The organism is Serratia sp. C2(1) (genome assembly GCF_036352655.1).
Lineage (GTDB): Bacteria > Pseudomonadota > Gammaproteobacteria > Enterobacterales > Enterobacteriaceae > Serratia > Serratia inhibens.
Map to the genome: position 1 here is coordinate 1,666,778 of NZ_JAZFBA010000001.1, position 226,679 is coordinate 1,893,456.

Annotated in this window: 212 protein-coding genes, 3 tRNA genes and 1 pseudogene; 115 read left to right on the forward strand and 101 right to left on the reverse strand. The window is 57.3% G+C overall.

Annotated elements, in window-relative coordinates:
* The first annotated feature begins 57 nt into the window (after positions 1-57).
* Genes V2S86_RS07725 through V2S86_RS07740 form a run of 4 tightly spaced genes read left to right on the forward strand, consistent with a single transcriptional unit; the run spans position 58 to position 6,896 of the window.
* Complete coding sequence (locus V2S86_RS07725; protein WP_330761922.1) at positions 58-1,884, forward strand: hypothetical protein; 1,827 nt, start codon at positions 58-60, stop codon at positions 1,882-1,884.
* Between the two features lie 9 nt (positions 1,885-1,893).
* Positions 1,894-3,552, forward strand: coding sequence for a hypothetical protein (locus V2S86_RS07730; protein WP_330761923.1), 1,659 nt, complete (start codon positions 1,894-1,896; stop codon positions 3,550-3,552).
* Between the two features lie 10 nt (positions 3,553-3,562).
* A complete protein-coding gene (locus V2S86_RS07735; protein ID WP_330761924.1) occupies positions 3,563-5,488 on the forward strand; it encodes a hypothetical protein in 1,926 nt (641 codons plus the stop codon).
* On the forward strand, positions 5,469-6,896 hold the full coding sequence (locus V2S86_RS07740; protein ID WP_330761925.1) for a hypothetical protein: 1,428 nt from the start codon (positions 5,469-5,471) through the stop codon (positions 6,894-6,896). The genes V2S86_RS07735 and V2S86_RS07740 overlap by 20 nt, the downstream gene beginning before the upstream one ends.
* A gap of 23 nt (positions 6,897-6,919) precedes the next feature.
* On the opposite strand, the gene V2S86_RS07745 is transcribed toward V2S86_RS07740, so the two are convergent.
* Entirely contained in the window at positions 6,920-7,537 is a 618-nt protein-coding gene (locus V2S86_RS07745; protein ID WP_330761926.1) for a TetR/AcrR family transcriptional regulator, read from the reverse strand.
* A 121-nt stretch (positions 7,538-7,658) separates the two neighbouring features.
* Here V2S86_RS07745 and V2S86_RS07750 point away from each other — a divergent pair, with 121 nt between their 5' ends.
* Positions 7,659-8,684: an SDR family oxidoreductase gene (locus tag V2S86_RS07750; protein WP_330761927.1), complete on the forward strand. Its 1,026-nt coding sequence runs from the start codon at positions 7,659-7,661 to the stop codon at positions 8,682-8,684.
* Positions 8,685-8,863: 179 nt separating this feature from the next.
* Here V2S86_RS07750 and V2S86_RS07755 read toward each other — a convergent pair whose 3' ends face one another.
* Complete coding sequence (locus V2S86_RS07755; protein WP_330761928.1) at positions 8,864-9,952, reverse strand: oxidoreductase; 1,089 nt, start codon at positions 9,950-9,952, stop codon at positions 8,864-8,866.
* Positions 9,953-10,174: 222 nt separating this feature from the next.
* On the opposite strand from V2S86_RS07755, the gene V2S86_RS07760 reads away from it, so the two are divergent.
* The 4 genes from V2S86_RS07760 (at position 10,175) to V2S86_RS07775 (ending at position 13,545) form a co-directional block, all read left to right on the forward strand.
* Positions 10,175-11,248 (forward strand): sugar ABC transporter substrate-binding protein, encoded by a 1,074-nt coding sequence (locus V2S86_RS07760; protein WP_208905082.1) that lies wholly within the window; start codon positions 10,175-10,177, stop codon positions 11,246-11,248.
* A 9-nt stretch (positions 11,249-11,257) separates the two neighbouring features.
* On the forward strand, positions 11,258-12,505 hold the full coding sequence (locus V2S86_RS07765) for an LVIVD repeat-containing protein (RefSeq protein WP_330761929.1): 1,248 nt from the start codon (positions 11,258-11,260) through the stop codon (positions 12,503-12,505).
* 84 nt (positions 12,506-12,589) lie between these two features.
* Positions 12,590-12,991, forward strand: a complete 402-nt coding sequence (locus V2S86_RS07770; protein WP_330761930.1) for a VOC family protein — start codon at positions 12,590-12,592, stop codon at positions 12,989-12,991.
* Positions 12,988-13,545 (forward strand): dihydrofolate reductase family protein, encoded by a 558-nt coding sequence (locus V2S86_RS07775; RefSeq protein ID WP_330761931.1) that lies wholly within the window; start codon positions 12,988-12,990, stop codon positions 13,543-13,545. The genes V2S86_RS07770 and V2S86_RS07775 overlap by 4 nt, the downstream gene beginning before the upstream one ends.
* On the opposite strand, the gene V2S86_RS07780 is transcribed toward V2S86_RS07775, so the two are convergent.
* The 3 genes from V2S86_RS07780 to V2S86_RS07790 all read right to left on the reverse strand — a co-directional run bounded on the left by V2S86_RS07780 (position 13,520) and on the right by V2S86_RS07790 (position 17,491).
* Entirely contained in the window at positions 13,520-14,935 is a 1,416-nt protein-coding gene (locus V2S86_RS07780; protein ID WP_330761932.1) for an MFS transporter, read from the reverse strand. The two genes, V2S86_RS07775 and V2S86_RS07780, sit on opposite strands and share 26 nt — an antisense overlap.
* Positions 14,936-15,158: 223 nt before the next feature.
* Positions 15,159-16,334: an MFS transporter gene (locus V2S86_RS07785; protein ID WP_330761933.1), complete on the reverse strand. Its 1,176-nt coding sequence runs from the start codon at positions 16,332-16,334 to the stop codon at positions 15,159-15,161.
* Positions 16,331-17,491 carry a serine hydrolase domain-containing protein gene (locus V2S86_RS07790; RefSeq protein WP_330761934.1) on the reverse strand — a complete coding sequence of 387 codons (1,161 nt, stop codon included), beginning with the start codon at positions 17,489-17,491 and terminating at the stop codon, positions 16,331-16,333. The genes V2S86_RS07785 and V2S86_RS07790 overlap by 4 nt, the downstream gene beginning before the upstream one ends.
* Positions 17,492-17,616: 125 nt before the next feature.
* Here V2S86_RS07790 and V2S86_RS07795 point away from each other — a divergent pair, with 125 nt between their 5' ends.
* The 6 genes from V2S86_RS07795 (at position 17,617) to V2S86_RS07820 (ending at position 24,011) form a co-directional block, all read left to right on the forward strand.
* Positions 17,617-18,504 (forward strand): LysR family transcriptional regulator, encoded by an 888-nt coding sequence (locus tag V2S86_RS07795; RefSeq protein WP_330761935.1) that lies wholly within the window; start codon positions 17,617-17,619, stop codon positions 18,502-18,504.
* Positions 18,505-18,733: 229 nt separating this feature from the next.
* Positions 18,734-20,053 carry an MmgE/PrpD family protein gene (locus tag V2S86_RS07800; RefSeq protein WP_330761936.1) on the forward strand — a complete coding sequence of 440 codons (1,320 nt, stop codon included), beginning with the start codon at positions 18,734-18,736 and terminating at the stop codon, positions 20,051-20,053.
* Between the two features lie 17 nt (positions 20,054-20,070).
* Complete coding sequence (locus V2S86_RS07805; RefSeq protein ID WP_330761937.1) at positions 20,071-21,408, forward strand: LLM class flavin-dependent oxidoreductase; 1,338 nt, start codon at positions 20,071-20,073, stop codon at positions 21,406-21,408.
* A 16-nt stretch (positions 21,409-21,424) separates the two neighbouring features.
* Positions 21,425-22,339 carry an ABC transporter substrate-binding protein gene (locus V2S86_RS07810; RefSeq protein ID WP_004944223.1) on the forward strand — a complete coding sequence of 305 codons (915 nt, stop codon included), beginning with the start codon at positions 21,425-21,427 and terminating at the stop codon, positions 22,337-22,339.
* Positions 22,336-23,253, forward strand: a complete 918-nt coding sequence (locus V2S86_RS07815) for an amino acid ABC transporter permease (protein ID WP_330761938.1) — start codon at positions 22,336-22,338, stop codon at positions 23,251-23,253. The genes V2S86_RS07810 and V2S86_RS07815 overlap by 4 nt, the downstream gene beginning before the upstream one ends.
* The gene (locus V2S86_RS07820) at positions 23,250-24,011 is read left to right on the forward strand and encodes an amino acid ABC transporter ATP-binding protein (protein WP_330761939.1); all 762 of its coding nucleotides are present in this window, start codon (positions 23,250-23,252) and stop codon (positions 24,009-24,011) included. The genes V2S86_RS07815 and V2S86_RS07820 overlap by 4 nt, the downstream gene beginning before the upstream one ends.
* A gap of 38 nt (positions 24,012-24,049) precedes the next feature.
* On the opposite strand, the gene V2S86_RS07825 is transcribed toward V2S86_RS07820, so the two are convergent.
* The gene (locus V2S86_RS07825; protein WP_006318794.1) at positions 24,050-24,184 is read right to left on the reverse strand and encodes an AcrZ family multidrug efflux pump-associated protein; all 135 of its coding nucleotides are present in this window, start codon (positions 24,182-24,184) and stop codon (positions 24,050-24,052) included.
* A 244-nt stretch (positions 24,185-24,428) separates the two neighbouring features.
* On the opposite strand from V2S86_RS07825, the gene V2S86_RS07830 reads away from it, so the two are divergent.
* A complete protein-coding gene (locus V2S86_RS07830) occupies positions 24,429-24,956 on the forward strand; it encodes a GNAT family N-acetyltransferase (protein ID WP_330763171.1) in 528 nt (175 codons plus the stop codon).
* A 174-nt stretch (positions 24,957-25,130) separates the two neighbouring features.
* On the forward strand, positions 25,131-25,304 hold the full coding sequence (locus V2S86_RS07835) for a glycine zipper 2TM domain-containing protein (protein WP_418346467.1): 174 nt from the start codon (positions 25,131-25,133) through the stop codon (positions 25,302-25,304).
* Between the two features lie 76 nt (positions 25,305-25,380).
* Here V2S86_RS07835 and V2S86_RS07840 read toward each other — a convergent pair whose 3' ends face one another.
* The gene (locus V2S86_RS07840; protein ID WP_330761940.1) at positions 25,381-25,650 is read right to left on the reverse strand and encodes a hypothetical protein; all 270 of its coding nucleotides are present in this window, start codon (positions 25,648-25,650) and stop codon (positions 25,381-25,383) included.
* A gap of 181 nt (positions 25,651-25,831) precedes the next feature.
* Here V2S86_RS07840 and V2S86_RS07845 point away from each other — a divergent pair, with 181 nt between their 5' ends.
* Positions 25,832-26,032, forward strand: a complete 201-nt coding sequence (locus V2S86_RS07845) for a hypothetical protein (protein WP_330761941.1) — start codon at positions 25,832-25,834, stop codon at positions 26,030-26,032.
* A 129-nt stretch (positions 26,033-26,161) separates the two neighbouring features.
* On the opposite strand, the gene V2S86_RS07850 is transcribed toward V2S86_RS07845, so the two are convergent.
* Both V2S86_RS07850 and mrdA read right to left on the reverse strand, forming a co-directional pair.
* Positions 26,162-27,880 (reverse strand): penicillin-binding transpeptidase domain-containing protein, encoded by a 1,719-nt coding sequence (locus tag V2S86_RS07850; RefSeq protein WP_311992731.1) that lies wholly within the window; start codon positions 27,878-27,880, stop codon positions 26,162-26,164.
* Positions 27,881-27,982: 102 nt separating this feature from the next.
* On the reverse strand, positions 27,983-29,908 hold the full coding sequence (gene mrdA, locus V2S86_RS07855; protein WP_330761942.1) for a penicillin-binding protein 2: 1,926 nt from the start codon (positions 29,906-29,908) through the stop codon (positions 27,983-27,985).
* Between the two features lie 293 nt (positions 29,909-30,201).
* On the opposite strand from mrdA, the gene V2S86_RS07860 reads away from it, so the two are divergent.
* On the forward strand, positions 30,202-30,483 hold the full coding sequence (locus tag V2S86_RS07860) for a YjcB family protein (RefSeq protein ID WP_004944199.1): 282 nt from the start codon (positions 30,202-30,204) through the stop codon (positions 30,481-30,483).
* 7 nt (positions 30,484-30,490) lie between these two features.
* Here V2S86_RS07860 and V2S86_RS07865 read toward each other — a convergent pair whose 3' ends face one another.
* On the reverse strand, positions 30,491-31,357 hold the full coding sequence (locus tag V2S86_RS07865; RefSeq protein ID WP_330761943.1) for a LysR family transcriptional regulator: 867 nt from the start codon (positions 31,355-31,357) through the stop codon (positions 30,491-30,493).
* 117 nt (positions 31,358-31,474) lie between these two features.
* Here V2S86_RS07865 and V2S86_RS07870 point away from each other — a divergent pair, with 117 nt between their 5' ends.
* Both V2S86_RS07870 and lpxA read left to right on the forward strand, forming a co-directional pair.
* Positions 31,475-32,995, forward strand: a complete 1,521-nt coding sequence (locus V2S86_RS07870) for an MFS transporter (RefSeq protein WP_330761944.1) — start codon at positions 31,475-31,477, stop codon at positions 32,993-32,995.
* A 234-nt stretch (positions 32,996-33,229) separates the two neighbouring features.
* Entirely contained in the window at positions 33,230-34,018 is a 789-nt protein-coding gene (gene lpxA / locus V2S86_RS07875; RefSeq protein WP_330761945.1) for an acyl-ACP--UDP-N-acetylglucosamine O-acyltransferase, read from the forward strand.
* Between the two features lie 12 nt (positions 34,019-34,030).
* On the opposite strand, the gene V2S86_RS07880 is transcribed toward lpxA, so the two are convergent.
* The 8 genes from V2S86_RS07880 to V2S86_RS07915 form a co-directional block, all read right to left on the reverse strand.
* Entirely contained in the window at positions 34,031-34,978 is a 948-nt protein-coding gene (locus V2S86_RS07880; RefSeq protein ID WP_330761946.1) for an ABC transporter ATP-binding protein, read from the reverse strand.
* Positions 34,968-35,972, reverse strand: coding sequence for an ABC transporter ATP-binding protein (locus V2S86_RS07885; protein WP_330761947.1), 1,005 nt, complete (start codon positions 35,970-35,972; stop codon positions 34,968-34,970). The genes V2S86_RS07880 and V2S86_RS07885 overlap by 11 nt, the downstream gene beginning before the upstream one ends.
* Complete coding sequence (gene ddpC / locus V2S86_RS07890; protein WP_330761948.1) at positions 35,972-36,907, reverse strand: D,D-dipeptide ABC transporter permease; 936 nt, start codon at positions 36,905-36,907, stop codon at positions 35,972-35,974. The genes V2S86_RS07885 and ddpC overlap by 1 nt, the downstream gene beginning before the upstream one ends.
* Positions 36,907-37,923, reverse strand: a complete 1,017-nt coding sequence (locus V2S86_RS07895) for an ABC transporter permease (protein ID WP_330761949.1) — start codon at positions 37,921-37,923, stop codon at positions 36,907-36,909. Before V2S86_RS07895 ends, ddpC begins: the two co-directional genes overlap by 1 nt.
* Positions 37,924-38,029: 106 nt before the next feature.
* The gene (locus tag V2S86_RS07900) at positions 38,030-39,580 is read right to left on the reverse strand and encodes an ABC transporter substrate-binding protein (RefSeq protein ID WP_330761950.1); all 1,551 of its coding nucleotides are present in this window, start codon (positions 39,578-39,580) and stop codon (positions 38,030-38,032) included.
* A 34-nt stretch (positions 39,581-39,614) separates the two neighbouring features.
* Complete coding sequence (gene ddpX / locus V2S86_RS07905) at positions 39,615-40,178, reverse strand: D-alanyl-D-alanine dipeptidase (RefSeq protein WP_330761951.1); 564 nt, start codon at positions 40,176-40,178, stop codon at positions 39,615-39,617.
* A 17-nt stretch (positions 40,179-40,195) separates the two neighbouring features.
* Positions 40,196-41,068 carry a MurR/RpiR family transcriptional regulator gene (locus V2S86_RS07910; protein WP_330761952.1) on the reverse strand — a complete coding sequence of 291 codons (873 nt, stop codon included), beginning with the start codon at positions 41,066-41,068 and terminating at the stop codon, positions 40,196-40,198.
* A gap of 246 nt (positions 41,069-41,314) precedes the next feature.
* Positions 41,315-42,178: a GNAT family N-acetyltransferase gene (locus V2S86_RS07915; protein WP_330761953.1), complete on the reverse strand. Its 864-nt coding sequence runs from the start codon at positions 42,176-42,178 to the stop codon at positions 41,315-41,317.
* 294 nt (positions 42,179-42,472) lie between these two features.
* Here V2S86_RS07915 and V2S86_RS07920 point away from each other — a divergent pair, with 294 nt between their 5' ends.
* The 3 genes from V2S86_RS07920 to V2S86_RS07930 all read left to right on the forward strand — a co-directional run bounded on the left by V2S86_RS07920 (position 42,473) and on the right by V2S86_RS07930 (position 45,834).
* Positions 42,473-43,303: a mannosyl-3-phosphoglycerate phosphatase-related protein gene (locus V2S86_RS07920; RefSeq protein ID WP_330761954.1), complete on the forward strand. Its 831-nt coding sequence runs from the start codon at positions 42,473-42,475 to the stop codon at positions 43,301-43,303.
* Entirely contained in the window at positions 43,296-44,510 is a 1,215-nt protein-coding gene (locus tag V2S86_RS07925; RefSeq protein ID WP_330761955.1) for a glycosyl transferase, read from the forward strand. The genes V2S86_RS07920 and V2S86_RS07925 overlap by 8 nt, the downstream gene beginning before the upstream one ends.
* A gap of 127 nt (positions 44,511-44,637) precedes the next feature.
* Entirely contained in the window at positions 44,638-45,834 is a 1,197-nt protein-coding gene (locus V2S86_RS07930; RefSeq protein ID WP_330761956.1) for a multidrug efflux MFS transporter, read from the forward strand.
* Positions 45,835-45,893: 59 nt separating this feature from the next.
* Here the strand turns inward: V2S86_RS07930 and V2S86_RS07935 are convergent, their stop codons facing one another.
* The 3 genes from V2S86_RS07935 to V2S86_RS07945 are packed head-to-tail and all read right to left on the reverse strand — an operon-like array spanning position 45,894 to position 47,606.
* Positions 45,894-46,226 (reverse strand): NIPSNAP family protein, encoded by a 333-nt coding sequence (locus V2S86_RS07935; protein WP_330761957.1) that lies wholly within the window; start codon positions 46,224-46,226, stop codon positions 45,894-45,896.
* Between the two features lie 54 nt (positions 46,227-46,280).
* Positions 46,281-46,718, reverse strand: a complete 438-nt coding sequence (locus V2S86_RS07940; RefSeq protein ID WP_330761958.1) for a glyoxalase — start codon at positions 46,716-46,718, stop codon at positions 46,281-46,283.
* Positions 46,719-46,736: 18 nt separating this feature from the next.
* Positions 46,737-47,606, reverse strand: coding sequence for an AraC family transcriptional regulator (locus V2S86_RS07945; RefSeq protein WP_330761959.1), 870 nt, complete (start codon positions 47,604-47,606; stop codon positions 46,737-46,739).
* 178 nt (positions 47,607-47,784) lie between these two features.
* Between V2S86_RS07945 and V2S86_RS07950 the strand changes: the two genes are divergently transcribed.
* Positions 47,785-48,687, forward strand: coding sequence for a DMT family transporter (locus tag V2S86_RS07950; protein ID WP_330761960.1), 903 nt, complete (start codon positions 47,785-47,787; stop codon positions 48,685-48,687).
* 123 nt (positions 48,688-48,810) lie between these two features.
* Here the strand turns inward: V2S86_RS07950 and V2S86_RS07955 are convergent, their stop codons facing one another.
* Positions 48,811-49,533: a 2-phosphosulfolactate phosphatase gene (locus V2S86_RS07955; RefSeq protein ID WP_330761961.1), complete on the reverse strand. Its 723-nt coding sequence runs from the start codon at positions 49,531-49,533 to the stop codon at positions 48,811-48,813.
* Positions 49,534-49,763: 230 nt separating this feature from the next.
* Here V2S86_RS07955 and V2S86_RS07960 point away from each other — a divergent pair, with 230 nt between their 5' ends.
* Entirely contained in the window at positions 49,764-50,120 is a 357-nt protein-coding gene (locus tag V2S86_RS07960; protein WP_330761962.1) for a protease inhibitor Inh/omp19 family protein, read from the forward strand.
* Here V2S86_RS07960 and V2S86_RS07965 read toward each other — a convergent pair whose 3' ends face one another.
* Complete coding sequence (locus V2S86_RS07965) at positions 50,121-50,642, reverse strand: chromate transporter (protein WP_330761963.1); 522 nt, start codon at positions 50,640-50,642, stop codon at positions 50,121-50,123.
* Complete coding sequence (locus tag V2S86_RS07970) at positions 50,639-51,211, reverse strand: chromate transporter (RefSeq protein ID WP_330761964.1); 573 nt, start codon at positions 51,209-51,211, stop codon at positions 50,639-50,641. Before V2S86_RS07970 ends, V2S86_RS07965 begins: the two co-directional genes overlap by 4 nt.
* A gap of 99 nt (positions 51,212-51,310) precedes the next feature.
* On the opposite strand from V2S86_RS07970, the gene V2S86_RS07975 reads away from it, so the two are divergent.
* Positions 51,311-52,231, forward strand: a complete 921-nt coding sequence (locus V2S86_RS07975) for a LysR family transcriptional regulator (protein ID WP_330761965.1) — start codon at positions 51,311-51,313, stop codon at positions 52,229-52,231.
* Here the strand turns inward: V2S86_RS07975 and licT are convergent.
* The 6 genes from licT to V2S86_RS08005 form a co-directional block, all read right to left on the reverse strand.
* Positions 52,228-53,067 (reverse strand): BglG family transcription antiterminator LicT, encoded by an 840-nt coding sequence (gene licT, locus V2S86_RS07980; protein ID WP_330761966.1) that lies wholly within the window; start codon positions 53,065-53,067, stop codon positions 52,228-52,230. The genes V2S86_RS07975 and licT overlap by 4 nt on opposite strands.
* Positions 53,068-53,095: 28 nt before the next feature.
* A complete protein-coding gene (locus tag V2S86_RS07985; protein ID WP_330761967.1) occupies positions 53,096-54,508 on the reverse strand; it encodes a glycoside hydrolase family 1 protein in 1,413 nt (470 codons plus the stop codon).
* A complete protein-coding gene (locus tag V2S86_RS07990) occupies positions 54,505-56,376 on the reverse strand; it encodes a beta-glucoside-specific PTS transporter subunit IIABC (protein WP_330761968.1) in 1,872 nt (623 codons plus the stop codon). Before V2S86_RS07990 ends, V2S86_RS07985 begins: the two co-directional genes overlap by 4 nt.
* Before the next feature lie 322 nt (positions 56,377-56,698).
* Complete coding sequence (locus V2S86_RS07995) at positions 56,699-58,003, reverse strand: c-type cytochrome (RefSeq protein ID WP_330761969.1); 1,305 nt, start codon at positions 58,001-58,003, stop codon at positions 56,699-56,701.
* An 11-nt stretch (positions 58,004-58,014) separates the two neighbouring features.
* Complete coding sequence (locus tag V2S86_RS08000; protein ID WP_330761970.1) at positions 58,015-58,473, reverse strand: (2Fe-2S)-binding protein; 459 nt, start codon at positions 58,471-58,473, stop codon at positions 58,015-58,017.
* Between the two features lie 14 nt (positions 58,474-58,487).
* A complete protein-coding gene (locus V2S86_RS08005; protein WP_330761971.1) occupies positions 58,488-60,695 on the reverse strand; it encodes a xanthine dehydrogenase family protein molybdopterin-binding subunit in 2,208 nt (735 codons plus the stop codon).
* Positions 60,696-60,956: 261 nt separating this feature from the next.
* On the opposite strand from V2S86_RS08005, the gene hpxO reads away from it, so the two are divergent.
* Positions 60,957-62,114 (forward strand): FAD-dependent urate hydroxylase HpxO, encoded by a 1,158-nt coding sequence (gene hpxO / locus V2S86_RS08010; RefSeq protein WP_330761972.1) that lies wholly within the window; start codon positions 60,957-60,959, stop codon positions 62,112-62,114.
* A gap of 39 nt (positions 62,115-62,153) precedes the next feature.
* Here the strand turns inward: hpxO and V2S86_RS08015 are convergent, their stop codons facing one another.
* The 9 genes from V2S86_RS08015 to V2S86_RS08055 all read right to left on the reverse strand — a co-directional run bounded on the left by V2S86_RS08015 (position 62,154) and on the right by V2S86_RS08055 (position 73,555).
* On the reverse strand, positions 62,154-64,289 hold the full coding sequence (locus V2S86_RS08015; protein ID WP_330761973.1) for a peptidase domain-containing ABC transporter: 2,136 nt from the start codon (positions 64,287-64,289) through the stop codon (positions 62,154-62,156).
* Between the two features lie 2 nt (positions 64,290-64,291).
* Positions 64,292-65,560 (reverse strand): HlyD family secretion protein, encoded by a 1,269-nt coding sequence (locus V2S86_RS08020; protein ID WP_330761974.1) that lies wholly within the window; start codon positions 65,558-65,560, stop codon positions 64,292-64,294.
* Positions 65,561-65,598: 38 nt separating this feature from the next.
* Positions 65,599-65,841 (reverse strand): hypothetical protein, encoded by a 243-nt coding sequence (locus V2S86_RS08025; RefSeq protein WP_330761975.1) that lies wholly within the window; start codon positions 65,839-65,841, stop codon positions 65,599-65,601.
* Positions 65,842-65,907: 66 nt separating this feature from the next.
* Positions 65,908-66,282: a hypothetical protein gene (locus tag V2S86_RS08030; RefSeq protein ID WP_330761976.1), complete on the reverse strand. Its 375-nt coding sequence runs from the start codon at positions 66,280-66,282 to the stop codon at positions 65,908-65,910.
* 389 nt (positions 66,283-66,671) lie between these two features.
* Positions 66,672-67,532: a UilS family quorum-quenching N-acyl-homoserine lactonase gene (gene uilS, locus V2S86_RS08035; protein WP_330761977.1), complete on the reverse strand. Its 861-nt coding sequence runs from the start codon at positions 67,530-67,532 to the stop codon at positions 66,672-66,674.
* 100 nt (positions 67,533-67,632) lie between these two features.
* A complete protein-coding gene (locus V2S86_RS08040; RefSeq protein WP_330761978.1) occupies positions 67,633-71,208 on the reverse strand; it encodes a molybdopterin cofactor-binding domain-containing protein in 3,576 nt (1,191 codons plus the stop codon).
* On the reverse strand, positions 71,201-71,740 hold the full coding sequence (locus tag V2S86_RS08045) for a (2Fe-2S)-binding protein (RefSeq protein ID WP_330761979.1): 540 nt from the start codon (positions 71,738-71,740) through the stop codon (positions 71,201-71,203). The genes V2S86_RS08040 and V2S86_RS08045 overlap by 8 nt, the downstream gene beginning before the upstream one ends.
* Before the next feature lie 215 nt (positions 71,741-71,955).
* A complete protein-coding gene (locus V2S86_RS08050) occupies positions 71,956-72,429 on the reverse strand; it encodes a MarR family winged helix-turn-helix transcriptional regulator (protein WP_330761980.1) in 474 nt (157 codons plus the stop codon).
* 67 nt (positions 72,430-72,496) lie between these two features.
* On the reverse strand, positions 72,497-73,555 hold the full coding sequence (locus tag V2S86_RS08055) for a 2,5-dihydroxypyridine 5,6-dioxygenase (protein ID WP_330761981.1): 1,059 nt from the start codon (positions 73,553-73,555) through the stop codon (positions 72,497-72,499).
* Between the two features lie 330 nt (positions 73,556-73,885).
* On the opposite strand from V2S86_RS08055, the gene V2S86_RS08060 reads away from it, so the two are divergent.
* The 5 genes from V2S86_RS08060 to V2S86_RS08080 all read left to right on the forward strand — a co-directional run bounded on the left by V2S86_RS08060 (position 73,886) and on the right by V2S86_RS08080 (position 78,674).
* On the forward strand, positions 73,886-75,037 hold the full coding sequence (locus tag V2S86_RS08060) for an FAD-dependent monooxygenase (protein ID WP_330761982.1): 1,152 nt from the start codon (positions 73,886-73,888) through the stop codon (positions 75,035-75,037).
* On the forward strand, positions 75,034-75,828 hold the full coding sequence (locus V2S86_RS08065; RefSeq protein ID WP_330761983.1) for an alpha/beta hydrolase: 795 nt from the start codon (positions 75,034-75,036) through the stop codon (positions 75,826-75,828). The genes V2S86_RS08060 and V2S86_RS08065 overlap by 4 nt, the downstream gene beginning before the upstream one ends.
* Positions 75,829-75,844: 16 nt before the next feature.
* A complete protein-coding gene (locus V2S86_RS08070) occupies positions 75,845-76,597 on the forward strand; it encodes a maleate cis-trans isomerase family protein (RefSeq protein ID WP_442996133.1) in 753 nt (250 codons plus the stop codon).
* A 9-nt stretch (positions 76,598-76,606) separates the two neighbouring features.
* Entirely contained in the window at positions 76,607-77,248 is a 642-nt protein-coding gene (locus tag V2S86_RS08075) for an N-carbamoylsarcosine amidohydrolase (protein ID WP_330761984.1), read from the forward strand.
* Positions 77,249-77,366: 118 nt separating this feature from the next.
* Entirely contained in the window at positions 77,367-78,674 is a 1,308-nt protein-coding gene (locus V2S86_RS08080; protein WP_330761985.1) for an MFS transporter, read from the forward strand.
* Positions 78,675-78,704: 30 nt separating this feature from the next.
* Here V2S86_RS08080 and V2S86_RS08085 read toward each other — a convergent pair whose 3' ends face one another.
* The 7 genes from V2S86_RS08085 to guaD form a co-directional block, all read right to left on the reverse strand.
* Entirely contained in the window at positions 78,705-79,910 is a 1,206-nt protein-coding gene (locus tag V2S86_RS08085) for a serine hydrolase domain-containing protein (RefSeq protein WP_330761986.1), read from the reverse strand.
* Between the two features lie 199 nt (positions 79,911-80,109).
* Positions 80,110-82,311 (reverse strand): peptidyl-dipeptidase Dcp, encoded by a 2,202-nt coding sequence (gene dcp / locus V2S86_RS08090; RefSeq protein WP_330761987.1) that lies wholly within the window; start codon positions 82,309-82,311, stop codon positions 80,110-80,112.
* Between the two features lie 169 nt (positions 82,312-82,480).
* Positions 82,481-82,858, reverse strand: a complete 378-nt coding sequence (locus V2S86_RS08095) for a c-type cytochrome (protein WP_330761988.1) — start codon at positions 82,856-82,858, stop codon at positions 82,481-82,483.
* A 211-nt stretch (positions 82,859-83,069) separates the two neighbouring features.
* Positions 83,070-83,849, reverse strand: a complete 780-nt coding sequence (xdhC, locus tag V2S86_RS08100) for a xanthine dehydrogenase accessory protein XdhC (protein WP_330761989.1) — start codon at positions 83,847-83,849, stop codon at positions 83,070-83,072.
* Complete coding sequence (xdhB, locus tag V2S86_RS08105) at positions 83,833-86,235, reverse strand: xanthine dehydrogenase molybdopterin binding subunit (RefSeq protein WP_330761990.1); 2,403 nt, start codon at positions 86,233-86,235, stop codon at positions 83,833-83,835. The genes xdhC and xdhB overlap by 17 nt, the downstream gene beginning before the upstream one ends.
* Positions 86,228-87,658 (reverse strand): xanthine dehydrogenase small subunit, encoded by a 1,431-nt coding sequence (gene xdhA, locus V2S86_RS08110; RefSeq protein WP_330761991.1) that lies wholly within the window; start codon positions 87,656-87,658, stop codon positions 86,228-86,230. The genes xdhB and xdhA overlap by 8 nt, the downstream gene beginning before the upstream one ends.
* Positions 87,655-88,986 (reverse strand): guanine deaminase, encoded by a 1,332-nt coding sequence (gene guaD, locus V2S86_RS08115; protein WP_330761992.1) that lies wholly within the window; start codon positions 88,984-88,986, stop codon positions 87,655-87,657. The genes xdhA and guaD overlap by 4 nt, the downstream gene beginning before the upstream one ends.
* Before the next feature lie 653 nt (positions 88,987-89,639).
* Here guaD and V2S86_RS08120 point away from each other — a divergent pair.
* Positions 89,640-91,070 (forward strand): fibronectin type III domain-containing protein, encoded by a 1,431-nt coding sequence (locus V2S86_RS08120; RefSeq protein WP_330761993.1) that lies wholly within the window; start codon positions 89,640-89,642, stop codon positions 91,068-91,070.
* A 60-nt stretch (positions 91,071-91,130) separates the two neighbouring features.
* The gene (locus V2S86_RS08125; protein ID WP_330761994.1) at positions 91,131-92,468 is read left to right on the forward strand and encodes a lytic polysaccharide monooxygenase; all 1,338 of its coding nucleotides are present in this window, start codon (positions 91,131-91,133) and stop codon (positions 92,466-92,468) included.
* Positions 92,469-92,520: 52 nt separating this feature from the next.
* Here V2S86_RS08125 and V2S86_RS08130 read toward each other — a convergent pair whose 3' ends face one another.
* Positions 92,521-93,693 carry an ROK family transcriptional regulator gene (locus tag V2S86_RS08130; RefSeq protein WP_330761995.1) on the reverse strand — a complete coding sequence of 391 codons (1,173 nt, stop codon included), beginning with the start codon at positions 93,691-93,693 and terminating at the stop codon, positions 92,521-92,523.
* Between the two features lie 245 nt (positions 93,694-93,938).
* Between V2S86_RS08130 and V2S86_RS08135 the strand changes: the two genes are divergently transcribed.
* The 9 genes from V2S86_RS08135 to ydfG all read left to right on the forward strand — a co-directional run bounded on the left by V2S86_RS08135 (position 93,939) and on the right by ydfG (position 103,296).
* Positions 93,939-95,189 (forward strand): extracellular solute-binding protein, encoded by a 1,251-nt coding sequence (locus tag V2S86_RS08135; RefSeq protein ID WP_330761996.1) that lies wholly within the window; start codon positions 93,939-93,941, stop codon positions 95,187-95,189.
* Between the two features lie 9 nt (positions 95,190-95,198).
* Complete coding sequence (locus V2S86_RS08140; protein WP_330761997.1) at positions 95,199-96,107, forward strand: carbohydrate ABC transporter permease; 909 nt, start codon at positions 95,199-95,201, stop codon at positions 96,105-96,107.
* Positions 96,097-96,936, forward strand: a complete 840-nt coding sequence (locus tag V2S86_RS08145; protein WP_330761998.1) for a carbohydrate ABC transporter permease — start codon at positions 96,097-96,099, stop codon at positions 96,934-96,936. The genes V2S86_RS08140 and V2S86_RS08145 overlap by 11 nt, the downstream gene beginning before the upstream one ends.
* Positions 96,937-96,957: 21 nt before the next feature.
* Complete coding sequence (locus V2S86_RS08150) at positions 96,958-97,911, forward strand: carbohydrate kinase family protein (RefSeq protein ID WP_330761999.1); 954 nt, start codon at positions 96,958-96,960, stop codon at positions 97,909-97,911.
* Entirely contained in the window at positions 97,911-98,990 is a 1,080-nt protein-coding gene (locus V2S86_RS08155; protein WP_330762000.1) for an ABC transporter ATP-binding protein, read from the forward strand. Before V2S86_RS08150 ends, V2S86_RS08155 begins: the two co-directional genes overlap by 1 nt.
* A gap of 221 nt (positions 98,991-99,211) precedes the next feature.
* Complete coding sequence (locus V2S86_RS08160; protein WP_330762001.1) at positions 99,212-100,666, forward strand: MFS transporter; 1,455 nt, start codon at positions 99,212-99,214, stop codon at positions 100,664-100,666.
* Between the two features lie 3 nt (positions 100,667-100,669).
* On the forward strand, positions 100,670-101,728 hold the full coding sequence (locus tag V2S86_RS08165; protein ID WP_330762002.1) for an aldo/keto reductase: 1,059 nt from the start codon (positions 100,670-100,672) through the stop codon (positions 101,726-101,728).
* A gap of 98 nt (positions 101,729-101,826) precedes the next feature.
* Positions 101,827-102,348, forward strand: coding sequence for a GNAT family N-acetyltransferase (locus tag V2S86_RS08170; protein ID WP_330762003.1), 522 nt, complete (start codon positions 101,827-101,829; stop codon positions 102,346-102,348).
* Between the two features lie 198 nt (positions 102,349-102,546).
* Positions 102,547-103,296, forward strand: coding sequence for a bifunctional NADP-dependent 3-hydroxy acid dehydrogenase/3-hydroxypropionate dehydrogenase YdfG (ydfG, locus tag V2S86_RS08175; RefSeq protein WP_065506258.1), 750 nt, complete (start codon positions 102,547-102,549; stop codon positions 103,294-103,296).
* A gap of 19 nt (positions 103,297-103,315) precedes the next feature.
* Here the strand turns inward: ydfG and V2S86_RS08180 are convergent, their stop codons facing one another.
* Positions 103,316-103,645 (reverse strand): YnfA family protein, encoded by a 330-nt coding sequence (locus V2S86_RS08180; protein WP_330762004.1) that lies wholly within the window; start codon positions 103,643-103,645, stop codon positions 103,316-103,318.
* A 149-nt stretch (positions 103,646-103,794) separates the two neighbouring features.
* On the opposite strand from V2S86_RS08180, the gene V2S86_RS08185 reads away from it, so the two are divergent.
* A complete protein-coding gene (locus V2S86_RS08185) occupies positions 103,795-104,163 on the forward strand; it encodes a DUF1283 family protein (protein WP_330762005.1) in 369 nt (122 codons plus the stop codon).
* Between the two features lie 88 nt (positions 104,164-104,251).
* A complete protein-coding gene (locus tag V2S86_RS08190; protein ID WP_330762006.1) occupies positions 104,252-104,551 on the forward strand; it encodes a DUF1161 domain-containing protein in 300 nt (99 codons plus the stop codon).
* 37 nt (positions 104,552-104,588) lie between these two features.
* On the opposite strand, the gene V2S86_RS08195 is transcribed toward V2S86_RS08190, so the two are convergent.
* Positions 104,589-106,076, reverse strand: a complete 1,488-nt coding sequence (locus V2S86_RS08195; RefSeq protein WP_330762007.1) for an MDR family MFS transporter — start codon at positions 106,074-106,076, stop codon at positions 104,589-104,591.
* 273 nt (positions 106,077-106,349) lie between these two features.
* Between V2S86_RS08195 and clcB the strand changes: the two genes are divergently transcribed.
* Complete coding sequence (gene clcB, locus V2S86_RS08200) at positions 106,350-107,630, forward strand: voltage-gated ClC-type chloride channel ClcB (protein WP_330762008.1); 1,281 nt, start codon at positions 106,350-106,352, stop codon at positions 107,628-107,630.
* Here the strand turns inward: clcB and bioD are convergent.
* From bioD to V2S86_RS08215, 3 genes are all read right to left on the reverse strand, one after another.
* Positions 107,627-108,298 (reverse strand): dethiobiotin synthase, encoded by a 672-nt coding sequence (bioD, locus tag V2S86_RS08205; protein WP_330762009.1) that lies wholly within the window; start codon positions 108,296-108,298, stop codon positions 107,627-107,629. The two genes, clcB and bioD, sit on opposite strands and share 4 nt — an antisense overlap.
* 146 nt (positions 108,299-108,444) lie before the next feature.
* Positions 108,445-109,662, reverse strand: a complete 1,218-nt coding sequence (gene mlc, locus V2S86_RS08210; protein WP_330762010.1) for a sugar metabolism global transcriptional regulator Mlc — start codon at positions 109,660-109,662, stop codon at positions 108,445-108,447.
* Between the two features lie 157 nt (positions 109,663-109,819).
* Positions 109,820-110,710 (reverse strand): LysR family transcriptional regulator, encoded by an 891-nt coding sequence (locus tag V2S86_RS08215; RefSeq protein WP_330762011.1) that lies wholly within the window; start codon positions 110,708-110,710, stop codon positions 109,820-109,822.
* A gap of 149 nt (positions 110,711-110,859) precedes the next feature.
* Here V2S86_RS08215 and V2S86_RS08220 point away from each other — a divergent pair, with 149 nt between their 5' ends.
* Both V2S86_RS08220 and tus read left to right on the forward strand, forming a co-directional pair.
* Positions 110,860-112,125 carry an MFS transporter gene (locus tag V2S86_RS08220; protein WP_330763173.1) on the forward strand — a complete coding sequence of 422 codons (1,266 nt, stop codon included), beginning with the start codon at positions 110,860-110,862 and terminating at the stop codon, positions 112,123-112,125.
* Between the two features lie 162 nt (positions 112,126-112,287).
* Positions 112,288-113,226, forward strand: coding sequence for a DNA replication terminus site-binding protein (gene tus / locus V2S86_RS08225; RefSeq protein WP_330763174.1), 939 nt, complete (start codon positions 112,288-112,290; stop codon positions 113,224-113,226).
* On the opposite strand, the gene V2S86_RS08230 is transcribed toward tus, so the two are convergent.
* The 4 genes from V2S86_RS08230 to V2S86_RS08245 all read right to left on the reverse strand — a co-directional run bounded on the left by V2S86_RS08230 (position 113,216) and on the right by V2S86_RS08245 (position 116,268).
* Positions 113,216-113,584 (reverse strand): VOC family protein, encoded by a 369-nt coding sequence (locus V2S86_RS08230; RefSeq protein WP_330762012.1) that lies wholly within the window; start codon positions 113,582-113,584, stop codon positions 113,216-113,218. The genes tus and V2S86_RS08230 overlap by 11 nt on opposite strands.
* Positions 113,585-113,677: 93 nt before the next feature.
* Positions 113,678-114,367, reverse strand: coding sequence for a helix-turn-helix transcriptional regulator (locus V2S86_RS08235; protein ID WP_330762013.1), 690 nt, complete (start codon positions 114,365-114,367; stop codon positions 113,678-113,680).
* Between the two features lie 59 nt (positions 114,368-114,426).
* A complete protein-coding gene (fumC, locus tag V2S86_RS08240) occupies positions 114,427-115,824 on the reverse strand; it encodes a class II fumarate hydratase (protein WP_330762014.1) in 1,398 nt (465 codons plus the stop codon).
* Between the two features lie 312 nt (positions 115,825-116,136).
* Positions 116,137-116,268, reverse strand: a complete 132-nt coding sequence (locus V2S86_RS08245) for a hypothetical protein (protein ID WP_330762015.1) — start codon at positions 116,266-116,268, stop codon at positions 116,137-116,139.
* A gap of 197 nt (positions 116,269-116,465) precedes the next feature.
* On the opposite strand from V2S86_RS08245, the gene V2S86_RS08250 reads away from it, so the two are divergent.
* From V2S86_RS08250 to V2S86_RS08260, 3 genes are all read left to right on the forward strand, one after another.
* The gene (locus V2S86_RS08250; RefSeq protein ID WP_330762016.1) at positions 116,466-116,708 is read left to right on the forward strand and encodes a hypothetical protein; all 243 of its coding nucleotides are present in this window, start codon (positions 116,466-116,468) and stop codon (positions 116,706-116,708) included.
* Between the two features lie 111 nt (positions 116,709-116,819).
* On the forward strand, positions 116,820-117,998 hold the full coding sequence (gene manA / locus V2S86_RS08255; RefSeq protein WP_330762017.1) for a mannose-6-phosphate isomerase: 1,179 nt from the start codon (positions 116,820-116,822) through the stop codon (positions 117,996-117,998).
* A gap of 142 nt (positions 117,999-118,140) precedes the next feature.
* Positions 118,141-119,664, forward strand: a complete 1,524-nt coding sequence (locus V2S86_RS08260; protein WP_330762018.1) for a YdgA family protein — start codon at positions 118,141-118,143, stop codon at positions 119,662-119,664.
* A gap of 57 nt (positions 119,665-119,721) precedes the next feature.
* Here the strand turns inward: V2S86_RS08260 and V2S86_RS08265 are convergent, their stop codons facing one another.
* Complete coding sequence (locus V2S86_RS08265) at positions 119,722-120,702, reverse strand: DMT family transporter (RefSeq protein WP_330762019.1); 981 nt, start codon at positions 120,700-120,702, stop codon at positions 119,722-119,724.
* Between the two features lie 96 nt (positions 120,703-120,798).
* On the opposite strand from V2S86_RS08265, the gene V2S86_RS08270 reads away from it, so the two are divergent.
* Entirely contained in the window at positions 120,799-121,707 is a 909-nt protein-coding gene (locus V2S86_RS08270; protein WP_330762020.1) for a LysR substrate-binding domain-containing protein, read from the forward strand.
* Here the strand turns inward: V2S86_RS08270 and V2S86_RS08275 are convergent.
* Entirely contained in the window at positions 121,697-122,863 is a 1,167-nt protein-coding gene (locus V2S86_RS08275) for a serine hydrolase domain-containing protein (RefSeq protein ID WP_330762021.1), read from the reverse strand. The two genes, V2S86_RS08270 and V2S86_RS08275, sit on opposite strands and share 11 nt — an antisense overlap.
* Positions 122,864-122,965: 102 nt before the next feature.
* Here V2S86_RS08275 and V2S86_RS08280 point away from each other — a divergent pair, with 102 nt between their 5' ends.
* Complete coding sequence (locus tag V2S86_RS08280; RefSeq protein ID WP_330762022.1) at positions 122,966-123,895, forward strand: LysR family transcriptional regulator; 930 nt, start codon at positions 122,966-122,968, stop codon at positions 123,893-123,895.
* Positions 123,896-123,904: 9 nt separating this feature from the next.
* Here V2S86_RS08280 and ampC read toward each other — a convergent pair whose 3' ends face one another.
* Positions 123,905-125,041, reverse strand: a complete 1,137-nt coding sequence (ampC, locus tag V2S86_RS08285) for a class C beta-lactamase (RefSeq protein WP_330762023.1) — start codon at positions 125,039-125,041, stop codon at positions 123,905-123,907.
* A gap of 257 nt (positions 125,042-125,298) precedes the next feature.
* On the opposite strand from ampC, the gene V2S86_RS08290 reads away from it, so the two are divergent.
* Complete coding sequence (locus V2S86_RS08290) at positions 125,299-126,174, forward strand: LysR family transcriptional regulator (RefSeq protein ID WP_330762024.1); 876 nt, start codon at positions 125,299-125,301, stop codon at positions 126,172-126,174.
* On the opposite strand, the gene V2S86_RS08295 is transcribed toward V2S86_RS08290, so the two are convergent.
* A complete protein-coding gene (locus V2S86_RS08295) occupies positions 126,171-127,202 on the reverse strand; it encodes a Mal regulon transcriptional regulator MalI (RefSeq protein WP_330762025.1) in 1,032 nt (343 codons plus the stop codon). The two genes, V2S86_RS08290 and V2S86_RS08295, sit on opposite strands and share 4 nt — an antisense overlap.
* A 257-nt stretch (positions 127,203-127,459) precedes the next feature.
* Here V2S86_RS08295 and malX point away from each other — a divergent pair, with 257 nt between their 5' ends.
* Both malX and V2S86_RS08305 read left to right on the forward strand, forming a co-directional pair.
* Positions 127,460-129,079 (forward strand): maltose/glucose-specific PTS transporter subunit IIBC, encoded by a 1,620-nt coding sequence (gene malX, locus V2S86_RS08300; RefSeq protein ID WP_330762026.1) that lies wholly within the window; start codon positions 127,460-127,462, stop codon positions 129,077-129,079.
* Positions 129,072-130,253: a MalY/PatB family protein gene (locus V2S86_RS08305; RefSeq protein ID WP_330762027.1), complete on the forward strand. Its 1,182-nt coding sequence runs from the start codon at positions 129,072-129,074 to the stop codon at positions 130,251-130,253. Before malX ends, V2S86_RS08305 begins: the two co-directional genes overlap by 8 nt.
* Positions 130,254-130,371: 118 nt before the next feature.
* Here the strand turns inward: V2S86_RS08305 and V2S86_RS08310 are convergent, their stop codons facing one another.
* Together V2S86_RS08310 and V2S86_RS08315 are read right to left on the reverse strand one after the other, a co-directional pair.
* Positions 130,372-130,737: an NUDIX hydrolase gene (locus V2S86_RS08310; protein WP_330762028.1), complete on the reverse strand. Its 366-nt coding sequence runs from the start codon at positions 130,735-130,737 to the stop codon at positions 130,372-130,374.
* Positions 130,734-131,330, reverse strand: coding sequence for an NUDIX domain-containing protein (locus V2S86_RS08315; RefSeq protein WP_330762029.1), 597 nt, complete (start codon positions 131,328-131,330; stop codon positions 130,734-130,736). Before V2S86_RS08315 ends, V2S86_RS08310 begins: the two co-directional genes overlap by 4 nt.
* 101 nt (positions 131,331-131,431) lie before the next feature.
* Here V2S86_RS08315 and V2S86_RS08320 point away from each other — a divergent pair, with 101 nt between their 5' ends.
* The 9 genes from V2S86_RS08320 to add all read left to right on the forward strand — a co-directional run bounded on the left by V2S86_RS08320 (position 131,432) and on the right by add (position 138,914).
* Positions 131,432-132,187 carry a DeoR/GlpR family DNA-binding transcription regulator gene (locus tag V2S86_RS08320; RefSeq protein ID WP_330762031.1) on the forward strand — a complete coding sequence of 252 codons (756 nt, stop codon included), beginning with the start codon at positions 131,432-131,434 and terminating at the stop codon, positions 132,185-132,187.
* Between the two features lie 553 nt (positions 132,188-132,740).
* Positions 132,741-133,721, forward strand: coding sequence for a 6-phosphofructokinase (locus V2S86_RS08325; protein ID WP_330762032.1), 981 nt, complete (start codon positions 132,741-132,743; stop codon positions 133,719-133,721).
* A gap of 10 nt (positions 133,722-133,731) precedes the next feature.
* Positions 133,732-134,046: a PTS sugar transporter subunit IIB gene (locus V2S86_RS08330; RefSeq protein ID WP_330762033.1), complete on the forward strand. Its 315-nt coding sequence runs from the start codon at positions 133,732-133,734 to the stop codon at positions 134,044-134,046.
* Positions 134,039-135,406 carry a PTS sugar transporter subunit IIC gene (locus V2S86_RS08335; protein ID WP_330762034.1) on the forward strand — a complete coding sequence of 456 codons (1,368 nt, stop codon included), beginning with the start codon at positions 134,039-134,041 and terminating at the stop codon, positions 135,404-135,406. The genes V2S86_RS08330 and V2S86_RS08335 overlap by 8 nt, the downstream gene beginning before the upstream one ends.
* Positions 135,393-136,235 carry a class II fructose-bisphosphate aldolase gene (locus tag V2S86_RS08340; RefSeq protein WP_330762035.1) on the forward strand — a complete coding sequence of 281 codons (843 nt, stop codon included), beginning with the start codon at positions 135,393-135,395 and terminating at the stop codon, positions 136,233-136,235. Before V2S86_RS08335 ends, V2S86_RS08340 begins: the two co-directional genes overlap by 14 nt.
* 204 nt (positions 136,236-136,439) lie before the next feature.
* Positions 136,440-136,709: a hypothetical protein gene (locus V2S86_RS08345; RefSeq protein ID WP_330762036.1), complete on the forward strand. Its 270-nt coding sequence runs from the start codon at positions 136,440-136,442 to the stop codon at positions 136,707-136,709.
* Between the two features lie 9 nt (positions 136,710-136,718).
* Positions 136,719-137,156 (forward strand): PTS sugar transporter subunit IIA, encoded by a 438-nt coding sequence (locus V2S86_RS08350; RefSeq protein WP_330763175.1) that lies wholly within the window; start codon positions 136,719-136,721, stop codon positions 137,154-137,156.
* Positions 137,153-137,731, forward strand: coding sequence for an AAA family ATPase (locus V2S86_RS08355; protein WP_330762037.1), 579 nt, complete (start codon positions 137,153-137,155; stop codon positions 137,729-137,731). The genes V2S86_RS08350 and V2S86_RS08355 overlap by 4 nt, the downstream gene beginning before the upstream one ends.
* 184 nt (positions 137,732-137,915) lie before the next feature.
* The gene (gene add, locus V2S86_RS08360) at positions 137,916-138,914 is read left to right on the forward strand and encodes an adenosine deaminase (RefSeq protein WP_330762038.1); all 999 of its coding nucleotides are present in this window, start codon (positions 137,916-137,918) and stop codon (positions 138,912-138,914) included.
* A 32-nt stretch (positions 138,915-138,946) separates the two neighbouring features.
* Here add and V2S86_RS08365 read toward each other — a convergent pair whose 3' ends face one another.
* Both V2S86_RS08365 and V2S86_RS08370 read right to left on the reverse strand, forming a co-directional pair.
* Positions 138,947-139,942 (reverse strand): bile acid:sodium symporter family protein, encoded by a 996-nt coding sequence (locus V2S86_RS08365; protein ID WP_330762039.1) that lies wholly within the window; start codon positions 139,940-139,942, stop codon positions 138,947-138,949.
* 75 nt (positions 139,943-140,017) lie between these two features.
* Positions 140,018-141,058 (reverse strand): oxidoreductase, encoded by a 1,041-nt coding sequence (locus V2S86_RS08370; RefSeq protein ID WP_330762040.1) that lies wholly within the window; start codon positions 141,056-141,058, stop codon positions 140,018-140,020.
* A 468-nt stretch (positions 141,059-141,526) separates the two neighbouring features.
* Between V2S86_RS08370 and idi (V2S86_RS08375) the strand changes: the two genes are divergently transcribed.
* The 4 genes from idi (V2S86_RS08375) (at position 141,527) to V2S86_RS08390 (ending at position 146,112) form a co-directional block, all read left to right on the forward strand.
* Entirely contained in the window at positions 141,527-142,066 is a 540-nt protein-coding gene (gene idi / locus V2S86_RS08375) for an isopentenyl-diphosphate Delta-isomerase (RefSeq protein ID WP_330762041.1), read from the forward strand.
* Positions 142,067-142,092: 26 nt separating this feature from the next.
* Positions 142,093-143,937: a sodorifen biosynthesis 1-deoxy-D-xylulose-5-phosphate synthase SodB gene (gene sodB / locus V2S86_RS08380; protein WP_330762042.1), complete on the forward strand. Its 1,845-nt coding sequence runs from the start codon at positions 142,093-142,095 to the stop codon at positions 143,935-143,937.
* Entirely contained in the window at positions 143,934-144,917 is a 984-nt protein-coding gene (sodC, locus tag V2S86_RS08385) for a sodorifen biosynthesis class I SAM-dependent methyltransferase SodC (protein WP_330762043.1), read from the forward strand. Before sodB ends, sodC (V2S86_RS08385) begins: the two co-directional genes overlap by 4 nt.
* Before the next feature lie 115 nt (positions 144,918-145,032).
* Positions 145,033-146,112, forward strand: a complete 1,080-nt coding sequence (locus V2S86_RS08390) for a terpene synthase family protein (protein ID WP_330762044.1) — start codon at positions 145,033-145,035, stop codon at positions 146,110-146,112.
* A 73-nt stretch (positions 146,113-146,185) separates the two neighbouring features.
* Here the strand turns inward: V2S86_RS08390 and V2S86_RS08395 are convergent.
* From V2S86_RS08395 to V2S86_RS08415, 5 genes and pseudogenes are all read right to left on the reverse strand, one after another.
* Positions 146,186-146,407: pseudogene (locus tag V2S86_RS08395) on the reverse strand (DMT family transporter); the annotation flags it as partial.
* A 60-nt stretch (positions 146,408-146,467) separates the two neighbouring features.
* The gene (gene araC / locus V2S86_RS08400) at positions 146,468-147,385 is read right to left on the reverse strand and encodes an arabinose operon transcriptional regulator AraC (protein WP_004943909.1); all 918 of its coding nucleotides are present in this window, start codon (positions 147,383-147,385) and stop codon (positions 146,468-146,470) included.
* 378 nt (positions 147,386-147,763) lie between these two features.
* On the reverse strand, positions 147,764-148,747 hold the full coding sequence (gene araH, locus V2S86_RS08405) for an L-arabinose ABC transporter permease AraH (RefSeq protein ID WP_062870690.1): 984 nt from the start codon (positions 148,745-148,747) through the stop codon (positions 147,764-147,766).
* 17 nt (positions 148,748-148,764) lie between these two features.
* On the reverse strand, positions 148,765-150,300 hold the full coding sequence (gene araG / locus V2S86_RS08410; RefSeq protein WP_330762045.1) for an L-arabinose ABC transporter ATP-binding protein AraG: 1,536 nt from the start codon (positions 150,298-150,300) through the stop codon (positions 148,765-148,767).
* 61 nt (positions 150,301-150,361) lie between these two features.
* A complete protein-coding gene (locus tag V2S86_RS08415) occupies positions 150,362-151,345 on the reverse strand; it encodes an arabinose ABC transporter substrate-binding protein (RefSeq protein ID WP_330762046.1) in 984 nt (327 codons plus the stop codon).
* Between the two features lie 362 nt (positions 151,346-151,707).
* On the opposite strand from V2S86_RS08415, the gene V2S86_RS08420 reads away from it, so the two are divergent.
* The 6 genes from V2S86_RS08420 to rsxC all read left to right on the forward strand — a co-directional run bounded on the left by V2S86_RS08420 (position 151,708) and on the right by rsxC (position 159,095).
* Positions 151,708-153,393 carry a ribulokinase gene (locus tag V2S86_RS08420; RefSeq protein ID WP_330762047.1) on the forward strand — a complete coding sequence of 562 codons (1,686 nt, stop codon included), beginning with the start codon at positions 151,708-151,710 and terminating at the stop codon, positions 153,391-153,393.
* 39 nt (positions 153,394-153,432) lie between these two features.
* On the forward strand, positions 153,433-154,938 hold the full coding sequence (araA, locus tag V2S86_RS08425; RefSeq protein ID WP_330762048.1) for an L-arabinose isomerase: 1,506 nt from the start codon (positions 153,433-153,435) through the stop codon (positions 154,936-154,938).
* 148 nt (positions 154,939-155,086) lie between these two features.
* On the forward strand, positions 155,087-155,527 hold the full coding sequence (locus V2S86_RS08430; RefSeq protein WP_311992833.1) for a DUF2569 domain-containing protein: 441 nt from the start codon (positions 155,087-155,089) through the stop codon (positions 155,525-155,527).
* 145 nt (positions 155,528-155,672) lie between these two features.
* A complete protein-coding gene (gene rsxA, locus V2S86_RS08435) occupies positions 155,673-156,254 on the forward strand; it encodes an electron transport complex subunit RsxA (RefSeq protein ID WP_004938443.1) in 582 nt (193 codons plus the stop codon).
* On the forward strand, positions 156,254-156,826 hold the full coding sequence (rsxB, locus tag V2S86_RS08440; RefSeq protein ID WP_004943888.1) for an electron transport complex subunit RsxB: 573 nt from the start codon (positions 156,254-156,256) through the stop codon (positions 156,824-156,826). Before rsxA ends, rsxB begins: the two co-directional genes overlap by 1 nt.
* A complete protein-coding gene (rsxC, locus tag V2S86_RS08445) occupies positions 156,819-159,095 on the forward strand; it encodes an electron transport complex subunit RsxC (protein ID WP_330762049.1) in 2,277 nt (758 codons plus the stop codon). Before rsxB ends, rsxC begins: the two co-directional genes overlap by 8 nt.
* 91 nt (positions 159,096-159,186) lie before the next feature.
* Here the strand turns inward: rsxC and V2S86_RS08450 are convergent, their stop codons facing one another.
* Complete coding sequence (locus V2S86_RS08450; RefSeq protein ID WP_330762050.1) at positions 159,187-160,080, reverse strand: helix-turn-helix domain-containing protein; 894 nt, start codon at positions 160,078-160,080, stop codon at positions 159,187-159,189.
* 379 nt (positions 160,081-160,459) lie between these two features.
* Between V2S86_RS08450 and rsxD the strand changes: the two genes are divergently transcribed.
* From rsxD to dtpA, 5 genes are all read left to right on the forward strand, one after another.
* A complete protein-coding gene (gene rsxD, locus V2S86_RS08455) occupies positions 160,460-161,545 on the forward strand; it encodes an electron transport complex subunit RsxD (RefSeq protein ID WP_330762051.1) in 1,086 nt (361 codons plus the stop codon).
* Between the two features lie 9 nt (positions 161,546-161,554).
* Positions 161,555-162,184 (forward strand): electron transport complex subunit RsxG, encoded by a 630-nt coding sequence (gene rsxG, locus V2S86_RS08460; protein WP_330763176.1) that lies wholly within the window; start codon positions 161,555-161,557, stop codon positions 162,182-162,184.
* Positions 162,181-162,879: an electron transport complex subunit E gene (locus V2S86_RS08465; RefSeq protein ID WP_330762052.1), complete on the forward strand. Its 699-nt coding sequence runs from the start codon at positions 162,181-162,183 to the stop codon at positions 162,877-162,879. Before rsxG ends, V2S86_RS08465 begins: the two co-directional genes overlap by 4 nt.
* Positions 162,879-163,520, forward strand: coding sequence for an endonuclease III (gene nth / locus V2S86_RS08470; RefSeq protein ID WP_330762053.1), 642 nt, complete (start codon positions 162,879-162,881; stop codon positions 163,518-163,520). The genes V2S86_RS08465 and nth overlap by 1 nt, the downstream gene beginning before the upstream one ends.
* A gap of 842 nt (positions 163,521-164,362) precedes the next feature.
* The gene (dtpA, locus tag V2S86_RS08475) at positions 164,363-165,883 is read left to right on the forward strand and encodes a dipeptide/tripeptide permease DtpA (protein ID WP_330762054.1); all 1,521 of its coding nucleotides are present in this window, start codon (positions 164,363-164,365) and stop codon (positions 165,881-165,883) included.
* Positions 165,884-165,956: 73 nt separating this feature from the next.
* On the opposite strand, the gene V2S86_RS08480 is transcribed toward dtpA, so the two are convergent.
* Both V2S86_RS08480 and V2S86_RS08485 read right to left on the reverse strand, forming a co-directional pair.
* Positions 165,957-168,047: a prolyl oligopeptidase family serine peptidase gene (locus V2S86_RS08480; protein WP_330762055.1), complete on the reverse strand. Its 2,091-nt coding sequence runs from the start codon at positions 168,045-168,047 to the stop codon at positions 165,957-165,959.
* Between the two features lie 159 nt (positions 168,048-168,206).
* Entirely contained in the window at positions 168,207-168,770 is a 564-nt protein-coding gene (locus V2S86_RS08485; protein ID WP_330762056.1) for a helix-turn-helix domain-containing protein, read from the reverse strand.
* A 112-nt stretch (positions 168,771-168,882) separates the two neighbouring features.
* Between V2S86_RS08485 and V2S86_RS08490 the strand changes: the two genes are divergently transcribed.
* Positions 168,883-170,067 (forward strand): benzoate/H(+) symporter BenE family transporter, encoded by a 1,185-nt coding sequence (locus tag V2S86_RS08490; RefSeq protein ID WP_330762057.1) that lies wholly within the window; start codon positions 168,883-168,885, stop codon positions 170,065-170,067.
* Here the strand turns inward: V2S86_RS08490 and V2S86_RS08495 are convergent.
* Positions 170,064-170,498: a DUF2000 domain-containing protein gene (locus tag V2S86_RS08495; protein ID WP_330762058.1), complete on the reverse strand. Its 435-nt coding sequence runs from the start codon at positions 170,496-170,498 to the stop codon at positions 170,064-170,066. The genes V2S86_RS08490 and V2S86_RS08495 overlap by 4 nt on opposite strands.
* Positions 170,499-170,547: 49 nt before the next feature.
* A complete protein-coding gene (locus V2S86_RS08500) occupies positions 170,548-171,384 on the reverse strand; it encodes an AraC family transcriptional regulator (RefSeq protein ID WP_330762059.1) in 837 nt (278 codons plus the stop codon).
* A 183-nt stretch (positions 171,385-171,567) separates the two neighbouring features.
* Here V2S86_RS08500 and V2S86_RS08505 point away from each other — a divergent pair, with 183 nt between their 5' ends.
* On the forward strand, positions 171,568-172,059 hold the full coding sequence (locus tag V2S86_RS08505) for an MEKHLA domain-containing protein (RefSeq protein WP_330762060.1): 492 nt from the start codon (positions 171,568-171,570) through the stop codon (positions 172,057-172,059).
* Between the two features lie 89 nt (positions 172,060-172,148).
* Complete coding sequence (locus V2S86_RS08510) at positions 172,149-172,652, forward strand: cupin domain-containing protein (protein ID WP_330762061.1); 504 nt, start codon at positions 172,149-172,151, stop codon at positions 172,650-172,652.
* Here V2S86_RS08510 and V2S86_RS08515 read toward each other — a convergent pair.
* Positions 172,617-173,471, reverse strand: a complete 855-nt coding sequence (locus V2S86_RS08515; RefSeq protein ID WP_330762062.1) for an aminoglycoside phosphotransferase family protein — start codon at positions 173,469-173,471, stop codon at positions 172,617-172,619. The genes V2S86_RS08510 and V2S86_RS08515 overlap by 36 nt on opposite strands.
* 155 nt (positions 173,472-173,626) lie before the next feature.
* Between V2S86_RS08515 and V2S86_RS08520 the strand changes: the two genes are divergently transcribed.
* A complete protein-coding gene (locus V2S86_RS08520) occupies positions 173,627-174,004 on the forward strand; it encodes a RidA family protein (RefSeq protein ID WP_330762063.1) in 378 nt (125 codons plus the stop codon).
* A 9-nt stretch (positions 174,005-174,013) separates the two neighbouring features.
* Here the strand turns inward: V2S86_RS08520 and V2S86_RS08525 are convergent, their stop codons facing one another.
* On the reverse strand, positions 174,014-174,394 hold the full coding sequence (locus tag V2S86_RS08525; protein ID WP_330763177.1) for a nuclear transport factor 2 family protein: 381 nt from the start codon (positions 174,392-174,394) through the stop codon (positions 174,014-174,016).
* A gap of 27 nt (positions 174,395-174,421) precedes the next feature.
* Entirely contained in the window at positions 174,422-174,736 is a 315-nt protein-coding gene (locus V2S86_RS08530; protein WP_330762064.1) for a hypothetical protein, read from the reverse strand.
* Between the two features lie 203 nt (positions 174,737-174,939).
* Here V2S86_RS08530 and V2S86_RS08535 point away from each other — a divergent pair, with 203 nt between their 5' ends.
* Positions 174,940-175,209 (forward strand): hypothetical protein, encoded by a 270-nt coding sequence (locus tag V2S86_RS08535; RefSeq protein ID WP_062870668.1) that lies wholly within the window; start codon positions 174,940-174,942, stop codon positions 175,207-175,209.
* Here V2S86_RS08535 and V2S86_RS08540 read toward each other — a convergent pair.
* Positions 175,206-175,601 (reverse strand): nuclear transport factor 2 family protein, encoded by a 396-nt coding sequence (locus V2S86_RS08540; RefSeq protein WP_330762065.1) that lies wholly within the window; start codon positions 175,599-175,601, stop codon positions 175,206-175,208. The genes V2S86_RS08535 and V2S86_RS08540 overlap by 4 nt on opposite strands.
* Before the next feature lie 237 nt (positions 175,602-175,838).
* Here V2S86_RS08540 and V2S86_RS08545 point away from each other — a divergent pair, with 237 nt between their 5' ends.
* The 4 genes from V2S86_RS08545 to gstA all read left to right on the forward strand — a co-directional run bounded on the left by V2S86_RS08545 (position 175,839) and on the right by gstA (position 178,660).
* Positions 175,839-176,504: an HD domain-containing protein gene (locus V2S86_RS08545; RefSeq protein ID WP_330762066.1), complete on the forward strand. Its 666-nt coding sequence runs from the start codon at positions 175,839-175,841 to the stop codon at positions 176,502-176,504.
* Between the two features lie 107 nt (positions 176,505-176,611).
* Complete coding sequence (locus tag V2S86_RS08550) at positions 176,612-176,875, forward strand: DUF3811 domain-containing protein (protein WP_006324956.1); 264 nt, start codon at positions 176,612-176,614, stop codon at positions 176,873-176,875.
* A gap of 202 nt (positions 176,876-177,077) precedes the next feature.
* Complete coding sequence (gene dapA / locus V2S86_RS08555) at positions 177,078-177,962, forward strand: 4-hydroxy-tetrahydrodipicolinate synthase (protein ID WP_330762067.1); 885 nt, start codon at positions 177,078-177,080, stop codon at positions 177,960-177,962.
* A gap of 92 nt (positions 177,963-178,054) precedes the next feature.
* Complete coding sequence (gene gstA, locus V2S86_RS08560) at positions 178,055-178,660, forward strand: glutathione transferase GstA (RefSeq protein WP_330762068.1); 606 nt, start codon at positions 178,055-178,057, stop codon at positions 178,658-178,660.
* 37 nt (positions 178,661-178,697) lie between these two features.
* Here gstA and pdxY read toward each other — a convergent pair whose 3' ends face one another.
* Positions 178,698-179,558 (reverse strand): pyridoxal kinase PdxY, encoded by an 861-nt coding sequence (pdxY, locus tag V2S86_RS08565; protein ID WP_330762069.1) that lies wholly within the window; start codon positions 179,556-179,558, stop codon positions 178,698-178,700.
* 296 nt (positions 179,559-179,854) lie between these two features.
* Between pdxY and V2S86_RS08570 the strand changes: the two genes are divergently transcribed.
* Together V2S86_RS08570 and V2S86_RS08575 are read left to right on the forward strand one after the other, a co-directional pair.
* Entirely contained in the window at positions 179,855-182,953 is a 3,099-nt protein-coding gene (locus V2S86_RS08570; RefSeq protein WP_330762070.1) for a DUF4214 domain-containing protein, read from the forward strand.
* Positions 182,954-183,097: 144 nt separating this feature from the next.
* The gene (locus V2S86_RS08575; protein ID WP_330762071.1) at positions 183,098-186,214 is read left to right on the forward strand and encodes a DUF4214 domain-containing protein; all 3,117 of its coding nucleotides are present in this window, start codon (positions 183,098-183,100) and stop codon (positions 186,212-186,214) included.
* Positions 186,215-186,271: 57 nt separating this feature from the next.
* Here the strand turns inward: V2S86_RS08575 and tyrS are convergent, their stop codons facing one another.
* The 4 genes from tyrS to anmK all read right to left on the reverse strand — a co-directional run bounded on the left by tyrS (position 186,272) and on the right by anmK (position 189,898).
* Positions 186,272-187,546: a tyrosine--tRNA ligase gene (gene tyrS / locus V2S86_RS08580; protein WP_020438927.1), complete on the reverse strand. Its 1,275-nt coding sequence runs from the start codon at positions 187,544-187,546 to the stop codon at positions 186,272-186,274.
* 139 nt (positions 187,547-187,685) lie between these two features.
* Positions 187,686-188,339, reverse strand: a complete 654-nt coding sequence (pdxH, locus tag V2S86_RS08585; protein WP_062789513.1) for a pyridoxamine 5'-phosphate oxidase — start codon at positions 188,337-188,339, stop codon at positions 187,686-187,688.
* Positions 188,340-188,428: 89 nt separating this feature from the next.
* Positions 188,429-188,731: an MliC family protein gene (locus tag V2S86_RS08590; RefSeq protein WP_330762072.1), complete on the reverse strand. Its 303-nt coding sequence runs from the start codon at positions 188,729-188,731 to the stop codon at positions 188,429-188,431.
* A gap of 45 nt (positions 188,732-188,776) precedes the next feature.
* Positions 188,777-189,898, reverse strand: a complete 1,122-nt coding sequence (anmK, locus tag V2S86_RS08595) for an anhydro-N-acetylmuramic acid kinase (RefSeq protein ID WP_330762073.1) — start codon at positions 189,896-189,898, stop codon at positions 188,777-188,779.
* 365 nt (positions 189,899-190,263) lie between these two features.
* Here anmK and V2S86_RS08600 point away from each other — a divergent pair, with 365 nt between their 5' ends.
* Positions 190,264-190,728, forward strand: a complete 465-nt coding sequence (locus V2S86_RS08600) for a glycine zipper 2TM domain-containing protein (RefSeq protein WP_166728786.1) — start codon at positions 190,264-190,266, stop codon at positions 190,726-190,728.
* Positions 190,729-190,814: 86 nt separating this feature from the next.
* On the opposite strand, the gene slyA is transcribed toward V2S86_RS08600, so the two are convergent.
* Positions 190,815-191,249 carry a transcriptional regulator SlyA gene (gene slyA, locus V2S86_RS08605; protein WP_212559616.1) on the reverse strand — a complete coding sequence of 145 codons (435 nt, stop codon included), beginning with the start codon at positions 191,247-191,249 and terminating at the stop codon, positions 190,815-190,817.
* 180 nt (positions 191,250-191,429) lie between these two features.
* Between slyA and V2S86_RS08610 the strand changes: the two genes are divergently transcribed.
* The 3 genes from V2S86_RS08610 to V2S86_RS08620 are packed head-to-tail and all read left to right on the forward strand — an operon-like array spanning position 191,430 to position 194,570.
* Complete coding sequence (locus V2S86_RS08610; RefSeq protein ID WP_330762074.1) at positions 191,430-191,666, forward strand: DUF1656 domain-containing protein; 237 nt, start codon at positions 191,430-191,432, stop codon at positions 191,664-191,666.
* A 3-nt stretch (positions 191,667-191,669) separates the two neighbouring features.
* On the forward strand, positions 191,670-192,527 hold the full coding sequence (locus tag V2S86_RS08615; protein WP_330762075.1) for an HlyD family secretion protein: 858 nt from the start codon (positions 191,670-191,672) through the stop codon (positions 192,525-192,527).
* A 9-nt stretch (positions 192,528-192,536) separates the two neighbouring features.
* Positions 192,537-194,570 carry an FUSC family protein gene (locus tag V2S86_RS08620; protein ID WP_330762076.1) on the forward strand — a complete coding sequence of 678 codons (2,034 nt, stop codon included), beginning with the start codon at positions 192,537-192,539 and terminating at the stop codon, positions 194,568-194,570.
* 6 nt (positions 194,571-194,576) lie between these two features.
* Here the strand turns inward: V2S86_RS08620 and sodC (V2S86_RS08625) are convergent, their stop codons facing one another.
* On the reverse strand, positions 194,577-195,101 hold the full coding sequence (gene sodC / locus V2S86_RS08625; protein ID WP_330762077.1) for a superoxide dismutase [Cu-Zn] SodC: 525 nt from the start codon (positions 195,099-195,101) through the stop codon (positions 194,577-194,579).
* A 241-nt stretch (positions 195,102-195,342) separates the two neighbouring features.
* Here sodC (V2S86_RS08625) and V2S86_RS08630 point away from each other — a divergent pair, with 241 nt between their 5' ends.
* Positions 195,343-197,187, forward strand: a complete 1,845-nt coding sequence (locus tag V2S86_RS08630) for a polyurethane esterase (protein ID WP_330762078.1) — start codon at positions 195,343-195,345, stop codon at positions 197,185-197,187.
* A gap of 58 nt (positions 197,188-197,245) precedes the next feature.
* On the opposite strand, the gene V2S86_RS08635 is transcribed toward V2S86_RS08630, so the two are convergent.
* The 3 genes from V2S86_RS08635 to V2S86_RS08645 all read right to left on the reverse strand — a co-directional run bounded on the left by V2S86_RS08635 (position 197,246) and on the right by V2S86_RS08645 (position 199,432).
* Positions 197,246-198,142: an aldo/keto reductase gene (locus V2S86_RS08635; protein ID WP_330762079.1), complete on the reverse strand. Its 897-nt coding sequence runs from the start codon at positions 198,140-198,142 to the stop codon at positions 197,246-197,248.
* A 99-nt stretch (positions 198,143-198,241) separates the two neighbouring features.
* Positions 198,242-198,481, reverse strand: a complete 240-nt coding sequence (locus tag V2S86_RS08640) for a DUF1289 domain-containing protein (RefSeq protein WP_013812685.1) — start codon at positions 198,479-198,481, stop codon at positions 198,242-198,244.
* A 21-nt stretch (positions 198,482-198,502) separates the two neighbouring features.
* Entirely contained in the window at positions 198,503-199,432 is a 930-nt protein-coding gene (locus V2S86_RS08645) for a LysR substrate-binding domain-containing protein (protein WP_330762080.1), read from the reverse strand.
* A gap of 140 nt (positions 199,433-199,572) precedes the next feature.
* Here V2S86_RS08645 and V2S86_RS08650 point away from each other — a divergent pair, with 140 nt between their 5' ends.
* The 4 genes from V2S86_RS08650 (at position 199,573) to V2S86_RS08665 (ending at position 203,916) form a co-directional block, all read left to right on the forward strand.
* Complete coding sequence (locus tag V2S86_RS08650; protein WP_330762081.1) at positions 199,573-200,214, forward strand: NAD(P)-dependent oxidoreductase; 642 nt, start codon at positions 199,573-199,575, stop codon at positions 200,212-200,214.
* 152 nt (positions 200,215-200,366) lie between these two features.
* On the forward strand, positions 200,367-202,004 hold the full coding sequence (gene eptA / locus V2S86_RS08655) for a phosphoethanolamine transferase EptA (protein ID WP_330762082.1): 1,638 nt from the start codon (positions 200,367-200,369) through the stop codon (positions 202,002-202,004).
* Positions 202,005-202,107: 103 nt separating this feature from the next.
* Positions 202,108-202,728: a TetR/AcrR family transcriptional regulator gene (locus V2S86_RS08660; RefSeq protein ID WP_330762083.1), complete on the forward strand. Its 621-nt coding sequence runs from the start codon at positions 202,108-202,110 to the stop codon at positions 202,726-202,728.
* A gap of 90 nt (positions 202,729-202,818) precedes the next feature.
* A complete protein-coding gene (locus V2S86_RS08665; RefSeq protein ID WP_330762084.1) occupies positions 202,819-203,916 on the forward strand; it encodes an alkene reductase in 1,098 nt (365 codons plus the stop codon).
* Positions 203,917-204,025: 109 nt separating this feature from the next.
* Here the strand turns inward: V2S86_RS08665 and idi (V2S86_RS08670) are convergent, their stop codons facing one another.
* Positions 204,026-204,565, reverse strand: coding sequence for an isopentenyl-diphosphate Delta-isomerase (idi, locus tag V2S86_RS08670; protein ID WP_330762085.1), 540 nt, complete (start codon positions 204,563-204,565; stop codon positions 204,026-204,028).
* A gap of 323 nt (positions 204,566-204,888) precedes the next feature.
* On the opposite strand from idi (V2S86_RS08670), the gene gloA reads away from it, so the two are divergent.
* Both gloA and rnt read left to right on the forward strand, forming a co-directional pair.
* Entirely contained in the window at positions 204,889-205,296 is a 408-nt protein-coding gene (gene gloA / locus V2S86_RS08675; RefSeq protein WP_004943750.1) for a lactoylglutathione lyase, read from the forward strand.
* Between the two features lie 79 nt (positions 205,297-205,375).
* Positions 205,376-206,056, forward strand: a complete 681-nt coding sequence (gene rnt / locus V2S86_RS08680) for a ribonuclease T (RefSeq protein ID WP_330762086.1) — start codon at positions 205,376-205,378, stop codon at positions 206,054-206,056.
* A 71-nt stretch (positions 206,057-206,127) separates the two neighbouring features.
* Here rnt and V2S86_RS08685 read toward each other — a convergent pair whose 3' ends face one another.
* Positions 206,128-206,472: a Grx4 family monothiol glutaredoxin gene (locus tag V2S86_RS08685; protein WP_013812676.1), complete on the reverse strand. Its 345-nt coding sequence runs from the start codon at positions 206,470-206,472 to the stop codon at positions 206,128-206,130.
* A 414-nt stretch (positions 206,473-206,886) separates the two neighbouring features.
* Between V2S86_RS08685 and V2S86_RS08690 the strand changes: the two genes are divergently transcribed.
* Positions 206,887-207,705 carry a C40 family peptidase gene (locus V2S86_RS08690; protein ID WP_330762087.1) on the forward strand — a complete coding sequence of 273 codons (819 nt, stop codon included), beginning with the start codon at positions 206,887-206,889 and terminating at the stop codon, positions 207,703-207,705.
* Positions 207,706-207,920: 215 nt separating this feature from the next.
* On the opposite strand, the gene cydH is transcribed toward V2S86_RS08690, so the two are convergent.
* A complete protein-coding gene (gene cydH / locus V2S86_RS08695; protein WP_004943739.1) occupies positions 207,921-208,010 on the reverse strand; it encodes a cytochrome bd-I oxidase subunit CydH in 90 nt (29 codons plus the stop codon).
* 323 nt (positions 208,011-208,333) lie between these two features.
* Here cydH and purR point away from each other — a divergent pair, with 323 nt between their 5' ends.
* Complete coding sequence (purR, locus tag V2S86_RS08700; RefSeq protein WP_065506178.1) at positions 208,334-209,359, forward strand: HTH-type transcriptional repressor PurR; 1,026 nt, start codon at positions 208,334-208,336, stop codon at positions 209,357-209,359.
* Here purR and punR read toward each other — a convergent pair.
* The gene (gene punR / locus V2S86_RS08705; protein WP_330762088.1) at positions 209,340-210,302 is read right to left on the reverse strand and encodes a DNA-binding transcriptional activator PunR; all 963 of its coding nucleotides are present in this window, start codon (positions 210,300-210,302) and stop codon (positions 209,340-209,342) included. The genes purR and punR overlap by 20 nt on opposite strands.
* Positions 210,303-210,425: 123 nt before the next feature.
* Here punR and punC point away from each other — a divergent pair, with 123 nt between their 5' ends.
* Both punC and cfa read left to right on the forward strand, forming a co-directional pair.
* Positions 210,426-211,634 (forward strand): purine nucleoside transporter PunC, encoded by a 1,209-nt coding sequence (gene punC / locus V2S86_RS08710; protein ID WP_330762089.1) that lies wholly within the window; start codon positions 210,426-210,428, stop codon positions 211,632-211,634.
* Between the two features lie 343 nt (positions 211,635-211,977).
* Positions 211,978-213,129, forward strand: coding sequence for a cyclopropane fatty acyl phospholipid synthase (gene cfa, locus V2S86_RS08715; protein ID WP_330762090.1), 1,152 nt, complete (start codon positions 211,978-211,980; stop codon positions 213,127-213,129).
* 75 nt (positions 213,130-213,204) lie between these two features.
* Here the strand turns inward: cfa and V2S86_RS08720 are convergent, their stop codons facing one another.
* Both V2S86_RS08720 and V2S86_RS08725 read right to left on the reverse strand, forming a co-directional pair.
* A complete protein-coding gene (locus V2S86_RS08720; RefSeq protein WP_330762091.1) occupies positions 213,205-213,501 on the reverse strand; it encodes an I78 family peptidase inhibitor in 297 nt (98 codons plus the stop codon).
* A 28-nt stretch (positions 213,502-213,529) separates the two neighbouring features.
* Positions 213,530-214,180, reverse strand: a complete 651-nt coding sequence (locus V2S86_RS08725) for a riboflavin synthase (protein WP_062870648.1) — start codon at positions 214,178-214,180, stop codon at positions 213,530-213,532.
* 243 nt (positions 214,181-214,423) lie between these two features.
* On the opposite strand from V2S86_RS08725, the gene V2S86_RS08730 reads away from it, so the two are divergent.
* From V2S86_RS08730 to V2S86_RS08765, 8 genes are all read left to right on the forward strand, one after another.
* Positions 214,424-215,800, forward strand: coding sequence for an MATE family efflux transporter (locus tag V2S86_RS08730; protein ID WP_330762092.1), 1,377 nt, complete (start codon positions 214,424-214,426; stop codon positions 215,798-215,800).
* A gap of 192 nt (positions 215,801-215,992) precedes the next feature.
* Positions 215,993-216,069 (forward strand) — tRNA-Val (locus V2S86_RS08735).
* 20 nt (positions 216,070-216,089) lie between these two features.
* A tRNA-Val gene (locus V2S86_RS08740) sits at positions 216,090-216,166 on the forward strand.
* 20 nt (positions 216,167-216,186) lie between these two features.
* Positions 216,187-216,263: transfer RNA gene (locus V2S86_RS08745), tRNA-Val, on the forward strand.
* A 141-nt stretch (positions 216,264-216,404) separates the two neighbouring features.
* Positions 216,405-216,710, forward strand: a complete 306-nt coding sequence (locus V2S86_RS08750; protein WP_330762093.1) for a cupin — start codon at positions 216,405-216,407, stop codon at positions 216,708-216,710.
* 33 nt (positions 216,711-216,743) lie between these two features.
* The gene (locus V2S86_RS08755) at positions 216,744-217,103 is read left to right on the forward strand and encodes a hypothetical protein (protein ID WP_330762094.1); all 360 of its coding nucleotides are present in this window, start codon (positions 216,744-216,746) and stop codon (positions 217,101-217,103) included.
* Positions 217,104-217,114: 11 nt separating this feature from the next.
* Positions 217,115-218,527, forward strand: a complete 1,413-nt coding sequence (pykF, locus tag V2S86_RS08760; protein ID WP_330762095.1) for a pyruvate kinase PykF — start codon at positions 217,115-217,117, stop codon at positions 218,525-218,527.
* Positions 218,528-218,835: 308 nt separating this feature from the next.
* Positions 218,836-219,072: a major outer membrane lipoprotein gene (locus V2S86_RS08765; RefSeq protein WP_004943717.1), complete on the forward strand. Its 237-nt coding sequence runs from the start codon at positions 218,836-218,838 to the stop codon at positions 219,070-219,072.
* Positions 219,073-219,207: 135 nt separating this feature from the next.
* Here V2S86_RS08765 and V2S86_RS08770 read toward each other — a convergent pair whose 3' ends face one another.
* The 7 genes from V2S86_RS08770 to sufA form a co-directional block, all read right to left on the reverse strand.
* A complete protein-coding gene (locus tag V2S86_RS08770; protein WP_330762096.1) occupies positions 219,208-220,221 on the reverse strand; it encodes a L,D-transpeptidase family protein in 1,014 nt (337 codons plus the stop codon).
* Between the two features lie 303 nt (positions 220,222-220,524).
* Entirely contained in the window at positions 220,525-220,941 is a 417-nt protein-coding gene (gene sufE, locus V2S86_RS08775) for a cysteine desulfuration protein SufE (protein WP_330762097.1), read from the reverse strand.
* A 97-nt stretch (positions 220,942-221,038) separates the two neighbouring features.
* Entirely contained in the window at positions 221,039-222,259 is a 1,221-nt protein-coding gene (gene sufS, locus V2S86_RS08780) for a cysteine desulfurase SufS (protein WP_330762098.1), read from the reverse strand.
* Complete coding sequence (gene sufD, locus V2S86_RS08785; protein ID WP_330762099.1) at positions 222,256-223,542, reverse strand: Fe-S cluster assembly protein SufD; 1,287 nt, start codon at positions 223,540-223,542, stop codon at positions 222,256-222,258. The genes sufS and sufD overlap by 4 nt, the downstream gene beginning before the upstream one ends.
* Positions 223,517-224,263, reverse strand: coding sequence for a Fe-S cluster assembly ATPase SufC (gene sufC / locus V2S86_RS08790; protein ID WP_004943704.1), 747 nt, complete (start codon positions 224,261-224,263; stop codon positions 223,517-223,519). The genes sufD and sufC overlap by 26 nt, the downstream gene beginning before the upstream one ends.
* A 42-nt stretch (positions 224,264-224,305) precedes the next feature.
* Entirely contained in the window at positions 224,306-225,802 is a 1,497-nt protein-coding gene (gene sufB / locus V2S86_RS08795) for a Fe-S cluster assembly protein SufB (protein WP_004943701.1), read from the reverse strand.
* A 14-nt stretch (positions 225,803-225,816) separates the two neighbouring features.
* Positions 225,817-226,188 carry a Fe-S cluster assembly scaffold SufA gene (gene sufA, locus V2S86_RS08800; protein ID WP_126482347.1) on the reverse strand — a complete coding sequence of 124 codons (372 nt, stop codon included), beginning with the start codon at positions 226,186-226,188 and terminating at the stop codon, positions 225,817-225,819.
* Positions 226,189-226,679 lie beyond the last annotated feature (491 nt).

Below are 226,679 nucleotides of genomic sequence, written 5' to 3' on the forward strand. Positions count from 1 at the left end.
CAATCCGGGGCAAGCTCGCCTTGCCCTGTTTCCACCGTCACACAGGGGAAGGTCGCTATGGACAACCAATTGGTCGTGCAGAACATCTGTTTCATTCGCGCCGACCCGGACAGGCCAATTTATTACTACTGTGCCGCCGCACCGGGCATTATCGTGAATGACGATAACCAGCCCGCCGTCCAGCTCCAGATATTTAGAAACAGCAACCAGCCGGCCACGGTTTACTACGCCACGCTGTCATTGCAAACGCAGTTGGAAAGCAGCCCCGAAGCGGCACGCAAGGCCGCAGACGCCAGCCCGGATATCCCGCGCGATGCGCTGTTATTGCCGTTGCAGGCGATTGCCTGTAGCGCCACGCTGGACATTCCCGGCTTTATTGCCGGCCAAACCAGCAAAACCTCTTTGAGTAACCAACAGTATTGTTATCTCTTGGCCAAATTAACCTCGGGCGACGATATCGCCCTGCTGGCGAGCCTGATGAACGCGCCGGCCTCCACACCGATCGCCGTCAGTTATAAAATCGACTACCTGCAACAGCTGCCGCCGGCAACCTTTGAACTTGAAGCCCGTTGGGACCAGGTCTATCAATTCCTGCAAGAGTCGATCGGTTTCAACCTGCTGATTTTTTCCGTCAATATCGAAGAAACCTCGGCGCGGCTCATCAGCGAAAAAGTGGTCAGGATCAAAGTCCGGGAAACCGACCCCGACGGCCATATCGAACAGGCGGCCGCCGAATTGACGCAGATCCTGACCAGCCAGTTTTTTACGCCGGTTTTTGCCCGCGCACCGCAGCAACCTCACCCCGAGGCCGGTTTTTACCTGCAACGGGTGTCGATTGAAGACGTTGAACAGCGGCGCTTGAGCGGCAAGCTGAGCGAAACCACGGTGGTACAGCGTTCGCTTTATCCGCAGGCCTTGTTTGCCGAACTGGTCAAAGGCACTGATTACCAGGCCGACCGGGTGATCACCAAGAGCGATCTGCAGGATGATTTTTTCGCCTTCCGCGAGGTGCGGGTCAATCTGCTGTCCACCGAGCTGGACGACAATATTCAGTTGGTGGTTGCGCGCCTGCGTTATGGCGACAACAACCGGCAGTTTAACTTTCGCCGCGGCGATACCGATCCGAAACTGTTCAGAGTAGCCAGCATCCTGGACCCCAATACCAGCAAAATGCTGTGGCCGGTCGAGTACAGCTTCGTCGTTTATTTCAATCAGGCGATTGGCGGCGTGACCTCCGTCAGTTCCGACAGCCTGCAAACCGAGTTGAACGCTGTTTATCTGGATATCGAATCCGTTTATGGCCGCTATGATTTTGTGATCAAGGCGGCGAGCCAGTTCGACTGGAGCTGGTATCAATCGGTACTGGTCACGCTGCGTTGCCGCCATATTCAGCGGCCGAACAGCTCCATTTCGAAAAGTTACCAGATTAGCCAAACGGCGCAGCAGGACAGCTACCCGGTGATGCTGCCGGATCCTGATTTGTATCTGTTTGAGGTCAGCAAGGAATACAGCACCGCCACCAACTCGCCCCATATTCCCGCCGTACTGAATGAGCCGACCAGCCAGGATGTTTATCTGTTTTCAACCCTGTATCGCCAGCGCGTGCTCAAGGTGTCCGCCAGCATGAACTGGCAACAGGTTGCCATGGTGATCGTTTCTGTCAGTTATGCCTATTCACCTACCGATAGCCTGCAGCAGGTTTTTCAGTTTACCGAATCCGATGCCGCCCCCCAGCGATTCAGCGCCGATCAACCCGACCCTGAACGGCTCATCGTCAACCTGGACATCTGGTTCACCTACCAACCGGGCCAAGGCGAGGGAAAACCCGCGTACGCTCAATTCGCAACCCGTCAAGACGATATCGATATCGCCAATCTCAATTAAGGAATCGCCATGTTATTACTCAGAGCAAGAACAGAAACCATCAAAAATATTACTTTCTTCGCCGATGACGCCGATGACAACCAGTTCTGGTATTTGCCCGGTGACATTCATATCGCGCAGCAAGGCGAAAGGCCCGTATTTTCACTGATCAAATACACCGGAGACGGCAGTGACCAACAAGGGGGATACATTAACTTTGAGGTGAATACGGCGATTGATGAAGCCGTGCTGGACAGTGCTTTCAACGACTATCTGCGCAAATTGCACGTTGATCCGAAAAATGCCCGCAAGGCCCAGGTGCCGTATGACAAGGGAACGGTAAACTTTTTTGTGCTGGATGCGAAAAGCACCAACGGCGAGCTGATAAGCGCCCCATGTCCCAGCCTGTTCGGCAATAACAGCGCCATCTTCAGCGCCAAACTGACGCCGCAACAGGCGGTCATTCTGGAAGCCGCCTTTAATCAGGCGCAAGCGCCGGCCGCCGTGGCCTATAACCTGAGCTTTACCGGCATCACGCCGGCATTAAAGGTTGAAGTAGAGGCCCAGTTCGACAGCCTTTACAAAGAGTTTGACCTTAAATTCGGCGCCAACATTCCGATCCCGGTGGAAACGCCCGCCAGTTTTTGGTTGGGCTTCGACAGCGTGATTAAAAAACTGCAGCAGGATCAAAAGTTGGTGATCAAGGTCACCGAGAGCATGCCGAGCGAGGAGGAAGCCAAAGAGAAAGAGTGGGCGCTGCAGTTCGTTAAAGAAGAGATCCTGAAAAGTTTCTTCAGCGCCTCGCTCAAGCCCAACGATGACAGCAATACCCAGGCGAAATCGGCGAGCGACTCGATTTTGGATTCGCTGATTTCCAGCAATAAAAAAGAGGGCGAAGAAGGCGGTAAGGGCGGCCTGTTCCCCAGCGCGTCACTGGAAATAAAACTGGTGCGAATCGAAGAGACCAAAAGCCTGAATTTCAACTACACCTCGTCGAAGGCCCTTAGCCAGTCCGCCGTGCCGCAAAACTTTATCGGCAGCGATATCCTGCACGCCAAAAAAGAACCGCCTTACTTTATTGAAGTGAACGTCAACGATCCCTTCTTTCAGAAAATCAATTTCACCGTGCTGGGGCCGGACAGTTTTGAGGAGTACGGCATCAAAGCCGCAACCTTCGCCCTCACCTACAACCATAACATTTACACCGACGAACCTTTTGTCGCCGATGACGGAAAATGGACCAAGGTCATCTCCCGCAGTAGCAACAAAGATGAGCTGTTTCAAATCCAAAGCGAGTTTGTGTTCAAGTCCGCAGCTTCATCCGGCTGGGAAGGCCGCAGCAGCTACCAATTGCCGTCACAGTCGGCCTCGACCTTGCTGAACCTGGATCCCGCGGCGATGTTGACGTTCAACGAAATCGCCATTTTCCTCGACAGAAAATTCTCGTGGGAAAATTATAATCAGGTGATCGTCGAGTTGGATTATATCGACGATAAACTGAGCCGGAAAACCAAGAAGTACCCGTTCAGCCAAGACAATAGCGATAGCAAAACCTTTAAATACCGCTGCCCGACCGAGACCCCCTGGGTCGTTAACTACAAGATCACCTACCTTTTGGTCGGTGGTGACATCGTCATACGCGACGGCAGTGAAAATCCGCCGGCCATCGTTATCCCGAACCTGGCCTAGGTGGCTGACGATGGCCGAACCTAACGCAGTATTGCCAGCGGCATGGAACGCCCTGGTAAACGCCCTGTGCCGGGAAGCGCCCTATTTACGGGCTACGCTGGTGCCCGAGATCGCCCGGTTCAGCCAGGCGCGTCTGGCCTCCGGCTGTTTGTCCGCCGCCTTTAACACCAGCCTGCTGGCCTATAACGGCTGTCCGCTCGAGTTTACCCTTTCATCGTCGAAACCCCTGGCGCTTTCCTGCACGCTGGATCCTTTTTTGCCGCGCTATGCGGAAGAGCGTTCGGTCGATGCTTTTTATCGTCATTACCAGCGCATCACCGCCGCGCCGACAGATGCTTCGCCGGAGCCATATCTTGAGGCAGTGAAACGCATGCAACGGCAAACTGCAGAGCCACTGCGATTCGGTTCCTGGCTGGGACGAAAATATGCGCCGGAGGGAATCAAAACCAAGGTGTATTCCGAGGTGCCCGCCGGTGGGCACGACGAAGCCGGCTGGCCCGGCGGCACGGCGGCTCACCCCACCCGCGCCTGCAAGGAGAACGGGCTGGCGTTGCTGATGGTTGGCTATTACCCGCAACTGCCCGCTTCGCCGCTTGAATACTACTATCAATGGCATAGCGCCCAGATAACTCATGCCGATATTGCCGAAGTGATGCATTTTTTCGGTTGCGGAGACCTGTTTCCCGCACTGTCGCCGTTGCTGGAACGTGCGCTGCGGCAAACCTTGCGCGATGAAGGTTTTCCTCACACCACTTACGGATTTAGCCTGGTCTACGGTGCGAACGGCAAGCTTGAGAGCTTTACGCTCTTTACCATGGCGCCCGGTTTCTTTGGCGATAATCAGCGGGTATTCCCTGGCGTGGAGGCACTGTTGGCGCCCGGCGGCCAAGGCATGCCTTTGTTGCGGCGCGCCATTGCCGAGCGGGTTCCCCTGCAATTCAATGTGGTCGGTTTTTCTGTGGATCGCCAGGGCAATGAAAACATCAGTTGTACCTTCAGCCCGCAAAATACCCGTTTCGCCACTCGGCCGGTCAAGCAGGCGCCATCCCCCAAGCCCGCTGCCCGGCCCGATCTGACGGCGCTACTTGAACAGCAATGCGCCAGCGGCGCCTTTATTTCCCATGCCAGAACGCCGGATGGCCGCTGGCATCGGGATGAAAATGCCTTTGTCACCGCCCAGGTCCTGCGCACTCTGGAATATACCCGGCAGACCGCGCCTTATATCGAGAAGGCGCTCGATTTTTTGCTCACCTGCGAAATCCGGCCATTCCACTTCAGCTTTTGGCCGAGCGCAGCCCATCCTTCATGGATGGCGAACCAACGTATCTGCGCAGACATTGACGACACCGCCATCATTACCGAGCTGCTCTACAGGTTTGGCCGCATTTCGCTGTCGCAGCTCAGGCAGACAATTTCACACATGAACGCTTATCAGATAAGCAGGGTCGATCCCCGCCGGAAGGAGCTACAGCATCAATGGGCGCAATGCCAGGCCTTTCACACCTGGATGAAAGACGACAATGACATCCGCCAGCTGGATTGTTGCGTGAATACCAACGCGCTGATCTTACTCAATGTACTGAGGGCCGAAACCGGCGTTGTGGCACCGGCCTATCTGCACATTATCAAGATGCTGAATCAGGCGGTGCAATGGAGCGGCGACAGTTACGACAGGCTCAGTATGCTGACCCCCTATTACGCTCATCCCCACGAATGGCGCGTCGCCCTTGAATACGCCAGACAGCGCGGGATCCCGCAACTTACGCCCGTCATTGACGCATTGGCCCGTTGGCAACGGCCTGCCGAACGGCGGGAAATCCCACTTTACCGCCGGCATGACGGGCGGTTCCTCTGGACCTCGGCCTGCCTGAACCCGTTCAGATCTCTGGCCCCTATCCACCGCACTGAGGACAGCCATGAATACCTTTCTCAATGATCTGGTCACACTGAACAAAATCATTCTGGATAACGCGCGCGAACAGTTTCCAGACGCCGGGGAAAAACGGCTGCGTTACCGCGCCGCGCCGGCCACGACGGCAGAGGATCTGTCCGCCGAGGTTTGCACCGAGATCGTTTCGGGGGAAACCCGTTACCAGATTGCCACCAGCACCGACGGCACCAGTTGGAGCATGACGCTGGATTTCTCTCTGAGCAGGCAGGTGCCGCAAATCCCCTATGTAGTACTGACCTTCAGTACCTTCGGTAACGTCGATGAGATGATTTTCGACAAAGTGCTGCTGACCGCCACGGAAAACCGCTACCAGGCGCAGCTGGATCTGGTGCGTCTGGAACAGCGCGACGCCCTGCTGCGCGCCCTGTCGGATTACGACGCGCAAACCACGCTGGTGGTCGCCATCCACACCGATCACGGCATCCTCAACACCATCACCGCACCCAAAATTTTCTATTTTGCCGAAAACTACTACCCCTATATTTACCAAGGCATAGTGCCGCCGCCGCCTCGCCTGCAGTTGATTCTCACGCCCCTGGCTTTTAAAGAGGTGTGGTACAACTACTATCAGGACTATGTCCGCAAAAATTACCTTTACTATCTGCCGGACACCTTCCTGCTGGCCACCAATGCCGCCGACGACGACAAACCCATGCTGTCGATCTCCTTCGCCGCCGCAGAAAATGCGACGTCGCTGGACGAGGTCAACGTAACCTTCGATTACTTCCTGTCGCCCAAAGTGAACCAGGCACGCATCGCCGACGCCGCCGGGCAGTTCACGCAAACGCAACCGGACGGCAAGCTGGCACCGTTCGCCAATGCCGACACGCTGACGCTGCAATTGGGCTTGCCCGACGGCAAGACGGAGGAGAAAAATGCGCTGATCAACCTGCAAAGCGGCATCGTGGATTCCTTCACGCTACCCGTCCACCAGTTTGCGCTGATCTGGGATGCGTTATTTGACCGCTCGCCGCAAAACCTGCTGCTCAAGGGCTATCTGGCGGTGCGATTCACCGGTTTTAATCCGGACAACATTCCGGTGATGCTCGCGCTGGACGCCAAATACCAAAGCAAAGTGCGGGAATTTATCAAACAGTCCGCTCCGGTGGACATCAATAAAACCCTTGAATTCAGAAGCGACAGCGGGGCTTACGATCCCTCGGGCCCGAGGCCGATCAAGCGCATTCTGGTGAACATCGACAACCAAACCGTCGAATTGGATAAGGACCATCCTTCCCATTCGGTCAAGGTGAAAGTTTCGGTGCTGGACCTGATCCTCAACCCGGAAAAAAAATTGGTTTATCATTATGACCTGCAAGTCTATTACGTCGATGGAGGCATGACGCCCTATTACGACAAAACCTCAAGTTTTGAGATCATTTACGTTCCGTGAACGGCGCGCCTGCGGCAGGAGTTTCAGGTTGCCGCCGGCGCAAACAACAGGCTGCGCAGAAACAACATGATCAACTTGCCTGAGGGATCGGCACCGGTGCCGGTCCGCTGCAAAGCCAGCCCGTGCGCCATCGCCATAAAGGCCGCCGCCAGTTCGTTTTGATCCGCCGGCGGTACCTTGCCTACCCGTTGAAACAGTGAACCGATCACCGCGCCGATTTTTGCCTGATGGGCGTCCCAGATATTTTTGTATTCCACGGCGAAGGCCGGACTGCGTTTGGCGTGCAACTGCAGCTCAACCGACAGCATGCACCAGTCAGCCTCCAGATTCAGAGTCGCCGCCCAGGCCTCCAGCGCCGTCAACACGCGCTCCGGCGAGTCGCTCCCACTCTCCGCCAGCGCCGTGAGTTGCATGGCCTCCGCTTCCATATGGCGTTGTAACAATTGCAGCAACAAGGCTTCCTTAGAGGCAAAGTTGGAATAAAACGCCCCCTGGGAATAGCCGGCCTGGCTGGCGATATCCCGGATTGAGGTGCCGCCGTAACCGCCGGCGACAAACAATTGGCGCGCGGTTTCAAGCAACTGCTCGCGGGTTTGCTGCTGGCTTTCCTCGCGGGTTAACCGCTTTCTTTCTGTCTTCATTTTCTTCGACTTTAGGTTGTTTTGACGTCATAGATACGCATTTAAGATATCACTTGATATTTTAAATGCACCTCACTAAATTAAGATATCATATGAACTTTGAAACTCACTTAAGATTTTAATGATGATGAACATGAAAACGGCTTTTGTCACCGGCGCAACCGGGTTGCTCGGCAATAATCTGGTCAGAGAGTTGGTTGCAAAAGGCTGCCAGGTCAAAGCGTTGGTCCGCTCGCTGGAAAAAGGCCGCCGGCAGTTCGGTTCCATCGACGGCGTTGAACTGATCGCCGGCGATATGGCCGATGTGGCTGCCTTTGCCGCGCATCTGCAAGGGTGCGACGTACTGTTCCACACCGCCGCTTATTTTCGTGACAACTACAAGGGCGGCAGCCACTGGTCCGAACTGAAAGCGATCAACGTCGACGGCACGGAACGTCTGCTGGAACAGGCATACCGCGCAGGCATTCGCCGTTTTGTTCATACTTCCTCCATCGCAGTGCTCAAGGGTGAACCGGGCATGCCGATAGACGAAACCTGCCTGCGTCGCTCGGAAGACGCCGATGCGTATTACCGCAGTAAAATTCTGGCTGACGAGGTGGTACTGGCGTTTCTGCAAAGCCACCCCGATATGAACGGCAGCCTGGTCCTGCCGGGCTGGATGTGGGGCCCGGCCGATCTTGGCCCCACCTCTTCCGGCCAGTTGGCCAATGACGTGATGAACGGCAAATTGCCGGGCCTGGTGCCGGGCAGTTTTTCAGTGGTTGACGCGCGAGATGTGGCATTGGCGATGATCCTGGCGGCCGAGCGCGGCCGACGCGCAGAACGTTACCTGGCCGCCGGGCGGCATATGACCATGCAGCAACTGGTGCCGCTGCTGGGCAAAATAGCCGGGGTTCAAACGCCAAAACGCACCTTGCCATTACCGCTGCTCTATATCATCGCCGCGCTGCAGGAAGCTTATGCCCGCCTCAGCGGCAAGCCGATATTGCTCAGCCTGGCGACGGTGCGTTTGATGGTCAAAGAGGCCAACCGCTCCCATTTCAATCATGCCAAAAGCGAACGGGAACTGGGCCTGACATTCCGGCCGGTAGAACAAACCATCGGCGATACGGTGACGTGGTTGCGCAATCACGCCGCTGAAAGCTAATCGAACCGGAGGAAAGTCCTTTCCTCCGGTTTCCACACCCCGAGCCTGAGACAGGTGGGCGCATGCAGGTTAGCCGGCCGTTGAGCGCATGGACGCGCGATACGAGCCGCCATGGACGGATTCACGGCGTGTCGGTGCTCTGCATGCTCCTCACCTGTAGCACGCTTAGGCGCGGCTATTTAGGCGGTTTGCGCTTCCACATAGCTCAGCGCAGAACGCAATCTGGCCTCGCTGAACGCTATCGGCAGCAGATGAATCGACTCGCCCTGCTGCAACGTGCGTGCAATCAGGCGCTGAACCTGCTCGTCATCGTGAATATCTACCCCCAATGCGGCCAGGTTTACCGGCAGATCCAGGCGGCGGTAAAGCGCGATTAACTGCGTGACGGTTTCCCACTGTTCCAGCAAGGCGCTCTGCACCAGAATGCCATAGGCCACCTTGGTGCCGTGCAAAAAAGCATCGGTCTGCGGCAAGGCGGTCAGGCCATTATGCACCGCATGCGCCGCGGCAATGCGGGTGTAACGATCCCCCAACCCGCCAACCAGCCCGCCGCCGGCGATAATCGCCTCCAGCACGTTGAGGAAAGGTGGGTTCAATTGCCCGTGCGCCAGCGCCTGCAACGCCGCTTCGCTTTCGCTGAGCAGCACGTCGCGCAGGGTCAGCGCAGTATTCAGACCCAACTGCACGGTTAGCGGCAAGCGTTCCGGTTGCGGGCTGAGCACCGCCGCTTCGTACCATTTCGCCAGCGTATCGCCAATGCCCGCCAGCAAATACGCCTTCGGCGCACGCAGGATAATTTCCGGCTCCACCAGGACCAGATGGTTTGCATCGTTGAAAATTTCGTAGCGCAGCGCCTGCCCCTGATCGTTATACCAGACCGAAAGCGGCGTCCAGGCGGCGCAGGTTGCGGCAATGGTCGGGATCGCCACCACCGGCAGACCCAGTCGGCGCGCCACCACTTTGGCGGTGTCCAACACCGCGCCGCCGCCAAGGCCAATCACCACCTGCCGCTCCGCCCCCGCCTGTTGCAGGATGCTTTGCACCGTGCTTTCGCTGCAATGGCTGTTGAACAACACCCTGCGGGCTTCGGGCGCGTCAAACACCTCAGGCAGCCAGGGTTTGGCTGCCGCCAGCGCGCGCTCGCCATAAATCCACAGCGCATTGCCCAACTGCTGCGGCGAATAAAACTGCGCCAATCGGTCAATCGCACCGGGGAAAGCAAAATAGTTGGCGGGGCCGGCGACCACGCGGATGTGGGTATCACTCATGCTCAAGTCCTTATTTTGTTTGCTGTTGCCATCATAGAGACGGGGAAGCCGATGACTAATACTGTTTTGCATTAGCTTATGATTTTTCGTTCATTGTCATCCGCCCGGCCGCCGTGGAAACTGGCTGCCTCAATTCATGCCGGTAAAAAAAACCATTCCAATGGTGACGATGAATTGCCCTCCCGTTTTTTAATGATGCTTAACCACGCAGGGTAAAACTTAATGAAACTGTTCAACACCTCATTACTGGCGTTAAGCCTGTTCGCCGTGTTTCCCGCTTTCTCCGCCCCCACTGCCGCACCGGTTCCTGCGGCGATCGCCAACCATCAGGGCCCGATCCGCATTGCGGTGATCCGCAATCTGGGCTCGGACGACAATACCACGCAGTTCGTCACCGGAGCGGTGCAGGAAGGCCGCAAACTGGGGTTTCAGGTCAACACCTTCCTGACCAACGGTGACGACGCCAAATTCCAGGACTTCGTCAATCAGGCGATCAGCCAGAAATACGACGGCATAATTCTGTCGCAGGGGCGCGATCCTTACTCAACCGCGCTGTTGAAACGCATTGCCGACAGCGGCATCGCGGTAGCGGCCTTTGATACCGCGGTACAGGGCGACATCCCGGGCGTTACCGTCAGCCAGCAGGATGACGCTTCGTTAACCGATCTCTCCTTCGGCCAACTGGTGAAAGACTTCGACGGCAAAGCCAACATCGTCAAACTCTGGGTTGCCGGTTTCCCACCGATGGAGCGGCGCCAGGCGCAGTACCAGAAACTGCTGCGCGACCAGCCCGGCATCAAAGAGCTTGAGTCTATCGGCGCGGTGTCTTCCGACGTTCAGGGCGACACGGCAAACAAGATCGGCGCGATCCTGGCCAAGTACCCCAAAGGCAAGATTGACGCCATCTGGGGAACCTGGGACGCCTTCAGCCAAGGCGCGTATAAAGCGTTGCAGGAGAATGGCCGCACCGAAATCAAACTCTACAGCATTGATATCTCGAACCAGGATCTGGCACTGATGCGCGCCAAGGGCAGCGCCTGGAAGCTCAGCGTGGCGGTCGATCCCAAACTGATCGGTGCCGTTAACCTGCGCCTGGTGGCCAACAAAATCGCCGGCGAGAAAACCCCGGCAACCTATGAGTTTAAAGCCGCCGCCATTCCGCAAGCGCTGCTGTTGAGCCACCCGGAAGCCACCAACGTCGCCTCGCTGGCCAAGGTGATCCCCGGTTGGGGAAAATCGGACGATTTCGTTGCCCCCTGGTTCGCCACGCTCGAAGCGCAACAGGCTAAAAAATAAGGAAGATCAATGGCATCGCAACCGCTTCCCCAACCCGAATACAGCCGCAATATGCGGCTGATTGGCCACAGCGACCAGGGCGGGCGGCCCGATGGCGTACAGGTGATGGTTCACCGGGGCTACGCCTACATCGGCCATATGGTGTCGCAGGGGTTTTCCATCGTCGACGTGCGCGATGCGAAAAATCCGCGCGCCGTCGGCTTTGTCCCTGCGCCGCCCGGCACCTGGAACGTGCATTTGCAGGCGCATGACGATTTGCTGCTGGTGATCAACGCCCGTGACCTGTTTGCCGACGCCCGCTTTGCCGACGAAAAGGTCTATTACACCCGCGCCATCAGCCAGACGGTGTCAGGCAACGACGCTCGCGGCTGGAGCGCCGGGGTGCGTATTTTCGATATCTCCACGCCGGAGCGGCCACAGGAAATCGGTTTTCTGGCGCTGGAGGGCATCGGCGTGCACCGCATCTGGTATGTCGGTGGCCGATGGGCGTACGTTTCCGCCCTGATTGACGGCTACAGCGATTATATCTTTCTGACTGTCGATCTGGCAGACCCGCGCAACCCGCAAATCGCCGGGCGCTGGTGGTTGCCGGGCATGCACAGCGCCGGAGGCGAGACGCCATCCTGGCCGGAGGGCAAACGCTACGCCCTGCACCATGCCATTATCAGCGGCGACACCGCTTACGCCAGTTGGCGCGACGGCGGGCTGACGCTGCTGGATATCCGCGATCGCCACCAACCGCAACTTATCGCCCATCGCAACTGGAGCCCGCCCTTTGGCGGCGGCACCCATACCGCATTGCCGCTGCCGGAGCGGGATCTGCTGGTGGTGCTGGATGAGGCGGTGCTCGACAACCAGGAGGACGGCGAAAAACTGATCTGGCTGTTTGATATTCGCGAACCGGCCAACCCGGTAAGCATCTCCACCTTCCCGCAGCCGAATGAACGGGATTACGTCAGCAAGGGCGCGCACTTCGGGCCGCATAATCTGCATGAGAACCGCCCCGGCAGCTTTGTCAGCTCGACGCTGATTTTTGCCACCTACCAAAATGCCGGCGTCCGCGCCTACGACATCAGCAACCCTTATCAGCCGAAAGAAACCGGCGCGCTGGTGCCCGCCGCACCGCAGACCATGATGGATAAACGCCCGGGTCGCCCGCAGGTGATCCAGTCCTGCGACGTGTTTGTCGATGCCCAGGGCATTATCTACAGCACGGATTACAACGGCGGTCTGTCCATTATCGAGTATCTGGGGTGAAAATTGGCCGGCGCAATGCCGGCTTTTTACCTGTTTGGGATAGTATGAATGAACAGGCAATAGACCCCGGAACAAGGAGAGAAGATGTTTAGCCATATTACCGTAGGCGTCAGCAATCTGGACAAGGCCGCAGAATTTTACGATGCCGTTTTGCTGCCGCTGAGATTAATACAGCGCCCGGTAACGCCCGATGGCGGCCCGGCCGCGCGTTGTTGGATCAAACCGGGGCTGACTTTGCCGCGATTTTACGCCTACGAGCCGTATAACGGTCACCCCGCCAGCGCAGGCAATGGCAGCATGGTGGCATTCACCGCCGATAATGAGCATGACGTGCTGGCAGCCTATGCCGCAGGCCTGGCGGCAGGCGGCAGCGCCGAGGGTGAACCCGGCGAACGTGCGAATTACGGTAAAGGTTACTTTGGCGCTTACCTGCGCGATCCGGACGGCAACAAGATCCATATCGCCTATCGCGGGGACTTGCTGTGATGAAATGTTCGGTATACATCGCCACCAGCGTGGATGGTTTTATCGCCAGAGCCGACGGCGATATCGATTGGCTGCTGCGGCCTGAATACGCCGTATCGCTGCTCAACGGGCTGAGTTTCGAGACGTTCATTGCCGACGTCGACGCCTTGGTGATGGGGCGCAATACCTATGAAAAGGTGAGCGCTTTCCCCGAATGGCCTTACGGCACCTTGCCGGTAATCGTTTTGTCGTCACGCGCGCTCGACATCCCGCCTCACCTGCAAAACAGCGTAAGACGGGAGGCTGGCGTACCTGAGGCCATCGTCGCCCGGTTGGCGAATGAAGGATGCCGACATTTGTATATCGACGGCGGCAATTGCGTGCAGCGTTTCCTGCAGGCCGGCTTGATTAACGAACTGACCATTACGCGCGTTCCGCTGTTATTGGGTTCCGGCATACCGCTGTTTGGTGCCTTGGGCGCGGAGCAACGGCTGCGCCTGATCGCCGCGACGCATTCCGACAACGGATTCGTGCAGGAGCGTTACGCCGTCAGCGCGCCGAATAGCGGGCCATAAGCGCCTGGCCGCCGAAGGCAATACCCAATGCGCCCAGCGCCAACAACGCCGCCGCTCCGTAGGTGAAATGCATACCTGCGGTCACGGCGGCAGCACCGGCGACGTTGATGTCGGCCGTGTTCGAGGCAAGCATAAACAGCGCGCCCATGGCGGAGGCACCGGTGATCAACCCGAGGTTGCGCGACAGGTTGATCATGCCGGAAATCAGCCCGCGCCGCTCGGGGGTGGCATCTTTCAGCAGCGCGGTATTATTGGCGACCTGAAACAACGCATAGCCAAGGGTAATCACGCAAAGCGGTGCCACGTAACCCACAACCCCTTGCCTTATCGACATCATCGACATGACACCGGCACCGGTGGCCAGGATAATCAAACCCACGGCCGTCATCTTTTGCGCCCCCAGCTTGTCCACTAACCTGCCGGCCGGCACGCCGACCAGCGCAGCGGTAATCGGCCCTGCCGACATTGCCAGCCCCGCCTGCGCGACCGCCAACCCCAGGCCATGCGTCAGGTAAAACGGCCCCACCACCAGCGTGGTCATCATCACCGCCATCACCAGCAGACTCATCATTAGCCCGGCACTCAGCCCCGGCTGACGAAACAGAGCCAGGTGAATCAACGGCGATGCCGTGCGGTTCTCCAGCCAAATAAACAACCCGATACCCAGAGCGGCACCCAGCAACAGCAGCAGATTAAGCCAACCGAAATCGCCGCGCCCCAGCGTCATGGAGAGCGCATAGCTGGCCAGCGTCAGCCCAAGCAGCAAGCTCCCGGGGTAATCAAACCTGGCCCGCGCCTTTTGCGGTGCCTGAGCCGGAGTCGGCAGGTAACGGTAAGCAAGAATGAACGCCAGCAGGCCCACCGGCAGGTTGATCAGGAACATCGCCCGCCAGCCAAAACCAAAAATCAGCGCGCCCCCCAGCGAAGGCCCGAGCGCAGTCCCGATGGCGGACATGGTGCCGAGCAGCCCCATCGCCCGGCCGGTGTTGTCTTTACCCAGGGTTTCGCCCACCAGCGCCATGGTCATCGCCATCATGACTGCCGCACCCAGCCCCTGAGCGACCCTCGCTGCGAACAGCAACCCGATGTTCGGCACAAGCGCGCACAGCACAGACGCAAAGGTGAACAGCACGATCCCCGCCAACAGCAACCGCCGCCTGCCGATCCTGTCGCCCAGACGGCCCAGAGCGATAATGGAGGTGGTGACGGCCAGCAGATAGGCGATCACCACCCACTGTACCGCCTGGAATGAGGTATTGAGCGCCTGTGCCAGCGTGGGCAAACCGACGTTGGCGATGCTGGCGCCCAGCGACGAGAGCAGCATCGAAAGAGAAAGACTGACGAGGATCCACCTTGGATCTGCACCGCCGGATTTAACTGTAAACTTCATGTTGCTGACTCCTGAAAGAACCTGTCAGCAGCCTATGCCATCGCCGGACAAGGCGGAAGACGCAGCGAATGCAGTTTATTAGTGCATCAGACGCCATGTTTGGTTATATTTCAGCGTTGGCTGCCTGCAACGCTTAATCCGGTAAAATTAATCGCCACCGTATTTTCGACAGCGGCGATTAGTGATTTATCCGGCTTCCCAACTCACTGCGCAGTAACCATGATCAAGCCATACCTTCACTCACCGCGGCCGTTCTCCGTGGGTAAATCCCGATCTTGACCGCAATGGTTATTACCGCCAGCGCAGCGAACACCCCACCACAGAGAATGCTGCCCTGCAGGCCCAACGCATCGATAAACCACCCGCTGACCACCGAACCGACCGCCACGCCCAAATTGATAAAGGCGATATACAGCCCGGTAGCAAACTCAGGTGCCTGTGGCGCTTCGGATGTCAGCCAGATCTGGGTCACGATCAGGCCGCTGGTGTGCGCAGCGCCCCAGAACAGACAGAGCGCGATCATCGGCCCCGTCTGCGCGCTGCCGTAGCGATACAGCAGCAGATAAGCGGCCGCCAACACTATCGGGTGCAGTAACGTAGTCGCTACCCGGTTCCGGTTCAGCAACTTACCGGCCAACAGGTTACCGGCTACCCCGCCGGCGCCAAAAATCACCAGCAGGATACCCACCATCGGCTCGCGAATGGCGGTTTGTCGGCTCAGGTATTCGGTGGCATAAGCATAAACGGAGAACATGGCGGCGAAAATCAGCACGCAGGCGGCAATATTCAGCCACAGCGCGCCGCTGCGCAGTATTGCCAGCTGTTTGCCGTAGCTAAGTTTTTGCGTAGCGGCGTCGGGCAGGCGGAAAAATAAGCCGACGCCCGCCAGCAGGTTAACCAACGCGCAGAACAGAAAAGAGGCTTCATAGCTGAACTGACCGGCGATCCAGTGGGTCAGCGGGATCCCCAGCACCATGCCCATACTGGTGCCGATAAACGCATAAGCGGTCGCCCGGGTCACCTGCTGTTTGGGGTACAACGACGCCGCCGCCACCATTGCCAGAGAAAAATAAATCGGGTGGAACAGCGCCGGCAGGATGCGCAGGATCATCAGGGTGCTGAAACTGGCGGCATAAGCCGACAGCATGCTGACTAACGAGAACACGGCCAGCGAAATCAACAGCATTCGCTTGCGGTTGAAGCGTGAAGCCAACAGCACCAGCAACGGCCCCAGCAAAGCGATGGTCACGGCAAACAGGCCGACCAGCCAACCGGCCTGCGCGGTTGAAATCCCGTAGCGCGCAATGATCAACGGCAAAATGCCCACCACGCCAAACTCGATGCAGTAAACGCCGAACAGCCCCAGCGCAATGAAAAAAATCGGCGGCAGGATCTTCATCGTGGTTCTCCCAACCCGTCATATACCGCCTGACACAGCTCGCCGACAAACGCCCCCGCCATCCCCTCGAGCGCCGTATTGGTGAAGGCCACCACGCTGAGTTGCCGCGAGGGATCGACGAACCAGGAATGGCCGTAGGTACCGCCCATGCGCCAGGTGCCGATCGATTCCGGCGTCTGCGCCGCCTGCGGATCTTTCAGCAGGGTGATCCCCAGACCAAAACCGCGCCCCGGCCAGAATGGCATCGGCAGATCGCCTATCTGGTTGCTGGTCATCGCCGTTACCCACTCCGTTGGCAGCAGCGGCGCGCCGCCCTGGCGCAAGGTTTCCAACAGCCGCAAGAAATCTTCGGCGGAGCCCACCATGCCCGCGCCGCCGGAGGCATAAGCGCCAGCCTCTAACGCCCGGGTCGGGGACAGGATAAAACCGGCCGTATCCTCGATAAAAGGCAGACGATCGGGTTGTTGCAGCGGCCGGGGTTCGGGATGCTGGTTGGCATAAGCCACCGTCAACCGCTGCACATCCGTGGCGGTAAACCCGGTGTCGTGCATCGCCAGCGGCCCGGTCACCAACTGCGCCACCGCCTCCGCCAACGGCAAGCCGCTGGCCTGCTCAATCACGGCGCCCAGCACGTCGGTGGCAATCGAATAGCGCCACTCGGTTCCCGGTGCCGCCAACAGCGGGGCCGAAGCAATGCGCCGCAGGTTTTCTTCCAGACTCAGCCGGTCATCATCCATCCCGTCGGAGACGCCCGCCTGCGCATAGAACCCCTGTTCCGGCTGGAAAAACCGGTAGCTCAATCCGGCGGTGTGGGTCATCAGGTGACGCACCGTCATTGGCGGTACGCGCCCGTCGGCGGTGCGCGGCCGGAAAGCCGGCAACCAGCGCGTCACCGGGTCCTCCAACCCCAAACGCCCTTGTGCCATTAACGCCAGCGCCGCGGTGGAAACGATAGGTTTGGAGACCGAGGCCAGCCGGAACAGCGCGTTGGCAGCCATCGGCTTGCCGGCCTCTCGGTCCGCCATGCCCGCCGCACGGTGATAAACCACTTCACCGCCCTGCGCCACCAATACAACCGCACCGACCAGCCGTTTGTCCTCCAGCGCCAGATCGACAGTTTTATCAATAGCCACGGTAGCCAGCTTGTATTCACTCATGGGTCACGCTCCAGGTAGGTAGACAGTCAATTCTGTCGCTACCGAGAATAGAGTTTGGCGATTAACGGAAAAACAGGCTAGATTTCCCTTCATACCGGACACTAGCATCCGCAATAGGGGGGAACATGGATAATCTGGCAGGCGTTTCGGCCTTTGTTCAGTCAGCCGAAACGCTCAGTTTTGTCGAGGCAGGCCGCGTGCTGGGGGTCTCCGCTTCGGCCATCGGCAAAAGCATCGCCCGGCTGGAGACGCGCTTGGGCGTGCGGCTGTTTCACCGCAGCACCCGCAGCATGACGCTGACGGCGGAAGGCACGCTTTTCCTGCAGCGCTGCCAGCGGATCCTTGGCGAAATGGCGGCGGCGGAACAGGAACTGAGCGATACCCGCAGTGCGCCACGCGGTAAATTACGCGTCAGTTTGCCCCTGGTGGGCAGCCTGCTGAATCCGGTGTTGGCGGAGTTTATCCGCCAATATCCGCAGATTGAACTGGAGGTGGATTTTTCCGATCGCCGGGTTGAGGTGATTGAGGAAGGTTTTGACGCGGTGATCCGCGTCGGAGAAACCGAAGATTCCCGGCTGATGAGCCGCCAATTGGGCACCTTCCACCTGCAACTGGTGGCGGCACCCGGCTATTTACGCCAGGCGGGTATCCCGCAACAGCCGGCCGATCTGCGTCAGCATGCCTGCCTGCTGTATAAATTCCCCACCACCGGAAAAGTCGAAAGCTGGCCGGTGCCGGGTTGGGACAAAATCCTCGGCGAGGGTCTGCGTGCCAGCGTAGTGTGCAATACCGTCGATACGCTGATTTATCTGGCGGAACAGGGCCAGGGCATCGCCTGCCTGCCCGACTTCGCCGTCAAGCAGGCGTTGGCCGGGCAACGCTTGCAGCAGGTTCTCGGCGGGCACAGCCACCATACCGGCAGCTTTAAAATTCTCTGGCCTTCCAGCAAGCACCTGGCTCCCCGACTGCGGGTGTTTATCGATCTGCTGAGCGAACGGTTGTTTCCGGCTTAACGGCGTAACGCGGCTTAAGAGCAATTCCGGCTTTGCTTTGCACAAAATTAGCTAAGCCAGCAACGACAGTGCCTGACGGCGGGCCTCGCCGCGTTAGCGTCTTTCCATGATATTCCATTTTGAAATATGAAAGTCCCGTTCGTTCTTTCGGGGCACGGAAAATCACCACACAATAAAACCTGAATCGCAGGCCGGCTCATAACCGCATAAAAAATCAGGGTTTATACTCTTGTCATCGCTCATTACCGCTCAATTTACCCGTCTGGTGCTGGATACCCAGCCTGATGATCTCGCCCTGTCAGCCGCTCGTCGCGGCCTGATGGACTATTTCGCCTGCGCATTGCCGATCGTCCACGGCGCGCTGAACGATACCGGGCTGGCGACGGTGAAATCGGTGTTCCCGCCGATCGGCGTTGAGAACCGCGCCCTGTATTTTGGCTACGTCAGCCACTCGCTGGATTTCGATGATTACCACCCTGCGCTGCGCGGCCACCCCACTACCGTGGTGCTGTCTGCCTTGCTGGCGCTGACCGGTGACCGCGACGATGCCGCCGCGCTGTTAACCGCCTATGCGATCGGCGTAGAAGCCGCCGGGCGATTGGGGTTGGCGGCCGGAACCCAGCATTATCAGTTGGGTTTCCACAGCACCGCGACCCTGGGCGCGGTCGCCGCCAGCGCAGCCGCCGCACGCTATTTGGGATTGACCCCGCCCCAGACGCAGATTGCACTCGGCCTGGCCGCTACCCAGGCCGCCGGGCTGCGCAGCCAGTTCGGTTCTGCCGCCAAACCTCTGCACGCCGGGTTGGCGGCGCGCGCGGCGGTCAATGCCGTGCTGCTGGCGCAGGCGGGCTTTGCCGGCCAGCCGGAAGGCGTGATTGACAGCCTGTTCAGTTCCCACGGTGACGGCCGGCAGCGGCCGGATCTGCTGACTGCAGATTGGGGCGCGCCGTGGCGCATCCTGCAACCGGGCCTGGAGTTTAAACGTTACCCGACCTGCGGCGGCACCCACAGCGCGGCCGAAGCCGCCTTCGCCCTGCGTGAAAACCTGCTCGAACAAGGTATTACCGCCGACGAGATGCCTGCCGCCATCCGCCGCATTCAGGTCAGTTTCCCGCCCGGCGCGGATACCGCCCCTTATATTCACCGGCCGGTAAACGGCGTCGAAGCGCGTTTCAGCCTGGAATATGTGATCGCCGATGCGCTGTACAGCGGTGCCGTGCCGCTGATGCATTACGGTGAAAACCCCGTCGACCCGATAATTGCCGCACTGGCGGCGCGGGTAGAACGGCATGCCGATCTGACTGCCCCGCCAGACGAGTGGGATCCGGAACTGCGTTTCCACCGCGTGACGCTGACGCTGCACGACGGCCGTCAATTCAGTGACATTGTCACCAGAAAGCAAACCGCCGCCCGCCCAACGGACGTCGAAGCCAAGCTGCGCAGCATCCTGCAACTGCTGCCGCAACTGGACGGCGACCGCGTGGTTCGCGACTGCGCACTGACGCAGCCCGGTGCGACGGCACGGTTAATTGCATTATTAAATCAATAATAAATAGAGGACAAATTATGAGTGCTTCACCTTCAACACCATCGCGTCAATTACGTCTCGGCCTGTTTGTTCAAGCCTTGGGGCACCATGTCGGCGGTTGGCGCGCAGAAGGCGCCAGCGGATCACCGACCGATATCGACTGGTTCACCTGGATCGCCCAAAAAGCCGAAGAAGGCACCTTTGACATGTTCTTCGTCGGCGACGCGCTGGCCACCAGCGTACACCGCTTGCCTTCGACGATGTCGCGCCTGGAGCCGCTGACCTTGCTGGCGGCGCTGGCGGTCAACACTCGCCATATCGGGCTGGCGGCCACCGCCTCCACCACCTTCGACCAACCTTTCCATCTGGCGCGCGCCATGGCATCCATCGACCATATCAGCCACGGCCGTGCAGCCTGGAACGTGGTGACGTCCTTCTCCAGCGATGCCGCACGCAACTTCAGCCGTGACGATCTGCCTTCGCACGCCGAACGTTACGAAGTGGCGCGCGAGTTCCTCGAAGCCAGCTACAAGCTGTGGGACGGCTGGGAAGAAGACGCCATCGTGCGTGACAAACAACAGGGCATCTACGCCATCGACGACAAAATTCACGCCGCCAACCACAAGGGCAAGCACTTCTCGGTGCAGGGGCCGCTGAACATTTCGCGTTCCCCACAGGGGCGCCCGGTGATTATCGAAGCCGGCTCTTCACCGGCCGGGCAACAGCTGGCGGCAGAAACCGCCGAGGTGGTGTTTACCGCCGCCGCCACGCTGGAGGAAGGCCAGGCGTTTTATCGCAGCCAGAAAAAATATGTGGCCGAGGCCGGCCGTAACCCGGACCACCTGCTGATCCTGCCGGGCGTGATGCCGATTATCGGCCGCACCAAGGCTGAAGCGCAGGAGACCTGGTATCAGTTGAATCAGTTAGTGGATATCGATAACGGCATCGAGCAGCTTTCCGCCCGCTTCGGCTTCGATCTGAGCGACTACCCGCTCGATGGCCCGGTGCCGGATGTTGGCGCAACCGAAGGCGGCCAAAGCCGGGTGAAACTGCTGACCGATCTGGCCGCGCGGGAAAACCTGACGCTGCGGGAACTGGCTGCGGTAGCGGCAGGCTCGCGCGGGCACCGCGTGGTGGTCGGCACCGCCGAAGAGATCGCCGATGACTTCCAGCTGTGGCTGGAACAGCAAGGCGCCGACGGCTTTAACATCATGCCCGCCGTGCTGCCGAATCAGCTGGAGCTGTTCGTCGAGCTGGTCATACCGGAGCTGCGCCGCCGTGGCCTGTTCCGCGAGGAATACCGCTATTCAACCCTGCGTGAAAACCTGGGTCTGCCGGAACCGGCAATCAACTTCGCCAACGTAAAATCGGCTTAATCTGCAGGGGAATACCATGAAAACTACCGTTAAACGCACTGTGCTGTCCCTGCTGTTGGCTTCTTCCACCTTAGCCCCGCTGGCCACAGGCTATGCCGCCGAAGGCGATGTGCCCTTCAAGGCCGCGCTGAAAGCCAGCGCCGATCCGAAACTGCACGACAGCCTGCCTGACGCCGTCAAAAAAGCCGGCTTTATCGTGGCGGGCACTAACCCGAACACGCCGCCGACCACCTTCTACGAGGCGGACAACAAAACGCTGGCCGGGCGTGAAATCGACGTCATGAGCGCAATTGCCGATCGTCTCGGTGTCGCGATCCACTGGAAGGACACCGGCGGTTTCGACAATATCATTCCCGGCCTGAAATCCGGTCGCTACGACGTGGCGCTGGCCAACATCGACGCCAACAAGAAGCGTTTCCAACAGGTGGACTTCGTCGGTTATTACAATGCCTCAAAACTGGCGCTGATCGCCCGTAAAGATGCGGCGCTCGGCCCGTACACCGAGCTGGCGCAACTGTGCGGCCAAACCGTCGGCGCCGGTGCCGGCACTTCGCAGGTCACCCGTTTGCAGCAGGCCAGCGACCAGTGCGTCAGCGCCGGCAAACCGGCGATCACCATTCCGATCTTCCCGGATCGTCCGGCAGGCGTGCAGGCGACGATCAGCGGCCGCGTGCCGATGTTCTTCGGCCCGTATGAAGGCCTGCGCTACCAGGCGAGCCACGTTAAAGCGCTGGCGCTGGCCGGCGACATCAATATCGAAGGCACCACGGTAGCCATCGCGTTGCCAAAAGGCTCCGAACTGGTAAAACCGGTGCAGGCCGCGCTTAACTCGCTGATTGCCGATGGCAGCTACCAGAAAATCCTCGACGGTTGGGATATCGGTTTCGGCGCGGTGAAAACCGCCGGCATCAACGAAGAGATTGCAAAATGAGTGCGCAACAACCTGCCGATGATGCCGAACTGAGCATCGTCGGTCATCGGCATTACGGGCGCTGGTTCAGCGCCCTGATCGTGCTGCTGATCGTCGGCATCATCGCCAACTCGATGCTGCACAACCCGCGCTTCGAATGGGCGGTGGTGGCGGAAAACTTTACCGAGGCGTCCATCATCAACGGCGTGATCATGACGCTGAAGCTGACGGTCATCTCGGTGATCTTCGGTTTCGCCGGCGGCGTGCTGCTGGCGCTGATGCGTCTCTCCGCCAACCCGGTGCTGGTCGCGGTAAGCTGGTTTTATACCTGGTTCTTCCGCGCGGTACCTATGCTGGTGCAGCTTTTCCTGTGGTACAACATCGCCGCGCTCTATCCGCGCATCAGCCTGTGGATCCCGTTTCTGGGCGAGGTCGCCAGCGCACCGACCAACACCATCATCAGTACCTTCAGCGCTGCGGTGATTGCTCTGGTCATGCATCAGTCGGCCTATGCGGCAGAGATTGTACGCGCAGGCATTCAAAGCGTAGGCAGTGGCCAACTGGAAGCCGCCAAGGCATTGGGCTATCGCCGTGGGCAGATCCTGTGGCGAGTGGTTTTGCCGCAGGCCATGCGCACCATTTTGCCGCCGGCCGGCAATGAGGTGATCGGGCAGCTTAAAACCACCGCCGTGGTGTCGGTTATCGCCCTGCAAGACGTGCTGTATTCGGCGCAGATTATCTACCAACGCACCTATGAGGTGATCCCGCTGTTGCTGGTCGCCACGCTGTGGTATCTGGTGATGACCTCGATTCTGTCGATTGGCCAGCACTATATTGAGCGCTATTTCGGTCGTGGTACTCAAGCGACGCGCGGCGGCTGGCTGCTGCGCAACCGCAAGGCCCCGACCGAACTGAACCCGGGAGCAGAACAATGAGCGCCGCCATTCACATCAACCAGGTGCGCAAATCCTTCTCCGGCACCGAAGTGCTGAAGAACATCAGCCTGCAGATCCCGGCCGGTTCGGTCACGGTTATCCTCGGCCCTTCCGGCTCGGGGAAATCGACCTTGCTGCGCTGCATCAACCACCTTGAAAAGCTCGACGGCGGCACCATCCGCGTGGGTGAGCAACTGATAGGCTATCGCCAGAAAGGCAAGCATCTGTATGAGCTGAAGGAGTCTGAGGTCGCCGAACAGCGTAAAAGCATCGGCATGGTGTTCCAGCAGTTCAACCTCTTCCCGCACCGCACGGTGCTGGAAAACGTCACGGAAGCGCCGCTGCTGGTGAAAAAGGAAAAGAAAGCCGTGGTGGTCGAACGGGCGAAGGCCCTGCTGACCCGCGTGGGGCTGGAACATCGCATTAACGCCTGGCCACGCGAGCTTTCCGGTGGCCAGCAGCAGCGTGTGGCGATCGCCCGTGCGCTGGCGATGAATCCTGAGGTATTGTTGTTTGATGAGCCGACTTCCGCGCTCGATCCGGAACTGGTTGGCGAAGTGTTGCAGGTGATGAAGGGCCTGACCCATTCCGGCATGACGATGGTCGTGGTCACCCATGAAATCGGTTTTGCCCGCGAAGTGGCGGATCAAATCATCTTTATGGATCAGGGGAAAGTGGTCGAAACGGGGACTGCGCAGCAGGTGCTGGATGCGCCTCAGCATGAAAGGACGCGTAACTTCCTGGCGACGGTGCTTTAGGTTGCATCAGGGGGCATTGCGCCCCCTGAACCTTGAATTCAGTCGTTTTTTCTGCCAATAGCGGAGAAAACGTTAAACAATTCACCCAGGCCATAAATCGAGCCCAGCAACACGGCTATCATTACCGGCACCAGGATCACCACGGTTGCCAAACTCTCAATCATTTCTAACATCGTTGTCTCCTGGTTTTTTAAGCGGAGAAAGCCATTCACAAATGGACTTGAATTTCTCCGGGATACCGCACATTTTATTGTTGGTATTTTCAATTTGTGACAGACATCACACTTGAAGGTAGCTAATGTAACTTACACAGATACATTAAGACAATGACAAAAAATGCTCTGGAAAACGCGGATTAAAACGACGAAACACCGGTGAGGAGCCTGCTCGAAACAGGTAATCAAGGTACAAAAAATGATGATAACGCTAAGAATGGCTCGGCCTGCGGATGCACCGGCGATCGCTCGTTTGCACGTGCAGGTCTGGCGCAGTACTTACCAAGGGCTGGCGACGCCGGCGGCCTATGCCGCGCTGGATGAACCAAGGCGGTTGGCCCAGTGGCAAGAAAAACTGCAGCAACCGGGTACAGCGCAGGTGCTGCTGGCCGAATCGGCTGGCCAGTTGATTGGCTTCTGCCTGGCCGACGCCCCTTCCCATCCGCAGTTTGGCGAGCATGCCGAGATAAAATCACTTTTCGTCAGCGATACGCATCAACGTCAGGGCATTGGTCGCAGGTTGCTTGGTGCGGCAGCACGAGAAATGCTAAGGGTCGGTTATCGCAGCATTGCACTGGGGGTGGTTGAAGGAAATGACAGCGCCATGCGGTTTTATCAGGCATTGGGCGGAGCTCCGGCCGGTAACTACACCGATCCCGGCCCGTTGTGGCGCTCCAGCAATGTGATTTACGTCTGGCCGGATATTCGCCATCTGGCGGCCGTTAAATAATAAACAGAGCTCAAAATTAAGAATATTTACCTATTCTATTTTCTGCCGGAGGAATACATTCATCTCAACTTCTACCGAGCGATTAATTGCCGTGTTTTTAGCCAAGTAATCGATCATTTTACCAGGATGATTTTTATGAACATTAAACGTGTTGCCGGCGTGTTGGTTCTTGTTATGGCTACGCTTTCTGTAACTGCATGCGGACATATGTCTAACCGCAATCGTAACACGGCAATCGGTGCCGGCGTAGGCGCACTGGGCGGTGCAGTATTGACCGACGGCAGCACCCTGGGCACCTTGGGCGGTGCGGCACTGGGCGGTATTATCGGTCACCAAACCAGCCGTTAATGATAGCCGAATAATAAAAATCTCAGGCCGGAATAACTGCAATAATGCGCTATTCTTGCCTGAGTTAATATTATTTTTACGGCCCGTTGTCCCCTTCTTCTTTTAAATTATCACCTAAATCATCACCGAAGGTGGGTGAAAGATGCCCATTTCCCCCGGAAATTGCCGTGAGTTTCATTGATTCCTCTCGCCTCCCTTCTGCCCGTCGTTGCGAAAATCGGAAGATATCAGCCGAAGAAAAAACCACACTGAAAAAGCAGATATTGGCTCCCCCTACCAGATATATAACTGGAAAATAAGATTGCTCACTAAAATCATTTGCTTCATTTATTAATGAATGGTTCATGGCCAATATATAATAAAATTCGCCGTAGACGATTACTGGATAAGCTAATAACCTCTCCCTGTCACTCCCTCAAGAAAAAGAAATGGCATTACTTAGGGCAGTGATAATACATCGTTCGCCTTCAGATAAACGCTGATTAGGCTGGCAAGTTTAATTCTATTTTCATTATTAAGGATGAGTTATGAAATTATCAAACGCAATACTTCTCTCGGCAATTCTGGCGTCCTCAGTTGGCGTGTCTGCCGTCGCCTCCGCCGCACAACGTCCCGCCGGCGTTTGCACCTTTATTTACGAACCGGTTCCCTACGTCACCAAAGACGGCAAAAAAATCCAGGCACCTAATGCCTGTGTGGCAAAATGGTGGGCGGCTCAGGGCAAATAATTTGGGCTGCAGGCCAATCTATTGCATTACCTGCTAAATAAAAGGAATTGGGTCTGTGAGCCCGGACCCAATTCCTGCCTTATTTACCCAATCTCCGTCATAAATAACGTCATTGGCACAGCTTAGATATTATCCCTTCACCTGAGAAACCACGTTTAGCGGTTGAGCGTCCGGCAGAATGTTCATATGCTCCAGCACCTGCGCCATGATCTTGCCGAATACCGGGCCGGCCACCGAACCGCCGAAGTGCTTGCCGGCTTTCGGATTGTTGACCATCACCACCAGCGCCACCTGCGGATCGCTGGCCGGCGCCACGCCTGCGGTGTAGTTGATATAACCGCCGTCATATTTGCCGTTGGCGCCCATCTTCTCGGCGGTACCGGTTTTAATCGCCAGCCGGTAACCCGGCACTGCGGCGCTGACCCCGCTACCACCCGGCAAGGCGTCGCTTTCCATCATATGCACCACGGTTTTCACCGTCTCTTCCGGCAAGATCCGCTGCCCCATGACCGGCGGCGTAACCCGCGTAATCGACAGCGGCCGGTAGACGCCGTAAGAACCGATAGCGGCATATTCCCGCGCCATTTGCAGCGGCGTAACGCGCAACCCGTAGCCGAAGGAGAAAGTCGCCCGTTCGATATCGGCCCAGCGTTCACGATGCTGCGGCAGATAACCGCTGCTCTCGTTGCCGATGCCCAGATCGGTCGGCAGCCCCAGACCAAAGCTCTTGTAGACCGCCGGTAGCACGGTGGCGGGCAGCGCCAATGCAATATGCGACACCGCGATGTCGCTGGATTTTTGCAGCACGCCGGTAATGGTCAGTTTGGACCAGTGGCCAACGTCCTTGATCAAGTGGCCGTTGACCCGGTACGGCGTGGTATCCAGCACCGTGTCCGGCTTAATCAGTCGATGTTCCAGTCCGACCATCACGACGACCGGTTTTACCGTCGAACCCGGCTCGAAGCTGTCGCTGCTGCAAACGTTGCGAATATCTTTCGCCGGCGTATTGGCATAATTATTCGGGTTAAACGACGGGTAGCTGGCCATGCCAAGCACCTCGCCGGTACTGACTTTCACCAGCACCGCACAGCCGGAATCGGCCTGGTTGGCCACCACGCCATCGCGAATTTGCGCATAGAGTACGTACTGGATAAATTTGTCGATGCTCAGCGTAACGTTCGGCGGCGGCACGGGATCGACGCTCTTGATCACGCCAATCACCGCCCCGCTGCCGTCCTTCTGGTACACCCGCATCCCGTTCTTGCCTTGCAGCAGGTGGTTGAAGCCCAGTTCGATGCCTTCAAGCCCCTGATTGTCCTGCCCGACAATCCCTATCAGCCCGGCGGCATCCTGGCCCATCGGGTAAAAGCGGCTGAAATCCTGCTCGGTGCTGACCCCGGTCAGATGCAGTTTGCTGATGTAGTTGGCGTTATCGTCTTCAACCTTGCGCGCCAGATAGACGAAACGCTTGTGGGCGTTGGTCTGAATCAACTTTTGCACGTCCGTCAGCGGCATTTTCAGCACGTTGGCCAGACTCTGCCAGCGCTCGTTGCCGGTATCGGTATGGGTGTCGAGAATATGCTTGGGATCCAGCACGATATCTTTCGAAGACACGCTCACCGCCAACGCTTCGTCATTACGGTCGGTGATCATCCCGCGGTTGGTCGGCAGCACCTGCGTACGGATCGAACGCTGATCCGCCTGGTCCGCCAACTGCTGATGCTCCATCAATTGCAAATAGCCCACCCGGAACGCCAGCAGGAAAAAACACACCAGAATACCGGCGCAAATCCAGCCAAACCTCAGTGAGGAATAATTTTTACCGCTCTTTTTTATTAATGGTGCCACTGTTAACCCTGCGTTTTTATTCGGATTATGTCATTATTTCAGTCTACCCTGACGGAAATCTTTAGAAGATTGCAGTTTGTAAGAAAGTAAAAACAAACGCGTTTACTGTTGCACATCCTCACTGTCGTTTAACTCCGGTTTAACTTTCTGCCCATCATCAGGTTTCGGCGCGTTGGCCGGGTCAAAAATATGATCAAGGATCGCCCTTGCGGTGGGCCCCGCCACCACGCCGTCACCGCCGCCGTTTTCCAGAATCAGCGCCATCGCCACCCGCGGATTTTTATAGGGAGCGAACAGCGTGTAGAAAATATGGTCACGCAACCGTACCGGGATCATCTTGGCGTTATAGGTCTGATTTTCTCTCAGACTGAAAACCTGCGAGGTGCCGGATTTGGCGGCGATCTGATAAGGCGCGGTATGGAACAACTTATAACCGGTGCCGTTCGGCAGGTTGGCCATACCGTACATGCCGTTGCGTACAATGCCCCAGTACGGTGATTTGGCATCACCGATCTGTGCCGTCTGCAACGGCGGCTGATAGCGGCTCACCCGATTGCCCTGGCGCATGGAATACAGCAGATGGGGCGTTTTCACCTTGCCGTTATTGATAAGCGTGGTCAGCGCCTTCACCATCTGAATCGGCGTGGCGACCCAATACCCCTGGCCGATGCCGACCGACACGGTATCGCCCTGATACCAGGGTTTTTTATGCACCCGCTGCTTCCATTCGCGGCTGGGCAGTACGCCGCGATACTCTTCGTTAAGATCGATCCCGGTCGCCTGGCCGTAACCGAACTGGCTCAGCCAGCTGTGAATGCGATCAATGCCCATTTCAAACGCCACCTGATAAAAGAAGGTATCGGCGGATTCCTCAATCGCCTTGGTGACGTTCAGCATACCGTGGCCGCTCTTCAGCCAGTCGCGGTAACGACGCTGGGTACCCGGCAACGTCCAGGTCGGCGCGCCAAAGAAGCTGGTGTTGGGCGTGATCACCCCGGCGAACAGCGCAGAGGTAGCCATATAAGGCTTCACGGTGGACGCCGGCGGGTATAACCCCTGAGTGACGCGGTTAATCAGCGGTAGATCCGGGTTGGTCAATAAGCTTTTATAGGCTTTGTAACTGATGCCTTTCACGAAAGGATTGGGGTCGTAACTGGGGCTGGACACCATCGCCAGAATGCCGCCATCGCGCGGGTCCTCAACCACCACCGCCGCCCGCTGCCCCTTCAGAACCGACTCGATATACTGCTGCAACGGCAAATCGAGCGTCAGATAGATATTTTTGCCTGCCTGCGGCGGCTGTTCTTTCAGCAGGCGTATCACGCGGCCGTGGTTATCCACCTCCACTTCCTGATAGCCGGTGGTGCCATGCAGTTCCGACTCATAGTAAGCCTCAATACCCTGCTTGCCGATGTTATGGTCGGCGGCGTAATTTTCGCCGATGCCGGCTTTATTGAGGCGTTTCACATCGCCATCGTTGATTTTCGAGACGTAACCGACCACGTGCGCCAGTTCGGCGCCATACGGATATTCCCGCTGCTGATAGGTGTCGATGGTCACCCCGTCAAAACGGTATTGATTGACCGCAAAACGGGCAACCTCGGTGTCGTTCAGCCCGCTTTTCAACGTCACCGGTTTATAGCGGCCGTTGTGGTGCATGTCGTCGCGAAAGGTGGCGATATCCTCAGGCGTCAGATCGACAATCGGCGTCAGCGCCTGTAACAGCGCGGTCATATTGGCGATTTTGCTGGGAATCACCTGGATCTGGTACAGGGTAATGTTACGCACCAGTGGGATGCCGTTACGATCGAATATCAGCCCGCGGCTGGGCGCAATCGGCAGCATTTTGATGTCGTTCTGATTGGATCGCGTCTGGTAGAACGCATGTTGCTTAATCTGCAGGTGATACAGGTTGACGATCAGTGCGCCGAAGCAGGCGATCACCAATGCCATCGCCACGCAAGCGCGGCGAATAAACAACATTTCCTCAGCGGAATGGTCACGGATTTTTTCTTTTAAGAGGGCCATACGCAGCGCAGTACCTGTCTGACGTCACATTTTCCCCAGATAAATCAGGGCAGTGAAAAGTCGGCAAGCATAGCGTTATTGGTTAACGGCCCCCATTAAAAGGTTGCTAATGAAATGGCATAAATGTTTCAGCATGTTGGAATGTTTCCGGGTGCCGGTTTTTATGCCGAGCAGGGATTGAGCGACCCTTTATCCCAATGCTACAATGTGACGTAGATCACACAATTCCATTTTTGCCCGCACTGTTCTCCGGCGCCCTGCCGGCTGCGGCTTTTTACCAAGGATCACGTTCGATGAGTACCATAGCCACGGGTTTGATTATGATGCGCTGGGAGTTACTGAGCGCCGTAATGATGTTTATGGCCAGCCAGTTAAACGTCGTTTGTCGTAAAACCAGCCGTAACGGCATGGCATTCATGTTCAGTAGCCTCGGGCTGTTCACCACCTGCTGGTTCGTGATGGGCCTGATGGGTATCAGTTTCAGCCAGGAAGGATTCCTGCATTTTTGGTCGGTGACCAAAGACGTCTTTTTCGATGTGATGAGCAAAACCCCGACTGACTGGCCAATGCCCTGAGCCGCACTTAATCTCCCCCTGCGACAGGCAACGGCGCCGACATCTCCAGCAGTATTTTGCCGAATGCCTGCGCAGCCGCGCCCGGTTCCTCGCTGTTGACGATCAGCGTGAAATCGACGTCGGGTAATTCGGGTAGCCCATACTCGCCCTCGATCACTTTCATTCCCGGCTCCAAATCGCCGCTCGCCATGACGGCAATGCCCAGCCCCGCCAACACGGCTGCCCGTAGCCCTTGCTGGCTTTGTGAGGTGAAGGCGGTATGCCATTCGATGGCCTGACTTTCAAGAGCGGCGATCCCGGCCTCGCGGCTGACCGACGGCGCGGGTAACAACGCCAGCGGCAACGACGAGCCCGCCAGGCTGAATGTCTCAGCCGCTACCCACACCAGCTGCGTCCGCCGCAATAGCCTGCCCTCGATGCGGTTAGCCAGCGACATCACGACGGCCAAATCCAGTTCGTTGCCCTTCACCATGCCACAAAGATCCAGCCCGATACTGACATTCACCTCCAACCTGACCGCAGGAAAAGCCCGGGCAAACTGGGATAACAGCGGCGGCAATCGTTCCCCCAGAAAACTCTCCGTCAGGCCAAAGCGTACTGATCCCGACACGGGTGAGGATTCAAAGCGCCGCTGCATGGCGTCAAGCGCCTGCAAAACTTGCCCGGCGTGGCGCAGCAAATCTTCGCCGTCTTCGGTTAGCGTCAGGCGGCGCGTAGTGCGCTGCAACAACTGTCGGCCAATCTGCTCCTCGAGCCGACGGATCTGGTGACTGATCGCGGATTGGGTCAGATTCAGTTGTTGCGCCGCACGCGTAAAGCCGCCGGTTTCGGTAACCGTAACGAAGGTGCGCAGCAGTGTCGGATCAATGTTCATGGCGAGTTTTCATGATGTAAATTAATTAATGAAGATAAATTAAATCATTTCTATCATGCAACTCATTTATCCAGAATGGCTGTTCGTTTCCATCACCCTCTTTTGTGGAAAAAATTCATGACGCTCTCTCACGCCAGTAAAAATCGACTGGCACTAACGGCAATTTGCCTCGCCGCGCTGATGTTCGGCCTGGAAATCTCCAGCGTACCGGTCATACTGCCGACGCTGGAACGGGTATTACACAGTGATTTCAGCGATATGCAGTGGATTATGAATGCCTATACCCTGGCCTGTTCCGCCGTGATGATGGCCACCGGAACGCTGTCTGACCGTTTTGGCCGCAGGCGAGTTTTCATCATCGCCATTGCCGCTTTTGGCCTCACTTCCTTGCTCTGCGGCCTGGCCAACGGCTCGACGATGCTGATCCTGGGCCGCTTTATGCAAGGCATGGCGGGCGGCGCCATGTTGATTTGCCAGGTGGCTGCCCTGTCGCATCAGTTTCAGAACGGTAAACAGCGCGGCCACGCCTTCGGCATATGGGGCGTCGTTTTTGGTATTGGGTTGGGGTTCGGGCCGGCGATCGGCGGCGTTATCGTGGCGCTCGCCAACTGGCAGTGGGTATTCTTGATTCATGCGGTCATCGCCGTTCTGACACTGTTACTGGTGATTTTCAGCGTGCAAGAATCCCGCGATCCGCAGGCGGCAAAACTGGATACTCTGGGGATCGTCACACTGTCGCTGTCGGTTTTTGGGCTGGTGTATTTTATCACTCAGGGGGCCGTGTTCGGTTTCACCAGCGTTCGCGCAGGCGGTATTTTTCTCGCGACTACTCTTAGCCTGCTGCTGTTTATTTGGGTTGAGAGACGCAGCCCCTATCCGATGATGGAGTTTTCCGTGTTCAGGAATCGGCAATTTTCCGGGGCGCTGATGGGCTCCATCGGCATGAATTTCAGCTTCTGGCCCTTTATGATCTACCTGCCGCTCTATTTTCAAATTGGGCTGGGCTATGACAGCCTGGCCACAGGTTTGTCGCTGCTCGCTTATACGCTTCCCACGCTGATCTTTCCCCCGGTGGGCGAGCGATTGGCTCTGCGTTATCACCCTGGAACCGTCATCCCCGCCGGGTTATTCACGCTTGGGCTGGGTTTCCTGCTGATGAAATCAGGCGGCGAACATGCAGGCGGATTGGCTATGCTGCCGGGGTTACTTATCGCCGGTATCGGCCTGGGTATCACCAATACCCCGGTGACCAATACCACCACAGGTTCGGTGTCGAATGCCCGCGCCGGCATGGCCTCCGGGATAGACATGAGCGCCAGAATGATCGCGTTGGCTATCAATATTGCGGTCATGGGGTTTATCTTGCTGGCGGGGGTTTACGCTTATCTGCGACAAACGCTGCCCGAATCATTAGATACCCTGCCACTGAGTTCGGTGGCGGAGCAGATAGTGGCGGGTAATCTCACCGCGTTGAAAACACTCCCCGAATGGGATGCCCTGGCGCCGCTGGTTCATGCTGCGTTGACGCAAAGTTTTGGCCTGGTAATGCTGTACGGCGGCCTCGGTGCCTGGGCGTTGGCTGCGGCCAGCCTGACGATTTTCGCCCCCTGGAAAACCGCAGCCGTGACCCACGGGTAATAACATTCCGTTATTACCGAATGGTTCATAAAATAAATAAAATATAATCGGGTGGTCTGAGCGTGGCGAGGGCTTATGCTGGCCTCAGACAACTTTGTTGCACCTGGCCCAGAGGCAAACCCTCATGGCCGCACTTTCTTGTTTTTCCCCTGATTAATCCAGAATCCGGCTTAATGGTTAACCGATGTCTGGCCTGGCTGAAGGATACGCCACGCGCCGCCATCAGGAAGCAGCATGATTTCTCCTTCTGCCCGTATTGCCGCCAGCAGCGTGATTGAGCCTGGCGTGATTATCGGTGCGCGCGTGCGCATCGGCCCTTTTTGCTTCATCACCGCCGGCGTTGAGATTGGCGAAGGCACCTCTATCGCCTCTCACGTGGTGATTAACGGCCTGACGCGCATCGGCCGCGACAACGTCATCGACCAGTTTTCCTCGATCGGCGAAGCCGGCCAGGATTTGAAATACGCCGGTGAGCCGACCACGCTCACTCTCGGCGATCGCAACCGCATCGGCAAATACGCCACCCTGCATCGCGGCACCGCACAAGGTTGCCGCCACACCGCGATCGGCGATGACAACCATCTGCGGGATAATGTGCATATTGCCCATGACTGCATCATTGGCAACGCCACGCATATCGGCAATAACAGCGGTCTGGCCGGTCATGTGGAGCTGGGAGACGGCGGTTGGGTCGGCGCGCGCTGTGCGGTGCATCAATTTTGCATTATCGGTGCCCACGCACGATTGGCCGACGGCACCCTCGCGGTGCAGGATCTGCCGCCGTTCGTCCAGGCCGGCGGCAACCGCGCCAAACCGGATGGCCTGCATCTGCTGGCACCGGCCTTTCTGGCCGCCGACGAGCAACAGCAGCGGGTCATTCATTCGCTTTACGCCATGTTGTATCACCAGTCGATGGCGCTGGAAGACGTGCGGCAAGAGGCTGCCCGTCTCGGCGTGGAATACCCGTTACTGCGGCTGTTCACTGATTTTTTTGCCCGCTCTACGCGGGGCATCATTCGCTGAACGCTGTGGCCGTCACGCCACTTTATGGCAGCGCACCGCCGTCCCCCCCAGATTCACCCGCAGCGTTTGCGGCATCTGGCAGCCTTCCCCGGCGTAGGGACAACGCTCGCGGAAAAAACACCCCAGCGGCAACTGGCGATTGCCCGGCAACTCCCCTTTGCGATCTTCAATCGTGGTGTCGCTCAGCGCACGTCCGGCGCGCGGCACCGAATCCAGCAGCAGTCGGGTATAAGGATGCTGCGGCTGGCGCAATACCTGCGCGGTTGGCCCCAGCTCAACGATCTGCCCCAAATACATCACCGCCACCCGATCGCTCATGTGCTGAACCACCGAAACGTTATGCGAGATCAGCACATAGGTCAGATTGCGCTGGCGTTGCAGCTCCACCAACAAGTTAAGGATCTGCGCCTGCACCGAGATATCCAGCGCCGACGTCGGCTCGTCCAGCACGATGATATCCGGTTGCGAGGACAGCGCGCGGGCAATCGAGATACGTTGGCGCTGGCCACCGGAAAACTCATGCGGCAGCCGGTCAATAGACTCCGGCCGCAGGCCAACCTGTTGCGCCAGTTCGGCCGCCAGCGCCCGCCGCTCTGCCACGCCGTTATGCTGCTGCACGTAGACCGGTTCGGTGATAATGCGCCATACCGGCAGGCGCGGGTCGAGCGACGACTGCGGATCCTGAAACACCATCTGCATGCCGCTGCCAAACCAGGAGCCACCGGAACGGGCGCGCAGCAACTCGCCGCTGCTGGGCTTCAACAATCCCATCAGCAGTTGCGCCAAGGTGCTTTTGCCACAGCCGGATTCGCCGACGATCCCCAGGGTCTCGCCGCGCATGATGTTGAGATCCAGCCCGTTGAGCGCATGGACATATTCTCTCGGCTTACCGCGCCAATTATAGCTGGCGGGAAAGCGCAGCCGCACGTCGCGCAGTTCCAGTAGCGCTTCAACCTTCATTTTGCACCTCCAGATCGATAGACTGCGGATGCCAGCAGGCCACCCGTTGCGTCGGGTCAGCGGCTAATGGCGCCAACGGCGGCGTTTGTCGGCATTGGCCGCTGGCGTAGCGGCACCGGTTGCTGAATGCGCAGCCCGGCGGCAATGCGCTCAAATTGGGCACCGTACCGGGAATGGCCCGCAGCAGGCTGCGCGGTTCGGCGCGTTCCGGTGCCGCCAGCAACAACCCAATGGAATACGGGTGGCGCGGGTGGTCAATCACCCGCGCGGTGGCGCCGCTTTCGATCACGTGCCCGGCGTACATGACATATACCCGGTCGCAAAGCTGCGACACCACCGCCATATCGTGAGTAATAAACAGCACCGCCGTGCCGCTGGCACGAGCCTTCTGTTGCAGCAGGCGCAGCACCTGCCGCTGCACCGTAACATCCAGCGCCGTGGTCGGTTCGTCGGCGATAATCAGCTCCGGTTCGCAGGAAAACGCCATGGCGATCAGCACCCGTTGGCGCATGCCGCCCGACAGCTCAAACGGATAGCGCTCCATCACCCGTTCCGCATCGGCAATTTGCATTTCACGCAACAACTGGAGCGCCTTGTCACGCGCCTGCCGCGCCGACAGCCGCTGGTGCAGGCGGATCACCTCGCACATCTGGCGGCCGATTTTCCGCGTCGGGTTCAGCGCACTCATCGGCTCCTGAAAAATCATCGATACCCGGGCACCGCGCAGTCGGCGCATTTGCCGCTCGCTGGCGCCGAGCACGTCGGTGCCCAATACCTCCAGCGAACCGCCGGTCACGTGGTAACCCTCTTCGGCCAGCAGGCGCAGGGTCATCATCGCCGTTACCGACTTGCCGGAGCCGGATTCCCCCACCACGCCGACGATTTCGCCGGCCTTGACCTGCAACGAAACACGGTTGAGCGCTTTGACGCTGCCGCCGTAAACCGGAAATTCCAATTGCAGCTCATCAATCGATAAAACCGTAGTGTCACTCATCAACGCCCCCGGGTTTTAGGATCCAGCAGGTCGCGCAGACCGTCGCCGAACAGGTTGAAGCCGGTGGCGGTAATCAGGATCGCCGTACCGGGAAAGGCCGAATACCACCACTGGTCGAGCACATAGTTGCGGCCGTTGGCCACCATCGCCCCCCATTCGGCGGTCGGTTGTTGGGCACCAAGGCCGATAAAGCCCAGCGTGGCGGCCATCAGGATGGCGGTACCGATATCCAGCGACGCCTGCACCACCAACGGCGGCATGACGTTGCGCAGTACATGCCAGCCGATCAGGTGCCAGCGCGAAGCGCCAAAGGTGCGAGCCGCCTGCATATAAGCCTGATGCCGTAACGTCAGCGTCTGCCCGCGCGCCAGCCGCACGTAAAACGGAATACGCACCACAGCAATCGCCAGCATGGCGTTGAACAGGCTTGGCCCGAGCGCGGCCGCCAGCGCCATGGTAAGCACCAGCGAAGGCACCGACAGCATGATGTCCATGCAGCGCATGATCAACGCATCCACCGTGCCGCCCATCACGCCGGAGAAACAGCCGAGCAGCGAGCCAATTCCGCCCGCCAGCACCACCACCGCCAGCCCGGCGGCTACCGACTGCCGGCTGCCGACCAGTACCCGACTGAACAGATCGCGGCCCACTTCGTCGGTGCCGAACCAGTGTTCGGCCGAAGGCGGCAGCAACCGTGCGGTCAGATCAATGGCGTCCGGATTGTGCGGCGCCAGCCAGGGTGAAAACAGCATCAAAAACAGCACGCAGAACATGATGGCGGCGCCCAACAGCGTCAGCGGGCTGCGCCGTACCCGATACCAGGCGCGCCGCGCGCCAACAAAGCGCAGCACGGGTTCCGCCGCCGGCGGTGGCTCGATGTGAGACGGCGGTTGTTCAAGTTGAGACGACGGTTGTTCAAGTTGAGACATAGTCATTAGCCCTCGCGCCCCATTCGCGGGTCGATCCACAAATAAAGCAGGTCGACGATCAAATTAACCATCACATAGGCAAAAGACACCACCACGGCAAAGCCCATCACCGCCGGGAAATCCAGCGCCTGAATGGAATCCACCACGTAAGCGCCCATGCCTGGCCAGGCGAACACCGTTTCGGTCAGCACCGCGCCGTACAGCAAATCCCCCAACGCCAGCCCCAGAACCGTCACCGAAGGGATCAGCGCGTTCGGCAGCGCGTGGCCGAGTACCACTCGCCAGTGCGAAAGGCCGTTGGCGCGAGCGGTGCGGATATAGTCTTCGCCCAGTTGTTCAAGCATCGCCGAGCGGATTTGCCGCGCCACCACCCCGAGGTGTACGAACGCCAGGGTCAGCGCCGGCAGGATCAGGTGTTGCAGGCTGTTCCAAAACGCGTCGCCGTTGCCGGTCAGCAGCGAATCCAGCAGGTAAAAACCGGTAATAGGGGTGGGCGGATCCAGCCAGTCGTCCAGCCTGCCGCCACCGGGCAAGACGTTCAGTTGGCCGTAAAACAAAATGATCACCCCCAGCCCCAGCCAGAACGCCGGCGTGGAGATGCCGGTCACCGACAGCAGGCGCACCAGATGATCGGGCCATTTATTGCGGTAAACCGCCGACAGCACGCCGAGCGGCACGCCCAGCGCGATCGCCAGCAGCAAAGCGCAAAACGCCAGTTCCAGCGTCGCCGGGAAGAAGGCCCGCAGGTCGTCCAGCACCGGCCGCCCGGTGCGGATAGACGTGCCCAGATCGCCGTGCAGCAGATCCAGCACATAGCGGCCAAACTGCACGTATAACGGCTGGTCCAGCCCCAGTTGCTGGCGAATATGCCGGACGATTTCCTCGCTGGCGCGATCGCCGGCCAGCAGCCGCGCCGGATCGCCGGGGATCAGGTGCGAGATGGTAAAGGTGATGACGCACACCCCGAACATCACCAGCACCAGCCCCCAGCAGCGCTGGCGGATAAGGCTCCAAATGTTCATAGTCGTTTCCCGTGGCGCAAGGGGGCAGCCAAACGGCTGCCCGAATTTGATTGCACAACCTAATAATGGGCTTTGGCAATCCTCTGAATAATTAACCGAAAGAGAATTACTTGCTCATCTGCCCAACGTTGAACACCTGTTCCAGCATCGGGTTATACACAAAGCCCTTCACCTCTTTGTTCATCGCCACCTGATAGTTTTTCTGGAACAGATAGACGTAGGCCGCCTGGTCGATGACGATTTTCTGCGCCGCCTGATAATCGGCGGTGCGCACTTGCTGATCGGACACTGAGACCGCTTTTTTCAGCAGCGCATCCACCTGCGGATCGCTGTAGAACGAGCGGTTGCCCGGTAGCCCTTTTTTGTCGGATTCGAACCAGTAGTTCATGAACATGTAGGGGTCGGCGAAGTCCGGGCTCCAGTTGCCGATGGCGATGTCGTAATTGCCCTGGCCGATGCGATCGCGCATGGTAGCGTTAGCCAGCTTCTCCAGTTTGACGTTAATGCCTACCGTCGCCAGGCTGGCCTGCACCGAGAGCGCTATCGCCTCCCAGTTCGGATCGCTGACCGAATACAGGAAGTTCAGCGACGCCGGCTTGTCTTTCACCGCCGCCAGCGAACTCTTGGCCTTGTCCGCATCCAGGCTGTACTGCTGCGCGGCGGCGTCGTAGCCCCACATGCCTTCCGGGATCGGTCCGCGCATCTGTTTGCCGTTGCCGCCGAGAATGCCCTTCACCATGCCCTGATAATCCACCGCATAAGAGATGGCGCGGCGCAAATCCACCTGATTCAGCGGCGCTTTGCCGTTGTTCAGGTACAGATAGGTAACGCGCAACGAAGGAAACTCATTGACCGCCACCTTGTTTTCGCTTTTCAGCGCCGTGAGCTGGTCGATGGGCAGAGATTCGGCGATATCCAGATCGCCGCGCGTCAATTGCAGGCGGCGGGTGGCGCTTTCGGCGATGATTTTCACCGTTACGCGTTTGAACGCCGGTTTGGCCCCGCCGTAATGCGGATTGGGCACCAGTACCAACTGCTGGCCCTTCTGCCAGCGATCCAACTTGTAAGGGCCGGAACCTGCGCTGTGATTCGCCAGCCAGGCTTTGCCCTCGTCGGCCGGATTGGCCTTGGCGATCGCCGGGTTGACGATGCCGGCGCCGTCATTGGCCAGCGTGTAGAGGAACGGGGCAAACGGCGTTTTCAGCGTGAAACGCACCGTCAGCGAATCCACCACCGTCACCTGCAGATCTTTCGGGAAGGCTTCTGACGGCCCCTGGCCGATCTTCATCAACCGTTCAAACGACCATTTCACCGCCTCGGCGTTAACCTCGCTGCCGTCGTCAAACTTGTTGCCCGGCTTGAGCTTAAAGGTCCAGACCAATTGATCGTCCGAAGCGGCCCAGCTTTCCGCCAGTTCGCCTTCAACCTGGGTGGAGCCTTTGCCGCCTTCGGTTTTGTATTGCACCAACCGCTGGTAGGCAGGGTAAGTTACCGTCCAGTCGTTGTTATCGATGGTTACGGCCGGATCCAGCGTCTGCGGGTCGGCCGCTTTGCCGATCACCAGCATATCCTTGGGTACCGCCGCCTGCGCCGGCGCCAAACCGGCCAGACCCACAGCGACTGCCACCGCCAGCGCGGCGTATTTAACTTTGCTCATAAACTGACTCCTGGTGTGTTGAAGGTGCGTCGTTTTAATCGTAAGAAAAACAGCCGAAGCGATCGGCCAACAGCGGATAGTCACCGGCGTTGGGCAGCTCAAAATGCCACCACTCGCTGGCGATGCCGCAAAACCCCCCGGCGGCCATCACCGCATTCAGCAATAGCCGGTTGCGCTGCACCTCGGGAGGAAAATCGGGGTAAAACGGATGGGAACGCTCGCTCATCTCATCAAAGCCGGTGCCCATATCGAGCGCCGCGCCCGCCGCATCCAGCAGCGTCACGTCGATAGCCACGCCGCGGCTGTGGTGCGAGCCGGTTTGGGTGCTGGTGACATATTGCGGATCCGGGCACGCCAGCCACAGCAGCGCCTGCGCCTGTTGCGGCCGATAGGCGTCAAACACCTTTAGCGATAAACCGGCAAGCCGCGCCGCCAGCAGGCAGCGTTTCAGCCCGCGTACCGCATCGGGATGCAACAGGCAGCGGTTTTCGCGGTAGATAGGCCGGCCGGTGAGGTTATCGGCGCCGGCGTATTTCAACTCGATCGGCAGATCGGGAAACGCCTCGGCCAGATCAACTAAGGTTACATTGTCACTCATTACCTGTTCCCATGCGGTTAAGATTCAAATTGGCCCAGTTCTTTTTGCAGAAGGCGGTTGTTGGCCAGCCGTTGCTCCACCGCCGCGCCGCCCTGTTCCAGTACCGAGGACAGCAGCAGGTTGAACAGGCAACTGAGCGGCGCCAGCGAATCCCAAAACTGGCCGGTATCGGTTTTCACCTGCAGCAGGTCAATCGGGTAGTCCCGCGCCCACGGGCAGTAAATGTCGGTGATCAGCGCCAACCGCAGCCCGCGCGCGCAGGCCGCCTGACAATATTGCCGGGCGATGGTCGAGTAGGCGCGAGTGTCGGTCAGCACCAGATAGGGCGCGCTAAATTCCGAATTGAGCGATTCCACGTAGGTCCCGGACAGCCCGTCGGCGTAATAGACCCTGGGCCGCAGATACTCCAGATGGCTGTAAAAGGCGTTGGCGATGCCGCGCGTCGACTGGATCCCGACCACAAACACCGCTTCTGCCTGCGCCAGCTGGCGGCTGATGTGGTTGAACGCCTCCCCGCCGGCCAACCGGTAAACGTGTTCTATCGCTTCCAGTTCCAGCGTTAACGCCTGGCGCAGCTTTTGCGGCTGTGGCTGATCGCGCCGCCGGCGGTAAGCGCCCAGACGATCGGTGACGCCCCAGGGTTGGTACAGCGCCGCCCCTTGTTCACGCAGCGTACGTTTCAGATCGTCGAGATTGCGGTACCCCAGGCTGCGCAGATAGCGGCCGACCGAAATGCCGCTGGTCGCCGTGCTGCGGGCGATGCCGTCGGCGGTTTCAAACGGCACCTGCGCCAGATTGGCCAGCAGATAACCGGCAATACGCTTGCCGGTCGGGGTTTGTACCGCGAATGACGCTTCTATTTGTGCGATCACATCAGGATGGTCTGCCATAGTTCGCCCGCTGTTGGTGAGTTGTCATCAAACCGCTGTCTGTTACTCAGGTAACAAAGACTGATGATGACAATGCATGGCCTGTGCCAATTGCGGACTTTCTGGGGATATTTCACGCGCGGCGGCGTACGGCGGCGCAGGAACGGCAAAACCTGCGGTTACAGCAAAGTCATCTGTTGATAACTATTGCACAACAATTGGGCAATGCATCTGGCGATGCACCGCCGTGGCACCTGATTTTCAATTTTATGACAGCGCTTGCGAAAACAATGCAAAAGTCTGCACGCTCGCAGGATCCGGTCTATGAGGCGCGCCGCGCACCATGATGGCGGGCGTGTCCACGCTGGGCAAACCGCGCTCGACCAACCAGGGGCCGAGGCTGTTGGCCTGCGGCGTGTCGATACGCACAAACTGGCCGGTGCAGGGCCGGCACAGCGCGTCGATTAACCCGACGGCGGAGGCAATATCGGGCGCGATTACCGGGCCGATCATGTTGCCATGACCAAAGCGGCGACGCACCGCGAAACCGACGGCAATCCCCTGCCGTTCCAGCACCAGCGCCTGCCCGGCGCTACTCAGCAATGTCTCCAGCAGCGGCTGACGCCGCATGCCGCAAGCGGCGAAATCCAGCTCGGCCAGGGTCGATAGATCCTGCAGTGATGCCGGGCGCAGGGTAACGCCCTCCGGCAAAGGCACGGCGTCGCGAGCAGGCAACTCCCGGCATTGATGCTGTGCCAGCCGCCCCTGTTCGATAAACCCCAACTGCCGATACAACGGCTTGCCCTGTTCGGTAGCCACCAGGTGCAGTTGATGGTCAGCCAAGGGTGCCATCAGCGTTTGCACCATTTCCCTGGCGATGCCTTGCCCGCGATGCCGTTCGTCGACAATCACCAACCCCAACGTGGCGCGATCCTCCCCCCACGACCAGCCCAAAGCGGTGCCGACCGTCTCGCCGTTGGCCACCGCGACCACTCCCATCCCCAATGCCCACGCCTGCTGCCAATCCTCCAGGCGGTGAGGCCAGCGCGCCTGTTGCGACAGCCCGAACGCCGCCGGCAGATCCCGTTCAATCATCGGGCGCAGGTGAATGCTTTGCTTTTCCTCGGGCACGTTTGCCTCCTGATTCAATAGGGATAATTTTACTGGGTAGCGAAAATCGCCTCCCCGCAGAGTAGCAGATTCGGTTCTGCGTGGTGCATTGCTTATGGCAGCCAAGACTTGCACCCCCTGCGATAAGCCGTTAGGGTAAATTGTGATTCGCATCACAATTTTCACCTGAGGGAGTCACGGCGCCTAGGGTAAACACCCTCGACAACGCCACGCGCCGTTTCTCCGTCGGTCTACCTGACAACAAAGTAATCAACCTGTTTATCAGCGAATTGCGCACGATATCATGGAGATGAAATGCTGAAACCGAGCCCCAATCTGTTAATTTTCACCGATCTGGACGGTTCGCTGCTGGATCACCACAGCTACCGCTGGCAGGCTGCGCAGCCCTGGCTGGAACGGCTGGCGCGCACGCAGACGCCGCTGATTATCGCCACCAGTAAAACCGCCGCAGAAGTCGCCCCGTTGCAGCGGCAACTCGGGCTGAGCCAGTGGCCGTTTATTGCGGAAAACGGCGCGCAGATTGTCTTCCCCGCGCAATGGCGCGATCGCCCCGACTGTCCGACCAAGCACCTGGGTGCAGATTACCCCCGCCTTTGCGCCACGCTGCGGGAACTGCGCAGCCAGACCGGTTTTGCCTTTCAGGGCTTTGCCGATGTGGATGACGCAACCGTCGCGCAATGGACAGGTTTAACGCGCGATCAGGCGCATCTGGCGCGCCGGCGTGCCGGTTCTGAACCCTTGCGCTGGGCCGGTAACGATGCACAACTTGCCCAGTTTCGCGCACTGCTCGCGCAGCACAATCTCGAGTTGACCCAGGGCGGACGCTTTTATCACGTGATGAGCGCGGCCGTCAGCAAAGGCAATGCCGCCCGTTGGTTAACCGCGCGTTACCAGTCCATGCAAGCGCGCCCTTTCACCACCCTCAGTCTGGGCGACGGCCCCAACGACATTTCCCTGTTGCACGCCAGCGACCTGGCGGTGCTGATCCGAGGGCAGCAGGACAAACCTCTTGATTTACCGGGCAGTTTCTCCGGCCAGCTGTACCGTACGCGCCTGCAAGGCCCCGAGGGCTGGTGCGAAGGATTGGATCATTTTCTGATTAACGGGAGATCTCACCATGAGTGATTTTTATCAAGATGGCATCATCACCAACTTTCACAATCTCGCACAGCGCGAATTGTCCGAACTGGAATACGAGTTGCAGGTCTTTTCCGGCCGCAACACCATGGGGCTGATTCTGCCTTCGCTCTATTCCGAGCTGGAAGGTCCGGCACTGGACAAGATCGTCGATGTTTTGGCGCAGGTGCCCTATCTGGAGGAGATCGTCATTGGCCTGGATCGCGCCGACCATGAGCAATTCCTGCATGCAAAAAGCTTTTTCTCCCGCCTGCCGCAGCGCCACCGCATTTTATGGAACGACGGGCCGCGCCTGACGGCGATCGCCGACCAACTCAGCGCCGAAGGGCTGGCACCCAACGAACCGGGCAAAGGCCGCAACGTGTGGTTTTGCGTCGGTTACACTCTGGCTTCACGCCGTTCCAGCTGTGTGGCACTGCACGACTGTGACATTGTCACCTACGATCGCCGCATGCTGGCACGCCTGTTGTATCCGGTGGCTAACCCGCATTTTCATTACGATTTCTGCAAGGGTTACTATGCCCGGGTGGCTAACGGCAAGCTGAATGGCCGGGTCGGCCGGTTGCTGGTGTTTCCTCTGCTGAAATCACTGCAGAAAGTCTACGGCAATTCGGATTTTCTCGACTATCTGCGCAGCTACCGCTACCCGCTTTCGGGGGAGTTCGCCATGCGCACCCACATTCTCAACAACCTGCGCATTCCCAGCGACTGGGGGCTGGAGATCGGCGTATTGTCGGAAGTCCACCGCAATACAGCCACTAATAGAATCTGCCAGGTGGATATCGCCGATAATTACGATCATAAGCACCAGCCGATGTCGGAAGAGGATCCGCATAGCGGCCTGCAGCGTATGGCGGGCGATATCACCAAGGCGCTGTACCGCAAACTGGCGATCCAGGGGGTGCCGATCACCAGCGATTCTTTTCGCGTGCTGCGCGCCACCTACTACCGCACGGCGTTGGATATGATCGACGCCTTTGAGCACGATGCCAAAATGAACGGTCTGGATTTCGATCGCCACAGCGAAGAATCAGCGGTCGAACTGTTCTCTCGGGTAATTTCTCAGGCCGGGCACGCCTTCAGCGAAAACCCCGGCGATAAACCCTTTGTGCCAAGCTGGAACCGCGTACAATCCGCCTTCCCGGATATCCTCCAGCGGCTGTATGACGCCGTAGAACAGGACAACCAGAAATAACTGCCTGCGCCCGCCGCCAGGCGGGTTTTACTTTTCCTCACTTATTTCGCCACCCGCGCCTGATAACCGGTGTTATTATTATCCTGCTCAATAATGTCCTCTTAATTCAAAGTGGTACGACAAGTTGATGGAAGCGTGGAAACTCAATCTGATTTCGGTTTGGCTCGGCTGTTTCTTCACCGGGCTGGCGATGAGCCAGATCCTCCCTTTTCTGCCGCTGTATATTGAACAGCTCGGCGTCAGCGGCCACCAGTCGCTCAGCATCTGGTCGGGGTTGGTGTTTAGCGCCACCTTTTTGGTCTCTGCGCTGGTATCGCCGCTGTGGGGCAGCCTGGCGGACCGCAAAGGCCGTAAACTGATGCTGCTGCGTGCCTCGCTGGGGATGGCGATCGTTATTGTGCTGCAGGGCATGGCGACCCACGTTTATCAGCTGTTTGCGCTGCGCGCGTTGATGGGACTGACCTCCGGTTATATTCCCAACGCCATGGCGCTGGTGGCCTCGCAGGTGCCGCGTGATAAAAGCGGTTGGGCGCTGGGCACTTTATCTACCGGCCCGGTTTCCGGGGTGATCGTCGGCCCGCTGCTGGGGGGCCTGATGGCTGACCATCTGGGCCTGCGCGTGGTGTTTTTCGTTACCGCCGGGCTGATGTTCGTCAGCTTCCTCATTACCCTGTTCCTGATAAAAGAACGCCATATCGAGGTGAAAAAGGCCGATCGACTGAGCGGCAAGGCGGTATTCCAGTCGCTGCCTTATCCGGCGTTGATCGTCACGCTGTTCATCAGCACGCTGATGATCCAAGTGGCCAATTCCTCCATCAGCCCGATCCTGACGCTGTTCATCAAGGATTTGTCCGGCGACGGCGGCAATATCGCGTTTATCAGCGGCATGATCGCTGCCGTTCCCGGCATTGCCGCGTTGGTTTCCGCGCCGCGTCTCGGCCGGCTTGGCGACCGTATCGGCACCGCCCGCATTCTGATGGCGGCGCTGGGGTTGACCACCCTACTGTTCGCCATCATGGCCTGGGTGCAGACGCCGCTGCAATTGGGGATCTTGCGCTTCCTGCTGGGGTTTGCCGATGGTGCCCTGATGCCCGCAGTACAGACGCTGCTGCTGAAGTATTCCTCCGATCAGGTGACCGGCCGCATCTTCGGTTATAACCAGTCGTTTATGTACCTCGGCAACGTGGTCGGCCCGCTGATAGGCTCCAGTGTTTCCGCGTTGATGGGCTTTCGCTGGGTGTTTGCGGTAACGGCGGCACTGGTGCTGATCAATTGCCTGTTGCTGCGCAGCCAGTTTAGAAAGGTGGAAAGCGTACGCAAGTGAGCCGCAGTGTGGTTCAGAACAGGGAAGTACCGTTATTGCCTTAACGCTATTTGGACAGGCTAAACCCGCATCGCATCCAGCGCCGCGTTGTTGATTGTCAGTACAGCCTTGAGGCTTTGCTCAATCCTGTCGATAATCGCCTCTCTCGGACCCATTCGCCAGGCATCGCTTTTGTAGAACTCATCCTGGGCACTTTCAAGATGTTCGACACTGTCAAAAGCGCGAATCAGAAAGTACGAATCTGCATCGTGCAAAGAGTTTCCGAAGCGGACGACGTCGATCCCCGCCTTACGATGCAAAGGGACGCTGGTTTCCATCATGATCTTGTGAAAATCGCGGCCAGTCCCCTTCTTCAGAGTGTAAGTCAGTATCTCTACGATTTTGTTTTCCATCCATGATCCCTCATAAGCCAACAGCAAAACCCCCTAACGGGCCATGATTGTAATTCAGTCGCGCAGCCAGGGCGTGAAAGTGACGCCGATCAGCAACCCTTCCGGGCTGAGCAGGCGGGTGACGCTCTGGCCCCAGGGCTCTTCGCGGTTGGCGACCAGCAGGCGGTAACCCTTGTCGATCAAGCCTTGGGTGGCCAGCGCCATGTCGGCGACGTCAAACTCCATCCAGGCCTGCGGCACCGGCAGATCGGCCGGCCATTGTTCGCTGCCGAAGCAAGATTGCGCCGCCTGCGCCAACGGCCACAAGGCAAAGTGCTTCACCCCTTCCAGCGCGCCATGCTCGGCCAGCAGATAATCGGCATTGCCGGGCATCGGCTTGAGCGGCAGCCCCAGCGCATCAACATAAAACGCCTTGCTGTGTTCCGTTTGCTGGGTAATCGGCCCAAATCCGGCGATAAACAACACGCCAAGTCCTGCGAACTGCTGTTCCATGTTCTCTCCTGTTTGGGGTTAACGCCCTTGGCGCATCTGCATAGGAGCAAATCCGTAGGCCGCTTTGAAGCGGTTGCTGAAATGGCTGGCAGAGCTGAAACCGCATTCCAGCGCAATCTGCGTCAGCGGCAGCAGGCTGTGGCGCAGCAATTTTTCCGCCTGTTGCAGCCGTGTGCGCATCACAAACTGGTGTGGTGCCAGGCCGGTGTCATGTTTGAACATGCGAGCGAAGTGGAATTCACTCAGCCCGGCCTGTGCCGCCAGGTCCGCCAGCAGCAGCGGCTTGTCGAGATGTTGTTCGATATACTCTTTTACCCGCCTGGCCACCGCTGGCGCCAGGCCGCCGCGCACTCTCGGCAAAGCCCATTGCAGTTGGCTGTAGCGCTGAACCAGATGCGACATCAGCAGGGTTGCAGCACTGCTGAGCGCCAACTGATTGGCGCGCTCCTGCCAGTTGCAGTCAAGCAAAAACCGGCGATACAGCAGCGTAATTTGCGGATCCTCAGCGAAAGCGCGCGGTTCGAGATTGATCGCCGCCGGGCTGCGATCCCAGGTTTGCTCCACCACTTGTCGCAGATGCCGGTCGGTGCAGTAAAAATGCACGAAAGACAAATCGCTGCGCACGTCCCAGGTGGATTCATACTGGCGAGGCATAATGCAGAAACGGTCCGGCCCGCCGCCGTTCTTCCAGCCGCCGGGCACTTTTTGATAGCACTCGTAGCCATCGGCGACATAGAGGCTCAGGGTATGGTGATCGGCGCTTTCCTGGGTAATGCGATCGTCACGGTTGGACCAGGCGGCCAGCTCCACGCCGGAACCCAACTGCACGCTGTTGTGCAACTGCGCTTTATGTTCCCGCAGTGTTTCAAATGCCTTGTATCTGGACATCGCCGGCCCCGCCTCACTGAATTGTCTTCAGTGTAAAGAGTGACGCCACACCGCACCAGCCTACGGCCCGCGCTTTTGCCAAAAAAAGCGCAAGAATATGCAATTGTGCGCAAAGCGCTGAAAGCGCGACAGCGAGCAACGGCGGATACTGCGGCAATCTATTTTGCCGGAGTCGATTATGAACGTGCTGTTGTACCTTGCCGTGGTGCTGATTTGGGGCACCACCTGGATTGCGATTACCCTGCAACAGGCAGGACCGGTAGCCATTCCGGTGTCGATCAGTTACCGCTTCGTGGTTTCCGCTGCGGTGATGTTGCTGATTCTGCTGCTGGCGCGCCGCCTGCGCCGCATTGCGCTGCGTGATCACCTGTTTTGCATCCTGCAAGGCTGCTGTGTGTTCGGCTTTAACTTCTACTGTTTCTATCATGCGGCGGCCTATATCAGCAGCGGGTTGGAATCGGTGATTTTCTCGATGGCGGTGCTGTTCAATGCCGTCAACGGCATGATCTTCTTCCGGCAGCGCCCCAGCCCAAACTTGCTGCCTGCGGCGGTACTGGGCCTGACCGGGATCGTCGCCCTGTTCTGGCAGGATCTGGTCACCACGCAAATGGCGCCGGAACTGTTGCAAGGCATCGGACTGAGCGCGCTCGGCACCTACGGTTTTTCGCTCGGTAATATGATCAGTTCACGCCATCAACGGCGCGGGCTGGACATTCTTTCCACCAATACTTATGCAATGAGTTATGGCGCAATCCTGATGGCACTGATCGCCCTGGCCCAGGGCGCATCCTTCCAGATTGAGTTCAGCACCCGTTATATCGGCTCATTGCTGTATCTGGCGATTTTTGGCTCGGTGATTGCCTTTGCCGCTTACTTCAGCCTGCTTGGCCGCATCGGCGCAAGCGCTGCGGCCTACAGCACCCTGCTGTTCCCGCTGGTGGCGCTGAGCATCTCGACACTTTATGAAGGTTACCAGTGGCACCTCAACGCGGTGATCGGCCTGTGCCTGATCCTGTTGGGGAATCTGGTGATGTTCGCCAAGCCCGGCATGTACGCCGCGTTATGGCGGCGGGCGGCGTAAGGAGAAACTGCAATACAGCGACGAATCTTACAAGCGCCCCTCATAGAATTTACCGGGCTGTGCCATGTACCGCAGCGTAGAGAATCAACCAGGTTTAATGAGGCCTTAATAGGCTGGAGGTGTTCATTGGTTACCGACAAAATGGTCGTGCTGCAACCTGCAGGCCCTGTCGTCTGCATCAGTCGCCAAACAGAGATCAACGTCTGCGGCAAACCCGCGTTCAATCAACTCCCGCGCTGAGCTGCACTGGCGCAATGCGGTCGCAGGCAACGCATGGAAGCTTGCTGCCGCCGCCAGTGCTTCCGGCGACGGGTTTCTTTCCGGCAGTTGGGCGATGACTCCGCCAGCAACCAGCCAGTCCTCAAGTGCCGGTCGCAGGCTGCCGTCCGGCCATTTTTCGCCGCTGGGGACCACCAGTATGTTTCGATACGCCGCACAGGCAATGGTTGTCGCTTTCAGGTTGCGCAGGCAAGCGCAGAATACCGCAGCCCCTGAGTCTCGAGCCTTAAAAGCCAACGAGGAGCCATTGGGGGACGGGAGCACCAGCTTGGTCTGCGCAGGGATATTGACCAACGAAAGTGGCGAAAGAGAATACCCTGCGCCATCAAAACGCCGGGTGTTGTTAGCCGTTACCGCGCCTAACTTGCTTGCGTAATCCTTGGCCGAGTCATCTTTCCATGCATAGGGATAGACGCTGGCTCCCCGTTTGGTTGCCACGCTGACACAGGTTGAAAACGACATCACATCGACAATGATGACGCAATCAACGTCGCCCGCCATATGCTCGATGGCGTTTCCTCCCCACTCAAGACGAATATCGAATGGACGTTGCGAAAAATAGCTCATCTACGTCTCCATAACGAAGAAAAAAGAGCGAATCATCAGATGATATGACGTCTCCACGCCATGCATAACAAACCAGTCCCCCGCAAAGCCAAACGTCAACGCCGGCAACTTTGCTATCATCATAGACACAAAAGATGTTTTCGCCCGGCCACAAAGCGACAGTGAGGAGACTGATGACTCGCCTTATCCCGTTGCGCGCATTACGGCGCATTGCCCTGACAGGAGCCGTTATGAGCCTATTGTTGTGCAGCAATACCTTCGCCAGTTCGTTGCCGTTGCTCGCCCCCTCCGCGCTGAAAGGGCACTGGCAGTTGACCGACACCGAAGGCAAGATCGCCGCCTGTGACGTTGAACTGAGCGATGAACGGATCGAAAGCACCAACGCTTACCGTTTCACCGCCTCATCGCAGTGCCTGCAACCTCTGGCGCTTACCGAACTGCCGGTAGCCTGGCGTCCGACGCCGGACGGTATGACGTTGACCAACGCCGACGGCAGCAGAGTGGCGTTTCTGGCGCTGACCGCCCCCAAACGCTACGAGGTCATGAACCACGGCGGTAAAGCCCGCTTTGTGCTGACGCCGCGCTGATCAGGCGACCAGCAGCCCGAGCAGCGCACCGCCCGCCAGTACCCACAGCGGGTGGATACGTTTGTTCAGGCTCAGTAGCGTGGCCAGCGCGATGATCGCCGCCAACGGCCAGCTCGGCGCAGAGGCTTCGGCGATCAAGACCCCACTGGCCGCCACCAACCCCACGGTGACCGGCACCAGGCCGGTCTGCACGACGCGTCGCCAGGGTTTGTCCTTGAAGCGCCGCCAGGCGCCCATCACCAGTAAAGTGACGATCGATGACGGACCGAACTTGGCGACGGAGGAAACCAACAGCCCCGCCCAGCCGGCCACGTGCCAGCCAATCAGCGGCACGATCATCATATTCGGCCCCGGCGCGGCCTGCGCCATGGCGAACAACGCGCTAAACTCCTGCGCGCTCATCCATTGATGAACCTCCACCACCTGGCGCTGCATTTCCGGCAGGATGGTCATGCCGCCGCCGAACGCCAGCAGTGAAAGCTCGGTGAAAATAATCGCCAGCGAGATCAAGACGCCCATCATGAGGGCTTCCTCCACCACAGCAACAGAATGCTCAGCGGCGCCAGCACCAACATGGTCGGCAACAGCGGCAGGCGCAGCCAGGCGATGGCGATCAGGCTCAGCGCGACAATCCCCAGCGCCAGCCATTTACCGCGCAGCGGCAACAGCATTTTTATCCCGGTGGACAGCAGCAAACCGGCCGCCGCAGCCGCCAGCCCGGCAAACAGGTGCTGCACATGCGCATCATTCTGGAAGCGGGCGTAAACCATCCCCAACCCGACCACAATCGCCGTCGGCGCACTGATCAACCCCAGCAGCGCGCAGCAAGCGCCACGCAGGCCGCGGAACTCCATCCCCACCGCGACCGAAAGGTTGATCACGTTACCCCCCGGCAGAAACTGGCACAACCCGAGCAACTCGGTAAAGTGTTCACCGCTCAGCCAGCGCCGATCCTCCACCAGCATATTGCGCGCCAGCGGCAGCACGCCGCCAAACCCTATCAGCCCCAACATCAGAAAGCCCCAAAACAGCTCCCCATTGCCCGGCGGCACCGCAAGCCGGGTGTTTTTTACCGCATCCGATTCAGACATTGGCCGTTCCACATCGCTTATTTTGATGCCTGGTATGATGCGCGCCGCCATGCCATGATGTCTAATGCATTTCTGAATCAATAAGGATACCTTTTAGGTATGTCAATGATCGAACTTCGTCGCCTGCGGGCGTTCGTTACGGTAGTTGAAGAAGGCAATATTACCCGCGCCGCCGAGCGGTTGTTTATTCAACAGCCGCCGCTGACCCGCCTGCTGCAGGGGCTGGAGGATGAGCTGGGGGTAACACTGTTGCAGCGTCTGCCGCGCGGCGTGCGCGCCACCGAAGCGGGCAACGTGCTGTTTAATGAAGCGCGTGCGCTGTTGGCCCGCGCCGAACTGTTGACGGAGGCAGTGCAGCGTGCGGCACGCGGTGAACAGGGGCATATCGCCATCGGCTTCACCAGCTCCGCCGCGTTGCACCCGTTTGTGCCTAACCTGTTGCGCCGCTATCGCGAGATCCTGCCGGGTATCACTACCCAACTGGAAGAGGCCGGCAGCGGCGAACTGTTGGATGCGTTGGTGGACGAGCGGCTCGACGTGGCTTTTGTGCGCTCGCCGGTCAGCGGCATGCCAGGCCTGACCATTGAGCCGGTGCTGCGCGAACCCATGCTGGTTGCCCTGCCGGTCGGCCATCCGCTGGCGTTCGACAGCGAGCAGCCATTGCCGCTGCTGTCGTTGGCCAACGAAGCCTTTATTCTCTACCGCCGCCCTGCGGGCCAGGGCTTGTACGATGCCATTTTAGCCGCCTGCCACCGCGCCGGGTTCAGCCCACGCGTCATTCAGGAAGCCCCTCGCCTGCCTGCAACGCTCAGCCTGGTGGGGGCCGGTCTGGGGCTGTCGATCGTACCGGCCTCGATGCGGCGGTTAGGCGGCGACGGCATCGTTTACCGGGCAATCAGCGATGAAGCCCAGCTCAGTGCACCGCTATACCTGGCGCTGCGCAGCAATCGCACATCCCCCCTCATCCAGCGCTTCCGGGCGTTGGTGGCCGAAGCGGTCAGCGCACAGCATGCCGGCTAGTCCTGCTGGTCGGCGATACGCGTCAGGTGGATCACCAGATACAGCAGTTCATCGTTCGACATCTCCATCTCCAGCAAATTCTTCACATAGTCGCGGATCAGCAGCGCACCGCGATAGGCATTCGGGTACTCCCTGGTCACCTGGGCAAAGATGAAGTCGTCTTTCGACGCCATCTGTTGCCCTTCGATCATCCGCTGAATAAAAAACTGCATATGCACCAGAAAACGCGCGTAGTTGAGCGAATCCGTATCGATATTGATGCGAAAGTGGTATTTGATGATATTGAAAATATCCTTCAGCATCTTCACCGACAGCAGGGTATGTTCCATGTTCTGTACGTCGGTCTGGCCGTTAACCAGATGGAATGCAATATTCCCCGCCTCTTCTTCCGGCAGAGTGATGTTAAGCCGCTGATTGATATGCGCCAGCGCCTGCGCCGCCACCGCAAACTCCTGCGGATAGAAGCGCTTCACCTCGAACAACAGCCGGTTTTGGATCGCGATGCCCTTGTGATAGCGCTCAATGGCAAAGCTGATGTGGTCCGCCAGGGTGAAGAAAATCTGCTCGTTAACACGGCCATTGAGCTGCCGGTTGGCCTCGGCGAGGATCATCTGCACAATCTCCAGGTGCTCTTCCGGCGTGTTTTCCATCAACCGCAGGTAATCACGGCCCTTTTGGCTGTTCTGTACCACATACACTTTCTCAATAGTGGCCGGGTCGAGAACGTCACCCACTTTGCTGTTAAAGCCAATACCCTTGCCCATGACGATAGCTTCGTTGTTATCGCTGTCTGTTGATAGCACCAGGCTATTATTGAGTACCTTAATGACTTTCATCGTCGCGGCCATCACCCTTTATTTTTTATTAGCGTTGCCGGCCATGAGTGGCAATCAGCCGTTGATACCAGTCGAAACTGCGCTTTTTGATGCGGCGCAGATCTTTCAGATCCTGCTCACCCCGGTTTACATAGATAAACCCGTAACGCTTGGCGTAGCCCTGATGGGTACTGACCACGTCTATCGCCGCCCATGGGCAATACCCCATGAGTTCAACGCCGTCGTTGATCGCCAGTTGCATCTGTTCAACGTGCCGGCGCATAAACTCAATGCGGTAGTCATCATTAATTGTACCATCGGCCTGTAACTCATCCGGGGCGCCAATGCCGTTTTCAGTAATTAATATCGGCAAATGGTAGCGTTCGTAGGTTTTGCGCAGCGTCAGGCGCAGCCCGACCGGATCGATCACCCAACCGTAACGGGTTTTGCCGACGAACGGGTTCTCTGCCGCGCGGTACACGCCCGGCTCCCCCAGCATGATTTGCTGATCGCCGGCGCGAGCGCTGATGTCCGAAGCATCGCCCCGGCTGGCGGCGATGGTGGCGGTGGAATAGTAGTTTATCGCCACGTAATCCGGTTTGCCCTGCAACAACAGCGCCGCATCGCCCGGTTCCATTTGCGGCGCCAGGTCGCGATCCTGCAAATAGCGCCAGGCCAGCGCGTTGTAGCGCCCATGCACCGCCACATCGAGGAAACTCCAGCAGCGCAGCGTTTCCCAGTTGTGTGCGGCGATGGCGTCCAGCGGATGGCAGGTTTCCTGATACATCGACGTAGTGTTAATCGCCGGGCCGATTATGCCGGAGGGGCAGCGTTGGTGGCACAACGCCATCACCCTGGCCTGCGCCACCAGCATGTGGTGGCTTTGCTGATACAACACCTGTTTGGACGGCAACTCGCCGCCCTTCGGCATGCCAATCGCGCCCGGATGCAGGATCATGGTGTTCTGTTCATTGATGGTCAGCCAATATTTTACCCGATCGCCAAAGGCGTCAAACAGCACCGCCGCATACTCGACGAACGCATCGATAGTGGCGCGATTGGACCAGCCGCCCTGCTGTTCGAGTACGTAAGGCAAATCGAAGTGATACAGCGTCACCACGGGTTCAATGCCGTGACGCTGCAGTTCATCGATCAGTTGCCGATAAAACGCCAGCCCGGCGGCGTTAACCTCACCGGTGCCGTTGGGCAGCACCCGCGTCCAGGCGACGGAAAAGCGATAGGCCTTCAGCCCCAGTTCGGCGAACAGTTTCACGTCTTCGCGGAAACGGTGATAGTGATCGCTGGCCACCTTGAAATCGGCGGTTTCTTCAGGATGATCGAGCATGTCTACAATCGACGGGCTTTTACCGTCTTCATCCCAAGCCCCCTCCACCTGATAGGCGGAGGTAGAGGCTCCCCACAGAAAATCTGCGGGGAAATCGTCCAGTCGTTGATAAATCATGCCGGCTCCTTGGGGATATTGAGGGTAATGATCGGCTCACCAAAGCCCACGCTGCCCGGCTGACGGCAGCTCAGTTGCGGGAAGGCTTCGCTGTTGATCACCAATACCGGCGTAGTGATGTCGTAACCCAACCCGGTAATCGCCGCAATATCAAAACGCACCAGTTCGTCCCCCACCTTGACCCGATCGCCAATCTGCAAGTCAGAGGCAAAATGTCGGCCAGCCAGATTGACGGTGTCGATACCGATATGCACCAGCAGTTCGACGCCATTATCACCCTTGATGCCCACCGCGTGCATCGACGGCAGGAAGGTCGCCACTTCGCCGTCCAGCGGCGCGCGCAACACCCCTTCCTGCGGCTTTATCGCTACACCCTGTCCCAATAAACCCTGCGAGAACACGTCGTCGTTAACCTGCTCCAGCGCCACCAGTTGGCCGGACAGCGGGCTGAAAATCTGCTGCTCATCGCCGCCGATGGGGGCCTCCGCCGGGGCGGTCTCCTGCTCTTGCTCCTCAACCGGATCGTCAAAGCCGAGGATCCAGGTCAGCGCGAAGGTCACCACGATGGCAATGGCACAGGTGATCAGCGCATGGACGATATTCATCGGGTTTTCACCGATAAATGCCGGCAACGCCGCCAACCCCGGAGAGACAAAGGCATAGCGCACCAGTCCGCTCAGCCCGGCATAGATACCGGCGCAACCGCCGCCGATCATCGCCGCAATCAGCGGTTTGCGCAGCTTCAGGGTCACGCCATACAGCGAAGGTTCGGTGATCCCCAGCAGCGCGGTGAACCCGGCGGAAGACGCCAGCTGGCGCAGATTTTTGTTTTTGGTGCGGAAAGCCACGCACAGCGTCGCTGCGCCCTGCGCGATATTGGACGCCAGCATGCCCGGCCCGTTAATCATTTCAAAACCGTTTTTGCTTAACTGGCCGGTGGCGATAGGCGTCATCGCCCAGGCAGTGCCGGTGATCACCAGGAAGGGTTGCAGCCCGCCCATCAGCATCGGGATCAGCCAACTGGCCTTGCCGTCGACGATGGCCGCGCCTGCGGCGACCAGGTCGTTAAGGAAAATACCGAACGGCCCGACCACCACCAACGCCAGCGGTGCCGTAACCAACAGGATAATCATAGGTTTGGTGAAAAACTTGATCATCGTCGGCGACACTTTTTCCGCAAAGCGCTCGATATAGGACATCAGCCACACGGTGAAAATAATCGGCAGCACCGAACCGGCGTAGTCCGCCAGCCGTACCGGAATACCGATAAAATCAATCGCGGTGCCCGCCGCCAGCATCTGCGCCAAATTGGGGTGCAACAAGGCGCCGGCGATGGTCATTGCCAGTATCGGGTTGCATTCAAACTTGATCGAAGCGCCGTAGGCCAGTAATACCGGCAAGAAGAAGAAGGCCGCATCGGCGATGGTGTCCAGCAGACGATACGTCGGGCTGGCGGCGTCTATCACACCGGTCAGTTTGAGGATCGCCAGCAGCGCCTTGATCATCCCCGCCCCGGTGATCGCCGGGATCACCGGCGTGAATGTGGTGGAGATGACGCTGATGATCCGCGAAAACACCCCGCCCCTGGCCTGCGGTTTCTTTTCGCCCTGTCGGCCGCCGAGATCGCCAATCTCTTTTTGCAACGTGCGGAAGGTTTGCTGCACGTTATTGCCGACCACGATCTGAAACTGGCCGCCGCGCTCTACCACACTTATCACCCCCGGCAAGGCCTCAATGGCTTTTGCCTGCACCTTGCTGTCATCGTTAAACTCCATGCGCAGACGCGTGGCGCAGTGCGTCAGTTTGCTGACGTTAGCTTTACCGCCTACCCGCGCCAATATTTCCAGGCCCAGCTGTTTGTAATCCATCGTTTTTCCCCGGTAAAAAAGCAAAAAAAAAAGACCAAAATGAAAATGCGCCTCATCATGATGAGAGGTGCATTCCTATTTTGGTCTTGCCTGCCTGAGCAGTAACACGCCGTAATAAAAATGTCTGGCGACCACGAGGATCGCGACGGAAGTATCGCCATAGTTGCGATTTTTCAGCAACTGCCTTCGTCAAACTTTGCGAGCAACGTCACTCTTCGCCGAAAATGCACTGCAATGTCGCCAGTTGCCCCCCGCCATGCGCTTTTTTGGCGCAACCGGCCCGGATAAGCAGCGAAGGGGAGAAAATCCCCCTCGCCGATCCTTACTGTTTGCGTTGTTCCGCGACCTGTTTCGCCGTGACTTTGCCTTGCTTCTCGCCAAATTGGCCGACCACATAGTTGGCCACCGCCGCCACTTCTTCGTCCGAATATTGGGCGCCGAAGTCCGGCATGATCTCATGCTGATCCCCGATGCTGATGCGGGTGCCTTTGAGGATCGCCTGCACCACGCTACGGCCCTGCGGATCGTTCACCGCCGTGCTGCCGATCAACGAAGCGTATTTACTTTGGCGGCCAACGCCGTTCCACTGGTGACAGCCGCTGCAATCACCGGCAAACAGCCTGCGGCCCAACGAATCCTCTTGCCCGCCCGGCAGCACCGCGCTGGAGGACAACGCGCCCTTCGGTTGCAGGTTCACCGCGCTGGCACTGTCGCCGGCGATAGGTTCTATGTTGCGCAAGTATTTCACCAACGCCTGATTATCCTCCGGCGTCAGATACTGCAGGCTGTTTTCCACTGCCTCCGCCATCGGGCCGGCGGCACTGCTGCGCCCCTCTGCGTGGCCGGTCGCCAGATACTGCGACAGTTGCTGCTCGCTCCAGCCGCCGATGCCGGTCTGCGCATCCGGGGTGATGTTGGCGGCAAACCAGCCCTGGACCACCTCTCCGCTAAGGTTCTTGCTCTGATTAATGCCAAAGGCCAGATTGCGCGGCGTGTGGCATTCGCTACAGTGCCCCAGCGCGGTCGCCAGGTAGGCACCGCGGTTCCACTGTTCATCCTGGTTGAGATTCGGTTCGAAGCGTTTTTCATGGAAGAACGCCAGATTCCAGAACTTCATGCCCCAGCGTTGATTGAACGGGAATGGCAGATCGTTTTGCGGGTTGGCCTGTTTCACCGGCGGCAGGCTGAACAGATAAGCCTTGATCGCCAGCACGTCGTCGCGGCTCATCGCAGTGTAAGAGGTGTAAGGCATCGCCGGATACAGGTTACCCTGCGGACCGACGCCCTCACGCACCGCACGCACAAACTGCTCGTCGCTCCAGTCGCCAATACCGGTTTCTTTGTCCGCGGTAATATTGGTGCCGTAAATCGTGCCGAACGGCAGTTTAAACGCGAAACCGCCGGCGAAAGGTTTGCCGCCCGGCGCGGTGTGGCAAGCCACGCAGTCGGCGGCGCGCGCCAGATATTCACCGCGCGCCAGTTTATCGGTTATGCCGGCCGGCGCGCCGGCGATGGGCGCGGCAGGCTCTGGGCCAACCGGCCGCAGCAGGGTATACAGCGCATAACCGCCGGCGATCACCACTACCGCGACAATCAGCCATAACAGCCATCTCAGGGCGTTGCTCATGAGTTTCTCCCTTAATCCAACGCCTTGGCGGCCTGGTGGATGGCGGCGCGAATGCGCACGTAAGTAGCGCAGCGGCAAACGTTGCCGCCCATCGCCGCGTCAATATCCGCATCGCTCGGGTTTTTGCTCTGGGCCAGCAGCGCGCTGGCACTCATGATCTGGCCGGACTGGCAGTAGCCGCACTGCACCACGTCCAGATTGACCCAAGCTTCCTGCACCGCTTTGCCCGCCGGCGTTTCGCCGATGGCCTCGATGGTGGTGACTTTCTTGCCGACCGCCGCCGAAACCGGCGTCATGCAGGAACGTACCGGCACGCCGTCCAGATGAACGGTACAGGCGCCGCACATGGCGATGCCGCAGCCAAACTTGGTGCCGGTCAGCCCGGCTTCATCGCGCAGAAACCACAGCAGCGGCATGTGGGTATCGCCCTCAAACGTCAGCGGTTGGTCGTTAACGGTTAAAGTAATCATGATGCTCTCCTTGATTAGACGCTGGCGTCGCTGTTGGGACGGTGTAAAGGCAGGCTAAGCGAGGTGCGGGGCCGCCCGAGCAGCGCCAACGCATTGCCGACCGCCGGGCCGATGGTCGGCACGCCCAGTTCGCCCACGCCGGTGGGCTTCTCGGTTGAAGGCACGATAATCACCTCGATTTCCGGCATTTCGTCAATCCGCAGCGGGCGGAAATTGTTGAAGTTGGATTGTTCGACCAGGCCGTCTTTTAAAGTGATGTTGCCGTACAGCGCGATGCTCAGGCCGTAACCGATACCGCCCTCAATCTGCGCGCGGATCACGTCAGGGTTCACTGCCACACCGCAATCCACCGCGCACCACACCTTGTGTACGCGCGGAATGCCGCCTTCGCCGATAGACACTTCGGCAATCTGCGCCACCCGGGTGTCAAACGCCTTGGCGACGCCGACGCCGCGCGCCCGGCCATCCACCACCTTGGCGCCCTGCCAGTTGGCGGCTTTCGCCACTGCGCGCAACACGCCGGCTTCGCGGGGCGCATCCCCCATCAGCGCCAACCGCCCTTCCACCGGATCTTGTCCGGTTTCCTGCAGCAACTGATCGATAAAGCTTTCCACCGCATGGCCGGTATGGGTGCTGGCGACCGATCTCAATGAGGTGGTCGGCACCTTGCCCGGCACGATATGGGTGTCGCAACGGAAACTTTCGAAGGTATAAGGCAGTTCGCTGGCACCTTCGATCATCATCTGATCGACGCCGTTGACCACCAGCGCCGCCATGGCGCTGTTGACCGTCCAGGAGTGACCGACGACGGTATCGGTCCAGCCCACCACCTTGCCGTCCCGGATCGCCCCGCGCAGCCGGTGCAAAATCATCGGGCGGTACCAACCGTTGCGGATGTCGTCCTCACGTGTCCACACCACCTTCACGCCATGACCGGGCCCGATAGCCTTGGCGGCAGCGGCCATATCCGCCGCCAGATCCGGCCCTAATTTCGGGTTGCCCAGATCGATGCGTCGGCCGAAACTGCCCCCCGCCAGAATGGTTTCGATTTGCACTTTTTCCGGCGGTAGCTGGAACAGATCGCACAGCTGTTTATGGTCGAGAGTTTGGATCTGGCAGCCGTAGCGTGCCTTGACGCTTTCGCCGTCCCAGAACAGATAGCCGTCGAGCGGTTCCATCGGCGCATGGGCCACGTAGGGAAAGGTGTATTCCGCTTCGATCACCTTGTCGGCCTTGTCGAAAATCTCGTCCGGCTTGCCGCGGCTGGTCGCCACCAAACCGGTTTTTTGCGCCACCTGGCGGAACTCGGCAAAAATTTGATCGGTATTGCGCCTTTCAGCCTGGGAGTCGTCCCACTCCACCTGCAATTTTTCGCGGCCCTGGATTGCCGCCCAGGTATTTTTGGCGTAGACCGCCACGCCGGTGTCGGTCTGCTTCACATCCACCACGCCGGGCACCTGCAGCGCCCGGCTGGCGTCAAATGACGCCACTTTGCCGCCAAAGCGCGGCGATTTTTTTATGGTGACGGTCAACATGTCCGGCTCATGAATGTCCTGCGTGAACTGCGCGCTGCCGTTGGTCTTCGCCAGCGAATCCACGCGGTGCAGGCCGCTCACTTTGCCGATCAGGGTAAAATTGGCCGGGTCCTTCAGCGTCAATCCTGCGGGATCCGGTGGCGGGAGTTTCGCGGCCAATGCGGCAAACTCGCCGAAGCCCGCTTCACGGCCGCTGGCAGGGTGGCTGATCTTGCCGGCCTGTACGGTGATCTCCTGCGCTGAGGTTTTCCAGCTCTGGGCGGCGGCCTGAACCAGCAACGCCCGCGCCATGGCACCCATGCGCCGCATTTGGTCATAGGCGTTGGCCACCGAACTGGAACCGCCGGTGCCCTGGAAACCGAACGACAGATTTTTGTAGACGCTGGTGTCCACCGGGGCGGCGACTACGCGCACCTGCGCCCAGTCTGCGTCCAGCTCCTCTGCGACCAACGTCGCCATGCCGGTATAGACGCCCTGGCCCACTTCGGTGTGTTTGCTGATGACGGTGACGATGCCGTCTTCGCCGATTTGTACGAAGGCGTTGGCTTCAAATGCGTTGCTTTCTGGCACCGTGGCGGGAGTGGTGCGTGCCAGTGCGCCGGTAGACGGCAGATAGGCGCCAATCACCAGCGCGCCGGCGCCGACGATAAACCGCCGCCGCGTAAGCGGGACTTCGGGTAGTTTCATTGATCATCGCTCCAAAATGCCGCATGACATCACCATCGCGGCGCTTTCATATTGTTATCACGGCCTCTTTTTTTAACCTGGGCGCAACAAACTTATACTAGTCGAATTCTTTTGCCAGTGTGCAACTGAGCACATATTGCCCCAACCCGGTTCAGGTTTTGCACCAAATCGCGCCAATATTCCCCCTCAATGCCGCTCTCGGACGCTCGCAAGCTGGTACGGAAATTGCTTCTCCCTGTTATGGCGACAAAGGAGAAGAACATGAAAGCAATTATCATAGGCGGCGGTATCGGTGGGCTGTGCGCCGCCATCGCATTGAAGCGCTGCGGGATCGAGGCCGAGGTTTTTGAAGCGGTTAAAGAGATCAAGCCGGTGGGTGCGGCGATTTCCATCTGGCCGAACGGCGTTAAGTGCCTCAACTATTTGGGGATGAAAGAACCCCTGCGCCGGCTCGGCGGCCCGATGCACTACATGGCCTATCAGGAATATCTGCACGGCCAGACCCTGACGCGCTTCAGCCTGGATCCGCTGATCGCCAGCGTCGGCGAACGCCCTTATCCGGTGGCCCGCGCCGAACTTCAGGCCATGCTGCTGGAGACCTACGGCCGTGACAATGTTAGCTTTGGCAAGCGCGTCAACGGCCTTGAAGAGACCCAGGACGGCGTCACTGCCTGGTTCGAGGACGGCAGCCAGGCCAGCGGCGATTTCCTGATCGCCGCCGACGGTACCCATTCAGTCATCCGCCCTTACGTGCTCGGGCATGGGGTGGATCGCCGCTATGCCGGTTACGTCAACTGGAACGGGCTGGTGACGATTGATGAATCCATCGCGCCGGCCGATCAATGGACCACCTTCGTCGGCGAAGGCAAGCGGGTGTCGCTGATGCCGGTTTCCGGCAACCGTTTCTACTTTTTCTTCGACGTTCCGCTGCCGACCGGGCTGGCGGAAGACCGCAGCACCGTGCGCGCCGATCTGCAGCGCTACTTCGCCGGCTGGGCCGAACCGGTGCAGAAACTGATTGCCGCGCTCGATCCAGACACCGTCAACCGCATTGAGATTCACGATATCGAGCCCTTCGAGCAGTTGGTGCGCGGCCGAGTGGCGTTACTGGGGGACGCCGGTCACAGCACCACGCCGGATATCGGCCAGGGCGGTTGTGCGGCGATGGAAGACGCGGTGGTGTTGGCGATTGCGCTGCAAACCAACTCGCTGGGCATCGAAGATGCGCTGCTGCGTTATCAGGAGAAACGCAGCTATCGGGTGAAGGATTTGGTGCTGAAAGCGCGCAAGCGCTGTGACGTGACGCACGGCAAAGAGATGGAGATCACCCGCAGCTGGTACGAAGAGCTGAAAACCGAAACCGGCGAACGCATTCTCTCCGGCATGAAAGAGACTATCCTGGGCGGGCCACTGGCCTGATCCCCTTGCCCCTTCTCCTGCCGGAAAAGGGGTAAGCCCTCAAAGATCCTGAGTACGGATACGCCCCGCCGACAGTTCAATGACCCTGTCCGCCGAGGCGATAGTTTCCGGCCGATGAGCGATCAGTAAAATCGGCAGGCCCAGCCTGCGCAAGGTGCGGCTGACCAACATTTCGTTGGTGACGTCCAAATGGCTGGTCGCCTCATCCAGGATCAACAGCTTCGGCTCTTTATACAGCGCCCGCGCCAGCAGCAAACGCTGTTTCTGCCCGGAGGACAAGGTCCCGCCCATTTCACTGATTAAGGTCTGGTAGCCCATCGGCAGTTGCTCAATATCCTGATCCAGCTGCGCCAGCCTGGCGCATTCGCCAAGTTTGTCTTTGTCCCTTTTCGGTGAGAAAAACGTAATGTTGTCGGCAATGGAACCGCGAAACAACTGATCTTCCTGCAGCACCGCACCGATATGCTGACGAGTCTGTTGATAATCGGCGCGCCGGTGTTCAACGCCCAGCGTGCGTATCACCCCGGCAGAGGGCGGATATAATCCCAGCACCAGCTTGGCCAAGGTGGTTTTGCCGCTGCCGGACGCGCCGACCAACGCCACCACCTCACCGGGCATGATGTCCAGCGAGACCTGCGACAGGATCTCTCGTTCGGTTCCTGCGTATGTGAAACTGACCTGCTCCAGGCTCAGAACCGGCAAATCGGCCGGCCAGTCGCCGGCCGGACACACCGGCTGCTTGTTGCCGGCCTGTGACGCCGCCGCGCCTTCACGTGGGGTCAGCACGATATCGGCCAACCGCTCGTTGTAAACGTCCAGCATTCGGTAGGCGACCACTTTGTCTATCAGGCCGTTAATGCTGGCCGAAAACCGCCCCTGAAAAGACATATAGGCGACCAACATGCCCACCGAGAACTCGCCGGCCAGCACCGAGCCGGCCCCCAGCCACAGCACTGCCGCAGCGACCACGCTGCCGATCACGGTCTGCATGATGCCGTACACCATCATCAGTTTGCTTTCGCGCAGTTGGGCATTGCGCCGGGCGACGTTCAGATTGCGCCAGGCAGATTCACGCGCCATCAGCGCACCATTCACCCGCAGGCTCAACACGCCGCGCAGGCTTTCCAGAAAATGGCTGGACTCCTCGGTGCAGGCATTCCAGCTGTCCTGTGCCGCTTTACGCAACGTGCTGAACCAACACAGACGCAACAAGCCGTAAACGGCGGCGGCGGCCAGGGCCACCAGGGTTAACTTTGCGCTGTAGAAAAACATCATGATCAGCGTACCCGCCACCAGCAGCACGTCCAAAAAGGCTTCGAGCAGCGTGGTGGTCAGGGTGTCCTGCAGGGTGTCGACGGCATCGAACTTGGCACTGATATCCCCCATGTTGCGTGCCTCGAACCAGCCTATCGGCAGGCGCAGCAGATGGTGAAACACGTTGGCCGTCCACTGCATATTGAAGTTGACCGCCATGGTCAGCGTCGCCCACTGCCGGGCCAGTTCCAGCAGCATCTGGGTGCCGGTCATCAGCAGCATGGCGATGACAATCAGCGTCAGCAGGCTGGCGTCCAGCGCCACCAGCACCTCATCAATCACCAGTTGGTTTATCAACGGGCCGATCAGCGCCAACACCTCCAGTGCCACGGCGAAGCAAAAGATCCTGGCCAGAGCAGGTTTTAGGCCGTGCGTTTTGCCAATCAAGGTTGTCAGGCGGATCTTTTCCCTGCGATCCTGGGTTTCAAACCGGTGGTTGGGCGTCAGTTCCATCGCGATGCCGGTAAAATGGCGGTTCGCCTCCTGCAGACTCATTTTCAACTGGCCGCGCGCCGGATCGTGCAGTTCCAGCGTTTGCCCCCGTACCCGTCGCAGAACGGTAAAATGATTCATGTCCCAATACAAAATGCAGGGCACGGCCAGCAGGTGCAGTTCATCCAGCTCCAGCCGAATGACGCGGCCGCTTAAATTCAAGCCTTCGGCGCACGCCATCAGTTGCGAAAACGTCATGCCAAGCTGCGAGACATGGCATTCCGCGCGCAGCGTTCGCATATCGACCTGGTGCCCATGCCAACCGGCTATCATCGCCAAACAGGCCACCCCGCACTCCGCCGATTCCGTTTGGCGGATCAGCGGCAGGCGTTTTCGCCACCCCCAGTTAATCATCTCTGTTATGTCCATGCTTACATCCTCCCTTGCAGGCTCCATAACGGCTCCAGCAGCCATTCGTACAGGCGGCGGCTATCCAGCTCAATGTCCGCGGACACCGCCATGCCGACGCGCAGCGGTTCCTGCCTGCCATAAGCCGTAATGGTGGTTTTATCCAGCGCCACGATCACGCGGTAATGCCCTTCGTTTTCCTTCCAGACCAGCGGATTTTGCAACAGCGCGTCGTTGGCGCTGAGGCTGGCATGCGTGATGGTGCGGGTAGAGCCGTACTGCACGCCAAACTTTTCATAGGGGAACGAGGCAAAACGCAGGCCGACGCGCTGGCTGGGTTTGATAAAGCCCACCGCCTTGCTCGGGGCAAAAAGTTCTACCTGCAGCTGCGCCCCGTCCGCCACCATCATCAATAAAGGATCGTTGGGTTTCACCGTTTGCCCGGCGCGGGCCAGCACCACGGCGATATACCCGTCTACCGGCGCAGTCAGCGTATTGTCGCGCTGGGCGCCGAGCTCTATTTTTTGCTGATCGATGCCCTGCAACTGGCGTTCAAGCTCGGCGTCCCGCCCCTGCTGCTGTTGCTGGAGGGTTTGCAGTTCCGAGTCAGCCGCCGCCAGTTCGCGTTTTAACCGCAACTGCGCCTGCCGTTGGCTTTCGACTTTTTCACGCGCCGCCGACAGTTCCATTTGCTTTTGCTGGAATTCGATTTCGGACACATAGCCTTTGGCTATCAGCTTGCGGTAACGCGCCATCACCGAATGCGAGAACGCCGCCTGCTGTTGTACCAGCGTCAACGCCGAACCCAGGCTGGTCAGTTCGTCATCCAACTGCGCGATACGCTGCCGCACGCCGGTTTGCCGCAGGGCGCTGGTCGCCCGCTCTTGTTCGCGCTGGTGTTCCAGCATGCGGTATTGCTGATCCAGTGACGCGGCCACCGACGCCAGCGCGCCAACGCCCTGCCCGTTGAAATGTTCGCCGCTGAGCCGATAAAGCGGCTGGCCGGCTTTAACCGCCGCCCCTTCGGCCACCAGACGCTCCGTCACTTGCCCGGCGTTGCGGGCAACCACTTTGATCAGGCCGCTGGAGGGCATTACCACACCTTCCAGCCGCGCTTTGCGGGTATATTCGCCCAGTATCAGGAAGAGCAGGATAGCCAGCACCAGCGCACCGCTGGCCCAGGCATAGGCGGTTAAACTGAGGCTGGGCGGAATAATGACTTCGCCCTCGGCCTTTGTCGCCTGCGCGGCGAAATAGCCCTCTCGATAAAGCGGGGGCGGACGTCCTGTCATGGGAATTACACCTTAGCACCGGTGTCACCGGCGAGGAGTTATTTGGCCTGGCCGCCGCTTTTCCATGTGCGGACAAACCAGCGGACGGCAATATATATGGCTTTCATTATGACCAATAGGCCAATCGGCAAGGAGAAAATAAGCATCCCCATAGCCAGGCCAAAAGGAATATTAATGCTGAACAGGCCACCATATTCGCTTAATCCCACCGCCTTCAAAACATTATAGGATAATGTGATAACAATAATCACACTAATAAAAGCCACCAGGTTTTTTTTCATCAAAACCGCCTGCTCAATATTCGCTGACGGCTGCACCGGGTGCAGCCGCATAATGGGATTATTCAGTTACCAGTTGCAAGTTCCGCCATTATAACCGCCCGATCCTTTATTGGACGCATTCTGTGAACCGTTGCCGCTGCCGCCATTGCCAAAGCAAGACCCCAGCGACGCGATTGACCCGCCGACGACATTGCCGGCAACGGCTCTGGCACCCTTGGCGATAAGCCCACCCACAGTGCCCCCTGCAATGGCCAGACCCAGGGCTTTGGCACACTCTGCCGTCATGCCCTGGGCCGACGGACCACTGACAAAACCGTTGGCCTGGCCACCGTAGTTGGTGGAAGCCCCACGGCCATCGTTATTTCTTCTGGTGCGCGTATCTACGCTGCTTTCACCACCGCCGGCGAGCATATTGACTTCATCCTTGGTCAAAATCTGCATGATATTCACTCCTGTTATTTATTAATATTGTATTTGATAATGAGTATGATTTTAAAAAGCACCCTAGATATAACCATCCGAACAATTATTGTCAACCGGATGCGTTATTTAAAAAATAAAATAAAAAATAAATTACAATAACGACTTAATTAAATAACTAACGAGAGTCGTTATTTAATGAAAGCATGATTTTTAATATGCATTGAGTTTTGCACCCTTATATTTCAGGCCCAATCGCGCTGACCTAATAAACAAACCGCTACCGCATGGTTCGCCATCGGCACGGCTTGGGTTCTGGAAGAGAGGGGAAAGGAGCGACAGCACGCTGCAATGGCTTTCTTTATGCAGCGGCTGGTCGCTTTCTCACTGACGGAAAAATGCTGGCAGCGTTACAAACGCGCGTTGAACCAGGCGATCTGGTGGGCGATGATGCTGTCAAAGTGCGGGCCGGCGTACATGTCATAGTGCTTCGCGCCCGGTTCGACATGCAGTGCCTTCTGTGTGGAGGCCACCGCGTCGTACAGCGCAATGCCCTGCTCCGGCGGGTTAACGGTATCGGCACCGGCAACCACCACCAACACCGGACAATCTACCTGCGCTGCGTTGTCTTGCGGTTTGTACTGCAGGGTTTCGCGCACGGTCAGGAAAGGAATTTTGATGTCCATCGCCGGGTACAGAACCTTGTTATGCTCAAAGAAGGCTTTCGACTCCTCGTCATTCAGCACCCGGGTAATGGCAACCAACATCTCTTTGCCGCTGGCCTGCTTTTTTTCCGCCATTTTGCTTAACGTATCGATAAACGCCTGCTTCTCATCCGCAGACATTTTCCCCGTCACGATCTCTTCCCCGTCGGCGAAAGCCAACTGACTGACAACGCATTTGATATCCGGGTTGTTGGCGGCCGCGCCCAATACGTGGCAACCGCCAAAAGAGGTGCCCCACAGGCCAATGCGCGAGCTGTCGGCTTCAGGCAATGCCTTCACCCACTGGGTCACCGCCAGGATATCCTCGATCTGCATCGCCGGAACCAGGCGGCCGCGTTCACCCTCGCTTGCGCCAAAACCGCGGTAATCAAAGGTCACCGCCACATAGCCGGCATTGGCAAAAGCCTCGGCAAAAGCGGGCAGCAGAATCTCCTGAATGCCGCAGAAGCCATGGCACAGAATAATGACCGGAGCCTTGGCGCTCCCGTCAGGTAAACGGACTGTCAATGCGATGCCGCCATCCGTTTTGTGCGTACTTAACTTCATATTAACTCCCTGTTTTTCATGCTTAAGACAAAAGGCAGAGTACCTCACCCACCCCAGTAGACAAAACAAGAAATAACATTGAGTAACAATTTAAGATTGATTAATGGTTTCCTGGATTGGCGCGCAGCCTGGCCACCTGAGCCTCCACTTCTCGCCATGCCGGTTTTTGGCCGGCATAGCGTTGACGCAGGTAATTCACCAGATCCGCTACCTGCCGATCGGAGAAGCTGTCCTTGAAGCCCGGCATAAAGCCCAGATCGGCGGTGGCCGGTTTGGCAATGCCTTGCAGGATCACTTTGATCAGGTTATCCGGCCGATCGCTGAAAATATTGGTGTTATTGGCCAAATCAGGGCTGACGCCAAACAGCTGCGGCCCACCGCTGGCAGCGCTGTGGCAGGCCTGGCAAGCGCCCTGGAACAGACGTTCGCCGGCCAGTTGCGCCTGCGCGGGTTGCAGACTTCCGGCCAGCTGTACCTGCGGTTCCAGGTTTAACGTTGTCGGGGTGCTCAGGGAGATAAGATAGCCGGCCATTGCCCGCACGTCCGATTCCGGCAACGTAGCCAGTTCGCTGACCACCGGCCCCATCGGCCCGGCCGCCACGCCGTGTTCGGCGGAATGACCGCTGCGCAGATACCGGAACAGCTGTTCTTCGCTCCAGGGTTTGTCCGCATTGGCCAGTTGGTTCAACGCCGGCGCTTCCCAGCCGTCCACCATCGCCCCCGCCAGGAAACCGGCACCGCCCTTTTCCGCCCCCATCAGGTTACGCGGCGAATGGCAGGCGGCGCAGTGGCCCAACCCGTTGACCAGATAAGACCCGCGATTCCACTGCGCAGTTTGCGTGGGGTCTGGCCGGTACTCGCCCTGGCGCAGAAACAGCGCATTCCAGCCTGCCATCAGCGGGCGCAGATTGAACGGAAAACGCATCTGGTTGGCCGGGTTGCTCTGCGCGACCGCAGGCTGCGACATCATGTAGGCATACAGCGCTTGCATATCGCCGTCGGTCATTTTGCTGAACGACGTATAAGGAAACGCCGGATACAGATGGTGGCCGTCGCGGCTGATGCCCTGGCGCATCGCCCGATCGAACGCGGTAAAGGACCAGCTGCCGATGCCGGTTGCCACGTCCGGGGTGATATTGGTGCTGTACAGGGTGCCGAACGGGGTTTCCATCGCCAGACCACCGGCGTTGGTCGCCCCCTCCGAGGCGGTATGGCAGACCGCGCAATCCCCGACGGCGGCCAGCTGACGCCCGCGTTCCAGCGTCGCGGCAGACCAGGTACCTGCGCCCGGCGTGGCAACCGGTGCAATCGCCGTACGCCACGGCAGTGCCGTAGCCGCGACGCCCAACAGGGCACCGACAATACCGGCCGCGCCGCCGAACCACCATTTGCTGCGCCGGGGTTTGGCTACCGGCGCAGGCTCCTGCCGGGTACTCTCCGGGCCGTTCAACGCTTCACGCAACCGATCGGCGGTGATCGGCAATTCGCGAAAGCGAATGCCGGTGGCGTCGAACACCGCGTTGGCGATAGCCGCCGCGCTGGGTACCGACGCGGACTCACCGGCGCCCAGCGGCGGATCGTACGGCCTCGGCATCATCACCACATCGACCTCCGGCACCTCCGGGAAGGTCAATATCGGGTAAGCGCCCCATTCCTTGCTGGAAATCGTCGATTCTTCGAAGGTGACGCGCTCTTTCAATACCCGGCTGGTCGACTGGATGACGTTGCCGTGGATTTGATGGCGCACCCCGTCCGGGTTGACCATCATGCCGGCGTCGTGCCCCACCACAATGCGCGTGACCGCCACTTCGCCGCTGGCCTTGTCGATTGCCACATCGGCGACCCAGGCCGCCCAGGCGGCACCAAAACCGGGAAACTTGCTGTGTATATAACGTGCATAAGCGAAACCGCGCCCGCGCAGCACGCCGTCTTCCGCCGGTGTCTGCATAGGTTCGGTATGCGGCGTCCAGCCGGCGCGTTCGGCGGTGCTGCGCATCAGTTCGATGGCGCGTTCATCGTTGAGGTAACGCAGCCGGTACTCCAGCGGATCGACGCCGGCGGCATTAGCCAGTTCGTCGATATAAGACTCGTGCGCGAAGGTATTCGGCAACGCCGACACGCCGCGCATCCAGGAGGCGCGCACGATTGGCGCCATATCCTCAACGCTGACGCGCAGCGCCGGGTAGTCATAAGGCGGCACCGAGGTGCGGTCGCCCATTTCGTAAGCCACCGGCACGGGTTCAACCCTGCCGGTCAGCAGCAGCGCCAGCGTCGGCGCGCCATTTGAGGGGTAATAGGTGCGAAAATCATAGGCGACGGGATGGCCTGCGGCGTCCAGCCCGCCATCGACCTCCATCAGTTGTGCGGTGCCCTTCGGTTCCCACAGGTGTTCCTGCTCGCGCGTCAGTTGCACCCGCACCGGGCGGCCCACCGCCCGCGACAGCAACGCCGCATCGGCGCACACGTCGTCGGCGCAGTTGCGGCCATAGCAGCCGGCGGCCTCCATGCGGATAATGTCAATCTGCGCTTCCGGATATTCCAGCAGCCAGGCGAGGTCGGCGCGCAGCAGGTGCGGATTTTGTGTTCCGGACCAGACCCGCAGTTGCTGCGGCTGGTAGTCCGCCAACGCGCAAGAGGGGCCGATAGAAGCATGTAGCTGGTACGGCCACAGATAGCTGCGGGTGATACGCCGATCGGCGGACGCCAGCGCCGCCTCGACGTTGCCGGTGTCATGCACCACCCGCGTCGAATGCGGATTATCGCGCAGCGCCTGCGCCACGTCGGTCATCTGCGGCAGGTTGCGTCGCCAATCCTTCCAGCTCACCTGCAGCGTCTGCGCCGCCTTGATCGCCTGTTCCTCGCGCTCGGCGACGATGCCGATAAAGTCCCCGATCACCACCAGCTTGACGATGCCGGGAATCCCGGCGATCGACTGCTCATCCACCGCCAGCAGGCTGGTGCCGACGAACTCACCGCTGTCGTAACCGGCGTACGGCGGCCGGACCACCCGGCCATGCAGCATATTCGGCAGGCGCATGTCGTGCACATAGGTCGTTTCGCCGGTCGCCTTGGCCGGAATATCGACCCGCGCAGTGGCGGTGCCCACCAGCCGGTATTCTGCCTGCGGTTTGAGCGGCGCGTCGCCGGAAATCGGCAACTCGACATGCACACCCGCCACCAGTTCGCCGTAGGTCAACGTCTGCCCTTGCGGGCCGACAATAGCGCCGTCGCGCAACGTCAGTTGATCTACCGCGCTGTTAAAACGCTGCGCCGCCTGTTGCAGCAGCCAACGGCGCGCCTCGGCGGCAGCATTGCGCAGCGGCACGGCGGAAATCTGCAGCGTGGCGCTGGCGATGGTCGCCCCCTGGTTTGGCGTGCTTTCGGTGTCACCCAGCACCATGCAGACCTGCTCCATCCGCAGATACAGTTCTTCGGCGACGATCTGCCCCAGCGCGGTGCGCACACCGGTGCCGAGATCGACATGGCCGTTAAAGGCGTAGACCTCACCGCTGTCGCAAATGGCGATAAACAGCCCCCGCTCTTTGGGCTTCAGGATAGGCGTTTGGCCTTTCGGTACCAGGCCCGGCGGCGGCTGGATCTGATCGATAACCAGTAGCGTGCCGTTACGTTGCAGCAATTCGGCTTGGCTCGGCAATGAGAAACGGGCGTCAGTCATGCGGGGTTTCCTCACTGCGGCAGAGAATAATGGCGCGCTGAACCGCACGCAGGATTTCGATGTGGGTGCCGCAACGGCACAGATTGCCGGACAGCGCCCGGCGGATTTCGTCGTCGCTCGGCGAAGGGTTGCGATCCAGCAGGGCTTTGGTTGTCATGATCATGCCGTTGAGGCAATAACCGCACTGCGCGGCCTGCTCTTCAATAAAGGCGCGCTGCACCGGGTGCAGATGGTCGCGATCCCCCAGCCCTTCCAGCGTGGTGATCGCCCTATCGGTCACGCCCAGCGCCGGGATCACGCAGGAGCGTGCGGCAATGCCGTCGATCAGCACGGTGCAGGCGCCGCATTCGCCGAGGCCGCAGCCGTATTTCGGGCCGTTTAGCGCCAGATCGTTACGCAGCACCAACAGCAGCGGCGTGTCCGCCATGACCTGGGTATGAAAGTTTTTTCCGTTCACCGACAGCATCAGCGGATGCTCCGTCAGCGTTTTTACCGCCCCCTCCCTGGACGTCGGCACTTCAGATATCGCCATTGTCGCGTCTCCGCCTGCGTTCCGGTTATACCCGTCATCTTTCAAGCCGCAGCGTTGTTACCTGCGCTTGCGCACCCCAGTCACTTACCGGAGTAAGCTCCTGGGGATGAGCAAGCTGGGCGCCTGGCTGCAACTTGAAAGCTATAGGGTATGTATTGTGGGCCGAGACCTCGCCGCAGGCCACCCACCGGACAACCGCAGTTGCGGGTGGCGAATCAGCCTGGCGGCTGGTCTTCCAGCATTTTATTGAGCAGGAACATCAAGGCTACACGTTCGGCCGGATTGAGCGTACCGAAGGTTAATTCCGTGATCTTCTCCGCATGCGGTACCGTTGCTGCCAGCAGTCCGACGCCGGTATCGGTCAACCCGACCACCACTTTGCGCCGGTCTATCGGATCCGGCATGACGGTGATCAACTCACGCGCCTTGAGGCGTTCGACGATGCCGCGAATGGTGGCCTGATCGACCGCCGTCACCTGCACCAGTTCGGTCAGTGAGCTAGGCCCCATGTCGCGTACCGCGCACAGAGTAATAAACTGCACGGCGGTCAGTTGCGAATCCCCGACGTTCTGCTGGAATATCGCCACGTGGCGTTGATAAACCTTGCGCAGCAGGTGCCCGACTTGTTCGGTAAAATGGTAGTTTTCGGCTTGGCCGTCATCGGCGGCCGGGTATTCGGGGGGCGTCATTGCGTTACTCTCACCATCTATGGAAACTACCGAGAATAGTACAAACCCCTGCGGTTAACAGCAACGGTTAACCCTGGCGCACCCGCGACGCCGCCGGCGCTACCACTTCCCCTTCAGCCACCACCGTCTGGCCATCCAGGCTGATGTCGCAGCGACGCAGCGCAATATCCATGTGGCACGGCGTTTTTCGCGTCCCGCCGACTTCGGTATTCGGGCCGGTGGAGAACAGGAAGTTGCCGTAAAATGCGCGTGCATCCATACACATACCGTCGTTTTTATCGTGCAGGCCCATTGCCGTCCACTGGGCGCGCGGTTGCAGGCCCCAACCGATATGCGAGATGCCGTACACTTCCGGATCCTTGAAATACTTCATGTATTCACGCAAGTATTCCGCTTCGAAGCCGCCGTGAATACCTGTCACAAAACCTTGCTCAATCTCCAGCGTAATGCGTTCACGGGCATAGCTCTTGAACGGCAGCAGAATATCGCCGACGTCCAGCACCAGCACCCCTTCCGCTTGCTCTTCATTCGGCCAGGTGAACAGAAAACCGCTCGGCCAGTGATCCCAACGTCCCGGTTCGTCGGCATAACCGTATTCGGTCACCGTCGGGTATTGCCCCAAGGGTGCGCGGAAATCGCTGCCGACGGCGGATGTCACCCGCATCAGCTTCGCCTGCTCCAGCACCGCAGCCGCCGCCAACACTCGCGCCTTGTCTTCCGGGTTAGGCAACATCCGTGCCAATACCTCCGGCGGCTCGACCGCCAAAAGTATGCGCGTGCCGGTTTTCAATATTTGCTCCTGCTCCGGCGAGTGCAGCAACATCATAGTGTCGACGATCAAATCGGCGGCTTCCAGCGCACGCTGCGCGGCAGGGTTGCCGGTCAGCGCCGTGTCACCGCAGTAAGCGGTCATGTCATTGCCCATCGCCCGCGGATGGTTGAACGAGGGGAGCTCCACCGCATAAACCTTGGCCCCCAACCGCAGCGCGGCATCGGTGGCGGCGCGCACCGTACGCGCATCGGAATAATGGCTTTTCAGGATGGCTACGCTCTGCGAAGCATCCACTTTCGACAGCGTAAGCACCTGCTCGAACAGTTGAACCAGCTGACTCTCATTGACCGCCATGGTGTATCTCCTGTTTCGCTAGTGAATCACCGACGCACTCGGCACCGGTGAATGTATTTTGCACAAATTAAAGTGAACACGCTCTTTTAATCATCTAAGCCCAAAATTCAATGAGAAGCAAGTCGCTAACGCCACCCATAAGTAAATCCTATTTTATGCCCGTAACAGGCTGTGATTAACATGAGTTTACCAGCAAGTTGCACCCCATTAGCGTGAGCAAGATCTAAATTAACACTTGTGCAACTTTGCGATATTAAGTGTATACACTATAAATTATTCGTCCGGCCTTGCTGCGGACAACGCCTAAAAAGACCAACAGTCAGGGGAAAAATGATGAGCAAACAACAACGCATTGCCGTGGTCGGCGCAGGACTGGGTGGCGCCGCCGCCGCAGGTCTGCTGCAAAAAGCCGGCTTTACCGTCGATTTGTATGAGCAAAGCCCGGTGTTTTCACGCCTCGGTGCCGGTATCCATATGGGACCGAACGTACTGAAGATTTTCCGCCGCCTCGGCATCGAACAGCCGCTGGAGCAAATGGCTTCGCACCCGGATTTCTGGTTCAGCCGCGATGCCGAAAGCGGCGATTATCTGTCACGCATTGAATTGGGGGCATTTGCCCGCAAAGAGTACGGCGCGGCATACGTTACCGTGCATCGTGGCGATTTACAGGCGTTGCAGATGGCCGCTCTGCAACCGGGCAGCGTGCACTTTGGCAAATGCCTGAGCAAGATTGAAGATCGCGGCGACGAAGTGGCGTTGAATTTCGCCGACGGCACCAGCGCCACCGCCGATATCGTGATTGGCGCCGACGGCATCAATTCACGCATTCGCGAACACCTGTTGGGCGTCGAAGCGCCAACTTACAGCGGCTGGGTGGCCCACCGCGCGTTGATCCGCGGCGAGAAACTGGCCAAATACAATTTGAGCTTCGAAGACTGCGTGAAGTGGTGGTCGGCGGATCGCCACCTGATGGTCTATTACACCACGCAAAAACGCGACGAATACTATTACGTCAGCGGCGTACCCCACCCGGCATGGGATTTCCAGGGTAGCTTCATCGACAGCAGCCGCGAAGAAATGTACGAAACCTTCGCCGGTTATCACCCGATCGTACAAGCGCTGATCGAGTCCAGCGAGCAGGTCACCAAATGGCCGCTGCTGAACCGCAAACCGCTGCCGCTGTGGAGCGAAGGCCGCATGGTGTTGCTCGGCGACGCCTGCCACCCCATGAAACCGCATATGGCGCAGGGGGCGGCGATGGCGATCGAAGATGCCGCCATGCTGGCGCGCTGCCTGCAGGAAACCGGCCTGACCGACTACCGTACCGCCTTCCAACTGTATGAAGCCAACCGCAAAGAGCGCGCCTCTCGCGTGCAGGCGGTGTCCAACGCCAATACTTTCCTGCGCACTCAGGAAGATCCGGCCTGGGTGTACGGCTATGACCTGTATGCGCAGGCGCTGAAATCGGAGAACGCCGCATGAGCCGCTTCCTGTATGGCGCCAACGTGCAGGCCAACGGCATCCGCCAGCACTATCTGCGTTACGGCGGCCAGGGCCCGGCGCTGATCCTGATCCCCGGCATCACCAGCCCGGCGATCACCTGGGGGTTCGTCGCCGAACGGCTGGGAGAAAAATACGACACCTACGTGCTGGACGTGCGCGGGCGCGGTCTGTCTTCCAGCGGCCCGGAGTTGGCCTATGACGCCGAAACCTGCGCGCAGGACGTCAACGCTTTCGCCGCCGCGCTGAAACTGGACAGCTATTCGCTGATCGGCCACTCCATGGGCGCGCGTTTTGCCCTGCGCGCTGCGGTGCTGCAACCGGCCGGCGTGCGCCGGTTAGTGCTGGTCGATCCGCCGGTTTCCGGCCCCGGCCGCCGTGACTATCCCGGGAAATGGCCTTGGTACGTCGATTCCATCCGCCAGTCGCTATCGGGGATGGATGCCGAACAGATGCGCGCTTACTGCCCGACCTGGAGCGAGGAACAGCGGCAGTTGCGCGCCGAATGGCTGCACACCTGCTATGAACCGGCCATTCAACGTGCCTATGAAGATTTCCATCAGGTTGACAGCCACCGCGACTATCCCGCCCTGAGCATGCCGACGCTGCTGATGGTCGCCGGCAAAGGCGGCGTGATCCTGCCGGAAGATCGCGAGGAAATCCGCGCGCTGCAGCCGGAAATCGCCATTGTCGAGGTCGAGAACGCCGGGCATATGATCCCGTGGGACGACGTTGAGGGTTTCTTCCGCGCCCTGGGCGATTTTCTGGATTAACTGAGGAGCATTTTTCATGACCAAAAATTACCGTATCGGCCAGATCGTACCCAGTTCCAACACCACGATGGAAACCGAAATTCCGGCGATGTTGACCGCGCGCCAATTGATCCGCCCGGAGCGTTTTACCTTTCATTCCAGCCGCATGCGCATGAAACATGTGAGCAAGGCAGAGCTGGCGGCGATGGACGCCGAGTCAGACCGCTGTGCGCTCGAGCTTTCCGACGCGCAGGTCGATGTGCTCGGCTATGCCTGCCTGGTGGCGATCATGTCGATGGGGCTGGGCTATCATCGCGAGTCCCAGGCCCGGCTGGCAAAGGTTACGCAAGACAACAACGCCGCCGCACCGGTGATCAGCAGCGCCGGCGCGCTGGTCAGTGGCCTGAAAGTGCTCGGTGCCAAACGCATCGCGCTGGTGGCGCCTTATATGAAACCGCTGACCCAAATGGTGGTGGACTACATCGAACACGAGGGCATTGAGGTTAAGGTGTGGCGGGCGCTGGAGATCCCGGACAACCTGGCGGTGGGCCGCCACGATCCGACCAAACTGCCGGGAATTGTCGCCGAGATGGATCTGAGCGACGTAGACACCATAGTGCTGTCCGCCTGCGTGCAAATGCCGTCTTTACCTGCGGTCTCCACCGTTGAAGCGCAAACCGGCAAACCGGTGCTGACCGCCGCCATCGCCACCACCTACGCCATGCTGACCGCGCTGGAGCTGGAGCCGATCGTTCCCGGCGCCGGTGCCCTGCTGTCCGGCGCCTATTAAGGAGGAAGAATGGCATCCGCAGCCGATAACTCTCTCATCGATAACTACAGCGGCGTCTGGGGCAACCGTATCGGCTTCGGCCATCGCCCGGCGCTGCTGGTGATCGACTTTATGCAGGCTTACACCACCGAGGGCGCACCGCTGTTCGCCCCCGGCGTGGTCAGCGCGGTCGACGAAAGCATGGCGCTGCTGGCAACGGCAAGGCAGGTAGGAATACCGGTGATCCACACCAATATCCGCTATCATGCGGGGCATTTCGCCGATGGCGGTATCTGGGTGAAAAAAGCGCCGGTGATGAAAGACATGGTCGAAGGTAACCCGTTGGCGGCGTTCTGCCCCCAGGTTACGCCGTTAGCGGCCGAGGTGGTGTTGACCAAACAATACGCCAGCGCCTTTTTCGGCACGTCGCTTGCGCCGATGTTGGTGGCGCTCGGCATTGATACTCTGCTGATGGCCGGGTGTTCCACCAGCGGTTGTATTCGCGCCAGCGCGGTGGACGCCGTGCAACACGGATTTCGCACTATCGTGGTGCGTGAATGCGTGGGCGATCGCCACGCCGGCCCGCACGAAGCCAACCTGTTCGACATCGACAGCAAATATGGCGACGTAGTGACTAAAAGGGAGACCCTCGATTATTTGAACCGGCTGTAACCCAGAGTTTCACCTGCACGGAGAGCAGAACAATAAAGAAGGCGCGGAAAGCGCCTCAAAAGCAAACACACAACGCTCCTCCTCCGGAGGCCACCATGCACCACCTGGAGATATCATCATGGCCATTGTTGAAACCCCGTTAGCGGGGAAAGCGGGAACAGAATCGCTGCTGTACCGCAAAATCACCTGGAAGCTGATCCCGTTTCTCTGCCTGTGTTATCTGGCCGCTTACCTTGACCGCATCAACGTCGGGCTGGCCAAGCTGCAGATGGCCGATCAACTGCAACTGAGCGAAGCCGCCTTTGGGCTGGGTGCCGGGTTGTTTTTTGTCGGTTATATCCTGTTTGAAGTGCCGAGCAACCTGATCCTGCAGCGCGTCGGCGCCAAAGTGTGGATTGCCCGCATCATGATCACCTGGGGCCTGCTTTCCGCCGGTACCATGTTCGTCACCACCCCGAATCAGTTTTACGCCATCCGTTTTTTGCTGGGCGTGGCGGAAGCCGGCTTCCTGCCCGGCGTGCTCTATTACCTGACGCTATGGTTCCCCACCTATCGGCGTGGCCGCATCATTGCACTGTTCATGATCGGCTTGCCGCTGTCGAGCGTGCTCGGCGGCCCGATCTCCGGCTGGATCATGGGGCATTTCGATATGCGCCACGGGCTGCATGGCTGGCAATGGCTGTTCCTGCTGGAAGGGATACCCAGTGTGTTGCTGGGCGTGCTCACCTTCTGGGTGCTGCCCAATAATTATCGACAGGCAAAATGGTTAACCGAGGAAGAGAAAAAACGCATTGAGCAGGATCTGGCGCATGACGATGCAGAAGCCGGCCACAGCAAGCACAGTTTCCGCGACGGTTTCTTTAACCTCAAGGTGTGGATGTTGGGCGGCATCGATTTCTCGATCCTGCTCAGCGCCTATGCGATGGGGTTCTGGATGCCGACCTTTATCAAAACTGCCGGAGTCACCGACATTACCACCATCGGTCTGTTGACCGCGCTGCCTAGCGTCGCCGCTCTGCTGGGCATGCTGCTGATTGGCACCAGTTCCGACCGCATGCGTGAGCGGCGCTGGCACATTATAGTGCCGTTTATCGTCGGCGCGATGGCGATGGCCGGCAGCACCTTCTTCACCCATAACGTGATCGCCACTGTGCTGTTGTTCTCCATCGCCCAGGCGGCGATCATCGGCGCGGTGCCGGTGTTCTTCAGCCTGCCGGCCACTTTTTTGCGCGGTACGGCGGCGGCAACCGGCTTTGCGCTGGCCTGTTCGCTGGCGAATATCGCCGGGCTGGTGAGTAACTCGCTGATGGGGTTGGCGCTGGATCTGACCGGCAAAAGCGGCGGTGCGCTGTGGGCCTTTGCCGGTTGTCTGCTGCTCAGTTCGCTGCTGGTGATCGCGCTGCCGGCCAAGGTGGTTAACCGCTGAAGAGGTTGGGCTCCGTGCGCGGAGCCCGGCTTATTGGCAGGTAAAATGCCTGTCCGCAGCTTCTCCCATGCGCTGCAACAAGCGGTGGCCGATATTATTGGTCCAGTTAAAGCTGTTTTGCAGCACCACCACCGCCGTCTTATGGCGCAAATCCAGGCCGATATAGCTGGAGTAGCCGCCGATAAATCCCACCTGATAGGTAATCTGCTGGGCACCGACGTCATCCACCACCCAGGCGATGGCCGCCGCCTCTTTGCTGCGCGCAAAACGTACCGTCAGCGAGTCTTTCAGCGCCTTGTCCAACGCCGCCGACCCGGTAGGCTCAACATGCGCCCGCGCATAACGCAGTAAATCGTCGGCATCGGTATAGAGCCCGGCGGCACCGATCATATAGGAAGAAAAATGCCAGTCAGGTACCTGCTGCCCACGGCGGATAAACTTGGGCTGATCGCCGGCATGACCAATGGCGCGCTGCGGGTAGCCGGGCAACTGCTGCGCATCGTAGCGGGTGTGGGTCAACCCCAACGGCTGGAGGATGTTTTCGGTGGTCAGGCGATCCACCGTTTTGCCGGTGCGCCTCTGCAAGATGTAATCGAGCAGCGCATAACCCAGGTTGGAATAGCGCGGCTCTTCCACCGTTGGCGCATCGAAATGCGCCAGATAATCGAGAAATTTTGGCGTATCCAGCGAACGATAGAAATTATCGCCGGTAAACAGGTAACGCGCGAAGGCGCCGAGCATCTCCGGCGTCATCATCTGTCGCGGCAGGCCCGAAGTATGGGTCACCAATTGCAACAAGGTGATTTTTGCCGCATCCGGGCTGAGCGGCGTGCCTGCCGGCAGCAGAGTCGCCAGCATATCCTTCCAATGCAACACGCCTTTGTTGACCAGCACCACCGTCACCTCGGCAATAAACCCTTTGCTGACCGATCCCACGGCAAACAGCGTGTTGCCGTTCATCGGATAGCCCTGCCGCGTATCGGTTACGCCGTAGCCAAAGGTATGCGCTTGCCCGTTCGGAGTAAGGATCCCCACTACCAGTCCCGGCGTTTGATGGCCGTCGATCATCGGCCGCGCCAGGCTGTCGACTTCAGCCTGCAGATCGCCGCTGCATGCCAAACGCCGGCTTTCCAGCGGCGAAGCATCGGTCGGCATGCGCGACAGCGAACCACAGGCGGAGATCAGCAAAGGGATGCCAAGGGCGACACAGCGTTTGAGGGGAATTTTTATCTTCATTGCTCACAGGTCAACATTAACCGGCGCATGATAAACCATTGCATCGGCAATGCCTCAACTTTCTGCCGGCGTTTTACCGGGCCGCTCAGCAATAATTACCGGACGGTACCGCGCCCCCCCTCAGCACCAACAAGCTGCCAATATAAAACAGGGGCACAATCTCTTGCGCCCCTGTTCGCCGTACAAACATCACAATATTTTATTCGTCTTTCAGCCCGCGGTTAATCAGCATCGGTTCGATGCTGGGCTCTTTGCCGCGCCAATCGACGTACAGTTTTTCCAGATCCTGGCTGTTACCGCGCGACAGCACCATGTCGCGGAAGCGCTGGCCGTTCTCCGCCGTCAGGCCGCCGTGCTCGGTGAACCACTGGAAGGCGTCATCCGCCAGCATTTCGGTCCACAGATAGGCATAGTAACCGGCGGCATAGCCGTTGCCCCAGATATGCTTGAAGTAGCTGGAGCGATAACGCGGCGGCACGTAGCTGAGATCGATTTTATCCTTCAGCAGCGATTCGGCTTCGAACTTGTCCACATCCTGCTGCGGCTGATCCGCGCTCAGCATGTGCCAGTGCATGTCCAGCAGTGCGGCAGACAGCAGCTCGGTCATGTCATAACCTTTGTTGAATTTGTCGGCTTTTTTGATTTTGTCGACCAGTTCCTGCGGCATGGCTTCGCCGGTTTTGTAGTGTTTGGCGAAGTGCGCAAAGACTTTGGGATCGCTGGCCCAGTGTTCGTTGAACTGAGAGGGGAACTCGACAAAGTCGCGCGCGGTATTGGTGCCGGACAGGCTTGGGTACTCCTGATCGGCAAACATGCCGTGCAGCGCATGACCAAACTCGTGGAACATAGTGATCACGTCATCATACGACAGCAGCGCAGGCTGGCCCGGTGCCGGTTTGGTGAAGTTGGCGACGTTGTAGATCACCGGTTTGGTGCCTTTCAGCTTCGACTGTTCGACAAAGTTGCTCATCCAGGCGCCTCCGCCCTTGTTGTCACGCTTAAAGAAGTCGGTATAGAACAGCGCCAGCGATTTGCCGTCTTTATCGAACACTTCATACACGCGCACGTCCGGCTGGTAGACAGGAATGTCCTTGCGCTCTTTAAAGCTGATGCCATACAACAGCTTGGCGGCATAGAACACGCCGTTGTTCAGCACGTTATCCAGTTCGAAGTAAGGTTTGATCTGCGACTCATCCAGATCGTATTTCGCCTTGCGGACCTGCTCGGCGTAGAACTGCCAGTCCCAGGCTTCAACCTTGAAATCGCCTTTCTGCTGATCGATTACCGCCTGGATGTCTTTGGCTTCGCGTTCGGCGCGCGCGGTGGCCGCCGGAACGATATTGCGCATAAAGCTCAGCGCCGCATCCGGGGTTTTGGCCATCTGATTTTGCAGTTTCCAGGCGGCATAGTTCGGGAAGCCCAGCAATTTGGCCTGCTCGGCGCGCACCTTGGCCAGGCGCGCGATGGTCTGGCGGGTGTCGTTGCCGTCGCCCTTTTCCGCCCGGTTCCACGAAGCGTCAAACAGTGCCTTGCGAGTATCTCTGTTTTTCAGGCTCTGCAACTCCGGCTGCTGGGTGGTGTTTTGCAACACCAGCAGCCACTGTTTGTCCAGCTTGCGCTCGCCGGCAGCCTGAGCCGCCGCAGCCAGTTCGCTTTCCGACAGGCCGTCCAGCTTGCCTTTGTCGGCGATCGCCAGCGCGCCGTCTTTGGTCGCCGCCAGCAGTTTGTTGGAGAACTGGGTGCTCAGCGTCGCCGCTTCCTGATTCAGTGCCTTCAGCCTGGTTTTATCGGCATCGGACAGGTTGGCCCCCGCCAGTTCGAAGTTCTTGTAAGTCACTTCCACCAGGCGGCGCGATTCCGCATCCAGCTTCAGCGCATCGCGCTGCTGATAAATTGCCTTGATGCGCGCAAACAGCTTGCTGTTAAGCATGATGGCGTCATCCAGCGCCGCCAGTTTCGGCGAACTTTCCTCATCCAGCTTTTGCAGCGCGTCGCTGGTATTGGCCGAGGTCATGGCGCCAAACACGTTCATCACCCGCGTCAGCAGCGCGCCGGCCTGCTCCAGCGCCACAAAGGTATTTTTAAAATCAGGCTTGGCCGGGTTATTGGCGATCTTTTCCACCTCCTCCCGCTTTTGCTTGATGCCAGCGTCGATCGCCGGGGCGTAGTCGCTTTCTTTGATCAGATTGAACGGCGGTGCCTGGAACGGCAGACGGCTCTGATAGAAGAACGGGTTCTCGTTCTTTTTGTTCTCGTGCTGGTTGGCTTCACCGGTCACGTTAGCCTCCTTAGCCTGGCCGCTTGGCAACGCGCTATGGCTCGCGTGCGGGTTGGTTTCTGCTGCCTGTGCCTGCGAGCCCAGCGCCATGCCGATCGCCAGCACCAATGTAGATAAACGCATCAAATCGAAACTCCTCCATGTTCACAGAATAAAGTGCACGGGGAACCCAGTCCCCAGGCTATATCCTAGCTTAGGCGCAGTTGGCAGTTTGAGCAAAAACAAGTGATTAGAATGGGGTGTCCCGTTGCAGGACACCGCCTTGCCGACGGCAGTCTGGGCTCCATCGGCTTTATCGACGCTTTGAAATCACACTACTCATGTATTGATTCAAATCGCGCAGATCCTGAATCCGCCAAGAGAACGGCGGTAGCTTTACCCCATTCTCTCGCAAAGTTTTTGGAATCAAGTCCCCATTTGGACGAAGTACTATCGACGATACAATCACACCCGGATAATCATTGAGCCGTGCTTTGAACGCGGGAGTGGTCAGATCAGGCGTAGGCGGATTGCTTCTATCAGCCAATGGCCCCGTGCCTTTGAGATCTGTTCCGTGGCACAGAGTACATCTCTGTAAGTAGATGTTTTTCCCATTGATATTATCCGCGAAGGAGAGTGATGCCTGAGTTAACGATAAAACGCCCAGCGAAGCGATGAACAATGCTTTCATTTCCATATGGCCTTGTTGTAAAAATCAGGTCTGAATCGAGGGTAAAACCCGGCGGTGCCACTGCAACACTCAATTCTCACGATAACATTTGAACCGAGATAAACGGGTTCTGATTAATAATATGCATAACCCGTTTTTTCAAGGCCGTAAACCCACCTTCCCGTTATTAACAGAAGCCAATCTGCTGCTACAGAAAGAACCGAAAGGGGTTTTATACACCCCGTTCCCCCCTCCCGTAACAAGCAATAATCTCCCCGGCCACCGCTACCGCGATCTCCGCAGGCAGTTTGCCTTTGACGTCGGGCAGCCCCAGCGGGCAGCGCATGGCGGCCACCGCCTTTTCGCTGATGCCACGCTGGCCAAGCTTGTATTCGAAGCGTTTACGCTTGGTCAGTGAACCAATCAGGCCGAAATAACCGGCATCGCCACGGCGCAAAATACGCTCCGCCAGCGCCAGATCCAGCGCGTGATCGTGGGTCATCACGATGAAATAACTGCCTGGCGGCATGGCATCGACGATCTCCAGTGGCTCATCGCAAATCTCTTGCTGTACTCCCGGCGGCATCGCCACAGGGAACTCCGCCGCACGGCCATCTACCCAACGCACCCGACAGGGTAAGGTGGCGAGAATGTTCACCAGCGCACGGCCCACGTGCCCGGCGCCAAACAGCGCGATTTGCGGGCGCGGCGGGATCAAGGGCTCGAACAACAGGCTGGTGGTTCCACCGCAACACTGGCCCAGCCGCGCCGCCAGCGGGAAACGCTCCAGCCGCAGGGTCGCCTCGCCCTGTTGCAACATCTCACGCGCAATCGCCAGCGCCTGAAACTCCAGGTGGCCGCCGCCGATGGTATTGACCGCCCGCTCGGTGGTCACCAGCATTTTGGTGCCGCGGTTGCGCGGCGTAGAACCCAGTTCGTCCACCAACGTCACCAGCACGCAGGGCTCGCCGCGCCTGCGCAGTTCCGCCAGTACCTCAATCCATTCGTCCATCGCCGTTCCCCCGCGTCAACTCAGTGACAATGTCACTGGACAGCATCTGCTGCACGCCCCACAGTACCCGTTCCGGCGTGGCCGGTGCATCGATGTTGGGCTGCAGGCGGTAATCCGCCAGGCTGGCGACCGCGTCCTTGATCGCGCACCAAACCGAGATCCCCAGCATAAACGGCGGCTCGCCCACCGCTTTGGAATGAAACACCGTGTCTTCCGGGTTTTTGCGATTTTCCAGCAGCGTAACGCGCAGATCGGCGGGCACATCGCCAATCGCCGGAATTTTGTAGCTGGCCGGGCCGTTGGTCAGCAGCTTGCCCTGTTCATCCCACACCAGTTCTTCGCTGGTCAGCCAACCCATGCCCTGCACAAAGCCACCCTCTACCTGGCCGATGTCGATAGCCGGGTTCAGCGAGTCGCCCACGTCGTGCAGAATATCGGCGCGCAGCAGTTTGTACTCGCCGGTCAGGGTGTCGATCAGCACCTCCGAGCAGGCCGCGCCGTAGGCAAAGTAATAGAACGGGTGGCCGCTGGCCTTGTCGCGATCGTAGAAAATTTTCGGCGTGCGGTAATAGCCGGTGCTGGCGAGCGAAACCTGATTGAAATAGGCCTGCTCAACCACCTGCTCGAAGCTGAAATAACGTTCGCCCACTCTGACCTGGCCGTTGCTGAAGGCAATTTGCTCGGCGCTGACCTGGTGCTGTTTGGCAAGCATGTCGATCAGCCGCCGTTTAATGATTAACGCCGCATTCTCCGCCGCCTTGCCGTTCAAATCGGTACCGGATGAGGCTGCCGTCGGTGACGTGTTCGGTACCTTGCCGGTATCGGTGGCGGTGATCTGAATGCGTTCAATCTCCACCTGGAACACTTCGGCGACGATCTGCGCCACCTTGGTGTTCAACCCCTGGCCCATCTCGGTGCCGCCGTGGTTGAGCTGAATACTGCCGTCGGTGTAAACCAGCACCAGCGCGCCGGCCTGGTTGAGGAAGCTGGCGGTAAAGGAGATGCCGAACTTCACCGGCGTCAACGCCAGCCCTTTCTTCAAAATCGGGTTCTCGGCGTTGAAACGGCGGATAGCCTCGCGCCGTGCCTGATAATCCGCGCTGTGTTCCAGTTCAGCGGTCATTTCCTGCAGCAGGTTCTGCTCCACCGGCTGGTGGTAATGGGTGATGTTGCGTTGGTCCTTGCCGTAATAATTGGTCTTGCGCACCGCCAGCGGATCGAGCGCCAGATAGCGCGCAATATGGTCCATGATCTGCTCAATCGCCATCATGCCCTGCGGCCCGCCAAAGCCGCGATAAGCGGTATTGGACGCGATATGGGTTTTACAGCGGTGACCGGTAATCAACACATCTTGCAGGAAATAGGCGTTATCGGCGTGGAACATGGCGCGATCAACGATAGATCCGGAGAGATCGAGCGAATAGCCGCAGTTACCGGCCAGGTCGATCTTGATTCCGTTCAGCAGCCCGCCGTCGTCAAAACCAACGTCATAGTGAATATAAAACGGGTGGCGCTTGCCGGTGATCAGCATATCGTCGCGGCGGTTGAGGCGCATTTTGGCCGGCCGCCCGGTCAGGTGCGCCACCACCGCACACAGGCACGCCGGGCCGGCAGCCTGGGTTTCCTTGCCGCCGAAACCGCCGCCCATGCGGCGCATGTCGAGGGTGACCTTGTGCATAGGCAGATTGAGCACCGAAGCCACCAGTTTCTGGATTTCGGTCGGGTTCTGGGTGGAGGAATACACCAGCATGCCGCCGTCCTCGGCGGGCATCACTGAGGCAATCTGGGTCTCCAGATAAAAATGCTCCTGGCCGCCGATGTGCAACTCGCCCTGAATGCGGTGCAAAGCCCGCGCCAACGCGCCGTCGGCATCGCCGCGCCGATGATGGTGCGCCTCCTGCACCACGAAGCCTTCGCGCAGCGATTGCGTCACGTCCAACTGCGCCGGCAGATCCTGATACTCCACCTTCACCGCCTGCGCCGCTCGCCAGGCGATCTCCGGGTCTTCTGCCGCCACCACCGCGATCACCTGCCCAACGTACTCGACCCTCTCCTTCGCCAGCAGCGGATCGCCGTGAGTCAGGGGCGCAATATCCAGCTCGCCCGGCACGTCCTGCCAGGTGATCACCCGCACCACGCCGGGGAAGGCGTAACAGGCCGACAAATCCAGCTTGACGATGTGCGCATGCGCCCGCTCGCTCAGCTTCGCCGCCAAATGCAACTGGTTTGGGAACTCCAGCCGATCGTCAATGTATTGCGCCTCCCCGCTGACGTGTTTGTCGGCGCTTTCATGTTTGCGGCTACGGCCTACTCCACTGGTTAACGGCTGGCGGAAACGTTCGGCCAGCTGTTCCTGCGTCTCTTCAATGCGCTTGTTATTACTCATGGGCCGTCACCTCGATCGCCAGCTGCGGCGCGGTCAGCGCAATGAAATAGCGGCGCAGCAGGTTTTGCGCCACCAGCAGGCGATAACCGCTGCTGGCGCGGAAATCGCTGAGCGGCGTAAAGTCCTGCGCCAACGCCTGCACCGCACGTTCAACGGTGGCGCGTCGCCAGGGCTGCCCCACCAATTGCCGTTCACATAACAAGGCGCGTTTTGGCGTCGCGGCCATGCCGCCAAACGCCAGCCGGGCACTGCGAATAATGCCCTGTTCGATCCTCAGGTTAAAAGCGCCGCACACCGCCGAAATATCGTCCTCCAGCCGTTTGGAGACTTTCCAGGCGCGGAAATCTGCCGGAGCTACGGCAGGCAGCGCAATGCTTTCGATAAATTCCCCCGGTTGCAGCGCGGTCTGGCGATATCCCAGGAAGAAATCGTTCAATGGCAACTCGCGCCGCACATCGCCGCAGCGCAGATTCAGCATCGCATCCAGCGCCAGCAGCATGGGTGCACCGTCGCCAATCGGCGAGGCATTGGCGATATTGCCCCCCAGGGTGCCCTGGTTGCGGATCTGCTGCGAGGCAAAACGCGCCAACAACTCGCCGAAGGCCGGGTGATATTTTTCCAACAGCGGATACAGGTCGCTCAGCACCGCACCGGCACCGATCGTCAAGCGTTCGTCCTGCCAACTGACTTGCTTCAACGCCTCAATCTGCCCAATGGCAATCATCAGCGGTAAATCCTGGTGGCGCTGGGTGACTTCCAATGCCAGATCGGTGCCGCCGGCCAACAGCCTGGCCTGCGGGTGTTGTTGGTACAACGCAGCCAGTTCGTCGATCGTTTGTGGCATCAGGCAGCGTTTGCCCGCCGCTGCCAGCGGAGTCGCTGCGCGAATGGCTTGCAGGCGCTGCAACGTTTGCTGTTGCCCACGATCGAAACTGTCCTCGCCCTTGATGCCGCAGGCCTGCTGCGCCGCCGCCAGAATCGGCCGGTAGCCGGTACAGCGGCACAGGTTGCCCGCCAGCGCCTGCTGCGCCTGTTCACGCTGATACTCCCCACCGTTTTTTTGCAGGCAGAACATCGACATCACAAACCCCGGCGTGCAAAAGCCGCACTGCGAGCCGTGGCAATCGACCATCGCCTGCTGCACGCTGTGCAACTGGCCATGGTGTTTCAAATCCTCCACCGTGATCAGCTGTTTGCCGTGCAGCGCGCTGACGAACGTCAGGCAGGCGTTAACGCTGCGGTAACGCAACTGCCCGTCTTCCGGCTCCGCCAACACCACGGTGCAGGCACCGCAGTCACCGGAGGCGCAACCTTCTTTGGTACCGCAGCGGCCAAGGTTACGGCGCAGATAATTCAGTACCGTGGTGTTGGGGTCGAGCGCGCTTTCACTTTTCAACGTTTGATTAAGCAAGAACTGGATCATGCTGCCTCCTGATGCGCGGCCATGCGGTAAACCACTTTGCCGTCAACATAGGTGCGATAAACGTTGCGATCGTCCCCCAGCGTCATCAGCAAGAACAGCTGATCAGCCAGTTCGCGGCTGTTTTCATGACGCAGCTTCTGCAGCGGCGATACCGCCGGATCCAACACCACAAAATCCGCCTCTTTACCGACGCTGAAGTTGCCGATTTTATCGTCCAGCGCCAACGCGCGCGCGCCGCCCAAGGTGGCGTGATAGAAGGCTTCGCAGGCGGAAAGTTTATAGCCCTGCAACTGGCCGACCTTGTAAGCCTCGCCCAGCGTTTGCAGCATATTGAAGGTGGTGCCTGCGCCGACATCGGTGCCGATACCCAACTTCACCTGCTTCTGCCAGGCTTTTTGCAGGTTGAACAGTCCGCTGCCGAGGAACAGGTTGGAGGTCGGGCAGAACGCGATCGCCGAGCCGGTCTGGCACAGGCAATCCCACTCTTGCTCTTCCAGGTGCAGACAGTGGGCGAATACGCTTTTCTCGCCGGTCAGACCGTACTGATGATACACATCCAGATAGCTGCGGCTCTCCGGGAACAGCGCTTTCACCCAGGCCACCTCATCCAGATTTTCGCTCAGGTGAGTATGCAGCCAGGCGTCCGGAAACTCCTTGCGCAGCCGCTGCACCTGCGCCAACAGCGCTGGGGTGCTGGTGGGCGCGAAACGCGGCGTTATCGCATAGCCCAGACGTTGTTTGCCGTGCCAGCGCGCGATCAGCTCTCGCGTTTGCCGGTAACTTTGCTCCGGGGTTTCCAGCAGTTCGTCCGGTGCATGGCGGTCCATCATCACCTTACCGGCGATCAGGCGCATGTTCAGCGCCGCCGCCTGGCTGAACAGTGCTTCAACCGATTGCGGATGTACCGTGCCAAACACCAACGCCGTCGTGGTGCCGTTACTTAGCAGCTGTTGCAGGAAGAACGCCGACATCTTGCCGGCGTGCCGTTCGCAGCAGAACTGGCTTTCGGTCGGGAAAGTGTAGTGCTTCAACCACGCCAGCAGTTGATCGCCATAGGCACCGATCATTTCGGTTTGCGGATAGTGAATATGGGTGTCGATAAACCCCGGCACGATCAGTTTGTCGCGGTAATGCTTAACCTCGAAGCCCGACGGCAACAGCGGCTCGCCCTGCTGCCAACTGCCGAACCAGACAATGGCGCCTTCGTTTAGCAACAGTAATCCGTCGGGAATATGCCGCAGTTGCTCATTCAACTGCTGCGGGCTTTCCACACAGGCAGCGATATCGAAAAAGTTGCCACGAATAGCCGTGGTGAATTGCATGCTCATTTTGCCTTTCCTTTTTACCGACCCGCGCACAACCTCCGGTTATGGGGTTTCAGCCGGAGGAGATAGCGCGGTCTTTTTATTGATCGCAGGTGTTGATTAAAGGATAGCAAAGGGTGTGCCACATGCCCGACGCCCTAAAAAACAAACAACGAAAACAAATAGTTAAAAAAAATAATTTTATTTTCAATTAAAAATAAATAACGAAAAACACAAGCAACCGTTTGCCTTTAGGTTAAAAAAAACGAATGCACCAACGCTGAGCGTTGATGCACGATATCCGGGCCAGATTATTTTTTTTGATGTTATTTACAACCTTTTCATTCCTTATTTAATCATTCATATAAAAACAGTTTATTAAGGTGATAATGTCATATTATAAACTCATAAATATTAAAAATATTTATAGAACAGCATTGATCTATATCAATATGTGAGCCATTATCGTATGGCTTTATATTATTCGGCGATATTATATAAAGGCTGTAAAAACACGAACCAATTAGAGAAAAATTGAAATAGTCATTACAAAAAACCACCGCAATTAACGGAGGTTGAAATACTTTATATCTTACTTCTATGAATATAGCACCATAGCTCGTGGTCAGTTTTATACTGAACCGCCATTCTGTACCCATACATAAGGAAAAGTATTTATGCTTAGCCCTGTTATTTTACGTCAATATAAAAACAAAACCCGAGATTCCGCGTCACTGATGCCCGATATGTCAGGAAAAAATATCCTGATGGGGTTCTGGCACAACTGGGCCCCCGAGCCGGGGCAAGGTTATCAGGGCGGCATGTTCGCCGAGATGGCGCTGACCGACATTCCAGTGGAATACAACGTGGTAGCCGTGGCCTTTATGAAAGGCAGCGGTATCCCAACGTTCAGACCCTATCGCTATTCAGATGCGGAATTCAGACAACAAATCAATACCTTGAATGCACAAGGCCGCGCAGTGCTCATCTCCCTTGGCGGCGCTGACGCCCATATTGAGCTCTACGCCGGCCAAGAAGAGATGCTGGCCTATGAACTGATCAGACTGGTGGAAACCTACGGCTTCGACGGGCTGGATATTGACCTTGAACAATCGGCCATCACCTTCGCAGACAACCGCACGGTTATCCCCGCCGCGTTGCGCATGGTTAAACAACATTACGCTCTGGAAGGTAAAAACTTCATTATCAGCATGGCGCCGGAATTCCCTTACCTGCGTGAATCCGGCAGTTATCTCGCCTATCTTAAAGCGCTCGAAGATATTTACGATTTTATTGCGCCGCAATATTACAACCAGGGCGGAGATGGCGTTTGGGTCGATGAGTTAAATAAACTGGTTAAACAAGACGACGACGCCATGAAAGAGGATTTTCTTTATTACCTCACCGACAGTCTCACTCACGGCACCCGTGGTTTTACCCGCATTCCGGCAGATAAATTCATTATCGGCCTGCCCGCTAATATTGATGGTGCAGCTAATGGTTATGTCATTAATCCGCAGGACGCCATTAATGCGCTTGAACGCCTGGAGAAAGCAGGCAATCCGATCCGTGGCCTGATGACCTGGTCAGTCAGTTGGGATGACGGCGTGAACAAGTCCGGGCAGCCCTATGATTGGGAATTCGTCACGCGTTACGGCTTTTTGACCGGTGGCGGCAGCGGCGAGAAACCTTCTGCACCCGCCAACCTTATTGCCTCGGCGCAAACCCAGGACAGCATTACCCTATCCTGGAGCGCGTCCACCGGCACCTATCCCATCGCCTACTACTCCGTCTTGCGCGATAACCAGAAAATTGCCCAGCCAACGGCGACCCGTTTCGTCGACAGCGGATTGACGGCGGGTACCCAGTATCGATACACCGTCAGTGCCACCGATACCGAAGGCAATAGCTCTTCAAACAGTGCGCCGCTGTTGGCCGGCACACTGCCCGGCGCTGCACCACAATGGCGCACAGAGCAATGGTATAACCGTGGCGATCGCGTCAGCTATGCCGGCAATACCTATTTGTGCATTCAGGAACATACCTCTAACCGATTCTGGATCCCTTCTCTGGCCGACATGCTTTGGCAGGTCGAAACGCGTCGATAATCTCGCACGGCCTTTACCCGCAAAATTATTAATATCTCATTGAATAAATGGAGAAATAAAATGGCTAACGCACGACGTAATCAACCTCGTCACGGGCATGTGTTTTCCCCGGAATCTCGCGCTATCTTCGCCTACCAGGAAGGTAAGTTGACGGATACCGATCCGAGCTCCCTGGAGGCAGGGAAATTCTTCCCCGCCATCGCAGGCGGCTTGCATGACCCGATCGCGCCAACCGACGATATCAGCAATGTCCCGGCGGCAGATGGGCAAATTGCCAGCGGTGGCTGGCCTGGTGCGCTATTCCTCGACGAGCCCGGTACCCAATGGCGCAAACATGAGGTCAAAGCGGGCCAACCCCTTACGGTGTCCTGGGCATACCATGCACTTCACCTCACCCGTCGCTGGAACTATTTCATCACCAAGGCCGATTGGGACCCACAACGCAAACTCGCGCGTGACCAGTTCGAATCGACGCCCTTCTATAAAGCAGAGCTGTCCGCTCAGCCACACTGGGAGCATCAGGCAGCGTTAACGCCGCCTGAACCGACAATCCATCAGCTGACGCTGCCGGAGAGAAGTGGCTACCATGTGTTGCTCGCCGTCTGGGAAGTCGCCAATACCGGCAACGCGTTTTATCAGGTTATCGATCTCAACTTCACCGAGGCCGGCGGGAGCGAGCGTCCGACCCCTCCTGGCGGCTTGCATGCGACCAATGTGACCACAAATTCGCTTGAGCTAGCCTGGTCAGCCTCCACGGGTACGCATCCCATTACCCACTACTCCGTTTTTTGCAACGGCGACCTGTTGGTTAAGCTCGATGCGCCGACGCTCGGCTATACCCATAAAAACCTGGCTCCGGACACGGACTACACCTATTTCGTCGCCGCCACGGACAGTGAACATAATCAATCGCTGCCGGGGAATTCGATCGTTGCCCGCACGCTCGTTGAAGGGGGTGAGGACAATCCGCCTACCGCACCGGGTAATTTGCATTCGATGGGCGTCACCGCCGATACGGTACGTTTAATGTGGTCAGCATCGACAGGCGGCCATGCGCTTAAGCATTATTATGTGTATCGCAACGGCATCCAGGTGGGCACTACGTCGCCGACCCAGCATGAATATACGGATGTCGGGCTCAGCGCAAACACCGAATACCGCTATTTTGTCGCGGCTATCGACGTGCGGGATTACCTGTCCCTGCCCAGCAATGTGTTGATCCTGAAGACCAGCGGCGGGGGCAACATTCCGGAATGGGCGCTCAATACCCGGTATGAAGTGGATGACAAGGTTCACTATCAGGGCAAAACCTATCAATGTATCCAAGCCCACACCTCGAACGAAGGGTGGAACCCCGCTCAGACCGTCAATATTCTGTGGAAGGAAATCAGCGCATAACGAGGTCGTTTGAGTTCAGGCCAAAGGCTCCTTTCAGGAGCCTTTTTTACGGCTATTTCAATAACACTTCATAACGTGGGTTAAATTCGTCGAACAACGGCAGCGCCGCCGCCCCCAATGCTGCGGTATCCGCGCCGGTGGTACCCAACCGCACGCGCAGGCCATCGAGGTATTTGCTGCGCACCGAACGGTGCAAGGGCGCCAATCGTTTGATCAACCGTTCCACAATGCTTTCCGGCATCAGCCCGCCAATAATCACCGCTTCGGCATCGAACATGCACTCGATGATGTTGATCGCCTGGCGCAGCGCAGGCACCGCAGAATCCAGCCAGAGGTCGATCTGCGCCTGCGGCAATGCCAGCAGATCCTCCGGCATGGCGCGCATCGGATCCAGCCCGCAGCTTTCGTACGCCGCCTGCAAGGAGACGTAACGCTCGAGGCAACCCTGGTTGCCGCAATAACAGGCACGCCCGCCCGGTTGCACAATCATGTGGCCTATTTCACCGGCATTGTGCGCATGGCCGGTATAAATGCGCCCGTCAGTGAAGATCCCCGCCCCGAGGCCGGTGCCGAGATACAGATAAATAAACGAAGTGAGCTGCCTGGCCACGCCGTGCAAACGTTCGCCGATGGCGGCGACGGTAGCGTCGTTCTCCAGCGTCACCGGCAGGCCGCTTTGCCCGTTAAGTTCCGCCACTACATCGATATTTTCCCAACCGTTGAGGGTCGTCGGCCCGACCGAGGAGATCCCTTCCACGCCAAACGGCCCCGGCATCACCACGCCGATGCCCAGCATTTTTGCCCAGGTCAGATCCGGCTGTTGGCGCATTTCTTGCAGTACATCACAAATCAGTTTCAAGGTCGCAGCAGGTTGCGGCTTTTGCACCATAATCAGCCGATGGAAACGAACGCTCCCTGACAGATCAACGACGAGGATCAGAAGCGTCTGGTGATCCAGATGGATGCCGATGGAATACGCACTGTCTGGATTAAGGGTCAACGGCGTCGCCGGTTGGCCTCTCCCTCCGGCACGGCGTGGCAGGTGCGAAGAGAGAATGCCGGCCTGCTCCAGCTCTGTCGCGATGTTTGAAACGGTTTGCGGCGTCAGTGAGGTCAGCCGGGCTATTTCGGCACGGGTCAGTTCGCCGTGCAGACGGATCGCCTCTATCACTACGCGCCGGTTGTGTGCACGAGCATGTTCAAGGTTAGTGCCGGATGTCGTCATAACTGCCTATGCAGAAAGGGAAATCGGTGTTTGCAGTATGGTGCCCTCTATTAAAGCAATCAAATTGATTTAAATAACCGGGCCCTTTGGCTGCCTTACTTGCCATTTTGGACCTGGGCAGTGCTCACCACCGTCACGTACTGCGTGTACGTTCCGGTGTTTGCGCGCTGTCCGCGTCCAAACTGTCAGCGACGGCGACACCAAATGGCGCCGATTCAACGCTTTTTAACACCGGAGAACGCACAATGAAAAGCCCTACCCGCGCCGCCAAGGCCGCCTGTACCCTGTCTGCCCTGGCGTTTTGCATCTCAAGCGCCTTTGCCGCCCCTACGCAAATCAATGCGCTGTTTATGACCCAGGCGGCGTATAGCGAAAACGATATCCGCGCCATGACCGCCGATTTCACCCAACAGCACCCGGATATCACCGTTAATCTGGAGTTCGTCCCATACGAAGCGCTGCACGATAAAATCGTCGCGGCGCGCGGTGCGGGCAGCAACGGCTATGACGTGGTGCTGTTCGACGCCATCTGGCCGGCTGAATTCGTTAAGTTCGGCCTGTTGCAAGATGTCACCTCGCGCATCAGCGCCGACGACAGCGGCAAGATTTTCGACGGTGCCATGACCACCGTCACTTATAAAGACAAGCGTTGGGGAATGCCGTGGATCCTCGATACCAAATACCTGTATTACAACAAAGCCATGTTGGCCAAGGCCGGCATCAGCGCCCCGCCGAAAACCTGGCAGGAGCTGGCGCAGCAGGCGGAAATCCTGAAACAGAAAAACGTGGTCAAATATCCGCTGGTGTGGAGCTGGTCGCAGGCCGAAGCGCTGGTTTGCGACTACACCACGCTGGTGTCCGCCTTCAAGGGGCAGTTCTTCCAACAGGGGAAAATCAATTTCTCCACCCCTGGCTCGTTGCAGGCTGCCGGCTACATGAAAGACTCGCTGGACAAAGGGCTGACCAACCCGAACTCGCGTGAATATCTGGAAGAGGACGTGCGTAAAGCCTTCTCTAACGGCGATGCCGCCTTTGCGCTCAACTGGACCTATATGTACAACATGGCCAACGATCCGAAACAGAGCAAAGTGGCCGGCGATGTCGGTATCGTGCCGGCGCCGGGATCGGTCGAGGGGCAGGTTTCCGCCGTCAACGGCTCGATGGGCCTCGGCATCGCCAAGACCAGCGCTCACCCGGATCAGGCCTGGCAGTACATCAGCTACATGACCTCCCAGCCGGTGCAGGATAAGTACGCCAAACTGAGCCTGCCGATCTGGAAATCCTCCTACGACGACCCGGCGGTGCAGAAAGACCAGCAACCCCTGATCGCCGCCGCCAAGCAATCGCTGAACGTGATGTTGTCGCGCCCTGAAACCGCCGATTACTCGCGGCTTTCCAATGGGTTGCAGCAAGATTTGCAACAGATCCTGCAAGGCAAGGTGACGCCGCAAGCGGGCCTGGACGCGGCCACCAAAAGCGCTGCGCGGCTGCGTTAAGGGATGACGATGCTCACTTTGCCCCAACGTGAGCGGCGTCAGGCATGGGTGCTGCTGGCACCCATGCTGCTAATGATGCTGCTGTTAACCGCCTGGCCACTGGGCCGCACTCTGTGGCTGAGCTTTACCGACGCCGCATTGGTCGGTGACGGTGTAACGCCAGCCTGGGTCGGCGTCGATAACTTTCTGTATGCCCTGACCGACCCGGATTTCCAGGCTGCGCTATGGCGCACGCTGTATTTCACCGTGGTTTCGGTGGCGTTCGAAGGGGTGATTGGCGTGTTGGTTGCGCTGCTGCTTAACCAGCAATTCCACGGCCGCAACCTGCTGCGGGTGCTGGTGATTTTGCCTTGGGCGCTGCCCACCATCGTCAACGCGACAATGTGGCGGCTGAACTTCAACCCGGATTACGGCAGCATCAATGCGCTGCTGACCCAGCTTGGGGTCATCGACCATTACCGCAGTTGGCTGGGCGATCCCGCCTCGGCGCTGAACGCGGTGATGCTGGCCGATATCTGGAAAAACTATCCGCTGATTACCCTGCTGACGCTGGCGGCACTGCAATCCGTTCCGGAGGATCTGTACGAGGCCGCCCGGCTGGACGGTGCCTCAGCCTGGCGGCGATTCCGGGCCATCACCCTACCCGCCATTCTGGCACCGCTGGCGGTGGCGCTGGTGTTACGCACCATCGACGCTTTCAAGGTGTTCGACATCATTTACGTGATGACCCGCGGCGGGCCAATGGACAGCACCAAGACCCTCAGCTTCTTCGTTTATCAGGAATCGTTCAGCTATCTGCGTGCCGGCAGCGGCGCTGCCTATGCAGTGCTGATGACCCTGCTGTGCGGCCTGCTGATCGCACTCTACATGCTGATGTTGTTCCGCCAGCGCCGAAGGAGCCTCGCCGATGAAGCGTAAAATACGTCTGATACTGCGCTACGCTGCCGCGCTGCTGCTGGCGCTGTCGATCCTCGCGCCGATGCTGTGGCTGTTTTTGATGAGCGTCAGTTCCTCCGCCGATCTGACCCGCATACCGCTGGAATGGCTGCCGCGCCGCTGGGACTTTTCGCGCTACGGCAGTTTATTGTCGCTGCAGGCCGGCCAGCCTGGAGCGCTGTTCCTGCATGCGCTGTTCAACAGCCTGTTGGTGGCCTGCGGCGCCACGCTGTTTTCGCTGCTGCTGGCGATCCCGGCTGCGTTCAGCTTTTCACGCTATCCGGGTCGCGACGGCTGGTTGTTCGCCAGCCTGGCGATTTACATGGTGCCGCCGGTGGCCTTCGTACTGCCGCTGTACTTTATTTTGCAACAGCTGGCGCTGCTGAACACCCATATCGGCCTGGCGCTGGTCTACTGCTCGCTGATCCTGCCATTCCTCACCTGGATGCTGAAAAACCAGTTCGACGCCCTGCCGATCGATATCGAACAGGCGGCGCGGCTGGATGGGCTGCGTCAGTGGCAGGTGCTGCTGCGCATTACGCTGCCGCTGGCAAAACCCGCGTTGGGAGCCTCGGCGCTGTTCGGCTGGTTGCTGGCCTGGGACGAATTTTTCTACGCGCTGCTGTTTACCAGCAATATTCAGGCACAGACGCTGCCGGTGACCATCGCCGGCTTCACCGCCGGGCGCGCCACCGATGACGGATTGATCGCCGCCGTCGGCATTTTGGCCGCCATTCCGCCACTCTTTATTGCCATTTGGCTGCAAAAAACGCTGGTCAGCGGCTTAACCAGCGGCGGCAGCAAGGGCTGACTTAAAAGGGAAAGAATTGACATGATGAATACCAACACCAGACCCACCCTGTACGTGGTCGGTAATATCAACGTCGACGTGATTATGAGCACCCTGCATCAGTGGCCGCAGAAAGGCACCGAGGCCATGCTGGATCACAGCGAACTGCGCCCCGGCGGCTCGGCCGGCAACTGTGCGCTGGCTTTGGCGGCGCTGGAGACGCCTTATCGGCTGGTGGCCAATCAGGGCAACGACTATTTCAGCCCCTGGCTGGCGCAGTTGTTCCCGGAAAGCTCGCTGTATTGGCCGACCTACAGCTGCGAAACCTCGCTGACCTTCGGCGTGACGCACCCCGACAACGAGCGCACCTTTTTCAGCAATCAAGGGCACATCACCCGCCTGAGCCAGGACGACGTGCTGCACCAGATCCCGCTGTTCGCCGGTAGCGGCGACACCGTGCTGTTATGCGGCACCTTCCTGTGCACCACCTTGCTGGCGGATTACCCGGCGCTGCTGCAAACCCTGCGCCAGCGCGGCTACCGCATCGCGGTGGACACCGGCTGGCCGCCGCAGGGCTGGAGCGACGCGCTGCGCGGGCAGATCGCCGACTGGTTGCCGTTCTGCGATATTCTGCTGCTGAATGAAGTGGAAACCTGCGGCATGGCGGGCCACGAAGATCTGTACACCGCCGCCCGCACCCTGAACCGCCAACAACCGGTCGATGCCGCCTGCGTGGTGAAATGCGGCCCGGACGGCGCACGCATGTGGTGCGGCGAACGGCTGCTGCAGGCGGCGGCGCACCCGATCAAGGTGGTTGACACCATCGGCGCCGGCGACAGTTTCAATGCCGGGTTCCTGACCGCCTGCCTGCACGGCCATTCGGCCACGGTGGCGTTGCGCTGGGGCATTCGCGCCGCCAGCCACGCCATCAGCAGCTCGCCGCGCCAATATCTGGACTGGAATACCCTGAAAACCTGCGCCGGAGAGATGATCTGATGGCAAGCGTAGAACTGGTGAAAGTCGCCAAATATTATGGCAAGCAGCGGGTGCTTAACCCGCTGGATCTGATCATTCCCGACGGCAGTTTTACCGTGCTGGTCGGCCCCTCCGGCTGCGGCAAATCCACGCTGCTGCGCTTGCTGGCCGGGCTGGATACGCTATCCGATGGCGCTATTTTGCTGGATAAAAAGAAGATTAACGATCTGGACCCCGCCGATCGCGATATCGCCATGGTGTTCCAGAGCTATGCGCTCTATCCGCACCTGACGGTGGAGGAAAACATGGCGTTTCATATGCAGGTCATGAAAGTCGGCAAAAGCGAGCAGCAGAGCAAAGTGCAGCAGGCGGCGCGCATTCTGGCGATCGATCACCTGTTGCAGCGCTACCCGAAAGAGCTGTCCGGCGGCCAGCGCCAGCGGGTGGCGATGGGCCGTGCCATGGTGCGTAATCCGAAGGTCTTTCTGTTCGATGAGCCGTTGTCCAACCTCGATGCCCAGCTGCGTATGGAGCTGCGCGCCGAGATTAAATCGCTGCATCAGCAGTTCAAAACCACCACGGTGTACGTCACTCACGATCAGATTGAGGCGATGACGCTGGCCGATCAAATCGTGGTGATGAAAGACGGCAATATCGTGCAACAGGGCCGGCCGCTGGAGATCTACGACACGCCCGCCAACACCTTCGTGGCACGCTTTATCGGTTCGCCTCCGATGAACCTGATGGACGGCATCGTCACCCCGCGCGGCGATCGCCCCGGCGTAACCTGCGGTGAGCTGTGGCTGCCGCTGCCCGATAAATGGCGGCTGGCAATTCCGGGCAGTAAAGTGATCCTCGGGTTGCGCCCGCACGATTTCCTGCAAGTGGAGGTTAGCGAGCAGCCGCCCGCCCAGCTTCGGCTGATAGAGATCACCGGTGACGTCAGTCTTCTGCACCTGACCTGGGGCGGTTATCGGTTGCATGTGCAGTTCAACGGCAGAATCAACGCCGAAAGCGGCCAGCCGTTGTGGCTGGCGCCCAACATCGACGCGATCCACCTGTTCGACGCCGCCAGCGGCCAGCGATTGAGCGAAAGTTGAGTAGTGATGGCCGGTAATTTCCGCCTGAAAATACCGGCCGAAACAGGCTGTTCCCCCTCTGCGGGCGCAGAACGCTGCGCTCGCTAATCATCGTCCGCTTAACCTCTTTTTAACCTGTGTACGATGCGCTATGCTCGAAAACTCGTCCGGATTAACTTTTTTGAAACGGAGTTTCTTGTCATGCCTGCATTCTGTCTGTGCTCTGCCCGGCGCGCTTCGCCATGAGCGGGTTTTCACGTACCAGCGCGCTGCCGTTGTTGGTGGCCGGCGCTTTCTTTATGGAAAACCTCGATGGCACGGTGATTGTTACCGCGATGCCGCAGATGGCAGCCGCTTTTGGCGTGCGGGCGGTGGACATGAACATCGGTATTTCCGCCTATATTCTGACGCTGACGGTGTTTATTCCCGCCAGCGGCTGGGTCGCCAACCGCTTCGGCGCGCGCAATATCTTTGCCGCTGCGGTAGTGATTTTTACCCTGGCCTCGGTGCTGTGTGCCGCCAGCGTTAATCTGCCCACATTCACCGCCGCCCGCATTTTGCAGGGCTTTGGCGGCGCGCTGATGGTGCCGGTCGGCCGGTTGGTGGTGCTGCGCAATACCGCCAAACCGGACCTGATAAAAGCCATCGCCACCATTACCTGGCCGGGGCTGGTGGCGCCGATCCTCGGCCCGCCGGTCGGCGGTTTCATTACCACCTACGCGTCATGGCACTGGATTTTTCTTCTCAATGTCCCGCTGGGCATCGCCGCGCTGTGGCTGGCCTGGCGGCTGATCCCACAGGAAGCGCCGCAGAAAGGCGTACCCTTTGACGCCACCGGCTTCATGCTGACCGGCATCGCCTGCTTTGGCCTGATATTCGGTCTGGACCTGATCAACCACCCGCAGCTCTCCTGGCTGGTGCCGGTACTCTGTATCCTCAGCAGCCTGGCGCTGGGCGCGCTGGCGGTGCGCCACGCCAAACGCACCGCACATCCGTTGATCAATCTGTGGGCAATGCGGATAAAAAGTTACGCTGTCACTATCTGGGGCGGTGCCTTGTTCCGTATTGCCATTGGCGCCGTGCCCTTCTTGCTGCCGCTGCTGTTCCAGATCGGCTTTGGTCTCAACGCCTTCGACGCCGGGCTGCTGGTGCTGGCGGTGTTTGCCGGTAATTTGGCGATGAAGCCTTTTACCTCTGCCATACTCTACCGTTTCCGCTTTCGCACCACGCTGGTGGTGAATGGGCTGCTGAACGCCGCCACTATTTTTGCCTGCGCGTTGTTGACGCCGCAAACCCCGACCTGGCTGATTGTGGCGCTGCTGTTCGTCAGCGGGTTGACGCGTTCCATGCAGTTCACCGCGCTGAATACGCTGGCGTTTTCCGAAGTGCCGCAGCCGCAGATGAGCGGTGCCAATACCCTGTTCACCGTCTCGCAGCAAATGGGCAGCGGCCTGGGCATCGCCATCGGCGCGCTGGCGTTGCGGTTGGCGGAAATGCTGATACCGCCGTCGACCGATCGCCTGCCGCTGGTCGATTTCCAGTTGGCGTTTGGGGTTATCGGCGTCATCGCCCTGCTGGCGGTGGTAGACAGCTTGACGTTGAATCCCGAGGCCGGCAGCGAAGTTCGCCGGAAAAAATCCCCGTCGTCGGCACCGACCGGCGCTGACGAATCCACGGCAACCAAGGCAAGGAGTTAAACGATGCAATACCGTCAGCTTGGCCATTCCGGCCTGAAAGTTTCGGCGCTGAGTCTCGGCACCATGACCTTTGGCGGCGCAGGCAAATTCGCCAAAACCGGCGATACCGGCGTTGACGAAGCCCGTAGCCAGATAGACCGCTGTATCGACGCCGGCATTAACCTGTTCGATACCGCCGACGTCTATTCCGCCGGCAAGGCGGAAGAGATCCTGGGCCTGGCGCTGGGCAAAAAACGCCAGCAGGTGCTGGTCGCCAGCAAGGCGCGGTTTCCCATGGGCGCCGGCCCGAACGACGCGGGGCTGTCTCGCCATCACTTGATCCGCGCCTGCGAGGCCAGTCTGCGGCGGCTGAATACCGACTATCTCGACTTGTATCAACTGCATGAATGGGACGGCGTGACGCCGGTTGAAGAAACCCTGCGCGCGCTGGAGCATTTGGTCAGCAGCGGCAAGGTGCGTTACGTCGGCGTGTCCAACTTTTCCGGCTGGCACCTGATGAAACACCTTGGCACCGCCGAACGCTTGGGCCTGGTGCGACCGGTCAGCCAACAGATTCATTACACGCTGCAGGCCCGCGAGGCAGAGTATGAACTGCTGCCGATCGCGGCGGATCAGGACGTCGGCGTTCTGGTGTGGAGCCCGCTGGCCGGCGGTTTGCTTTCCGGCAAATACCGCCGCAATCAACCTGCGCCGGAAGGCACCCGCCACCTGGCCAACTGGGGCGAGCCGCCGGTGCGCGACGAGGAACGGCTGTACGATATCGTCGACGTACTGGTGGATATCGCCCGGTCGCACGGCGTGTCTGCGGCTCAAGTTGCCCTTGCCTGGCTGCTGGCGCGGCCCACCATCACTTCGGTGGTGATCGGCGCGCGCAACGACAGTCAACTGCAGGACAACCTGCAAGCCGCCCATCTAACCCTGAGCGAAGAAGAGCTGCAGCGGCTGGAGGAAGTGAGCCGTCCGCCATTGATTTATCCTTATTGGCACCAGGCTGCCACCGCACCGGACCGCCTGTCGGACGCCGACCTGCTTCTGCTTGCTCCGCACCTGCAGCAAAAATAAGTCGCATCTGCCGTTAATCAACGTAGTATCGATGATCCGCCCCGTTTTGACGGGCGCGGATTTTTTGCCGTTTTGGCCTGAAAAGCGAGGTAATAATAATGATTCACAGTGACCTTTCTCAGTGCCGCCTTAATACCGACCGGTTGTTGATTGCTCCATTTACCGCAGCAGACGCCGACGAGGTTTACCAGGCGATTACCCCAACCTTGACGCGCTTTATGAATTTTGAACCTGAGGCGTCGCCGGAAGCCTTCGCCAACGTCTGGCAAGCCTGGTTACCGCTGATCCGTGAAGGCGAAGAAGTGATTTTTGTCGCCCGTCTGCACGACACCAAACAGTTTATCGGCATAGGCGGCGCGCACGATCTGCACAGCCAAACGCCGGAGCTGGGCATTTGGGTAAAAGAGACTCAGCACGGCAACGGCTATGGCCGAGAAATTGTCCACGCCATCGCGGCCTGGGCCAGCGAACGCTACCGGCCACAGCACTTTATCTACCCGGTGGCCGAGCAAAACGCCCCCAGCCGACGCATCGCTGAATCCCTCGGCGGCGTGGTCGCCGGCCGGCGCGAAAACACCAAATACGACTGCGTGGTCTACCAGGTTCCGCCACAGCTTTGACGGTTTTACCGGCCCGGCCCCTGACATCGTTTAGCGGCCAGGCCCCCTTCTCCTTTCGGTGCCCACTGACCGAAAACCGCCCGTTTACCGGCATCGATGGCTGTTTTTTACCGCACATGCAGATAACCACTGCCACTTGATGTGGGTTTATGCTAATCCTAATAGCATGTAGGGTATAAACACTTGAGGAACAGTCACATGATCATTTTTGTCACGGGCGCCACATCAGGTTTTGGCGAGGCTATCACGCGGCGTTTTATCCGCGAAGGCCACCAGGTCATTGCCACCGGTCGCCGCGTTGAACGTCTGGAAGAGTTGAAAGACGAATTGGGTGACGCGCTGCACATCGTCCGCCTGGACGTGCGCAACCGCGCCGCAATTCAGCAGGTGATCGACGAGCTGCCTGCTGCTCTGCGCCAGATCGACGTGCTGGTGAATAACGCCGGTCTGGCGTTGGGGTTGGAACCTGCGCACAGAGCCGACGCCGAAGATTGGGATACCATGATCGACACCAACACCAAAGGTCTGGTGAACATGACCCGCGCCCTGTTGCCGGCGATGGTTGAACGCAACATTGGCCATGTGATCAACATCGGCTCCGTCGCCGCCAACTGGCCGTATGCCGGTGGCAACGTTTACGGCGCGACCAAGGCTTTCGTCAAACAATTCAGCCTGGGTTTGCGGGCCGATCTGCACGGCACGCGTATCCGCGTCACCGACATTGAGCCCGGTCTGGTGGGCGGGACCGAGTTCTCCAACGTGCGCTTCAAAGGCGACGATGGCAAAGTTGACAAGATCTACGACGGTGCCAATGCGCTAACGCCGGAAGATATCGCCGAGTCGGTGTTCTGGGTTGCCACCCTGCCGGCCCACGTCAATATCAATACGCTGGAAATCATGCCGGTCAGCCAGTCCTTCGCCGGGTTGAATATCCACCGCGAGTCCTGACGCTTCCCGTGCCGCCGGGTTATCCGGCGGCACGCCAGCCTGAAACGATAATCAGCATCCCCGCCAGCGCCACACCGGCACCCAACCAATCCAGCGCCGACAGCCTAACCCCGTCCACCACCCGCAACCACAGCAGTGCCGTTGCCACATAAACGCCGCCGTAAGCCGCATAGACTCGCCCGCTGGCTGCCGGATGCAACGTCAACAGCCAGACAAACAGCATCAAACTGGCCGCTGCCGGCAGCAACAGCCAAACGCCGGCGTTTTTTTTCAGCCACAGGTAGGGCAAGAAACAGCCTATAATTTCCGCTAACGCGGTGGCGAAAAATAGCAGGGTAGTCTTTAACATGGGTAATGCTTTTCTCTCAGTAAAGTAAACGAAGCGGCGCTTGACTGGTGCAGCCTCAGGGCTCGGTGGTATATTTATCGCCACGCCTGCGGGCGCGATTAAGCCGGTGTTGCCTTCCTCCGGCAACACTAACTCATAAGGATGAAACGATGAAAACACTTTCTACACCACGACTGCTGCGCGGGATGCTGCCGGTCGCCATGTTGATGCTGATGGGTGCTTGGCAGGCGCCGGCGTTGGCTGCCACCTGTACCCAGGGCAGCACCTGCGTGACCGTCGATGGCAGCACCAGCGGTGCCATGAGTACCGAAGCCGCTCGCCAGAGCAAAGAACAGTTTAACGACACCAAATCTCTGCGCCATAAGGTCAATACCCGCGTCGAGAAAGAGTTCGACAAGGTAGACAAGGCCATCGACAGCGAAGACCGCTGCGACGATAGCCTGAACGTTAATGCCTACTGGGAACCGAACACCCGCAAGTGTCTGGATCGCCAGACCGGTCGTCAGATTAATCCTTAATCTCGCCGCAGCCGGCGGCGAGCGTTAACCTTGGCCGCCATTGCTGCTATTGTGACAACGGAAGCTCAAATCAAATAAGGACGAATTGATGAAAAAAACGCTTATCCTGGGTGCACTGCTGCTGAGCGCAGCCCCCCTGGCAGCCCTGGCCTCATGCGAAAGCGTGAAGGCGGACATTTCACAGAAAATTGTCAAAAACGGCGTACCGGAATCCGGCTTCAAGCTGGACATCGTGCCTAATGATCAGGCTCAACAGGCTGGCGGATTGGTCGTCGGTCACTGCGAAAACGACACGCAGAAAATTGTCTATACCCGCCTGAGCAACGGTGATGACAACGGTGACGCGGCCCAGACCGGCACCAGTCAGGACACCAAAACCGCGCAATAACCGCAGTTCAGGGCGCAACCGCGCCCTGACCTTTTCTTTACGCCTGCTCCGCCTCTTCACCCTCACCCTGCGGCCGATGCCGTGCGGGGATCAACATCGCCGCCGCCAGCGCCAGCAACGAAATCAGTGCGGAAACCAAAAACACCCAATGTAACGAAGCGGCTACCTGCTGAATCATATCGGCCAGTTTTTCCGGCGTCATGGCGCCGCGCACCGCCGGCTCCATCAGTTGCTGCACCGGATCGGCCGTCTGCGGCAAACGATGCTGCAAATTCAGATTCAACGTAGCCCCCAGAATAGCGGTGCCGATGGCCGACCCCATCATCCGGGTGAATACCGTACAGGCGGTGGCTATGCCGCGAATGCTGTGATGCGCGGCGTTTTGCACCGAAACCAGAAACGTGGTGTTGCACAGCCCCATGCCGGCACCCACCATAAAGGCCGCCACCCGCCCCCACAGCAGACCGCCGTTCGGCTGCAGCAGCAGTAAGATCAATCCGCCTGCCAGCAGCAACAACGCCCCCAGCAACGCGGTGGTACGATAAGACGTCATCAGCATCAACCGCCCGCTCAGGGTGCTGGCCAGCGGCCAGCCAATCGACATCAGTGCCAGCGTGGTCCCCGCTTCCAGCGGCGTTCCACCCATCACGCCCTGAATAAAGGTCGGCAGAAAGGCGCTGATGCCCATCATCGCCGCACCGATCACCACCCCGCCAATATTGCCGGCCACAATCACCCGGCTTTGCCACAACGCCAGCGGGAACAACGGCTCGGGCGCGCGGCGTTCCTGGCGGATCAGCAACATCAACGAAACCGCCGCCAGCAACAACAGCGGCAACACCCACCACCCCAGATTTTCCGCCTGCAGCAACGACATGAGCAGCGCCGCGACAAACAGCGTCAGCCATGCCGTACCTGCCAGATCCAGCGCGTGTTTACGCACCTGTTTACTGGAGGGCAAATAGCGGCCGAGGAAAAACATCGCCAGCAGGCCGATCGGCAAATTGACCCAGAACACCAGCGCCCAGGGCAGATGCTGAACGATAAACGCCCCCAACAGCGGGCCAATGATTGCCGATACGCCCCACACGCTGGACAAATAGCCCATGACCTTCGGCCGCTCGGTAGCGCTGTAGATATCGCCGATAATGGTGGTCGCGATCGGCATAATCGCCCCGGCACCCAGCCCCTGCAACAGCCGAAAACCAATCAGCCAGTACATATTGGGCGAAAAACCGCACAAGACCGACCCCAGTAAAAACAGCGATGCGCCAAAGAAAAACACCCGCTTGCGGCCCAATAGATCCGCCAACCGGCCATAGATCGGAATGGTGATGGCCTGCGCCAGCAAATAGACCGCAAAGACCCAGCCCAGCAGCGAGAAACCGCCGAGATCGCCAATGATGGTCGGCATTGCCGTGGCGACAATGGTCGCCTCGATGGCTGACATAAACATTGCCAACATGCAGGCGATCAGAATCAGCGGGCGATGAGCGAGGGGTGCAGATGAGTCGTCAGTTGTCATAGCGTTTTTGGGCTCTGGATTTTTATTGTCATCACATTATACCCGCCGGGTTAAACGCTGCCGTAAGCTGTGTCTACTACCCTGTTTTCAATGGCGAAGAACGCATCATTTGAACACTTGGTGACAACGTCACCGTAGAGGGCGGAACTGCTCGTTTCGCCGTTGAAACCGCGATCCCAGCGGCGAATCTAAAAAGATTCTCTGGCCTTCGGCCGGAGCGCCAAGCACAATGCCCAGCTGAACCTTTCATTTTTCTCACGATTTTACCGCCTCATGAAACGATGGGTCCACCTGCATCACTATCGCGCCCTGTTGCGCCGCCTGTTTATCGCCATCTTTCTGGGTATTGCCGCCGCGTTGGTCGTTTGGCTGTTTCACCGCGCCATGCTCGGGCTGGAGTGGGTGTTGCTCGATCACGAAGATGGCAGCCTGGTGGCCGCCGCAGCCGCATTACCGGGCTGGCGCAGAGCCTTAACCCCGGCCCTGGGCGGCCTGGCGGCAGGGTTTTTGCTGTGGGTTTATCAGCGTTATCAGCATCAGCGGCAAATAGCGCCTACCGATTATATGGAAGCGATAGAAACCGGCGACGGGCGGCTCGATGCCAACGCCAGTTTGGTTAAATGCCTGGCTTCATTACTGGTGGTGTCCAGCGGCAGCGCTATCGGCCGCGAAGGCGCGATGATCCTGCTGGCGGCGCTGGTGGGATCGGTATTCGCCCAACGCTTTACCCACGAGAAAGAGTGGAAACTGTGGGTAGCCTGCGGCGCGGCCGCCGGTATGGCCAGCGCCTATCATGCGCCGCTGGCGGGCAGCCTGTTTATCGCCGAAATTCTGTTTGGCACCCTGATGCTGGCTTCGCTCGGCCCGGTAGTGATTGCCGCCGTCAGCGCGCTGCTGGTGACCAATTTGCTCAACGGCGGCCAGGCACCGCTGTATTTGGTGGAACCGCTGCCTGCACCCTGGCCGGTGCAATATCTGTTGATGGCGTTGCTCGGCGTGCTGGCCGGCATCTGCGGCCCGCTGTTCCTGTGGGCGATGTCGGCTTCCGGCCATGCGTTCCGTTCACTGCGCCTGACGCCGCCGCTGCAACTGGCGCTGGGCGGATTCATTGTTGGCTTGCTGTCGTTGCTGTTTCCTGAAGTGTGGGGTAATGGCTACAGCGTAGTGCAGTCTCTGCTCAGCGCACCGCCCGGCGTATTGCTGGTCGGCGCCATTTTGATCTGCAAGCTGCTGGCTGTGCTTGCCAGCAGTGGTTCCGGCGCACCCGGCGGCGTGTTCACCCCCACGCTGTTTGTCGGGGCTGCGCTGGGTTCGGTGGTTGGGCAATTGTGCGCCACCTGGCCCGAACTGGGTGCAGCCGTACCGCTGTTGATGACGTTGACCGGCATGGCGACCCTGTTGGCCGCCACCACTCACGCGCCCATCATGGCCGCGTTGATGGTATTTGAGATGACCGGCGAATACACCCTCTTGCCCGGTATTCTGCTGGCCTGCGTGATCGCCACCACCCTGTCGCGCGGCTTGCGTTCGGTGTCGGTCTATCACAACGCCTAGCGGTTCAGCAGCGGTGACATATCGAGGTAGTGCGCCAGTTCGCGCTGCTCGGCGCGCGGCAGATAAGGGATTTCCCCCAACAGCGGTGCAGGAATGCGTTGGCGCAAGGCTTCAATGGTTTCTGCGTAATGCGCCAGCCCCGGATTAATCCGGTTCGCCACCCATCCCAACAAAGGTAAACCGTCATTAATGATCGACTGTGCAGTCAACAAGGCGTGACTGACGCAGCCCAGTTTAATTCCCACCACCAACACCACCGGCAATTGCTCCTGGACCACCCATTCGGCATAAGGTCGCAGATCGTTCATCAGCACGCGCCAGCCACCGCTGCCCTCCACGACCACGGTATCGGCTCTGGCGGACAGACTCTGCAACCCGCTGCTCATCACGCCGTAATTGATATCCTCGGTGGCATGAGCGTGAAACACCTCATCCAGACAGGTGATGGGATTAATTTCCTCGTACGACAGCGGCAGGGTCGAAGATGCTTGTAAAACCAAAGCGTCTTTATTGCGAATGCCTTCGCTGGTTTCCTGACAACGCGCCGCGATCGGCTTATAGCCGGCGACCGAACGGCCCTGCGCGGCCAGTGCCTGCAGCAAGGCGCGGGAAACCACGGTTTTACCGACGTCGGTATCCGTGCCTGTTACAAATAAACGCTTTAACATGTCTTAATTGCCCCGAAATGCTCCATTAATCCAAATATCGCCGCAGTAAGGCGAAGAAGACGAACGGGAAAATTCTAGGGGATGACGAGCGAACGGGGCTTGAGGTAGCTCAATCTTTTATCGCTAAACGATAAGTATTACTGATATTACCCTTGCAGCAGTTGTACCAGCAACGATCCGTTGTACAAAGCTTCCTTCACCAGGGCGGCACCGGGCATGGTGCCCTTGTTGAAGAACTGAGTGGATTCCACCTGCACATGGTCGCTGTAGGCCGGCAGCGATTGTTGACGAATGCAAGAGGCGATGGCCGGATGCAGAATTTCCGCCGCGCGGTTCAACGGTGAACCGACCAGGATTTTTTCAGGATTGAACAAGTTGACCATGATCGCCAGAATGCGCCCCACGCTGTGGCCCACGCCCAGAATGATATCTTTGGCCAGTTGATCGCCCGCCAGCGCCGCATCGCACAGGGATTCTGCCGTCAACGGCGCGCCGTGCAGGCTGGAGCTCATGGAGGTCGCGAGACGCTGTTGGGCGATCTCCAGAATGTTTTCAATGCTGGCGACGGTCTCCAGACAACCGTGGTTACCGCAGTAACAGCGTTTGCCGTATGGGTCGACCTGCGTATGACCAATTTCCACCACGCTGTGGCTGCCGCCGTGCAGTACTCGCCCGCCGGTGATCACGCCTGCACCGACGTTGTGGTCGATCACCACCTGAATCACGTTCTGGCTGCCGCGCGAAGCGCCGTACAGCGCTTCGGCCATGGTCCAGGCGCTGATATCGTGCTGCAGGTAAACCGGCAACCCGGTGCGGGTTTCCAGCGCGGGGCCCAGCGGCATGTCCACGACATCGTAAAACGGCATACGGTGCACCACACCGGAGGCCACATCAATCATGCCCGGCAGGGTAATGGCGATCGCCGTCAGACGCTCAAGTTTGCTTTGATGGCGGATAAAGAACTGATCGACTTCACCGAGAATGCGTTTGAGAAGAGGCTCAGGGTGTTCGGCGTCCAGCGGCAGAAGCTCTTCTACCACCAGTTTGCTGCTGATGTCGCGCAGCGCCAGCGTAATGGTGCCCCGGCTGATGCGGGCGGAAAGGTAATGCCAGGCTTCGGTGTCCAACACCAGCCCTACCGCCGGTCGCCCGCGGCTACCGACTTCCTGATATTCGTTTTCTTTAACCAGATGCGCTTCCAGCAGCTCGCGTACGATTTTGGTGATGCTGGCAGGGGCGAGTTGCGCGCGTTTAGACAGTTCGATACGCGAAATTGGGCCCAGTTCATCGATTAGCCGATAAACTGCTCCTGCATTTGTTTGTTTGATTTGATCGATATGCCCAGGCTGTCCAACAGCAATCACACACCTGCTCCTACTATTTTTCGCGCTTCTAAATAAAGACTAGAGGCTATGGTGGGGCTTTTGTAATACAGCGTCAACTATTTGATTCGTTATGTGATTTGCAGCACAAATTCACTCTGCTTTCGCCGCGGATTGCGTTTTATTTGTGCAGAACTCCTCACGGCAACAGCAGTGTCATCAACGATTTGGCCGCAGCGGTCAACGCTCTTTGGCGATGATGCACCAACCAGACTTCGGTCATCGCCTCCGGTTCCGCCAGTGGCAGGTATTTCACCCCATCGACTTTTACCCGGCCAAAAGACGCCGGCAAAATAGAGATGCCCAGCCCGGAAGACACCAGACCGATGATGGTCATCGCTTCGCCGACTTCCTGGGTGATATAAGGTGTGATCCCCGCTTTGGCCAACAGCGACAATATTTCGTCATACAGCGCCGTCCCTACCTCGCGCGAGAAAAACACAAACGGCTCCTCCGCCAGATGTTGGAAACGCAGCGTGCCGGGTGCAATATGGGTTAACGGATGCCCTTCCGGCACCACCGCGACCAATGGCTCGCATAGCAACAGTTGATGCTTCAGCACGTCCGGCAAGCGCGTATTGCGCATCACGCCCAGATCCAGTTCGCCGTTGAGCAGCGGTTCGATCTGTTGCTTGGTATTCACTTCGCGCATTTTTATATGCACGTGCGGGTGCTGCTGGCGGTAAGCCCGCAAACTGCGCGACACCACGCTGATAAAGGGTGCCGAAGAGGTGAAACCAATGGTCAACTCGCCCAGTTCACCACGCTCCAGTCGCGCGGCCTTCTCCGCCGCACGGCCGACCTGATCGAGTACCTGATAAGCCTCTTTCAGGAACATTTCCCCCGCCTGCGTCAGGCTGACATTGCGGTTGTTGCGCGCCAACAGACGCGCGCCGACCATTTCCTCCAGCGCCTGAATTTGCTGGCTGAGCGGCGGTTGCGAAATGCGCAAACGTTCCGCCGCCCGACCGAAATGCAATTCTTCCGCTACGGCGACAAAATAGCGCAGGTGTCTCAGTTCTATATTCATACTTTAAACATCTTAATTTTAATTATTAATATATTAGACAAAAAACTGGGCTCTCCCTATCATTTTGTTACCCCATGATGTACCTGTTTAAATCGCCCGAAGTTCGGTAAGGAAATATTGTGACCACCCCTGTGCGTTCTGCGGCAAACATGCCGTCGACGCTGGCCGCCAACGACGATGCGGCTGCTGCGCCAAAAGCCAAACGCTCCACCCTGAATAAACTCCCTTACATCGAACGCGGAACGCCGCAGTTTATGCGCGTTACCCTGGCGCTGTTTTCCGCCGGGTTGGCCACCTTCGCCCTGCTGTATTGCGTGCAGCCGATCCTGCCGGTTCTGTCGCAGGACTTTGGTATCTCGCCGGCGGAAAGCAGCCTGTCGCTTTCGGCCTCCACCGGCCTGCTGGCACTTGGCCTGATGTTTACCGGCCCGCTGTCCGATGCCATCGGCCGTAAATCGGTGATGGTGGTGGCGCTGTTGCTGGCGGCAATATGTACTCTTATTTGCGCCTTTATGACCAGTTGGCACGGTATCTTGCTGATGCGTGCGCTGATTGGGCTGTCGCTGAGCGGCGTGGCGGCCGTTGGCATGACTTATTTAAGCGAAGAGATCCACCCCAGTTTTGTCGCCTTTTCGATGGGGCTTTATATCAGCGGCAACTCCATCGGCGGCATGAGCGGCCGCCTGGTGACCGGGGTACTGACCGATTTCTTCTCCTGGCGCGTATCGCTGGCGGTGATTGGGGTATTCGCGCTGGCCGCCGCCTGCATGTTCTGGCGCATTTTGCCCGCTTCTACGCATTTCCGCGCCAGTTCGCTGCGCCCGCGTACCTTGCTGATTAACTTCAGGCTGCATTGGCACGATAAGGGCCTGCCGCTGTTGTTTGCCGAAGGCTTTCTGCTGATGGGCAGCTTTGTCACTATGTTCAACTACATTGGCTACCGCCTGTTGTCCGATCCTTATCACCTCAGCCAGGCAATTGTCGGCCTGTTGTCGGTGGTGTATCTGACCGGCTCTTACAGCTCGCCGAAGGCTGGCGCGATGACCACTCGTTTCGGTCGTGGCCCGGTTCTGCTGGCTTCAATCGTGATTATGCTGATCGGGATCCTGATTACCGCATTGGCGCCGGTAGCGATTATTTTTATCGGCATGATGCTGTTTACCGCAGGTTTCTTTGCCGCCCATTCGGTTGCCAGCAGTTGGATTGGCCGCCGCGCACGACGCGCCAAAGGTCAGGCGTCTTCTCTTTACTTATTCTGTTATTACGTCGGTTCCAGCGTGGCCGGTACGCTCGGCGGCGTGTTCTGGCACAGCTTCGGTTGGAGCGGCGTAGTGGCGTTTATCAGCGTGATGCTGCTGCTGGCTCTGCTGGTGGTGCATTATTTGAAGAAGCTGCCGGAAGCCGCGCGCGTCTGACCTCCTCTCCTTGCCGCCTGTTTTATACTCGCAGGCAGGCGGCAACCTTAATCCCCCTGCCAGGCTGGACCACTGGGAGCCTGGTGCTGTCACTGTGGCCGAGGTTGCCCTTTCGTTTGCTGTTCTCTTATTGTATGTTGTAACTAAAATGCGAGGTGAATGATGGATAAATACGGTCTAATCGGCAGGATGAATACGTGTTTCACCGAGTTGGAACAGGCTCTGGCCGCGCTCCACCAGCAGATCCTCCCGCTGCGGCTGCTGGCAGCGCGGGTGTTCAGCCTACCGGAAATCGAGAAAGGCAAAGAGCACGCGGCGGTGGAACGGATCGCCGTCGAGCAGCATGTCGGCCAGGCGGCGCGCGACCTCGCGCTGGAGCACTATCAACGGCTGTTTATCCATCACAATAAACACAACGTCAGCAGCAAGGCGGCGGTACGCCTGCCCGGCGTGATATGTCTGGCGGTGGAGTTGCCGCAATATCAGACGTTGCAGGCGCAAATCGCCCTGATTAATCGGCTGAAAGCCGAACTGGAACAAATTATCACCGTCGATTCGGGCCTGGCGCCGGAGCAGCGGTTCGATTTCGTCCACACTCATCTGCATGGCCTGATCACCCTCAGCGCCTATCGCGCCATCACCGCACTGAGCAACCCGGATTCGGTCCGCTTCGGTTGGGCCAACAAACACATTATCAAAAACGTGAAGCGCGACGATATTTTGGCGCAGCTGGAAAAAAGCCTGAAGGCCGGGCGCGCAGTGCCGCCGCATAACCGCGAGCAGTGGGCCGAATTAGTCAGCCGCGAGATCGATGACGTCAGCCGCCTGCCGCAACAGGCGGCGTTGAAAATCAAACGCCCGGTGAAGGTACAGCCGATCGCCCGGGTGTGGTATCAGGAGCAGCAAAAACAGGTGCAGCACCCCTGTCCGCTGCCGCTGATTGCCCTGTGCCAGGTGGAAAGCGGCGCACAGGTGCCGAAGATTGGCGAACTGCTCAATTACGACGCCGCGGCGGTCAAACACAAGTACAAACCGGATGCCAAACCGCTGCGGCTACTGGTTAAACGGCTGCATCTGTATACCGACGCGCCTACAGGCTGAGCGCGTAGCCCCGCAGGCGGTGGCCGTCCGGATCGGTGGCGACGAAGGCATAACCGAAATCGAGCGACACCGGTTGCTGGATAATGTCCACCCCCAGCTCACGCCACTGCTGACAAAGCGCGTCTACTTGCTGCGGTTGCTCGCACAGGAAACCAATCTCACCGCCGCCACCGGCAGCCGTCGCGACCGGTTCTACGGTATGTTTCGACCACACCGCCAGTTTGAAGCCGTTACTCAGTACAAACAGCGCGAAGGTAGGTGAAAACTCCACCGGCTCCCGCCCCAGTAACCGGCGATAGAAAACGACGCTTTTTTCCGGGTTATCGACGTAAAGCAGAGTCATGTTTGGGGTTGTCATCAGACTGTCCTTATGGCTGAAGGGAACCGGCGGCTCCCGATAGCGATAAATTAGCCCGCCCTGCTGACAGTTTTTGGCAGTAGTGACTATGGTTTACTGGGGAGTGATACCTTGGCTTTTATACCACTCTTTCATCAACACGCGGCGGCCACGCGGGTAACGCTGCGCCAGCGGCGTGGCCAAACGAATGCGATCAAGCCGGAAATGGCGAAACGCTTGACGTAACTCGCACCAGGCGGCCAGCATGCGCACCTGTTCAAAATAGCCGAGCGCAAATGGCCACAGAGTACGTTCGCTGACGCTGCCGTCGCGATCGCAGTAATCCACGGCGAGCTTGCGTTCCTGGCGAATGACATCACGGATCAACACCACCGTTTCGTCTGCCACCTGCACTGCGTCTATCGGGCCAATCAACAGTGTGTTGGCCTCCAGTTCATCGCGCAGCATCGCGGGCAAGACGTCGGCAATTTTCGCCAGCGCATTATTCGCCGCGCCGGCTAATTGGGTGTCTCCGCGCCGCGCCACCCAACGCATGCCCAGCACCAACGCTTCGATTTCCTGCGGCGAGAACATCAGCGGCGGCAGCATAAAACCAGGCCGCAATACATACCCCACCCCTGCTTCGCCGACGATCTCCGCCCCCTGCTGTTGCAACGTGGCGATATCGCGGTACAGCGTACGCATGCTGATGTTCATTTCCTGCGCCAGCGCATGGCCGGCGACCGGATAACGATGGCGCCGCAGGATCTGCATCAGATCCAGTAAACGCTCGGTGCGTGACATACTTTTTCTCCAAAAAAAGGGCTTACCGCAAGTAAGCCCTTAACCCCGCATTCAATCAATTACTTCTTCATGCTGCCGACCATCTCTTCCGGACGCACCCATTGGTCGAATTGATCTTCGGTCAGGTAACCCAGCTTCAGCGCCGCGGCTTTCAGCGTCAGCCCCTCTTTATGCGCTTTCTTGGCGATTTCCGCCGCTTTGTCATAGCCAATATGGGTATTCAACGCGGTCACCAGCATCAAAGATTCATTCAGCAACTGGGTAATGCGATCGCGGTTGGGTTCGATGCCCACGGCGCAGTGCTCATTAAAGCCCTGCATGCCATCGGCCAGCAACCGGATAGACTGCAGATAGTTGTGGATCACCATCGGACGGAACACGTTCAGCTCAAAGTTGCCGGAGGCGCCGCCGATATTCACCGCCACGTCATTGCCCATCACCTGCGCGCACAGCATGGTCATCGCCTCGCACTGGGTCGGGTTGACCTTGCCCGGCATGATGGAGCTGCCCGGTTCGTTTTCCGGAATGGAAATCTCGCCAATGCCGCAGCGCGGACCGGAGGACAACCAACGCACATCGTTGGCAATTTTCATTAATGAGGCCGCCAGCCCTTTCAGCGCGCCGTGGCCGTGCACCAGCGCATCGCAGGTTGCCAAAGCTTCAAATTTGTTGGGCGCGGTCACGAAAGGCTTCCGGGTCAAGTCGGCCAGCGCCCTGGCGACGCGCACCGCATATTCAGGATGGGTGTTCAACCCGGTCCCCACCGCCGTGCCGCCCAGCGCCAACTCGCAAATGTGCGGAATACTGGCTTCAATGTGCTGCAAATTATGTTGCAGCATCGCCGCCCAGCCGGAAATCTCCTGGCCGAGCGTCAGCGGCGTGGCGTCCTGGAGGTGGGTGCGGCCGATTTTGACGATATCGCGGAAGGCTTCCGCTTTGTCGCTCAGCGTTTTATGCAGCACTTTCAGTTCAGGGATCAGATGTTCGCGCACCGCTATCACCGCCGCCACGTGCATCGCGGTCGGGAACACGTCGTTGGAGCTCTGGCTCTTGTTAACGTCATCGTTTGGGTGTACCCGCCGCTCTTCGCCACGCACCCCGCCCAACAGCTCGCTGGCGCGATTGGCCAGTACTTCGTTCATGTTCATGTTGGTTTGGGTGCCGGAACCGGTTTGCCAGATCGACAGCGGGAACTCGTCCGGGTGTTTGTCTGCCAGCACCTCATCGGCAGCGTTGATAATGGCGTCGGCGCGTTCCGCAGGCAGCAGCCCCAGATCCCGGTTTACCCCGGCGGCGGCGCGTTTGGTCAGCGCCAGTGCATGAATCAATGCGGTCGGCATTTTTTCGGAAGAAATGCGAAAATGCGCCAGAGAACGCTGAGTTTGCGCGCCCCATAGCCGATCGGCCGGCACGTCGATGGGTCCCATGGAGTCTTTTTCAATTCGAACGGCTGCCATCACTGTCTCCTTAGTACAATTCCTAAAAATGTACGATTACGCCAACGCGCTCAGGCCCGTCGGCACGCCCCTTCAGTATAGTGACATAATAACTATTCGCATTAAGAGAGTTGCTTCACAGCATTTTTTCTCCATTGCCTTTTTCCGTGTAGGGCTATTATTTTCTCCCCCGTTCATCTCGTGGTCCGCCTGCCCTTCATTAATGCGCCAATACAATAAAAAACGCCATCAGACGTTTGGCGCGGCTATTTCCGTCACTCTGTTGTGCGTGAGTTTATGACGGTGCTGATTGTAGGCATTAATCCTTTCATCCTACAGAAGATTGATTTCATCATGAACCTTCTGCCGTTCAGTGTGGCGTTCCCTCCCACGCCAGCCGCCGCCGTGGCTGGCGCCGATGCCGCATTGCCCACAACCGGCATAATCAGCCATAATTTTTTTCATCGATGCCTCACCGTTTATATAGCGATACGCCAAGAGTTAATTTAATTGCATTCACTGTATGGCGAGTTTTTTTCGAATTAAACCTTTTATCTGGCTGCCAATAAAAAAACACCTAATGATGACGTGAATAGTCAAAAAAAGAATAACTCACGCCAGTATTCACACATTGAAATAGAGCCAGGTAGAATATCGTCGCAATGACATTTTTGATTTTCTCTTTAATAGCCTGCCTAAAAATTGCCGCTGCAACACCCTATTCGCAATCCCTTTTTTTCGCCGTTTTTTTACCCAGCCGCAACCCCATCGAACCGCCAGAGGCATTTGTGACGCTTATTGCTATCACGTTATACTTTGCGAATGCCGAACAGCAGCGTGCCACAGAGCTTATTTCCCCCTGCCGGTCGCAGGTGCCCTATTGTTTGATCGCGCACCTGATTTAGCGCCGTCGGATGAGCGTATGATAGGCGCACAGGGCCTGCTTGTTTTAGCCTTATAAATCAGTCAGCTACTCCCCGCCACCGTGGCGGCGAACGCAAAGGATGTTTATCAAGATGCAAAAAATGACCAACGCAGTGCAAAACTATGCATGGGGCAGTCACGACGCCTTAACCCGGCTGTATGGCATCGCCAACCCGCAGGGGAAACCGATGGCGGAGCTGTGGATGGGCGCTCACCCGAAGAGCAGCTCCAGCGTGGCGGATGCCAACGGCAATTTGCGCTCGCTGCGCGACGTCATTGATGAAGATCAACCCAAACAGCTGGGCGCGGACGTTGCCCGCCGCTTTGGCGAACTGCCGTTCCTGTTTAAAGTGCTGTGTGCCGATCAGCCGCTGTCGATCCAGGTGCACCCAAGCAAGTCTGCCGCCGTTGCAGGTTATGCCAAAGAAAACGCCGCCGGCGTTCCGCTGGATGCGGCCGAGCGCAATTATAAAGACCCTAACCACAAACCGGAACTGGTGTTTGCGCTGACGCCTTTCCTGGCGATGAACGGCTTCCGCGAGCTGTCCGACATCGTTTCTCTGCTGCAGCCGATTGCCGGTGCGCATCATGATATCGCCACCTTCCTGCAACAGCCGGACGTTGCGCACCTGTCAACGCTGTTTGCCAGCCTGCTGGCGATGAGCGGCGACCAGAAATCACTGGCGCTCGGGGTGCTGAAAGCCGCACTGAACAACCAACAGGGCGAACCCTGGGATACTTTGCGCTTTATCGCCGGTTTCTACCCGGACGACAGCGGCCTGTTCTCGCCGCTGCTGCTGAATGTGGTGCAACTCCAGCCGGGTGAAGCGATGTTCCTGTACGCCGAAACACCGCATGCGTACCTGAAAGGCGTGGCGCTGGAAGTCATGGCCAACTCGGACAACGTGCTGCGCGCCGGTCTGACGCCCAAGTTTATCGATATTCCTGAATTGCTGGCCAACCTGCAGTTCCGCCCTCAGCCGGTTTCCGGCCTGTTGACCCAGCCGGAAAAGCGCGGCGATGAGCTGTTCTTCCCGATCCCGGTAGAGGATTTTGCCTTCTCGCTGCACGATCTCTCCGCCGCACCGCAGACGCTGGCTCAAAACAGCGCGGCCATCGTGTTCTGCGTTGACGGCGAAGCGGTACTGGAAAAACAGGGCCAGCAACTGGCGCTGAAGCCGGGCGAGTCCTGCTTTATCGGTGCTTTCGAGTCCCCGGTCAGCGTTAGCGGGTCAGGCCGAATCGCACGCGTTTATAATCTGTTGTCGTAATCACTCGGTAAATTTCAGCAAATTAGTTGCTAAAAAGAGTGGGTTACCTTCACAATTAAACGCCTGCGGGCGTTTTTTTGTTGGCCCAAATTTGCCCATCCATCTGTTTGCAACAGATGGCTTAATAAGGATGAACAGAACTATGAAAAAATCGTTAGTCGCTGTCAGCGTCATTGTGGTTCTTGGCGCGGCATGGACCGGGGCTTCCTGGTACACCGGCAAACTGATCGAGCAACGGATGGGTGAAGTGGTTGATAACGCCAACAGCCAACTGAAAGCCTACCTGCCGAAAGCCGGCGTCAAACTGGGTTATGAAAATTACCAGCGCGGCATCTTCAGCAGTAAAATCCGTTACGTGCTGCGCGCCGACGGCAGCGTCACCACCGACGATGCCGCACTGAAGCCCGGCGACGAAGTGGCGTTCCTGGAAACCATCGATCACGGCCCTTTCCCGTTCGCCCAGCTGAAAAAATTCAATCTGTTGCCAAGCATGGCCTCGGTACATACCGAGTTGGAAAACACCCCGGCAACCAAAGGCCTGTTTGACATTACCAAAGGCAAGTCGCTGTTCACCGCCGACTCGCGCATTTCATACAGCGGCGACACCTCGTCTGCCATCGACGTGATCCCGCTGGAATACGCCAAAGACAAATCGGCGCTGAAGTTCAGCGGCGCAACCATCAATGCCGATGTCTCGCGCGACATGAAATCCTTCACTCTGGACGCCCGCAGCGACAGCGCCGTGATCAGCGGCCCGAACCAATTCGGCCAGACCGAACAGGTGACCTTGCAGGGCGCTACGCTGAAGAGCCAGACCCATGCCGGCCAGTTCGATCTCAGCCTCGGCGATCAGAATATGGCGGTGAAGCAGGTCAAAATTGCCGTTGACGGCAAAGATACCCTGACGCTGGACGGTTTTAACCTGGCGAGCAAATTCGGCGAGAAAGACAACAATCTGAACGGCCAGATCGATTACACCATGGACGCACTGAAGATCCAGAACAGCGACTTCGGCTCCGGCAAGCTGTCGCTGAAAATCGACAAACTGGACGCCAAGTCGCTGAAAGAGTTTGCCGACCGTTACAACCAGCAAGCGCTGGCGATGCTGCAACAGGGTCAACCCGTCGATCCGGTCGCTTACCAGCAGCAAACCACCGATATCTTGCTGCAAAACCTGCCGCTGTTGCTGAAAGGCAACCCGAACATCAGCATCGCACCGCTGAGCTGGAAAAACAGCAAGGGTGAAAGCACCTTTACCCTGAATCTGGACCTGACCGATCCGGCGCAGGCCGGCTCCCCGGCACAATCTCCGGACCAGCTGATTGCTCGTTCGGTGAAAAAACTGGACGCCAGCCTGAGTATTCCGGTCGCAATGGCCACCGAAACCACCTCACAGACGGCACTGCTGCAAGGCTATAGCGCGGAAGAAGCGCAAAAACTGGCACAGCAACAGGTGCAAGGGCTGGCGGCGATGGGCCAGATGTTCAAACTGACCACCCTGAAAGACGACGTGATTGGCAGCAGCTTCCATTACGCCGACAATCAGGTTGAGCTGAACGGTAACAAAATGACGCTGCAAGAGTTCATCGGCATGTTCGGCCTGTTGGCCGCACCGGCAGAGGAAGGCGCACCGGCTCAGGACGCCGCTCCGGCACCGGCGCAGTAAGCCATCCCCCTTCTTTGGGGCTCCTGTACGGAGCCCCAGTTTTATCCCCGCCCCGCTTTAGCCTGATTTCCCCCCTTTTCCCGTCGCTTCCCGTTTGCCTTGGGGCACCAGGATACTGTGTACCGCTATCGTTGCACCCGTTAGCACCATCAGCAGCCCTGCCGTTTCGGGCAGGCTGGGTAAGCGACCGTGAAAAAACAATCCCAATAGAGTGGCAAACAGCGATTCCAGAGCAATCAATTGCCCTGAAAGCACCATCGGCAGATTATGGGTGGCCTTATTCCACGCCCAGGCGCCAATGACCGAACAACACACGCCAATCAACAATGCCCAACCATAAAGATGCCCGGCACGGCTAAAACTGAACCCCACGGCAGGGAGTTCGAAAAGTCCCAACCTTAGTCCCAATGGCAGCATCAATAAGGTGCCCAGTGCACCGCCAACCATCATCAGGCCGGTCCAGGCAGCGGTGGCATTTTTTGCGACCTTGTCCAGAGCGGCCTGATTGAGCAGGCTGAAAGCCAGCCACAGCGCAACTGCGGCGACAGAGAAAGCAAGCCCCGTTCTCAGCGATGGCAACGCCGCAGAGGTCGGTAGCCCATCACTGGCATTCACCAGCAGCAGGCCCAGCCCCAGCAGCGCCAACGGCATCCGCAACCGGCGCCAGGGTAGCGTTTTGGTTTGCGCATTTCCCAGCAATGCCAACAACAGCGGCACCATGCCAATAAAAGCAGGCGTCAGTACCGGACCGCCGAACGTCACGCCGCCGGCGATGCAGGCGCTGTAACCAAGATAGCCAATGTTACCCAGCGCCAAAGCCATCATCCGCAACGCCCAGGACAAGGCCCGTACATGCGGCCAATAGGCGATCACCAGCACCGCCCCCATCAATCCGGCCATGATGAAACGCAGCGCCAGCAGATCAAAGAGGCTATAGGCGCCGGTCACAAAGGGGGCAATAAAGTTAAGCGCCCAGCTTAAGGTCGCGACGACGGCAAAAAAGACACCGACGGCGAGTTGCGAACTTGATGTATGCATAATGCAGCCAAATGTATAAAGGGTGAGCACCCTTTTTAATGCGCTTGAAACTGTGCTACAAACGAATTATCAGCCCACAATGCATAATCTATAGTTATGAATAAACTCGGCAAGTCCTTACCGCCGCTCGCCAGCCTGCTGCCTTTTGAAGCTGCAGCGCGCCTGGAAAGCTTTTCGCGGGCGGCAGAAGAATTGCATCTGACCCAGGCCGCAGTGAGCCGACAAATTCGGATGTTGGAGGAAGATTTGGCTACCCGGCTGTTCAGCCGCCGTAATCGCGCCGTGTATTTGACTGAGGATGGACGTGAACTGTGGCGGGTGGTAAGCAACGCTCTCCACAATATCGGCACCGGCGCGGACCGTTTGCGCGGCGCATCGCGGCGGCATCGGGTGATTTTATTGGCGCAGCTTTGCGAAGCCTTTTACTGGTTGATGCCACGGCTGTCGACGTTTCACCAGCGGTATCCGGAAATCGAAATTAACGTCGTGACCACAACCCAGCCCTTAACCGATTTTGACAGCCACTTCGATGTCGCGCTGCAAAGCACCGGGCGCGCAAGCGGTGCCAGCTTGTTGGCATTTACCGCCGCCGACGAAGTTTTTCCCGTCTGCAGCCCCGGCTACTTGAGCCCACATCAAACGCGCCTGACGCTGCAGGACTTGGCACCGTACACCCTGCTGCACTATCGCGCCACGCCCCCGCATCAAATGGAGTGGGAAAGCTGGCTGGCGGTGTTCGGCCTAACCCTCGACAACGGCACCAAAGCTACGCATTTCAATAGTTACCCGATGATGTTGCAGGCCGCCGTAGAAGGCCACGGTATTGCCCTCGGCTGGCGCAGAACCGCAAGCCGGCTGATTGAAAGCGGCGCCTTGGTTAGGCCCTGCATCGAAAGCGTTCCGCTGCCCCAGGCAATCTCCGTATTCACCCGTCAGGGGCTGCCCGAACGCCCCGAAACCGAGGCGCTTATTCAGTGGTTGCAGGAAGAAATGCTTAATGAATAGCTGCGTTTACCCCGTACACCGCATCGCGGATCTGCGGCGGATACAAACCGCACATCCCTTCGAACGCCGTGTTGGTCAACGCTACCACGCTTAACGCCGCCTGCGGATCGTAAAACCAGCTGTGGCCATACACGCCGCCCCATTGCAGGGTGCCGTTATGCTGTGGCGTGGCCGCCCGTTGCGCGTCTGTCAGTACCGCGCCGCCAAAACCAAACCCCCAGCCCGGCCCCTGGACTTCGGCTTCAGCCCCCACGTGCGGCTGGCGCATCAGCGCCACGGTTGCCGGCTGCAAAATGCTCTCACCGCCGGTGCGTAGCGTCTCCACCAGCCGCAGTACGTCGTCGGCGTCACCGACCATGCCGGCGCCGGCGGACGGGTACGCCTGGCGATCGAAAGCGCGCGAAGGGGCGAATTCGACGTCAAAACCGAAGCCTTCCGGCAGCGTCAACCGCAGGCCGTCGTGCATCGGTTCCGGGCGTGCGGCCTGGTTGTAATAGGCCGTCGCCAGATTGTCGGGATCGGCGGCGTAAAAACCGGTGTTGCCCAACCCCAACGGCTGCGCCACCCATTGGTTGAACAACTGCGGCAAAGGTTCGTCTGCCGCTTGCTCCAGCACCGCACCCAGCACGTCGATCGCCAGCGAATAATTAAACAGGCTACCGGGTGCGGCAAGGAGCTCCGCCTGCGCCAGCAACTGCAAATTCTGCTCCAGCGTCAGTGACGACAGCTCCAGGCCATCTTTAACGCCCAGCCGCTGATATGGGCCCTCTGCGGGCTGATTCAGGCGGTAATCCAGCCCGGCGGTGTGGCTCAGCAGATGACGGATTTTAATCTCCGGGCGACGACCGTCGGCCAACGCCGGGGTGAACCACGGCAGCCAACGGCTTACCGCATCGTCCAGGCTCAATTTTTGTTGTTCTATCATGCGCATCGCCGCCAGCGTGATATAAGGCTTGGACACCGACGACAGGCGGAACTGCGTATTACGCCGCATTGGCCGCTGCAATTCACGGTCGGCATAACCTGCAGCCCCGGCATAAACCAGTTCGCCCCGTTGCGCCACCAGCACCACGCTACCCACGATGCGCCCTTCGTCGATCGCTCGCTGACTGACCGCCTGTATTCTTTCTGCTAATGACTGATTCGCTGTCGACATGTTTTTTTGTTCTCTTTGAAGGAATAGAATCAGTCTATCCCGTCTATTATAAAATTAAACGCCATGTTACTTAACGAATCATTAAGCAGGAATTAGCGATCGATGAGTTCACTGTTACAGCTGCTGCCGTTCTTCGAAGCCGTCGCCCGGCTGGGCAGCTTTACTCAGGCGGCCAACCAACTGGGTGTCACGCCACCGGCGGTGTCGCAAAACATTCAGGCGCTGGAAACGCGGCTGGGCGTCAGGCTGTTCAACCGCACCAGCCGTTCGGTACGGCTGAGTGATGAAGGGAAGATTTTTTATCAGCGGGTGGCGCCGGCCATGAGCCAAATCGACGTGGCGGCGGACGATCTCCGCACCCTGCGCGGGCAGCCTTCCGGCCTGCTGCGCATTACCTTGCCGCAACTGGCCGCGTCCCTGTTGGTGATGCCTTATCTGGAGGAGTTTCAGGCACGTTATCCCGAAGTACAGCTTGAGCTGTTTACCGACGACCATTTTTCCGATCTGGTGCTCGGCAGCTTCGATGCAGGCATTCGTATGCGCGCGATGTTGCAGAAAGACATGATTGCGGTGCCGATCGATAACGGCCAGCGGCGGGTGGTGATCGCCTCTCCCGGTTATCTGGCGCAGCACGGCGTGCCGCTAACGCCGGCGGCACTGAGCGAGCATAATTGCCTGCGCTACCGTTTCCCCGGCAGCGGCAAATTTGAACCCTGGTATTTCAGGCAGAATGACGAGCACCTGACGCTGGAGGTCGGCGGCAACCTGATTTTCAATGAGGATCGGCTGATAAAAGACGCCGCGCTGGCGGGGCTGGGCATGACCCAGCGCTTTCGCGGTACGGTGAAGCGCGAGCTGGAAAGCGGGCAACTGGTGGAAGTATTGGCGAATTACGCCGGCGATTCACCCGGTTTTTTCATCTATTTCCCTGCCGGCCGTCATATGCCGCTCAAGCTGCGGGTGTTTATTGATTTTATGCGGGAGAAACAGGCGTTGCAGGATATGCCCCAGAGCGCCATTACGGCGCCCTGAGGCTGCGACTTAAGGTTTTTCCAGCGCCTGCACGATGCGGTAAGTGGCCGCCACCCGATCGTCGTTCGGGAACCATTTGTTGGCCAGCATCACCACGGCAATCTTTTGCTTGGGTAAAAACACCGCGTAGGTAGAGAAGCCGCCGGTCGAGCCGGTTTTATTGAACCACGCCGCGCCCTGCTCCCGTTGCGGCGGAGTGATGGCGGTGGCCGGGGTGCCGTTCATGATCATCCCGGCATTGTTGCCCTCCGTCAGGCGCGCCAACTCTACCGGATAAGGATAGCTTTCCCACATCAGATCCTGGGTGAACACCCCCGCCCGATAATAGCCGATATGGGTTTCGTCCAGCGCCTTGCGCCATTTATCCCCTACCTTCGCGACCTGCATATTGGCCTCGAGGTAGCGGATCAAATCCTGCGCATTGGATTTGACGCCATAGGCTTCGGCATCCAGCGGCCCCGGAGTGACCCGCACCGGCTGATCTTTTTTGTTGTAGCCCTGGGCGTAATTCGCCATTTGGCCGGTCGGCACGTTAATGTAGCTGTGCGTCAGCCCCAGCGCCGGGAACACGCGTTGCTCCATCGCCTGAGCAAAGGGTTGGTTCAGGCTTTTGGCGGTGATCATCCCCAGCATGCCGATGCCCAGATTGGAATAAACGCGGGTGCTGCCTGCCGGTTGAGATGGCTGCCATTGCTTGTAATAGGCCATCAACTGCGCGTCGTTGGTCACCTCGTCCGGCACAAACAGCGGCAGCCCGGAAGTATGCGTCGCCAGATTCAGCAGGCTGACATGGTCAAACGCGCTGCCGCGCAATTCCGGCAAGTAACGGCTGGCCGGTTCGGCGAACGACAGCTTGCCTTCATCGTTGGCATAGGCCGCCAGCGTGGCGGTGAAGGTTTTGCTCAGTGAGCCGATTTCAAACAGCGTCTGGTTGGTGATGGGTTTGCCGCTCTGTTTGGACGCCACGCCATAATGATAAAACTGCTGTTTCCCTTCCACCGATACCGCGATTGCCATGCCCGGCACGCCGTATTTTTGCATCAGCGGTTGAATGATGGCATCGATGTCGGCTTTATCTGCGGCGTGACCGGCCGGTATCGCCAGAGCGGTCAGCAACGCCACCGCCAGCTTATGGGTTCTCTTCATGATAACAAGCTCATTGTGTTGAAGGGTCAGCGCCAATAGATTTTTTTGTCAGTCGGCGTAACCCTATCCTTGAGTGATTATACCCGGTGAATTTCACGTTGCAGCCAATAACGCTGCGGTCTGAATGGTACGGGCATCGACTATTCCTTGGCTCGTCGCAGGATAACTGCAACAAGTGCGCAAAATATCGGTGTTTATCCCCCGTCTGACAAGCGATAATAATTGCCCCTAGCCAAAAGAAAAACTTATAGATTGTTATGCGTAACCGACTGCCGCTGAATGCACTGCGTGCTTTTGAATCTTCCGCCCGCCACCTTAACTTTACCCGCGCCGGGCTGGAACTTAGCGTGACCCAGGCAGCCGTCAGCCAGCAGGTGCGAATGCTGGAAGAACAGCTGGGCATTGTGCTGTTCAAGCGCCTGCCGCGCGGTCTGGATCTTACCGAAGAAGGCCAGGCGCTGTTGCCGGTGTTAACCGAATCCTTTGACCGCATCGAGTCGGTACTGCAACAGTTTGAAGGTGGCCATTTTCATGAGGTACTGACGGTTGCGGTGGTCGGTACCTTTGCGGTCGGCTGGTTGATGCCGCGGTTGGCGTCGTTCAGAGAGGCTCATCCGTTTATCGATCTACGCCTCTTGACCAACAACAATCTGGTTAATCTGTCGGCGGACGGCATGGATTTCGCCATTCGCTTCGGCGAGGGGCTGTGGCCCGCGACCTGCAATATCAAGCTGTTTGACGCGCCGTTGACGGTGTTGTGCCCGCCGGCGGTCGCCGTGCGGCTGCGTTCACCGGAAGATCTTAAAAACGAGCTGCTGATGCGCAGTTACCGCAAGGATGAATGGGAACGCTGGTTTGCCGCCGCGCAGCTCGCACCCTGGCGCATTAACGGCCCGGTATTCGATGCGTCGAGATTGATGGTCGAGGGGGCGATAAACTGCGGCGGTGTGGCGCTGGCTCCCGCCAGTATGTTCGCCCGGGAGTTGCAAGGCGGGTTGCTGGTGCGCCCCTTTGCCGCCGAAGCGAACCTGGGCGGCTATTGGCTGACCCGTCTGAAATCCCGCGCAATGACCCCGGCGATGAAAACCTTCGAAGGCTGGCTGCAACAGCAGGCCCGGCAAGAACAGGCTTAGGCAGAACCGCGCTTGATCAGTCGCGGCGGCAAAATGACGTTTTGCGTCGGCAGATCGGTGTCGCCAATCCGCTGCAACAAGCGTGAAGCCGCACCGCGCCCCACCTCCAATGCCGAGCTGGACACCAGGGTCAGCGGCGGTTCGGTCAGTTCGGCTTCGGGCACGTCGCCAAAACCAATCAGCGCGACCTGCCGGCCATAATAGGTGTCCACACCTTCCGAACCTATGCTGCGCCCGCTGCGCACAATGCCGAAATAAGCGCCCAACGCCACCGACGCCTTGTGACACACCAGCGCGCTGATGTTCGGGTATTGGCGTAGCAGGTTTTCCGCCGCCTCCGCCGCTGCCCGCTGATGGCAATCGCATTCGACAATCCATTCGGCACGGAAAGGCAGGCCATACTGCACCAGCGTGGCGCAAAAGCCCCCCAACCGTTCCGCACGAGTCAGTGAACTGCTCTGGCCGCCCAGATAGGCAATTTGGCTGTGGCCGCGTGTGATCAGGAATTCCGTGGCCATCTTGGCGGCCTGCATGTTGTCCGGGCGCACCACATCGACCCCTTCCAACCCGTTCGAACGCGCGGCGCACACCAGAGGGACCCCCTGCTCTGCGGCCTTTTCCTTCAGGCCCGCCGCCGAACGCACACCGCCCGCCAGCACCATGCCGTCGACGCCGTGTTCCAGCAGGGTGTCAAAACAGCGCATCAGCCCTGTGCCGTCGCGGCCACTTTGGGTGAGGAACAGCACTTTGCCGTGCGCCTCCAGCACCTCGCTCAGGCCCGCGGTCATTTCGGCATAAAAAGGGTCGCAGATATCGCGCAGGATCAGCCCTATCACGCCGGATTCACCGCCGCGTAACGTCGCCGCCTGGCGGTTGCGCACATAACCCAGCCGTTCGATCGCCTGATTGACCCGCGTCACTGTGGTGGCCGAAATACGCCCCTTGCCGCTCAACACCAGTGAAACGGTAGTGACGGAGACGCCGGCCTGCTGTGCGACATCGGTGATGGTGATCTTTTTGATGGTCATAACCCCTGCATGTCCGATCCTGGGCATAGTGTGCAAACGCTGCAGCTTGAAAGCCACAGGGCCTGTCTCTGAAGTCAATGGTATACCGAATCTCTTTGTTCGGTAAAACGTTTTACTGGCGTAACCATTGTCACCGTAAAGCACCGACCATAATTGTGATTAGCGGCGCATTTTTGCTAGGTAAAACGTTTTATCTTATTTTTACCTAACAGGGCACACATTACTTTTGCACGTTTTTTCGCCAGGAGCCGCCGGTCATGCCAGCATCTAAAAAACAAAAAATAACGCTCTGGGAGTTTTTCCAGAGCCTGGGCAAAACATTCATGTTGCCCGTCGCCTTGCTGTCCTTTTGCGGCATCATGCTGGGGATCGGCAGTTCGCTGAGCAGCCGCGATGTCATCACTCTGCTGCCTTTTATCGGCCACCCCGCCTTCCAGCTGCTGTTCACCTGGATGAGCAAGATGGGCTCTTTTGCCTTTAGCTTCTTGCCGGTGATGTTCGCCATCGCCATTCCGCTGGGCATGGCGCGTGAAAACAAAGGCGTCGCCGCGTTTTCCGGCTTTGTCGGTTTTGCCGTGCTCAACCTGGCGACCAATTTTTATCTGACCACCACCGGCATTCTGCCCACCACAGATCCGTTGGTGTTAAAAGCCAATAACATCCAGAACATCCTCGGTATCCAGTCAATCGACACCGGCATTTTGGGCGCGGTGATCGTCGGTATTATCGTTTATCTGCTGCATGAGCGTTTCAATACCATCCGCCTGCCGGACGCGCTGGCGTTCTTCGGCGGCACCCGCTTTGTGCCGATCGTCACCACCCTGGTGCTGGGCCTGTGCGGGCTGGTTATTCCGCTGATTTGGCCCTGGTTCGCCGCCGGCATCAACGGCCTTGGCTGGGTGATCAACGGCGCGGGCGCTTTTGGCCCGATGATTTTCGGCACCGGCGAACGCCTGCTGTTACCCTTCGGTTTGCACCATATTCTGGTGGCGTTGATCCGCTTTACCGAAGCGGGCGGTACGTTGGACGTTTGCGGCCACAGCGTCAGCGGCGCCCTGACCATTTTCCAGGCGCAGCTCTCCTGCCCAACCACCACCGGCTTTGCCGAAAGCGCTACCCGCTTCCTGTCGCAGGGTAAAATGCCGGCGTTCCTCGGCGGCCTGCCGGGTGCGGCGTTGGCGATGTATCACTGCGCCAGGCCGGAAAACCGTCATAAAATCAAGGGGCTGCTGATCTCCGGCGTGGTGGCCTGCGTAGTCGGTGGCACCACCGAGCCGATCGAGTTTCTGTTCCTGTTTGTGGCACCTTTCCTGTACTTCATCCACGCCATTCTTACCGGGCTGGGCTTCACCGTGATGGCGCTGCTGGGCGTGACCATCGGGAACACCGACGGCAATATCATCGATTTCGTGGTGTTCGGTATCCTGCACGGCACCGCCACCAAGTGGTATCTGGTGCCGATGGTCGCCGCCATCTGGTTTGCCGCCTACTACGCCATTTTCCGCTTCTCCATTCAGCGCTTTAACCTCAAAACGCCGGGCCGCGAGAGCGACACCGCCGCCAGCCAAAGCGCGCCGGTGGGCGCGGTCGGTAAATCCGGTTATAACGTGCCGGCCATTTTGGCGGCGCTGGGCGGCAGCGAGAATATCGTTTCGCTGGATAACTGCATCACCCGCCTGCGCCTGTCGGTCAGCGACATGAGCAAGGTGGATGATGCGGCGCTGAAGGCCAACCGCGCCATTGGCGTGGTGCACCTCAATGACCATAATCTGCAAGTGGTGATCGGCCCGCAGGTACAATCGGTGAAAGATGAATTAGACTCACTGATAGCGGCGGCGCCTCCTGCCGCCGCCCTGCAGGGAGCGTCACATGTTTGATTTTTCTACTCCGGTCGATCGGCACGGCACCTGGTGCACGCAGTGGGATTACATTGCCGACCGCTTTGGCAGCGATGACCTGTTGCCGTTCACCATCTCCGATATGGATTTCGCCACCGCCCCCTGCATTATCGAGGCGCTGCAGCAGCGCCTTCAGCATGGCGTGCTGGGCTACAGCCGCTGGCAGCATGAGGATTTTCTCGGCGCAGTGCGTCACTGGTATCAGCAGCGCTTCAACACGCCGAGCGACACCGGGATGGCGGTTTACGGTCCATCGGTGATCTACATGGCAGCACAGATGATCCGCCTGTGGTCAGCGCCGGGAGAATTCGTGGTCACTCACACGCCGGCCTATGACGCCTTTTATAAGGTGATCCTCGGTAATCAGCGCCAACTCTTGGCCTGCCCGTTGCACAAGGACGGCGACCAATGGCGGTGCGATATGGCGCACCTGGAAGCGCTGCTGGCGCGGCCGCAAACCAAAATCCTGCTGTTGTGCAGCCCGCACAACCCGACCGGCAAGGTGTGGAGTGTGGCGGAGTTGCAGCAGATGGCCGAGCTGTGCGAACGTCATGACGTCCGGGTGATCAGCGATGAGATCCATATGGACATGGTGTGGGGCGAAAGGCGCCACACGCCCTGGAGCCAGGTGGCGACCACGCCCTGGGCTCTGCTGACCTCCGGCTCCAAAACCTTCAATATTCCGGCGCTGACCGGTGCCTACGGGTTTATCAGCGACGATGCCGCTCGCGACGCCTACACCCAACTGCTGAAAAGCCGCGACGGGCTGTCCTCACCGGCGGTGTTGGCGGTGGTGGCGCACATTGCCGCCTACCGACACGGCGAACCCTGGCTGGATGCGTTGCGCGATTATCTGCAAGACAACCTGACCTACGTCGCCGAACGGCTGAACCGGGCGTTCCCGGCGCTCGCCTGGCAACCGCCGCAGGCCACCTATTTGGCCTGGATCGATCTACGCCCGCTCGGCATTGATGACAGCCAACTGCAACAGGTGCTGATCGACCGCGAGAAGGTCGCGATTATGCCGGGTTTCACATACGGCGAAGAGGGCCGCGGTTTCCTGCGACTGAACGTCGGTTGCCCGCGCAGCAAGGTGGAAGCCGGCATGGATAAACTGATTAGCGGGCTGAGGTTTGTTCTGGGCGAGGTGTAGTCGAGCGGGCCGGCTCGGGCCGGTCGACGAGGAGTGATCAGGCCGTCACCGGTTACAGGCTGCGCCCGCTATTGCAAGCAAGGCGTTCATTCAGGGCGAACCTATGTTCGCCCCCTGCTCATTGCGCCTGCGGAATATCCTCGAGGCGGTAATACACGCTCAACCCGCGCTCATTGGCCAGCAATACGTCGTTATCCGCCCCCGCCGATGCGCCTTCAATACGATAAATAGCCTGGCATTGGGCAATCAGCCGATGGGCCACCGGGTAGAGAAACGCCTCGCTGACCTTATCCCCCAATTGGGTTGAACCGGCCGCCGCCGCCAACGGCAGCGCCAGCCATTCGCCAATCACCGGCACATGCCCGCGCCGATACACCTCGAGCGCCGCCTGCTCCAGACGGTGCAGGTTAGCGGCGATGCGCTGCGGATCGCCGTCGGTGCCGCTGCGGTATGGGCCGGCTATCAGAATCAATTGAGCACTCATAAGCTATTCTCCAGGCTACGGTTAAGCGCCACAAACTGCAGCAGCATAATGGTTTTGGCATCCACAATGGTTCCTTGCCGGATGGCGTGCAGAGCGTCCGCCAGCGGCATCTCGATCACCTCGAGGTCTTCGCCTTCCGCCTCCACCCCGCCGCCGTCGCTCACCCGGCTGCCGGCATCATATTCCCCAACAAAGAAATGCAGTTTTTCGGTCACCGAACCGGGGCTCATATAGGCCTCGAACACCTTTTGCACGTTTTGCACCCGATAGCCGGTTTCTTCCTCCGCTTCGGCGCGAATGCGCTCCTCCGGCGAGGCATTGTCCAGCAAGCCGGCAGCGGCCTCTATCAGCATGCCGTCGTGGCCGTTGACGAACACCGGGAAACGGAACTGGCGCGTCAGCACCACCTTTTGCGCCTGCCGGTTAAACAGCAAAATGGTCGCGCCGTCGCCGCGATCGTAAGTTTCGCGGCTTTGCCGTTGCCATACGCCATCACGGCGCAAAAAATCGAAGGTGGTTTTTTTCAGCAGATACCAGTCATCAGACAGCACCCGGGTTTCAAGGATACGAACCCGATCTTTGGTCGCAATCATAGCGGTCAACTCCACAACTCAGGAAAGGAACTGGATACTATCGTGCAGTTTCGTGTATGATCAAGATATTTCGTGCAATGCAAATTTAACGGGACAACAGGATGCTCACCAGTCAGCGCAAAAAAATTATTCTGGAAAAACTGGCACAGGACGGACAGGTGCTGGCCAAACAGCTCAGCGAAATGTTCGGGCTGTCCGAAGACACCCTCCGCCGCGATCTGCGTGAGCTGGACAGCGAAGGGCTGCTGCAAAGGGTGCACGGCGGCGCGTTGCCGGTCTCCCCCGCCATCGGCACCTTTGCCGAAAGAAACGGGCAGGAATCCGCTGCCAAACGCGCGATAGCCAAAGCCGCAGCGGCAATGATCGCCCCCGGCCAGGTGGTGATCATCGATGGGGGCACCACCTCCGCCGAGCTGGTGAAACAGCTGCCGCCTACGCTGGAGGCGACTATCGTCACCCACAGCCCCAGCGTAGCGGTCGGGTTGGTTGAACATCCCAAAGTGGAGGTGATTCTGATCGGCGGACGACTGTATAAACACTCGATCGTCAGCGTGGGTGCCGCCGCGGTGGAAGCCATGTCGCACATCCGCGCCGACATTTACTTTATGGGCGTGACGGGCGTGCACCCGACCGCCGGGCTGAGCACCGGCGATCTCGAAGAAGCCTATATCAAGCGCGCGCTGGCGGCACGGGCGGCAGAAACCGTGGTGTTGGCCTCCGCCGCCAAGCTGAACGCCGCCTCACAGTATGCCATTGGCGACATCACGCTGGCGCAGAGCATTATTGTCGAACGCGCCACCGACGCCGCGCTGATCGCCCCGCTGGAACAGGCCGGGGTCACGGTGGTGAGGGCCTGAGTGGCACGGCCAAATAAAAGACTTAATCAATGCACGGTTATTAAATGGCTGCGTTTAATACCGCAACACTCCAAGCTTGGGACGGGTGGGGACATGCAGGTTAGTTGACGATGCGAGCCTCCATGGATGGATTCACGGCGTGTCGGTGCTCTGCATGCTCCTGACCTGTAGCACTATTAGTTAGTAGGCTCAGCTATTTAATCCTGCCCCCATATTGAGGGATATTAATTTTACGCATTCGTCTCACTGCCACAAAAAATGCGAGAGTAATCACATTTCATTAAACTGATCCCGGCCCAATCCGCTATTTTTCCCGCTTTATAAAAAAACCGCAGCAATCGAATGGCAACATATTGATTATCAATAAATAGTCACCTTTTCTCTTTTATTTATCAAAAACAAAAACGAGACAAACCTCACAGAAAAATCACTCTCAATAGTGCTGTCAATGTGTTCCAAGGAAATATTTGTGATTGTTTTGTGATATCGCTTGCAAATTTTACCGATACCAAAAATAACAATAGCTGCAACGGAACGGGCTGGGAGCAGGCATATGAAAATCGGCGTAGTAATAAGCGGTGGCGATGTCAGTGGCATCAACAACTTTATTTTCCAGGTCGCCAGGCTGGCGCAGGCAGATATCGTTCTGTTTAACGGCGGAATACCGGGATTACTGGCTAATCAATATCATTCCATCACCCGGCGCGATCTGGTCGATTTCTCCATTTCATCGATGCCGATTATCTCTTCAGGCCGCACGGCAAAGAAACTGGTCGCCAGTGAATATGAAACTATCGGCAAGCAACTTAAAGCGCTGCACATTGACGTGCTTATTATGGCCGGCGGCGACGGCTCGCTGCAGTTTTTAAATACGCTCAGTGAGTTTGGCGTTAACTGTTTTGGCGTGGGCATGACCATCGACAATGACGTTTTCGGCAGCGGCTACACCATTGGCTTTTCTACCGCTTGCGAACAGGTGATAAAAGAGGTCTCCAAGCTGAGAAACACCGGGCGCGCCCTGCCGGGCCGCGTATTTATGATTGAGCTGCTCGGTGGTTACTGCGGGGAATTGACGCTGCAATCGGCGATAAAATCCAATGCGGACTTTGCCCTGATCCCAGAATGCCAACATCCCTTGAACGCATTGGCGGAAAAAATAACCCACCGGCTGGAGCGGCAAAACAGCGTGATCATTTTATGTTCGGAGGGATACACCAAAGAGTATTCGCCAGGTTTCCAGGGGGCGATCGACACCATGATTAAACAGCTGGAACCCAAGATTGGCGTGCGTATTCGCAAAACCATCGTGGGGTACGGTCTGCGCAATGGCGATCCCACTTGCGAAGAGATCTATCAGGGAACATTGATGGCCAGCGAAGTCGTGCGCTGTATTCATTCCGGAATGAAAAACAAGGCCGTCATTATTAATGCCGGCAACCAACCTATTCCGATTGATTTAATCAGCATGCAAAAACGTTTGGTCGATACCGAAGGACACCATTACAAACTCGCCAGGCAGTTAAATATAATCTGAGGAGATGTCCATGCTTAAAATACTGTGTGTTTGCGGCTGCGGCCTCGGCTCCAGCTTTGCCATCGAAATGAGCGCAAAAGCGGTGCTGAAAAAATTAGAGATTGAAGCCGATATTGATCACACCACGATCTCTGAGGCCGGCGCCTTTAAATCAGATATTATTCTTACCCAAAAAACCTTCGCCGACATTTTAAATGCCGACGCCAGTGAAGAGGAAAAAAAACGGGTCATTGTTCTCCACCGGCTCACCGATAAAGTGGAAATAGAGCAAAAGATTGTGGCTTTTTTGAAAGAGCGCGACATGAAGGACCCCCATCATGAGTAGCCTGATCGATTTTATCGTCAAAGATCTGCTTGGCCAGGCGTCGATCCTGATTGCCTTTATCGCCATGCTGGGATTGTTGCTGCAGAAAAAATCCACCGGCAAGGTTGCCGAAGGCACGTTCAAAACGCTGTTGGGCTTTCTGATCATGATGGCCGGCATCAACATCATCGTCGGCGCCCTGACCTATCTGAACAGCATCTTCACCCACGGCTTCGGCATGACCGGTTACATCACCGACGTCGCCGCCATTGCCGGCCTGGCCAACCGCGAGCTGGGCTCTGAAGTGGCGATGACGCTGCTGGTGATTTTCGCCGTGAATATCATCATCGCCCGCATCACCCCGTTCAAATACATTTTCCTGACCGGGCAGGCGTTGTTGTGGATGGCCACCATTGGCGCGGTGATCGGCTATAAAGCCGGGCTGACCGGGATGCCGCTGATTTTGACCGGCGGGATCTTTGGCGGCGTGATGGCGGTGTTGATGCCGGCGCTGGCGCAACCGGTAGTGCGCAAAATCACCGGTTCGGACGAGGTGGCGCTGGGGCACTTCTGCACCATCGGTTATCTGGTGCAGGCGGCGGTCGCCAAGGTGGTCGGCAAAGGTTCGCGTTCCACCGAGGATCTGGAGTTACCCGACAACTTCAAGTTTCTGCAAGACACCTATCTGTCGATGGCGGTGGTGATGATCCCGATGTACCTGATCCCCGCGCTGGCGGCCGGGCCGCAGTTCATCGCCCAATACGCCGGTGGCATGAACTACCTGATGTACTCCTTTATGCAGGCCATTCAGTTCGTCGCCGGCGTGTTTATCCTCTACAGCGGCGTGCGTCTGTTGCTGAATGAGCTGGTGCCGGCGTTTCGCGGCATTGCCATGCGCATCGTACCGGATGCCCGCCCGGCGCTGGATTGCCCGGTGCTGTTCCCCTATGCGCCCAATGCGGTGATTGTCGGCTTCCTGGCCACGACCCTGGGTTCAATCATCGGCATGATCGTTTTCCCGATGTTCGGTCTGGCGATGATCCTGCCCGGCCTGCTCACCAACTTCTTCGCCGGCGGCACCGCAGGCATTTTCGGTAACGCCCTTGGCGGGCGGCGCGGTGCGATGATCGGTGGCGTGGTTCACGGTCTGTTCATCACCTTCCTGCCGGCCATTCTGGTGCCGATGCTGGAAAGTTACGGCTTTGTCGGCGTGACCTTCAGCGATTCCGACGTCATCAGCAGCGGCCTGGTGATGGGCCATGCCTTCCAGGGCAACTGGCTGTTCATCACCCTGTTCATTGTCTTCGTCACGCTGATTGCGTGGTTTGTTAACGGTAAATCAACCAAGCACCATGAGGGAAAAGTCCATGAAACTCTATAATTTCAACGAGCTGTTGTCCGTTGCCAAGGCCCGCGACTTCAAGGCGATAGGCTCATTCAATCTCCATTGTCTGGAGATGCTCCCGGCCTTTTTCAGGGCGGCCAAGGCGACCCACAGCCCGCTGATGATCCAGATTTCCACCGGGACCGCCGAATATCTGGGTTACCGGCTGCTGGTTGATTCGGTGCGCTCGCTGTCGGCAAGCGAAGACGTGCCCACCTGTCTGCATCTGGATCACTGCTCGGACATCGCCGCCATCGAGACGGCGATTGATGCCGGTTTCAGTTCGGTGATGTATGACGGTTCTCATCTTGATATGGACGAGAATATCGCCAATACCCGCAAGGTGATCGACATTGCCCGCCAACGTAACGTCTCGGTGGAGGCTGAACTGGGCGCCATCGGCGGTTCGGAGGACGGCAAGGCGGTCGCGGAAGAGGATATCTGTTTTACCACCGTGGAAGACGCCAAGCGCTTTGTAGACGAAACCGGGGTCGACATGCTGGCCGTATCGGTCGGTACCGTTCACGGGCTGTATACCGGCAAGGCGCATATCCAGCACCAGCGCCTGGCGGAAATCACCGAGGCCACCCATACCCCGCTGGTGTTGCACGGCGGCACCGGGGTCAGCGATGAAGATATGCGGCGCGCGGTGGCCGGCGGCATTGAAAAGGTCAACGTGGGCACCGAGATGAACGTGCAGTGGGTTGGGCGCTGCAAGCAGACGTTTGAAAAAGGCAAAGTGAACGACAGCGTGCGGAAATTCCTGATCCCGGCCAATAATGCCGTCACCGAGGTATTAACGGAAAAGATCGGCCTGTTTAAATAACGGTTGTCATGAGTTCTTAATATAAACCCTGTGCATTTCAAGTCGCGGTCAAGCGGTTAATTCATCAGTCCCGGATCCCCAGCTATTGCAGGGGCACGGCATGCTGTGCCTGCCTGAGTCGGGGCCGAATATATTCGCCCTTGCCGGGGCTGATTGATACACCATGCCGCGGCGTGAAAAGCGCAGGTATAGACGGGAGAATATATGTTTAATTTTATGAAGCGCCAGCGGGAAAAAGAAACGCTGCACGCCACGCATTACGATGATGAAACCAATGAAATTTCAGCCGAAATTAACGCACTGGAACGGCGGTTGGCGGCAACACCGGCGGACGGCGAAATCCATAAGGCATTAATGCTGGCCTATAATCGGGCAGTAAAGATTTATGCCAAAAGCCAGCATCATCGCCAATATATCGATACCGTTTTTATCAAGATGGACGAGCTGCGCAATATTATCAGGAAAAATCTCTGAGGGATCATGATGACAATTAAACAACTGCTGATTGAGGCCGGCGCCATACAGGTCGGCGTCAAGGAAACGGACTGGAAAAAGGTCATTACGCTGGCGGCGCAGCCCTTGGTGGATAACGGCTATATTCATGCCTCTTATTATCAGGCGGTGATCAGCAATACGCTGGCCCATGGCGCTTATTACGTGTTTGACGAAGGCATCGCCATCCCCCATGCGCGGCCGGAGTGCGGGGTAATTAAAAACTGCTTCAGCATGGTGTTGCTGGAGGAGCCCATCGCCTTTCGCGACAGCGAAAAGGCCGATATCGTCATCCTGTTCGGCGCAACCGACAGTAACCGGCATATTGAAGAAGGCATTCGCGCCATTGTCGATTTACTGGACAATAAAGAGCGGCTCGACAAGCTCCGCGCGGCGAAAATATGGCAAGAGGTGGTGGACATATTATGACTCTGGCAAGCGGAAAAACCGTCATTCTGGTCAATGGCGTTCCTGCCTCCGGCAAAAGCACCGTCGCGCAGGCTTTGGCGCAGCATTTCGGCCTGCCTTATCTGGCCATCGACGGCATCAAGGAGCCTTTTATGTCGCGGCTGGACAACGTGGATCGGGGGCTGAACCGGCGGCTTGGCTGCGCCGCTTATGAAGCCATTTGGTCAATCGTGGCGCAGGCGCCCGACTGCTGTACTTACGTTATCGACGCCTGGTTCGGCTTTCAGCCCAGAGAGGAGTTGCGTCATTACCTGCGTGAAGCCGGGGTGACGCACCCCCTGGAGGTGTGGAACCAGATTTCCGGCGAGCTGGCGGCAGAGCGCTATGCTTCGCGCATCGGGCAACGCCCCAAAGGCCATCCCGGTGCAGAATATTTGCCTGAATTGCGGGCGCTGGCCGAACGCGCCGCCCCGATGGCCATCGGCCCGGTGATCCGGGTTGAGCAGGCCCAACCGCTGGAAATCCGCAGGATTGTCGACTCGCTGACGGAGTACGGCATAGGTGGCGATAACATCGGCAAGCGGATGGCGGGTTGATGTTTTCCGCGACTGCGGGCCGGGAGCAAGCGCGGGAGCTTCTCCCGCCATTGCACAAAAATGCAACGCCCTTCGCAATTAATGTGATATTAATCACTTTTTTATGCAACCTAATGGCAATTTTCATTCTTTTGTTTTTATACTGATATGCACTTTACCTACAACAAAATAACGAGTGCAGATCATGATTGACTCCCGCCTACCGCTTACCGACATTCACCGTCACCTCGACGGCAACATCCGTGCGCAAACCATTCTCGATCTGGGCCGTCAGTTCAATCTGGCTCTGCCCGCTGACGAGCTGGAAGCGTTGCGCCCGCACGTGCAAATCACCCATGCCGAACCGGATCTGATCAGCTTTCTGCAAAAGCTGGACTGGGGCGTGGCGGTGCTGGGCGACCTGGATGCCTGCCGCCGGGTAGCCTATGAAAACGTAGAGGACGCGGCCAATGCCGGGCTGCACTATGCCGAGCTGCGCTTCTCGCCGTATTACATGGCGATGAAACACCAATTGCCGGTGGCTGGCGTAGTCGACGCGGTGATCGACGGCATTCGTTCCGGCGTTCGCGATCGGGGCATCGATGTCCGCCTGATCGGCATCATGAGCCGTACCTTTGGCGAAGCGGCCTGTTTGCAAGAGCTGGAAGGCCTGTTGGCGCATCGCGACGGCATTACCGCACTGGATCTGGCCGGTGACGAGCTGGGCTTCCCGGGCAGCCTGTTCCTCAGCCACTTCAACCGCGCCCGTGACGCCGGCTTGCGCATTACCGTGCACGCGGGCGAAGCCGCAGGCCCGGAAAGCATCTGGCAGGCGATCCGCGAGCTGGGTGCCGAACGTATCGGCCACGGGGTGAAAGCGATTGAAGATCCGGCGCTGATGGACTTCCTGGCTGAACACGGCATCGGCATCGAATCCTGCCTGACCTCCAATATTCAGACCAGCACCGTCTCTTCTCTGGCCCAGCACCCGCTGGCGAAATTCCTGCGCCACGGCGTGCTGGCCTCGATCAACACCGATGACCCGGCGGTTCAGGGCATCGAGATCGAACACGAATATCGGGTAGCGGCGCCACAGGCCGGGTTGACGCCGGCGGAAATCCGCACCGCACAGGAAAACGGCCTGAAAATGGCGTTCCTCAGCGAGCAGGAAAAGCAGGCTTTGCGCGATAAAGTACGAGGCTGATGAAGCAAGGGGCGCGTATAACGCGCCCCGGTTTATTTCACCGCCAGCGCCTCTCGCTGTTTGGCGGTTTTGCGCGCATAGCGCTGCGCCAGTACGGCGCACACCATCAGTTGCACCTGATGGAAAATCATCAGCGGCAGCACCATGGCCCCCACCGCTGCGGCCGGAAACAGCACGTTGGCCATCGGAATGCCGTTCGCCAGGCTCTTTTTCGAGCCGCAGAACACAATGGTGATCTCATCGGCGGTATCGAACCCCAACCAGCGCGCAGTGTAAGTGTTGATAATCAGCACCACAGTCAGCAGCACCAGCGACATCACCAGAATGGTCAGCAACGACCAGCCGTCAATCCGGTGCCAGATACCTTCCACCACCGCCGCGCTGAACGCGGTATACACCACCAGCAATATCGATGAACGGTCAGTGATGTTGATCAGCTTGCGGTGGCGATCGACCCATTTACCGATCAACGGCCGCGCCAGGTGCCCCACCACAAACGGCACCATCAGTTGCAAGATGATCGAACCGATGGCGTGCAGCACGTCGGTGTTCCCGCCCTGGGTATGCATCAAGGCTCCTACCAGCAACGGCGACAGGAAAACGCCGAGGATACTGGACGCCGAAGCGCTGCAAATCGCCGCGGCCACGTTACCGCCCGCCGCGGAAGTGAAAGCGATGGCCGACTGCACCGTCGCCGGCAATGCGCACAGATAGAGGAAGCCCAGATAAACCGTCGGCGTCATCAACCCCGGCACCATCCAATTCATCGCCAGCCCCAATAGCGGGAACAGCGCAAAAGTACTGAGGAACACCACCAGATGCAGTTTCCAGTGGCTCATGCCGGCGATAATCGCCTCGCGCGACAGCTTGGCGCCATGCATAAAGAACAGCAGCGCAATGGCAGCGGTTGTCAGGCGTTCGAAGAACGTTTTCCATACCCCTTCGCAGGGGAAGATCGAGGCGACGATCACCACCAAAATCAGGACCAATAAAAACTTATCAATGCGCAGACGCTGTAACCAAGACATGAATAGGGATCCCTCGAAGAATAAAACGGGTTCGACAAGCGAACCCGGAACCATGAATGGCGGAAACGACGGCGTTCAGACTACCGGTAACGCCCTTTGCTGTTTCGCCGACTCAATGCCCAGCTCGATCATTTCCATCACTTTGATGGCATCGTCGGCCGGCACCGGGTTTTCACCCTCGCCGTTAATCGCATCGCGGATTGCCGCGTAATAGGCCGGGTAGTTGCCGGGAATGCTCAGCAACGGCTTCTCCGCCAGTAGGCCATCACGTGACAATGTCACTACACCGTCGCGCATATCGTAGCCCCAGTCGGCCTGCGGCAGACGTTCACCGGCTTTCAGGCGGTCTTCCTGCGGATCCAGCCCGAACTTGATAAAGCTGCCCTGGGTGCCATGCACGATATAACGCGCGGTTTCCGCCGCCGCCAGCACCGTGCCGTGCAGCACCACTCGGCGGTCGCCGTAGTTCAGTACCGCGTGGAAATAATCCACCGATTGCGAGCCAGGGCGCAGTTCGCCCAGATCGACAAACAGCGTTTGCGGCTTGCCGAACAGTTGCAGCGCCTGATCGATCAGGTGCGGCCCCAAATCGTACCAGATGCCGGTGCCGGCACCGGCCTGTTCGCGCCAGCGCTGACGCACTTCCGGCCGGAAGCGATCGAAATGCGATTCAAAGTAAACCACTTCGCCGAGCGCCCCCTCTTTCAGCAGCGTCTTGAGCGTGAGGAAATCGCTGTCCCAGCGGCGGTTGTGAAACACCGACAACAGCTTGCCGCTCTGTTCCGCCTGCTGTTTCAATTCTTGCGCTTGTGACAATGTCACGGTAAAGGGTTTATCCACCACCACGTGCTTGCCGGCGGCCATCGCCTGCTGCGCCAGCGGGAAGTGGGTATCGTTGGGGGTGGGAATGACGATCAGATCGATAGAGGGGTCGTTGAACAATGCCTGCGGATCGCTCACTACCGTCATTGCAGGCCAGTCGGCGTGCACTTTGCCTGCATCGCTGCTGGACACGGCGGCCAGTTCTACGCCCGGGGTGCCGACAATCAGCGGCGCATGAAAGGTTTTGCTGGCATAGCCGTAACCCACCAGCCCAACCCGAATTTTTTCTGCCATGGTATTTCCTCTTACTGGCTCGCTATAGACCCATCCGATTTGACACCATGACGCAGGCGGGAACAAGAAGTAAATGTGATGTTAACGGTAGCGACGCGCAATAATCCCACACTTCAGTCAACATGACCGAGAGACTTCATTAGCGTCGGGGACAGAGGATTTAGCATCATTGGGCTAGCCGAGCCTTTTGTTTCTGTAGCCAAAAATATTCATCACCTGACTTTGACATAAAATATGTTGTGTCAGGGAAAAAACCACGCCATTGAATTAACGTTAATTTCAGCCATAAGTTAAAAATATGTCACTGGCTTATATTTCATCATGAAATGGTTATCATCATTATTAATTTATTTTCCTTAAATTCCATCGTTAAATAAAATTTGACAATAAAAAAAATGCGTCTTTAATTAAATCTCATTGATCAAAAAAACACCCTACTTGCAATCGAATTTATTTCGGGGGTCACTCGTGGAAGATATGCTGATCCTCGTTGATGACAAAGATAATCCTATCCGTTCGGAAGGGAAACTCTCGGTTCATCAGCAAGGGCTATTACATCGTGCATTTTCGATCTTTATATTTGATAGCAAAGGAAGATTGTTGCTGCAACAAAGAGCGCTCGGCAAATACCATTCGGCCGGATTGTGGACCAACAGTTGCTGCGGGCATCCGCGCTGGGGTGAGGCTACCGATGCTGCCGCCCAGCGGCGTTTACAGGAAGAAATGGGGTTTTGCACCCCATTGAAAAAAGTCTCCAGTTTTACCTATCATGCTGAAGTACCTGGAAATTTAACTGAACATGAGTTCGACCATATTTATGTTGGGTTGTTTGAGGGTGAACCTGATGTTAATCCTGACGAAGTAGAAAATTCGCGATGGATTGATGTGATCCAGTTATTGCATGAGATTGAATTGCATCCGGAAAAATTCACCACGTGGTTCAGGTTAATAATAAATAGTTATGATACTAATGAAATAACACGATGGGAAAAGCTTGCATCCCGTTAATGCTATCCACATTAAACGACTGGTGAATGGCGATGGAGACCTTATTGGAATTAATTAATTTTCCTGCCGATCTACGGAAGTTATCCCGTGAACAATTAGCACAGGCGGCAAATGAACTCCGGGCATTTTTATTATCCAGCATCGCAAAAAGCGGTGGCCATTTAGCCTCTAATCTCGGCGTGGTGGAATTAACCCTGGCGCTGCATTATGTCTTTGATACGCCAAACGATCGAATTGTCTGGGACGTCGGTCATCAATGTTATCCGCACAAAGCGATTACCGGCAGACGCGGACAGATGAGCACCCTGCGCAAAAAGGGCGGCATTTCCGGCTTTCCAAGACGGGATGAATCCCCCTATGACAGCTTCGGCACCGCCCATTCCAGCACGTCAATCTCTGCCGCGTTGGGGATGGCGCACGCCGCCCGGCTGCAGCGGCAGGCCCGGCGCTGCATCGCGGTCATTGGCGACGGCGCGCTCAGTGCCGGTCTGGCCTTTGAGGCGATGAACAACGCCACGCTCGATCCGGACCTGCCTTTACTGGTGATCCTCAACGATAACGACATGTCGATCTCGCCATCGGTCGGCGCGCTGAAACAGCATCTCGTCGCTCTGCAAAGCGGTGAATCTGCGTCACTGTTCAGCACCCTGGGCTTTGACTACTCGGGGCCGGTTGACGGTCACGATCTGGCAACGCTGATCCCGGCACTGGAACGGCTGCGCGATCGGCGCGGGGTGCAGTTACTGCATGTCATCACCCGTAAGGGCCAAGGCTTTTCGCACGCGGAGGCCGACCCCGTGAACTACCATGCGCCGGCCAAGTTTTGCCCGCAGGCCGGAATAGTGCCCACCGCCGCCGGTAAGCTGACCTATACGCGGGTATTCGGCGACTGGTTGTGCGACGAGGCAGAGCGAGACGCGCGCGTGGTCGGCATTACCCCGGCGATGCGTGAAGGTTCCGGCCTGGTGGCCTTTCAGCAGCGCTTTCCCGATCGCTATTTCGACGTCGGCATCGCCGAACAGCATGCGGTGACCTTTGCCGGCGGCCTGGCCGCCGAAGGCATGCGTCCGGTAGTGGCGATTTACTCCACCTTCCTGCAGCGCGGTTATGACCAACTTATCCACGACATCGCCATCCAGCAACTGCCGGTAACCTTCGCCATCGATCGCGCCGGCGTGGTAGGGGCCGATGGAGCGACCCATATGGGCATGTTCGATCTGGCTTATCTGCGCTGCATTCCCAATCTGCTGCTGATGTGCCCGGCGGATGAAAATGAGTGCCGGCAAATGCTGCATACCGCGCTGAATCATAATGGCCCGGCGGCGGTGCGCTATCCGCGCGGCAGTGGCCCCGGCGTGCTGCCGCAGCGCGAGATGACGGCGTTGCCGTTGGGAAAAGCTCAGGTTCACCGCATTGGGCGGCGGATCGCCATTCTGGCCTTCGGTTCGATGGTTGCGCCGGCGCTGGAAGCCGGCGTCCGACTGGATGCGACCGTGGTCAATATGCGCTTCGTCAAGCCGCTCGACGCTGGGCTGCTGCAGCGCCTGGCGCGTACCCATGAGACGTTGGTCACGGTGGAAGAAGGCTGCATCGCCGGCGGCGCGGGGAGCGCCTGCCTGGAATGCCTGTCCGCCGCCGGGATCGCAATAAACAGCTTGTTGCTGGGCTTTCCGGATAATTTTGTCGAGCACGGCGAGCCGGCAGAGCTGCTGGCGACCTGCGGTCTGGACGCCGACGGCATCGAAAACGCCATTGTCAGCTTTGTTACACCGCCGGTGGCGAAGTTTGTTGCCGACGTGGGGAGTTTTACCGATGAAAGTGAAGCTTTTTTACGCGAAAACACGCGCATTTATCGAGGAGAGCGACCATGAGCAATCTGTCTGAAATGATGTCACCCGATCCGGTGTATTTACAAAACCTGCCGTATCAGGTGATCCGGGATAGCCATACCGACAGCTATGAGGAGAAGGTGGTACAGACCTACTGCGAAGAACCGGAACATTGGCGCAAGGCCATCGGCGAGACGCTGTTGTTTCAATTTGGGGTGTATGAGGATACGGCTCATGCCCCTGCCCTGACGCCGATATCAAAGCTGAAGCCCACCGCGGGGCTGGATGAGTCCAGTGTCCGTTATTTCGAGCAGCAGTTGTTTCTGGCCGGGGTAACCGGCAGCGATCGGCCGGCGATGCGCCGTATCCTGGATATCGGTTGCGGCTGGGGTTACATCCTCAAACATCTGGCGGAGCGCTATCCGGAATGCCAACGGTTGGACGGCGTTAACGTCAGCGCCCAGCAGCTCAACTACTGCGCCCGCTCCCATGCCGAGCAAGGGTTGAGCGGCCGCATCAATCTGTTTTTGTGTAATGCGCAGGACATCGGACTGTTGCCGGATCCTGATGATCTTTATGATCTGGTGATCATCCGCGGCGTCATCTCTCACTTCCCCAACGAGCTGTATGAAAAAGCCATGCGCGCGTTATTCACCCGGGTGCGGCCCGGTGGCAAGGTGATCATCTCCGACAACCTGTACAACGTCGAACCGGATCGCTACCAGTCCGATACGCCGGATATTGTTGACCGCCTGGCCTGCCGCCATCAAAAAACGCCGGCTTACTTTAGCCAGGTGCTGGAAGACAGCGGTTTCACCATAAAGGATTTTCGCGTATTGCCGTCAAACGTTGACGTAGCGCACTGGCTGATGGACTCCAAGGCCAATATCGAACGTCATTTCCCTGAAGGGGTGGGTGGTGCGCTGGAAGAGCTGCGGGTGCTGGCTGAAAACTGGTCGGTGGCACTGCTGAAGGACAAGGTTTCTACTTACAGCGTGATTGCACAAAAACCGGTTAAATAAACAGGGATCAGGACGAGGAACGGGACAGGTCAGTACCTACTACTCTGGTGGCCGCCTCGGAGCATAAAGGCAGCGCCATAATCACACATATTCCATTTTTTGATAAGGGGATAGCATGGAACCGGTGAAATTACCTCACATCGCTTGTCCACTGCTGTTGGCGAGTTATCCGAATGCGGAAAAATACAGCGCAGGGACGGTGGCATGGATAGATCGTTGGGAACTGTATAGCGACCATCAGCACCGTGAACGTCTGAGTAACATTAACTGTGGCCAGTTGGCGACATTGATGTACCCGGACTGCAAGTCTGATGCCTTGATGCAAGTCATGACCGATTATGTTGCCTGGGCATTTTCCTTCGACGATGAGTATTGCGATGAAGGAGGCATGAGCGAGCAACCGGCAGCGTCAGCGTTGGCAATGCAACATATGCAGCGTGCACTTGAATCGCCGGAGGTGATCATTGATCCGACCGATCGCTATGCGCTGGCGTTGCGTGATATTCGTCAGCGCATCGATACCCTGGCTTCTCCGTTGCACGGTGCCCGTTTTGTGACCGTACAGCGCGGGTATTTCTTTGTCGAGATCAACAAACTGCTGCATCAAGTGCCGGACTTTAATGATTGTGCCACGTTGCGTTTGAGTTCAGGCGGTGGACTTGTCTTCCCGGTACTGGCTCATATTGCGGCGGTAAATCCCATAAGCCAGAGCGATCTGGACAGCCGCCGGATGTGGGCAATGACCGAAATGGCGGCGATGATTGTGGTTTGGGACAGTGATATCTACTCCTACGGTAAGGAACTGGCTCGGGAACCCGATGGACGTCAACACAATATTTGCGCCTGGTTACACTATCATCAGCACTGCAGTCATGATGACGCCGTGGTACAGGCCGTGGATATTCGCAATCGCACTTTCAGCCTGTACCTGAGGTTACGGGCCGATTTGTTGGCGCGAATGTCACCGGAGATCAAACAGTATATTCGCGGCCTGGATGGTTATATCCGCGGAGGGTTCGAATGGATCCAGGATAACCGGCGTTACCGTTACAAAAACGGAGTGGACGGGGAGTTGGCTTACGTCGGCGGTGATATCGCCGAGGCATTGCCCCCACTGGATGAGGGAACGCCAATACCTGTGGGCTCTTTAGCCTGGTGGTGGGAATACGACCCGGCGCGCGAAGCTCAGCGTTAATCGGAGGATAGCGGCATCGGCGACGTGTCTGTTGGGTTGATGCCATCGCCCGGCGCCATAACTCATGGCATAAGTTCATCCCGATGCCTTTCAACAGTTCCGGCGCCATTTGCGTGGCGACCAGATCCTGCCAAAACAGGGTGACGATCCCGGTCAGGCCCAGTACCGCCGCAGGCAGCACGTTTGGGCTGGGCCGCTGACGGAAGAAGATCATGCCGTTGACGGCGTTGAACAGCACCGCCCTCGATAAAATCACGGATTCCAACCCGCTGCTGAAATAGTCGTATGCGCGGTAACCGGGTTCCCTCTCCCTCTGGCAGCCCGGTTACCGCGCATGTCCTCAACGCCCCTACGGTTAACCGGTAACGGCGGCATAAGGCGATTGGCGCTCGCTTTTCGCCGGGTAGTTAATCTCCAGGCTGCGGCGGCGGAAATCGCTTGGGCTGACGCCCACCCGCTTGCGGAATACGCGAGAAAAATAGAGCTGATCGTCGTAACCCACCACCCGGCCGATGGTGGCGATCGACTCCTGCGTGGTCTGCAACAGCAGCTTGGCGCGGATCACCCGCTGATCTTCGCGCCAGCGCAGGATATTGATACCCACCTGCTCGCGGAACAGATGCGCCAGCCGCGACGGCGACAGGCAGACATGGCGCGCCACCTCGTCAATGCGCAACTCGCCCGCCAGGTTGCCGGTGATGAACTGGCAGGCTTCGATGACGCGCGGATCCATGATTTTCTGCGGGCTGAGCGGATCTTCTTCCATCGCGCGCAGCAACAGGCGTTCCAACAGGTTCATGCCCAGCTCTTCCGCAAAACGGCGACCGGAGCGCTGGGTCTGTTCGATATTGGCGAACAGCCGATCGAATTCCAGCAGCAGGTTATTGTTTGGCAGCGTCAGGCGCCCCACTTCATGGGTTTTGCTGTGCCATTCCAACCAATCGGCCCAATAGGCGCGCGGGCGGAAATAAACCCAGCGGTGATACCAACAGTCGCTGTCCGGCGAACGGCCGTAATAATGAGATGCCTTGGGAGGAAACAGCAGCAGGTCACCGGGATTGCAGTATAAGGTGTCCTCGCCGTCAAACACCTTGCCCTGGCCCTTGATGGTCAGATTGAGAATATAGCCCTTCATGCCACCGGGGCGATCGATAAAGAAATCCAGCGGGCCGTCCGCCATGATCGGCGTCAACCCGGCCACCAGATAGGCATTGAAGGTGTAACCCGGTAACAGCGGGTTCGGTTGCGGTTCCTGTGCCATGCGATGATACATCGGTCCTCCCGGAACGGTTTCAGCAACGAACTTATAGCTTAGATAACAATCCTATACCCTATGGCTTTCGAGTTGGCCGCTCTAGCGCATCCATGCGCTCGCGGCATTCGTACATCCCTGTACAGCACAGCTAGGTGCCCAGCTCACTCATCCCCAGGCGCTTACTTAAGTAAGTAACTGGGGTGACAAATCTGCAGGGAGCAGATTTGAACGCTGCTCGCAGCGGCCCCCTAAGGGGTGTGGCCCATGGACGGGCCACATAACTTAGTGCAGGCAACAACGCTGCAGCTTGAAAGACGACGGGTATAACCAAGTGTATCGGCCCGGCAGATTACTGCCTGAGCCGATGGCAGAACTGTGAGCAGGGTTAGCGATTTTCTACGCCGTGCGTTTGGCCTGCTGTTTGTAGCGGTCGAAAATTACCGCCGCCAGCAGAATCACGCCGCGCACCACATATTGCGAGAACGGCGAAATATTCAGCAAATTCATCGCGTTCTCTACCGTGCCGAGGATCAGGATGCCGGCGATAACGTAGGAAATCTTGCCGATACCGCCCTTCAGCGACACCCCGCCCAGTACGCAGGCCGAGATCACGATCAGCTCATAGCCGATCGAAGTCATCGGCTGGCCGCTGGTCATGCGCGAAGCCAGAATGATGCCGGCGGCGGCCGAAACCAGCCCGGACAGCACAAAGATGATGATTTTCGTGCGCACCACCGGTACCCCGGCCAGGCGCGCCGCCTCTTCGTTGCCGCCGATCGCCAGCGTATTGCGGCCAAAGGTGGTTTTGTTGAGCAGAAAACCGAACAGGATCAGGCAGGCGACGGTGATCCAGATCGGCGCGGGCAGCCCCAACCAGTTGGCGTAGCCCAACGTGAAGAAGCGTTCGTCTTCAATGCCCACCGCTTTGCCGTCGGAAATGATGTAGGCCAGGCCGCGCAGGATCTGCATGGTGGCCAGCGTGGTGATCAGGGCGTTGATTTTCAACCGGGCGATGACAAAGCCGTTAATCAACCCCGACGCCACGCCCAACAGCAGGCCGGCACCTACGCCGATCCACAGGCTTTCGGTCAGGTTGATCACCACCGCAGTGGTGACCCCGGCGCAAGCGATGACCGAGGCGACGGACAGATCGAAGTCGCCGGAGGCCAGGCAAAACAGCATGCCGCAGGCCACCATGCCGGACATGGATATCGCCAACCCCAGCCCTTTCATGTTGATGAAAGAGCCGAAGTTAGGCACAAACACTACGCAGGCGATAAACAGCACCGCGAACACCACCAGCATGCCGTAGCTGTCCCAGATACGCGCCAGCCCCCGGCCGCTGCGGTTTTTCACAGAATGGGTCGTTATGGTCGACATCTCTTTCTCCTTCACAATCAAGCCACCGCCACAGCGGCATCAGGGGTAATATCGGGGGTGCGCAGCATCGCCAGGCTGAGGGCTTTTTCCTCGCTGGCATCGTCGTGCAGTAACTCGCCGGAAATGGCGCCTTCGCGCATCACGATGATGCGATCCGCCAGCCCCAGCACTTCGGGCAAATCGCTGGAAGCGAACAGCACCGCGATGCCCTGCTGCGCCAGTTGGTAAATCACATGGTAAATTTCATGCTTGGCGCCGACGTCGATACCGCGCGTCGGCTCATCCAGCAGGATCACTTTCATTTCTTCCGACAGCCAGCGGCCCAGAATCGCCTTCTGCTGGTTACCGCCGGATAAATTCATAATCAGCTGACCGGCACTTGGGGTTTTGATATTCAGCGCACGGATGTGATGGTCGGCATTGCTGACCTCCCAGCCGTTATTGATCAGGCAGCCTGCGCGGATACTTTTGCGCCGCGCGCTGATGTTGATGTTGTCTCGCACCGAATGCACCGGAATGATGCCGTCCGCCTTGCGGTCCTCCGGGCACAGCATGATGCCGGCGCGGATAGCGTCTATCGGCGAACGGATATCCAGCCGCTGGCCATCCAGCGTCAATTGCCCGCTACTGACCCGCGTGGCGCCGAAAATGCCTTTCATCAGTTCGCTGCGCCCGGCGCCCACCAGGCCGAACAGCCCGACAATCTCCCCGGCCCGCACGTTCAGATCGATAGGGGTTTTGACGCCAGGTGCCTGCAACCCTTGTAGCGTCAACCTCACCGGCCCCAGCTCACGCGGCTGATAACCGTAGACGTCGGCGATATCGCGGCCCACCATCGCCTGCACCAGCTGCGCATTGTTAACCTGGCTCATGTCGTCAAAAGTGCGCACATAACGGCCGTCTTTGAATACCGTAATGGCATCGCTAAGAGCAAAGATCTCCTCCATACGGTGCGAAACGTAGAGGATCACCCGCCCTTCGGCGCGCAGTTCGCGGATCACCCGGAACAATTGTTCAATCTCTCTGGCGGACAGCGAGCTGGTCGGTTCGTCAAACGCGATCACCTTGGCGTTGCGCGCCAACGCCTTGGCGATTTCCACCATCTGCCACTGGCCGATCGACAGATATTTCAACGGCGTATCCGGGTCGATATCCAGCCCGAGATGCTCCAACTGCAAGCGGGATTCGTAACGCAACAGCTTGCGATCCACCAGCCCGAGTTTGGTCGGCAATTGGCCGAGGTAAATGTTCTCCGCCACCGTCATTTCCGGCACCAGATGCAGTTCCTGGTAGATAATCGCTACCCCGGCGTTCAAGGCATCGGTGGTGTTGGTAAACTGTACCGTCTGGCCTTTCAGCTGAATTTCGCCCTGGGTCGGCGCATAGTTGCCGCTGAGGATTTTCAGCAGCGTGGATTTCCCGGCGCCGTTTTCCCCCATCAACGCGTGGATCTGCCCGGCCTGGCAGCTGAAACTGATATCATCCAGCGCCTTCACGCCCGGGAAGGTTTTACCGATGCCTTTAAACGTCAGATACGGCAATGCGGCGGTCATAATGCGATCCTCCTGCGGTCAAAAATGCCGCCCGGCGTTAACGCGGCGGGCGGCTCGGTGATTACATCAGGCCTTTTTTCTGCAGTTCGGTTTTAAAGTTGTCGCGGGTGATCAGCACCACGTCGGTCACTTCGGTAAATTTCTGCGGCTCTACACCCTTCTCTACCCAGTCATGCAGCATCTGAATGCTTTTGTAGCCGTGAATGTCCGGGCTTGGCAGCAGCGACCCGTAGAAACCGGTAGCCTGCCCCTTGGACAGTTCGCTGACCGCGTCCACACCGTTGATGCCGATGCCGATCACGTTCGGCGCCTTAAAGCCCTGGCCTTCGGTGGCGCGCACGCCGCCCAGCACGGTGTTGTCGTTCATGCCGACAATCAGCCAGTTTTTCACTTCAGGATGTTGCACCAGCATCGAGTTGGCGGCATCGAACGCCCCCGGGATATCGTTGGACTTGGTCGGTACCGAGTAGATTTGTTTTTCCGGGAAACCGGCCGCTTTCAACGCGGCAATCGAACCGCCGGTGCGGCGACGGGCGGTATCCAGCTCATCGGCGGTGATCGCCATCACGGCGGTGTCCGCCGGTTTCCAGCCGCGTTTGTTCATCTCTTTCCACAGCTCCTGGCCCTGGCGCTCACCGATTTTGGTAGCCGCCATCATCACCAGCGGCACGCTGTCCATAGGTTTGCCTTTGGCGGTGACGAACTGATCGTCCACGGCAATCACTTTCAGGTTGTAACTGCGCGCCTTGGCCATGATCGCCGAGCCGAGTTTCGGATCCGGCGTGCAGATGACAAAGCCCTTGGCTCCGCTGGCCGCCAGACTGTCGATGGCGTTAAGGGTTTTTTCCCCGTCCGGCACCGCGATTTTGATCACGTCGAAACCGAGATCCTTACCGGCCTTGTCGGCAAATTTCCATTCGGTCTGGAACCAGGGTTCCTCTGGCTGCTTGACCAAAAAGCCCAGCTTCATGGTCTCGGCGACAGCCGAATGTGACATAACGGCCGCCAGACCCAGTGCCGCCAGCGCCTTAGTGAATTTATGCATGATGCTCTCCGCAGTTTTGTTCTCTTCGGCGAATAAATTTGCTCGCCGTGAAAACGTTATCATTAGGGTGCCTGTTGTCGGCGTGACGCTTGTTTTCGCGGCATCGACCAACACCAGCTGTAAGACGGCTTAAGTTTTAGCGGGTATTTGTTGCCAAAATGTAGAGCGCTATCACATCCGTGGAATACAGCAGATATGTGCATATATTTAGCGAATTCCGCCAAGCATTAACTTATGACAACCGTCACAAAATCACTGTGCGAAGCAGAAAAGTGCATACTTCCAGCTAATGGCTCCTCACCTGCCCACCGCTCAGACTCCTATGGTTGTCACAGCGTATTAACACATCAGGAGTCAACATCATGACGGCAGGCGCTATTGCCCTGGGATTGGACTTCGGCAGCGATTCGGTGCGGGTATTGGCGGTTGACTGCCATAACGGCCAGGAGCTGGATACCGAAGTGGTTTACTACCCTCGCTGGCAGCGCGGCGAATACTGCAACGCTGCAGAGAACCGATTCCGCCACCATCCACTCGACTATATAGAAGCCATGGAGCAGGCGATCGTCAGCCTGGTGCAGCGAATGCCCCCGCAACAACGGTTGCAGGTCATCGGTATCGGGGTCGATTCGACCGGTTCCACGCCTGCGCCGATTGACGCGCAAGGCAAGGTGCTGGCGCTGCGGCCGGAGTTTGCCGACAACCCGAACGCCATGTTTGTGCTGTGGAAAGATCACACTGCCATCGAGGAAGCCGACGCCATCAACCGGCTGTGCCGCAGCGGCGATTTCCCCGACTATTCTCGCTATATCGGCGGCGTCTATTCATCCGAATGGTTCTGGGCCAAGATCCTGCACGTTTCGCGTCAGGACGCGGGGGTGCGCCAGGCCGCCGCCTCTTGGGTGGAACTGTGCGACTGGGTGCCGGCGCTGCTGTCCGGCACCACCGCCCCGCAGCATTTGAAACGCGGGCGCTGCAGCGTCGGGCATAAAACGCTGTGGCACCCCGATTGGGGCGGCCTGCCGCCGAAAGCGTTCTTCGCCGCGCTCGATCCGCTGTTGGTCGAAGACCTGCCCTGGCCTTTGTTTGAAGACTCCCACACCGCCGATTTGCCGGTTGGCACGCTCACCGCCGAGTGGGCCGCACGCCTCGGGCTGCCGGAGAGCGTGGTGTTGTCCGGCGGCGCCTTCGACTGCCATATGGGCGCGGTGGGTGCCGGGGCGCAACCCTATACCCTGGTGAAAGTGATTGGCACCTCCACCTGCGACATCCTGATCGCCGATCGCCAGCGGGTCGACGGGCGCGCCATCGAAGGCATCTGCGGCCAGGTCGACGGCAGCGTGGTGCCGGAACTGATTGGCCTGGAGGCCGGACAATCGGCCTTTGGCGATATGTATGCCTGGTTCAGCCGTTTGCTGAGCTGGCCGCTGCATGAAGCGGCGAAAAACCATCCCGAACTGCAACCGCAGTTGAAACAGATTGAAGCCGGCCTGCTGGCCGCGCTGACCGAATCCTGGGCCGACAATCCGTCGCTGGATCACCTGCCGGTGGTGCTGGACTGGTTCAACGGCCGCCGTACCCCCTACGCCAACCAGCGCCTGAAAGGCGTGATTACCGATCTGAACCTCGGCACCGATGCGCCGACGCTGTTTGGCGGATTTATTGCCGCCACCGCCTTTGGCGCCCGCGCCATCATGGAGTGCTTCGAACAGCAGGACATCCCGGTCGATAACGTACTGGCGATGGGCGGTATTGCGCGCAAATCGCCGACGATCATGCAGGCTTGCGCCGACGTGATGAACCGCCCGCTGCAGATTGTCGCCTCCGATCAATGCTGCGCGCTGGGCGCGGCGATCTTCGCCGCCGTGGCCGCCGGCCGTTTCAGCAGCGTACCCGAGGCGCAGCGCCATATGGCCTGCGGCATCGAACGCACGCTGCAGCCGGATCCGCAGCGTGTCGCCCGCTATCAACAGCTTTATCAACGTTATCAGCAATGGTGCCTGGCCGCCGAGCCGCGTTACGCCCCCGGCGCAGATTCGCCATGCTGAAATTCCGATACCCGACACTAACCCCCCCAGGAGTCTCTGATGGATGCATTTAAGCAGCATGAAGTCTGGTTCGCCATCGGCAGCCAGCACCTGTACGGCCCGCAAACCCTGCAACAGGTCAAGGCGCACGCCGAACAGGTCGTGGAAAGTCTCAACCGCGAGGCAGGATTGCCGGTAAAACTGGTGCTGAAACCGCTGGTCACCACGCCGGATGAAATTACCGCCCTGTGCCGCGACGCCAACTATCGCCAGGAGTGCATCGGCATTCTGACCTGGCTGCATACCTTCTCGCCGGCCAAAATGTGGATCGCCGGGCTGTCTATCCTCAACAAACCCTTGCTGCAATTCCATACCCAGTTCAATGCCCAGGTGCCCTGGGACAGCATGGATATGGACTTTATGAACCTGAACCAGACCGCCCACGGCGGCCGCGAGTTCGGTTTTATCGGCGCCCGCATGCGCCAACAGCACAGCGTGGTGGCCGGCCACTGGCAGGATCCCGAAGCACACCGCCGCATTACCCAGTGGATGCGCGCCGCCGCAGCCAAACAGGCGAGTCGGCAGTTGAAAGTGGCGCGTTTTGGCGACAACATGCGCGAAGTGGCGGTGACCGAAGGTGATAAGGTCGGCGCGCAGATCCAGTTTGGCTACTCGGTCAACGCCTATGGTATCGGCGATTTGGTCAGCGTGATCAATGAGGTCAGCCGCGGCGATGTAGACACCCTGATTGAAGAGTACGAAGCCAGCTATGTGCTGAGCGACGCGGCGAAAGTCAAGGGTGAAAAGCGCGAGAACCTGATCGACGCGGCACGCATCGAGCTGGGGATGAAACGTTTTCTGGAACAGGGCAATTTCCAGGCCTTTACCACCAACTTTGAAGATCTGCACGGCATGAAGCAGTTGCCGGGGCTGGCGGTGCAACGCCTGATGCAACAGGGCTACGGCTTTGGCGGCGAAGGCGACTGGAAAACCGCCGCGCTGCTGCGCATCCTTAAGGTGATGGCCGATGGGCTGAACGGCGGCACCTCGTTTATGGAGGATTACACCTATCACTTCCAGCCGGGCAACGATCTGGTGGTCGGTTCGCACATGCTGGAAGTTTGCCCGTCGATCGCCAAAGAGAGCAAACCGCTGCTGGACATTCAGCCGCTCGGCATCGGCGGCAAGGCGGATCCGGCGCGATTGATTTTCTCCACCCCCGCCGGCCCGGCGGTTAACGCCAGCCTGATCGACATGGGGGACCGTTTCCGTCTGCTGGTCAATCAGGTGGATACCGTGGAACAACCGCACCCGCTGCCCAAGCTGCCGGTAGCGCGCGCCATCTGGCGGGCCCAACCGACGCTGGCCACCGCCGCAGAAGCCTGGATCCTGGCCGGCGGCGCGCACCACACCGTGTTCTCCCAGGCGCTGGACGCAGACCAACTGCGGCTGTACGCCGAGATGCACAACATCGAGTTCTTGTTGATCGATAACGCCACCGCACTGCCGGCGTTCAAAAACGAGATCCGCTGGAACGAAGCCTACTATCAGCTAAACCGCCGTTAATCTGTCGGCAGCCGGGGGCAAAACCGGCTGCCGGTAGCCAAACGTGCTGCCCTTGCCCCCAGATCCCGACCATCCGCTTGATATTGATGACTAACCCCCTATTACCCGCTAAGCTATGCGGCTTCATGTCTTACCCAGGAAGCCGTTTATGTCTCAAGCTGAATACACCCGTATTGGCGGTTGGTTGCTGGCCCCGATGGCCTATATGATTGTCACCCTGCTTAGCGCCAGCCTGATGATGCTCCTGTATGGCATGGCGATTTTCATGCCGGAATCGCGCGAATACCTGCTGACCAACGCCCAGGCATTTACCCTGCAATGGTATTTTTCCGTTCTGACCACGCTGGCGATGTGGTGCTTTACCCTGTGGCTGCTGTGGCTGTTTTGCCAGCGCTCGCAGCGTTTCCCCAAACTGTTTCTGGTGTGGTTGTTGATCACCGTGCTGCTGGCGATCAAAGCCTTCGCCTTTGCGCCGGTCCCGGACGAGTTGGCGGTGCGCAGTCTGGGTTGGCCACTGCTGATGGCGGCGCTGCTGGTGCCCTATATGAAGCGATCCCAACGGGTAAAAGGCACCTTTACCGAGCGCTGAATAGCGTTGTGGCACGTTTTATGCGGATAATTGTGTAAATTTTCGCCAAAAAAGAGCGAAAAGAGCAATAACCCTGCTATACATATGTTGTCGTTACGCCGCCAATTCCCGATAATAGGCGGCTTTTATTTTTTTAGGCATCGCAATGACCGAATACCTGCTCCTGTTTGTCGGCACCGTCCTGGTGAATAACTTCGTTTTGGTGAAGTTTCTTGGCCTGTGCCCGTTCCTTGGCGTATCCAAGAAGCTGGAAAGCGCCATCGGCATGGGGATGGCCACCACCTTTGTCATGACGCTGGCCTCCGTCAGCGCCTGGGTGATCAACACCTTTATCCTGGTTCCGCTGGACCTGGTGTACCTGCGCACGCTGTCATTTATTCTGGTGATCGCCGTTGTGGTGCAATTTACCGAGATGGTAGTGCGCAAAACCAGCCCGGCGTTGTATCGCCTGCTGGGCATCTTTCTGCCGCTGATCACCACCAACTGCGCCGTGCTTGGCGTAGCCTTGCTTAACGTCAATCTCGGCTACAACTTCCTGCAATCGGCCGTGTACGGCTTTAGCGCCGCGGCCGGTTTCTCGCTGGTGATGGTGTTGTTCGCCGCCATTCGCGAACGGCTGGCGGTCGCCGACGTCCCTGCGCCGTTCCGCGGTTCTTCCATCGCGCTGATCACCGCCGGGCTGATGTCGCTGGCCTTTATGGGCTTTACCGGGCTGGTGAAATTCTAATGACGGCGTTATGGATTGCTATTGCTGCGCTTAGCGCCCTCGGCCTGTTGTTCGGCCTGGTGCTGGGCTTTGCCGCCCGCCGCTTTGAAGTGGAAGAAGATCCGGTGGCCGAGCAGGTCGACGAGATCCTGCCGCAGAGCCAATGCGGCCAGTGCGGTTACCCCGGCTGTCGCCCTTATGCCGAAGCCGTCGCCAACGGCGAGATGATCAACAAATGCGCGCCGGGTGGCGAGCAGGTGATGCTGAAACTGGCAGAACTGCTAAACGTCGAGCCGCAACCGCTGGGCAGCGAAGCCGCCGCAGAGCCGGTGCGCCAGGTGGCCTATATCGATGAAGCCAACTGCATCGGCTGCACCAAGTGCATTCAGGCCTGCCCGGTGGATGCCATCGTCGGCGCCACGCGCGCCATGCACACCGTAATTACCGATCTCTGTACCGGCTGTGACCTGTGCGTTGCGCCGTGCCCTACCGATTGTATTGAAATGAAACCGGTCGCCACCACCACTGCCAACTGGAAGTGGGATATGAAGACGATTCCGGTGCAAGTGATCCACGTGGAGCAACATGCTTAATCTGTTCGCCGCCTTCAAAAAAGACCGGATTTGGGATTTCGATGGCGGGATCCATCCACCGGAAATGAAGACTCAATCCAGCGGAGTGCCACTGCGCACCGCTCCGTTGGCCGACAGTTTTATTATTCCCCTGCAACAGCATCTCGGGCCGGAAGGCGAGCTGTGCGTCAACGTCGGCGACCGGGTATTGAAAGGCCAACCGCTGACCGTGGGCCGAGGCCGTACGGTGCCGGTACATGCGCCGACTTCCGGCATCGTCAGCGCCATTAAACCGCATATCACCGCTCACCCTTCCGGGCTGGCCGAGCTGTGCGTGACTATCCAGGCGGACGGCGAAGACCGCTGGTGCGAACGCGTACCTGTGGCGGACTACCGCCAACTGGCGGCGCAGGAACTGCTGCAACGCATTCATCAGGCCGGCATCGCCGGGCTGGGCGGCGCCGGTTTCCCGACCGCCAGCAAGCTGCAGGGCGGCATGAGCGGCGTGGAAACGCTGATCCTCAACGCCGCCGAATGCGAGCCTTATATCACCGCCGACGATCGTCTGATGCGCGAACACGCCGACCAGATTATCGAAGGCACGCAGATTTTGCGTCACCTGCTGCAACCTAAAGTCACGCTGATCGGCATCGAAGATAACAAGCCGGAAGCGATCGACGCCCTGAAGCTGGCGCTGCGCGATCAACCGGGCATCGCCCTGCGGGTGATCCCGACCAAATACCCTTCCGGCGGCGCCAAACAACTCACCAAGATCCTGCTCGGCAAGGAAGTGCCGCACGGCAAGCACTCTTCCGCCATCGGCGTGCTGATGCAAAACGTCGGCACCGCGTTCGCCATTAAGCGCGCCATTGTCGACGGCGAACCGCTGATCGAACGCGTGGTGACCCTGACCGGCGATGCGCTTAGCCAGCCGGGCAATCTGTGGGCGCGCATCGGCACGCCGGTGCAGCATCTGTTGAATTTTGCCGGCTTCCAGCCGCAGGCGCAGCAAATGGTGGTGATGGGCGGCCCGCTGATGGGCTTCACCCTGCCCGCCCTTAACGTGCCGATCGTTAAAATCAGCAACTGCATTCTGGCCCCATCGGTCAGCGAAATGGCGCCGCAGGAGCCGGAACAGTCCTGTATCCGCTGCGGCCTGTGCGTCGACGCCTGCCCGGCGGGCCTGTTGCCGCAGCAGCTTTATTGGTTCAGCCGCGGCGAAGAACACGAAAAAGCCCGCAATCATAATCTGTTCGACTGCATTGAATGCGGCGCCTGCGCCTTTGTCTGCCCAAGCAATATTCCGCTGGTGCAGTATTACCGCCAGGAAAAGGCCGAGATCAAAGCCATCGATCAGGAAGCCGCACGCACCGCCGAAGCCAAGGCGCGTTATGAAGCCAAGCTGGCGCGACTGGAACGCGAAAAACTGGCGCGTGAAGAACGCCACAAGAAAGCCGCGGTTAAACTGACCGATGACGATCAAGGTGCCGTTCAGGCCGCACTGGCACGCGTACGCAGTAAAAATGCCGCGCCGGCGACCGGCACGGTAAGCGGTGATGCCCCAGACAACAGCGAGATGATTGCCGCCCGCGAAGCCCGCAAGGCTCAAGCGCGCGAACGCCGCGCCCAACGGGAGACGACAACAGTTCCAGATGCGGCAACGGCCGCCGAAGGTGAAGACCCGCGTAAAGCGGCGGTTGCCGCCGCGCTGGCGCGGGTAAAAGCCAAAAAAGCCGCGCAACAAGCCGGGGGCGAAACGCCTGTCGACACCGCGCCCGCCGAACCGGCAACGGCGGTGACAGAAGAGGATCCGCGCAAGGCGGCGGTCGCAGCGGCCATCGCTCGCGCCAAAGCCAAAAAGGCGGCGCAGCAAGCCGGGGTCGAAACGCCTGTCGACACCGCACCGGCCGAACCGGCAGCGGCGGCGACCGAGGACGATCCGCGCAAGGCGGCGGTCGCAGCGGCCATCGCTCGCGCCAAAGCCAAAAAGGCGGCGCAGCAAGCGGGTGTCGAAACGCCTGTCGACACCGCACCGGCCGAACCGGCAGCGGCGGTGACAGAAGAGGATCCGCGCAAGGCGGCGGTCGCAGCGGCCATCGCCCGCGTCAAAGCCAAAAAAGCGGCACAGCAAGCCGGTGTCGAAACGCCCGTCGACACCGCGCCGGCCGAACCGGCAGCGGCGGTGACCGAGGACGATCCGCGTAAGGCGGCGGTCGCAGCGGCCATCGCCCGCGTCAAAGCCAAAAAAGCGGCACAGCATCTGGCTACGGCCGACGCTGAGAAAGAGTAACGGAAGAAAGCGCCTTGCTGAACGTAAGGCGCTTTAGGCTGTGTCCCTTGATAGAACTGCGAATGCACCACGGATCATTAAGGGACGCAGCCTAATCAATAGAAATCAGATAGGTATAATCGACGTCGATCTGACGCATCTTCGAATCCTGATTCCATTCCTTGGTTTGAATAATTTCCATTTCTACGCTGCCCTGCACCTCATGACGCAGCCCCGGCATTACGTGGGTCACCAGATAAGCGAAAAACTGCAAACACTCTTTAGCCGTGCCCAGATAGTTGATAGAAATATACTCGCGACCAGGAATATGAATATTGTCGATCTGATGCCCCGAAAGAATATCCTTTTTGTTCTCCGCTTCCACCGCCATCACGTGGGTGGATGACCACTGCTTGTCATCACGGTTACGGGGGGAGTGGATGCTGTACACCCGGCGGCAGTCCACGTTCAGCCCACGGAAGAAATCGGTGAAAATCTCGTCCTTCATCGCCATGCAAGAAGCATGTTCGATTTCCGTTTCACCGGCAAAATCCAGTTGGCGCGAGAAGCCAACCAGTTGCATATCCGGCAGCGTTACACGTTTCACCTCCGGATAGTAATCGGCCGCGAAACTGGCGTCGAAACTGAAGCGCGGCATCAGGTTCTTTACGTCCCATTTGTCCATCGAGCGATAACGGTTGGGCGTGGTATCGAAACGCTGTTTGAACATGCGCGTAAAGGTCTGCTGGGAATCAAAGCCCAACTCGTCTGAGATGTCGATGATCGAACGGTGAGTAATGCGTAACGCGACTGCGGCACGCGTCAGAATGCGTGAGCGGATATAGGTGGCGAGCTGAATGCCGGTGATACGCTTGAATTTGCGCTGCAGGTGCCATTTGGAGTAGCCGGAAATGCGCGCGACTTCGTCCAGATTAGGCCGTTTCTCCAGATGTATCTCAACCCACTCAATTAATTCTTCAATAAAAAATACATCTTCATTAGTCATTATTATGCATTCACTAACTCAATATTACTCGGGATAATAACCTACATGGATTATGTAAAAGTTGTTATTTTGTGCGAAAAAACGTACCAAAAATAACATGCAAATCCAGCGGTTATCGCCTGACGCCGGCCCGCGATGCCAACAGTTTGACTACTGCATGCTCAAGCTAGCGCAGTTTTACTGCAGAAAAAAATCCGATCGCGCCACAGGGCGATTAAGCCACAGCGCAACCCGTGCTAAAAGCCTAATACCCCTACAATTAAGACGTATTACCCTTTCAGTGATTGAGGTAGAATGCAGCGCTGTTATTTTCCCTGCGTCTCCGCTGTGAGGCGCGTAGAACCTGCCGATGCACGGCAAAGATAGGTGTAGTGATTCTATGAAGTTCAGGCCGGTACAACAAACAGCCGCCAAAGGCTTGCACATCGCCAGTTCCCCTTTCACCCATAACCAGCAAAGCACCAGTCGCATCATGCTGTGGGTGATGTTGGCTTGCATTCCGGGCATGGCGGCGCAGGTGTGGTTTTTCGGCTACGGCAACCTGATCCAAACCGCACTGGCGATGATCGTCGCACTGCTGGCGGAAGGCGCTATCCTCGCCCTGCGCAAATTACCGGTACGCGCCCGGCTGGCGGACAACTCGGCGCTGCTGACCGCGCTGCTGCTCGGTATCAGCCTGCCGCCGCTGGCCCCCTGGTGGATGATTGTTATCGGCACCTTCTTTGCCATCGTTATCGCCAAACAGCTTTACGGCGGCCTGGGGCAAAACCCGTTCAATCCGGCAATGGTCGGTTACGTGGTGCTGCTGATCGCCTTCCCGGTGCAGATGACCAGTTGGCTGCCACCGGATGAACTGCGCGCCACCGCCCTGTCGTTCCAGGACACCTTACTGGCTATTTTCAGCGGTCATACCGCGCAAGGCGCCACTATTCATGAACTGCAAATGGGCATTGATGGCATCAGCCAGGCAACTCCTTTGGACGGTTTCAAAACCGGCCTGCGCAGCGGTCACAGCGTCGAGCAGATGTTGCAACAACCGCTGTTCGGCGGCACGCTTGCCGGCATCGGTTGGCAGTGGATCAACCTCGGCTTCCTGGCGGGCGGTCTGTTTATGCTGGCGCGCCGCCTGATTCACTGGCAGATCCCGTTCAGCATGCTGGCGACCATCGCTTTCTGCTCCGGCCTGGCCTGGTGGTTTGATCCCGCGCATCAGGCATCACCACTGATCCACCTGTTCTCCGGCGCCAGCATGCTGGGCGCATTCTTTATCGCCACCGATCCGGTCAGCGCCTCCACCACTCCGAAAGGCCGCCTGATTTACGGCGCGCTGATTGGCGTGCTGGTGTGGTTGATCCGCGTTTATGGCGGCTACCCGGACGGCGTGGCCTTCGCCGTGCTGCTGGCCAATATTACCGTGCCGCTGATCGACCACTACACGCAACCCCGCGTGTACGGCCATCGCTAAGGAGCCATGATGCTGAATTCAATGAGAAAGCATGGCACCACGCTGGCGGTGTTCGCCGCAGTGACGACCGGCTTGACCGCCGTGGTGCATAGCCTGACGCAGAAAACCATCGCTCATCAGGCGGAACTGCAGCAAAAAGCGCTGCTCGATCAAGTGGTGCCGCCGGAAAACTACGATAATAACATGCAGGCCGAGTGCTTCCTGGTCAGCGACCCGGCACTGGGCAACGGTGCCCCGCACCGCCTGTATCTGGCGCGCAAGAACGGCCAGCCAACGGCCGCGGCGTTGGAAACTACCGCACCTGATGGGTATTCCGGCGCCATTCAGCTGCTGGTCGGCGCCGATTTCAGCGGTACCGTGCTCGGTACCCGGGTGATCGAACACCACGAAACACCGGGGCTGGGAGACAAGATTGAGCTGCGCATTTCGAACTGGATTTCGTTCTTCAGCGGCAAGAAAATTGAAGGCGCGGACGACACGCGTTGGGCGGTGAAGAAAGACGGCGGTATGTTCGATCAATTCACCGGCGCCACCATCACGCCGCGCGCGGTCGTCAACGCCGTTCGCCGCACGGCATTGTATATGGAAACGCTGCCGCCTAAACTCAACACCTTACCTGCCTGCGGAGCCAGCGAATGAGTGAAGCAAAAGAGTTGATTGTCCAGGGGCTGTGGAAGAACAACTCCGCCCTGGTTCAGTTATTGGGGATGTGCCCGTTATTGGCCGTCACCTCCACCGTTACCAACGCCCTGGGGCTGGGGCTGGCGACCACGCTGGTGCTGACGCTGACCAACGGATCCATTTCTGCGGTGCGTCGCTGGGTGCCGAGCGAAGTGCGTATTCCTATTTACGTCATGATCATCGCGGCGGTAGTGAGTATCGTGCAGATGCTGATCAACGCCTACGCTTTCGGCCTTTACCAGTCGCTGGGGATCTTTATTCCGCTGATCGTCACCAACTGCATCGTGGTCGGCCGCGCCGAAGCGGTGGCGGCTAAAAAACCGATCGGCCTGTCGGCACTGGACGGCATGGCTATCGGCCTAGGCGCTACCGGCGTCATGGTGACCCTGGGAGCGATGCGCGAGCTGCTCGGCAACGGTACCCTGTTCGACGGCGCAGATATGCTGCTGGGAAGCTGGGCCAAGGTGCTGCGCATTGAAGTGGTGCATTTCGACAGCCCGTTCCTGTTGGCCATGCTGCCGCCTGGCGCCTTTATTGGCCTGGGCCTGTTGTTGGCGGTGAAATACCTGATTGATGAACGGATGAAGGCGCGCACCGCCAAGGCGTTAGTGGCCGAACCGATGCGGGAACCAGGACAAGCAGAGAAAGCGTAATGAATAAACACAAACGCCTGGAAATTCTGACCCGGCTGCGCGACAACAACCCGCACCCCACCACCGAACTGGTGTACACCACGCCGTTCGAGCTGTTGATTTCAGTGCTGCTTTCCGCGCAGGCTACCGATGTCAGCGTCAACAAGGCCACCGCCAAGCTTTATCCGGTGGCCAATACCCCGGCAGCGTTGCTGGCGTTGGGCGTTGACGGCGTCAAAAGTTACATCAAGACCATAGGCCTGTTTAACAGTAAGGCCGAGAACGTCATCAAGACCTGCCGTATGCTGCTTGAGCTGCACGGCGGTGAAGTGCCGGAAGACCGCGCCGCGCTGGAAGCGCTGCCGGGCGTAGGCCGCAAAACCGCCAACGTGGTGCTCAACACCGCCTTTGGCTGGCCGACCATTGCGGTAGATACCCATATCTTTCGCGTCTGCAATCGCACCAACTTCGCGCCAGGCAAAAACGTCGATCAGGTCGAAGAGAAGTTGCTGAAGGTCGTGCCAAGCGAGTTCAAGGTCGATTGCCACCACTGGTTTATCCTGCACGGCCGCTATACCTGCATTGCGCGCAAACCCCGCTGTGGCTCCTGCATCATTGAAGATTTATGCGAGTTTAAAGAGAAAGCTTACCCCGAGGCTTAACGCCTGTCACACAACGGCCGCGACCGCCACCGGCGGTCATTTGCACGCACCGCACGGCATATCCTCCGAAGTTTACCGAGCCTAATCGGTAGTCTGTAACGCAGATCCACACTCAAATGGCCCTCTCTTTCTTTGGGCCACGTACCCTAAGACCTTGCAATCCCTTGAACGCAGGACTGCCTGCCCTTATCTCCTGCCTTGAACAGGGCTCCTTAACGCGACAGCCTGTTGTAAATATAACATTCTGCCCGCACCACCCTGCATGCATCACATCCTCCCGCTACAGCCCTATTTTTTATCAGAAATGTGATATCAAGCAGCAGTAACCTTGGCAATTTCGTGGATTTCAGTGTAAATATCATTTCCCTGTTATTTTCAAGCGAAAATTTAGTCAAAAATTGCGCGATCAATCACGCTTTCACGATCACATCCCCGTCACAACCACTCGCCCCATTTTCTTAAATTTCTATAATTTTACAAAAACATCATTATTCACAATAATAAAGTGGGTTAAACAACTCATGCATTGCTATCAACCAGAAAATGCACAAATAGCAGAATATTTCCCTACTTTAATTCCGTATAGCTTTTAATCAAAACAAAAACTCGCCAAAACAAATCAAGGCGAAAGTTCGTGCTGCGTAATATTTGTAACATGGTTGTTTCACGACGCGAACGTTATATGTAACAGAGTATGACAAACGCCTTGCCTCGTTGACAAAGATAGTGAACATTAACCGCCGTCATCCCATCCTATAACAACGCAGAAGGATGCAGTCCTGCATCACCTTTTGCCATTTCTCGTCTCTCCGGGACGGGGCAGTGAAAAATCAGAGGTACCAGTGTCAACTGCAAACAACAACAGCAAACACCCTGAAGGCGTCAGTCTTAACGCTTTCAAACAGCCCAAGGCGTTCTACCTGATCTTCTCGATCGAACTGTGGGAACGTTTCGGTTATTACGGCCTGCAAGGCATCATGGCGGTTTATCTGGTCAAAATGTTGGGCCTGAGCGAAGCCGACTCCATTACCCTGTTCTCGTCCTTCAGCGCCCTGGTGTATGGCTTCGTTGCCATCGGCGGCTGGCTGGGGGATAAAGTGCTGGGCTCCAAGCGCGTGATCGTGCTGGGCGCGCTGGTGCTGGCCGTCGGTTATGCCATGGTGGCCTACTCCGGCCATGAAATCTTCTGGGTTTACCTGGGTATGGCGACCATCGCCGTGGGCAGCGGCCTGTTCAAGGCGAACCCGTCCTCCCTGCTGTCGACCTGTTACGAGAAAGACGATCCGCGTTTGGACGGTGCATTTACCATGTACTATATGTCCGTCAATATCGGTTCTTTCCTGTCGATGCTGGCGACCCCGTGGCTGGCGGCGAAATATGGCTGGAGCGTCGCGTTCTCACTGAGCGTGGTGGGTATGCTGATCACCCTGGTCAACTTTATGGTGTGCCACAAATGGGTGAAACAACACGGCTCCAAACCGGACTTTAAACCGCTGCAGGTCAAGAAGCTGCTGATGGTGCTGGTTGGCGTCGTGGCGCTGGTCGCCCTGTCAAGCTGGCTGCTGCACAACCAGGTCATTGCCCGCTGGGCGCTGGCGATTATCTCCCTCGGTATTGTTGTCGTGTTCGCCAAGGAGGCCTTTACGCTGCATGGCGCAGCGCGCCGCAAGATGATCGTCGCCTTTCTGCTGATGCTGGAAGCGGTGGTGTTCTTCGTGCTGTATGCCCAGATGCCGACCTCGCTGAACTTCTTCGCCATCCATAACGTTGAGCACAATATCCTCGGCCTGGCGTTTGAACCTGAACAGTATCAGGCGCTGAACCCGTTCTGGATCATGCTGGCCAGCCCGATTCTGGCGGCGCTGTATAACAAGATGGGCGACCGTCTGCCGATGCCGCACAAGTTCGCCTTCGGCATGATCCTGTGCTCCGGCGCCTTCCTGGTACTGCCGTGGGGCGCCAGCTTCGCCAACGAACAGGGTATCGTTTCGGTTAACTGGTTGATCCTGAGCTATGCGCTGCAAAGCATCGGTGAACTGATGATCTCCGGCCTGGGTCTGGCCATGGTGGCGCAACTGGTGCCGCAACGCTTGATGGGCTTTATCATGGGGTCCTGGTTCCTGACCACCGCCGCCGCCGCGCTGATTGCCGGCAAGGTGGCAGGGTTGACCGCCGTCCCTAGCGACATCAACGATGCGCACGCGTCACTGGCTATCTACAGCCACGTGTTTATGCAAATCGGTATCGCCACCGCCGTCATTGCCATTCTGATGATGCTGACCGCACCGAAGCTGTACCGCATGACGCTGGACACCGCAGAAGATACCCATAAGAAAGCGCAGGCCGCCGCAGCGGTTAACTGATAACGTTTTCAGACAGACAAAAAACGGGGCGTATCGACAACGCCCCGTTTTTTTTATTTCGGCCTCTCTCTTCTCAACCCGGCGACTTGCCGCTCAGGGTAGCCCACATAAACTCGCTGACCAGCGCACTGTGGAACGCGGCCTGTTTCTTATCCGCGGCGGCGCTATGCCCGCCCTCGGTATTCTCATAGAAATAGGCCTGCTGATACCCCATTTGCTGCATGCGCGCCGCCATTTTGCGGGCGTGCGACGGATTGACCCGATCGTCGCTGGTGGCGGTGTAAAACAGCACCGGCGGGTAAGGCACATCCACTTTGATATTGTGATAAGGCGAGAAGGTTTTGATGTACGCCCATTCCTCCGGTTTAGCCGGATCGCCATATTCGGCAATCCAGGAGGCGCCGGCGGAAAGTTGGGTATAACGCTGCATGTCCAGCAATGGCACCTCACAAACGATGCAGCCGAACAGCTGCGGGTACAGCGTCAGCATGTTGCCCACCAACAGCCCGCCGTTACTGCCGCCACGCGCGCCCAAGTGCTGTGACGACGTCACTTTTCGCGCAATCAGATCCTGCGCCACTGCGGCAAAATCTTCATAGGCGCGATGGCGATTTTGCTTAAGTGCCGCCTGGTGCCAGGCCGGCCCATATTCCCCGCCGCCGCGAATATTCGCCACCACGTATACCCCGCCGCGCTCCAGCCAGGCCGGTGCCTTGCTGCCCATGTAACCCGGCAGCAGCGACACTTCAAAACCGCCATAACCGTACAACAACGTTGGGTTGCTGCCATCCAGCTTGGTGCCTTTGGCAGCAATCTGGAAATACGGCACGCGGGTGCCGTCGCGGGAAGCGGCAAAATGCTGGCTGACCTGATAACCGCCTGCGTCAAAGTCCTGCGGCCCCTGCTTGAGCAGCTCTGCCTCACCGCCGTCGAGATTCCCCAGATACAGCGACGTCGGTTGCAGGAACCCGCCAATCGTCAGGAAATAATCGTTGGTTTCATCGTCAATTCCCCCGGCGGAAATCGTGCTGATGACACCCGGCTTGCCGAGCGGCCTGCGCTGCCAGCTTTTGCCCTGCGGCGTCAGCACTTCCAGCCGATTCACCACGTTGTCCATGATGCTGAGGATCAGGTGGTCGCGCGTGCCGCTATAACCGCTCAGCGCCGCCTGCGCGGTCGGCGTGAATAACACCGTCAATTCGCGTTTACCCGCCAGATAGTCATCGAAATGGGCCGCCAGCAGTGAACCTGAAGGATAGCGCGCGCCGCCCACCTCCCAGTCGCTGCTCGGTTTGATCAATAGCCATTCACGGTGCGTGCTGAACTCGGCGTCGGCGGGAACATCAATTTTGATTTGCCGATCCTGCCCGGTCAGTACAAAGGTTTCACGGCGGTAGAAATCCAGGTTGCGGCCCACGTAGTTGCGCTCAAATCCCGGCGTATGGTCGTGATAGGCAAACACGGCCATGTCCTGCGGTTGCGCCTCGTACAGCGTCTGGGCGGCGCTCAGCGGCGTGCCGCGCCGCCAACGTTTGGCGATGCGCGCGTAACCGGATTGGGTCATCGAACCTGCGCCAAAGTCGGTGGCGACAAACAACGTATCTTTATCAATCCACGACGCCTGGCTTTTCGCCACCGGCAGCACAAAGCCGTTTTTCACGAACGTTTTGCTGACCAGATCAAACTCGCGTATTTCGGTGGCGTCGCCGCCGTCCGGCGACAATTCCACCAGGCAATAACGATACTCCGGCGGTAACGGCTCGGAACCATGGAACACCCAGTCTTTGCCCTCCGCCTTGCCGAGCGCATCGATATCCAGCACCGTTTCCCAGGACGGTTTGGCCTTGCGGTATTCCTGCAACGTGGTGCGCCGCCATAGCCCGCGCGGGTTGGTTTGATCCTGCCAGAAGTTGTAGTAGTAATCGCCACGCTTGGCGACCCACGGAATTTGGCTGTCCTTGTTCAGGATGTCCAGCACCTGTTTTTCCAACCGTTGGAAGCCTTCGCCCTGGGCGAAACGCGCGGTGGTACGCTGATTCTCCTGCTTCACCCATACCTGCGCGGCCTTGCCCTGCAGCTCTTCCAGCCACAGGAATTCATCGGTGGCACTGGCGCCGCCCTCCGCCGCCATCGCCAGGCGGACACTGTTCGGTAATGAAGTCATCGCGAATACGGCTCCTGCAGTTTGTGCGCTGAGTTTAATAAACTGGCGTCGATTGCTAATCGGCAAAATCAAGTTCTCCTTCCTGGATAAATAAGACTCATTTTCAACAAGGTAGATCGTTGACGCGGCAGAGTCAAAGCCTGCTCCCGTGCCGTTGAGTCAAAATTTAGGATAGTGGATCAGATCGTGAATACGCACTGTCTCCTGGCTGGCGTTGCGGTAAGCATGTGGCCGATCGGCCTGAAAGCGCATCGCCTCGCCCTCGGCCAGGCTGTGCCATTGACCGTCAATCGCCAGTTCCAGTTGGCCGCTGATGACGATCACATGTTCAATGACGCCCGGCTCGTGCGCCGACGATTCGCTGAGCGCCCCCGGTGCCAGATCGATGACGAACATGTCGAAACCCAATTGCCGGTCAAACGGAAACAGCGGCACTACCCGCATATCGGCGTTGTACTGATTGAACACCGGCGCATCGCCGTAACGGTGCAGCGTGGCCTGCTCTTGCAATGGCGAGATCTCCAAAAAAGCGGAAAACGCCACGTTGAAGCCGGTGGCGATTTTCCACAGCGTCGCTACCGTTGGGCTGGATTCGCCGCGTTCTATCTGCCCCAGCATCGCCTTGCTGACGCCGGTCTTCTCGGCAGCCTGAGCCAGGCTCCAGCCGCGCTGCGCACGCAGCGATTTCAATGTTTGCGCCAAATGGCCGGACAGTTCCTGCATGATTTCCCCTTCTGAATTCCGGCTGATTATAGTCACTTGTACGCTATAACGCACGGTGCTATGCTCATTCCCTATCGTGCGCTATAACGCACAATCATAGCCGGAGTCTGCCATGCGCCCTGCCATCTCTTTGCGTCATTTGACCTTGTCCGCCGTTATGGCCGGGTTTGTCGCGGTATTGGTGGGCTACACCAGCTCCGCCGCCATTATCTTTCAGGCCGCAGCGGCGGCCGGCGCCACACCAGTGCAGATCGGCGGATGGCTGAGCATGCTTGGCCTGGGGATGGGCGTGACCTCGCTTGGGCTTTCTCTGTACTACCGTACGCCGATCCTGACTGCCTGGTCGACTCCCGGCGCGGCGCTGCTGGTCACCAGCCTGCCCGGCACGCCGATCAACGAAGCGATTGGCGTGTTTATCTTCGCTTCCGGGTTGATCCTGCTGTGCGGCGTCACCGGGCTGTTCGCCCGGCTGATGGACTACATTCCGCAGGCCATCTCGGCGGCGATGCTGGCGGGGATCCTGCTGCGCTTCGGTCTGGACGCTTTTGCTTCGTTACAGGTAAATTTCGTGCTCAGCGCCGGGATGGGGTTGGTGTATCTGGTGAGCCGCCGCTATCTGGCGCGTTATGCGATTGTGCTGACGCTGCTGGTAGGGCTGGCCATTGCGGCGTTGCAGGGCACCATTCATCTTTCTCAGCAACCGCTGGCTTTCGCCGTGCCGGAATTTATTGCGCCACATTTCACCTGGTCGACGCTGCTTGGCATTGGCGTACCGTTCTTTGTGGTGACCATGGCATCGCAAAACGCCCCCGGCATCGCTACGTTGAAGGCCGCAGGCTATCGCGTCCCTACTTCGCCGCTGATCAGCTGGACGGCGCTGACCGCACTGCTGCTGGCACCGTTCGGCGGGTTCTCCGTTTGCATCGCCGCCATTACCGCCGCCATTTGCATGGGGCCGGACGTGCACCCCGACCCGCAGCGCCGTTATATGGGCGCCGTGGCCGCCGGGGTGTTTTATCTGCTCGCCGGGCTGTTCGGCGGCGCTATCGGCATGTTGTTCAGTGCGTTGCCGCCGGCGCTGATCCACACCATTGCCGGGCTGGCGCTGCTCGGCACTATCGCCGGCAGTTTGCAACGCGCGCTGCAAGAAGAAAAACAGCGCGATGCCGCGCTGATCGCCTTTCTGATCACCGCTTCCGGCGTGACGCTGCTCGGCGTCGGTTCTGCATTTTGGGGAATTATCGGCGGTGCGATCGCGCATCTCATTTTGTCGCTGCCGCACCGCTCGGGAAATTAAGCCAACAGGTTGAGTTTGGCGGTCAACTTGCGCACGGTTTTCTTTTCACCGACCAGCGCAATGCCCAACAAACGCCATTCGTCGCTTGGCCGGTTGGCTATACTGGCGAGAAACTCGGCGTAATGGGTCGTTTGTTGGCCATCCGCCGGGAACAGGATCCGATCCACCTCTGCGGCGCGTGGCTGTTTCAACAACGCGCCCAACTGCTCCTCACTGGCGGCCAGTACGCTAATGCCTATCGGGATCAGCCCCGGCCAACACTGCCCGTGGCTGTCCGCCAACACCTCGCCAACCAATCTCGGGTGGCGTTGCCCCAAGGTTAGCGCCAGTACCGCCGCCGCATTAGCGATATTGCCCAGCGGCAGGTCCTGATTAATCACAATCACGCAACGCTCGGCGGTAATCGTCTCTGGGGGGATGTTTTCCATCATTCAGCTTCCTGTTTTCAAGTCAGCCTGCAGGATACGCAACCAAAGTCGCTTAATCTGGAAGATTTGTGCACAGTTTGCGGTAATGCGCCGGGGTCAGGCGGTAGGCGCGCTGAAACCAGCGCCCCAGATGGCTTTGATCGGCAAAACCCAGCTGCGCCGCCACGGCGATGGGCTTTTCCCCTGCCGCCAACAGTCGCCGCGCCTGCGTTAACCTCAGTTGAACCAAATAAGCATGCGGCGGTAAACCATAAGTCTGGCGGAACAGCCGGGTCAGCCGGAACCGATCCAGGCCGGTTAATGCCGTCAGCGTTTCCATCCGAATATCCTGATGGCTGTTGGCATGCAGGAAGTCACGGATGCGCCGCGCCTGATAGCCGGACGTTTCATGCGGCGGCGATCGTCGCCAGTGCACGTGCCGCGTCAGGCCGCACAGCAGGCTATCCAGGGCAAACTGATGCTGCATTTCCCCTTCACCCTTTTGCTGCAACTGCGAGAAAGCCCGCATTGTCGCCTGTGCCAGCAGCCGATCGTCCGACAGCGTGGCGGCGAAACCAAGGCGAAAGCTGTCCGGCACCTCGGCAAATAACTGACGGAGTTGTGCATCCAGCCATTGCGGATTGAGATACAGCATCTGGTAGGTAAAGCCGTCTTCTGCCGGCGCATCGCCGTCATGCACCTCCCCCGGCTCCAGCAAAAATACCTGCCCTGGCGTACTGCGATGACGCTGGCGTCGGCAATGAAACTGCTGCACCCCCTGTTCGGTGATGCCTACCAGATAATCATCATGCCAGTGAGGATCGTAAGCATGCGCATAACCGCAAAAGTGGGCGCGAATCAACTCTATGCCGCTCGGGCCATCTTTCTTTAATTCGATCCAACTGCTCATCGCCGCCCTCTTTTCGTTAACCCACGTTGTCGTATAGCAGATGTACAGTCTCCCTGTCTGGAACACATGTGCGCGCCGGTACCACTGGCCGGGCAGACACAAGCTTTCCCGCTTCGGCGATCTTCTGCTTAACTGAGAGGGGGAATGCATTGTTGCCAACACTTGACCGTTAAGAGAGCCCCTATGCCATCTTCCGAGCTGATTGATCTGATTCAACGTATCGACTCCGCCTATCGCCACTGGACAGGCATCGGCCTGCCTGGACCGCAGAGTACGGCTACCGACCCGCATTTTCTCTGGTTGCACCATCAGGCACCGTACAGCCTGTTGGCTCATGAGGGTGATTCGGACCCGGTTTTTATCTACGCCAATCATTGTGCGCAGCAGTGTTTCGGTTATTCCTTCGATGAATTTATCACGCTGCCTTCGCGATTGAGCGCCTCGCCGGCAGATCGCGCGGAACGCCGGCAATTGCTGGATAAAACCGCCCGTCAAGGCATCGCACAGGGGTATCAAGGCCTGCGCGTCGATAAATTTGGCAACGTCTTCACTATTTATGATTGCGCGGTATGGCAGATCCCGGGCGGTGGCCAGGGTGCACTGTTCTGGCCACAGCCGAAACGTCGACCAGGCTGGTTTAACCAACGGGGAAACATGGACGACGTAAAACGATAATAGATGTTGAGATTTATATCATCGTCGGGCTTAGAGGCGTTTACCACCGCCTCAGCCAATTATTAAGTGACATTGTAACGAGAGGCTTTATGAATGATAATGCCGCGCTGTTAGCCCAGCGACTGATCCGCAATATCGAAAATGTTGAAAAAAAACACGATCGCCGACCGCCGTTGTATGACAGCGTCGGTGCCCGTTTAGGCACCGGCACCGCCGCCCACAAGCTGGGTGCCTCCATCGACGTGGTGGCGCCAGGCATGCGTTCCTGCCCTTACCATTTTCACTATGCGCAGGAAGAAATGTTTATCGTGCTGGAGGGAAGCGGGACACTGCGGGTCGCCGGTGAGCAATTGCCGATCAAAAGTGGTGACGTTATTTTTATCCCGCCCGGCCCGGCATACCCGCACCAAATCATCAACACTTCGGCGCTACCGCTGAAATATCTTTCCGTCAGCACCCGCGAGCAGCCTGAACTGGTGGAATATCCGGACTCAGGCAAGTTTCAGGCCATCGCCCAACGCGACAATGGCCAACCGGTGCACTATCTGCAACGCCCTTCAGCGTCGCTCGATTATTGGGAGGGTGAACCCTGAGTCCCCCTCCGGCAGCGGCAGGCCCAGCGCGCGCGCGGCCTGCTCCGCGACCCGAAAATCGATATCCGCCGCTTCGCCGTCTTCCATAAACCAGGCTGCGGACAGCCCCGCCCAGGCGAGGATCCATTGCAGCAAACGCCGGCGTTCCAGCCCGGCCAACTGGCAGACCTGCTCCACGCGGCGCTGGAAAATATCCGGGTCGGTGGCAATGCCGTAATTGGGATTGCAAAAGATATTGGCATAGTCGAAGGCGCGTTCGCCGTAGAGGCGTTTGGGATCGATCACCAGCCATCCGCGCTCGCCGAAATCCAGCACGTTGTCGTGATGAATATCACCGTGCAGCACGCTCTGTTCCCGTGGGCTGGTCAGCAAATCCGCCGCCGCCGTAGCGCTGAGCCGCAGCATACCGCCGTGGGCCTGCGCCGCCGGCCACAACGAGTTGAACCACAGGTGCAACGGAATAAGCTCCGGCAAAGGCTGCGGACGCGGCGTATGCAGGCGGGCAACCACCTGGCAAAGAATCGCCGTCGCCTGCCGATCGTCGCCGTCACGCACCATTTGCGCCAGCGATCGGTTGCCCTGTGCACGCTCCAGCAGGATGCCGTCCTCATGCCAGGCCAGCACTCGCGCAGCGCCTTCGCCCTGCCACCAGCACATCAGTAACCCGCCGAACTTCTCTTCTTGTTCGCGGGCGATTTTCAGCATGGCGGCAGCGCCCTGATAACGCACCGGCATCAGCAGGCTGCTGTGAGTTTCAAATGCTTTGCCGTCAGGTTCCAGCTGCCAGCGTTGCACATAGGGAATAAAAGCCGGATTCATTGCGGTCAGGCGTCCTTATTGATGGCAATCACGGTGAAAAATTGGCGCCGGTGATACTATTAGACATCGACAGTTCCCGGCGTATTCCCGGTATTAATTGCAGTATCCTAACCAAGTTTGCCTATTTTTTTAATTCATCTTGCGGGGTTTTTATCATGACGTCATTGAAGCGCATTAATTATCCGCAGTTGCCTGTGCCGGGTGGGCCTTATGTCCATGCGGTGCGTCACGGCGATACGCTGTATGTCTCAGGGCTAACGGCCTTCGCCACCGAAGCTCAAGGGCAAACGGCGCAGCAGCAGACACAGGCGATTCTGGAGCAGTTGGCAACCATTACCGCCGCCGAAGGCACCAATCTCAAGGCGCTGATCAAAATCACCGTGTTTTTAACCGAGATCGGCGATCTGCCGGCAATTCGGCCCGTGCTGTTTGATTATTTTGATGGTGCGCTGCCGGCCTGTTCACTGGTTGCGGTCAACGCACTGTTTTCACCACAGGTCAGCGTGGAGATCGACGCCGTCGTAGCGCTGTAACATTGGGCGCTATAACGTGCCCTCATCCAGCTCGCACGGGCCGACTTTGAACCAGGCCTTCAGGATCTTGCCCTGTTCAACTTCATAGATGGCGATCACGTCCATTTTGCCGCGCCCCTGCGGGAAATTGCGCGTAACCACTTCCTGATCGATCACCATGCTGCCCAGCACCATGCGTTTGATCCGCTCGCCGTACAAGCTTGGCTCTTTGAAACGCGCAATATGGCGTTCGCGGATTTCCGCCTTGCCGCTGGCCAGCAGCGTATCGGGGTGTTCGTAATACTGTGCATCTTCCGCCCAGTGCGCCATAAAAGCGTCTATATCGCGGGCGTTATAGGCATCAAGCTGCTGCTGAACCACTTCTTCCGGGCGTAGCGTTTTGTTGTTCATCATATCCCCTGTTCGTAGTTAACCTGACTATGACAGCGTAGCGATTTCATCAACCCGATGATGAAAGACATAAGGGTCTGAAATTAAAGCGAAGGCGTCATCGTCCGGATAGGTGACTGCTACCTGATAATCCTCTCCGGCGAAGCGTTTTATCGCCGCCAGAGACTCCCAATAGGTGGCCAGAAAGAAGTGCGCATACTGGCCCTGGATCTCTTGTCGGACAAAAGCACCAAGATTTCCAGCCATAGCTTCAGCATGCTGCAGCCCTGTGACAGTTAAATGATCGGTAAATCCTTGCTGATGCTGTAACGGCACGCAGCCGTGCCAGGTTCTGACAATCATCTCACCTTCCAAAATGAATAAAAAAACACAAATAGTGAATAGGTAACGTATCATGTTTTGGCGTTTATTCACTACCCCGTGCGCAGATTTTCAGCGAAGGGGTACAAGCGGGAAAAACAGCGGCGCGGCACGCGTTAACCTTTGCCGCCATCAGGAATATTCTGGTAATTTATCGCTAAGAGAATTATTACCCGCGGAAAGTTATGCAGCAAAAACCGGTTATGCACGAAGCCAGACAGTTAAAACGACTCAACGCGGCCACGCGGCGGCAATCCCATATGTATAAATGGATTGCCTTTATCGCGGCGATGGATGCTGTATTGGTATTTTGCTATGACCGAGATATGCGCAACATTACCTTTTCAGGCGCAGTCGCGCTGGTGTGCGGCTATTTGTGGATCCGCGATCGCAACAAGGCGCGCGGTTACCGGCGAGAATACGATCGTAAATACGGCAAGCACAGCGGCCTTTAGTCCTGCATGGCTTCCAGCACTTTAGCGCTGTCCACGATTTGCACGAACTTGACGATTTTCCCCTCGCGCAGCTGATAAATATGCGCAAAGGATGCGGTGAACGATTTGCCGGTCGCGCCATAGGTGCCATGATAGAACCCTTGGGCGATCACGTTTTCACCGGCATCATAGAAGTGTTCAACCTCAGCGCGGTAGCCTTGCCATTCTGCCCCTAAGCGCTGATGAACATTTTTAAAAATGGCCTGCGGCCCAACGTAGGTACCGGCATAAGGAAAGCCCGCCGCTTCGGTCCATTCTGCATCGGGCGCCAACGCCGCCAGCAGATTGCGACCGTTCTCTTCGGCACTGCTGCCCTCATAAGTAGCGCGTACGATTTCCAGATTCGTTGGCATGTCTGTTCTCCTGTGGCATTAACGGGATATTCCGGCCATACCCCGCAGACACAGGCTAACACCAGGCGGGGATGACCGGAATAACGCTATTGTAGGTTGCTTATTCCGGCACAAAAACCGTAATTGCGGCAATAGTCTATTGCAATACAGTAAACAATTCTGTTGCTGCGGTGTCATAACCGCCTTATCTGCGGCTGCTATGATGATTAATGATTACCCGCCAATAAGGAGCAAAACGTGCATTTTCCCCTGCTGCCACAGGCATTGCTGCGGCCTTTCTCACCCCATCAGGAGCTGGCGCAGGCGCTATTGCCGCTGACCCTCGATTCCGACGATGGATCCCATGACGTTGCCCACCTGCACCGTGTATGGAAGAACGCCCGCCAGATCAGCATTCAGGAAGGCGGCGACCGGCGCATCTTGTGCGCGGCGGTGCTGTTGCATGACTGCGTCGCGGTAGAAAAGAATTCGCCGCAGCGTCACCTGGCGTCACGCATGGCCGCAGAAAAAGCCGCGTTGACGCTGGCACAACTGGATTGGGAAGCGCACGACATCGCCAAAACGGTGCATGCCATCGAAGCCCACAGCTTTTCTGCCGCCATTACGCCGGAAACGCTGGAGGCGAAAATCATCCAGGATGCCGACCGTCTGGATGCCATAGGCATGATTGGCGTAGCGCGCTGTTTCTATATCGGTGGGCGTATGCGCAGCGCGCTGTACGATGCCGCCGATCCGCTGGCGCAACAACGGCAATATGACGATAAGCGTTTCACGCTGGATCACTTCGAAACCAAACTTTTTAAGCTGCAGGAAGGCTTTCAGACCGCGGCCGGTCGACAAATGGCGCAGGAGCGCACCGAACGCATGCGTCGTTTCCTCAGCGAGTTGCTGGAAGAGATGTGAAAATCGCAGTTAATGCCCTCAACGCATCGATTCCGTTACGCTACCGGCATCTTCGCCGCGATAATTGCTGTACACTGATAACCATCTTCACTGACCAGGCTACAACGATGAAAAAACTGACGCTGAAAGACATGACGGAAAGCGAGCAACGTGAAGTAAAAACCGAGCTGGACAAAGCGCGTAAAAACCTCGGCAGAGAACTGACGAATGCCGAGAATAACAAGACCAAGGATGAAGTGGTGGCACGCATCATGGCCGCCCGCGAGAAAATTGAAAAAGCCACGCGCGCCGAACGTAAAGCCAACCGGGTCAAACCCAGCGGCGAAACCTTCAGTTGGTCCGCTTCAATCAGTACCCGCCCCCCGCGTTAATGCCTTACGAAAACCCCGCCAACGCGGGGTTTTTTATTGCCCCGATTCATTAGCCAAACTCATCAGCCTATTCGAATCATGAATAACAATGTTATCAATAAGTTGTAAATTGACAGCATAATGAAGAATATTCATTATCGACGGATATCCTCTGGCACTTTCTTATCTTGCTTATCTGTCGTTTGCACTGAAGGAACTTATTATGGCTTCATTCTCCGGTATTTGGGTTGCGCTGGTTACCCCATTCAATAATAACGCCGTCGATCTGCCTGCGGTTAAACGGCTGGCGCAATACCTGATCGCCTCGGGCGTCTCCGGATTGGTGGTCTGCGGCACCACCGGCGAAGCGGCGGCGTTGAGCAAAGAAGAACAATTGACGGTTCTCGACGCGGTGCTGGACGTTGTACCGGCCAACCAGGTGGTGATGGGGCTGTCAGGCAATAACATGCTGGATACCCTGCAGATGCAGCAGGAAATCCAACTGCGCGACATCGCCGGAGTGCTGATCCCCGCGCCCTATTACATCCGCCCATCGCAATGCGGCCTGGTGGATTACTTCACCCAACTTGCCGATGCGTCGAGCGTGCCGGTGATCCTGTACAATATTCCGCAGCGCACCGGCATCGTGATGGAACTGCAAACCCTCAGGCAAATCGCCCGCCATCCGCAGGTCAAGGCAATCAAAGACTGCGGCGGTAACCCGGATACCACCATGGCGCTGATTGACGACGGCGAAATCGACGTCATGACCGGCGAAGATAACCTGATCCTCACCACCTTGTGCCTGGGCGGAACCGGGGCCATTTCCGCCTCCGCACATATTTATCCGCAGCGCTTCGTGCAACTGGTACAACAGGTTGCCAACGGCGATCTGGCTGCCGCGCGCGCTAACTTCTATACGCTGTTGCCGATGATCCACCAGATGTTCAGTTTCCCCAACCCGGCACCGGTCAAAGCCGCTCTTGCACAGCAAGGCCTGATCCGCAACGAACTGCGATCGCCGATGCAAATCGCGCCGCAGGCATTGCAACAGCGCATTGCCGCTACTCTGGCGCAGTTACAGCCGGAAGATGCGCTGATTGGCTAAATTTGTTAGCTAACCCGCTGTAATTTTAACGTTATGGAACTAGGATCAGAGGTTAAGCATGCCTGTCATTCATCACAATCAAGGAGCTTCCGATGAAACTGTTCTATAAAGCCGGCGCCTGTTCTCTGTCACCGCATATTGTACTGCGCGAGGCGGGCCTGGATTTTACGGCGGAAAAGGTCGATCTGGCGCAGAAAAAGACCGAGAGCGGTGCAGACTATCTGGCCATCAACCCTAAGGGACAAGTACCGGCGCTGTTGCTGGATGATGGCAGCCTGCTGACCGAGGGCGTGGCGATTGTGCAATATCTGGCGGATCGCGTGCCGGACCGCAACCTGATCCCGGCGGCGGGCACGTTGTCGCGTTATCACGCCATCGAGTGGCTGAACTATATTGCGACGGAATTGCATAAGGGATTCAGTCCGCTGTTTAACCCGAAAACGCCGGATGAATACAAGGCCATCGCGCGCACCAAGCTGGAGCAGCAATTCAGCTATTTGGATTCCGTGCTGGCAAAGCAGCGTTTCCTGTTGGGAAACCGGTTCAGCGTGGCGGACGCCTATCTGTTTACCGTTTTGCGTTGGGCCATCGCCCTGCAGTTTGATCTCAAAAAATACCCCCGGTTGGCGGCGTATTTTGACAGCGTGGCTGCACGGCCAGCGGTGGATGCGGCGCTGAACGCCGAAGGTTTGAAATAACCCCCAAGCCCCGGCGGCTCTGCCGGGGCTACGGAGCTTAGCGTTTTACCGCTTTGAATTCGCAGTTCGGCTTCACGATGCGATCCTGTGCCGCCACTACCTGCAGTTCGTACTCACCCATTGCCTGGGTTGTCAGCATCACTTCATACACCGCTGCAGTCACATGCTCCAACGCCTTAGCCAGCGCCACGCCTTGCAGTAAATTGACCAGTAGCAGGCCACTGGTCAGGTCGCCTACGCCGACCGGTTGGCGAACGCCAAAATCCACCAGCGGGCGGCTGATATGCCAGGCTTCTTCTGCCGTGACCAACAGCATTTCGAAACAGTCGATATGATAGCCGGCACGGCTCAGGTGTTTGACCAGCACCAGCTTCGGCCCTTTGGCGATCAGTTCACGTGCCGCGCTTACCGCTTGCTCAACGTCAGTCACTTCCCGTTGGCTCAGCAGTTCCAGCTCAAGCAGGTTTGGCGCAATCATGTCGCTGCATTGCAGCGCCTGCCGGCAAAAAAACTCCGCCACGCCCGGCGCAACGATGCAGCCCTTTTCAGGGTGGCCCATCACCGGATCGCAGAAATACCAGGCGTTCGGATTAGCCTGTTTGACCTGACGAACCACCTCGAGAATATGGCAGCCCTGCTCCGGCGAGCCGATATAGCCGCTCAGCACCGCATGGCAATTTTTCAGTTGATCGATGGCCGCAATCCCCTGGGCGATCTCCGTCAGGTGGCTGGCCGGCATTACGCAGCCCGTCCATTTGCCGTACTGGGTATGATTTGAAAATTGCACCGTGTTCAGCGGCCAGACGTTAACGCCCATACGGCGCATGGGGAATTCAGCCGCGCTGTTGCCCGCATGCCCAAACACCACATGCGATTGAATAGAGAGAATATTTTTCATCGATACGGCCTGACCTCGCCATGCCGTGCGCATCAGCCCGCGGCGAAATAGAATGAATAAATAACGTATGGAACATTATGCCGGCGCGTCTAAAAACAAGAAACTAGAGAACTTTTTTATTTTTTGGCGGCGGCATATTGTAGCGAAAGCCCACCGGCAAAAAAAGCGGATAGCCCGAACATCGATCCGCTTTCTCATCTTAAAACAGGTTTTCTTTAGGTGTTTTCGCCTTGCTATCAGTAGATTTTACGCTGTACTTGTTGCTAGATATTTTCCTTCATTCGCAGAGATACCTTATGAGTCTACTAACGTTACAACAGGACGTTGCCATCCTGTTCTCTGCCACTTTGGGAAAGAAGGCAGATGACAAGGCCCTGACCTACTTCGCCAAACAGCTTGAAAAAGGGACCTATACCCAGAGCGAATTGGCCACCAGATTTATCACCTCTCAAGATGGGCAACACCGCTACGATGGGCTGACCACCAGCCAAAAAGTGCAGTACATCTATCAAAATACCAATGGTACGCCACCCGACGCCTTAACCTTAAGCGCACTGACCGCACAGGTCGATGCCGGTACCACTCTGGGCAGTCTGACAACGGCGTTAATTGCCGAAACCAAAGATTATGCCGGTAATGATGCCGTTCCACTGGCTCAACAACAGCATCTGGAAAATGTCATCAACACCACGTTGTATCCGTCGCAGATAGAACTGCCCTCTCAGATCTCCGCTGCGGCAGATGTACAAGGCATGTACTACTTACTCGGCAGCATGGTCAACTCCGCCGCCATCGATTATTGGAGTGGCGTGTTGAACAGCGGTAAAAAAACCGCCGTAGAAATGGCCAACTATTTTGTTACGCTCAAAAGCTATATCAGTTCACTGAACAACGAAGATTTCGTGCAGAAAATCTTTTCGCAAGCCTTTGGTACCGCCGCCAATAACAGCGAGCTGCAAAAGTACCTGACCGGCCTGAATGATGAGAGTGAAACACGGGGCGACGTCATGATGCGGATGATGGCCGACATCAGAAATGATACCGGCCACGATGTAGCCAGGCAGAACTTTGCGGCGGCCACCCATGTTTATGCCCCTGGTGAACTCCCGGCGGCTCAATATGCCGAAGCGGTCATGTCGCTTTATTTGACTGTCGCCGGCGTCTCGGCCGATGCGACCACGATTGACTCCTTTAGCCGCCTGCTCGCCGGCGGCAAGACTCAGACTGAGCTGCTCAACATTCTGTCCAAAGCAGATCTGTTCCGCAGCGCCGGGGACTATCAGTCCATTTATATGAAACTCTACGGCAGCCCACTCAACAGCACTTCGGCGCAGGCCATTCTGCTGAAGGCAGGCAACGACAAGGTCAAAGCCACCTCTCTCATCATTGATGCTTTTCGCAACGGTGAATACCCGCTCGACAGTGATGACAAGCCGAACCCGATACGCGTTGCTGACTATCAGGCTAAAATTGCGCATTCACTGGGTTATAAGACCAGCGCCGAACTTGACATCGCTGATAATGGTGCCCTTACCGGTATGGTAAATTCCGGCAGTCATCACCCATTGAGCTGGGCAGAGCTTTCAGTATTAACCCAGGTGTATCTCAACGTTAATACACCCTCTGTCGTTGACTTCAACTACTCACCAAAACTGCAAGAAGTGGTATTGCAGGGTGATATGCCCACCAATGACGTCACCTTCAATTCACTAAAAAACAAATCTTTCGCATTAAGAGTTAATTTGGATGATAGAGCCTGGTTTAAAACAGCAGAAAAGATCATGTTTGGCTCGGAGAAAGACTCCGTCTTAGTCACAGACACATACGACATCGTCAATGCCAAGCTCAATCTAAACTTTGCTGACGGCGGTGCCAGTTTGCTATGGGAGGGTAATGGCATCAACCATGGTGCAAACAGCGTTAGCAGTACTTTCACCGCACAAAACCTATTTACGGCAGTCGGGACTCTCTCAGCCAACTTTATCCTGAAAGATATCGTCCTGACGACAGCAGAAGACGGCAGCATCAGCGGTCAAGTCCACAGCAACATCAATCAATTCCTTTTCTTTCCTACCATTGAGCTTGCAGGCTATCGCGGCACTGGCAATATTTACCTGGACGGCAAACTGGTTGCTACTGAAGGTAAAAATATTTTTGATTACGGGATTACCAATCAAACTGCCAGTATCTATAACAGCGGTTATTCCGATGTGTCCGACCTCCAACAAGCTGACCATGCATTTAAAAGCGGCGATCAATCCCGCTGGACTGGCGTCGAGGGTTTCGTCCTTTCCGGCTATGCCGATGATGTTCACGTTATTAATATTGACGCGGAAAAATCGTCCGTTTTATCGGTCATAGGCAACGCCGGGGCACAAAGCAAATTGCACCTTGAATTGGCACCGAGCGTGTCGGCTTCAGCTAAATACTGGGGGGTCAATATCGGGAACGCCAAGCTCGATAAACTGGATGCCGGTACGCTTAGTTTCACTAGCCACTTTATAGGACAGCAACCACCAGAAATGCTAAGGATGTATTCTAGCGGCTCAAAACTGAATACTGTAACACTGACAGGCGCTGACAGTCATATCGACACCCTCTACTTTAGTGGCGTCACCAAGCTGGAGGCTACGGTGAAAGCGGCGTTTAGCGGCAGTCTCAAAGACATTATCATCGAACCTCTTATTGACCCACTTGGGGAAGGTATACCTCGGTTCGAAATTGACCTGACGATGGAGAGAGGAGGCAGCGGCGGCGGCGTGTTTTACACATTACTGTCCGCATTGAGCAACCACTCCGCTTATGACGGTATAATCAGCACACTGGCTGGCGACCAGCTCAACATTCAATACACTAACAGCCAGACACTGACTATCCAAGGCAACACCACACTCAATAATTTGGTGATGGCCAATGAACGGGCGCATGACAGTAAAATCATTTTTGAACAAAGCACGGTCGACAGTATAGTCACCATCAATACTCTCACCCCGACCGATACCATTGTTGCCGGCTCCCTTGCCCAACCCTGGGTTTTCAACAGTGGAAAATCAGGGAACATAAAGATCTACGGCAGCGTAACCAAAGAAACCGACATCAATAACCTATTCAATTCATTGAACGTCGGCAGCGAAAGCACTGCGCATGATGTGTTTTCGCAGGCGCTGTCAAAAACCTCTCCCGACGGCGATGTTCTACATGAGGTAGGCGTGGTGAAATTCGGCACTCACGCTTATGTTGTCATTGATAATAATCACAACCAGCAACTTGACCCTCAGGATATTATTTTCTCGCTAGGGAATAAGGATGTTTATGACATTGCTGCAAATCTTCATTATCAGGCGCCAACCCTCATGATTAATGGTGACAGCCAACCCAGCACCGAATTAACTTGATTGAGCATCCCATCGTGCGGCCGGAGCAAAGAGGCCGCACATTTTTCAAAACCAGAATATCCTTACCGCTGATCGCATTGTTTTTTTAGGATTTTAAACTGTACTTAAAGCTTAATTTCTTTTCTTACCTTCATGAGGCACCTAATGAGCTTCCTTTCCTTGCAGCAGGATGTAGCCATTCTTTTTTATGCCACCCTCGGTAAAAAAGCAGACAGTGAAACGTTGAATTTTTTCGCCAAACAACTGGATCTGGGCCGGTACAACAAAAGCCAACTGGCCAATACATTCATCCAATCTCAGGATGGCCATCAGCGGTATGACGGCTTAACGACAGCGCAAAAAATTCAATACATTTATAAAAACACCACGGGTGAATCCCCCTCTTCCAATCTATTGGCAACGCTGGTCGCACAAGTGAATGCCGGGCAATCCCTGGGGCAACTCACCAAGGACTTGATTGGCGGAGTAAAGAGCTATACAGGTAGCAATGCCCACCAGATTGGGCAACAGCAGCATTTGTTAGAGGTGATAGAGACTACGTTGTATCCGGCACTGTCGCCCTATCCCGCCAATGCCGCCGCTGCCGCCGATATTCAGGCCATGTTTTACGTGGTGGGCAGTCTCATCGCAGCAGACGGGGTCAATTACTGGAGCAGTATTCTTGCCCAAGGAAAAGCCAGCGCCAATTATATCGCCGACCGTTTTGTGGATACGCGCAGCGGGTTGAAAGCGCTGAGCAATGAGGAGTTCGTAAAAACGGTCTATAAAAATACTTTCGGCGTAGAAGCCGGGGCAAGCGAAATAGCCAGTTATGTCGCCGGTTTAAATAATAATACCGAGACCCGTGGCGATGTCCTGATGCGCCTGATTGCCGATATTCGAAATGACACCTCGCACGATACGGCCAAACAGAACTTCCAGAACGCCACCCACGTTTACGCTGCAGGTGAACTTCCCGCGCTGAATTATCAGGAAACCGTTGCACTGCTCTTTCTGCAATTGGCGAAAAATACCCTCCTGAATGCCTCTGGGTTAGACAGTTTCAGCAAATTTCTCGCCAGTGGAAAATCCGATCTTGATCTGCTGACCCTCCTGGCAAAATCGACCCATTTCCAGGACGCGACTAACTTCGCCAAGGTTTATGCCAAACTCTACGGCACCACGTTGAATGACCTGCAAAAGCAAGCGATTCTCCAACAAGCAGGCAATAACCCCCTGCAAGCAACGCTGAATATCATCGATACCTTCCGTCACGGCGAAGCGCCGCTGGACAGTGGCCCCGTGCCAAGCATCGACGACATGGTTAATCTCGAGTACAAAATTGGCAGCGAATTGGGTTATCAAATCCGAGGCAATCTTAGCCTGTCAAATACCGATGGTACGCTGACCGGCCCCCTGAATTCCGGCGTCCAACATACGCTGAGCCATGCTGAAATCGCTCAGCTTCTCCAAATTACCCTTAACGTCGACGTCGGCGTGGCTGTCGATCTCAGCTTTGCCAAATCATTGCAGCAGGTTTCGCTGCAGGGCGATTTTGCAGCCAGCCTGGCCACGCTCAATTCGCTGAAAAGTAAAAGCGTCACTCTTAACCTCACCGATAAAAACGTGGCCAACACCGCAGGTTTGGTTGACTTCACCAATGGACAAAACAGCAGTATCCTGACCGACCAACTCAATGTTGCCGCCACCCACGCACGGCTTAATCTGAATGGCGCAAGCGAAATCCGGCTGCTATGGAAAGGTAATGCCTTTCCTGACGGAAGCAATAGGGTCAGTAGCGATTTTACCGCCACATTGACATCCACCAAATACGACTCCAGTTTCGGCATCGTTTCGGCAAATTTCATCACAAAAGATGTGTTGCTGACCTCTGCGCCAGGAGGAAGTAGTGTAGAAGGCGTCATTCAGAGCAACCTGAATCAGTTCCTGCATTTTCAATTTATCGACTTAGCGTACTATCGGGGCACGGCAAATATTTATCTTTACGGAAAACTGGTGGCGACCGAGAGCACAAACGTGTTTGACGCAGGCCTCCTGGATCAAACCGCCAGTATCTACAATGAGCACTATGCGGACGTATCCAGCCTGACCCAGGCAGAGGCTGCGCAAAAAGACAGTACCGGCACCATCTGGACCGGTTCTCGTGGTTTCAATTTATCGGGCTTTGCCGACAATGTTCATGTCATCAATGTTTCCTTATCCCATATGACGACATTACGAATTTCGGACAATGCCTCCAGTAAAAGCCAGGTACACCTCGAAACCGTCAATGGCAGTGAGGCCCCCCATTGGAACATGGAGATAGGCAACAGCAAAACATCGACGGTCGATGGCGGCACCGTAAGCCTGACCAGCCATTCGACCGCCGTATCCGGCGAATCCTTGTCTATTGCCTCCTGGGGAACCTCGAACAACATTCTGACGTTGGCCGGCGGCAGCACGCATATTGAAACACTGGAGCTTTATGGCAGCACCACCCTGAACCTGACGATTAAAGCCAATTTTAGCGATTCGCTGAAAAACATCGTCATCCCGGTGATTGAAGATCCCTGGAGTAATCCGCCGGTCATCACTGCAAACTTGACGCTGGAAAAAGGCGGCACCGGCGGAGGGGAATTTTATCAATTGCTGCAATCCCTGAGCAATCACAGCGCTTACGACGGACTCATTGACCAGCTGTCCGGCGATCAGCTAACCATCGCCTATACGGCGACCAACAGTTTTTCGATCCAGGGCAACACCACCCTGACCCGCTATCAGGGGGGCGATCCATATAGTGGATCTAATAAAATCAGTTTCGGCAGCAGCAGCATCGATAGCATGGTCACCATTGAAAAACTTGAGACCAGCGATACCATTTTCCTCGGCAAAGGTGCCGAGCAGTGGAAATTCGGTTCCCATACCAGCCAGACTATGGCCGTTTATGGCAGTGTGAGTAAGCCGACGGCTGTTGATGCCCTGTTTAACTCGCTCACCGTGGGGAGTGAAGACAATGGACAGGACATCTTCGCCAAAGCCTTGGACAAAATCACCAACGGCGCCAGCAAAAGCAGCCTGGCAGAGGTTGGCGCAGTCAAGATCGGCAGCAACGTCTATGTGGTAATTGATAACAACCACAATCGGCAGTTTGATCAAGACGACAGCGTATTCTCTCTGGGGGATAAGGACGTTTACCAGATAGCCGGCAACGTGCACTATCAGGCGCCGAGCGTCACTCTCAACGGTATTCACCAAGGGGTCGATGAAGCGATTGTCGCCTAAAAAAGCGGCCCGCCGGCAATTTGCCGGCGGGCCGTTTCCAAATTTGCGGGTGAAATCTTATTTCCAGTCGATCAGACAGTAATGCTTCTTGCCCCGGCGCAACAGCGTGTAACGGCCGAACAGACGATCGGCGTCGCTGAACGCGTATTCGGCGTTGGACTGTTTCTCACCGTTGATGGTCACCGCGTTGGAGCCGATCATGGTGCGCGCCTGGCCACGTGACGGCACTAGTTCAGCATTAACCAGCGCCTGCTGCAGATCGGCGTCGCCATCCAGTTTGATGGTTGGCATGCCGTCTTGCGCCAACTGGGCGAAGTCCGCTTCGGTCATCTCGTGCAGCGCGCCGGAAAACAGGCTCTGGGTGATGCGCTTGGCCGCAGCCAGCCCTTCCGCGCCATGTACCATGCCGGTCACTTCTTCCGCCAGCACATACTGGGCGCGCGGCGCCTTGCCGCTGTTCTTGTCTTCTTCTTCCAGCGCGTTGATGTCTTCCAGGCTCATGAAGGTGAAGAACTTCAGGAAACGGTAAACGTCGGCGTCGGCGGTGTTGATCCAGAACTGGTAGAACTTGTACGGGCTGGTTTTTTCCGGTGCCAGCCACACTGCGCCGCCTTCGGTCTTACCGAATTTGGTGCCGTCCGCTTTGGTGATCAACGGCACCGTCAGGCCGAACACCTGTTTCTGATGCATGCGGCGAGTCAGATCGATACCGGAAGTGATGTTGCCCCACTGATCGGAACCGCCAATCTGCAGCTCTACCTGATGGCGGTTGTACAACTCGGAGAAGTCGAAACCCTGCAGCAGGTTATAGGAGAATTCGGTGAAGGAAATGCCCGAGTCGTCGCGGTTCAAACGTTGCTTCACCGCTTCCTTGTTGATCATCTGGTTCACGGAGAAATGCTTGCCGATGTCACGCAGGAAGGTCAGCACGTTCATGCCGCCGAACCAGTCATAGTTGTTGGCGGCGATGGCGCTGTTGCTGCCACAGTCGAAATCGAGGAACGGGGAAACCTGTTTGCGGATCTTTTCCACCCACTCATTCACCGTCTCGGCGGTATTCAGCTTGCGCTCGGCCGCTTTGAAGCTCGGATCGCCGATCAGCCCCGTGGCGCCACCTACCAGCGCCACCGGCTTGTGGCCGGCCAACTGGAAGCGCTTCAGGCACAACAGAGGAACCAGATGGCCCAAATGCAAGCTGTCAGCGGTCGGATCGAAACCGCAATACAGTGCAATTGGCCCTTGCGCCAGTCGCTCTGCTAACGCTTCCTCATCCGTAACCTGGGCAACGAGGCCCCGCTCTTGCAGTTGTTTAATCAAGTTGCTGCTTGCCATCAATGACTCCATGTATAAACGAATGCACCTTTGTCGGTACACGACCTTTCGCCCACTGGCGAAATATAAAATTCAGGGTAGCGCATAGAATAAAGCGCCGGCGGCATCAGTGCCAGCGCTTAAGGGGGATTTTCAGTCTTCAGGGTGCCAGTCGGTCAATTTTCCAGTCATTCCCATCGCGCTGATACAAAAAGCGGTCATGCAGGCGGTGTTCGCCGCCCTGCCAGAACTCGACGGAATCGAAATTAACGCGGAATCCGCCCCAGAAACTCGGCAACGGCACTTCGCCCTGCTGGAATTTTTGCTTCAGTTCGAGGAATTTGCTCTCCAGTACGCCGCGGGCGGAAATGCGCGATGACTGTTGCGATACCCAGGCGCCGATCTGGCTGTCTTTCGGCCGGCTGGTGAAGTACTTCATCACCTCCAGCGTGGACAGACGTTCTGCCTTGCCAAGGAAAATCACCTGACGATCGAGCATGTGCCACGGAAACAGCAGGCTGATGTGCGGGTTTTGCGCGAGCTGTTGCGCCTTGCGGCTGCCAAGGTTGGTATAAAAAACCAGCCCTTTGTCGTCGAAATGCTTGAGCAGCACGATGCGCTGATAGGGTTGGCCATTCTCATCCACCGTAGCCACACACATGGCGGTAGGATCGGCCAGGCGCGCATCGCAGGCCTGCTTCAGCCAGCGTTCGAACAATTCAAGCGGATTAGCGGTCAGATCGTTGCGGCGCAAGCCGCCACGGGTGTATTCACGGCGCAGGTCCGCAACATCAAACTCATTATTTTCAATCATCTGGTTTATCAACCAACCGAAAAATTCGTCGTTACATTCTGCGCCTGCGGCGCCAGAATCTCAATCGTTCTGGCGCAGCCGTCGGCCGATCAGTTAGCCAATACGCAGTCGCTGATAATCACCTTGTCATTACGTTCGACATAGGCGTTTTGGCCCTTCGACCAGAAACTGTACTTGCCGTCGCTGTATTTCGCACCGGACATGACCAGTACCTGTTTCAGCTTCAGTTGCTCGCCATCCATCAGAAAGCTGGCCGTGCTGTCCTTACCGTCCAGCGCCACCGTCAGCGGCGTAGTACCGCACTGGTAATGCAGCGTCTGGCTGCTTTGCGGCAATACGTAACTGCAGCCTGCCAGCACCAACGCGCCTGCGGCAATAATGATTTTTTTCATGCTTTTGCTCCTTAGGGAAATCTATCGATTTCTATCCTAACAGAGCTAAAGGGTCCCTAAAGGCAAAACCGGATAAATCCCACCCAGCAGGGTTTCACGGCTGGCACCGGTGACCGACGGCAGATTGCCGGCCTGTCCGGACAGGGTGCGAAACGCCAGCCAGGCAAAGGCCAGCGCCTCCATGTCGTCACCGCTGATGCCGAAATCATCGGTCAGACACACTTCGGTTCCCGGCAGTAGCGCGGACATCCGCGCCATCAGCAGCAGGTTGCGCGCCCCGCCGCCACACACCAGCAAACGTTCACAACCACCCGCCAACTGTACCTGCTCGCAAATGCTGGTCGCCGTCAGTTCCGCCAAAGTGGTTTGCACATCAACGGGGCTGACTGACTGCAAGCCCGAGAGCTGACGCTCCAGCCAAGCGGCATTGAAATACTCGCGGCCGGTGCTTTTCGGCGCAGGCAGCGCAAAGTAAGGATCGGCCAACATCTGTTGCAGCAACGGCAGGCAGACGCGCCCCTCCATCGCCCATGCGCCGTCTTTGTCGTAAGGTTGCGAACGATGGCGCCATACCCAGGCATCCATCAGCATATTGCCCGGCCCGGTATCGAAACCACGCACCGGCGCGCCTGGCAACAACAGCGAAAGGTTGGCAATGCCGCCAATATTGAGCACCATACGGCGCTCTACCTGATGCGCCAACAGCGCCTGATGAAATGCCGGCACCAGCGGGGCACCCTGGCCGCCGTAAGCCATATCGCGACGGCGGAAATCGCCGACGGTAGTGATATCGGTCAAGGCGGCAATGCGATTGTTATCGCCCAGTTGCATCGAGAAACGTGCAGCGCCTTCAGGTTCATGCCATACCGTCTGGCCATGACAACCAATCGCGGTGATGTCGTGCGCCGACATGCCGGTTTGTTTCAGCAAGCCAAGCACCGCCTCGCCAAACAACGTCCCAAGCTGCGCGTCCAGGCGGCCCACCGCAGAAAGCGTGGTCTGCTGGCCCTGGCACATACCGAGAATGTCTTGCTTAAGTTGGATTGGCATCGGGTGGCTGTAACTGGCCTGCTGCGCGACCATTCGTCCGTCGATTGCGGCAAGCACCACATCGACGCCATCCAGACTGGTGCCAGACATAACACCTATATAGCGGCCTGACTTCATAGCAACATCCTTTAACCCGCACGGGGAAGCAAACTTTCAACAGATAAATAAACCAGAATTAGACCATTAACGCCATGAATTATGATGTCTTTTTTCACCTCTGTGAGCGATGCGCCTGTTTTTAGCGGTTAGCCAGGGTGATAAAAGTGGCTAAACTGCGGCTCAACCCGTAACGGAATTTGTTCCGGCCCTGTCATAAAGCTAAACCACCGTTTATTATTGGTTGAACAGAGTAAAGTTAAGCTGCGTGCAGTGACGGGCATGGTGATGTACGTGTGTTTGCGCCATACTTTGTCTATTATTTTCACTGAATCTGGGCCTGGAAAGGTTTCCCAGGTTATGGACTACCACAACAGGAGTTTTATATGATCAAGCGTCTTCTCGTCGTTGCCGTCGCCGCAGTTACGCTGGCAGGATGCGCCAATGAATCCATGTCCGGCGATGTCTATTCATCCTCGCAGGCCAAACAGGTTCAGACCGTGACTTACGGTACGCTGGTTTCTGTCCGTCCAGTCAAGATCCAGGGCAGCGACAGTTCGAATACCATTGGGGCGATCGGCGGTGCGGTACTTGGCGGCTTGCTGGGTAACACCGTAGGTGGCGGCACCGGCCGTACCCTGGCAACCGCAGCGGGCGCAGTAGCCGGCGGCGTTGCGGGCAACAGCGTCGGTGAGCTGGCAGGCCGCACCACGGGTTATGAGTTGGAAATCAAGACCGACCAGAAAGAGAACATCGTGGTGGTTCAGAAGGCTGGCGCAACCAAGTTCAGCGTAGGTCAACGTGTGCGTATGGCGCGCACTGGCGACACCATTACCGTCTCCCCGCTGTAAGCGGAAGCTGGAAGGTAAAACCGGAGGCCAAGGCCTCCGGTTTCATTTCCGATGCTGTGAAATCTAATCAAATAAAGATAACGTTATTATTGTTTATTTTGCAATTCAGAGATGTTTTGTTCCAGCTTGCCAATCAAACCTACCAACAACTGCACTTCATCCGTGGTAATGCCACTCAAAATCTCACCGCGCGTAGAGCTGATAACGCTGTCCACTTCCCTGATGATGGGATCGGCCGCTTCAGTCAACTTGATACGCTTTGCACGCCGATCGTTAGCGCAAGTGTGGCGAGTAATAAGCCCCTTCTCTTCCAGTTGGTCCAGCGTGCGAACCAGCGAAGGTTGTTCAATGCCGATTGCCTTGGCCAGTTGAATCTGCGACTGCTCCGGCGGTAGGCGATTGATATTGTGCAAGGTGACCCAGTGTGTTTGCGTGAGCGCCAACGGCTTAAGCCGATGATCGATAAGCGCGCGCCAAACACGAACTAATCGTGCTAAATCTGAACCTAATGATGACTCCACTTCCCCCTCCTTATAATTAGCATGCTAATATAACTATCCAAAGCTTAGACCATTCTGAGTAACTCACATTAAAAACACAAATGTATATAATGTATTTTGTAGAAATAGCCACCGTTTTGGTCAGTTATTGTTTATCCTTTACGCAAATATTTAACATATTCACTAGTAGGGATTGTTAATGTGAATAGTTCATGGCTTCACGCCACCTCCCCTCTGCCCGATTTGGTGCTCGGCGCCTCACTCTATTTTCCACCGATATTTAAAGCTTTTTTGCTCGGGTCAGTTTTATGGCTACTGGCACACCGCCTGTTGCGAGACTGGATTTATTCCGGCGAAATTTGGCATCCCATGTTGATGGATTTGTCTATTTTCGTCATCGCCGTCAGTGGCTCCTTATGGATTTTAGCGAGTTGGTAACTCATGACGCATAAAACGTTAAAATATTTCTCTACGGTAATCGTCTGCGCCATTGCCCTATGCGCCGGTTGGTGGTTATGGAATTATTATATGCAATCCCCGTGGACCCGTGATGGAAAGGTGCGCGCCGAGCTCGTCAATATCACACCAGAAGTTTCTGGAAGATTAGAGAAAATAACCGTACATGACAATCAGTTCATACCTGCGGGAAGTCTGATTTTTACTCTCGACCCGGTGCCATACCAGATTGCGCTGGACAATGCCGAAGCCGCGCTGGCAAAAGCGCAGTCCGATCTGGCCAAAGCGGAGCATGAGGCGGCACGTCGCCGCAGCCTGCCAAAAAACGTTATTTCTGCCGAAAATATGGACGAGTCAAATTTAGCTGCACAGGCAATGAAAGCCGCGTATAACGCCGCCAAGGCTAATCTGAAACAGGCTAAATGGAATTTAAGTAAAACTAAAATGTACGCGCCTGTCGATGGCTATATCACTAATTTGCAAGCACGAGTTGGGAACTATGCCAGCGCCGGCACGCCGTTGGTTGCGCTGGTCGACGCACACTCATTTTACGTGCTCGGTTATTTTGAAGAAACCAAGCTCAAGCATATAAAAGAAGGCAATAAAGCGGACATCGTTTTATATAATGGCAACATTCCTCTGCAGGGCCAAGTGGAGAGCATTGGCCGCGCCATTAACGATCAAAGCGTCGACAGCAGCAGCGATTTATTAATGGACGTGAAACCCAACGTTCCCTGGGTACGTTTGGCGCAGCGCGTGCCGGTACGGATAAAACTGCTGAATGTGCCCGCCGATCTGCCCTTAGTGGCGGGCACCACCTGCACCATCGCCATTCATCAGTAAGGCTAACCAGTGAATCTGCCCTTTTTGGAATGGAACCGTACTCCCTGGGGTAAGGCTACCGGCGGTCAGTGGCGCTATGCGCTGCGCAACTCGCTGGCCATGTGTCTGTCATTGTGGGTGGCGTTCGTCCTCAATCTCGACGAGCCTTATTGGGCGTTGACCTCCGCGGCGGTGGTCAGTTTCCCCACCGTCGGCGGCGTCATCAGCAAAAGCATCGGGCGCGTTATCGGCAGCCTGATCGGTGCCGCCGCATCAGTGGCCATTGCCGGCCATTGCCTGAACGATCCCTGGCTGTTCACCCTATTTATCGCCGCCTGGATCGGTTTGTGCACTTACATTTCCAACCATTATCAGAACAACGTTTCCTATGCGTTTGCACTGGCAGGCTATACCGCCGCCATTATTGCCTTCGGCACGGTCAACGTCACCGATACTCAGCAGATCTTTGATATCGCTCAAGCGCGCGTCTGCGAGGTCATCACCGGTATTCTGTGCGGCGGCGTAATGATGATGATCCTGCCCAGCACCTCTGACGGTGAAACCCTGCTGACTTCGTTAAGACGTATGCACCTGCGGCTGTTGGAACATGCCGCCATGCTGTGGCAACCGGAAATCACCGCTCAAATGCGCACGTCGCATGAGGGTGTTATCAGCCAGATCCTGACCATGAACCTGCTGCGTATTCAGGCGTTCTGGAGCCACTACCGACTGCGGCGGCAAAATAACGTGCTCAACTATATGCTGCACCAGCAGCTGCGCCTTACCAGCGTGATCTCCAGCCTGCGCCGCATGTTGCTCAACTGGCCGGATCGCCCGGCCAATCTGGCAGCCGTCCTGGATCAATTGCTGACTGAGCTGCGCGATCCCGCAACCGATAAATACCGGCTGGCGCGTATCCTGCAGCAGATAGCGCCTCAGGATCCGACAGATTACCGCCACCGCGCCTTCTGGCTGCGGCTACGCCATTTCTGCTGGCTGTACTTGCGCTGCGTTCGCTGGTTGCAAAGAGTGGAAAGCGTCACGCCGGTCAGCGATATCCAGCCCCCTCACGTGACCTCTCTGGCGCGTCATACCGACAGTTACGAAGCGGCCTATAACGGCCTGCGCACCTTTTTGTGCATTATCATCGGCTGCGCTTACTGGATAAACACCCAGTGGGATGCAGGCAGCTCGGCGCTGACGTTAACCGCCATCAGTTGTGTGCTCTATTCTTCCACCCCTTCGCCGATCAATAGCATTACCACCTTGTTGAAAGCGGTACTGCTGCTTTCGGTCGCCTGCTTTGTGGTGAAATTCGGCCTGATGATCCAAATTGACGATTTTTGGGTATTCTGCGCCTTCCTGTTCCCCATTCTGGTCACCCTGCAGATGATCAAACTGCAAAATCCGCCCTACGCCGCGCTATGGGGGCAACTGATCGTATTTATGGGTTCTTTTCTCACCGTCACCAACCCACCAAGTTACGATTATCAGTCGTTTATCAACAACAATATCGGCAAGATTGTCGGGGTATTGTTTGCCGGTTTGGCATTCCAGATCCTGCGGCCCAGTTCCGACAAGCGTAAAAGTCGGCGTATTATTCGCGCTCTGCGACGCGACTTTAGCGATCAACTGAGCCAAAAACCGCAGCAGAGCGAGAGCCAGTTTGAATCTCTGATTTATCACCGCATCAGTCAGTTGAATCAAAGCCAGGATCAGGAGGCGCGCAGCTGGTTATTGCGCTGGGGCGTGGTGCTGCTCAACTGCAGCCATATCGTTTGGCAATTGCGTGACTGGCAAACACGCTCCGATCCGCTCTCGGCGGTGCGTGACGTCTGCATTCACTGTCTACGGGACATTATGACCGAGAAAGGCGTACAGCATCGTTCTCTGGACGCCACACTGCTGGAACTGCTGCGCATGAGCAATGCGTTAGCGCACCACCCGGAACAGGCGGCGCGCGATCTTGCCGGATTGATTTGGCGGCTTTACTGTTCGTTGCAACAGTTGCAGCAGGCAATCACCCCGCCTGACAACGCGGCGACAACATCCGCCGCCCGTTAAACCCGGTTATCCCTTAATCACACCGCAGGCGAAACGCTCGCCCCCGCCCCCCAAGGGTTTCGGATGGTCGGAATGGTTGTCGCCACCGGCATGTACCATGAGCGCTTTGCCGGTTATTTCGCTGATTTTTTTCAGTCTCGGTGCCAACACCGGATCGCTGGCCATACCGTCTGCCGTGACATAAATGGCCGGCAGATCGCCCAAATGGCCGTCTGCGTAGGGGCCAAGGTGCTTGCCGGTTTTTTGCGGATCAAAATGCCCCCCCGCCGCCAACGCCGCTACCGCCTTGCCCTCTTTCATACCCGGCTCGCAACTGCCGTTCTCGTGCACATGAAAACCGTGCACGCCTGCAGGCAAGGCTTTTAACTGAGGGGTAAACAGCAGGCCGTAAGGCGTTTCGCTGATCGTGACTTTGCCAATTTCTTGACCAATTCCCTGTCCGGTCACCAGATTCATGTCAACATCCACCGTTGCCGCCTGCGCGACTCCACAGGCCATCAGGCCAAAGGCCGCATACCAATAATGTTTCATCAATCACTCTCCATGAAATATCTGTGAACCTTGAGTATAGGGTAACGGATGAGGTCGCCGCTCAGAATGGGGACAAATCTGACGATAAGATTCGCATTATTAATACTTCGCATTAATAATAATTTTACCGCCCGTGGTCATCCGACCAGTTGTCGTTCGGTTTGTTCTGTTCACCTACAATCGCTGCCAGTGCTATTTGCTGATTAAACAAGCCAATGCAGCAAACTCATAAGGAACTGATATGGGCATATTCAACTACCAAGATCTCGATGATGCGCAATCAAAAACATTATTTTCTGATGCCTTGGCGATCTCCACGTACGCATATCACAATATCGATAATGGTTTTGACGAAGGTTATCACCACAGCGGCTTTGGATTGGGCTTGCCGTTTACGCTGGTTACCGCCCTGATTGGCAGCACTCAATCGCAGGGCGGACTGCCGGGCATTCCCTGGAATCCCGATTCGGAAAAAGCAGCGTTGGCAGCGGTTAATAACGCCGGCTGGACCCTAATCAGCGCTAACCAATTAGGCTACCAGGGCAAAACGGATGCCCGCGGCACCTATTACGGCGAGAGCCTGGGTTACACTACCGCACAAGCGGAGGTACTGGGAAAATATGACAGCACGGGCAACCTTATCTCGATTGGCATTGCCTTTCGCGGTACCAGCGGGCCGCGCGAGTCATTAATTACCGACAGTATCGGCGATCTGATCAACGACGTGCTGGCAGGCTTTGGACCCGAAGGCTATGCCGACAATTACAGCCTGAAAGCTTTCGGCACGTTACTGGGCGATGTGGCTGAGTTCGCCCAGGCGCATGGCCTGAGCGGCGATGATATTACCATCAGTGGCCACAGCCTGGGCGGGCTGGCGGTGAACAGCATGGCAGCGCTCAGCGACGATAACTGGCAGGGTTTCTACTCGCAATCCAACTACGTGGCGTTCGCCTCGCCAACGCAATATGAAACAGGCGGCAAAGTCATTAATATTGGTTACGAAAACGATCCGGTATTTCGCGCGCTGGATGGCACCACACTAACGCCGGCATCTTTAGGCGTCCATGATGCGCCACAGGGATCCGCCACCAATAATATCGTTAATTTTAACGATCATTACGCCTCTGCCGCCTGGAATATCTTGCCTTTCTCCATTCTGGATATCCCGACCTGGTTGTCCCATTTGCCGTTCTTTTATCAAGACGGGCTAATGCGGGTGCTGAATTCAGAGTTTTACTCCCTGAGCAATAAAGACTCGACGGTGATCGTTTCCAACCTCTCTGATGTCACCCGAGGTAATACCTGGGTGGAGGATTTGAACCGCAACGCCGAGAAGCACAGTGGACCGACCTTTATTATTGGCAGTGACGGCAATGACTTAATCAAGGGCGGCACCGGCAACGATTATCTCGAGGGGCGTGCCGGCAATGACACTTTCCGCGACGGCGGCGGGTTTAACATTATTTCCGGCGGCGAGGGAAATAACACGCTGGACTTGCAGCAGGCATTGAAGAAAACCGAAGTGGCTTACGATGGCAATACGCTTTATCTGCGTGACGCCACAGGCGGAATTACTCTGGCAAGCGATATCGGCACCTTGCGCACTAAAGAAACCTCGTTATTGCTCTTCCCCAAAGAAGTAGACCATCAGGTGACCGATGCCGGGTTGACATCAGGCTCCAACCTCGAGGCCTACGCCGCGTCATCCAATGGCAGCGACGGCGCCGATACCCTGCACGCCGGAGCCAGCGACAGTTGGTTGTTTGGCAAAGGTGGCGATGACCAGTTATTTGGCCACGGCAGCGGCAATCTGACGTTTGTCGGCGGTAACGGCAACGATACGCTGCAGAGCGTCGGCAGTAACAATACCTTCCTGTTCAGCGGAGATTTCGGCAGCGATAAGGTGTACAACTTTGGCACCTCCGACAAGCTGGTCTTTCTGGGGACTCAGGGCGCCAGCGGCGATTTCCACGATTATGTTTCGCAACAATCTGACGGGTTGACGTTGGCCTTCGGCGAAAATAAAGTGACGCTGATCGGCGTAAGCTTCGAAAACCTCAACGATAGTCAGGTAGTGTTGGCTTAAAATAAAAAGCCGGGCTCTCCACAGGCCCGGCTTTTCCAATGGCGAGGTTGGCTAATGCTTAAGGCACGTCGTAACCCAGCGCCGCCTTGCGGATGCGGAACCACTGTTGGCGGTTCAGCGTCAGTTCCTGTGCTTTCAGCGCCGAACACACGCGCTCAATCTTGCCGGAGCCGATAATCGGCAGCGGCGCAGACGGCAGGCGCATGACCCAGGCGTACACCACCTGCTCAATAGTTTCGGCGCCGATTTCCTGCGCCACCGCCTGCAATTCATCACGCAGCGGCTGGAACTCTGCGGCGCTGAACAAGCGACCACCGCCCAGACAAGACCAGGCCATCGGCTTGATGCGCAATTGCTGACACTGATCCAGGGTGCCATCCAGAATGGCCGGCTGATGGATCGGTGAAATCTCAACCTGATTGGTGACCAGCGAGAACGGCAGGCGCGATTGCAGCAACGTAAACTGTGCCGGCGTGAAGTTGGAAACGCCAAAATGGCGCACCTTGCCGCTTTTGTGCAGGGCAACAAAGGCCTCCGCCACTTCATCGGCCTCCATCAGCGGATCCGGGCGATGAATCAGCAGCAGATCCAGATAGTCGGTATGCAGAAGCTCCAGTGAACGTTCGGCGCTGTGCACAATATGATCACGATCGGTGTTGTAATGGCCGATAGGGTTACCGGGCTTGGCAGTAGTGGCGATCCCGCATTTAGACACCAGTTCCATCGACTGACGCAGCGAAGGTTTGAGACGCATTGCCTCGCCGAACGCCTGTTCGCAGGCATAGCCGCCATAAATGTCCGCGTGGTCGACGGTGGTAACACCCAGTTCGATATGCTGTTCGATAAACGCCAGCAGTTGTTGCGGCGTCATGCCCCACTCCATCAAACGCCAGTATCCGCAAATCATGCGGGAAAATTCAGGCCCCTGCGGCGCGAGTTGAATACGGTTTACCATCGTTAAAACCTCATGACATTGTTTAATGCCAGCATACACAAGCGGATAAGAGCGTGGGAAGCGGAAAGCCTCGTTAACGTGCGGCAGATCAGGAAAGGCTCAGAACAGCGACGGCTGTTCCGGTTGCGGTTCATCAGGCTGTTTATTGGCGCGCTGCAGGCGCAGGAAGCGTTGATGGCACAGGCGCAGCACGTCGCGTTTTTGCGCGTCGCTCATTTGCATCCAGCCAAAACGCTCTTCGCGACTGCGCAGGCAGCCACGGCAGAAACCGCGCTCATCGGCCTGGCAAATGCCGCGGCACGGGCTGGGGATGTCGAAAAACTCAAGCTGCTGCGGCACACGTCCTCCTGCATTCTCTTGCTAATTGAAGACGCCATTAGCGCCGCTGGCAAGTGACTTTTCGGTATGGCGGCGAAAATAGTCGCGCAAATAGCGCAACGCCTGCCGATTTTTCTCGGGCATCGCCCTTTCCAGCGTCAGCGCATGCAGCCGCAGCGGCGCGGGCCGCCATTCCGGCATCAGAGGGATAAGTTCCCCACGCTGCAATTCGTCCTCGATTTCATTCAGCGGCTGAACCGAGATCCCGAGGCCGCTGCGAGTAAAGGCACGCATGACAGTCATGCTGTCGCTGACGATCTGCCCTTCCGCCAGCCGTAATTTAAGCTGCTGCCCACTCAGGTGGTGCAAATCCAGATATGCGCCGCTGTAAATACCCGAAATCCAGCGGTGTTGCATCAAATCCTGCGGCGTCTCCGGTACCCCGTGCTGGCTGAGATAACGCGGCGCGGCGCAAAGCACCATCGGCCACTCGGCCAGCGGATGGGCGATCATATTCGCATCCGCCAGTTGGCGGTTGACCCGCAGCGCGATATCGATTCGCTGCTCAATCATGTCGACGATCCGATCGTTCGCCAGTACGCGCAGCGTCAGTTTAGGGTGCGCTTGCAACAGCGGCGCCATCGCCTCCGCCAGCGGGCGACCGCCAATACCGACCGTGGTGGCGATACGCAGTTCCCCCACCAGAGTGTCGCGCAATTCCGCCAGCCGCTGTTCCGCTTGCTGCGCCTGAAACAACATCGCTTCGCAGCCGGGATAGAACGCCGCGCCCGCTTCAGTGAGCGCCAATCGCCGCGTGGAGCGGTGCAATAACGGCACGCCGAGCGCTTTTTCCAGCGAACGCATATGCTGGCTGACCGCCGATGGCGTCATGCCCAGTCGCCGGGCCGCGCCGGCCAGCGATCCTTCCGCCACCACGGTGGCGAATACCGCCATTCGATTCAGTTTATCCACGATTATGAAGTTTTACTTAATCAAGAAAGCATGAATATGGCACTAATCAGGTCTATTGTTAAGTACTAGAGTATATCCAACGTCTCAGGTCAAACCGGCCTGAACCCGCAGACAGACCCTATTCCTGACAGGAGCAAACAATGAAAGTAGCCATTATTGGAGCAACCGGTTTTGTTGGCCGCCGCGTGGTGGACGAAGCGCTGGCGCGCGGCTTGCAGGTGACGGCGATTGCACGCCAGGCCAAGGACTTGCCGGACAACGCCAACCTGACCGTAGCGCTGGGTGACATCGCCGATACCGAATGGCTGGCGAAACAGTTGGCGGGCCAGGACGCGGTGATCAGCGCCTATAACCCAGGCTGGGCGGAAGATAATCTGTACGAAAAAACCATCACCGGCGCGCAGAAAATCCTGAACGCAGTGGAAAAGGCCGGCGTTAAACGCCTTTTGGTGGTCGGCGGTGCCGGCAGCCTGGAGGTCGCGCCGGGCGTTGAACTGGTAGACACCCCGCAGTTCCCGGAAAATATCCGCCCGGGCGCGCAGGCCGTGCGTGACCTACGCAACAAACTGCGTAAAGGCTCGCCACTGGACTGGACCTATCTTTCCCCTGCCGCGTTGCTGGAACCCGGCAAACGCACCGGCCAGTTCCGCCTCGGCACCACCCAGTTACTGATGAATGGCCAGGCGCCGGCCGGCATCTCAGTAGAAGATTTGTCGGTAGCCATTATCGATGAGATCGAAAAACCGCAGTTTATTAAAGCGCAGTTTACCGCCGCTTACTAAACGCCCCGCCAGACCGCGATCCACGCGGTCTGGCGACTGTAAATTAAACAAAAAGTAAACGAACCTGCCACCATTCTGAATCTCTAAGGCTTTCTTAAGTTTCATCCTGTAAATTTCAGCGCATTACTCATTATCAGGATTCAGATTCGGCAATGTGGTTACGTCAACGCTTACAGTGCAACAGCCTGGGGTTTATCCTCGCCAGCGCCTTGTTTTTCACTCTGTTCCAGAATGCGTTATTCCTGCATAAGGCCTGGTCGTATATCAATTTCGATAGCGTCCACAACCTGATCTTCGCCGCCACCATGCCGGTGGTGATTTTCTGCGCGCTGAACATTATTTTCAGCGTATTGACCGTGCCTTTCCTGCGCAAACCGCTGATGATTTTCTTCCTGCTCGGCAGCGCGGCCGCCAACTATTTTATGTTCAGCTACGGCATCGTTATCGACGGCAACATGATGCAAAACGCCTTCGAAACCAATCCGCAAGAAGCGACGGCGCTATTGACGCCACGCATGGGGTTGTGGCTGGCGCTGCTTGGCATCTTGCCTGCGGTGTTGGTGTGCTTTACCGACATCCGCAAAACCCGTCCGTGGTGGTATATGGCCGGGCTACGCGCCGCCAACGTGATGCTCTCGGTGGTGGTGGTACTGATTATCGCCACGCTGTTTTATAAGGATTACGCCTCGTTGATCCGCAATAACAAAAGCGTGGTGAAAATGCTGACGCCATCGAACTTCGTTTCCGGCACCATCAAGTTTACCCAGCAGCGCTATTTTACCCGTAACCTGCCGTTGGTGAAAATCGGCGAAGATGCGCGTAAAGGGCCGCTGATCGCCGGGCAGCAAAAGAAAACGCTGGTGATCCTGGTCGTGGGTGAAACCGCCCGCGCCGAGAACTTTTCGTTGGGCGACTACGGGCGTGAAACCAACCCGCGTCTCAAGCAAGACAACGTTGTGTACTTTAAAAATGCCAGTTCCTGCGGCACCGAAACCGCCATCTCTGTCCCCTGCATGTTTTCCAATATGCCGCGCAAGGATTACGACGCCACCCTGGCAACCCACCAGGAAGGCATGCTCGACGTACTGGCGCATGCCGGTGTCAACGTTCTGTGGCGCGAGAACGACGGCGGGTGCAAAGGTGCCTGTGATCGCGTGCCGCACGTCGATATGACCAAGCTGAAACTGCCGCAGGATTGCGACGGTGACGTCTGTATGGATAACGTGCTGCTGTATAAACTGAATGACTATATCAACGGCCTGAAAGACGATAGCGTGATCGTGTTGCACCAGATGGGCAGCCACGGGCCGGCCTATTTCCGCCGCAGCACGCCCGAGTTCCGGAAGTATTCGCCAACCTGCAACAGCAACCAGATCCAGGATTGCACCCATGATCAGTTGGTGAATACCTATGACAACTCACTGCTGTATACCGACGCCATGCTGGACGACACCATCAAATTGCTGCAACAACACAGCGACAAATTCAATACCGCGCTGGTATACCTCTCAGATCACGGCGAATCCCTGGGTGAAAATGGCATGTACCTGCACGGCACGCCTTACGTGTTTGCCCCAAGCCAGCAGACCCACGTTCCTTTTCTGATGTGGATGTCCGCCGACTATGAACGCAACTTCAAGGTTGACCGCCAGTGCCTGAGCAACATGGCCGAAAAGGATGAGATCTCGCAAGATAATCTGTTCCATACCCTGCTCGGTATGCTAAACGTACAAACTCGCGAGTATCAGCCGCAACTGGATATTTTGCAGCATTGCCGCAGCGGAGCATAAAGGCTTAACTTCGGCCCCCTGCTCGGGCAAAATACCGCTCTTCGTAACCGGCGTTTTTGCGCCGGTTTTTTTATTGTTATTGACCTAGACCAATCGGTCTATTATGCTTATCCCCATTATGACGAAACATGCACATTGCCCTGTAGATACCCGTGAACATCTGCTCGCTACCGGCGAGACACTTAGCCTGCGCCTGGGTTTTACCGGCATGGGGCTGAGCGAACTGTTAACCACGGCGGGAGTGCCGAAAGGCTCGTTCTATCATTATTTCCGCTCGAAGGAAGCCTTCGGCGAAGGCATGCTGCAGCGTTATTTCGAACACTACGATCTTGAAATGCAACGGCTGTTTAGCGACGATAAAAGCGACGCTCGCCACCAACTGCTGAGCTATTATGCCCAGGCGATCAGCTTCCATTGCCGCAGCGAATGCCATAACGCCTGTTTGGCGGTGAAACTCTCAGCCGAAGTGAGCGACCTGTCGGAACCCATGCGCCACGCGCTGGAAACCGGCACCGCACGGGTGATTGGCCACCTGCAGGACGCCATCGAGCGCGGCATCCGCGAAGGTTCGCTGTCTATAACCATGAGCCCGGCGGCCACCGCAGAAACGCTGTACTCACTGTGGCTTGGCGCCTCGCTGCGTGCCAAAATCCGCCGTTCGGTCGCCCCGCTGACCAGCGCGCTGGAAAGTATTGAATTGCTGTTGCGCCCGCCGCAGCCGTAAACGCAACACCCGAGTTTTACCGAAAAATTACCCTGTTGGGCAGCTGTTTAACCAGCACTAGTCGACCGGTCTATTAATATAGGATGCACTATGAAGATTGAAAAATTGTTCTCCCCGCTGAAGGTTGGCTCTGCAACTTTGCCAAACCGCGTGTTTATGGCCCCGCTGACGCGCCTGCGCAGCATTGAGCCTGGCGATATCCCTACGCCGTTAATGGCGGAATATTATGCCCAGCGCGCCAGCGCCGGTCTGATCGTGACCGAAGCCACCCAGATTTCTTTCCAGGCGAAAGGCTATGCCGGCGCTCCGGGGCTACATACCCCAGAGCAGATCGCCGCGTGGAAAAAAATCACTCAGGCCGTCCACGATAAAAACGGCCATATCGCCGTTCAGTTGTGGCATGTGGGCCGCATCTCCCACAACAGCCTGCAACCGGGCCAACAGGCACCGGTAGCCCCTTCTGCGATCAATGCCGACACCCGCACCACCGTGCGCGACGAAACCGGCGCCTGGGTACGGGTTCCAACCTCTACTCCGCGCGCGCTGGAAACCGAAGAGATCCCGGGCATTGTTAACGATTTCCGCCAGGCGGCTGCCAACGCGCGCGAGGCCGGTTTCGACTTTATCGAACTGCATGCGGCCCACGGTTATCTGCTGCATCAGTTCATGTCGCCAGCCTCCAACCAGCGCACCGATCAGTACGGCGGCAACATCGAAAACCGCACACGCCTGACGCTGGAAGTGGTCGATGCCACCATCGCTGAATGGGGTTCAGAGCATATCGGCATCCGCATTTCGCCGTTGGGCCCGTTCAATGGCCTGGATAACGGTGAAGATCAGGAAGAAGCGGCGCTGTATCTGGTCGAAGAGTTGAATAAGCGCAACATCGCTTTCCTGCACATTTCCGAACCGGACTGGGCAGGTGGCAAACCTTATTCCGACGCCTTCCGCGATTCAGTACGCGCCCGCTTTAAAGGGGTGATTGTCGGTGCAGGTGCCTACACCGCCGAGAAAGCCGAAGAGCTGATCAACAAAGGCTTTATCGATGCGGTGGCCTTTGGCCGCAGCTATATCGCCAACCCCGATCTGGTCGAACGTTTCAAACAGAACGCACCGCTGAACGAACCGCAGGCGGAAACCTTCTATGGCGGCGGCGCCGAAGGCTACACCGATTATCCGACGCTGTAAGTAAGATAAAAAGCCCGCCGGTGTGCGAATGCCGGCGGGCTTTTGCTGTTTATCGGCAAAGCCGCTGAAGCGGGTAAGGATAGCTATCTGTCGAACAATGCGAGTGAAACTAATGGGTCACCAACCTCGCCCAACGCGCGATCTCATCGGCATCGACAGTATTCATTATTTCCCGAAACCAAACGGTAAAGCTATCTGGGTTCCGTTTTATCTCATCCGTTAATTGCTGAATATCCATCCACAGCCAGCTATGGGCTTCTGCAGGATCCCCCTGAGGTTGTCCATCAAATAATCCCACATAAATATGATCGAACTCGTGTTCAATTAAGTCGCCCGGCACCTCTGACCGATAAATGAAGCTGGAGACCTGCTGCAACTCGCTGCTGAACCCCATCTCCTCCTGCAACCGACGCTGCGCCGCTGCTGCCGTCGCCTCTCCCCAACGCGGGTGGCCACAGCAGCTGTTGGTCCATAACCCACCCGAATGATATTTACTGAAAGCTCGCTGTTGCAGCAGTAAACGGCCCAGGCTATCGAAGATAAAAATTGAAAACGCCCGATGCAACAGCCCCTGCTGATGTATCCGCGTTTTTGTTTGCGAACCGATGGAATTATCATCGGCATCAACCAGAATCAGCATTTCATCCATTAATGGCCTCCTTCGGCAAGGGCGATAACTTCGTACCGATAAGAAATCTAACCAGACCCAAATTTATCAATTGACGCGATTCAACCCTGACTTGCTTTCAGGCCACGCACTCCCTTGAGGTGGTTATAGTACTTATTTCCCTGATTCTAACGACAGCAGACTGTGCGTTTATCATCAGCATAGTCGATGCAACAGTGACAATGTCACCATTATCCTCATACCTTAGCCGCGTCGATACATTGAAATCCCTTATACGGCAACGCTATACTGGATTGGCTTCAATCCATTCGCCGTTGATGACGGCACACCCAATCAGAGGAATTATGCGCTTACTCCATACCATGATCCGCGTCGGTGACCTGCAACGCTCCATCGACTTCTATACCAAGGTATTAGGCATGCGCCTGCTGCGCACCAGCGAGAACCCTGAATACAAATACTCGTTGGCCTTTGTCGGTTATACCGATGAAAGCGAAGGCGCAGTGATTGAGCTGACCTATAACTGGGGCACCGACAGCTACGAGATGGGCACCGCGTTCGGCCATCTGGCGTTGGGCGTCGACGATGTGGCTGCCACCTGCGACAGCATTCGTAACGCCGGCGGTAAAGTGAGCCGTGAAGCAGGTCCGGTCAAAGGCGGCACCACGATTATCGCCTTTGTCGAAGATCCGGACGGCTACAAGATCGAACTGATCGAGAACAAACATGCCGGTCAGGGTCTCGGCCACTGAGAACGATAAGGGGCGCTTTCGGCGCCCTTCTTGTTATGCCTGCGATAACCGCCTGCAACCGGGCGTAAAATTTGCCATAATGCGCGCTGTATTCGATGAAGATAAGAAACTGATGGCCGAAAAAAGTGATCTTAACGCCCTGAGTGGTCGTTTTCGTGGGTTTTATCCCGTAGTGATAGATATAGAAACCGCCGGATTTAATGCCAAAACCGACGCGCTGCTGGAGATTGCCGCCGTTACGCTAAAAATGGACGAAGAAGGCTGGTTGCAGCAGGATGAAACCCTGCACTTTCACGTTGAGCCTTTTGAAGGCGCCAACCTGCAACCCGAAGCGCTGGCATTCAACGGTATCGATCCGCATAACCCGCTGCGCGGCGCAGTCAGTGAATACGATGCATTGCACACCATTTTTAAAGCGGTGCGTAAAGGCATCAAGGATCGCGGCTGTAACCGGGCCATTATCGTGGCGCACAACGCCAACTTTGATCACAGCTTTCTGATGGCCGCAGCAGAGCGCGCAAGCCTGAAGCGCAACCCTTTCCACCCGTTCGCCACCTTTGACACCGCAGCGCTGAGCGGGCTGGTGTTGGGGCAAACCGTATTGGCCAAAGCCTGTATTGCCGCCGATATTCCGTTCGACAGCACCCAGGCGCATTCGGCCCTGTATGACACCGAACAAACCGCTCAACTGTTCTGCGAGCTGGTTAACCGCTGGAAACGCCTTGGCGGATGGCCGCTGGCCATCGGTAATATCGACTAAGCTACAAATAAATCGGGCGGCCCAGTTTGCACTGGCGCCGCCCGATCTCTTCTTGCAATAAACCCGGGCCGTTATGGCTGCTGGTCTTCTTGCTCTTTATACTTCTCTGCCGTTTCTTTGATCAGCTGCTGCAGTTCGCCGCGCTGATACATTTCAATAATGATATCGCAGCCGCCGACCAGCTCACCGTCTACCCACAACTGCGGGAAAGTCGGCCAGTTGGCATATTTCGGCAACTCGGAACGGATATCCGGGTTCTGCAGAATATCAACGTAGGCAAAGCGTTCGCCACAGGCAGACAGCGCCTGTACCGCTTGCGCAGAGAAACCGCAGTTTGGCAGTTTCGGTGAACCTTTCATGTACAGCAGAATAGGGTTTTCACCGATCTGCTGTTGAATTTTTTCAATCGTCGTCATTTATTGCTTCCTCAAGCCACATCTCATGGCTACAACATGCATCACACTGGCTATTGTAGCGGCTGGAACAGTCGCAAGAAAACGCCATCTTTTGCAAGGGCATTCCCCCGTTGCCAATCGCGTCTCACCGGCAAGGCCATTCCGGTTAAAACATACGCTCAGAATAACATTTTTAATCCGACCATTTCACTAATATATTTTTCCGCCGTTCAGTGCCCTTTAATAATTCCGCCAGCGGCAAAAGGTGATTTTTTATACATCAATGGATTGATTTTTCAGCAAAAAAAAAGCCGTTAACGTTTTCTCACAATATGGATTATCATTTATGAGTTCTTCGCTGTTTTATATGGCGAAATTGGGGAATACTGTCATTCTTTCGATATCTGTTCCGGGGCCAAGGTTGGTAACGTCGACATGCGTTTAATTCTTACGCTTTTTGTGCTGTTGTTTACACAGCTATTCTTAAATCTGGCGCACGCTGCGCCACAGGCACGTGTTGCCGCCGAGCAGCGCAAGAGCCACGTTAATGAAGCTCGGCCGGATGACCGCAAGAAAAAGAAAGCGGCAAAGACCAGCAAAAAAGTGAAAGTTACTGCACCGCAAAAAACTACCAAGGTTTCCAAAGCCAAAACAGAAAAAACCGCTAAAAAGATCGTTAGCGCCAAATCGAAACACTCAACCCAGAAAATAGCCAAAATCAAAGTAACCCCACCTAAAAAGGGCTACAAAAAAGGCTATGGCCGCCATCGGGAAGCCGGTATGGCCACCGCCAAATTGGTACGTGACGATAAGCCACTGAAACTCAGCCCGGCGCACAAAAAGCGCTATCAGCACGCCAAGCAAACCGCCATGGCCAAGCTGATGGATCAAATGGGCAAACCTTATCGCTGGGGCGGGACTTCGCCAAGAACCGGTTTCGACTGCAGCGGCCTGATTTATTACGCCTATAAAGACGTCGTGAAAATCAAGATGCCGCGCACCGCCAACGAGATGTATCACCTGCGCGACGCAGCGCCGATCAAGAAAAACGAGCTGGAAAGCGGTGACCTGGTGTTCTTCCGCATCAACAACCGCGGCGTGGCCGATCATGTCGGCGTCTATCTGGGCAACGGCAAATTCATTCAGTCACCGCGTACGGGCGAGGAAATCCGTATCAGCCAACTGGACAACGACTACTGGCAAAACCACTACATTGGCGCACGCCGTGTGGTAACGCCGAAAACCATTCGATAATATCCCCCGCGGCTGGTACTCCCCCGGCCGCACTCCACGCAAGCTACGGCAATCGTTCTGTCCTTCGGTGCTTTCGCCGCGCTCTGACAACGCGTTAGCCAACCGCATGAAAAATTTCCAGGCATGGGTGTAGTTGGGTGCTTGTGAAAAAATATGACGTAATGGCAGGAAACGCGAACAGGCGCAGCAGGCTGCGCCTGTATTACAACCGGGGATCAGTTCAACGCCGCAGTGAAGCTAAAAGCGATAATAACGGCCAGCGCGCACACAGTAGTGAACAGTGACATTTTCAGATCGGTATCCATTACAACTCCTTTTCAGACGGGTTTTCCCAAGGATAAAAGGCACACAATTAATGCGTCAAACCATTTTCCCACAGTTAGGCAATAAAATCTTGTTATCATTTCCCGGTTTATAATACTGATTACCTCTTCCACTTTGGCTCAATATGGGACAAAATTCGCAGTTCACAACTGCGTACCGGCAAAATGCCCCTCCTGACCAAGCGCTGACGACTTCAACACACTAAAAACTCAGTTTCGCTTATTTGGAAGAAGGATCTACGCAGGCAAACGATTAACATCACACTTACATGCTGCAACATGTGAGCTCAGGAGTCATTCTTTACATGGCAACGATTAAAGATGTGGCCAAACGCGCTGGCGTTTCCACCACCACCGTTTCGCACGTCATCAATAAGACTCGTTTCGTCGCCGAAGAGACCAAAGCGGCCGTTGGGGCCGCGATCAAAGAGCTGCACTATTCTCCCAGCGCCGTGGCGCGCAGCCTGAAGGTCAATCACACCAAATCTATTGGTCTGCTGGCCACCTCCAGCGAAGCGCCCTATTTCGCCGAAGTGATCGAGGCGGTGGAAAACAGCTGCTACAGCAAAGGCTATACGCTGATCCTGTGCAATTCGCACAACAACCTGGACAAGCAACGCGCTTATCTGGCGATGCTGGCGCAAAAACGCGTCGATGGCCTGCTGGTGATGTGCTCTGAATACCCGGATCAATTGCTGGGGATGCTGGAAGATTACCGTAACATCCCGATGGTGGTCATGGACTGGGGCGCAGCACGCGGCGATTTTACCGATACCATTATCGACAACGCCTTCGAAGGCGGTTATCTGGCCGGCCGCTATCTGATCGAGCGCGGGCACCGCGATATTGGCGCCATTCCGGGCCAATTGGCGCGCAATACCGGCGGCGGCCGCCATCAGGGCTTTTTGAAAGCCATGGAAGAAGCCAATATCGAGGTGCGCGACGAGTGGATTGTTCAGGGCGACTTCGAACCGGAATCCGGCTACAAGGCCATGCATCAGATATTGTCGCAGAAACAACGTCCAACGGCGGTATTCTGCGGCGGCGACATTATGGCGATGGGCGCTATCTGCGCCGCCGATGAGCTGGGGCTGCGCGTACCGCAGGATATTTCAGTTATCGGCTACGATAACGTGCGCAACGCGCGCTATTTCACCCCGGCGCTGACGACGATCCATCAGCCCAAAGAGCGTTTGGGCGAGATGGCGTTCACCATGCTGCTGGATCGCATCATCAGCAAGCGTGAAGAGTCGCAGGTCATTGAAGTGCATCCTAAGCTGGTTGAACGCCGCTCGGTCGCCGACGGCCCCTTCATCGATTACCGCCGCTAGTCACACCGTCGCCGGGAGCCTGGGCGGTTTCCGGCGTCACTTCGCTCAGCCATTCCTGATTCAAGGTTTCACTGTCCCCCAGGTAGTCCAGCAGCCAGGCCATCGCCGGCGATGGGGTATTCTGCTGCCAGGTCAGGCAGCAGGGGCTGGCGGGAAATGGCTGTTGCAGTTGCAGCGCCACCAACTCACCGCGCTGCACCAACGGCAGCACCTGATGCGCAGGCATCATGCCGACGCACAAACCGGCGCACAAGCAATCCACCGCAGATGCCCAATCCGGCACCACCAACCGCCGCTGGTTATCCAGCGTCCAGGTAACCCGTTTGGGCAGATTGCGCGAGGTATCCTCCAGACACAGGGAAGGGAAAGGCCGGAGCTGATCATCGTTCAGCAGGCCATCCAACGCCGCCAATGGATGCTGCGGGCCGGCGACACACAACCAGCGCATATCGCCCATGTCACGAAAGGCAAAACCGCCGCCGACAGGCACCGCTCGCGTAGCGCCGATCGCCATATCGGCGCGGCCGTCCACCAACGCATCCCACACGCCGTTAAATACTTCCGGCTGGATCAGCAACTCAACATCGGGGAAATGACGATAAAAATCCAATACCAGCCGGCGGCTGCGCTGCGGCTTGACGATGATATCCACCGCAATTTTCAATTGGCCGCGCCAACCATTGGCCACCTGCTGGCACTGCCTGCGAGTGTCGAGCATTTTTTTGATGACACCACGCGCCTCCTGAATAAACAGCACGCCGGCCGGTGTCAGTTCTACATCACGATGACGCCGCTCAAATAGCGGCACCGCCAACCATTGCTCCAGTTGCCGCACGGTATAGCTCACTGCCGAAGGCACCCGGTGCAGTTCCTGCGCCGCCGCACTGAAGCTGCCGGTGCGAGCGACCGCGTCCACTACATCAAGAGAATATTCAGACCACATGGTTTTGCCTTCAATTTTTTTAACAGCACTTCGCAAATATTACCGTTTCACAAGCAGAGATCCAGCCGGATACACTTGCCGGCGCTAAAAACCTGCGACAATAAAATATTAATGAGAAATACCATGCGAAATTCCTTTGGTTTTATGTTCTATCTTGCCGGCCTGAGCATGCTGGGTTACCTGGCCACCGACATGTATCTGCCCGCTTTTGGCGTCATGCAGCAAGATCTGCAAATTTCCGCCGGCGCAATCAGCGCCAGCCTGAGCATTTTCCTGGCCGGTTTTGCCTTTGCTCAACTGCTCTGGGGGCCGCTCTCCGATAATTTGGGCCGTAAACCCGTGCTGCTGATTGGCCTGGCGTTGTTTGCCCTGGGCTGCCTCGGCATGCTGTGGGTGCAGAATGCCGTCCAGTTGTGGTCATTGCGCTTTATTCAGGCAATCGGTGTGTGCTCAGCCGCCGTCACCTGGCAGGCGTTGGTCATTGACCGCTACCGTGAAGGCAAGGCCAATCGCGTATTCGCCACCATTATGCCGCTGGTCGCACTTTCACCTGCGCTGGCACCCTTGGTAGGCGCCTGGTTGCTGAACCACCTGGGATGGCGGGCAATTTTCGCCGTTCTACTGGGTATCACCGTCATTTTGCTGCTACCGACGCTGTTGCTGAAGGAAAGCGCCAAAAGCGCGCCATCTGCCCAGCCCAAAAGCACCCTGAGCTTCTTCCAACTGCTGAAATCGCCGGTATTCAGCGGGAACGTCACCATCTTTGCCGCCTGCTCTGCCGGTTTTTTTGCCTGGCTGACCGGCTCGCCGTTTATTCTTGGCGATATGGGTTACAGCCCCAATGATATTGGCCTGAGCTATGTCCCACAGACGCTGGCATTCTTGTTAGGCGGTTACGGTTGCCGTACGGCGTTAAATCGCATTAATGGCAACACCCTGCTGCCGTGGCTGCTGGTAGGTTATGGCATCAGCATGGTGGCGTTATATCTGGTGGCAACAATGACCGAACCTACGCTGACCACATTGTTGATTCCATTCTGTCTGATGGCGCTAGTCAACGGAGCCTGCTACCCGATCGTAGTGGCGAATGCGTTGATGCCCTTCCCTGAAGGCACAGGCAAAGCCGCAGCCCTGCAAAATACATTGCAGTTGGGTTTGTGCTTTGTCGCCAGCCTATTGGTTTCGGCCTTTATAGCCCAACCGCTGTTGGCGACGGTAACGGTGATGGTTTCAACGGTCGTCTTAGCCGCGTTGGGCTATATGTTGCAACGAGGAAAAGTGATTGACGATGCACAGGGGGTGCAACAGGAACATGCTAACTCTGCGTCATAATTATCATAGTTAATAATCACTTAAAGAATATTTTTGCCGAGTGCGATTTACGGTTGAGCCTGCGCCTCGGCAAGCCTATACTCAAAACGACCTTTTAAAATAACACTTTTATAATCTTGTTATCACAAGTAGCTGTTGTGTACGCGTAAGGCGTCACACTTTTTTTAAGGATTTGTTTATCCCGTGCCTATTGCGCTGGAGTCTTCTTAAAATTTTCCTCTGTTCATAGTCGGATATCAGACGCCGCGGTGACTTTTCACCGTAGGTAAAGGTATGCACCCACAGAAATTGTCTAAGCTATTTTCTGGTGGGTCATAAGTCAGAAGAAGGTGATGGAGAAGCTATGAGTTCATCGTGTATAGAAGATGTGAGCATCCAGGACAACCCATGGTACCGTATCGCTCATGAAATGCTCAGCATGGCCGGTATTGAAATAAACGGCTCACGCCCTTTCGATATTCAGGTTAAAAACCCTAATTTTTTTAAACGCGTGCTGCAGGACGGTTCTCTCGGCCTGGGCGAAAGTTATATGGACGGCTGGTGGGAATGCGAACGGCTGGATATATTCTTCCAACGCGTTGTCAGCGCCGGCCTTGAAAAGAAACTCCCCCACCATTTGAAAGACACTCTGCGTATTGCCGCCGCGCGATTAACCAATTTGCAATCGAAGAAACGCGCCTGGATTGTCGGTAAAGAACATTACGATCTGGGAAACGATCTTTTTACGCTGATGCTCGATCCCTATATGCAATATTCCTGTGCCTATTGGAAAGAGGCGACCACGCTCGAAGAAGCCCAGGAGGCCAAGCTGCGAATGATTTGCGAGAAACTGCAGCTGCAACCAGGCATGAAACTGCTGGATATCGGCTGCGGTTGGGGCGGCCTCTCCGCCTTTGCCGCGAAAAACTATGGCGTTTCCGTTGTGGGCGTAACCATCTCCGCCGAGCAGCAAAAGCTGGCGCAGGAACGCTGCGCCGGGCTGGACGTTGAAATCCTGCTAAAGGACTATCGCGATCTGCACCAACAGTTTGATCGCATTGCCTCCGTCGGCATGTTTGAGCACGTTGGCCCCAAAAATTATCGCACCTACTTCAAGGTGGTAGAGCGTAATTTAAAACCGGACGGCCTTTTCCTGCTGCATACCATTGGCTCGAATCGGACAGATATGAATGTTGACCCGTGGATCAACAAATATATCTTCCCGAATGGTTGCCTGCCTTCAATCACGCATATAGCCAAAGCCAGCGAGGGGCGTTTCGTGATGGAAGATTGGCATAATATTGGCGCCGATTATGATCGTACGCTGATGGTCTGGTATGAGCGCTTCAGGCAGGCCTGGCCGCAGCTGGCCCAACGTTATTCAGAACGTTTCGAACGCATGTTCAGCTATTACCTGAATGCCTGCGCAGGGGCATTCCGTGCGCGCGATATTCAATTATGGCAGGTAGTCCTTAGCCCGAAAGGCATTGAAGGCGGTATCCGCGTCCCGCGCTGATTAATGCCACGCCCTAACGAAACGACCCCGGTTTTCGCCGGGGTCGTTTTCTATTATTCGTTAACCAATGATTGATCAGCCGCAATAAACCCGAATGATTTTATCATCGCTGTCACCCAGGAAGTTCAGACGACGCAGGTTAAAGTCCATAGTAACGGCCGAATTGTACGGAATAGCGCGTACCTGAGATTCAATCTGAACACCTTCCAAAGCCGACATCGGTTTACCGACGTAACTCTGGTATTGCGCTGCACCGCAGGTATCATTTTCTGCATCAACGGCCTGATTGGCCGCGCCCTGCTCAGGTGAACTGCTACAGGCACTGAGCGCCAGCAGCGCCGTTAACATTAACGTTTTCCGATAAAACTTCACGCGGTTACTCCTCTGTGGTTATTGTCCGTCAGATCTTCTGCGCCAGCGCGCTCGCCGTCGCCATTGCCGCTTCGCGGCTCGCCAACACCCGCTCAACGGTGTCTACCACCGCCTGCGTTTGCGGATCGATCTCAATATTCACCTTGTCGCCCAGGCGTTTTTTGCCCAGCGTGGTGCGTTCAAGCGTTTCCGGGATCAGATGAACGCAGAAACGATTATTCACCACCTCTCCGATCGTCAGGCTAATACCGTCAATACCAATAAAACCTTTATGCAGAACGTATTTCATCAGTTCCGCATCCGGCATTCGCAGCCAGATCTGACGATTATTTTCGGAGGTATAAATCTTGGCGACTTCCGCCGTGCAGATAATGTGACCGGACATCAGGTGGCCGCCAATTTCATCGTTGAATTTGGCCGCCCTTTCGATATTGACCACGTCCCCCAAAGCCAGTTCGCCGAGATTGGTCAGGCGCAACGTTTCTTTGATCAAGTCAAAACTGACGCGGTTGCCTTCCACCGCGGTGACGGTCAGGCAGCAACCGTTATGGGACACCGACGCCCCGAGCTCCAGCCCAGGCAACAGTTCCGCAGGCATCTCGATGACGTGGGTGCGGAAATTGGATTTTTCATCAATGGCGACCAGCGGCGCGGTGCCTTGTACGATACCGGTGAACATGTGAGCCTCTTCTGTCTGAAAATGTTTTAAAGCGCTTGGCGCAGTTTGCCCCAGTTGGCGTGGAAAACCAAACCCGGGGAGGCAAAAAGTCCGCGCCTGCGCATTTAATAACTATTTCGTCACAACATTTGCTTAACGACGCCGAGCGCGTACAATCTTTTGGACAAAATTCCGCTATTTTTAATTGTTGTCCTTTCGCGACGACCCTCCCCTCAATCATAAATAAATAGAAAAGGTGTATGCGTGCAGAAGTACTTCATTGAAGCGCGTAGTTTATTGGCCCTCGCAATTCCGGTAATCATCGCGCAAATATCACAAACCGCAATGGGCGTGGTCGATACCATTATGGCAGGGGCTTATAGCGCCACGGATATGGCCGCCGTCGCCGTCGGCACCTCTATCTGGTTACCGGCCATTCTGTTCGGCCACGGCCTGCTGCTGGCGCTAACCCCGGTGATCGCGCAGCTTAACGGCGCCGGCCGCCGCGACCGCATTGCTCATCAGGTACGCCAGGGATTTTGGCTGGCTTCTGCGGTCTCTGTCCTGATCATTTTCGTGCTGTATAACAGCAAGTTCGTGATCGACATGATGCACAATATCGATCCGCAGCTGGCGGATAAAGCCGTTGGCTACCTGCATGCCATCATGTGGGGCGCGCCGGGCTATCTGTTCTTCCAGGTGCTGCGCGGCCAATGTGAAGGGTTGTCGAAAACCAAACCCGGCATGGTGATTGGCTTTCTCGGCCTGCTGGTCAATATCCCGATTAACTATATTTTCATCTATGGCAAATTCGGTATGCCGGAGCTGGGCGGCGTCGGCTGCGGCGTGGCGACAGGCAGCGTCTACTGGTTCATGTTCCTGGCAATGCGCTGGTACGTAAAACGCGCACCGTCGCAACGTGACATCCTGCCGCACGAAGGCAGCAACCGCAGCCCGGATTGGCCGGCGATGAAACGCCTCATCGGCATCGGTCTGCCGGTGGCGTTGGCGCTGTTTTTTGAGGTGACACTGTTCGCCATTGTCGCCCTGCTGGTTTCGCCGCTGGGCATCGTTTCCGTAGCCGGGCATCAGATTGCGCTGAACTTCAGCGCATTGATGTTCGTGCTGCCGCTGTCGCTGGGCGTCAGCGCCACCATTCGCGTCGGTTTTCGGCTCGGCGAAGGTGCGGTCGAAGGCGCGCGGATTGCCGCCTATGCGGCTATCGGCGTCGGCATTCTGATGGCCTGTTGCACCGCGCTGTTTACCGCCACCTTCCGCGAACAAATCGCCCTGCTGTATAACGACAGCCCGGCAGTAGTAGCCATGGCATCGCACCTGATGCTGCTTGCGGCCATTTATCAGATTTCCGATTCGATCCAGGTGATCGGCAGCGGTATCCTGCGCGGTTATAAAGATACCCGGTCGATCTTCTTCATCACCTTTATCGCTTATTGGGCGCTAGGCCTGCCAAGTGGCTATGTGTTGGCGCTGACCGATGTCCTGGTGCCGGCAATGGGGCCAAGCGGATTTTGGATTGGCTTTATCATCGGCCTGACCTTTGCCGCCGTCATGATGGCGGCACGCATGCGCTGGCTGCAAAAACAACCCGCTGCGCTGATCCTGCAGCGTTCCGCTCGCTAAACTTCGCCACCGGCCGGTGGGTTCTGCCGCCGGTGGCTTCGTCGTCCATGTTTGCAGAAAAAAACGCCGCACTGCACACAAGCTCAGCAATCGCGTGAAATACCGGATAAAATTACGTTTTTCCCCTTGCCAGCACGCGGGTAGCTCGTTAATATTCGTCCCCGCTGTCAGCCATGACAGACAGGAAAAGATGCGTCCGTAGCTCAGTTGGTTAGAGCACCACCTTGACATGGTGGGGGTCGGTGGTTCGAGTCCACTCGGACGCACCAAATTCCTAAAGCAGTACAGTGCGTCCGTAGCTCAGTTGGTTAGAGCACCACCTTGACATGGTGGGGGTCGGTGGTTCGAGTCCACTCGGACGCACCAAATTTCTAAAGCAGTGCAGTGCGTCCGTAGCTCAGTTGGTTAGAGCACCACCTTGACATGGTGGGGGTCGGTGGTTCGAGTCCACTCGGACGCACCAAATCATTATTTCCTCAGGTTTACCCTTTCTGTTCGATACTTCCATTACCCTAAACTGTCCATGCAATCGCGTAAGTTTGCTTGTCTAACCGCTAGCCGTACCCGATATCATCAGGGCAAATACCTTTTCAGGACAGGTTTAATGCTGACATTTACCGCTGAGACTCCGTTTGAAAAACTCGACAATGGCCTCCTCCGCCGCCAGGGCATAATGAACGATGGCACCCGTGCTACCGAGGTCAAATTCGAAGCCGGCACCTTCGGGCAATTGCAAAAGCGGGCGCATTCATTGCAAACGCGGGTCGTTTCCGGTGAATTTGAATTCACCGTTGGCGGTGATACTCAAATCCTGGTGGCCGGTGAGACGATCGTTATTCCCGCCAACACCGCCAGCGGGTGCTTCTGTCTGGCCGCCGGCACGCTGCTGGAAATCATCTCGGCAGATTGATTACGGTAATTGTGGCGTTCACAGTAAGGTTATTTGCGCAACAAACACCTGCTGATGATTTGCATTTGCGCCACATTTGCTGCTGATTTGACGGTTCCGCCGTTGATCACCGGTTTTTTATTTTGTTTCCCGTCGCTTAGCCTTTATAATGCGCAACGTCTTTCAGTTGAATGGTTTCAGCCCTTGATCTGCGAAAACGCAATAACAACACATTTTCATCTCATCATGTTGCGCAGCATCCCTACGCCCCGGCGCGGGCTGAATTTTTCCGCCCCATTTCAACTCTGGTCACCTATCCTTAACTGTGTTTTGCACCACCAGGCGCGACTCAAATTCCATACCGGTGGCCCGGCCGCTGGTTTTATTCGTTTTATTATCCATCACAACTTGTAGAAAACTCCGTCATGAAAAAGACCAAAATTGTTTGTACCATCGGTCCAAAAACCGAATCGGAAGAAATGCTGACCAACCTGCTCAATGCAGGCATGAACGTAATGCGTCTTAACTTCTCCCACGGCGATTACGAAGAACACGGCAACCGCATCAAGAACATGCGCGCAGTAATCGCAAAAACCGGTAAAAACGCCGGCATCCTGCTGGACACCAAAGGCCCGGAAATCCGCACCATGAAGCTGGAAGGCGGTAAAGACGCGGCGCTGGTTGCCGGCCAGACCTTCACTTTCACTACCGACCAGAGCGTTATCGGCAATACCGAACGCGTTGCGGTTACCTACGCCGGCTTCGCCGCGGATCTGAAAATCGGCAATACCGTGCTGGTTGACGATGGCCTGATCGGCATGCAAGTCACTAACGTGACCGAGAACGAAGTGATCTGTAAAGTGCTGAACAGCGGTGACCTGGGTGAAAACAAAGGCGTTAACCTACCGGGCGTTTCCATTCAACTGCCTGCGTTGGCTGAAAAAGACAAACGCGACCTGATTTTCGGCTGCGAACAAGGTGTCGACTTCGTTGCCGCTTCCTTTATCCGCAAGCGTTCCGACGTGCTGGAAATCCGCGAACATTTGAAAGCCCACGGCGGCGAGCAGATTCAGATCATTTCCAAAATTGAAAACCAGGAAGGCCTGAACAATTTCGACGAGATCCTCGAAGCCTCTGACGGCATCATGGTAGCTCGTGGCGATCTGGGCGTAGAAATCCCGGTAGAGGAAGTGATCTTCGCTCAGAAGATGATGATCGAAAAATGTAATCGCGCACGCAAAGTGGTGATCACCGCCACCCAAATGCTGGATTCGATGATCAAGAACCCACGCCCTACCCGTGCCGAAGCCGGCGACGTGGCGAACGCCATTCTGGACGGTACCGACGCCGTTATGCTGTCAGGCGAGAGCGCCAAGGGTAAATACCCGCTTGAAGCCGTGACCATTATGGCCACCATCTGCGAGCGCACCGATCGTGTGATGCCAAGCCGTATTGACAGCCTGAACGACAACCGCAAACTGCGCATCACCGAAGCCGTCTGCCGTGGTGCCGTTGAAACCGCAGAAAAACTGGACGCGCCATTGATTGTGGTTGCCACCAGCGGCGGGAAATCAGCCAAATCCGTACGTAAATACTTCCCTAACGCCGTGATTCTGGCCCTGACTACCAACGAAGTCACCGCCCGCCAATTGATCCTGACCAAAGGCGTTATGCCGCAAATGGTCAAAGAAATCGCCTCTACCGACGACTTCTATCGCATTGGCAAAGAAGCTGCGTTGGCCAGCGGCCTGGCGCAAAAAGGCGACGTTGTGGTGATGGTTTCCGGTGCTCTGGTACCTAGCGGCACCACTAATACCGCCTCGGTACACGTGCTGTAATATAAAACGTGACATAATTGTCTTGACCAAAACGCCGCTTTGCGGCGTTTTTTTTAGCAGTAGTAAACCCTTTTCTCAAAAACGCAACCGCCGATTGCTCATTATTTAGCTAATTACAAATCGGAGTTGTCCCATGGAATCCAGCTGTTTTCCCTAGATTTTTTAACTGTTCCGCAAAAGAAGATGCAAGTTTGAGCGAACGATCAAAATAAAGCACTCCAATACAAAAAAATTATTCTCTTTCGAAAAAAGTTTGTGTAATACTTGTAACGCTACATGGAGATTAACTCAATCTAGAGGGTGTTATAATGAATCGTACTAAACTGGTACTGGGCGCGGTAATCCTGGGTTCCACTCTGCTGGCAGGCTGCTCTAGCAATGCTAAAATCGATCAACTGTCTTCTGACGTTCAGACTCTGAACGCTAAAGTTGACCAGCTGAGCAACGACGTGAACGCAATCCGTTCTGACGTTCAAGCAGCTAAAGACGACGCAGCACGTGCTAACCAGCGCCTGGACAACCAAGCTCACGCTTACAAAAAGTAAGATAGCTTCGGTTATTGAAAACGGCGCACATTGTGCGCCGTTTTTTTATTTGTAATTCCCCTTTCCCTTCGTCCCAGACGAAAAAAAGGGATTCAGCACGCTGAACCCCCTCAGAATTGCCAGTTTAACCCGTTTTTAATTCACTGCGCTGATAGGTGCACCCTTGAACAGGCCCTTATTCGCTTCCTGCAGGGCTACAGGCGTCAGAGACACCTCAGAGGGGTTCTGCCCCAGGTTAACCAACACCGGCATGCCAGAGCGGCGTACAACCGCGCTGTCGAACACCGCACGGTCGGTCTGCGCATCCTCAACGAAGGCTTTTTCGGTTTTGGACAGCGTAATCGGCATGGTCTGCGGGTCGTCGCTTTCGGTTCTCGACAGCGGCTGATGAACTTCGACATAACGCTTGCCGTCCGGCTCCACGGAAATTTTCACCGGATCGTTAATCACCTGTACGCGGGTACCGCGCGGCACCATCTTGAACAGCGCTTCGATATCCTTCGGACGCAAGCGGATGCAACCGGAGCTGACGCGCATACCAATACCGAAATTGGCATTGGTGCCGTGGATCAAATACTCGCCGTGCCCCATGGCCAGACGCATGGCAAACAGCCCCATGGGATTGTCGGGGCCGGCCGGTATGACCGCCGGCAGCGTCACGCCTTTCGCCTGATAACGTTTACGGATATTGGCCGTTGGTGTCCAGGTCGGGTTCGGGATCTTCTGGCTGACTGAAGTCACCTGCAGCGGTGTATGCATGCCGGTCTGGCCAATACCGATAGGGTAAACAATCACTTTATTCTCGCCTTTCGGGTAGTAGTACAGGCGCAGTTCGGCCAGATTGACCACTATTCCCTCACGCTTGGTGTCCGGCAGCAACATTTGGGTCGGGATGGTTAATACCGAACCCGGCTTGGGCAGGAACGGATCCGTACCTGGATTGGCCTCCAGCATGCCCAGCAGACCAATTTGATAGTCGGCGGCAATGGCCTCCAGCGGGCGGCCATCGTTAGGTACAGTGTAAGTGGTGTTCTCGCCAATCAGGCGACTGTCCGGCGGCGGCAGTGGGTACTCGGTCGCGCTGGCGGCTTGGGTGCCTGTCAGTACGGTGGCGAATAGCATGCCCATTAAACTCAACGCACGTTTCATTATCATCCCTATATGCTTATTACGGTTCGGCCACAAGGCTAGCTGGCACCTGACGACAGGTAAATCAGACAATACCTGATTAATACTAGCAACGCTGGCATTAAAGGCAATAAGTCCTCTAAAAATCAACATGTTATAACATAATCGCGCCATAGGATTGTCAGTAGAACGTCAATGGGTAAGCTGCTGAAATGTCACTGATTTGCTGCACGAACAGGGGTATTGGAGGAGGTTTGTAAAGGCTCATTGACACAAGGAATATATTCAACGTATCAATAAGCCCTTTTGAACATCAGAGCAGGATCACGCCAACTGGGCGGCCTTGATACGGATAGCGCGGATCATCGCCTCCAACCCTTGGGAGCGCGAAGGCGTCAAATGCTGACTAAGCGCCAACTCGGCGAAAAAGGGTCGAACATCAAGCTCGGTAATCTGCTGCGGCGTCATTTGGTGATACAGAATAAACACCACCGTCAGCAACCCTTTGACGATGGCTGCGTCGCTGTCGCCGTGAAATTCGACGCGTCCTTGCTCGTCGGTACGCATCACAATCCACACCTGGCTCTGGCAGCCGGAAATCAGGTTACCTGCCTGGCGTTCGGCCTCGTCAAGCGCCGGTAGCTGCGCACCCAGTTCAATTACATACAGGTACTTATCTTCCCAGTTGAGGCAACGGGAAAAATTTCGTACCAATTTATCTTTATCCGGCAAGTTCGCCATGAGGATCCTTTCAATAATTCAGGGGCCGGCATGCCGGCCCCGCACAACTGTCTGCAGGCATTTTTCGCCGGAGAACGCCACAAGAGGCGCTCTCGACCTACCCCAAGAGTTTTTGGATACGCTGCAACCCTGCCACCAGCCGATCAACTTCATCGCGCGTGTTATATAACGCCAACGAAGCGCGGCACATGCTCGGCACATTATAGAACGCCATCAGCGGCATCGCGCAATGGTGACCGGTACGAATGGCGATGCCGTATTGATCCAGGAAACTGCCGACGTCGTAAGCGTGATGCTCACCCAGGTTAAAGGCAATAACCCCGGCGCGCGCTGTCGGACCATAGATTTTAAGCGTCGGCACCTGTTTCAGCGCTTCAAGCGCATAGTGCATCAGCGACTGCTCGTAATCGTGAATCGCCTCCAGCCCCAGCGCGTTAACGTAATCAATCGCCGCTCCCAACCCCATCATACCGGCCGTGTTCGGCGAACCGGCTTCAAAGCGCCAAGGCGGCTCGGCATAGGTGGTGCCATTAGTCAGGCTAACCTGTTGGATCATCGCCCCACCGCCTTCCCACGGCGGCATGTCTTGCAATAGCGCCTTACGGCCATAAAGAATGCCGATGCCGGAAGGCCCATACAGTTTGTGCCCGGAAAACACATAGAAATCGCAATCCAGCGCCTGCACATCCACGCGCTGATGCATAACGGCCTGAGCGCCGTCTATCAGCACCTTCAGGCCCGCAGCCTTCGCCTGCGCGATGATTTCACGCACAGGGTTCACCGTGCCGAGCACGTTGGAGACCTGCGTCATCGCCAGCAATTTGGTGGACGAGTCGATCAAACCCGGCAACTGTGCCAGATCCAGGGTGCCGTCCTGCTGCAGCGGCCACACCCGCAGTTGAAGCCCGCGTTCCTGCGCCAGCATCTGCCAGGGAACAATATTGGCGTGGTGCTCCATCTCGGTGATGATGATGCTGTCGCCCGGTTGCAGGAAATGGCGGCCAAAGCTGTTTGCCACCAGGTTAATGCCCTCGGTGGTACCCTTGACGAAAACAATCTCTTCCGCCGAGGCGGCGTTGATAAACGCCGCCACTTTTTCGCGCACCGCTTCCATGTCCTGCGTCGCTTCTGCGCTCAGCGTGTGGATGCCACGGTGTACCGCCGCGTAGCCATGGCGATAAAAATCCAGTTCGCGATCGATCACCGCCTGCGGTTTTTGCGCACTGGCGGCGCTGTCAAGGTAAGCCAGCGGCCGGCCATTGACTTCACGCGCCAACAGGGGGAATTCGCTGCGCACCCGTTCAATCGGAAAACTCATGCTGCCTCCCCCGGCAGGCGCTGCGCTATGCGCGCCAGTACCCATTCGCGGATGACATCGTTGCCGATGCCCTCGGTCAGTTCAGCGGCAAAGGCAAAGATGATCATCTGCTGCGCCGCGTGTTTATCAATGCCGCGCGACTGCAGATAGAACAGTTGCTCTTCATCAATGCGCCCGACGGTGGCGCCGTGGCTGCATTTCACGTCATCGGCGTAGATTTCCAACTGCGGCTTGGTGTCCACCTCCGCCACCTTACCCAACAGCAGGTTGTGGTTGGTCATCTGGCCGTCGGTCTTGATCGCATGTTTGGCGACTTTGATCATACCGTTGAATACCGCCTTGGCGCGATCGCTGACCACCGTTTTATGCAGTTGACGGCTCTCACAGTAACCTTTGTTGTGCTCCAGATAGGTACGGGTATCGCACACGTCCTTGCCCACCGGCAGTACCAGGCTGTTGATCGCCAGGTTGGAGTCTTCGCCGTTCAACTGCGCGCTGGTGTTATGCCGCGTAAGGCCGGCCCCCAGCAGGAAGCTGTCACTTTTCACCCGCGCGTCGCGGCCAATCACCAAGTCGTTATGCGCAAAGTGGTAGCTCGCCTGGCTTTCAAACGCCAGCTTGCAGTGACGCAGCTCCGCGTTGTCTCCGATGCTGGCTGTCAGGCGCGTACCGGTGAAATGCGCGGCATCGTTGAGGCTGACATAATGCTCGATCACCTCCGCCCGGGCATTGCGAGCGACGTCGAGATGATGGCGGTGATGCACGGTGTTCACCTCGCCCGCCGCGCCGCGCCCGCTGCTAATGTGCAGCAGGTACAACGGCCGCACAGCGATCTTGCCGGCCGCCACGCGGATCATGCTGGTCTCCTGCGCCAGACTTTCGGTCAGATGCAGAAAAATTTCAGGTTGTATCGGCTCCGGCAATGCCTGCGGCGTACCGTAGGGAGTGACGTCAAACTGGTATTCGCCCAGATCGCTGTCGCTCAGCGCGGCATTGAAACGCCCGTCGACAAACACCAGCCGATAAGCATCCAGATTCAGTGCCAGCGCATCACGCTGAGCGGCGGTGATCGGCGCTATCTGCGGCTCAAGGAACTGCTGATCCAGTAGCCCTTCCAACGGGGTATATTTCCAGTTTTCATGCTTGCGCGTCGGCCAGCCCAGACGCAAAGCCTGCTGCCAGTGCGCCAGAGCGTGAGCGGAGTGTTCGCCGCCTCGGGCCTCGAACAGGCTGTAAAGCTGTTGCAACGCACGCGAGTTATTGTTGGTCGGTAAGCCAGCCATAGCCCTGCTCCTCCAACTGTTTCACCAGGGAGAAATCGCCGGACTTCACGATGCGCCCTTGGGACAGAACATGAACATAATCCGGTTTGATATAGTCCAGAATACGCTGGTAGTGCGTGACGATAATGAAGGCGCGCTTGCCGTCCCGCAGCGAATTAACGCCGTTGGCGACGATCTTCAGCGCGTCGATATCCAGGCCGGAGTCGGTTTCATCCAGAATGCACAGATCCGGCTCCAGCGCCGCCATCTGCAGAATGTCATTACGCTTTTTCTCGCCGCCGGAGAAACCGACGTTGACCGAACGGGTCAACAGATCCTGAGGCATATTCAGCAACTCAATCTTTTCTTCGATGAAATCAGCAAAATCGAAGCGGTCGAGCGGTTCTTGCTGGCGGTATTTGCGCACCGCATTCACCGACGTCTGCAGGAAGAAGTGGTTGCTGACGCCGGGGATCTCCACCGGATACTGGAACGCCAGGAACACGCCTTCGCCGGCGCGATCTTCCGGGGCCAGTTCAAGCAGGTCTTTACCCTTGAAGGTAACCTCGCCCTCGGTCACCTCATACTCTTCACGCCCTGCCAGGGTGGCGGAGAGCGTACTCTTGCCCGAGCCGTTCGGCCCCATGATGGCATGCACTTCACCCGGTTTGATCTCCAGGTTCAATCCCTTGAGGATCTCATTGCCTTCGGCGCTGACTTTTAAATTCTTGATACTTAACATGCGATGTCCTTAGGTAGCGCTGCTGCGCTGTAAATCCGGCGTTTAGCCCACGCTGTGTTCCAGGCTGATGGCCAATAACTTTTGCGCCTCGACGGCGAATTCCAGCGGCAGTTCAGAGAACACGTCCTTGCAGAATCCGTTGACGATCATAGAGATGGCATTGTCTTCGCTGATACCGCGCTGCAAGCAGTAGAACAGCTGGTCATCGCCGATTTTCGACGTGGTCGCTTCGTGTTCCAGCTGTGCGCTGTTATTGCGGGCCTCCACGTACGGGAAGGTATGGGCACCGCTGTCCGGCCCAATCAGCATCGAGTCGCACTGGGTAAAGTTACGCGCGTTTTCCGCCCCCGGCAGGATCTTCACCAGGCCGCGGTAAGTGTTCTCGCTGTGCCCGGCGGAGATACCTTTGGCAATGATGGTCGATCGGGTGTTCTTGCCGATGTGGATCATCTTGGTGCCGGTATCCGCCTGTTGATGGCCACTGGTCAGCGCCACCGAGAAAAACTCGCCGATCGAGTTATCGCCCTGCAGGATCACGCTCGGGTATTTCCAGGTGATCGCCGAGCCGGTTTCCGACTGGGTCCAGGACATTTTCGATCCCGCGCCTTCGCATAACGCGCGCTTGGTCACGAAGTTGAGAATGCCGCCTTTGCTGTCACCGCCGGAGAACCAGTTTTGCACCGTTGAATATTTCACTTCGGCGTCTTTGTGCAGGATCACTTCCACTACCGCCGCATGCAGCTGATAGCTGTCGCGCACCGGGGCGGAACAACCTTCGATGTAGCTGACGTAGCTGCCTTCATCGGCGATCAGGATGGTGCGTTCGAACTGGCCGGTTTTGGCGGCGTTAATGCGGAAATAGGTCGATAGCTCCATCGGGCAGCGCACGCCTTTCGGCACGTAGACGAAGGTGCCGTCGGAAGCCACTGCGGCGTTCAGCGCGGCAAAAAAGTTATCATTGGACGGCACTACGCGGCCCAGGTACTTGCGCACCAAATCCGGATATTCCTGAATCGCCTCGCCGAACGAGCAGAAAATCACCCCGCTTTCAGCCAGTTTTTCGCGGTAGGTGGTAGAGACCGATACCGAGTCGAATATCGCGTCTACCGCCACTTCGCTACCTTCACGCACCGGGACGCCGAGTTGGTTAAACGCCAACTCAACCTCGCTGGTCAGGTAGCTGTTTTCGGTTGCCGCGCCGGGTTGCTGTTCGGCACCGGGCTGGGAACCGCAGGCGTCGTCACAGCTGCCGCAGGAGGGCGCTGAGTAATAGCTGTAATCCTGGTAGTTCAACCGGTCATAGTTCGCTTTCAACCAGTGCGGCTCTTCCATTTGCAGCCAGGCACGGTAAGCCTCCAGGCGGAATTCCAGCATCCACTCGGGTTCGTTGCGCTTGGCCGAAATGGCGCGCACCACGTCTTCGTTGATGCCCGTCGCCAATTCATCGGTATCCAACTGGGTGAAAAAGCCTTCTTTGTAGCGACCTTCGCTGACCCAAGCCTGCACTTCATTAGGCATTTCTACATTGCTTCGTGTCATGTTGATTGCATCGCTCAAACGCCAAAGCTCTCGCCGCACCCGCAGGCATGCTGAGCTTTAGGGTTATTGAATTTGAATATTTGATTCAGCCCTTCACGGACAAAATCTACCGTGGTGCCATCGATGAACGGCATGGCTTTCAGCGGCACATACAATTTGGCGCCATCGCGCTCAAACAGCAGGTCGTCTTCTGCCGGGGCACGGGTGAGATCCAGCACATAGGCAAACCCGGCGCAGCCTGATTGCTTCACCCCGAGTTGCAGCCCCTTCACTTGCGGATCCTGCTGCATCAATTTAGTAATTTGTCGTACGGCGTCGTCACTGAGCAAAATGCCTTGCCAGACATTTTCGTCCAGAGAAAAGGTGCCGACATTTTCCGTTTGCATATGGCCTACCTCACACTCGTGTTTTACCGCAGCCAATCTGGGTTTGTTATATGTTAGTGATAACAATTATCACTTCAACCGTTTGTTTTGCGGGGGTATCCGCCAAAAGCCCGTTTTTTTGCTGCCGCAGGCGGCAAGCACAGGGGACAATCTGGTCGTCTGGCACAGCCCGGTGGAGACGCGTTCATTTTATCCTTATGAATTTGCAGAACATCCTGTATCACCGCACCGCCCAGCCGCTGGCCCATCCCCTTTACAGCGCCGGCTTTTATTGTCTATGTAAACATTCATAGAAAATACCTATTTCAACATTTTGTCTGTCTCAAAAATGCGTTTATCGACAATTAGCGGTGTTTTCCGTCGGTTGCACCGCCCTCCCACACCGGCCGAAACCACCTTCATTGATTAAAGTTTAGCCTCTGCTGACGGATATTGGGCCGTAGCAGAACAAATGCAGCCCCGGCGGCCGATAAAAATTTCAACAGAATGAT

What these genes read in the sequence shown, in the direction of transcription:
- V2S86_RS07725 (WP_330761922.1), top strand. Translation starts at nt 58, where the DNA reads ATGGACAACCAATTGGTCGTGCAGAACATCTGTTTCATTCGCGCCGAC.
- V2S86_RS07730 (WP_330761923.1), top strand. Translation starts at nt 1,894, where the DNA reads ATGTTATTACTCAGAGCAAGAACAGAAACCATCAAAAATATTACTTTC.
- V2S86_RS07735 (WP_330761924.1), top strand. Translation starts at nt 3,563, where the DNA reads ATGGCCGAACCTAACGCAGTATTGCCAGCGGCATGGAACGCCCTGGTA.
- V2S86_RS07740 (WP_330761925.1), top strand. Translation starts at nt 5,469, where the DNA reads ATGAATACCTTTCTCAATGATCTGGTCACACTGAACAAAATCATTCTG.
- V2S86_RS07745 (WP_330761926.1), bottom strand. Translation starts at nt 7,537, where the DNA reads ATGAAGACAGAAAGAAAGCGGTTAACCCGCGAGGAAAGCCAGCAGCAA.
- V2S86_RS07750 (WP_330761927.1), top strand. Translation starts at nt 7,659, where the DNA reads ATGATGATGAACATGAAAACGGCTTTTGTCACCGGCGCAACCGGGTTG.
- V2S86_RS07755 (WP_330761928.1), bottom strand. Translation starts at nt 9,952, where the DNA reads ATGAGTGATACCCACATCCGCGTGGTCGCCGGCCCCGCCAACTATTTT.
- V2S86_RS07760 (WP_208905082.1), top strand. Translation starts at nt 10,175, where the DNA reads ATGAAACTGTTCAACACCTCATTACTGGCGTTAAGCCTGTTCGCCGTG.
- V2S86_RS07765 (WP_330761929.1), top strand. Translation starts at nt 11,258, where the DNA reads ATGGCATCGCAACCGCTTCCCCAACCCGAATACAGCCGCAATATGCGG.
- V2S86_RS07770 (WP_330761930.1), top strand. Translation starts at nt 12,590, where the DNA reads ATGTTTAGCCATATTACCGTAGGCGTCAGCAATCTGGACAAGGCCGCA.
- V2S86_RS07780 (WP_330761932.1), bottom strand. Translation starts at nt 14,935, where the DNA reads ATGAAGTTTACAGTTAAATCCGGCGGTGCAGATCCAAGGTGGATCCTC.
- V2S86_RS07785 (WP_330761933.1), bottom strand. Translation starts at nt 16,334, where the DNA reads ATGAAGATCCTGCCGCCGATTTTTTTCATTGCGCTGGGGCTGTTCGGC.
- V2S86_RS07790 (WP_330761934.1), bottom strand. Translation starts at nt 17,491, where the DNA reads ATGAGTGAATACAAGCTGGCTACCGTGGCTATTGATAAAACTGTCGAT.
- V2S86_RS07795 (WP_330761935.1), top strand. Translation starts at nt 17,617, where the DNA reads ATGGATAATCTGGCAGGCGTTTCGGCCTTTGTTCAGTCAGCCGAAACG.
- V2S86_RS07805 (WP_330761937.1), top strand. Translation starts at nt 20,071, where the DNA reads ATGAGTGCTTCACCTTCAACACCATCGCGTCAATTACGTCTCGGCCTG.
- V2S86_RS07810 (WP_004944223.1), top strand. Translation starts at nt 21,425, where the DNA reads ATGAAAACTACCGTTAAACGCACTGTGCTGTCCCTGCTGTTGGCTTCT.
- V2S86_RS07815 (WP_330761938.1), top strand. Translation starts at nt 22,336, where the DNA reads ATGAGTGCGCAACAACCTGCCGATGATGCCGAACTGAGCATCGTCGGT.
- V2S86_RS07820 (WP_330761939.1), top strand. Translation starts at nt 23,250, where the DNA reads ATGAGCGCCGCCATTCACATCAACCAGGTGCGCAAATCCTTCTCCGGC.
- V2S86_RS07825 (WP_006318794.1), bottom strand. Translation starts at nt 24,184, where the DNA reads ATGTTAGAAATGATTGAGAGTTTGGCAACCGTGGTGATCCTGGTGCCG.
- V2S86_RS07830 (WP_330763171.1), top strand. Translation starts at nt 24,429, where the DNA reads ATGATAACGCTAAGAATGGCTCGGCCTGCGGATGCACCGGCGATCGCT.
- V2S86_RS07835 (WP_418346467.1), top strand. Translation starts at nt 25,131, where the DNA reads ATGGCTACGCTTTCTGTAACTGCATGCGGACATATGTCTAACCGCAAT.
- V2S86_RS07840 (WP_330761940.1), bottom strand. Translation starts at nt 25,650, where the DNA reads ATGAACCATTCATTAATAAATGAAGCAAATGATTTTAGTGAGCAATCT.
- V2S86_RS07845 (WP_330761941.1), top strand. Translation starts at nt 25,832, where the DNA reads ATGAAATTATCAAACGCAATACTTCTCTCGGCAATTCTGGCGTCCTCA.
- mrdA (WP_330761942.1), bottom strand. Translation starts at nt 29,908, where the DNA reads ATGGCCCTCTTAAAAGAAAAAATCCGTGACCATTCCGCTGAGGAAATG.
- V2S86_RS07860 (WP_004944199.1), top strand. Translation starts at nt 30,202, where the DNA reads ATGAGTACCATAGCCACGGGTTTGATTATGATGCGCTGGGAGTTACTG.
- V2S86_RS07865 (WP_330761943.1), bottom strand. Translation starts at nt 31,357, where the DNA reads ATGAACATTGATCCGACACTGCTGCGCACCTTCGTTACGGTTACCGAA.
- V2S86_RS07870 (WP_330761944.1), top strand. Translation starts at nt 31,475, where the DNA reads ATGACGCTCTCTCACGCCAGTAAAAATCGACTGGCACTAACGGCAATT.
- lpxA (WP_330761945.1), top strand. Translation starts at nt 33,230, where the DNA reads ATGATTTCTCCTTCTGCCCGTATTGCCGCCAGCAGCGTGATTGAGCCT.
- V2S86_RS07880 (WP_330761946.1), bottom strand. Translation starts at nt 34,978, where the DNA reads ATGAAGGTTGAAGCGCTACTGGAACTGCGCGACGTGCGGCTGCGCTTT.
- V2S86_RS07885 (WP_330761947.1), bottom strand. Translation starts at nt 35,972, where the DNA reads ATGAGTGACACTACGGTTTTATCGATTGATGAGCTGCAATTGGAATTT.
- ddpC (WP_330761948.1), bottom strand. Translation starts at nt 36,907, where the DNA reads ATGACTATGTCTCAACTTGAACAACCGTCGTCTCAACTTGAACAACCG.
- V2S86_RS07895 (WP_330761949.1), bottom strand. Translation starts at nt 37,923, where the DNA reads ATGAACATTTGGAGCCTTATCCGCCAGCGCTGCTGGGGGCTGGTGCTG.
- V2S86_RS07900 (WP_330761950.1), bottom strand. Translation starts at nt 39,580, where the DNA reads ATGAGCAAAGTTAAATACGCCGCGCTGGCGGTGGCAGTCGCTGTGGGT.
- ddpX (WP_330761951.1), bottom strand. Translation starts at nt 40,178, where the DNA reads ATGAGTGACAATGTAACCTTAGTTGATCTGGCCGAGGCGTTTCCCGAT.
- V2S86_RS07910 (WP_330761952.1), bottom strand. Translation starts at nt 41,068, where the DNA reads ATGGCAGACCATCCTGATGTGATCGCACAAATAGAAGCGTCATTCGCG.
- V2S86_RS07920 (WP_330761954.1), top strand. Translation starts at nt 42,473, where the DNA reads ATGCTGAAACCGAGCCCCAATCTGTTAATTTTCACCGATCTGGACGGT.
- V2S86_RS07925 (WP_330761955.1), top strand. Translation starts at nt 43,296, where the DNA reads ATGAGTGATTTTTATCAAGATGGCATCATCACCAACTTTCACAATCTC.
- V2S86_RS07930 (WP_330761956.1), top strand. Translation starts at nt 44,638, where the DNA reads ATGGAAGCGTGGAAACTCAATCTGATTTCGGTTTGGCTCGGCTGTTTC.
- V2S86_RS07935 (WP_330761957.1), bottom strand. Translation starts at nt 46,226, where the DNA reads ATGGAAAACAAAATCGTAGAGATACTGACTTACACTCTGAAGAAGGGG.
- V2S86_RS07940 (WP_330761958.1), bottom strand. Translation starts at nt 46,718, where the DNA reads ATGGAACAGCAGTTCGCAGGACTTGGCGTGTTGTTTATCGCCGGATTT.
- V2S86_RS07945 (WP_330761959.1), bottom strand. Translation starts at nt 47,606, where the DNA reads ATGTCCAGATACAAGGCATTTGAAACACTGCGGGAACATAAAGCGCAG.
- V2S86_RS07950 (WP_330761960.1), top strand. Translation starts at nt 47,785, where the DNA reads ATGAACGTGCTGTTGTACCTTGCCGTGGTGCTGATTTGGGGCACCACC.
- V2S86_RS07955 (WP_330761961.1), bottom strand. Translation starts at nt 49,533, where the DNA reads ATGAGCTATTTTTCGCAACGTCCATTCGATATTCGTCTTGAGTGGGGA.
- V2S86_RS07960 (WP_330761962.1), top strand. Translation starts at nt 49,764, where the DNA reads ATGAGCCTATTGTTGTGCAGCAATACCTTCGCCAGTTCGTTGCCGTTG.
- V2S86_RS07965 (WP_330761963.1), bottom strand. Translation starts at nt 50,642, where the DNA reads ATGATGGGCGTCTTGATCTCGCTGGCGATTATTTTCACCGAGCTTTCA.
- V2S86_RS07970 (WP_330761964.1), bottom strand. Translation starts at nt 51,211, where the DNA reads ATGTCTGAATCGGATGCGGTAAAAAACACCCGGCTTGCGGTGCCGCCG.
- V2S86_RS07975 (WP_330761965.1), top strand. Translation starts at nt 51,311, where the DNA reads ATGTCAATGATCGAACTTCGTCGCCTGCGGGCGTTCGTTACGGTAGTT.
- licT (WP_330761966.1), bottom strand. Translation starts at nt 53,067, where the DNA reads ATGAAAGTCATTAAGGTACTCAATAATAGCCTGGTGCTATCAACAGAC.
- V2S86_RS07985 (WP_330761967.1), bottom strand. Translation starts at nt 54,508, where the DNA reads ATGATTTATCAACGACTGGACGATTTCCCCGCAGATTTTCTGTGGGGA.
- V2S86_RS07990 (WP_330761968.1), bottom strand. Translation starts at nt 56,376, where the DNA reads ATGGATTACAAACAGCTGGGCCTGGAAATATTGGCGCGGGTAGGCGGT.
- V2S86_RS07995 (WP_330761969.1), bottom strand. Translation starts at nt 58,003, where the DNA reads ATGAGCAACGCCCTGAGATGGCTGTTATGGCTGATTGTCGCGGTAGTG.
- V2S86_RS08000 (WP_330761970.1), bottom strand. Translation starts at nt 58,473, where the DNA reads ATGATTACTTTAACCGTTAACGACCAACCGCTGACGTTTGAGGGCGAT.
- V2S86_RS08005 (WP_330761971.1), bottom strand. Translation starts at nt 60,695, where the DNA reads ATGAAACTACCCGAAGTCCCGCTTACGCGGCGGCGGTTTATCGTCGGC.
- hpxO (WP_330761972.1), top strand. Translation starts at nt 60,957, where the DNA reads ATGAAAGCAATTATCATAGGCGGCGGTATCGGTGGGCTGTGCGCCGCC.
- V2S86_RS08015 (WP_330761973.1), bottom strand. Translation starts at nt 64,289, where the DNA reads ATGGACATAACAGAGATGATTAACTGGGGGTGGCGAAAACGCCTGCCG.
- V2S86_RS08020 (WP_330761974.1), bottom strand. Translation starts at nt 65,560, where the DNA reads ATGACAGGACGTCCGCCCCCGCTTTATCGAGAGGGCTATTTCGCCGCG.
- V2S86_RS08025 (WP_330761975.1), bottom strand. Translation starts at nt 65,841, where the DNA reads ATGAAAAAAAACCTGGTGGCTTTTATTAGTGTGATTATTGTTATCACA.
- V2S86_RS08030 (WP_330761976.1), bottom strand. Translation starts at nt 66,282, where the DNA reads ATGCAGATTTTGACCAAGGATGAAGTCAATATGCTCGCCGGCGGTGGT.
- uilS (WP_330761977.1), bottom strand. Translation starts at nt 67,532, where the DNA reads ATGAAGTTAAGTACGCACAAAACGGATGGCGGCATCGCATTGACAGTC.
- V2S86_RS08040 (WP_330761978.1), bottom strand. Translation starts at nt 71,208, where the DNA reads ATGACTGACGCCCGTTTCTCATTGCCGAGCCAAGCCGAATTGCTGCAA.
- V2S86_RS08045 (WP_330761979.1), bottom strand. Translation starts at nt 71,740, where the DNA reads ATGGCGATATCTGAAGTGCCGACGTCCAGGGAGGGGGCGGTAAAAACG.
- V2S86_RS08050 (WP_330761980.1), bottom strand. Translation starts at nt 72,429, where the DNA reads ATGACGCCCCCCGAATACCCGGCCGCCGATGACGGCCAAGCCGAAAAC.
- V2S86_RS08055 (WP_330761981.1), bottom strand. Translation starts at nt 73,555, where the DNA reads ATGGCGGTCAATGAGAGTCAGCTGGTTCAACTGTTCGAGCAGGTGCTT.
- V2S86_RS08060 (WP_330761982.1), top strand. Translation starts at nt 73,886, where the DNA reads ATGATGAGCAAACAACAACGCATTGCCGTGGTCGGCGCAGGACTGGGT.
- V2S86_RS08065 (WP_330761983.1), top strand. Translation starts at nt 75,034, where the DNA reads ATGAGCCGCTTCCTGTATGGCGCCAACGTGCAGGCCAACGGCATCCGC.
- V2S86_RS08070 (WP_442996133.1), top strand. Translation starts at nt 75,845, where the DNA reads ATGACCAAAAATTACCGTATCGGCCAGATCGTACCCAGTTCCAACACC.
- V2S86_RS08075 (WP_330761984.1), top strand. Translation starts at nt 76,607, where the DNA reads ATGGCATCCGCAGCCGATAACTCTCTCATCGATAACTACAGCGGCGTC.
- V2S86_RS08080 (WP_330761985.1), top strand. Translation starts at nt 77,367, where the DNA reads ATGGCCATTGTTGAAACCCCGTTAGCGGGGAAAGCGGGAACAGAATCG.
- V2S86_RS08085 (WP_330761986.1), bottom strand. Translation starts at nt 79,910, where the DNA reads ATGAAGATAAAAATTCCCCTCAAACGCTGTGTCGCCCTTGGCATCCCT.
- dcp (WP_330761987.1), bottom strand. Translation starts at nt 82,311, where the DNA reads ATGCGTTTATCTACATTGGTGCTGGCGATCGGCATGGCGCTGGGCTCG.
- V2S86_RS08095 (WP_330761988.1), bottom strand. Translation starts at nt 82,858, where the DNA reads ATGAAAGCATTGTTCATCGCTTCGCTGGGCGTTTTATCGTTAACTCAG.
- xdhC (WP_330761989.1), bottom strand. Translation starts at nt 83,849, where the DNA reads ATGGACGAATGGATTGAGGTACTGGCGGAACTGCGCAGGCGCGGCGAG.
- xdhB (WP_330761990.1), bottom strand. Translation starts at nt 86,235, where the DNA reads ATGAGTAATAACAAGCGCATTGAAGAGACGCAGGAACAGCTGGCCGAA.
- xdhA (WP_330761991.1), bottom strand. Translation starts at nt 87,658, where the DNA reads ATGATCCAGTTCTTGCTTAATCAAACGTTGAAAAGTGAAAGCGCGCTC.
- guaD (WP_330761992.1), bottom strand. Translation starts at nt 88,986, where the DNA reads ATGAGCATGCAATTCACCACGGCTATTCGTGGCAACTTTTTCGATATC.
- V2S86_RS08120 (WP_330761993.1), top strand. Translation starts at nt 89,640, where the DNA reads ATGCTTAGCCCTGTTATTTTACGTCAATATAAAAACAAAACCCGAGAT.
- V2S86_RS08125 (WP_330761994.1), top strand. Translation starts at nt 91,131, where the DNA reads ATGGCTAACGCACGACGTAATCAACCTCGTCACGGGCATGTGTTTTCC.
- V2S86_RS08130 (WP_330761995.1), bottom strand. Translation starts at nt 93,693, where the DNA reads ATGACGACATCCGGCACTAACCTTGAACATGCTCGTGCACACAACCGG.
- V2S86_RS08135 (WP_330761996.1), top strand. Translation starts at nt 93,939, where the DNA reads ATGAAAAGCCCTACCCGCGCCGCCAAGGCCGCCTGTACCCTGTCTGCC.
- V2S86_RS08140 (WP_330761997.1), top strand. Translation starts at nt 95,199, where the DNA reads ATGCTCACTTTGCCCCAACGTGAGCGGCGTCAGGCATGGGTGCTGCTG.
- V2S86_RS08145 (WP_330761998.1), top strand. Translation starts at nt 96,097, where the DNA reads ATGAAGCGTAAAATACGTCTGATACTGCGCTACGCTGCCGCGCTGCTG.
- V2S86_RS08150 (WP_330761999.1), top strand. Translation starts at nt 96,958, where the DNA reads ATGATGAATACCAACACCAGACCCACCCTGTACGTGGTCGGTAATATC.
- V2S86_RS08155 (WP_330762000.1), top strand. Translation starts at nt 97,911, where the DNA reads ATGGCAAGCGTAGAACTGGTGAAAGTCGCCAAATATTATGGCAAGCAG.
- V2S86_RS08160 (WP_330762001.1), top strand. Translation starts at nt 99,212, where the DNA reads ATGAGCGGGTTTTCACGTACCAGCGCGCTGCCGTTGTTGGTGGCCGGC.
- V2S86_RS08165 (WP_330762002.1), top strand. Translation starts at nt 100,670, where the DNA reads ATGCAATACCGTCAGCTTGGCCATTCCGGCCTGAAAGTTTCGGCGCTG.
- V2S86_RS08170 (WP_330762003.1), top strand. Translation starts at nt 101,827, where the DNA reads ATGATTCACAGTGACCTTTCTCAGTGCCGCCTTAATACCGACCGGTTG.
- ydfG (WP_065506258.1), top strand. Translation starts at nt 102,547, where the DNA reads ATGATCATTTTTGTCACGGGCGCCACATCAGGTTTTGGCGAGGCTATC.
- V2S86_RS08180 (WP_330762004.1), bottom strand. Translation starts at nt 103,645, where the DNA reads ATGTTAAAGACTACCCTGCTATTTTTCGCCACCGCGTTAGCGGAAATT.
- V2S86_RS08185 (WP_330762005.1), top strand. Translation starts at nt 103,795, where the DNA reads ATGAAAACACTTTCTACACCACGACTGCTGCGCGGGATGCTGCCGGTC.
- V2S86_RS08190 (WP_330762006.1), top strand. Translation starts at nt 104,252, where the DNA reads ATGAAAAAAACGCTTATCCTGGGTGCACTGCTGCTGAGCGCAGCCCCC.
- V2S86_RS08195 (WP_330762007.1), bottom strand. Translation starts at nt 106,076, where the DNA reads ATGACAACTGACGACTCATCTGCACCCCTCGCTCATCGCCCGCTGATT.
- clcB (WP_330762008.1), top strand. Translation starts at nt 106,350, where the DNA reads ATGAAACGATGGGTCCACCTGCATCACTATCGCGCCCTGTTGCGCCGC.
- bioD (WP_330762009.1), bottom strand. Translation starts at nt 108,298, where the DNA reads ATGTTAAAGCGTTTATTTGTAACAGGCACGGATACCGACGTCGGTAAA.
- V2S86_RS08215 (WP_330762011.1), bottom strand. Translation starts at nt 110,710, where the DNA reads ATGAATATAGAACTGAGACACCTGCGCTATTTTGTCGCCGTAGCGGAA.
- V2S86_RS08220 (WP_330763173.1), top strand. Translation starts at nt 110,860, where the DNA reads ATGCCGTCGACGCTGGCCGCCAACGACGATGCGGCTGCTGCGCCAAAA.
- tus (WP_330763174.1), top strand. Translation starts at nt 112,288, where the DNA reads ATGGATAAATACGGTCTAATCGGCAGGATGAATACGTGTTTCACCGAG.
- V2S86_RS08230 (WP_330762012.1), bottom strand. Translation starts at nt 113,584, where the DNA reads ATGACAACCCCAAACATGACTCTGCTTTACGTCGATAACCCGGAAAAA.
- V2S86_RS08235 (WP_330762013.1), bottom strand. Translation starts at nt 114,367, where the DNA reads ATGTCACGCACCGAGCGTTTACTGGATCTGATGCAGATCCTGCGGCGC.
- fumC (WP_330762014.1), bottom strand. Translation starts at nt 115,824, where the DNA reads ATGGCAGCCGTTCGAATTGAAAAAGACTCCATGGGACCCATCGACGTG.
- V2S86_RS08245 (WP_330762015.1), bottom strand. Translation starts at nt 116,268, where the DNA reads ATGAAAAAAATTATGGCTGATTATGCCGGTTGTGGGCAATGCGGCATC.
- V2S86_RS08250 (WP_330762016.1), top strand. Translation starts at nt 116,466, where the DNA reads ATGACATTTTTGATTTTCTCTTTAATAGCCTGCCTAAAAATTGCCGCT.
- manA (WP_330762017.1), top strand. Translation starts at nt 116,820, where the DNA reads ATGCAAAAAATGACCAACGCAGTGCAAAACTATGCATGGGGCAGTCAC.
- V2S86_RS08260 (WP_330762018.1), top strand. Translation starts at nt 118,141, where the DNA reads ATGAAAAAATCGTTAGTCGCTGTCAGCGTCATTGTGGTTCTTGGCGCG.
- V2S86_RS08265 (WP_330762019.1), bottom strand. Translation starts at nt 120,702, where the DNA reads ATGCATACATCAAGTTCGCAACTCGCCGTCGGTGTCTTTTTTGCCGTC.
- V2S86_RS08270 (WP_330762020.1), top strand. Translation starts at nt 120,799, where the DNA reads ATGAATAAACTCGGCAAGTCCTTACCGCCGCTCGCCAGCCTGCTGCCT.
- V2S86_RS08275 (WP_330762021.1), bottom strand. Translation starts at nt 122,863, where the DNA reads ATGTCGACAGCGAATCAGTCATTAGCAGAAAGAATACAGGCGGTCAGT.
- V2S86_RS08280 (WP_330762022.1), top strand. Translation starts at nt 122,966, where the DNA reads ATGAGTTCACTGTTACAGCTGCTGCCGTTCTTCGAAGCCGTCGCCCGG.
- ampC (WP_330762023.1), bottom strand. Translation starts at nt 125,041, where the DNA reads ATGAAGAGAACCCATAAGCTGGCGGTGGCGTTGCTGACCGCTCTGGCG.
- V2S86_RS08290 (WP_330762024.1), top strand. Translation starts at nt 125,299, where the DNA reads ATGCGTAACCGACTGCCGCTGAATGCACTGCGTGCTTTTGAATCTTCC.
- V2S86_RS08295 (WP_330762025.1), bottom strand. Translation starts at nt 127,202, where the DNA reads ATGACCATCAAAAAGATCACCATCACCGATGTCGCACAGCAGGCCGGC.
- malX (WP_330762026.1), top strand. Translation starts at nt 127,460, where the DNA reads ATGCCAGCATCTAAAAAACAAAAAATAACGCTCTGGGAGTTTTTCCAG.
- V2S86_RS08305 (WP_330762027.1), top strand. Translation starts at nt 129,072, where the DNA reads ATGTTTGATTTTTCTACTCCGGTCGATCGGCACGGCACCTGGTGCACG.
- V2S86_RS08310 (WP_330762028.1), bottom strand. Translation starts at nt 130,737, where the DNA reads ATGAGTGCTCAATTGATTCTGATAGCCGGCCCATACCGCAGCGGCACC.
- V2S86_RS08315 (WP_330762029.1), bottom strand. Translation starts at nt 131,330, where the DNA reads ATGATTGCGACCAAAGATCGGGTTCGTATCCTTGAAACCCGGGTGCTG.
- V2S86_RS08320 (WP_330762031.1), top strand. Translation starts at nt 131,432, where the DNA reads ATGCTCACCAGTCAGCGCAAAAAAATTATTCTGGAAAAACTGGCACAG.
- V2S86_RS08325 (WP_330762032.1), top strand. Translation starts at nt 132,741, where the DNA reads ATGAAAATCGGCGTAGTAATAAGCGGTGGCGATGTCAGTGGCATCAAC.
- V2S86_RS08330 (WP_330762033.1), top strand. Translation starts at nt 133,732, where the DNA reads ATGCTTAAAATACTGTGTGTTTGCGGCTGCGGCCTCGGCTCCAGCTTT.
- V2S86_RS08335 (WP_330762034.1), top strand. Translation starts at nt 134,039, where the DNA reads ATGAGTAGCCTGATCGATTTTATCGTCAAAGATCTGCTTGGCCAGGCG.
- V2S86_RS08340 (WP_330762035.1), top strand. Translation starts at nt 135,393, where the DNA reads ATGAAACTCTATAATTTCAACGAGCTGTTGTCCGTTGCCAAGGCCCGC.
- V2S86_RS08345 (WP_330762036.1), top strand. Translation starts at nt 136,440, where the DNA reads ATGTTTAATTTTATGAAGCGCCAGCGGGAAAAAGAAACGCTGCACGCC.
- V2S86_RS08350 (WP_330763175.1), top strand. Translation starts at nt 136,719, where the DNA reads ATGACAATTAAACAACTGCTGATTGAGGCCGGCGCCATACAGGTCGGC.
- V2S86_RS08355 (WP_330762037.1), top strand. Translation starts at nt 137,153, where the DNA reads ATGACTCTGGCAAGCGGAAAAACCGTCATTCTGGTCAATGGCGTTCCT.
- add (WP_330762038.1), top strand. Translation starts at nt 137,916, where the DNA reads ATGATTGACTCCCGCCTACCGCTTACCGACATTCACCGTCACCTCGAC.
- V2S86_RS08365 (WP_330762039.1), bottom strand. Translation starts at nt 139,942, where the DNA reads ATGTCTTGGTTACAGCGTCTGCGCATTGATAAGTTTTTATTGGTCCTG.
- V2S86_RS08370 (WP_330762040.1), bottom strand. Translation starts at nt 141,058, where the DNA reads ATGGCAGAAAAAATTCGGGTTGGGCTGGTGGGTTACGGCTATGCCAGC.
- sodB (WP_330762042.1), top strand. Translation starts at nt 142,093, where the DNA reads ATGGCGATGGAGACCTTATTGGAATTAATTAATTTTCCTGCCGATCTA.
- sodC (WP_330762043.1), top strand. Translation starts at nt 143,934, where the DNA reads ATGAGCAATCTGTCTGAAATGATGTCACCCGATCCGGTGTATTTACAA.
- V2S86_RS08390 (WP_330762044.1), top strand. Translation starts at nt 145,033, where the DNA reads ATGGAACCGGTGAAATTACCTCACATCGCTTGTCCACTGCTGTTGGCG.
- araC (WP_004943909.1), bottom strand. Translation starts at nt 147,385, where the DNA reads ATGTATCATCGCATGGCACAGGAACCGCAACCGAACCCGCTGTTACCG.
- araH (WP_062870690.1), bottom strand. Translation starts at nt 148,747, where the DNA reads ATGTCGACCATAACGACCCATTCTGTGAAAAACCGCAGCGGCCGGGGG.
- araG (WP_330762045.1), bottom strand. Translation starts at nt 150,300, where the DNA reads ATGACCGCCGCATTGCCGTATCTGACGTTTAAAGGCATCGGTAAAACC.
- V2S86_RS08415 (WP_330762046.1), bottom strand. Translation starts at nt 151,345, where the DNA reads ATGCATAAATTCACTAAGGCGCTGGCGGCACTGGGTCTGGCGGCCGTT.
- V2S86_RS08420 (WP_330762047.1), top strand. Translation starts at nt 151,708, where the DNA reads ATGACGGCAGGCGCTATTGCCCTGGGATTGGACTTCGGCAGCGATTCG.
- araA (WP_330762048.1), top strand. Translation starts at nt 153,433, where the DNA reads ATGGATGCATTTAAGCAGCATGAAGTCTGGTTCGCCATCGGCAGCCAG.
- V2S86_RS08430 (WP_311992833.1), top strand. Translation starts at nt 155,087, where the DNA reads ATGTCTCAAGCTGAATACACCCGTATTGGCGGTTGGTTGCTGGCCCCG.
- rsxA (WP_004938443.1), top strand. Translation starts at nt 155,673, where the DNA reads ATGACCGAATACCTGCTCCTGTTTGTCGGCACCGTCCTGGTGAATAAC.
- rsxB (WP_004943888.1), top strand. Translation starts at nt 156,254, where the DNA reads ATGACGGCGTTATGGATTGCTATTGCTGCGCTTAGCGCCCTCGGCCTG.
- rsxC (WP_330762049.1), top strand. Translation starts at nt 156,819, where the DNA reads ATGCTTAATCTGTTCGCCGCCTTCAAAAAAGACCGGATTTGGGATTTC.
- V2S86_RS08450 (WP_330762050.1), bottom strand. Translation starts at nt 160,080, where the DNA reads ATGACTAATGAAGATGTATTTTTTATTGAAGAATTAATTGAGTGGGTT.
- rsxD (WP_330762051.1), top strand. Translation starts at nt 160,460, where the DNA reads ATGAAGTTCAGGCCGGTACAACAAACAGCCGCCAAAGGCTTGCACATC.
- rsxG (WP_330763176.1), top strand. Translation starts at nt 161,555, where the DNA reads ATGCTGAATTCAATGAGAAAGCATGGCACCACGCTGGCGGTGTTCGCC.
- V2S86_RS08465 (WP_330762052.1), top strand. Translation starts at nt 162,181, where the DNA reads ATGAGTGAAGCAAAAGAGTTGATTGTCCAGGGGCTGTGGAAGAACAAC.
- nth (WP_330762053.1), top strand. Translation starts at nt 162,879, where the DNA reads ATGAATAAACACAAACGCCTGGAAATTCTGACCCGGCTGCGCGACAAC.
- V2S86_RS08480 (WP_330762055.1), bottom strand. Translation starts at nt 168,047, where the DNA reads ATGACTTCATTACCGAACAGTGTCCGCCTGGCGATGGCGGCGGAGGGC.
- V2S86_RS08485 (WP_330762056.1), bottom strand. Translation starts at nt 168,770, where the DNA reads ATGCAGGAACTGTCCGGCCATTTGGCGCAAACATTGAAATCGCTGCGT.
- V2S86_RS08490 (WP_330762057.1), top strand. Translation starts at nt 168,883, where the DNA reads ATGCGCCCTGCCATCTCTTTGCGTCATTTGACCTTGTCCGCCGTTATG.
- V2S86_RS08495 (WP_330762058.1), bottom strand. Translation starts at nt 170,498, where the DNA reads ATGATGGAAAACATCCCCCCAGAGACGATTACCGCCGAGCGTTGCGTG.
- V2S86_RS08500 (WP_330762059.1), bottom strand. Translation starts at nt 171,384, where the DNA reads ATGAGCAGTTGGATCGAATTAAAGAAAGATGGCCCGAGCGGCATAGAG.
- V2S86_RS08505 (WP_330762060.1), top strand. Translation starts at nt 171,568, where the DNA reads ATGCCATCTTCCGAGCTGATTGATCTGATTCAACGTATCGACTCCGCC.
- V2S86_RS08510 (WP_330762061.1), top strand. Translation starts at nt 172,149, where the DNA reads ATGAATGATAATGCCGCGCTGTTAGCCCAGCGACTGATCCGCAATATC.
- V2S86_RS08515 (WP_330762062.1), bottom strand. Translation starts at nt 173,471, where the DNA reads ATGAATCCGGCTTTTATTCCCTATGTGCAACGCTGGCAGCTGGAACCT.
- V2S86_RS08520 (WP_330762063.1), top strand. Translation starts at nt 173,627, where the DNA reads ATGACGTCATTGAAGCGCATTAATTATCCGCAGTTGCCTGTGCCGGGT.
- V2S86_RS08525 (WP_330763177.1), bottom strand. Translation starts at nt 174,394, where the DNA reads ATGAACAACAAAACGCTACGCCCGGAAGAAGTGGTTCAGCAGCAGCTT.
- V2S86_RS08530 (WP_330762064.1), bottom strand. Translation starts at nt 174,736, where the DNA reads ATGATTGTCAGAACCTGGCACGGCTGCGTGCCGTTACAGCATCAGCAA.
- V2S86_RS08535 (WP_062870668.1), top strand. Translation starts at nt 174,940, where the DNA reads ATGCAGCAAAAACCGGTTATGCACGAAGCCAGACAGTTAAAACGACTC.
- V2S86_RS08540 (WP_330762065.1), bottom strand. Translation starts at nt 175,601, where the DNA reads ATGCCAACGAATCTGGAAATCGTACGCGCTACTTATGAGGGCAGCAGT.
- V2S86_RS08550 (WP_006324956.1), top strand. Translation starts at nt 176,612, where the DNA reads ATGAAAAAACTGACGCTGAAAGACATGACGGAAAGCGAGCAACGTGAA.
- dapA (WP_330762067.1), top strand. Translation starts at nt 177,078, where the DNA reads ATGGCTTCATTCTCCGGTATTTGGGTTGCGCTGGTTACCCCATTCAAT.
- gstA (WP_330762068.1), top strand. Translation starts at nt 178,055, where the DNA reads ATGAAACTGTTCTATAAAGCCGGCGCCTGTTCTCTGTCACCGCATATT.
- pdxY (WP_330762069.1), bottom strand. Translation starts at nt 179,558, where the DNA reads ATGAAAAATATTCTCTCTATTCAATCGCATGTGGTGTTTGGGCATGCG.
- V2S86_RS08570 (WP_330762070.1), top strand. Translation starts at nt 179,855, where the DNA reads ATGAGTCTACTAACGTTACAACAGGACGTTGCCATCCTGTTCTCTGCC.
- V2S86_RS08575 (WP_330762071.1), top strand. Translation starts at nt 183,098, where the DNA reads ATGAGCTTCCTTTCCTTGCAGCAGGATGTAGCCATTCTTTTTTATGCC.
- tyrS (WP_020438927.1), bottom strand. Translation starts at nt 187,546, where the DNA reads ATGGCAAGCAGCAACTTGATTAAACAACTGCAAGAGCGGGGCCTCGTT.
- pdxH (WP_062789513.1), bottom strand. Translation starts at nt 188,339, where the DNA reads ATGATTGAAAATAATGAGTTTGATGTTGCGGACCTGCGCCGTGAATAC.
- V2S86_RS08590 (WP_330762072.1), bottom strand. Translation starts at nt 188,731, where the DNA reads ATGAAAAAAATCATTATTGCCGCAGGCGCGTTGGTGCTGGCAGGCTGC.
- anmK (WP_330762073.1), bottom strand. Translation starts at nt 189,898, where the DNA reads ATGAAGTCAGGCCGCTATATAGGTGTTATGTCTGGCACCAGTCTGGAT.
- V2S86_RS08600 (WP_166728786.1), top strand. Translation starts at nt 190,264, where the DNA reads ATGATCAAGCGTCTTCTCGTCGTTGCCGTCGCCGCAGTTACGCTGGCA.
- V2S86_RS08615 (WP_330762075.1), top strand. Translation starts at nt 191,670, where the DNA reads ATGACGCATAAAACGTTAAAATATTTCTCTACGGTAATCGTCTGCGCC.
- sodC (WP_330762077.1), bottom strand. Translation starts at nt 195,101, where the DNA reads ATGAAACATTATTGGTATGCGGCCTTTGGCCTGATGGCCTGTGGAGTC.
- V2S86_RS08630 (WP_330762078.1), top strand. Translation starts at nt 195,343, where the DNA reads ATGGGCATATTCAACTACCAAGATCTCGATGATGCGCAATCAAAAACA.
- V2S86_RS08635 (WP_330762079.1), bottom strand. Translation starts at nt 198,142, where the DNA reads ATGGTAAACCGTATTCAACTCGCGCCGCAGGGGCCTGAATTTTCCCGC.
- V2S86_RS08650 (WP_330762081.1), top strand. Translation starts at nt 199,573, where the DNA reads ATGAAAGTAGCCATTATTGGAGCAACCGGTTTTGTTGGCCGCCGCGTG.
- eptA (WP_330762082.1), top strand. Translation starts at nt 200,367, where the DNA reads ATGTGGTTACGTCAACGCTTACAGTGCAACAGCCTGGGGTTTATCCTC.
- V2S86_RS08660 (WP_330762083.1), top strand. Translation starts at nt 202,108, where the DNA reads ATGCTTATCCCCATTATGACGAAACATGCACATTGCCCTGTAGATACC.
- V2S86_RS08665 (WP_330762084.1), top strand. Translation starts at nt 202,819, where the DNA reads ATGAAGATTGAAAAATTGTTCTCCCCGCTGAAGGTTGGCTCTGCAACT.
- idi (WP_330762085.1), bottom strand. Translation starts at nt 204,565, where the DNA reads ATGGATGAAATGCTGATTCTGGTTGATGCCGATGATAATTCCATCGGT.
- gloA (WP_004943750.1), top strand. Translation starts at nt 204,889, where the DNA reads ATGCGCTTACTCCATACCATGATCCGCGTCGGTGACCTGCAACGCTCC.
- rnt (WP_330762086.1), top strand. Translation starts at nt 205,376, where the DNA reads ATGCGCGCTGTATTCGATGAAGATAAGAAACTGATGGCCGAAAAAAGT.
- V2S86_RS08685 (WP_013812676.1), bottom strand. Translation starts at nt 206,472, where the DNA reads ATGACGACGATTGAAAAAATTCAACAGCAGATCGGTGAAAACCCTATT.
- V2S86_RS08690 (WP_330762087.1), top strand. Translation starts at nt 206,887, where the DNA reads ATGCGTTTAATTCTTACGCTTTTTGTGCTGTTGTTTACACAGCTATTC.
- cydH (WP_004943739.1), bottom strand. Translation starts at nt 208,010, where the DNA reads ATGGATACCGATCTGAAAATGTCACTGTTCACTACTGTGTGCGCGCTG.
- purR (WP_065506178.1), top strand. Translation starts at nt 208,334, where the DNA reads ATGGCAACGATTAAAGATGTGGCCAAACGCGCTGGCGTTTCCACCACC.
- punR (WP_330762088.1), bottom strand. Translation starts at nt 210,302, where the DNA reads ATGTGGTCTGAATATTCTCTTGATGTAGTGGACGCGGTCGCTCGCACC.
- punC (WP_330762089.1), top strand. Translation starts at nt 210,426, where the DNA reads ATGCGAAATTCCTTTGGTTTTATGTTCTATCTTGCCGGCCTGAGCATG.
- cfa (WP_330762090.1), top strand. Translation starts at nt 211,978, where the DNA reads ATGAGTTCATCGTGTATAGAAGATGTGAGCATCCAGGACAACCCATGG.
- V2S86_RS08725 (WP_062870648.1), bottom strand. Translation starts at nt 214,180, where the DNA reads ATGTTCACCGGTATCGTACAAGGCACCGCGCCGCTGGTCGCCATTGAT.
- V2S86_RS08750 (WP_330762093.1), top strand. Translation starts at nt 216,405, where the DNA reads ATGCTGACATTTACCGCTGAGACTCCGTTTGAAAAACTCGACAATGGC.
- pykF (WP_330762095.1), top strand. Translation starts at nt 217,115, where the DNA reads ATGAAAAAGACCAAAATTGTTTGTACCATCGGTCCAAAAACCGAATCG.
- V2S86_RS08765 (WP_004943717.1), top strand. Translation starts at nt 218,836, where the DNA reads ATGAATCGTACTAAACTGGTACTGGGCGCGGTAATCCTGGGTTCCACT.
- V2S86_RS08770 (WP_330762096.1), bottom strand. Translation starts at nt 220,221, where the DNA reads ATGAAACGTGCGTTGAGTTTAATGGGCATGCTATTCGCCACCGTACTG.
- sufE (WP_330762097.1), bottom strand. Translation starts at nt 220,941, where the DNA reads ATGGCGAACTTGCCGGATAAAGATAAATTGGTACGAAATTTTTCCCGT.
- sufS (WP_330762098.1), bottom strand. Translation starts at nt 222,259, where the DNA reads ATGAGTTTTCCGATTGAACGGGTGCGCAGCGAATTCCCCCTGTTGGCG.
- sufD (WP_330762099.1), bottom strand. Translation starts at nt 223,542, where the DNA reads ATGGCTGGCTTACCGACCAACAATAACTCGCGTGCGTTGCAACAGCTT.
- sufC (WP_004943704.1), bottom strand. Translation starts at nt 224,263, where the DNA reads ATGTTAAGTATCAAGAATTTAAAAGTCAGCGCCGAAGGCAATGAGATC.
- sufB (WP_004943701.1), bottom strand. Translation starts at nt 225,802, where the DNA reads ATGACACGAAGCAATGTAGAAATGCCTAATGAAGTGCAGGCTTGGGTC.
- sufA (WP_126482347.1), bottom strand. Translation starts at nt 226,188, where the DNA reads ATGCAAACGGAAAATGTCGGCACCTTTTCTCTGGACGAAAATGTCTGG.